This is a genomic window from Roseateles albus, from assembly GCF_028595345.1.
Lineage (GTDB): Bacteria > Pseudomonadota > Gammaproteobacteria > Burkholderiales > Burkholderiaceae_C > Paucibacter_A > Paucibacter_A albus.
Genome location: NZ_JAQQXT010000003.1, coordinates 171912 through 395473 on the forward strand (window position 1 = coordinate 171912; position 223562 = coordinate 395473).

204 protein-coding genes, 1 tRNA gene and 1 pseudogene (2 of these 206 cut by a window edge) are annotated in these 223562 nt (G+C 62.6%); 132 read left to right on the forward strand and 74 right to left on the reverse strand.

Going from position 1 to position 223562, the window contains the following annotated elements; translation table 11 throughout:
• The 7 genes in view from PRZ03_RS06075 to PRZ03_RS06105 are tightly spaced (at most 44 nt apart) and all read left to right on the forward strand, a layout consistent with a single transcriptional unit that may run on beyond the window.
• A protein-coding gene (locus tag PRZ03_RS06075; protein WP_273599473.1) for an MFS transporter crosses the window boundary here: on the forward strand, positions 1 to 770 show its 3' portion. 883 nt of this gene lie to the left of the window's left edge; 770 of the gene's 1653 nt are visible here — the last part of the coding sequence; its start codon lies beyond the left edge, outside the window; the stop codon is at positions 768 to 770.
• A gap of 44 nt (positions 771 to 814) precedes the next feature.
• A complete protein-coding gene (locus PRZ03_RS06080; RefSeq protein ID WP_273599474.1) occupies positions 815 to 4603 on the forward strand; it encodes a nitrate reductase subunit alpha in 3789 nt (1262 codons plus the stop codon).
• The gene (gene narH, locus PRZ03_RS06085) at positions 4600 to 6123 is read left to right on the forward strand and encodes a nitrate reductase subunit beta (protein WP_273599475.1); all 1524 of its coding nucleotides are present in this window, start codon (positions 4600 to 4602) and stop codon (positions 6121 to 6123) included. Before PRZ03_RS06080 ends, narH begins: the two co-directional genes overlap by 4 nt.
• A 10-nt stretch (positions 6124 to 6133) precedes the next feature.
• Positions 6134 to 6820, forward strand: coding sequence for a nitrate reductase molybdenum cofactor assembly chaperone (gene narJ, locus PRZ03_RS06090; RefSeq protein WP_273599476.1), 687 nt, complete (start codon positions 6134 to 6136; stop codon positions 6818 to 6820).
• The gene (gene narI / locus PRZ03_RS06095) at positions 6817 to 7539 is read left to right on the forward strand and encodes a respiratory nitrate reductase subunit gamma (protein ID WP_273599477.1); all 723 of its coding nucleotides are present in this window, start codon (positions 6817 to 6819) and stop codon (positions 7537 to 7539) included. The genes narJ and narI overlap by 4 nt, the downstream gene beginning before the upstream one ends.
• 18 nt (positions 7540 to 7557) lie before the next feature.
• Positions 7558 to 8406 carry a peptidylprolyl isomerase gene (locus tag PRZ03_RS06100; RefSeq protein ID WP_273599478.1) on the forward strand — a complete coding sequence of 283 codons (849 nt, stop codon included), beginning with the start codon at positions 7558 to 7560 and terminating at the stop codon, positions 8404 to 8406.
• Between the two features lie 16 nt (positions 8407 to 8422).
• Entirely contained in the window at positions 8423 to 9124 is a 702-nt protein-coding gene (locus PRZ03_RS06105; RefSeq protein ID WP_263533239.1) for a carbonic anhydrase, read from the forward strand.
• A 12-nt stretch (positions 9125 to 9136) separates the two neighbouring features.
• Here the strand turns inward: PRZ03_RS06105 and PRZ03_RS06110 are convergent, their stop codons facing one another.
• Positions 9137 to 10702: a sensor histidine kinase gene (locus tag PRZ03_RS06110; RefSeq protein WP_263533238.1), complete on the reverse strand. Its 1566-nt coding sequence runs from the start codon at positions 10700 to 10702 to the stop codon at positions 9137 to 9139.
• Positions 10703 to 10892: 190 nt separating this feature from the next.
• A complete protein-coding gene (locus PRZ03_RS06115) occupies positions 10893 to 11942 on the reverse strand; it encodes a GGDEF domain-containing protein (RefSeq protein WP_263533237.1) in 1050 nt (349 codons plus the stop codon).
• Positions 11943 to 12238: 296 nt separating this feature from the next.
• Between PRZ03_RS06115 and PRZ03_RS06120 the strand changes: the two genes are divergently transcribed.
• Positions 12239 to 13147 carry a DMT family transporter gene (locus tag PRZ03_RS06120; protein WP_273599479.1) on the forward strand — a complete coding sequence of 303 codons (909 nt, stop codon included), beginning with the start codon at positions 12239 to 12241 and terminating at the stop codon, positions 13145 to 13147.
• A gap of 119 nt (positions 13148 to 13266) precedes the next feature.
• Positions 13267 to 14055: an SDR family oxidoreductase gene (locus PRZ03_RS06125; protein ID WP_273599480.1), complete on the forward strand. Its 789-nt coding sequence runs from the start codon at positions 13267 to 13269 to the stop codon at positions 14053 to 14055.
• A gap of 22 nt (positions 14056 to 14077) precedes the next feature.
• Here the strand turns inward: PRZ03_RS06125 and PRZ03_RS06130 are convergent, their stop codons facing one another.
• From PRZ03_RS06130 to PRZ03_RS06150, 5 genes and pseudogenes are all read right to left on the reverse strand, one after another.
• Positions 14078 to 14836 (reverse strand): MgtC/SapB family protein, encoded by a 759-nt coding sequence (locus PRZ03_RS06130; RefSeq protein ID WP_263533234.1) that lies wholly within the window; start codon positions 14834 to 14836, stop codon positions 14078 to 14080.
• Between the two features lie 102 nt (positions 14837 to 14938).
• Positions 14939 to 15286: an FKBP-type peptidyl-prolyl cis-trans isomerase gene (locus tag PRZ03_RS06135; RefSeq protein WP_263533548.1), complete on the reverse strand. Its 348-nt coding sequence runs from the start codon at positions 15284 to 15286 to the stop codon at positions 14939 to 14941.
• Between the two features lie 30 nt (positions 15287 to 15316).
• Positions 15317 to 15661 (reverse strand): annotated as a pseudogene (locus PRZ03_RS06140) (FKBP-type peptidyl-prolyl cis-trans isomerase); the annotation flags it as partial.
• Complete coding sequence (gluQRS, locus tag PRZ03_RS06145) at positions 15658 to 16608, reverse strand: tRNA glutamyl-Q(34) synthetase GluQRS (RefSeq protein ID WP_273599481.1); 951 nt, start codon at positions 16606 to 16608, stop codon at positions 15658 to 15660. The pseudogene PRZ03_RS06140 and the gene gluQRS, both read right to left, overlap by 4 nt.
• Before the next feature lie 40 nt (positions 16609 to 16648).
• Positions 16649 to 17635, reverse strand: a complete 987-nt coding sequence (locus PRZ03_RS06150) for a LysR family transcriptional regulator (RefSeq protein WP_263533232.1) — start codon at positions 17633 to 17635, stop codon at positions 16649 to 16651.
• Positions 17636 to 17781: 146 nt separating this feature from the next.
• On the opposite strand from PRZ03_RS06150, the gene PRZ03_RS06155 reads away from it, so the two are divergent.
• Both PRZ03_RS06155 and PRZ03_RS06160 read left to right on the forward strand, forming a co-directional pair.
• Positions 17782 to 18501, forward strand: a complete 720-nt coding sequence (locus PRZ03_RS06155) for a pirin family protein (protein ID WP_273599482.1) — start codon at positions 17782 to 17784, stop codon at positions 18499 to 18501.
• Between the two features lie 33 nt (positions 18502 to 18534).
• The gene (locus PRZ03_RS06160; RefSeq protein WP_273599483.1) at positions 18535 to 19260 is read left to right on the forward strand and encodes a DUF599 domain-containing protein; all 726 of its coding nucleotides are present in this window, start codon (positions 18535 to 18537) and stop codon (positions 19258 to 19260) included.
• 41 nt (positions 19261 to 19301) lie between these two features.
• On the opposite strand, the gene PRZ03_RS06165 is transcribed toward PRZ03_RS06160, so the two are convergent.
• From PRZ03_RS06165 to PRZ03_RS06200, 8 genes are all read right to left on the reverse strand, one after another.
• Positions 19302 to 19547, reverse strand: a complete 246-nt coding sequence (locus PRZ03_RS06165) for a hypothetical protein (protein ID WP_273599484.1) — start codon at positions 19545 to 19547, stop codon at positions 19302 to 19304.
• 495 nt (positions 19548 to 20042) lie between these two features.
• Positions 20043 to 20813 (reverse strand): ABC transporter ATP-binding protein, encoded by a 771-nt coding sequence (locus tag PRZ03_RS06170; RefSeq protein ID WP_263533229.1) that lies wholly within the window; start codon positions 20811 to 20813, stop codon positions 20043 to 20045.
• A 1-nt stretch (position 20814) separates the two neighbouring features.
• The gene (locus PRZ03_RS06175; protein WP_273599485.1) at positions 20815 to 21930 is read right to left on the reverse strand and encodes a succinylglutamate desuccinylase/aspartoacylase family protein; all 1116 of its coding nucleotides are present in this window, start codon (positions 21928 to 21930) and stop codon (positions 20815 to 20817) included.
• A gap of 28 nt (positions 21931 to 21958) precedes the next feature.
• Complete coding sequence (locus tag PRZ03_RS06180) at positions 21959 to 22645, reverse strand: ABC transporter permease (RefSeq protein ID WP_263533227.1); 687 nt, start codon at positions 22643 to 22645, stop codon at positions 21959 to 21961.
• A complete protein-coding gene (locus tag PRZ03_RS06185; protein ID WP_273599486.1) occupies positions 22642 to 23346 on the reverse strand; it encodes an ABC transporter permease in 705 nt (234 codons plus the stop codon). Before PRZ03_RS06185 ends, PRZ03_RS06180 begins: the two co-directional genes overlap by 4 nt.
• Before the next feature lie 59 nt (positions 23347 to 23405).
• Positions 23406 to 24200 carry a lysine/arginine/ornithine ABC transporter substrate-binding protein gene (locus PRZ03_RS06190; RefSeq protein ID WP_263533225.1) on the reverse strand — a complete coding sequence of 265 codons (795 nt, stop codon included), beginning with the start codon at positions 24198 to 24200 and terminating at the stop codon, positions 23406 to 23408.
• A 75-nt stretch (positions 24201 to 24275) separates the two neighbouring features.
• Positions 24276 to 25232 (reverse strand): alpha/beta fold hydrolase, encoded by a 957-nt coding sequence (locus tag PRZ03_RS06195; protein WP_273599487.1) that lies wholly within the window; start codon positions 25230 to 25232, stop codon positions 24276 to 24278.
• Positions 25229 to 26026: a sulfurtransferase gene (locus PRZ03_RS06200; RefSeq protein WP_273599488.1), complete on the reverse strand. Its 798-nt coding sequence runs from the start codon at positions 26024 to 26026 to the stop codon at positions 25229 to 25231. The genes PRZ03_RS06195 and PRZ03_RS06200 overlap by 4 nt, the downstream gene beginning before the upstream one ends.
• A 61-nt stretch (positions 26027 to 26087) precedes the next feature.
• Here PRZ03_RS06200 and PRZ03_RS06205 point away from each other — a divergent pair, with 61 nt between their 5' ends.
• Positions 26088 to 26303, forward strand: coding sequence for a SlyX family protein (locus PRZ03_RS06205; RefSeq protein ID WP_263533222.1), 216 nt, complete (start codon positions 26088 to 26090; stop codon positions 26301 to 26303).
• Positions 26304 to 26322: 19 nt separating this feature from the next.
• Here PRZ03_RS06205 and PRZ03_RS06210 read toward each other — a convergent pair whose 3' ends face one another.
• From PRZ03_RS06210 to PRZ03_RS06220, 3 genes are read right to left on the reverse strand one after another with little or no spacing between them, the layout of a single operon-like run.
• On the reverse strand, positions 26323 to 26868 hold the full coding sequence (locus PRZ03_RS06210) for a LuxR C-terminal-related transcriptional regulator (RefSeq protein ID WP_273599489.1): 546 nt from the start codon (positions 26866 to 26868) through the stop codon (positions 26323 to 26325).
• Between the two features lie 11 nt (positions 26869 to 26879).
• On the reverse strand, positions 26880 to 28022 hold the full coding sequence (locus tag PRZ03_RS06215; RefSeq protein WP_273599490.1) for a substrate-binding periplasmic protein: 1143 nt from the start codon (positions 28020 to 28022) through the stop codon (positions 26880 to 26882).
• Between the two features lie 16 nt (positions 28023 to 28038).
• A complete protein-coding gene (locus PRZ03_RS06220; protein WP_273599491.1) occupies positions 28039 to 29295 on the reverse strand; it encodes a porin family protein in 1257 nt (418 codons plus the stop codon).
• Positions 29296 to 29407: 112 nt separating this feature from the next.
• Between PRZ03_RS06220 and PRZ03_RS06225 the strand changes: the two genes are divergently transcribed.
• The gene (locus PRZ03_RS06225) at positions 29408 to 30112 is read left to right on the forward strand and encodes a CoA transferase subunit A (protein ID WP_263533218.1); all 705 of its coding nucleotides are present in this window, start codon (positions 29408 to 29410) and stop codon (positions 30110 to 30112) included.
• Between the two features lie 2 nt (positions 30113 to 30114).
• Entirely contained in the window at positions 30115 to 30753 is a 639-nt protein-coding gene (locus PRZ03_RS06230; RefSeq protein WP_273599492.1) for a 3-oxoacid CoA-transferase subunit B, read from the forward strand.
• 105 nt (positions 30754 to 30858) lie between these two features.
• Here the strand turns inward: PRZ03_RS06230 and PRZ03_RS06235 are convergent, their stop codons facing one another.
• Complete coding sequence (locus PRZ03_RS06235; RefSeq protein WP_273599493.1) at positions 30859 to 32406, reverse strand: methyl-accepting chemotaxis protein; 1548 nt, start codon at positions 32404 to 32406, stop codon at positions 30859 to 30861.
• A 502-nt stretch (positions 32407 to 32908) separates the two neighbouring features.
• On the opposite strand from PRZ03_RS06235, the gene PRZ03_RS06240 reads away from it, so the two are divergent.
• From PRZ03_RS06240 to PRZ03_RS06265, 6 genes are read left to right on the forward strand one after another with little or no spacing between them, the layout of a single operon-like run.
• Positions 32909 to 35317 carry a catecholate siderophore receptor Fiu gene (locus tag PRZ03_RS06240; RefSeq protein WP_273599494.1) on the forward strand — a complete coding sequence of 803 codons (2409 nt, stop codon included), beginning with the start codon at positions 32909 to 32911 and terminating at the stop codon, positions 35315 to 35317.
• A gap of 33 nt (positions 35318 to 35350) precedes the next feature.
• Complete coding sequence (locus PRZ03_RS06245) at positions 35351 to 36034, forward strand: Fe2+-dependent dioxygenase (protein ID WP_273599495.1); 684 nt, start codon at positions 35351 to 35353, stop codon at positions 36032 to 36034.
• Entirely contained in the window at positions 36031 to 36699 is a 669-nt protein-coding gene (locus PRZ03_RS06250; protein WP_273599496.1) for a PepSY-associated TM helix domain-containing protein, read from the forward strand. Before PRZ03_RS06245 ends, PRZ03_RS06250 begins: the two co-directional genes overlap by 4 nt.
• Positions 36700 to 36707: 8 nt before the next feature.
• Positions 36708 to 37220 carry a DUF2271 domain-containing protein gene (locus PRZ03_RS06255; RefSeq protein ID WP_273599497.1) on the forward strand — a complete coding sequence of 171 codons (513 nt, stop codon included), beginning with the start codon at positions 36708 to 36710 and terminating at the stop codon, positions 37218 to 37220.
• A gap of 11 nt (positions 37221 to 37231) precedes the next feature.
• Positions 37232 to 38047 carry a DUF4198 domain-containing protein gene (locus tag PRZ03_RS06260; protein ID WP_273599498.1) on the forward strand — a complete coding sequence of 272 codons (816 nt, stop codon included), beginning with the start codon at positions 37232 to 37234 and terminating at the stop codon, positions 38045 to 38047.
• A gap of 7 nt (positions 38048 to 38054) precedes the next feature.
• Entirely contained in the window at positions 38055 to 39083 is a 1029-nt protein-coding gene (locus PRZ03_RS06265) for an FAD:protein FMN transferase (protein WP_273599499.1), read from the forward strand.
• Between the two features lie 1108 nt (positions 39084 to 40191).
• Here PRZ03_RS06265 and PRZ03_RS06270 read toward each other — a convergent pair.
• Complete coding sequence (locus PRZ03_RS06270) at positions 40192 to 40665, reverse strand: MAPEG family protein (RefSeq protein ID WP_273599500.1); 474 nt, start codon at positions 40663 to 40665, stop codon at positions 40192 to 40194.
• Between the two features lie 98 nt (positions 40666 to 40763).
• Between PRZ03_RS06270 and PRZ03_RS06275 the strand changes: the two genes are divergently transcribed.
• Both PRZ03_RS06275 and PRZ03_RS06280 read left to right on the forward strand, forming a co-directional pair.
• Positions 40764 to 41765, forward strand: a complete 1002-nt coding sequence (locus PRZ03_RS06275; RefSeq protein WP_273599501.1) for a GlxA family transcriptional regulator — start codon at positions 40764 to 40766, stop codon at positions 41763 to 41765.
• Positions 41766 to 41854: 89 nt separating this feature from the next.
• A complete protein-coding gene (locus tag PRZ03_RS06280; RefSeq protein WP_273599502.1) occupies positions 41855 to 43711 on the forward strand; it encodes a gamma-glutamyltransferase family protein in 1857 nt (618 codons plus the stop codon).
• Here the strand turns inward: PRZ03_RS06280 and ubiM are convergent, their stop codons facing one another.
• The 3 genes from ubiM to PRZ03_RS06295 all read right to left on the reverse strand — a co-directional run bounded on the left by ubiM (position 43712) and on the right by PRZ03_RS06295 (position 45998).
• On the reverse strand, positions 43712 to 44968 hold the full coding sequence (ubiM, locus tag PRZ03_RS06285; protein ID WP_273599503.1) for a 5-demethoxyubiquinol-8 5-hydroxylase UbiM: 1257 nt from the start codon (positions 44966 to 44968) through the stop codon (positions 43712 to 43714).
• 65 nt (positions 44969 to 45033) lie between these two features.
• The gene (locus PRZ03_RS06290) at positions 45034 to 45525 is read right to left on the reverse strand and encodes a disulfide bond formation protein B (RefSeq protein ID WP_273599504.1); all 492 of its coding nucleotides are present in this window, start codon (positions 45523 to 45525) and stop codon (positions 45034 to 45036) included.
• On the reverse strand, positions 45525 to 45998 hold the full coding sequence (locus PRZ03_RS06295; protein ID WP_273599505.1) for a RidA family protein: 474 nt from the start codon (positions 45996 to 45998) through the stop codon (positions 45525 to 45527). The genes PRZ03_RS06290 and PRZ03_RS06295 overlap by 1 nt, the downstream gene beginning before the upstream one ends.
• Positions 45999 to 46153: 155 nt before the next feature.
• On the opposite strand from PRZ03_RS06295, the gene PRZ03_RS06300 reads away from it, so the two are divergent.
• The gene (locus tag PRZ03_RS06300) at positions 46154 to 48739 is read left to right on the forward strand and encodes a DNA internalization-related competence protein ComEC/Rec2 (RefSeq protein WP_273599506.1); all 2586 of its coding nucleotides are present in this window, start codon (positions 46154 to 46156) and stop codon (positions 48737 to 48739) included.
• Here PRZ03_RS06300 and mltB read toward each other — a convergent pair.
• Genes mltB through PRZ03_RS06320 form a run of 4 tightly spaced genes read right to left on the reverse strand, consistent with a single transcriptional unit; the run spans position 48719 to position 53983 of the window.
• Positions 48719 to 49804, reverse strand: coding sequence for a lytic murein transglycosylase B (gene mltB, locus PRZ03_RS06305; protein WP_273599507.1), 1086 nt, complete (start codon positions 49802 to 49804; stop codon positions 48719 to 48721). The genes PRZ03_RS06300 and mltB overlap by 21 nt on opposite strands.
• 9 nt (positions 49805 to 49813) lie before the next feature.
• Positions 49814 to 52006: a transglutaminase family protein gene (locus PRZ03_RS06310; RefSeq protein WP_273599508.1), complete on the reverse strand. Its 2193-nt coding sequence runs from the start codon at positions 52004 to 52006 to the stop codon at positions 49814 to 49816.
• Positions 52003 to 53007: a DUF58 domain-containing protein gene (locus PRZ03_RS06315; protein WP_273599509.1), complete on the reverse strand. Its 1005-nt coding sequence runs from the start codon at positions 53005 to 53007 to the stop codon at positions 52003 to 52005. Before PRZ03_RS06315 ends, PRZ03_RS06310 begins: the two co-directional genes overlap by 4 nt.
• A gap of 25 nt (positions 53008 to 53032) precedes the next feature.
• Entirely contained in the window at positions 53033 to 53983 is a 951-nt protein-coding gene (locus PRZ03_RS06320) for an AAA family ATPase (protein ID WP_273599510.1), read from the reverse strand.
• A 95-nt stretch (positions 53984 to 54078) separates the two neighbouring features.
• Between PRZ03_RS06320 and PRZ03_RS06325 the strand changes: the two genes are divergently transcribed.
• From PRZ03_RS06325 to PRZ03_RS06355, 7 genes are all read left to right on the forward strand, one after another.
• Entirely contained in the window at positions 54079 to 55014 is a 936-nt protein-coding gene (locus PRZ03_RS06325; protein WP_273599511.1) for a histone deacetylase family protein, read from the forward strand.
• 55 nt (positions 55015 to 55069) lie between these two features.
• Entirely contained in the window at positions 55070 to 56359 is a 1290-nt protein-coding gene (locus PRZ03_RS06330) for a mechanosensitive ion channel family protein (protein ID WP_273599512.1), read from the forward strand.
• A 124-nt stretch (positions 56360 to 56483) separates the two neighbouring features.
• Complete coding sequence (locus PRZ03_RS06335; RefSeq protein WP_273599513.1) at positions 56484 to 57137, forward strand: CerR family C-terminal domain-containing protein; 654 nt, start codon at positions 56484 to 56486, stop codon at positions 57135 to 57137.
• 11 nt (positions 57138 to 57148) lie between these two features.
• A complete protein-coding gene (locus PRZ03_RS06340) occupies positions 57149 to 58609 on the forward strand; it encodes an efflux transporter outer membrane subunit (protein ID WP_273599514.1) in 1461 nt (486 codons plus the stop codon).
• 14 nt (positions 58610 to 58623) lie between these two features.
• The gene (locus PRZ03_RS06345) at positions 58624 to 59730 is read left to right on the forward strand and encodes an efflux RND transporter periplasmic adaptor subunit (RefSeq protein ID WP_273599515.1); all 1107 of its coding nucleotides are present in this window, start codon (positions 58624 to 58626) and stop codon (positions 59728 to 59730) included.
• Between the two features lie 12 nt (positions 59731 to 59742).
• On the forward strand, positions 59743 to 62832 hold the full coding sequence (locus tag PRZ03_RS06350) for an efflux RND transporter permease subunit (RefSeq protein WP_273599516.1): 3090 nt from the start codon (positions 59743 to 59745) through the stop codon (positions 62830 to 62832).
• Positions 62833 to 62854: 22 nt separating this feature from the next.
• Positions 62855 to 64051, forward strand: coding sequence for an alpha/beta hydrolase family protein (locus PRZ03_RS06355; protein WP_273599517.1), 1197 nt, complete (start codon positions 62855 to 62857; stop codon positions 64049 to 64051).
• On the opposite strand, the gene PRZ03_RS06360 is transcribed toward PRZ03_RS06355, so the two are convergent.
• Positions 63946 to 64578, reverse strand: coding sequence for a hypothetical protein (locus PRZ03_RS06360; protein ID WP_263533192.1), 633 nt, complete (start codon positions 64576 to 64578; stop codon positions 63946 to 63948). The genes PRZ03_RS06355 and PRZ03_RS06360 overlap by 106 nt on opposite strands.
• A gap of 205 nt (positions 64579 to 64783) precedes the next feature.
• Here PRZ03_RS06360 and PRZ03_RS06365 point away from each other — a divergent pair, with 205 nt between their 5' ends.
• Both PRZ03_RS06365 and PRZ03_RS06370 read left to right on the forward strand, forming a co-directional pair.
• Entirely contained in the window at positions 64784 to 65842 is a 1059-nt protein-coding gene (locus PRZ03_RS06365; protein WP_263533191.1) for an AI-2E family transporter, read from the forward strand.
• A gap of 28 nt (positions 65843 to 65870) precedes the next feature.
• Positions 65871 to 66764 (forward strand): YihY/virulence factor BrkB family protein, encoded by an 894-nt coding sequence (locus tag PRZ03_RS06370; protein WP_273599518.1) that lies wholly within the window; start codon positions 65871 to 65873, stop codon positions 66762 to 66764.
• Positions 66765 to 66790: 26 nt separating this feature from the next.
• Here PRZ03_RS06370 and PRZ03_RS06375 read toward each other — a convergent pair whose 3' ends face one another.
• On the reverse strand, positions 66791 to 68314 hold the full coding sequence (locus PRZ03_RS06375; protein ID WP_273599519.1) for a DNA-3-methyladenine glycosylase 2 family protein: 1524 nt from the start codon (positions 68312 to 68314) through the stop codon (positions 66791 to 66793).
• Between the two features lie 171 nt (positions 68315 to 68485).
• Between PRZ03_RS06375 and PRZ03_RS06380 the strand changes: the two genes are divergently transcribed.
• On the forward strand, positions 68486 to 69325 hold the full coding sequence (locus tag PRZ03_RS06380) for an isocitrate lyase/PEP mutase family protein (RefSeq protein WP_273599520.1): 840 nt from the start codon (positions 68486 to 68488) through the stop codon (positions 69323 to 69325).
• Positions 69326 to 69331: 6 nt separating this feature from the next.
• Here the strand turns inward: PRZ03_RS06380 and PRZ03_RS06385 are convergent, their stop codons facing one another.
• Complete coding sequence (locus PRZ03_RS06385) at positions 69332 to 69931, reverse strand: superoxide dismutase family protein (protein WP_273599521.1); 600 nt, start codon at positions 69929 to 69931, stop codon at positions 69332 to 69334.
• 136 nt (positions 69932 to 70067) lie between these two features.
• On the opposite strand from PRZ03_RS06385, the gene PRZ03_RS06390 reads away from it, so the two are divergent.
• Positions 70068 to 70664: a GNAT family N-acetyltransferase gene (locus PRZ03_RS06390; protein ID WP_273599522.1), complete on the forward strand. Its 597-nt coding sequence runs from the start codon at positions 70068 to 70070 to the stop codon at positions 70662 to 70664.
• On the opposite strand, the gene PRZ03_RS06395 is transcribed toward PRZ03_RS06390, so the two are convergent.
• From PRZ03_RS06395 to PRZ03_RS06420, 6 genes are all read right to left on the reverse strand, one after another.
• Complete coding sequence (locus PRZ03_RS06395) at positions 70597 to 71805, reverse strand: patatin-like phospholipase family protein (protein WP_273599523.1); 1209 nt, start codon at positions 71803 to 71805, stop codon at positions 70597 to 70599. The two genes, PRZ03_RS06390 and PRZ03_RS06395, sit on opposite strands and share 68 nt — an antisense overlap.
• Before the next feature lie 22 nt (positions 71806 to 71827).
• Positions 71828 to 73066: a DUF2252 domain-containing protein gene (locus PRZ03_RS06400; RefSeq protein ID WP_273599524.1), complete on the reverse strand. Its 1239-nt coding sequence runs from the start codon at positions 73064 to 73066 to the stop codon at positions 71828 to 71830.
• A gap of 102 nt (positions 73067 to 73168) precedes the next feature.
• On the reverse strand, positions 73169 to 73498 hold the full coding sequence (locus PRZ03_RS06405; RefSeq protein WP_273599525.1) for a hypothetical protein: 330 nt from the start codon (positions 73496 to 73498) through the stop codon (positions 73169 to 73171).
• Positions 73499 to 73539: 41 nt separating this feature from the next.
• The gene (locus tag PRZ03_RS06410; RefSeq protein WP_273599526.1) at positions 73540 to 74883 is read right to left on the reverse strand and encodes a phenylacetate--CoA ligase family protein; all 1344 of its coding nucleotides are present in this window, start codon (positions 74881 to 74883) and stop codon (positions 73540 to 73542) included.
• Entirely contained in the window at positions 74858 to 76630 is a 1773-nt protein-coding gene (locus PRZ03_RS06415) for a PHA/PHB synthase family protein (RefSeq protein ID WP_273599527.1), read from the reverse strand. Before PRZ03_RS06415 ends, PRZ03_RS06410 begins: the two co-directional genes overlap by 26 nt.
• Before the next feature lie 84 nt (positions 76631 to 76714).
• The gene (locus tag PRZ03_RS06420; protein ID WP_263533180.1) at positions 76715 to 77578 is read right to left on the reverse strand and encodes an HDOD domain-containing protein; all 864 of its coding nucleotides are present in this window, start codon (positions 77576 to 77578) and stop codon (positions 76715 to 76717) included.
• A 134-nt stretch (positions 77579 to 77712) separates the two neighbouring features.
• Between PRZ03_RS06420 and PRZ03_RS06425 the strand changes: the two genes are divergently transcribed.
• From PRZ03_RS06425 to PRZ03_RS06435, 3 genes are all read left to right on the forward strand, one after another.
• Positions 77713 to 78402, forward strand: coding sequence for a transglutaminase-like cysteine peptidase (locus PRZ03_RS06425; protein WP_273599529.1), 690 nt, complete (start codon positions 77713 to 77715; stop codon positions 78400 to 78402).
• Positions 78403 to 78433: 31 nt separating this feature from the next.
• Positions 78434 to 80353 carry a bifunctional diguanylate cyclase/phosphodiesterase gene (locus PRZ03_RS06430; RefSeq protein WP_273599530.1) on the forward strand — a complete coding sequence of 640 codons (1920 nt, stop codon included), beginning with the start codon at positions 78434 to 78436 and terminating at the stop codon, positions 80351 to 80353.
• A 70-nt stretch (positions 80354 to 80423) separates the two neighbouring features.
• Entirely contained in the window at positions 80424 to 80954 is a 531-nt protein-coding gene (locus tag PRZ03_RS06435) for a hypothetical protein (protein WP_273599531.1), read from the forward strand.
• 12 nt (positions 80955 to 80966) lie between these two features.
• On the opposite strand, the gene PRZ03_RS06440 is transcribed toward PRZ03_RS06435, so the two are convergent.
• Positions 80967 to 81515, reverse strand: coding sequence for an NUDIX hydrolase (locus PRZ03_RS06440; protein WP_263533176.1), 549 nt, complete (start codon positions 81513 to 81515; stop codon positions 80967 to 80969).
• 52 nt (positions 81516 to 81567) lie between these two features.
• Here PRZ03_RS06440 and maiA point away from each other — a divergent pair, with 52 nt between their 5' ends.
• Both maiA and pgeF read left to right on the forward strand, forming a co-directional pair.
• Positions 81568 to 82200: a maleylacetoacetate isomerase gene (maiA, locus tag PRZ03_RS06445; RefSeq protein WP_273599705.1), complete on the forward strand. Its 633-nt coding sequence runs from the start codon at positions 81568 to 81570 to the stop codon at positions 82198 to 82200.
• Entirely contained in the window at positions 82190 to 82996 is an 807-nt protein-coding gene (gene pgeF / locus PRZ03_RS06450) for a peptidoglycan editing factor PgeF (RefSeq protein ID WP_273599532.1), read from the forward strand. Before maiA ends, pgeF begins: the two co-directional genes overlap by 11 nt.
• Here the strand turns inward: pgeF and PRZ03_RS06455 are convergent.
• On the reverse strand, positions 82928 to 83227 hold the full coding sequence (locus tag PRZ03_RS06455) for a hypothetical protein (protein WP_263533173.1): 300 nt from the start codon (positions 83225 to 83227) through the stop codon (positions 82928 to 82930). The genes pgeF and PRZ03_RS06455 overlap by 69 nt on opposite strands.
• A 114-nt stretch (positions 83228 to 83341) precedes the next feature.
• Between PRZ03_RS06455 and phaC the strand changes: the two genes are divergently transcribed.
• From phaC to PRZ03_RS06560, 21 genes are all read left to right on the forward strand, one after another.
• Positions 83342 to 85084: a class I poly(R)-hydroxyalkanoic acid synthase gene (gene phaC, locus PRZ03_RS06460; protein WP_409993931.1), complete on the forward strand. Its 1743-nt coding sequence runs from the start codon at positions 83342 to 83344 to the stop codon at positions 85082 to 85084.
• Between the two features lie 111 nt (positions 85085 to 85195).
• A complete protein-coding gene (locus PRZ03_RS06465; RefSeq protein WP_273599533.1) occupies positions 85196 to 86374 on the forward strand; it encodes an acetyl-CoA C-acetyltransferase in 1179 nt (392 codons plus the stop codon).
• A gap of 118 nt (positions 86375 to 86492) precedes the next feature.
• Positions 86493 to 87230: an acetoacetyl-CoA reductase gene (phbB, locus tag PRZ03_RS06470; protein WP_263533171.1), complete on the forward strand. Its 738-nt coding sequence runs from the start codon at positions 86493 to 86495 to the stop codon at positions 87228 to 87230.
• A 132-nt stretch (positions 87231 to 87362) separates the two neighbouring features.
• Positions 87363 to 88178, forward strand: a complete 816-nt coding sequence (locus tag PRZ03_RS06475; protein WP_273599534.1) for a TIGR00266 family protein — start codon at positions 87363 to 87365, stop codon at positions 88176 to 88178.
• 83 nt (positions 88179 to 88261) lie between these two features.
• Positions 88262 to 89275, forward strand: a complete 1014-nt coding sequence (locus PRZ03_RS06480; protein WP_273599535.1) for a YncE family protein — start codon at positions 88262 to 88264, stop codon at positions 89273 to 89275.
• Positions 89272 to 90093 (forward strand): polysaccharide deacetylase family protein, encoded by an 822-nt coding sequence (locus PRZ03_RS06485; RefSeq protein ID WP_273599536.1) that lies wholly within the window; start codon positions 89272 to 89274, stop codon positions 90091 to 90093. The genes PRZ03_RS06480 and PRZ03_RS06485 overlap by 4 nt, the downstream gene beginning before the upstream one ends.
• Entirely contained in the window at positions 90086 to 91051 is a 966-nt protein-coding gene (locus PRZ03_RS06490; RefSeq protein WP_273599537.1) for a sterol desaturase family protein, read from the forward strand. Before PRZ03_RS06485 ends, PRZ03_RS06490 begins: the two co-directional genes overlap by 8 nt.
• A 41-nt stretch (positions 91052 to 91092) precedes the next feature.
• On the forward strand, positions 91093 to 92619 hold the full coding sequence (locus tag PRZ03_RS06495) for an acyl--CoA ligase (RefSeq protein ID WP_273599538.1): 1527 nt from the start codon (positions 91093 to 91095) through the stop codon (positions 92617 to 92619).
• Positions 92616 to 93608, forward strand: a complete 993-nt coding sequence (locus PRZ03_RS06500) for a 2-dehydropantoate 2-reductase (RefSeq protein ID WP_273599539.1) — start codon at positions 92616 to 92618, stop codon at positions 93606 to 93608. The genes PRZ03_RS06495 and PRZ03_RS06500 overlap by 4 nt, the downstream gene beginning before the upstream one ends.
• Before the next feature lie 39 nt (positions 93609 to 93647).
• A complete protein-coding gene (locus PRZ03_RS06505; RefSeq protein ID WP_273599540.1) occupies positions 93648 to 94541 on the forward strand; it encodes an EI24 domain-containing protein in 894 nt (297 codons plus the stop codon).
• An 11-nt stretch (positions 94542 to 94552) separates the two neighbouring features.
• Positions 94553 to 95347 carry a competence/damage-inducible protein A gene (locus PRZ03_RS06510; RefSeq protein WP_273599541.1) on the forward strand — a complete coding sequence of 265 codons (795 nt, stop codon included), beginning with the start codon at positions 94553 to 94555 and terminating at the stop codon, positions 95345 to 95347.
• A 224-nt stretch (positions 95348 to 95571) separates the two neighbouring features.
• A complete protein-coding gene (glnA, locus tag PRZ03_RS06515) occupies positions 95572 to 96987 on the forward strand; it encodes a type I glutamate--ammonia ligase (RefSeq protein ID WP_263533163.1) in 1416 nt (471 codons plus the stop codon).
• Positions 96988 to 97113: 126 nt separating this feature from the next.
• Positions 97114 to 97629 carry a hypothetical protein gene (locus tag PRZ03_RS06520; RefSeq protein ID WP_273599542.1) on the forward strand — a complete coding sequence of 172 codons (516 nt, stop codon included), beginning with the start codon at positions 97114 to 97116 and terminating at the stop codon, positions 97627 to 97629.
• 27 nt (positions 97630 to 97656) lie between these two features.
• Positions 97657 to 98775: a nitrogen regulation protein NR(II) gene (gene glnL, locus PRZ03_RS06525; RefSeq protein WP_273599543.1), complete on the forward strand. Its 1119-nt coding sequence runs from the start codon at positions 97657 to 97659 to the stop codon at positions 98773 to 98775.
• A 44-nt stretch (positions 98776 to 98819) separates the two neighbouring features.
• Positions 98820 to 100322, forward strand: coding sequence for a nitrogen regulation protein NR(I) (ntrC, locus tag PRZ03_RS06530; RefSeq protein WP_273599544.1), 1503 nt, complete (start codon positions 98820 to 98822; stop codon positions 100320 to 100322).
• Positions 100323 to 100532: 210 nt separating this feature from the next.
• Positions 100533 to 101270: a carbonic anhydrase family protein gene (locus PRZ03_RS06535; protein WP_273599545.1), complete on the forward strand. Its 738-nt coding sequence runs from the start codon at positions 100533 to 100535 to the stop codon at positions 101268 to 101270.
• Positions 101271 to 101620: 350 nt separating this feature from the next.
• The gene (locus tag PRZ03_RS06540) at positions 101621 to 103726 is read left to right on the forward strand and encodes a 3-hydroxyacyl-CoA dehydrogenase NAD-binding domain-containing protein (protein WP_273599546.1); all 2106 of its coding nucleotides are present in this window, start codon (positions 101621 to 101623) and stop codon (positions 103724 to 103726) included.
• Between the two features lie 19 nt (positions 103727 to 103745).
• Complete coding sequence (locus tag PRZ03_RS06545; RefSeq protein ID WP_273599547.1) at positions 103746 to 104921, forward strand: acetyl-CoA C-acyltransferase; 1176 nt, start codon at positions 103746 to 103748, stop codon at positions 104919 to 104921.
• 26 nt (positions 104922 to 104947) lie between these two features.
• Positions 104948 to 106741: an acyl-CoA dehydrogenase gene (locus tag PRZ03_RS06550; protein WP_273599548.1), complete on the forward strand. Its 1794-nt coding sequence runs from the start codon at positions 104948 to 104950 to the stop codon at positions 106739 to 106741.
• Between the two features lie 11 nt (positions 106742 to 106752).
• The gene (locus PRZ03_RS06555) at positions 106753 to 107013 is read left to right on the forward strand and encodes a hypothetical protein (protein ID WP_263533155.1); all 261 of its coding nucleotides are present in this window, start codon (positions 106753 to 106755) and stop codon (positions 107011 to 107013) included.
• Between the two features lie 65 nt (positions 107014 to 107078).
• Entirely contained in the window at positions 107079 to 107582 is a 504-nt protein-coding gene (locus PRZ03_RS06560) for a PaaI family thioesterase (RefSeq protein WP_273599549.1), read from the forward strand.
• A 48-nt stretch (positions 107583 to 107630) separates the two neighbouring features.
• Here the strand turns inward: PRZ03_RS06560 and PRZ03_RS06565 are convergent, their stop codons facing one another.
• On the reverse strand, positions 107631 to 109184 hold the full coding sequence (locus PRZ03_RS06565; RefSeq protein ID WP_273599550.1) for a methyl-accepting chemotaxis protein: 1554 nt from the start codon (positions 109182 to 109184) through the stop codon (positions 107631 to 107633).
• 297 nt (positions 109185 to 109481) lie between these two features.
• Between PRZ03_RS06565 and PRZ03_RS06570 the strand changes: the two genes are divergently transcribed.
• The 13 genes from PRZ03_RS06570 (at position 109482) to PRZ03_RS06630 (ending at position 128856) form a co-directional block, all read left to right on the forward strand.
• Positions 109482 to 110501 carry an NADP-dependent oxidoreductase gene (locus PRZ03_RS06570; RefSeq protein ID WP_273599551.1) on the forward strand — a complete coding sequence of 340 codons (1020 nt, stop codon included), beginning with the start codon at positions 109482 to 109484 and terminating at the stop codon, positions 110499 to 110501.
• On the forward strand, positions 110501 to 110974 hold the full coding sequence (locus tag PRZ03_RS06575; RefSeq protein ID WP_273599552.1) for a GNAT family N-acetyltransferase: 474 nt from the start codon (positions 110501 to 110503) through the stop codon (positions 110972 to 110974). The genes PRZ03_RS06570 and PRZ03_RS06575 overlap by 1 nt, the downstream gene beginning before the upstream one ends.
• Entirely contained in the window at positions 110971 to 111867 is an 897-nt protein-coding gene (locus PRZ03_RS06580) for an SDR family oxidoreductase (RefSeq protein WP_273599553.1), read from the forward strand. The genes PRZ03_RS06575 and PRZ03_RS06580 overlap by 4 nt, the downstream gene beginning before the upstream one ends.
• Positions 111868 to 112049: 182 nt before the next feature.
• A complete protein-coding gene (locus PRZ03_RS06585; protein ID WP_273599554.1) occupies positions 112050 to 113051 on the forward strand; it encodes a GGDEF domain-containing response regulator in 1002 nt (333 codons plus the stop codon).
• A 177-nt stretch (positions 113052 to 113228) separates the two neighbouring features.
• Positions 113229 to 113645, forward strand: coding sequence for a response regulator (locus PRZ03_RS06590; RefSeq protein WP_273599555.1), 417 nt, complete (start codon positions 113229 to 113231; stop codon positions 113643 to 113645).
• Positions 113646 to 113698: 53 nt separating this feature from the next.
• On the forward strand, positions 113699 to 114577 hold the full coding sequence (locus PRZ03_RS06595) for a transglycosylase SLT domain-containing protein (RefSeq protein WP_273599556.1): 879 nt from the start codon (positions 113699 to 113701) through the stop codon (positions 114575 to 114577).
• A 50-nt stretch (positions 114578 to 114627) separates the two neighbouring features.
• Complete coding sequence (locus PRZ03_RS06600; RefSeq protein ID WP_273599557.1) at positions 114628 to 115512, forward strand: substrate-binding periplasmic protein; 885 nt, start codon at positions 114628 to 114630, stop codon at positions 115510 to 115512.
• An 18-nt stretch (positions 115513 to 115530) separates the two neighbouring features.
• Positions 115531 to 117825, forward strand: a complete 2295-nt coding sequence (locus PRZ03_RS06605; RefSeq protein ID WP_273599707.1) for a sensor histidine kinase — start codon at positions 115531 to 115533, stop codon at positions 117823 to 117825.
• Positions 117822 to 120827, forward strand: a complete 3006-nt coding sequence (locus tag PRZ03_RS06610) for an ATP-binding protein (protein ID WP_273599558.1) — start codon at positions 117822 to 117824, stop codon at positions 120825 to 120827. Before PRZ03_RS06605 ends, PRZ03_RS06610 begins: the two co-directional genes overlap by 4 nt.
• Entirely contained in the window at positions 120824 to 124000 is a 3177-nt protein-coding gene (locus tag PRZ03_RS06615; RefSeq protein WP_273599559.1) for an ATP-binding protein, read from the forward strand. The genes PRZ03_RS06610 and PRZ03_RS06615 overlap by 4 nt, the downstream gene beginning before the upstream one ends.
• Before the next feature lie 5 nt (positions 124001 to 124005).
• The gene (locus tag PRZ03_RS06620; RefSeq protein WP_273599560.1) at positions 124006 to 124503 is read left to right on the forward strand and encodes a response regulator; all 498 of its coding nucleotides are present in this window, start codon (positions 124006 to 124008) and stop codon (positions 124501 to 124503) included.
• A gap of 5 nt (positions 124504 to 124508) precedes the next feature.
• The gene (locus PRZ03_RS06625) at positions 124509 to 127514 is read left to right on the forward strand and encodes an ATP-binding protein (RefSeq protein WP_273599561.1); all 3006 of its coding nucleotides are present in this window, start codon (positions 124509 to 124511) and stop codon (positions 127512 to 127514) included.
• 40 nt (positions 127515 to 127554) lie between these two features.
• Positions 127555 to 128856, forward strand: coding sequence for a TIGR03862 family flavoprotein (locus tag PRZ03_RS06630; RefSeq protein ID WP_273599562.1), 1302 nt, complete (start codon positions 127555 to 127557; stop codon positions 128854 to 128856).
• A 3-nt stretch (positions 128857 to 128859) separates the two neighbouring features.
• On the opposite strand, the gene PRZ03_RS06635 is transcribed toward PRZ03_RS06630, so the two are convergent.
• The gene (locus tag PRZ03_RS06635) at positions 128860 to 129666 is read right to left on the reverse strand and encodes a MipA/OmpV family protein (RefSeq protein WP_273599563.1); all 807 of its coding nucleotides are present in this window, start codon (positions 129664 to 129666) and stop codon (positions 128860 to 128862) included.
• A gap of 238 nt (positions 129667 to 129904) precedes the next feature.
• Between PRZ03_RS06635 and otnI the strand changes: the two genes are divergently transcribed.
• The 15 genes from otnI (at position 129905) to PRZ03_RS06710 (ending at position 146014) form a co-directional block, all read left to right on the forward strand.
• On the forward strand, positions 129905 to 130702 hold the full coding sequence (gene otnI, locus PRZ03_RS06640) for a 2-oxo-tetronate isomerase (protein WP_273599564.1): 798 nt from the start codon (positions 129905 to 129907) through the stop codon (positions 130700 to 130702).
• A 75-nt stretch (positions 130703 to 130777) separates the two neighbouring features.
• Positions 130778 to 133138 (forward strand): Tex family protein, encoded by a 2361-nt coding sequence (locus PRZ03_RS06645; protein WP_273599565.1) that lies wholly within the window; start codon positions 130778 to 130780, stop codon positions 133136 to 133138.
• A 98-nt stretch (positions 133139 to 133236) separates the two neighbouring features.
• The gene (locus PRZ03_RS06650) at positions 133237 to 135447 is read left to right on the forward strand and encodes a TonB-dependent receptor plug domain-containing protein (protein ID WP_273599566.1); all 2211 of its coding nucleotides are present in this window, start codon (positions 133237 to 133239) and stop codon (positions 135445 to 135447) included.
• A gap of 13 nt (positions 135448 to 135460) precedes the next feature.
• Positions 135461 to 136543: a patatin-like phospholipase family protein gene (locus PRZ03_RS06655; RefSeq protein WP_273599567.1), complete on the forward strand. Its 1083-nt coding sequence runs from the start codon at positions 135461 to 135463 to the stop codon at positions 136541 to 136543.
• A 245-nt stretch (positions 136544 to 136788) separates the two neighbouring features.
• The gene (gene thrS, locus PRZ03_RS06660; RefSeq protein ID WP_273599568.1) at positions 136789 to 138708 is read left to right on the forward strand and encodes a threonine--tRNA ligase; all 1920 of its coding nucleotides are present in this window, start codon (positions 136789 to 136791) and stop codon (positions 138706 to 138708) included.
• A 71-nt stretch (positions 138709 to 138779) separates the two neighbouring features.
• Entirely contained in the window at positions 138780 to 139325 is a 546-nt protein-coding gene (gene infC / locus PRZ03_RS06665) for a translation initiation factor IF-3 (protein WP_263533544.1), read from the forward strand.
• Between the two features lie 252 nt (positions 139326 to 139577).
• A complete protein-coding gene (gene rpmI / locus PRZ03_RS06670; protein WP_263533140.1) occupies positions 139578 to 139781 on the forward strand; it encodes a 50S ribosomal protein L35 in 204 nt (67 codons plus the stop codon).
• Positions 139782 to 139804: 23 nt separating this feature from the next.
• Positions 139805 to 140161, forward strand: a complete 357-nt coding sequence (gene rplT / locus PRZ03_RS06675; RefSeq protein WP_263533139.1) for a 50S ribosomal protein L20 — start codon at positions 139805 to 139807, stop codon at positions 140159 to 140161.
• 224 nt (positions 140162 to 140385) lie between these two features.
• Positions 140386 to 141423, forward strand: a complete 1038-nt coding sequence (locus PRZ03_RS06680; protein WP_273599569.1) for a phenylalanine--tRNA ligase subunit alpha — start codon at positions 140386 to 140388, stop codon at positions 141421 to 141423.
• 26 nt (positions 141424 to 141449) lie between these two features.
• A complete protein-coding gene (gene pheT / locus PRZ03_RS06685) occupies positions 141450 to 143894 on the forward strand; it encodes a phenylalanine--tRNA ligase subunit beta (RefSeq protein WP_273599570.1) in 2445 nt (814 codons plus the stop codon).
• Positions 143895 to 143955: 61 nt separating this feature from the next.
• Positions 143956 to 144288 (forward strand): integration host factor subunit alpha, encoded by a 333-nt coding sequence (locus PRZ03_RS06690; RefSeq protein WP_273599708.1) that lies wholly within the window; start codon positions 143956 to 143958, stop codon positions 144286 to 144288.
• A 34-nt stretch (positions 144289 to 144322) separates the two neighbouring features.
• A complete protein-coding gene (locus PRZ03_RS06695) occupies positions 144323 to 144805 on the forward strand; it encodes a MerR family transcriptional regulator (protein ID WP_273599571.1) in 483 nt (160 codons plus the stop codon).
• A 13-nt stretch (positions 144806 to 144818) separates the two neighbouring features.
• A tRNA-Pro gene (locus PRZ03_RS06700) sits at positions 144819 to 144895 on the forward strand.
• Between the two features lie 168 nt (positions 144896 to 145063).
• Positions 145064 to 145288: a hypothetical protein gene (locus PRZ03_RS06705; RefSeq protein ID WP_263533125.1), complete on the forward strand. Its 225-nt coding sequence runs from the start codon at positions 145064 to 145066 to the stop codon at positions 145286 to 145288.
• Between the two features lie 243 nt (positions 145289 to 145531).
• A complete protein-coding gene (locus PRZ03_RS06710) occupies positions 145532 to 146014 on the forward strand; it encodes a GreA/GreB family elongation factor (RefSeq protein ID WP_273599572.1) in 483 nt (160 codons plus the stop codon).
• A gap of 99 nt (positions 146015 to 146113) precedes the next feature.
• Here the strand turns inward: PRZ03_RS06710 and PRZ03_RS06715 are convergent, their stop codons facing one another.
• A complete protein-coding gene (locus PRZ03_RS06715; RefSeq protein WP_273599573.1) occupies positions 146114 to 146626 on the reverse strand; it encodes a hypothetical protein in 513 nt (170 codons plus the stop codon).
• Positions 146627 to 146855: 229 nt separating this feature from the next.
• On the opposite strand from PRZ03_RS06715, the gene PRZ03_RS06720 reads away from it, so the two are divergent.
• From PRZ03_RS06720 to PRZ03_RS06735, 4 genes are all read left to right on the forward strand, one after another.
• Complete coding sequence (locus PRZ03_RS06720; RefSeq protein WP_273599574.1) at positions 146856 to 147830, forward strand: helix-turn-helix transcriptional regulator; 975 nt, start codon at positions 146856 to 146858, stop codon at positions 147828 to 147830.
• A 147-nt stretch (positions 147831 to 147977) separates the two neighbouring features.
• Entirely contained in the window at positions 147978 to 148286 is a 309-nt protein-coding gene (locus tag PRZ03_RS06725) for a DUF2249 domain-containing protein (protein ID WP_273599575.1), read from the forward strand.
• A gap of 37 nt (positions 148287 to 148323) precedes the next feature.
• Entirely contained in the window at positions 148324 to 149535 is a 1212-nt protein-coding gene (locus PRZ03_RS06730; protein WP_273599576.1) for an NnrS family protein, read from the forward strand.
• Positions 149536 to 149581: 46 nt separating this feature from the next.
• Complete coding sequence (locus PRZ03_RS06735) at positions 149582 to 150100, forward strand: RrF2 family transcriptional regulator (protein ID WP_273599577.1); 519 nt, start codon at positions 149582 to 149584, stop codon at positions 150098 to 150100.
• Between the two features lie 48 nt (positions 150101 to 150148).
• On the opposite strand, the gene PRZ03_RS06740 is transcribed toward PRZ03_RS06735, so the two are convergent.
• Positions 150149 to 150946, reverse strand: a complete 798-nt coding sequence (locus PRZ03_RS06740) for a Crp/Fnr family transcriptional regulator (protein WP_273599578.1) — start codon at positions 150944 to 150946, stop codon at positions 150149 to 150151.
• A gap of 332 nt (positions 150947 to 151278) precedes the next feature.
• Between PRZ03_RS06740 and PRZ03_RS06745 the strand changes: the two genes are divergently transcribed.
• The 3 genes from PRZ03_RS06745 to PRZ03_RS06755 all read left to right on the forward strand — a co-directional run bounded on the left by PRZ03_RS06745 (position 151279) and on the right by PRZ03_RS06755 (position 154718).
• On the forward strand, positions 151279 to 151980 hold the full coding sequence (locus PRZ03_RS06745) for a Crp/Fnr family transcriptional regulator (RefSeq protein ID WP_273599579.1): 702 nt from the start codon (positions 151279 to 151281) through the stop codon (positions 151978 to 151980).
• Between the two features lie 49 nt (positions 151981 to 152029).
• Complete coding sequence (locus PRZ03_RS06750) at positions 152030 to 152461, forward strand: ribonucleotide reductase subunit alpha (RefSeq protein ID WP_273599580.1); 432 nt, start codon at positions 152030 to 152032, stop codon at positions 152459 to 152461.
• A 181-nt stretch (positions 152462 to 152642) separates the two neighbouring features.
• On the forward strand, positions 152643 to 154718 hold the full coding sequence (locus tag PRZ03_RS06755) for a M13 family metallopeptidase (protein WP_273599581.1): 2076 nt from the start codon (positions 152643 to 152645) through the stop codon (positions 154716 to 154718).
• Here PRZ03_RS06755 and cobA read toward each other — a convergent pair.
• The gene (gene cobA, locus PRZ03_RS06760) at positions 154705 to 155601 is read right to left on the reverse strand and encodes a uroporphyrinogen-III C-methyltransferase (protein ID WP_273599582.1); all 897 of its coding nucleotides are present in this window, start codon (positions 155599 to 155601) and stop codon (positions 154705 to 154707) included. The two genes, PRZ03_RS06755 and cobA, sit on opposite strands and share 14 nt — an antisense overlap.
• 265 nt (positions 155602 to 155866) lie before the next feature.
• Between cobA and PRZ03_RS06765 the strand changes: the two genes are divergently transcribed.
• Genes PRZ03_RS06765 through PRZ03_RS06805 form a run of 9 tightly spaced genes read left to right on the forward strand, consistent with a single transcriptional unit; the run spans position 155867 to position 164476 of the window.
• Positions 155867 to 157567, forward strand: coding sequence for a nitrite reductase (locus PRZ03_RS06765; RefSeq protein WP_273599709.1), 1701 nt, complete (start codon positions 155867 to 155869; stop codon positions 157565 to 157567).
• 59 nt (positions 157568 to 157626) lie between these two features.
• Complete coding sequence (locus tag PRZ03_RS06770) at positions 157627 to 157932, forward strand: c-type cytochrome (RefSeq protein WP_263533113.1); 306 nt, start codon at positions 157627 to 157629, stop codon at positions 157930 to 157932.
• 4 nt (positions 157933 to 157936) lie between these two features.
• Positions 157937 to 158275: a c-type cytochrome gene (locus PRZ03_RS06775; protein WP_409993932.1), complete on the forward strand. Its 339-nt coding sequence runs from the start codon at positions 157937 to 157939 to the stop codon at positions 158273 to 158275.
• The gene (locus tag PRZ03_RS06780; protein WP_273599584.1) at positions 158272 to 159492 is read left to right on the forward strand and encodes a cytochrome D1 domain-containing protein; all 1221 of its coding nucleotides are present in this window, start codon (positions 158272 to 158274) and stop codon (positions 159490 to 159492) included. The genes PRZ03_RS06775 and PRZ03_RS06780 overlap by 4 nt, the downstream gene beginning before the upstream one ends.
• A gap of 3 nt (positions 159493 to 159495) precedes the next feature.
• Positions 159496 to 160524 (forward strand): siroheme decarboxylase subunit beta, encoded by a 1029-nt coding sequence (gene ahbB, locus PRZ03_RS06785; protein WP_273599585.1) that lies wholly within the window; start codon positions 159496 to 159498, stop codon positions 160522 to 160524.
• Positions 160517 to 161044 carry an Lrp/AsnC family transcriptional regulator gene (locus PRZ03_RS06790; protein ID WP_273599586.1) on the forward strand — a complete coding sequence of 176 codons (528 nt, stop codon included), beginning with the start codon at positions 160517 to 160519 and terminating at the stop codon, positions 161042 to 161044. Before ahbB (PRZ03_RS06785) ends, PRZ03_RS06790 begins: the two co-directional genes overlap by 8 nt.
• Positions 161035 to 161514, forward strand: coding sequence for a siroheme decarboxylase subunit beta (gene ahbB / locus PRZ03_RS06795; RefSeq protein ID WP_273599587.1), 480 nt, complete (start codon positions 161035 to 161037; stop codon positions 161512 to 161514). Before PRZ03_RS06790 ends, ahbB (PRZ03_RS06795) begins: the two co-directional genes overlap by 10 nt.
• Before the next feature lie 11 nt (positions 161515 to 161525).
• Positions 161526 to 162824 carry a heme d1 biosynthesis radical SAM protein NirJ gene (gene nirJ / locus PRZ03_RS06800; RefSeq protein ID WP_273599588.1) on the forward strand — a complete coding sequence of 433 codons (1299 nt, stop codon included), beginning with the start codon at positions 161526 to 161528 and terminating at the stop codon, positions 162822 to 162824.
• Positions 162821 to 164476, forward strand: a complete 1656-nt coding sequence (locus tag PRZ03_RS06805; protein WP_273599589.1) for a nitrite reductase — start codon at positions 162821 to 162823, stop codon at positions 164474 to 164476. Before nirJ ends, PRZ03_RS06805 begins: the two co-directional genes overlap by 4 nt.
• Before the next feature lie 48 nt (positions 164477 to 164524).
• On the opposite strand, the gene PRZ03_RS06810 is transcribed toward PRZ03_RS06805, so the two are convergent.
• From PRZ03_RS06810 to nosZ, 13 genes are all read right to left on the reverse strand, one after another.
• A complete protein-coding gene (locus PRZ03_RS06810; protein WP_273599590.1) occupies positions 164525 to 165232 on the reverse strand; it encodes a Crp/Fnr family transcriptional regulator in 708 nt (235 codons plus the stop codon).
• A gap of 76 nt (positions 165233 to 165308) precedes the next feature.
• Positions 165309 to 167201 (reverse strand): nitric oxide reductase activation protein NorD, encoded by a 1893-nt coding sequence (locus PRZ03_RS06815; RefSeq protein ID WP_273599591.1) that lies wholly within the window; start codon positions 167199 to 167201, stop codon positions 165309 to 165311.
• A gap of 19 nt (positions 167202 to 167220) precedes the next feature.
• The gene (locus PRZ03_RS06820; protein ID WP_273599592.1) at positions 167221 to 168210 is read right to left on the reverse strand and encodes a 4Fe-4S binding protein; all 990 of its coding nucleotides are present in this window, start codon (positions 168208 to 168210) and stop codon (positions 167221 to 167223) included.
• Complete coding sequence (locus PRZ03_RS06825; RefSeq protein ID WP_273599593.1) at positions 168203 to 169012, reverse strand: CbbQ/NirQ/NorQ/GpvN family protein; 810 nt, start codon at positions 169010 to 169012, stop codon at positions 168203 to 168205. Before PRZ03_RS06825 ends, PRZ03_RS06820 begins: the two co-directional genes overlap by 8 nt.
• A 20-nt stretch (positions 169013 to 169032) precedes the next feature.
• Complete coding sequence (locus PRZ03_RS06830; protein WP_273599594.1) at positions 169033 to 170457, reverse strand: cbb3-type cytochrome c oxidase subunit I; 1425 nt, start codon at positions 170455 to 170457, stop codon at positions 169033 to 169035.
• Between the two features lie 9 nt (positions 170458 to 170466).
• Positions 170467 to 170892 carry a c-type cytochrome gene (locus PRZ03_RS06835; RefSeq protein ID WP_273599595.1) on the reverse strand — a complete coding sequence of 142 codons (426 nt, stop codon included), beginning with the start codon at positions 170890 to 170892 and terminating at the stop codon, positions 170467 to 170469.
• Between the two features lie 93 nt (positions 170893 to 170985).
• Positions 170986 to 171645, reverse strand: coding sequence for a nitrous oxide reductase accessory protein NosL (locus PRZ03_RS06840; protein ID WP_273599596.1), 660 nt, complete (start codon positions 171643 to 171645; stop codon positions 170986 to 170988).
• A 5-nt stretch (positions 171646 to 171650) separates the two neighbouring features.
• Positions 171651 to 172190 (reverse strand): nitrous oxide reductase accessory protein NosL, encoded by a 540-nt coding sequence (locus PRZ03_RS06845; RefSeq protein WP_273599597.1) that lies wholly within the window; start codon positions 172188 to 172190, stop codon positions 171651 to 171653.
• Positions 172187 to 173002: an ABC transporter permease gene (locus tag PRZ03_RS06850; protein WP_273599598.1), complete on the reverse strand. Its 816-nt coding sequence runs from the start codon at positions 173000 to 173002 to the stop codon at positions 172187 to 172189. The genes PRZ03_RS06845 and PRZ03_RS06850 overlap by 4 nt, the downstream gene beginning before the upstream one ends.
• Before the next feature lies 1 nt (position 173003).
• Entirely contained in the window at positions 173004 to 173957 is a 954-nt protein-coding gene (locus PRZ03_RS06855; protein WP_273599599.1) for an ABC transporter ATP-binding protein, read from the reverse strand.
• On the reverse strand, positions 173926 to 175179 hold the full coding sequence (locus tag PRZ03_RS06860; protein ID WP_273599600.1) for a nitrous oxide reductase family maturation protein NosD: 1254 nt from the start codon (positions 175177 to 175179) through the stop codon (positions 173926 to 173928). Before PRZ03_RS06860 ends, PRZ03_RS06855 begins: the two co-directional genes overlap by 32 nt.
• Complete coding sequence (locus tag PRZ03_RS06865) at positions 175176 to 177803, reverse strand: NosR/NirI family protein (protein ID WP_273599601.1); 2628 nt, start codon at positions 177801 to 177803, stop codon at positions 175176 to 175178. The genes PRZ03_RS06860 and PRZ03_RS06865 overlap by 4 nt, the downstream gene beginning before the upstream one ends.
• A gap of 70 nt (positions 177804 to 177873) precedes the next feature.
• The gene (nosZ, locus tag PRZ03_RS06870; RefSeq protein ID WP_273599602.1) at positions 177874 to 179805 is read right to left on the reverse strand and encodes a TAT-dependent nitrous-oxide reductase; all 1932 of its coding nucleotides are present in this window, start codon (positions 179803 to 179805) and stop codon (positions 177874 to 177876) included.
• 373 nt (positions 179806 to 180178) lie between these two features.
• On the opposite strand from nosZ, the gene PRZ03_RS06875 reads away from it, so the two are divergent.
• A complete protein-coding gene (locus PRZ03_RS06875; protein WP_263533094.1) occupies positions 180179 to 180580 on the forward strand; it encodes a c-type cytochrome in 402 nt (133 codons plus the stop codon).
• 8 nt (positions 180581 to 180588) lie between these two features.
• Positions 180589 to 181629 carry an FAD:protein FMN transferase gene (locus tag PRZ03_RS06880; protein WP_273599603.1) on the forward strand — a complete coding sequence of 347 codons (1041 nt, stop codon included), beginning with the start codon at positions 180589 to 180591 and terminating at the stop codon, positions 181627 to 181629.
• A 41-nt stretch (positions 181630 to 181670) separates the two neighbouring features.
• On the opposite strand, the gene PRZ03_RS06885 is transcribed toward PRZ03_RS06880, so the two are convergent.
• From PRZ03_RS06885 to PRZ03_RS06895, 3 genes are all read right to left on the reverse strand, one after another.
• On the reverse strand, positions 181671 to 182606 hold the full coding sequence (locus tag PRZ03_RS06885; protein ID WP_263533092.1) for a cation diffusion facilitator family transporter: 936 nt from the start codon (positions 182604 to 182606) through the stop codon (positions 181671 to 181673).
• Positions 182607 to 182770: 164 nt separating this feature from the next.
• Entirely contained in the window at positions 182771 to 183526 is a 756-nt protein-coding gene (locus tag PRZ03_RS06890) for a LuxR C-terminal-related transcriptional regulator (protein ID WP_273599604.1), read from the reverse strand.
• Positions 183527 to 183758: 232 nt separating this feature from the next.
• Positions 183759 to 186497: a TonB-dependent receptor gene (locus PRZ03_RS06895; RefSeq protein WP_263533090.1), complete on the reverse strand. Its 2739-nt coding sequence runs from the start codon at positions 186495 to 186497 to the stop codon at positions 183759 to 183761.
• A 318-nt stretch (positions 186498 to 186815) separates the two neighbouring features.
• Here PRZ03_RS06895 and PRZ03_RS06900 point away from each other — a divergent pair, with 318 nt between their 5' ends.
• The 6 genes from PRZ03_RS06900 to PRZ03_RS06925 all read left to right on the forward strand — a co-directional run bounded on the left by PRZ03_RS06900 (position 186816) and on the right by PRZ03_RS06925 (position 193584).
• On the forward strand, positions 186816 to 188105 hold the full coding sequence (locus PRZ03_RS06900; protein WP_273599605.1) for a cyanophycinase: 1290 nt from the start codon (positions 186816 to 186818) through the stop codon (positions 188103 to 188105).
• Between the two features lie 77 nt (positions 188106 to 188182).
• Positions 188183 to 189310 (forward strand): succinylglutamate desuccinylase/aspartoacylase family protein, encoded by a 1128-nt coding sequence (locus PRZ03_RS06905; protein ID WP_273599606.1) that lies wholly within the window; start codon positions 188183 to 188185, stop codon positions 189308 to 189310.
• Positions 189311 to 189331: 21 nt separating this feature from the next.
• Positions 189332 to 190723 (forward strand): YfcC family protein, encoded by a 1392-nt coding sequence (locus tag PRZ03_RS06910; RefSeq protein WP_273599607.1) that lies wholly within the window; start codon positions 189332 to 189334, stop codon positions 190721 to 190723.
• A 22-nt stretch (positions 190724 to 190745) separates the two neighbouring features.
• A complete protein-coding gene (locus PRZ03_RS23925; RefSeq protein WP_273599608.1) occupies positions 190746 to 191762 on the forward strand; it encodes a GlxA family transcriptional regulator in 1017 nt (338 codons plus the stop codon).
• Positions 191759 to 192817 carry an arginine N-succinyltransferase gene (locus PRZ03_RS06920; RefSeq protein ID WP_273599609.1) on the forward strand — a complete coding sequence of 353 codons (1059 nt, stop codon included), beginning with the start codon at positions 191759 to 191761 and terminating at the stop codon, positions 192815 to 192817. Before PRZ03_RS23925 ends, PRZ03_RS06920 begins: the two co-directional genes overlap by 4 nt.
• Positions 192814 to 193584 carry an arginine N-succinyltransferase gene (locus PRZ03_RS06925; RefSeq protein ID WP_273599610.1) on the forward strand — a complete coding sequence of 257 codons (771 nt, stop codon included), beginning with the start codon at positions 192814 to 192816 and terminating at the stop codon, positions 193582 to 193584. Before PRZ03_RS06920 ends, PRZ03_RS06925 begins: the two co-directional genes overlap by 4 nt.
• Positions 193585 to 193629: 45 nt before the next feature.
• Here PRZ03_RS06925 and PRZ03_RS06930 read toward each other — a convergent pair whose 3' ends face one another.
• From PRZ03_RS06930 to PRZ03_RS06940, 3 genes are all read right to left on the reverse strand, one after another.
• Positions 193630 to 194007 carry a LiaI-LiaF-like domain-containing protein gene (locus PRZ03_RS06930; protein ID WP_273599611.1) on the reverse strand — a complete coding sequence of 126 codons (378 nt, stop codon included), beginning with the start codon at positions 194005 to 194007 and terminating at the stop codon, positions 193630 to 193632.
• A gap of 13 nt (positions 194008 to 194020) precedes the next feature.
• Positions 194021 to 195184, reverse strand: a complete 1164-nt coding sequence (locus tag PRZ03_RS06935; protein WP_273599612.1) for a GGDEF domain-containing protein — start codon at positions 195182 to 195184, stop codon at positions 194021 to 194023.
• A 99-nt stretch (positions 195185 to 195283) separates the two neighbouring features.
• Entirely contained in the window at positions 195284 to 196159 is an 876-nt protein-coding gene (locus PRZ03_RS06940) for a ParB N-terminal domain-containing protein (RefSeq protein WP_273599613.1), read from the reverse strand.
• 254 nt (positions 196160 to 196413) lie between these two features.
• Here PRZ03_RS06940 and PRZ03_RS06945 point away from each other — a divergent pair, with 254 nt between their 5' ends.
• Entirely contained in the window at positions 196414 to 197058 is a 645-nt protein-coding gene (locus tag PRZ03_RS06945; protein ID WP_263533080.1) for a hypothetical protein, read from the forward strand.
• Between the two features lie 195 nt (positions 197059 to 197253).
• A complete protein-coding gene (locus PRZ03_RS06950) occupies positions 197254 to 197682 on the forward strand; it encodes a hypothetical protein (RefSeq protein WP_273599614.1) in 429 nt (142 codons plus the stop codon).
• 239 nt (positions 197683 to 197921) lie between these two features.
• Here PRZ03_RS06950 and argF read toward each other — a convergent pair whose 3' ends face one another.
• Positions 197922 to 198884 (reverse strand): ornithine carbamoyltransferase, encoded by a 963-nt coding sequence (argF, locus tag PRZ03_RS06955; RefSeq protein WP_273599615.1) that lies wholly within the window; start codon positions 198882 to 198884, stop codon positions 197922 to 197924.
• Entirely contained in the window at positions 198881 to 200104 is a 1224-nt protein-coding gene (locus tag PRZ03_RS06960) for an aspartate aminotransferase family protein (RefSeq protein ID WP_273599616.1), read from the reverse strand. Before PRZ03_RS06960 ends, argF begins: the two co-directional genes overlap by 4 nt.
• Before the next feature lie 251 nt (positions 200105 to 200355).
• On the opposite strand from PRZ03_RS06960, the gene PRZ03_RS06965 reads away from it, so the two are divergent.
• The 3 genes from PRZ03_RS06965 (at position 200356) to PRZ03_RS06975 (ending at position 202864) form a co-directional block, all read left to right on the forward strand.
• The gene (locus PRZ03_RS06965) at positions 200356 to 200709 is read left to right on the forward strand and encodes a DUF3579 domain-containing protein (protein ID WP_263533076.1); all 354 of its coding nucleotides are present in this window, start codon (positions 200356 to 200358) and stop codon (positions 200707 to 200709) included.
• Between the two features lie 287 nt (positions 200710 to 200996).
• The gene (locus tag PRZ03_RS06970; protein WP_273599617.1) at positions 200997 to 202070 is read left to right on the forward strand and encodes a M14 family zinc carboxypeptidase; all 1074 of its coding nucleotides are present in this window, start codon (positions 200997 to 200999) and stop codon (positions 202068 to 202070) included.
• Positions 202067 to 202864, forward strand: a complete 798-nt coding sequence (locus PRZ03_RS06975) for an alpha/beta fold hydrolase (protein ID WP_273599618.1) — start codon at positions 202067 to 202069, stop codon at positions 202862 to 202864. Before PRZ03_RS06970 ends, PRZ03_RS06975 begins: the two co-directional genes overlap by 4 nt.
• A gap of 181 nt (positions 202865 to 203045) precedes the next feature.
• Here the strand turns inward: PRZ03_RS06975 and rpsT are convergent, their stop codons facing one another.
• Positions 203046 to 203342 (reverse strand): 30S ribosomal protein S20, encoded by a 297-nt coding sequence (gene rpsT, locus PRZ03_RS06980; protein WP_263533073.1) that lies wholly within the window; start codon positions 203340 to 203342, stop codon positions 203046 to 203048.
• 174 nt (positions 203343 to 203516) lie between these two features.
• On the opposite strand from rpsT, the gene murJ reads away from it, so the two are divergent.
• From murJ to PRZ03_RS07020, 8 genes are all read left to right on the forward strand, one after another.
• Entirely contained in the window at positions 203517 to 205079 is a 1563-nt protein-coding gene (murJ, locus tag PRZ03_RS06985; protein WP_273599619.1) for a murein biosynthesis integral membrane protein MurJ, read from the forward strand.
• Between the two features lie 19 nt (positions 205080 to 205098).
• A complete protein-coding gene (locus tag PRZ03_RS06990) occupies positions 205099 to 205968 on the forward strand; it encodes a SirB1 family protein (RefSeq protein ID WP_273599620.1) in 870 nt (289 codons plus the stop codon).
• A 94-nt stretch (positions 205969 to 206062) separates the two neighbouring features.
• The gene (gene hda / locus PRZ03_RS06995; RefSeq protein WP_273599621.1) at positions 206063 to 206746 is read left to right on the forward strand and encodes a DnaA regulatory inactivator Hda; all 684 of its coding nucleotides are present in this window, start codon (positions 206063 to 206065) and stop codon (positions 206744 to 206746) included.
• Entirely contained in the window at positions 206743 to 207411 is a 669-nt protein-coding gene (locus tag PRZ03_RS07000; protein ID WP_273599622.1) for a histidinol-phosphatase, read from the forward strand. Before hda ends, PRZ03_RS07000 begins: the two co-directional genes overlap by 4 nt.
• The gene (pcnB, locus tag PRZ03_RS07005; RefSeq protein ID WP_273599623.1) at positions 207408 to 209012 is read left to right on the forward strand and encodes a polynucleotide adenylyltransferase PcnB; all 1605 of its coding nucleotides are present in this window, start codon (positions 207408 to 207410) and stop codon (positions 209010 to 209012) included. Before PRZ03_RS07000 ends, pcnB begins: the two co-directional genes overlap by 4 nt.
• Positions 209013 to 209023: 11 nt before the next feature.
• Complete coding sequence (gene folK / locus PRZ03_RS07010; protein ID WP_273599624.1) at positions 209024 to 209530, forward strand: 2-amino-4-hydroxy-6-hydroxymethyldihydropteridine diphosphokinase; 507 nt, start codon at positions 209024 to 209026, stop codon at positions 209528 to 209530.
• 207 nt (positions 209531 to 209737) lie between these two features.
• Positions 209738 to 210385 (forward strand): DUF47 domain-containing protein, encoded by a 648-nt coding sequence (locus PRZ03_RS07015; protein ID WP_273599625.1) that lies wholly within the window; start codon positions 209738 to 209740, stop codon positions 210383 to 210385.
• A 12-nt stretch (positions 210386 to 210397) separates the two neighbouring features.
• The gene (locus PRZ03_RS07020; protein WP_263533065.1) at positions 210398 to 211408 is read left to right on the forward strand and encodes an inorganic phosphate transporter; all 1011 of its coding nucleotides are present in this window, start codon (positions 210398 to 210400) and stop codon (positions 211406 to 211408) included.
• A 69-nt stretch (positions 211409 to 211477) separates the two neighbouring features.
• Here the strand turns inward: PRZ03_RS07020 and PRZ03_RS07025 are convergent, their stop codons facing one another.
• Both PRZ03_RS07025 and PRZ03_RS07030 read right to left on the reverse strand, forming a co-directional pair.
• Positions 211478 to 211951, reverse strand: coding sequence for a TM2 domain-containing protein (locus PRZ03_RS07025; protein WP_273599626.1), 474 nt, complete (start codon positions 211949 to 211951; stop codon positions 211478 to 211480).
• Entirely contained in the window at positions 211948 to 212523 is a 576-nt protein-coding gene (locus tag PRZ03_RS07030; RefSeq protein ID WP_273599627.1) for a GNAT family N-acetyltransferase, read from the reverse strand. The genes PRZ03_RS07025 and PRZ03_RS07030 overlap by 4 nt, the downstream gene beginning before the upstream one ends.
• A 226-nt stretch (positions 212524 to 212749) precedes the next feature.
• On the opposite strand from PRZ03_RS07030, the gene rpsP reads away from it, so the two are divergent.
• The 7 genes from rpsP (at position 212750) to PRZ03_RS07065 (ending at position 217632) form a co-directional block, all read left to right on the forward strand.
• A complete protein-coding gene (gene rpsP, locus PRZ03_RS07035) occupies positions 212750 to 213001 on the forward strand; it encodes a 30S ribosomal protein S16 (RefSeq protein ID WP_263533062.1) in 252 nt (83 codons plus the stop codon).
• Between the two features lie 12 nt (positions 213002 to 213013).
• Positions 213014 to 213640, forward strand: coding sequence for a ribosome maturation factor RimM (gene rimM / locus PRZ03_RS07040; protein WP_273599628.1), 627 nt, complete (start codon positions 213014 to 213016; stop codon positions 213638 to 213640).
• Between the two features lie 17 nt (positions 213641 to 213657).
• Positions 213658 to 214452, forward strand: a complete 795-nt coding sequence (trmD, locus tag PRZ03_RS07045; RefSeq protein ID WP_273599629.1) for a tRNA (guanosine(37)-N1)-methyltransferase TrmD — start codon at positions 213658 to 213660, stop codon at positions 214450 to 214452.
• Positions 214453 to 214653: 201 nt separating this feature from the next.
• A complete protein-coding gene (gene rplS, locus PRZ03_RS07050; RefSeq protein WP_263533059.1) occupies positions 214654 to 215007 on the forward strand; it encodes a 50S ribosomal protein L19 in 354 nt (117 codons plus the stop codon).
• 169 nt (positions 215008 to 215176) lie between these two features.
• On the forward strand, positions 215177 to 215872 hold the full coding sequence (locus PRZ03_RS07055) for a CoA pyrophosphatase (RefSeq protein WP_273599630.1): 696 nt from the start codon (positions 215177 to 215179) through the stop codon (positions 215870 to 215872).
• Positions 215873 to 215900: 28 nt separating this feature from the next.
• The gene (locus tag PRZ03_RS07060) at positions 215901 to 216890 is read left to right on the forward strand and encodes a CobD/CbiB family protein (RefSeq protein ID WP_263533057.1); all 990 of its coding nucleotides are present in this window, start codon (positions 215901 to 215903) and stop codon (positions 216888 to 216890) included.
• Between the two features lie 205 nt (positions 216891 to 217095).
• Positions 217096 to 217632 (forward strand): hypothetical protein, encoded by a 537-nt coding sequence (locus tag PRZ03_RS07065; RefSeq protein WP_273599631.1) that lies wholly within the window; start codon positions 217096 to 217098, stop codon positions 217630 to 217632.
• Between the two features lie 99 nt (positions 217633 to 217731).
• On the opposite strand, the gene PRZ03_RS07070 is transcribed toward PRZ03_RS07065, so the two are convergent.
• From PRZ03_RS07070 to PRZ03_RS07100, 7 genes are all read right to left on the reverse strand, one after another.
• Positions 217732 to 218670, reverse strand: a complete 939-nt coding sequence (locus PRZ03_RS07070; protein WP_273599632.1) for a Tim44 domain-containing protein — start codon at positions 218668 to 218670, stop codon at positions 217732 to 217734.
• Between the two features lie 67 nt (positions 218671 to 218737).
• Positions 218738 to 219514 (reverse strand): SDR family NAD(P)-dependent oxidoreductase, encoded by a 777-nt coding sequence (locus PRZ03_RS07075; RefSeq protein ID WP_273599633.1) that lies wholly within the window; start codon positions 219512 to 219514, stop codon positions 218738 to 218740.
• Complete coding sequence (locus PRZ03_RS07080) at positions 219511 to 220170, reverse strand: DUF938 domain-containing protein (protein WP_273599634.1); 660 nt, start codon at positions 220168 to 220170, stop codon at positions 219511 to 219513. The genes PRZ03_RS07075 and PRZ03_RS07080 overlap by 4 nt, the downstream gene beginning before the upstream one ends.
• A gap of 4 nt (positions 220171 to 220174) precedes the next feature.
• Complete coding sequence (locus PRZ03_RS07085; RefSeq protein ID WP_273599635.1) at positions 220175 to 220822, reverse strand: RluA family pseudouridine synthase; 648 nt, start codon at positions 220820 to 220822, stop codon at positions 220175 to 220177.
• A complete protein-coding gene (locus tag PRZ03_RS07090; protein WP_273599636.1) occupies positions 220819 to 221295 on the reverse strand; it encodes a protein-tyrosine phosphatase family protein in 477 nt (158 codons plus the stop codon). Before PRZ03_RS07090 ends, PRZ03_RS07085 begins: the two co-directional genes overlap by 4 nt.
• Before the next feature lie 14 nt (positions 221296 to 221309).
• Complete coding sequence (locus PRZ03_RS07095) at positions 221310 to 222026, reverse strand: TVP38/TMEM64 family protein (RefSeq protein WP_273599637.1); 717 nt, start codon at positions 222024 to 222026, stop codon at positions 221310 to 221312.
• Positions 222023 to 223562, reverse strand: partial view of a non-ribosomal peptide synthetase gene (locus PRZ03_RS07100; protein WP_273599638.1) — the final stretch only. Its footprint extends 2405 nt past the window's final position; 1540 of the gene's 3945 nt are visible here — the last part of the coding sequence; its start codon lies off the right edge, out of view — the gene reads right to left on this strand; its stop codon occupies positions 222023 to 222025. Before PRZ03_RS07100 ends, PRZ03_RS07095 begins: the two co-directional genes overlap by 4 nt.

Consider the following 223562-nt stretch of genomic DNA (forward strand, 5'->3'; position numbering starts at 1 on the left):
GCCTGCTGAATATGTGGGTGGCGATCCCGCTCGACATCATCGCCGCGCTCGTGGTGATGAAGCTGGCCGCCTTTGGCACGATGAAAGAGGGCGTTACCAAACAGTTTGCGATCTTCAAGAACAAGCACACCTGGGCGATGACGGCGCTTTACGTCGTGACCTTCGGCAGCTTCATCGGCTTCTCGATGGCCTTGCCACTGGCGATCACGGTGATCTTCGGCTTCATCCATGCGCCCGATGCGGCCGGCGTGCTGCAACACGCCTTGAAGAACCCTAATGCTCCGTCGGCACTGACCTATGCTTGGATCGGGCCCTTCGTCGGCGCGGCGGTGCGGCCGATCGGCGGCTGGATCGCCGACAAGGTGGGCGGCTCCATCGTCACGCAAGTGATCTCGGCCATCATGGTGTTCGCCTCCGCAGCGGTTGGCTACGTGATGATGCAGGCCTACCAATCAAGCACGCCGGAGCAGTACTTTTCGCTCTTCATGGGGCTGTTCATCCTGCTGTTCGCCGCCACCGGAGTGGGCAACGGCTCGACCTTCCGCAGCGTCGGTTTCATCTTTGACAAGGCCCAAGCGGGCCCGGTACTGGGCTGGACCTCGGCCGTCGCCGCTTACGGCGCCTTCATTGCACCCGTGCTGATCGGCCAGCAAATCAAGGCCGGCACGCCGCAATACGCGTTCTACGGCTTCGCGGTCTTCTACGCCGTCTGCCTGATTTTGAACTGGTGGTTCTATCTGCGCGCCAACGCGTACGTCAAGAACCCATGAACGAAGCGCAAACGAAGAACAAACGACAAAACAAGGAATAGACCATGAGCCACTTCCTCGACCGATTGAACTACTTCGCGTTGCCGAAGGAAACGTTCTCCAATGAACACGGCGTCACCACCGCCGAGGACCGCACCTGGGAAGAAGCCTACCGTGCCCGCTGGCAGCATGACAAGATCGTGCGCTCCACCCATGGCACCAACTGCACGGGATCTTGCTCCTGGAAGATCTACGTCAAGGGCGGCATCGTCACCTGGGAAACTCAGCAGACCGATTACCCGCGCACGCGGCCGGATCTGCCCAATCATGAGCCACGCGGTTGCGCTCGGGGTGCGAGTTACTCCTGGTATCTGTACAGCGCCAATCGGGTCAAGTACCCGATGGTGCGCGGCTCCTTGCTCAAGCATTGGCGCGCCGCACGCGGTGTGGCCAAGAGCCCGGTCGATGCCTGGACCAACTTGGTCGAAAACCAGGAACAGCGTACGGAATGGCAAAAAGACCGTGGCCTGGGCGGCTTTGTGCGCTCGACCTGGGATGAGGTCAACGAGATCATCGCATCGGCCAATATCTACACGGTCAAGAAGCACGGGCCCGATCGCGTGATCGGCTTCTCGCCGATCCCTGCCATGTCGATGATCAGTTATGCCGCCGGCAGCCGCTATCTGAGCCTGATGGGCGGCGTCTGCATGAGCTTTTACGACTGGTATTGCGACCTGCCACCGGCCAGCCCGCAGGTCTGGGGTGAGCAGACCGATGTGCCCGAGAGCGCCGACTGGTACAACTCCAACTACATCATCGCTTGGGGCTCCAACGTGCCGCAAACGCGCACGCCGGACGCTCACTTCTTCACCGAGGTGCGCTACAAGGGCGCCAAGACGGTGGCGGTGACGCCGGACTATTCCGAGGTCGCCAAGCTGGCCGACATCTGGATGCACCCCAAGCAGGGCACCGACGCCGCGATCGCGATGGCGATGGGCCATGTGATCTTGAAGGAGTTCTACTTCAAGGATGGCGGCAAAGGGCGCTCCACCTATTTCGACGATTACGCCCGCCGCTACACCGACCTGCCGCTGCTGGTGAAGATGAAGAAGACCACGACCGCCGATGGTCGTGAGCTGCTGGTGCCCGACCGCTATCTGCGCGCCAGCGACTTTGGCGGCAAGCTGGGCCAGGACAACAACCCCGACTGGAAGACGCTGGCCTTTGACACCGCCGGCAAGGTGGTGTTACCGAATGGCTCTATCGGTTTCCGCTGGGGCGCCGGCGACAGGCCCGACCTTGGCAAGTGGAACCTCGAGTCCAAAGAGGCCGTGCATGACAGCGACGTCAAGCTGAAGCTGTCGGTGCTCGAAGATGGTGAGCAGGCGCATGAAGTCGCCACCGTCGGCTTCCCCTATTTCGGCGGCATCGACACGCCGAATTTCCAGTCCAACAAGCAGCAAGACGTGCTGAGCCGGAACGTGCCGGTGGTGCGCCTGAAGCTGGGCAAGCATGAAGATGCGGCCGAATGCCTGGTCGCAACCGTGTTTGACTTGCAAGTGGCGCAGTACGGCATCAACCGTGGCCTGGGCGATGACTGCCCGAGCAGCTATGACGACAACCTGCCCTACACGCCAGCCTGGGCGGAGTCCATCACCGGGGTGAAGCGTGAGCAGATCATCACCGTTGGCCGTGAGTTCGGCGACAACGCCGACAAGACCCGTGGCAAATCGATGGTCATCATCGGTGCGGCGATGAACCACTGGTACCACTGCGATATGAACTACCGCGGCATCATCAATATGCTGATGATGTGCGGTTGCATCGGCCAGTCTGGCGGGGGCTGGGCCCATTACGTCGGCCAGGAAAAGCTGCGCCCGCAGACCGGCTGGACGGCGCTGGCCTTTGCGCTCGACTGGATCCGCCCACCACGGCAGATGAACTCGACCAGTTTCTTCTACGCCCACACCGACCAGTGGCGCTACGAGAAGCTGGATGTGTCCGAGATCTTGTCGCCGCTGGCCGACAAGGCCAAGTACGGCGGCAGCCTGATCGACTACAACGTGCGCGCCGAGCGCATGGGCTGGTTGCCGTCCGCGCCGCAGTTGCAGACCAACCCGATGCAGGTGGTCAAGGACGCGGCCGCTGCCGGCATGGACGCCAAGGACTATGCCGTCAAGAGCCTGAAGGACGGCTCGCTGCGTATGAGCTGCGAGGACCCGGACCACCCGTCCAACTGGCCGCGCAATATGTTCGTCTGGCGCTCCAACATCCTGGGCTCCTCGGGCAAGGGCCATGAGTATTTCTTGAAGCATCTCTTGGGCACGACCCACGGTGTGCAGGGCAAGGATCTGGGCAAGGATGATGTCAAGCCGGAAGAAGTGGAATGGCATGCCAAGGCGCCCGAGGGCAAGCTGGACTTGCTGGTGACGCTGGACTTCCGCATGAGCACGACCTGTCTGTACTCGGACATCGTCTTGCCGACTGCGACCTGGTATGAGAAAAACGACCTCAATACCTCGGACATGCATCCCTTCATCCACCCGCTGTCCACCGCCGTGGACCCGGCCTGGCAGGCACGCAGCGACTGGGAGATCTACAAGGGTTTTGCCAAGAGCTTCAGCGAGCTATGCGTCGGCCATTTGGGCGTCGAAAAAGAGCTGGTCTTGACGCCTTTGATGCATGACACGCCGGCCGAATTGGCCCAGCCTTTCGGGGTGCAGGAGTGGAAGAAGGGCGAGATCGAGCTGATCCCCGGCAAGACCGCGCCGCAAATCGCCGTGGTCGAGCGCGACTACCCGAATCTGTACAAGCGCTTCACCGCACTCGGTCCCTTGATGAACAAGGTCGGCAACGGCGGCAAGGGCATCAGCTGGAACACCGACACCGAGGTCGAACAACTCGGCGACTTGAACGGTCGTGTGCGCGATGAAGGTGTCACCAAAGGCATGCCGAGAATCGAGACCGACATCGATGCGGCCGAGGTCGTCTTGCAACTCGCCCCCGAGACCAACGGCCATGTGGCGGTAAAGGCCTGGGAGGCGTTGTCTAAGCAGACCGGCCGCGAGCATGCCCACTTGGCGCTGCACCGCGAGGACGAAAAGATCCGCTTCCGCGACATCCAGGCGCAGCCGCGCAAGATCATCTCCAGTCCGACCTGGTCGGGGCTTGAGAGCGAAAAAGTCAGCTACAACGCCGGTTACACCAATGTGCATGAGCTGATCCCATGGCGCACTCTGACGGGCCGCCAGCAGTTCTACCAGGACCACCCCTGGATGCAGGCCTTCGGCGAGGGCTTCAGCAGCTATCGGCCGCCTGTTGATTTGAAGACCCTGGTGGAAGTGCAGGGGCTCAAACCCAATGGGCATACCGAGATTGCGCTCAACTTCATCACCCCGCACCAGAAATGGGGCATTCACTCGACCTATAGCGACAACATCATGATGCTGACGCTGAACCGGGGCGGCTCGGTGATCTGGATCAGTGAGGACGACGCGACAAAGGCTGGCATCGTCGACAACGACTGGGTCGAGTTGTTCAACGCCAATGGTGCGATTGCGGCGCGCGCCGTGGTCAGCCAGCGGGTCAAGAACGGCATGGTGATGATGTACCACTCGCAAGAGAAGATCATCAACACACCGGGCTCGGAGATCACCGGCACGCGCGGCGGCATCCACAACTCGGTCACCCGCATCGTCACCAAACCGACCCACATGATTGGCGGTTATGCGCAGCTGAGCTACGGCTTCAACTACTACGGCACGATTGGTACCAACCGCGATGAGTTCGTGCTGGTGCGCAAGATGGCCAAGGTGGATTGGTTGGAAGAAGCAGTTGAGGGAGAACACGCATGAAGATACGAGCTCAAATCGGCATGGTGCTGAACCTGGACAAGTGCATTGGTTGCCACACTTGTTCGGTCACCTGCAAGAACGTCTGGACCAATCGCCCCGGCGTCGAATACGCCTGGTTCAACAATGTTGAGACCAAGCCCGGCATCGGCTACCCCAAGGAATGGGAGAACCAGGACCGCTGGAACGGCGGCTGGCACCGCAAGGCCAATGGCGCGATCGAGCCGCGCCAGGGCGGCAAGTGGAAGTTGCTGATGCGCATCTTCTCCAACCCCAATCTGCCCGAGATCGACGACTACTACGAGCCCTTCACCTTCGACTATGACCATCTGCAGTCGGCGCCTAAGTCGAAGGCGCCGCCGACGGCCCGCCCGCGCAGCCTGATCACCGGCAAGCGCATGGAGAAGATCGAATGGGGTCCGAACTGGGAAGAAATTCTCGGCGGCGAGTTCGCCAAGCGCAGCAAGGATCAGAACTTCGAGAATGTACAGAAGGAGATGTACGGTCAGTTCGAAAACACCTTCATGATGTATTTGCCGCGCCTGTGCGAGCATTGCCTGAACCCGGCCTGCGTGGCGTCTTGCCCCTCGGGCTCGATCTACAAGCGCGAGGAAGACGGCATTGTCTTGATCGACCAGGACAAATGCCGCGGCTGGCGTATGTGCGTGTCGGGCTGCCCCTACAAGAAGATTTACTACAACTGGCAGTCGGGCAAGGCTGAGAAGTGCATCTTCTGCTATCCCCGCATCGAGGCCGGCCAGCCGACCGTGTGTTCGGAAACCTGCGTCGGAAGAATCCGTTACCTGGGCGTGCTGCTGTATGACGCAGACCGTATTCAAGAGGCCGCCAGCGTCGTCAATGACAAGGATCTGTACCAGGCGCAGCTGGATATCTTCCTCGACCCGAACGATCCCAAGGTGATCGAACAGGCGCGCAAGGACGGCATCCCCGACGCCTGGATGGCCTCTGCCCGCAAGAGCCCGGTCTACAAGATGGCGGTCGAGTGGAAGGTGGCGTTGCCGCTGCACCCCGAGTACCGCACGCTGCCTATGGTCTGGTATGTGCCACCGCTCTCTCCAATCAGCGCTGCTGCCAATTCGGGTCAGCTTGGCATCAACGGGCAGATCCCGGACGTCAAGCAACTGCGCATTCCGGTGCAATACCTGGCCAATCTGCTGACCGCCGGCGATGTGCCGCCGGTCGAACGGGCGCTCGAGCGCATGCTGGCGATGCGTGCGTATCAGCGCAGCAAGCATGTGGACGGCGTCGAGAACAAGGCGGTGCTGGATCAGGTCGGCCTGCTCAAGCACGAGGTCGAGGACATGTACCAGACCATGGCGATTGCCAATTATGAAGATCGCTTCGTGATCCCGACCACGCACCGCGAATATGCGGAGAACACCTTTGATGTGCGCGGCGGTTGTGGCTTCAGCTTCGGCAATGGCTGCTCCGACGGGCAGACCGAGACCAGCCTCTTCGGTGGCCCCAAGAAGCGCACGATTCCGATCAAAGCGACCGTCTGAGGCAGAGCAAATGAAAACATCGATTTTTTCTATGTCCTGCCGCGTACTGGCCCGGGTGCTCGACTATCCGCACGCCGAAATGCGCGCAGCCTTGCCGGAGCTGTTTGCCGTGCTGACGGAGGAGGGCGCCTTGAGCCCCGCCCGTCTGGCGGAAATGAAGGCCTTGATGGGGACGCTGCAGCAAGGCGACGCCTACGAAGTCGAAGCCCGCTATGTCGAGAGTTTTGATCGGGGCCGCGCGACCAGCCTGCATATGTTCGAGCATGTACATGGCGACTCGCGCGACCGTGGGCCGGCTTTGATCGACCTGCAGCAGACCTACGCCGCCGGCGGCATGTTTTTTGAAGCCAGTGAGCTACCGGATTACTTGCCGGTGGTCTTGGAGTTCGCGTCCACCCAACCACCCGAGACAGCCAAGGCTTTTCTGGCCGAGATGGCGCATATTCTGAACGCCATCCACAGCGGCCTGATCAAACGTGACAACCCCTATGCCGCCGCGATTGGCGCGGTTTTGGAGTTGGCCGGTGAGAAGCCGCAAGCGGTGCAAATCACCGTTGACGAGGCGCTTGATGAGGCTTGGCAAGAGCCGGCTGCCTTTGATGGCTGCTCGTCCAAAGGTCAGAGCAAGCCCGGTGCGTCTCAGCCAATTCATATCGTTAGAAAAACAGCCCCCCATCAGGAAGGAGTGCGACCATGAATTCACTCGACTTTGCCCTCTTTGGCATCTATCCCTATATCTGCCTGGCCGTCTTTCTGGTCGGCAGCCTCTTGCGCTTTGATCGCGACCAGTACAGCTGGAAGAGCGATTCCTCGCAGCTGCTGCGTGCGGGCTCGCTGCGCTGGGGCAGCAATCTGTTCCATGTCGGCGTGCTGTTCCTGTTTTTCGGCCACACCTTCGGCATGTTGACGCCGCACTTCATGTACGAGCATTTCATCAGTGCCGGCAACAAGCAGCTGATGGCGATGATCAGCGGCGGCATCGCAGGCGTGCTGGGCTTTGCCGGCGTCTCCATCCTCTTGCATCGGCGCCTGAGCGATGAGCGCATCCGCATCAACTCCAAGACCAGCGACATCTTGTTGTTGGTCTTGCTGTGGATTCAGCTGGCCCTGGGCCTGGCGACCATCCCGCTGTCGGCGCAACATCTGGACGGCGGCATGATGATGAATCTGGCTGGTTGGGCCCAGCGTATCGTGACCTTCCAGTCCGGCGCCGTGGAGCTGCTTGCTCAAGCTTCCTGGGTCTTCAAGCTGCATATGTTCCTGGGTATGACGGTGTTCCTGGTCTTCCCCTTCACCCGCTTGGTGCATGTGTGGAGCGGCTTCGGCACGGTGGCATATTTGTTCAGGCCGTATCAGATGGTGCGCAGCCGGCGTTTGTCGCTGCCACCTGGCCATAACCAGCCGCAACAGCATTGATAGTTAGAGGAGGTTGCTATGAGCCAAGAACAAGGATGTGGCAGCGGGAGCTGCGGCTGCGCCAGCAAGGCGCCGGCTGTTGACGATGTCAAGGTGGCCGTGGCGATGGTCAACGGCGTGCCCTTGCATGGTGAAGGCGAGTCGCCCGACCCGGAGGCGCTGCGCCAACGGGCCTATAGCGAGTTGCTGCGCCAGGCTGCGCAGCGTAAGGGCTTGCTGGCGGTCGGTGATCTGCCTTCGCTGGACGGCGTGCTGAGCGAGGCGGCGTCCGATGCCACTTTGGCCCTGCTGGAGCGCGAGCTGCAATTGCCCGAGCCCGATGAGGCCAGCTGTAAACGCTATTTCGACGCCCATCCGGCCCGCTACCATGTCGGCGAAAAGGTTCAGGCCAAACATATTCTGTTTGCCGTAACGCCGGGTGTCGACGTGCCGGCGCTGCGTGGGCGAGCCGAGGCCTTGCTGGTGACGCTGCGCTGCGAAGCGCTGAACAGCCCCGCATTTGCCACGGCCGCAGCCGAAAACTCCAACTGCCCAAGCGGGGCGGAAGGTGGCGATCTGGGCTGGCTGGAGGCACAGGACTGCGCGCCCGAGTTCGCCTCAGCCTTGTTCGCGCAAGACGAAGCGAACGCCCATATCGGCGTGCTGCCGCGCCTGATCACCACGCGCTTTGGCTTTCACATCATCCAGGTGCTGGCCCGCGAGGCCGGGGTGGCCCAGCAGTTCGAGTCCGTCAAGGGCGCGATCGGGCAGGTCTTGCGCCAGCAGGCCTATATGACGGCGCTGCGCCAGTACCTGAGCTTGCTGGCGGGTGAGGCGGAGCTGCTGGGGCTAGAGCTGGATACGGCGGACTCACCGCTGTTGCAGTGATTTTCAGGGTCAGGCTATGAGCGACGAACTACTGACCCGTCTGCGCCGGTTCAACACCGACTACTTCCCGCAGTACCAGGCGCAGTTCAAGGATCTGGTCGATCAGGGCCAGCATCCGACCACGCTCTTCATCGGTTGCTCCGACTCGCGTCTGGTGCCCTATATGCTGACCGGCGCCGGGCCGGGCGAGCTCTTCATGGTCCGGAATGTCGGCGCTTTTGTGCCCCCGTACGATGGTTCCAGCGGCCTGCACGGCACCGCCGCCGCGATTGAATACGCGGTCTTGGCGCTGCATGTCCAGCACATCATCGTTTGCGGCCACAGCCATTGCGGCGGTATCCGCGCCTTGTACGGCGAGGTGCCCGCCGAGGCCACCAATCTGAAGTCCTGGCTGGAACTGGGCCGCGAGGCGACCTTGCCAGTGCAGCTCAGCGATGAAGCGCTGCGGCGCACCGAGGAGCGCTCGGTGGTGTTGCAGTTGGAGCGCCTGATGGACTACCCGATGGTGCGCTCCCGCGTCGAGGCGGGGCAGATCGCCTTGCACGGTTGGCACTGCGTGATCGAGGCCGGCGAGGTCAATGTGTTTGACGTCAATCTGGGGCGCTTTGTGCCGGCCTCTAGCGCCGAACACAGCGGCACCGGACCTTACCGTGCGCATGCCGAAGACCCTGGCGCCTTGTTCAATGAAATCGATGACGCCTGGGCGCCCAAGGCCTAAATCCTTAGCTCATCAGTGCAGCGAAGCTTCCGCCCCGCCACGCTCGGGCGCCACCGTCGGCAGGCGGATCATCATGCGCGCACCGTTGCCGGGTGAGCTGATGACTTCGATCTGACCGCCCAAGACATTGGTGACGATGTTGTGCACGATGTGCATGCCCAGGCCGGACCCACCGGTGCCAAGCTTGGTGGTGAAGAAGGGGTCAAAGATGCGCCTGCGTACCGACTCATCCATCCCTCGCCCGTCATCGCTGATGCTCAGTTCCACCTCATCGCTGCCCAGTTGAGCGCAGCGAATCATGACCAGCCCTTTGGTCTTGCCCTCGAAGCCATGCACCAGCGCGTTGATCAAGAGATTGGTCAGCACTTGGCCGAGCGAGCCGGGGTAGCTGTTCATCTTGAGTCCAGCGTCTAGCTCGGTCTTGATGACGAAGGGCGTGTGCTTGAAGCTGGGCTCCACCATGATCAACACGTCTTCGACCACGCGGGCTAACTCGAAGTCACGCCGCAGGTCGGTGGTCTGGTCAATCGCCACTTGTTTGAAGTCGCGCACCAGGTCGGCCGCTTTTTGCACATTGCGCTGCAAGATGTCCTGGCCACGCCGGGTATCGCGCACCAGGTCTTCCAGCAAGCTGCGCCGCATCGGCGTATTGCCTTGCAGCATTTCCTCCAAGGCCTTGTAGCGGTCTTCCAGCGAGGACACCACCGTCAGCGAGTTGCCCAGCGGTGTGTTCAATTCATGCGCAACGCCGGCCACCAAACGACCCAGCGAGGCCAGCTTCTCCGACTCCACCAGCTCGTGTTGCGCCGTCTTCAGATGGGAGAGCGCCTCGGTCAACTCGCTATTGCTGGCGGTCAACTCGGTGGTGCGCTGCTCGACCTGTTCTTCCAGCGTGCTGGCATGTTGGCGCAGCGCTTCAAAGGCGGTGAGCAAGGATTGCCGCATGCGCTCCATCGCCAGGCCCACGCGCGCAATTTCGTCGTGGCCGCCCAGGGCCAGCGGCTTTTCCAGCTTGCCGGCGGCGAGTTCTTCGGCGGCCTGCGTCAGCTGTGTCATCGGGGCCAGCACCCGGCGGCGCATCACCCAAAGAATCAAGATAGACGAGGAGGTCAGGGTCAGCACGCTGCGCCAGATGGTGCGCACCATATCGGCCTGTTTGGCTGCCACCAAGGGCCCCGCACTCATCTCTATGGTCAGCTCGGCAATCTGGCGGCCGTCGCGTTTGACTGGGAGGGTCTTGCTGAGGGTCAGGTCGGGGTCACTGGCTCGTTCGGGCCAGCGCTGCTCTTGAAAGGGCGCGGCCGTCGATTGCTCGCGCACCACCACCGAGATGAAGCGGGGATCGTCGCCTTGCGCCTTGATCATCGGCTCGGCCAAATCGGGCGAGACCTGCCAGACCGGTTCCGCCAGCGACAGCGCCATCACCTGCGTGATGCGCTCCAGGTCTTTGTGCAAAATCTCTTTGGCCGTGCTGCGGGTCGATTGCGCGTCCAGGAACAGTGCCACGGCGGTGGGCACCAGCAGACCAATCAACAGAGCGATGACTACCGCATAGCGAAGCGAAGCGCGCTCAAACATCAGGTTCGTTCCTCGGGCTGAGTTCGCAAGCGCTGAGGCTTGCTGTTCGACCATAAGGCGCTGGTTGTTGTGGCGCTGATTTGCATGGTGCTGAGGCGGATTCCGGTGCGCTGAGTGTAGGGGTAACTCGGGCCAGTTGGCGCAGACTGTTGTCAGGACTTTCCCCCCGTTGCAGTGCGCTCAGCTTTGCTTAAGCGGCGGCGAGCACGGTGACGCAGTTGCGGCCGGTATGTTTGGAGGCGTAGAGGGCGCGGTCGGCGCGCTTGAAGAAGGTTTCAGCGCATTCGCCGGCTCGCAGCTGGGTGACGCCCAGGGAAATCGTGACGCGCCTGATGTCTTGTTCGGTGTCGCCGCGCCGGATGCGGCTGGCCGCCACGCAGCTGCGCATGGTCTCGGCCATGGCCTGAGCTTGCTGCAAATTGCCGCTGGGCAGCAGCATCGCGAATTCTTCGCCGCCGACGCGGGCCGCAATTGTGGTTTCTTGCCCTTTATCAGCCTGCGCCGCCACTCCCTTCAAGGTTTGAGCCACCGCCCGCAAGACGCGGTCGCCGAAAGCATGACCATAGCTGTCGTTGACCTGCTTGAAGAAATCGATATCGCCCAGCACCAGGCAAGGGGCGAGGGCGCTGTCGCCGGGCGGATTGCTGGTGCATTGCTGCAGATGCTGATCAAAGGCGCGCCGATTGGCCAAGCCGGTCAAGGCATCGAGCAAGGCCTCGCCTCGGGCCCGCTGCACCTCTTCGCGCAGACTGTGGATCTCTCCCTGGCTGCTGTCCAGGCGCTGCTGCAACTCGCTCAAAGCGCCGCGTATTTCGCGTGTGCCACTGAGCAGTTCCTGCAGCACATCGGCCTGTGTCTGCGCCGGTGGGTTGCTCAAAAGCTGTTCGACCCAGGCCGATAACGAGTTGTCAAAGCGGGCGGATTCCTGGCCTGCTTGGGCTGCTGATGTGGCCATGGAATCGAGCACTTGGCTGAAGCCGTCGGCAATCTTGCCGCCCAGAGCCGGGTCCAGGTCGCAGACATGCTCGCGGTACAGGGCCCAGGTTTGCGCCTCGTCCAGCGTGTTGCCGCCTGCGGTGTGGATTTGCAGAGCCTGATTCAGCTTGGGGTTGCTGCCGCTGACGAACTCATACCAAACGGCATAGCTGGCCGGATGCAGGGCAGCCCGCTGCTTGGTCATCAAGGGCAACGCGGCACGCAGATGCTCGGCGCTGCGCGCCATGCTGTCGTGGTATTTCATTCCTACCCCCCGTTTGCCGGCCGCTGTTGCGACGGGCTATTTTCGAAGCCGAACCCGGTCCTCAATGCTTGTGGCCTTTAAGCGCGCAGGTTCGACTTTCGCTTGTGGCTGTACCCGCCCGCTGCAATGCAATCAGCGTGGCCGGCACCTGCTGCTATCGGCTTTGCTTTTGTGAGCCTGAGGCGCAAATGCGGGTCGGTGCAAAGTTGCCGCAGCAAGTGCGAAATATTGCCGCTGTGCGGGGCTGTTGGCGGGGCTGCTCGCTGAGTACAAGGCTGCAAACTAGAATCGCGGCAATGACTCCTCTCGCTCCCTCCCGGCCTGTTGCGCCCTTGTGGCCCGGCCTTGTCTTGGCGATGCTCGGGGCGGTGGCCTTCTCCGGCAAGGCCATCATTGTCAAGCTGGCCTATCGCCACGGCGTCGACGCCGTCACCCTGATCATGTTGCGCATGCTGTTTGCCCTGCCGCTGTTTGTGGCGCTGGCGCTCTGGGCCGGGCGGGGCAAGGCGGCACTCACCAGGCGCGACTGGATCGCCGTCATGGGTCTGGGCTTCAGCGGTTATTACCTGGCCAGCTTTTTGGATTTCGCCGGCTTGGCCTATATCAGCGCCAGCTTCGAGCGCCTGATTCTTTACCTGAACCCCACCATCGTCTTGCTGCTCGGCTGGCTCTTGTTCAAGCGCCGGGTGACGGCGCGCCAACTCGTGGCCCTGGCCATCAGCTATGCCGGCGTGCTGCTGGTGTTTGGCCAGGAGCTGCATCTGCAAGGGGCCGACGCGCTGCTGGGCGCGGCCCTGGTGTTCGGCAGCGCGATCAGCTATGCGGTCTACTTGCTCTACAGCGGCGAGGAGGTCAAACGCCTGGGGGCCCTGCGCCTGACCGGCCTGGCCACCACGGTCGCCTGCCTGCTGTGCATCGCGCAGTTCTTGGTCTTGCGGCCGCTGAGTTCGGCCTTCGCGGTGGCGCCGCAGGTCTTGTGGCTGTCGCTGCTGAACGCCACCTTGTGTACCTTCGCGCCGGTCTTGATGGTGATGATGGCGATCGAGCGTCTGGGTGCCACACTGGCGGCGCAGACCGGCATGATTGGGCCGATGTCGACGATTTTGATGGGCGCGGTGATTCTGGGCGAGCCGTTCACGCCCTGGGTGGCGGCCGGGACTTTGCTGGTGCTCAGCGGGGTCTGGTTGTTAACGAAGTGGCGTTAATAGGACTTACGCAAAACCGCCCCGGCGTCGTTCCGCCGCCTTGTCGTACAAGGCGTACTGCCTACGGCGTCATGCCTAGCCGGAACAATTTTGCGTAAATTCTGCTTGAGGAGAAAGCGATGGATCTAGGACTAACCGGCCGCTGGGCCTTGGTGTGTGCGGCGAGCAAGGGCTTGGGGGCGGGCTGCGCCGAGGCGCTGGTGCGCGAGGGCTGCAATGTCGTCATCACCGCGCGTGGCCTGGAGGCTCTGACCGCGACGGCCGCGCGCCTGCGCCTGCTCAATCCTGCCGTGCAAGTGATCAGCGTGGCCGGCGACATTGCCACGCCCGAGGCGAGGGCGGCGGCGCTGGCGGCCTGCCCCCAGGTCGACATCTTGATCAATAACGCAGGTGGTCCGCCGCCGGGTGACTTTCGCGACTGGGACCGCGCGACCTGGCTGGCCGCTATCGACGCCAATATGCTGACGCCAATCGAGTTGATCAAGGCGACGGTGGATGCGATGGCCGCACGTGGCTTTGGTCGCGTCATCAACATCACCTCGGGCGCGGTCAAGGCGCCCATCGATGTCTTGGGTCTGAGCAATGGCGCGCGGTCCGGCCTAACGGGCTTTGTCGCCGGGCTGGCGCGTCAAGCGGCCTTGGCCGGGCGCAATGTGACCATCAATAATTTGCTGCCCGGTGCTTTTGATACCGAGCGACTTCACAAGACCCTGGTTGCTGGTGGCGCCAAGGCCGGTCTTTCCAGCGAGGACTTTGCCGCCAAGCGCCGCGCCGCCATTCCCGCCCAGCGCTTTGGCACTGCGGCCGAATTCGGTGCTATCTGCGCGATGCTGTGCAGCGCGCAGGCCGCTTATCTGACCGGGCAAAACATCTTGCTGGACGGCGGCGCCTACGCGGGCGTCTTCTAAGCGGCAGGTACTTGAAGCAAGCTCAGTTGCGCGCATGCGTGACCCGGTACTCGGCAACGCCGGGCACCTCGGTGACGCGGCTGGCAAAGCGCGTCAGCGTCTGAGCGCCAAAATTATGCTTGGCGGTGCAGACAAAGCGCCATTCTTCCTGGCCGCCCGTCAGCGTGACGCTGAGTGAGCCGGGCGCAAAGCGAAACCCGAGGGCATCGCAGAACTCGGCCAGTTCTTGTTGTACGAATTTGCGTTGGGGCTCGCCGCGCAGCATCACCGCGATGGCCGGGTGCGAGGGCAGATGCGACTCCAGCTTGGCGCCCCACATCATCAGGCTGGCGCACAGCAGTGTCAGCATGATGGCGGCGAAGTAAAAGCCCATGCCCAGCATGATGCCGATCGACGAAGCGGCCCAGAGCGAAGCGGCGGTGGTCAGGCCGCTGATGTTCATGCCTTCGCGCATGATCACGCCGGCACACAGGAAGCCGATGCCGGTCACGATGCCTTGAATCACCCGCGTCGGGTCGGACAGATGCGGCGCCACGCTGCCCCCTTGCAAGCCGCCGTACCACTGCTGCGGGTAGGCCAAGAGGATGATGACGCCGGTCGAGGCCATGCAGACCAGCGCATAGGTGCGCATGCCGGCGGCACGGCCGTGAAAGGCCCGCTCATAGCCCAAGACCAAGCCCAGCACCATCGCGCCCAGCAGGTGGAACAGCATCAGCACATTGGCCTGCCATTGCTCGGCGGTCCAGTAGCGCAAGAGGTGATCGAGGTCGAGTAGGTTCAAGGCTGATCTCCTGCAGTCGCTTCCATGCTAAACGCTTGCTGCGCCGGCTTAGCCATAGAAAAAGGCCCCGATCGGGGCCTTGACTTGGGGCGCTGGGGCGAATTAAACCGCCAGCAATTCCACTTCAAACAGCAGCGTCGCATTGGGCGGAATCACGCCGCCGGCGCCGCGTGCGCCGTAGCCCATATCGGCCGGAATCACCAGCATGCGGGTGCCGCCGACCTTCATGCCTTGCACGCCTTCGTCCCAGCCGCGAATCACTTCACCGCCGCCCAGCGCAAAGCGGAAGGGGTCGCCGCGGTCCTTGCTGGAATCGAACTTCTTGCCCTTGTTGCCATTCTTGAACAACCAGCCGGTGTAGTGCACGGTGACGCGCTGGCCGGCCTTGGCCTCCAGGCCCGTGCCGACTTCGGTGTCTTCATACTGCAGTCCGCTCGGATTGCTCGTCAGGTTCAGCTCGACGGCTTGCTCACCGCCGCTCAGGCCCAGCAGCTCCACTTCAAAAATCAGCGTGGCGTTGGGAGGAATCGCACCGCCCGCGCCGCGCGCGCCATAGCCCAGCTCGGGCGGGATGATCAGGGTGCGGCTGCCGCCGATCTTCATGCCTTGCACGCCTTCGTCCCAGCCACGGATGACCATGCCGCCGTCGAGTTCGAACTTGAAGGGCTGGCCACGGTCTTTGCTGGAGTCGAACTTCTGGCCCTTGACGCCGTCTTTGAACAGCCAGCCGGTGTAATGCACGGACACATCGTGGCCGGACTTGGCGACCGCGCCTGTGCCCTCTACGGTGTCGTCGATCTGCAGGCCGCTTGGGGTGGTAATCATGGAATTTCCTTCAAATGTTTAGACAGGCTTGAGCTTTTTGCCGCCGCTGTGGCCGGCATCATGCCACCAAAACTGGCCTGCCAGCGCTCAAGAGCTTGAGCCAGCACCTCGGCCACCGTGCCGCCTGTGACTTGCAAGCCCAACACGCTTGCCGCCAAACGCAGGGCCAGCGCCGCATCCCCCAGCTCAAGCGCGGCCGCGCCGTTTTGCTTGGACAGCTTGCTGCCGTCCGCACCCAGCACCAGCGGCGTGTGCAGATAGCGCGGTGTTGGCAGGCCAAGCAATTGCTGCAGCCGGATCTGGCGCGGCGTGTTGTCGGCCAGATCTGCGCCGCGCACGATGTCGGTGACGCCCTGGGCCGCGTCGTCGACGACCACTGCCAACTGATAGGGCCACAGGCCGTCGGCGCGCTTGAGCACAAAGTCGCCGACCTCCTTACTTAGATTCTGCGTTTGGGAGCCCAGGCGCCGGTCTAGCCAGTTCAGGGTCAGGTCCTCCGTGCCTGCCAAGTCAGCCGTACTGCGCAGGCGCCAGGCCCGCGCGGCTTGGCCATGCAAGCCAGTGCGGCAGGTGCCGGGATAGACCAGCTCACCATGGCGCTCGGTTTGCAGCCCTTGAGCCAGCAAGGCTTCGGCAATCTGCTTGCGCGAGCAGGCGCATCCATAAGCCCAGCCACCGAGCTGCAGCGTGCGCAAGGCCTGCTCGTACAGCGCGCTGCGCGCTGATTGCCATAGCGGCGGCTCGTCCGGGTGCAGGCCGCATTGCGCGAGTTGATCGAGGATCAGGCGGTCTATGCCGGGCGGGCAGCGCGGCCCGTCTACGTCCTCGATGCGGATCAGCCAGCGTCCACCGTGCGCGCGTGCGTCGAGCCAGCTGGCCAAGGCAGCGACCAAGGAGCCGGCATGCAGCGGGCCGGTGGGCGAAGGGGCAAAGCGGCCGATGTACATCTTCAGGGCAGCGTGCTATTCACAGCTCACAGTTCACAGCTCATAGGATCAGACCCGCATGCTGCTCCAGCAGCGCCAGTCGCGTGGTCGGGCTTTGCAGCTGGCTCAGCCACCAGGCCAAGGCCCGGCCGGGCGGCTGGCCGCCGGCAGCTGAGGTGTTGCGCCAGGCGTAATGCAGCGGAAAGATGCGCCGGCCCTGTGCGGTCTCTTTGATGATCAGCCGGCCGGCCTCGACATGGCGGCGCACCATTTCCAGCGGCATGCTGCCGCAGCCCATGCCGCGCAACAAGGCCTCCAGCTTGGCCGCCATCGAGGGCAGGGTCAGCACTTCCTGGCCCGGCATCACGCCTATGGTCATGGGTGTCAGGCTGCGTGCGGTGTCGGCCACCGCGACGATGCGGTGGCTGGCCATGGTGGTGGCGGCCAGCGGCTCGGCGGCGCCCGCCAGCGGGTGATGAGGCGCCACACAGAAAACCATCTCCATTTCACCCATAGGCTCGCAATGCACGGCTGCACCGGGCGGCTGCGCCGAGGTGCCTATGGCCAAGTCGGCCTGGCCCGAGATCAAGGCCTCCCAGGTGCCCGACAACACCTCCACGCGCAGCTTCAGGCGCGTGGGTGGCCCCGCCGAGCTGCCGTCCAGGCCGGACGGCACTTGGTAAAACGCTTCCATCAAGTCAAACAGCGCACGGCGAGCGACGGCGTCGTCGACGGCAATGGTCAATTCGCTCTCCCAGCCGGTTGCAATGCGCCGCACCCGGTTGGCGACGGCGTCAATTTCCACCAGCAGGCGCCGGCCTTCCAGCAACAGTTCTTGGCCTGCGGCGGTCAGCTCGGCCTGGCGCGAGCGGCGGTCGAACAGCAGCACATCCAGCGCTTCTTCCAACTGGCGCACGCTATAGGTCAAGGCCGAGGGCACCTTGCCCATTTCGCGCGCGGCCGCCGCAAAGCTGCCGCTGCGGGCGATGGTGTCCATCATGATCAAGGCTTCGGGCGTCAGGGCGCGGCGTTTTTCGGGGCTATGCATGCAGTGCTTCGGGCCAATTTGAGGCAAGTAGCTTCATCTTATTTGAATGGTGACATCAAGCCCGTAAGACGATGGCTTGTCGGCCTGCTTTTACAGTGGATGCCTGCTCACCACTTGGTGAATTCAGCCTCTGGAGACGAATCAAAATGCTTGAACTGATCAAATCATCGCAACGCGGCTATGCGGACCATGGCTGGTTGAAGTCTTTTCATAGCTTCTCCTTCGCAGACTACGTGAACGAGAAACGCATGGGCTTCGGCGCGCTGCGCGTCATCAATGAAGACCGTATTGCGGCAGGCACCGGCTTTGGCACCCACGGCCACCGGGACATGGAAATCATCAGTTATGTGTTGGAAGGCGAGTTGGCCCACAAGGACAGCATTGGCACCGGCACCGGCGATCAAGGCCCCGGCGTCATCCGGCCCGGCGATGTGCAGCGCATGAGCGCGGGCAGCGGCGTGCGCCACAGCGAGTTCAACCATGCCCAGGGCAAGGAAACACATTTCCTACAGATCTGGATTCAACCCGATCGCCTGGGTGTGGCCCCAAGCTACGAGCAAGCGCATTTCACTGCGGGTGACAAGCGCGGGCGCTTGGCCTTGATCGCCTCCGGCGACGGCGCCGCTGGCTCGGTGACCCTCAACGCCGATGCCCGTTTGTATGCCGGTTTGTTCGAGGGCACTGAGCGTGCGGAATTGGCCTTGGCGCCAGGGCGGATCAGCTATGTGCATCTGGTCCGCGGCAGCTTGGTGGTCAACGGCCAGGTCTTGCAAGCCGGTGACGCTTTGCAAATCAGTGCGGAGAACAAGCTGGTTTTGGAGGGTGGGCAGGGCGCCGAGGTCCTGGTGTTTGATCTGGCGGCTTAATATACGGTCCTTCTGAGACGCTAGATCTGCCCCATGAACGAGATGCTGAAGGCGCTGGCCTTCCTACCCCTGGCCGATTGGCTGGCCCTGATCGGTTTCTTCATTGCGTGGATGGGTTACGTCAGCTTCGCCAGCCGGCGCTCGCAATTTGACGGCTCCTTGCTGGCCGCCACCAACCGCGAGCGCTGGCGCTGGATGTACCAGGCGACGTTCCGGGAAGTGCGGGTGATAGACGGGGTGGTGGTGCAGAATTTGTCCACCAGCCCGTCCTTTTTTGCGTCGACGACGATTCTGATCATCGGCGGTTTGCTCGCGATGCTGGGCGCGGGCGAGAAAGCATCTGCGATGGTGGCGGACCTGCCCTTTGCGGCCCGTACCTCGGAGCTGGTGTTCGAGTTCAAGCTGGTGCTGTTGACGGCGATTTTTGTCTACGCTTTTTTCCGCTTCACCTGGAGCATGCGGCAATACACCTTCGGTGCGCTGTTGGTCGGTGCGGCGCCAGATTGCCTGATTTTCGAGCGGGGCGAAGCCTCGCGCGAAGACTTCGCCGACCGTGCCGGCCGGGTGATGGGCCTGGCCGCCGAGACCTTCAATGACGGCCTGCGCTCCTACTATCTGTCATTTGCCGTCGTGGCCTGGTTCTTCTCGCCCTGGGCCTTTATGTGTTCGACGGCCGGCGTGATCTTCATCCTCTACCAGCGCGAATTCCGCTCCGAGATCTTGGAGGTCTTGCGTTCCGGCGCAGGCGGCTCTGCGTGAAGCAACCTGAGCTTTTGGGCCGATCGATCTGCGATTGCTGCCTAGCGGTCAGCCCCTGAGCCAGGGTTGCGCGACATGTCTTGGACGCGAATCGAATCGCGTACATCGTTTTTGTCCATTTTCCCGACATAGAGCGGGCCACGGTAGGGAATGCGCGTGCCGGTCACGTACGTTTTGTCCTCTTCCTGATCGGAATCATTCTTGGCGCCGGTACTGCTGCAGCCCGACGCCAAAAAACTCATCAACAAGGCGATCATGAGCACGCTTGTGCGCTGTTCTTGGTTCATGTCTAACTCCCGATTCAATGGTGGTGAATCTATCTTTAGCGGCCCGGATCGGGCCCCATCAACAGCGCCAGCCTGCCGGTCTTGTTGATGTGCTTGGATTCTGCGGCAGTTTCTCCTGTCGCACCAGTGCGGGGAAACCTGGGGCGCGATACCTGCACGGCAGGCGCTTTCAATCGGAGCTTGTATGGGAACTCGCCGCTGCCTTGACCCCAATCCGACCCCAATCGAATTGACCCGCCCATGAGCTTGCTGATCAAGAGCCGGCTGCCCGGGGATTCCCGCCTCCAGCGCTCTGTTCCTGTGTCGAAGCTATTGACATGCTCAGGGCATCACCGCACAAGCTAAACACCATGGCCGATCTCGGCTTGTCACTGATGATCCGATCTCAGTATGTAGCTCGGCGCGCCCTGGTGCTAGCTAAGTGGTTGGCGCTCGGCCCCTTCATTCACCTTGCGGCGAGCTTGGTGCCGATGGCTCTGCCTTGGCCAGCTACTGCTACTTGAGCCCGCCGCTCAAGAACTGCTGCAGGCGCGGGCTCTGAGGCCTGACCAAAACCTCGCGCGGGTCGCCTTCTTCTTCAACCCGGCCTTGGTGCAAGAACATCGTGTAATTCGACACCTCGCGGGCGAAACCCATTTCATGCGTGACGACGATCATGGTGCGACCCTCGGCCGCCAGGTCACGCATCACCTTGAGCACCTCGCCGACCAATTCCGGGTCCAGTGCCGAGGTCGGCTCATCAAACAGCATCACCTCGGGCTCGACCGCCAAGGCCCGCGCAATCGCCACGCGCTGCTGCTCGCCGCCCGAGAGTTGCGCCGGGTAAGCGTCTTTGCGGTGCGACACGCCGACCCGCGCCAGCAAGGCCTCGGCCTTGGCGATCGCTTCCGCCTTGGGCACGCCCAAGACATAGACCGGTGCCTCGATGACGTTTTCCAGCACCGTGCGGTGGCCCCAGAGGTTGAAGTTCTGGAACACCATCGCCAAGCGTGAGCGCCAGCGCTGCAGCTGCTTGGCGTCGCCCGCCTTGAGGCTGCCGTCGCGGTCGCGCACCAGTTGCAGTTCCTCGCCGGCGAGTGAAAGCTTGCCTTCAAAGGGCTGTTCCAGCAGGTTCAGGCAGCGCAGAAATGTGCTTTTGCCCGAGCCGCTGGAGCCAATCAGGGTGATCACATCGCCGGTCTTGGCGGCCAGCGATACACCCTTGAGCACCACCCGGTCGCCATAGCGTTTGTGCAGGTTTTCGACAATCAGACTGGCTTCGGACATCTCATGCACCCAATAGTTTGCCGCTTCGCAAAGCCTCGCGGCCTGCGACCTTGGCGACCTTCATGCCGGCGCTGGCGAAGCGCACAAAGTCCCGCGCGAAAAACAGCCCGTCGACTGGGCTTTTCAGCTCGGCCACAGCGCCGCTCAAGGGGCAAATCACATGCGCCAGCACATCGCCCGCCTTGACGGTCTCGCCGGCCTGGCGCAAAAACGTCAGCACACCGGCCGTTTCGGCCTTGATCGGCATGCAGCCGGCCAGCGGCCGCGCGTCGCCCACGGCGGCGGGCATGGGCGCTGCTGCACCGCTGATCAGCCCACGGTGGCAGAGGAAATCAATGATGTTTTGCGCGTCGGCCTCGGCCAGACCATGCTCGACATCGGCCGCACCGCGCAGCTCGACCGTGACGGCCAGGCAAGCCTGCGGAACAGGGAAGCGACCCTCAAAGCGCTTGGCCCATTTCCACCAGACCTGCGAGCAGGCTTCGTCAAAAGGGCTGTCGCCCGAGTCCTGCGCCAGTAGTGTCACGCGTGCGCCGAGGTAACGCGCCAGCGCCTCGCATTCGGGCCAGCAAGGTGTTTCGGTATAGAGATGCATGACGGCCTGCGCGTCGCAGTGCAGGTCCAGCACGATATCGGCGTCGCAAGACAGCGCCATCAGCGTGCGGCGCAGCGACTTCAGCTCGGTGTCGGCCTCGGCCGCAGTGACGGCCTTCTTCAATTCGCGCCGCAAAACCTGCACGTTACGCGCCGCATCGCTGCCCAGCTCGGGCTCGGCGGCCAGGGCGGCGGTGTCGATTTGGTCGGGGTAATGGCGGTTGAAGTTCTCGCCGGTAGTGGCCTCAAAGCGGCCCATATGCATGTGCAAGGCGTACTGGGACAGGCCGATGGGGTTGGCCATGGGCACCAGGATGATCTCGCCGCTGATCCGCCCGGCGGCCTGCAAGGCGTTCAACTTCAGGCGCAGATGATGGGCCACCAGCATGCCGGGCAATTCATCGGCATGCAGCGAAGCTTGGATGTAGGCCTTGGGCCCGCCGGTTTGGCCGTAATGCAGCGAGAGCAACTCGCGTTGGGTGCCGGGCGCGGGCGAAAGCAGCAGGTGTTTTTGGATTTGCATCGAATTCAGAAAATGATTGTGGCGGGCTTCAGCGCGGCATCAAGGGCTTGAGCCAGCGGGCCTCGGCCTTGTGGAAGAGGCCGACCAGCGTCAGCGTCATCAAGAAATAGAAAACTGCCGCCGTGATGAAGGCTGCGAAGGGGATGTAGTGGGTCGAGTTGACGACTCTGGCCGCACCGGTCAGGTCAAGAATGGTGACGATGCTGGCCAGTGAAGTGCCGTGCAGCATGAAGATCGCCTCATTGCTGTAAGCGGGCAGCGAGCGGCGCAGCGCCGAGGGCAAGATGATGCGGCGAAACATCACCCAGCGGCTCATGCCTATGGATTTGGCCGCCTCGATTTCGCCGGCCGGCAGCGCCTTGATCGAGCCGGCAATGATTTCGGTCGTGTAAGCGCAGGTGTTGAGCACAAAGGCCAGGCAGGCGCAAAACCAGGCCGAGCTCAAGAGCGGCCACAGGGCGCTTTGCTGCACCGCTTCGAACTGGGCCAGGCCGTAATAGATCAGGAACAGCTGCACCAGCATCGGCGTGCCTCGAAACACATAGGTGTAGACCCAGATCGCACGCGAGATCAGGCTGCCGCGAAAGCTGCGCAAGACACCCAGGGGAATGGCGAACAGCAGGCCCAGCAGCAGCGAGATCAGCAGCAGCTGGAAGGTCGTCCAGGCACCGCTCAAATAGATCGGCAGGTTTTCGAAGATAACGTCCAGGCTCATAGCGCGTTCTTTCGCACGCCGATCGAGAAGCGCCGCTCAAGCCAGCTGAACAAAAACTCGGACGCCGTCGTGAAGAGCAAATAGATCAAGGCCACCGCCAGATAGAACATAAAGGGCTCGCGTGTCGAGCCGGCCGCTTGTTGGCCGCGTGTCATCAAGTCAGACAGGCCGATCACCGACACGATGGCCGTGCTCTTGATCAGCACCAGCCAGTTGTTGGACAAGCCCGGCAGCGCGTGGCGAAACATCTGCGGCAGCGTGATCCGGTAGGCAATCTGCCAGTTGCTCAGGCCAAAGGCTAGACCGGCCTCGCGCTGGCCCGGCGGCACGGCCAGAAAAGCGCCGCGAAAGGCCTCGGTCAGGTAGGCGCCGAAGATGAAACCAATCGTCAGCACACCGGCCACATAGGGGTTGATGTCGACATATTCCTCGTGGCCCAGCGCCATCAAGGTATCGTTCAAGGCGATCTGGCCGCCGTAGAAAATCAAGAGCATCAAGACCAGATCGGGCACGCCGCGAATCAAGGTGGTGTAGAGATAGGCCAAGCCGCGTGCAAAGCGCCATTTGGACAATTTGGCCAAAGCGCCCAGCAGCCCCAGGGTCATCGCCATCGTCATTGAGGTCAGGGCCACGCTGAGCGTGACCACTGCCCCTTCGAGCAGGCTGGGCAGGAAGTCAATCAACAAGCCATGCAAAGCCATGGGCGCTTTCTCTATCTCAAACCATCAAACCAGCGGCCCGATGCTCGGGCCCGCAACGATTACTTCTTCGGCGCCAGGTCGTAAGGGAAGTATTTGTCGTTGAGTTTCTTGAAGGTGCCGTTGGCGGCAATCGCTGCAATCGCGTCATTGAACTTCTTGCCCAAGACCTTTTCGTCGGCCTTGCGCATGCCCACGCCCGAGCCGGTGCCGAAGTACTTGACATCGTCGTAGTTAGGGCCGATCAGGGCGAAACCCTTGCCGTCGGGCTTGGCCAGAAAGCCTTGGTCAATCGCCACCAAGTCGGCCAAGGTCAGGTCGATACGGCCCGACTTCAGATCCAAAAAGGCTTGGTCCTGAGTTGCGTAGCGCACGATCTCGCTTTGCTTGAAGACCGTAGCTGCGTAGGTTTCATGGATGGTGCCGCGCTGCACGCCGATTTTCTTGCCCTTCAGGCCGGCGGGCGTGAAGTCGAGCTTGGCATCGGCCTTGCCGGCGAAGCGGGCTGGCGTGTTGTAGTAGGCGTTGGAGAAGGCAATCGCCTTTTGGCGATCGGGTGTGATGGACAGCGAGGCGATGATGGCGTCGATCTTGCGAGCCTGCAGGGCCGGGATCAAACCGTCGAAGTCCACCTGCACCATTTCGCAGGCGACCTTCATCTCGGCGCAATAGGCATTGGCCAGGTCAATCTCGAAGCCCATCACCTTGCCGTCTTTGCCGACTTCGGAGAAGGGCGGGTAAGCGCCCTCGACACCAATGCGGATTTTCTTCATGTCGGCGGTTTGCGCTTGGGCGCTGAAGCCCGTGATGGCGCTGCAGGCGATGGCCGCGATGGCGATCAGATGACGTCTTTGCATGGCTGCTCCGGAAAAGGGTGAAAAAGGAGTAAAGGTCGAAGCCGCTATCTTGCTATGGATATGGCTCATGCCGACCTAGGGTTTGAGCGTAGTTAAAAACGCTTGCACGGGCGCCAGTGTAGTGAGCGGATCTTCTTCGTGCGGCACATGCCCCAAATCGGGGAACACCGTCAGCTGGCTGCCGGCGATGTCACGCGCGAATGCCTGGCCGTTGTCGGGCGGAATCAAGCGGTCTTTGGCGCCCCACAAGATCAAGGTCGGCTGGCGCAGCGTTTTGATGCGTTCGGCTTGGTCGCCCAAGACCATCTGCGCCATGCGTTGGCGCAGTGCTGTGCGGTTGCCGGCGCGCAGCGTCAGCTCGTAATAGCGCTCCACCAAGGCCGGGCTGACCTTCGCCGGGTCGCCGTAGACGCTTTGAACGCTGCGCTCAACCAGGCTGCGCGGCAGCAGGTATTCGCTCAAAACCCCGACGCCTGGCAGCCGGGCCAGCAGAAATCCCACGGGCACCGACTCGGGCGTGAAGGCGTAGCCGCCGGCATCGACCAAGATCAGTCCGGCCACCCGCTGTGGCTCGGCGGCCGCCACCATCCAGGCAATTTCACCGCCCAGCGAGTTGCCGCCCAGCACGATGCGCTCAAGCTGCAGATGGTCGAGCAGCGCGCGTACCGTTTTGACGTAGTTGTCGGCGCTGTAGTCTGCCGCCACGGCTGGGCCGCTGAGGCCGAAGCCGGGCAGGTCAAAGCTGATCACGCGGCGGGTTTTTGAGAGCTCTTTGACCCAGCCCTCCCAGGTGTGCAGGCTGGCCGATGTGCCGTGGATCAGCACGATGGGCAGCTTGTCCCCGCTAGGCCCCTGGTCGCGCAGGTGGAGCAGCTGGCCGTTCAGGTCAATGAATTCCGAAGGCGGCGGGGCCCAGCGCTGGATCAGGCTCTCCAGCGGGCGGTCGGGCGCCTTGGTGGCCGCAAATCCCAAAGCGCCCAGCAGCAAGAGCAGGCCTAAAGCGCGTAACAGGGCTTCGGTCAGGCGACTCATTCTGCTGCTTGGGCGCGATGCGCCTCGCTGGCCGGGCGGCAGATCTCGGTCGATGGGTGCAGGCCTGCGTCGAGTGCTTCGCGCTGGTCAAACACAAAGCAGTCACCCTTGTAATGCGCCCCGCCGGCTTCTTCGAAATACTTCAAGATGCCTCCTTCCAACTGGTAGACGGGGCCGTCCAGGCCTTGTTGCTCCAGGTAGATGGCGGCTTTTTCGCAGCGTATGCCGCCGGTGCAAAAGCTGACGATGGTCTTGCCCATCAGCTCGGCGCGGTGGTCTTGGACCGCTTGCGGGAATTCGCTGAATTTACTGATGCGCCAATCGATGGCGCCCTCGAAGGTGCCGTAGTCCACCTCGAAGGCATTGCGGGTGTCCAGCGTGACGACGGGCCGGCCGTCGTCGTCATGGCCTTGGGCCAGCCAGCGTGCCAGTGTGGTGGGGGCCAGCGCCGGTGCACGCGGCAAGGCGTCGGGGCGGATGGCAGGGTGGTTCATGCGGATGATCTCGGCCTTGACCTTGACCAGCAGCTTCCTGAACGGCGGCGCCTCGCTCCAGCTTTCCTTGGGCGACAGATCGGCGAACCGGGCATCTTGTTTCAGCGCGTCGACCCAGGCGCGCACGCTTGCGGCGCTGCCGGCCAAAAACAAATTGATGCCTTCCTCGGCCAGCAAGACCGTGCCTTTGAGCTCAAGCGCCACGGCGCGCTCAAAAAGGAGATCGCGCAGCGCATGGCAGTCAGGCAGGCCGACGAATTTGTAGGACGAGATATTGAGAACGGGGAGTGCGTTTTGCATGGTTGCCCGGATTGTAGGCAAGCCACTGCTGCGCCCCACGCAGAATGAAGTCCAATAGGGGATGGACTCCATAAACACCGAACACCGCCTGACCGAGCTGGAAATCAAGGCCAGCTTCAGCGAAGACATGCTGGATCAGCTGAACCTGATCATTACGCGCCAACAAGCGCAAATCGATTTGTTGCTACGCGAAGTCGCCGAGCTGCGCCAGCAGGCGCCCGAGTCAGGCGCGCCTGTGTTTCGCAGCTTGATGGACGATTTGCCGCCGCACTACTGAGCCTGCGCGGGATGAATGCTCAGGCGCTGAGCATTTTGTGAATCAGCTCCGGCGTGGAGCCGGCGGCATATTTTTTCATCAAGCGTGCCCGGTACACGTCCACCGTGCGCGGGCTGATGCCCAGCCGGCGGCCAATCATCTTGCTGCTCAGGCCATCGATCAAGAGCGCGGCGATTTCGCGCTCGCGGGCGGTCAGGTCAACCTTCAAGCGGCGGTGGGCCGACAAGTCCTCGAAGCTCCAGATGCCTTGCGCATGCGGGTCGGCCGGGTCCAGCGCGCGGCCGGAGACATGGCACCAAAACAGCTCGCCGCTGCCGACGCGCTTCATCACCCGGTCGTCGGCATAAAAGCCACCTTGATCGAGGCTGGCGATGATGCGTGCGCCGGTGCGCTCGAACTCGATCAGGCTGGGGTAGAGCACCTCGAAGCTGCGCCCGACGAGCTGGCCATGATCGGCGCCGAACATGCTGAGCAGCTGACGGTTGCAATCAACGATCAAGCGATTGGCCGACAGTACCAGGCCAATCGGGGCCAATTCAAAGGCGGTGCGGTAATCAACAGGCATTGGTTTTAGCTTCAGGGCAAATAGATGATGCGCAAAGAGCTGTCCACCAGGCTCAAGGGCAGGAAGCCGACGGCCTGGGCATGCGCTTGCAAATGAGTCTTCATGGCCTCGGCATTGCCCAGCTCCAGCGGCGCACGACGCCTACCCCCAAACTGTTGGCCCGCCCAGGCCGAGCGAAACTGGGCCGCTTCGCGCTGCAGCACCGCGCCGAGAAAATGCTGGCGCTCTGCCCCCATGCTCATCACCGGTTCGGCGCGGAGCTGTGCGCCGAGCAAGCTGCTCTGGCCCATAAAGAGATCGACCAGGGCCGAGCGGCTGACGTCGCGCACCCCGCTTTGTACCGAAACCACCACGGCCACCGCCGGGCTCGAACGCGCAGTGTTGATCTGCGCGATTCGGCCGTTAGTCTGCAATTGCTCCAGCGCAGCATAGAGTTGGCGGGCGTCGTAACGCCCGCGTGGCGAGAAAGTGCAACGGTATGGACGACTCGCCAAAGGCAGACGCCAAGACGCCAGCTTGTTTTCTCCCCCCTGGGCCGCGAACCAGCTCAGCACCTGCCGGTTGCTGATGCCGTAGGGGTGCCGGTCTTTGGTCAGCTTGAGCAGCAAGCGCTCGTCGTCCAATGCGTCGTCGCGTTTGAGCCGGCCTTGCGCAAAGAAGGGCTCCAGCGCCGGGTAAGCCTGCGCCTGCAAGGTTCCCAGCACCGAGCCCGGATTGATTTGTTCCGGCTTGTCCACGGCCGGTGCGCCGGGGTTGCCGGCCAGCATTTCCTGCAGTTCGAACAAGTCGGCGCTTTGTGCCAGAACTTCCCCTTTGGGCAGGTGCAGGGGGCTCAGATTGCAGGCCATATCCGCTTCGCCGCTGCTTAAGGCCGATTCGACCCGCAGGCGGGGCAGGGCGATGAACTCGACCTGCGTTTTCAACTGTGCCGCGACGGCTTGGGCGATTTCGACATCGATGCCGCCCACCGCCTGGTTGTCGCGCCAGATCACGAAGGGCGGCGCCAAGGAGCGCGAAACCGCCACTTGCAGCACCGGCAGCTCTTGACTTGCCCGGTCCTGCGCCAACAAGGGCAGGGGCAGGCCGAGCAGCAGCAAACAAAGATATGCGTTGCGGCTTGGGCGTTGCCCGAGGGTATGGAGCAAGGTTCTCATGGCCATGGACTCCAGTTCAGAACACAAAGTCCAGGCTGACCGTCAGCATCTGTACCCTGCCATCCCATGCCGGGCTGCCGCTCGGCAAGTGGATCTCGCCGTCGCGCGGCGTGCTGCTGTCCCGGGTGGCCGTCCAACGCTCATATTGCAGCTTCAAGGCGGCTTTCTCATGCACATCCCAGCGCAGGCCGGCCAGTTCGATGCGGCGGTCCCAAGGGCTTTGCAGCCGGCGGTCAAGGCCGGCGATGCCCTGCACCGTGGCCAGGCTGCTGCCTGCCGTCGCTTGCAGGCCCAGCGCAGCTTCCTTGAATTTCGATGCGCCGATGGAGGCATAGGGCGTCAAGGCGCCAAAGCGCCGTGAAACCAGGGCATACCAGGCTTCGACCTCTGCGCTGAACACCGAATTGCCGCCGCGCCGCGTTGCTTCCGCCGTCAGCGTCCAATCGCCACTGTCCCAATTCATGCCGAGATTGATCAGGCGGCCTTCGACGTCGCGGGTGCGGGCTCGGTCAGGCAAGGCGCTGGCGCAGTTGGCGCAGGGGCTGCCGGGCCGCATGAGGGCGTTGAATTGCGCGTCCAGCGCGTCGTCATGCAGATCAAAACGGTAAGCGGCTACACCTAAGCGCAGCGACAGGCCACCCTGCTGCCAACGCACCGCGCTGGCCAGCAATGCCTGGGTGTCGACCCGGCCGCGCGGCAAGCTGACGGAGTTGCTGCCGGCCCCCAGATCCAGACTGAGGTTGCCCTCGAAGGCGGGCTGGCTCCAGCTGATGTTGATGCCGTCCACCGGTTCGCTGCCGTTCAGCCCGTAAACCGCAGCCATCGGCCGCACCGCAGTGTGGGCGAAGCCGACTCGCAGCGTCTCGGAGTTGATGTATATCGGCAGAGGCTGACGGCCCAGTCGCACTGACCAGTCTGCGCTGGGCCGCCAGCCGATATAGGCCCATTCGGTGCGGGGTGACAAGCCGCCTACCAAATCGTCGCGCAGCTGGACTTGCCAGACCAGCTCCAGCGGCTCCGAGAGCTGCCATCCGGCCTGCAGGCCCAGCACGGAGTCGCCGTCCCAGCGCCACTGGCCGTCTTGTGAAAAGTTCTTGACCCGATCGCCCGGCCGCACGCCGACCACGGCGTCGTCGCCCCGGTAGGCCGACAAGCTGCCAAAGCCACTGAGCTGCAGGCTTTCGGCCTGAGCGCTAACGCAGGCGCATAGGCTGACGCTAACGCCGACCATCATGGGTGCGAGTGGGGCGATCAGCGCATGCCAACTTCTCATTCTGGTCTCCTGGGCCCCGCAGCAATTTGTTGTAGGCGATTCTACGTAAGCATTTTTGCCTTGCGCTCGTAGTACGCTTCGCCGCGTCCGACGATTTAACGGAGATTCATTGATGAACAAAATTTTCCCCAGTGCCGCCGAGGCGCTCAAGGGTATTGTCAAAGACGGCCAGCTGATGGCGGTCGGCGGCTTCGGCCTGTGCGGCATCCCTGAGGCCTTGATCGCTGCGCTGCGCGACAGCGGGGTCAAGGATCTGACGGTGATTTCAAACAACGCCGGCGTTGACGGCTTTGGCCTAGGTCAGTTGCTGGAGACGCGCCAGATCAAGAAGATGATCTCCAGCTATGTGGGCGAGAACAAGGAATTCGAGCGTCAATACCTGGCCGGCGAGTTGCAGCTCGAGTTCACGCCGCAGGGCACGCTGGCCGAGAAGCTGCGTGCCGGCGGCGCCGGTATTCCGGCCTTCTTCACCCGCACCGGCGTGGGCACCATCGTTGCCGACGGCAAGGAGCTGCGCGAATTTGACGGCCATACCTATGTGATGGAACATGCTTTGTGCCCCGAAGTGTCCTTGGTCAAGGCCTGGAAGGCCGACAAGAGCGGCAATCTGGTGTTCCGCCGCACGGCGCGCAATTTCAACCCGGCGGCCGCAATGGCCGGCAAGATCACCGTGGTCGAGGTCGAGCAATTGGTCGAGGTCGGCGAGATCGACCCGGACGCCGTGCACCTGCCGGGCATCTATGTGCACCGCATCGTGGTGAACGCCAATCCCGAAAAGCGCATCGAGAAGCGCACTCTGACAGTGAAGGGAGATTGATCATGGCCTGGACTCAAGACCAAATGGCGGCCCGTGCCGCGCAGGAGCTGGAAGACGGTTTCTATGTGAACCTCGGCATCGGCATCCCGACCCTGGTGGCCAATTTTGTGCCGGCAGACAAGGAAGTTTGGCTGCAGAGCGAAAACGGCATGCTGGGCATTGGCCCGTTCCCGACCGAAGATGAGGTCGACGCTGATCTGATCAACGCCGGCAAGCAAACGGTAACCACCATCGCGGGCTCGTCGATCTTCGGCAGCCATGACAGCTTCGCGATGATTCGCGGCGGCAAGATCAATCTGTCGATTCTGGGCGCTATGCAAGTGAGTGCCAGCGGTGATCTGGCCAACTGGATGATCCCGGGCAAGATGGTCAAGGGCATGGGCGGCGCGATGGATCTGGTCGCCGGCGTCAAGCGCGTGATCGTGCTGATGGAACATGTGGCGCGCAAGAAAGACGGCACGGAAGACATGAAGATCCTGCCTCATTGCACCTTGCCGCTGACCGGTGTGGGCGTGGTCAATCGCATCATCACCGATCTGGCCGTGATGGACGTGACACCGGCGGGCTTGCAGTTGGTCGAGTTGGCCGAGGGTGTCACGCGCGAGCAGGTGCAGGCCAAGACGGGCGTGCCCCTGCTTTAAGCTGCTATTGATTGCCGCTGATTGATGGCCGCTGTTCAGGTCAGTCAAAAAAGAGAGCAAAAATAGAGAAGGCCGGCGCAAGCCGGCCTTTTTGCTGGGTCAAACCTAGACAGGCAGGCCCGCCAGCTTGAAGACCGCCACGCTTTGCACCAAAGCCTGCGCCTGCACGCGCAGGCTTTCAGCGGCGGCGGTGCTTTGCTCAACCAGGGCCGAGTTTTGCTGTGTCGCCTGATCCATCAGATTGAAGGCCTGGCCGACCTGCAAGACGCCGGCACTTTGGGCGCGGCTGGCCTCGCTGATCTCGCCCATGATGTCGCTGACATGCTTGATCGCGTCGACGATCTCGTTCATTGTCGAGCCGGCCTGGTTGACCAAATGGCTGCCTTGCTCGACACGCTCCACGCTGGCGCCAATCAAGGTCTTGATCTGCTTGGCCGCTTCGGCGCTGCGCTGCGCCAGGCTGCGAACCTCGGCGGCCACCACCGCGAAGCCGCGCCCTTGCTCGCCCGCGCGGGCGGCTTCCACCGCCGCATTGAGCGCAAGGATATTGGTCTGGAAGGCGATGCCGTCAATCACGCCGATGATGTCGGCAATCTGCTTGGAGGAATCGTTGATGCCTTTCATGGTGTCGACCACCTGACCCACCACATCGCCGCCCCTGACGGCCACTTCTGACGCGCCTTGGGCGAGTCGGTTCGCTTCGCGGGCATGGTCGGCGTTCTTTTCCACCGCCGATCCCAGCACCTTGATGGACAAGGCCGTGCCCTCCAGCGCGCTCGCCTGCTGCTCGGTGCGCTGACTCAGGTCCATATTGCCCTGCGCGATCTGCGCGGAGGCACTGGCGACCGATTCGGAGTTCTGCCGCACGCTGTGCACCACGCTGGACAGGCTGCCCATCATGCCGACCAGCTGCGCCATCAGGCTGGCGCTGTCGCCCGAGTTCAGCTTGATGCGCTGCGCAAAATCACCGGCCGCCACGCTTTGCGCCAGGTTGGCCGCCTCCAGCGGATCGCCGCCCAGCTGCTTGGCGATATGCCGGCTAAGCCAAAGCCCCGCCGCGATGCCGCAAGCACTGGCAAGCCCCATCATCAGCAGGCTCAAGCCTATGGCCCGCTCGCTCTGGTCCGCGACCAGCTGGGCCGCGCGCTCGCCCTGTGCAGCGAACTGCGCATCCAGCTCATCCAGCAATTGCGTCGGTGCGCGGTCCATGCCTTTGACGGCCTTGTCGCCCGCGCTCGGATCGAACTCGGCCGCCGTGAAGGCGCCGTAGCCCAGTCGGTAATTGTCTCCCATCGCCTGGTGGGCGAGCGCGAATTTGGCCAACAGGTCTTTGCTGGCGCCGGCGGGCAGCTCGCGCAGCAGCTTGGCAGTTCTCTCGCTGACCAGGCGCTCCTGCTTTTGAAACGCGGACCAATGTTTGTCCAGTTGCTGTGGGTCTTTGCCGCGCAAGAGCGTGTTCTTCCACTCCTGAACCTGCACCTTGAAGCCGACGGTCAGCTCGCTCAGCGTGCGCTGCCGGCCATGACTGCTTTGAACCGTCTGAGTGAAACTGTCGAGCGAATGGTTGACGCTGAAGATGCCGTACAAGGCTGCCATTAGCATCAAGGCCAGCACGGCCACAAAGGCAAGAGGTAGTTTCAGACTGAGCTTCATATTTCTTGTTTGAAATCCGGCAAGTTGGCTTCTTAGGGTTCGAAAAATACGCGGGCACCGCAGCTTGTCTGCCAGGCCACTTTGGCCGAGCGCGGGGCGACGGATGTGCGCTCTTCGGCCGGGCTTGGACCCGACTTGAGGGGCAAGTCAGGGTTGCTGTTGGTTCTCGCTTGAAAGCAGAGCCCAAGGGTGGAATTTTTCACGCCGTGGCGACCCGTCGATCCACGCGGCCCAAATTGTGTTTGGGCGCTGTGCGCGCGGGCGGATTTACTGCTGGGCTGTTTCTTCGCGCGCGGGGGACATACAGCCATGCGAAAAGCCCCGAACTTGGCAGAGACCTGTGGCCCGAAAAATTGCACATGCAAATAAGAACTGTTATCATTTGCGCCTGTCGCAGAGTAGACCCAGGTTATCCCCAGGTAAGGCGCGCACGCAAAAAGAAAAAAAGCGGCGCCGCGCCCACGCTCGAAGAAATCCAATTCGATCCCTGGAGTGTTCCTCAATGTCTTTCATCAAGAGCCGCAAGCACGCGGCCATGCCGGCCTGCGTTTCATCCGCTTCTTCTTCTTTTTGTTCTTCCTCGGTCGCCAGCGCGGCCTTGCTGGCGCTAACGCTGCCGCTCGGCGCATGGGCGCAGGCGCCAACTGCAGACTCGGCTGAGACCGCGCTGCCGGTGGTGCGCGCCAAGGCCAAGGCCGTGGTCGAGAACGAGTTCAAGGCCGAGGCTGCTTCCTCGCCCAAGTTCGTCAAGCCCTTGCTGGACACGCCGCAGACCGTCACCGTGATCAACCGTGAGTTGATTCAGCAGCAGGGCACATCTTCCTTGAGCGAGGCGCTGCGCAACACGCCGGGCATCACCTTCACCTTGGGCGAGAACGGCAACACCAATACCGGCGACACCGTCTTCATGCGCGGCTTCGACGCCAGCGCCAATATCTTTGTGGACGGCGTGCGCGACCTCGGCGGCATCACCCGCGACACCTTCAATGTCGAGTCGGTCGAAGTGGTCAAGGGCCCGAGCGGCGCCGACAACGGCCGGGGCTCGCCCAATGGCTTCATCAATATGGTCAGCAAAAAGCCGCAGTTACGGGACTTTGCCGAAGGCTCGGCGCAAGTGTCCAGCGGCAGCCGTGTGCGTGTCAGCGCTGATCTGAACAAGAAGTTGGACATCGGCTTGCCCGGCGCGGCGCTACGCCTGAATGTGTTCAGCGACCGTGGCAATGTAGAGGGCCGCGATGTGCTCGAGCGCAATCGCTGGGGCGTGGCACCGTCCTTGACCTTGGGGCTGGGCACGTCTACTCGCGCCACGCTGAGTTATCTGCATGTGGATCAGGATGCGATTCCCGATGGCGGCATCCCCGGTGTGGGCCTGGTGGGCTGGACCAATCAGCTGATTTTCAAGGATCTGGCTGGTGCGAATGCCAAACCGCCGGTGGGCGGCGTGTTGGCCACCAGCATCAAGCCGGTTGAGCGCAGCAATTTCTACGGCAGCAAAGACGATTTCGACAACACGCAAGCCGATATGTTGACCCTGCTGCTGGAGCATGACTTTGCGCCGGGCACCAGCCTGCGCAATATCTCGCGCTTTGGCCGCACCCAGCAGGACCTGAACCTGACGAACATCATCATCAGCAGCACGCCCGGCAATTGGTCCATCATCGGCGACGCCACCAAACCGGCAGCCTGGACGGTAGGCCGCGCCCGCCTGGGACGCGACCAGCGCAACCAGATTCTGGCCAACCAGACCAGCCTGAACAGCGCGTTCACGCTGGCCGGCGTCAAGAACAACATCAGCACCGGCGTCGAGCTGACGCATGAACAGCAAAACACGGCGGGCTTTGCCTATGTCAACACCGCCGGTGATCGCGCCAATCTGTATGCGCCGAACTTGAGTGATAAGTTCGCCCCGCTGACGCGCAACGGCGCCAGCACGGCCGGCGAAACCACGACTGCCGCTGCCTTCTTGTTCGACACTTTGGATCTCACCGAGCGCTGGCAGCTCAGCGCCGGCCTGCGCGCCGAGCGCTTCCGCAGCGAGTACACCAACATCCCCGCCACCTCGACCCCAGCGGTCGCGGCCAGTGCTTTGGTGAACAGCGACACGCTGGTCAGCGGCAAGCTGGGCCTGCTGTTCAAGCCGAGTGAGAACGGTAGTGTCTATTTGTCTTACGCTACCTCGCAAAAGCCGCCCGGCAGCGACAACTTCGCGCTCAGCAGCGCGACCCCCAGTGCCGACACCGGCGCGGTCAGCATCAATGCGCCTAACTTGAAACCACAGCAGGCCAATAATCTGGAACTGGGCACGAAATGGGACATGCTCGACAAGCAATTGCTGTTGACGGCCGCTTTGTTCCGCTCGCAAAACGAGAACGAGCTGGCCCGTGCCGGCAGCGCCACCGGCGAAGTGACGCAATACGGCAAGAAGACGGTCAAGGGCCTGGAGCTGGGTGCGGCGGGCGCGGTGTCGAATAACTTGCAACTGCAAGCCGGCCTGGTGTGGATGGACAGCAAGGTCAATGAGGCCGTCACGGTCGTGCCCGGCGCGGTCGACCTGCAGACCGGCGCTCAGCTGGTCTACACGCCGAAACTGAGCTTCACGTCCTGGGTCAACTACCGCGTGGCCGAAGGCCTGATGCAAGGCCTGAGCCTGGGTGGCGGCGCGCGCTACACCGCCAGCCAGACCACGCAGGTCAACAACGGCGCGGCGCCGGTGGTCGGCATTGATGGCATCCCGAGCTACTGGGTGTTTGACGCGATGGCGGCCTACGAGATCAACAAGAACCTGGCCCTGCAGTTCAATGTGGCCAACCTGGCGGACAAGTTCTATCTGGCCTCGGTCAATAGCGGGCGCAATCGCTTCACGCTTGGCGCGCCGCGCAGCATGAGCTTGGCACTGAACGTCAAGTACTGATCTGGGATAGACGGAAGAGGAGGGCGGGCGACCATGTTGCTGCATATCCAGGGCGTGCTGAGTGCCGCCGAAGTGAGCGAGTTTCGTCAGCGTTTGCTGGCCGAGGGCGAGTGGGGGGATGGCCGGGCGACCGTCGGCGCTTTGGGTGCGCAGGTCAAGCGCAATCAGCAACTCAAGCCCGGCTCGGCGCTGGCGGTCGAATTGGGTCAGCTGATCCAGCAGCGCTTGAGCGCCCACCCGCAATTCTTTTCGGCCGCCTTGCCCTTGCGCATGCTCAGCCCTTTGTTCAACCGCTATGCCGGCGGCGAGCATTACGGCCTGCATGTGGACGGTGCGGTGATGAGCCAGCTGGGCAGCACGCAGCCGCTGCGCAGCGACGTCTCAAGCACGCTGTTCCTGTGCGAGCCCGGCGAGTACGAGGGCGGCGAGCTGGTGGTGCAAGACAGCTATGGCAGCCACGAGGTCAAGCTGCCGGCTGGCGACTTGGTCTTGTACCCGTCGACCAGTTTGCATCAGGTGCTGCCGGTCACTTCCGGCGAGCGCATCGCGGCCTTCTTCTGGACCCAGAGCATGGTGCGCGATGACGGCCGCCGCACCATGCTCTACCAGCTCGATCAAAGCATTCAAAGCCTGCGCGCTCGCTTCGGCGAGATCGACGAGGCGGTGAGCTTGAGCGGCCACTATCACAACCTCTTGCGGCAATGGGCCGAGACATGAGCAATGCTTCCGCCTATATCGCGACCGAGGCCGCAGCCAGCAAAACGCAGCTCAAGAGCCGGGCCGCCTATCTGAAGCAACTGCATCTGTGGCATTGGGTCAGCAGCGCGATCAGCCTGGTGGCGCTGCTGATGTTCAGCGTCACGGGGCTCACGCTGAACAACGCCGGTTTGTTTGAATCCAAGGCTAGGATTTCGAGCGGGCAGGCGCAATTGCCGGACGCGGTGTTACGGGCCACGCTGGTGGCGGCACATTCGGGCGCGCAGAAGGCAGAGTTGCCGCCTCCCTTGCAGCATTGGTTGAGGGAGCAATGGGGTTTCAAGACGGCAGGCTTGTTGGCCGAATGGGCGCCGGACGAGCTCTATCTGTCCCTGCCGCGCCCCGGCGGCGACGCCTGGCTGCGCATCGCCTTGCCCAGTGGCGAGGCCGAATTCGAGCGCAGCGAGCGCGGCGCCGTCGCTTATCTGAATGATCTGCACAAAGGGCGCCATACCGGCCCGGTGTGGAGCTGGTTCATCGACCTGTTTGCCGTCGCCAGCCTGCTGTTCGCGATCACCGGCTTGCTGATTTTGAAAATGCACGCTGCCAAACGGCCCAGCGTCTGGCCCTTGGTGGCCGCTGGTTTGCTGCTGCCGGTCGCTTTATTGCTCGTATTTGTTCATTGAATTTTTCTATGCAAAACAAACTTTTTTCCTACACGGTCTTGCTCGCCAGTGCTAGTGCCGTGCTGCCCGCCTGGGCCGCCGAAGCCCAGCTCAGCCTGGAGTTGCCGCGTCTGAATGTGGCCGAATACCACCGGCCCTATGTGGCCGTCTGGGCCGAGCGTGCCGGGGAGCCGGCCATCAGCTTGGCGGTCTGGTATGACCAGAAAAAAGCCAATAACGCCGGTGCCAAATGGCTGCCCGATCTGCGCCAGTGGTGGCGCAAAAGCGGGCGCGATTTGAGCATGCCCATGGACGGCGTCAGTGGCGCGACGCGCCCGGTGGGCGAGCACAAGCTCAATCTGAGCAAGAGTCTGGCTGCGCTTCCCGCCGGCAAGTATGAAGTCGTGGTGGAAGTGGCCCGCGAAGGTGGCGGCCGCGAGGTCCAGCGCTTGCCGCTGCAGTTACCGATTAGCTCGGCGGTGCAGTTCGGCGCGCAAGGTGAGCATGAGTTGGGCGCCTTGTCTTTGTCGGTCAAACCTTGAGGGGAATACATATGAAACTATCCATCACAGCCCTTGGTTTGGCCTGTTTGCTGCTGAGCGCGGCCGGCGCGGCCGATGCTCACCGCACTTGGTTATTGCCCCAATCCGCGCATATTGATGCGGCCGCCGGCGGCAAGGCGACGCTGGTCAATATCGATGCGGTCGCTTCGGAGGATTTGTTCGAGTATGAAATTGGCCTGCAACTGGGCCAGGTCTTGGTGCTAGGCCCAGACGGCAAGCCGCTAAAGCCCGAAGCCCCCGTCACGGCCCGCAACCGCACCAGCTTTGAGATCAAGCTTGAGCAGCCCGGCACCTACCGGGTCAGCAATAGCGCCGAGTCGGTGTTCGCCAGTTACAAACTGGGTGAGGAAACCAAGCGCTGGCGGGGCAAGCCGGCTGATCTGTCTGCGCAGATCCCGGCCGAGGCCAAGGACTTGCAAGTGACGCGCACCTGGATGGTCAGCGAAACCTTTGTCAGTAAAGAGCGGGCCGGCCTGCCGCCATTCCAGCCCACCAAACAGGGCTTGGAATTGCAGGCCTTGACGCCCGTCACCGACCTTTCCAATGGCGACAGCTCGCGACTGCGCCTGCTGCTGGACGGGCAGCCTCTGCCGGATGCCACCGTGACGGTCTTGCGAGGCGGCAGCCGCTATCGCTACAAGCTCGGCGAGCTGACGCTGAAGACCGACGCACAGGGCGAGCTGGCCATCACCTGGCCCGAGCCAGGCCGCTATTGGCTGGGCCTGGGGCATGAGGTGGCCGCCAAGGGGGATCAGCAGGCCAGGCGCTATCGTTACAGCGCCACCTTTGAGGTGCTGCCCAAGTAGTTCCGCGATGCAGACCATGTTCGAGCGGCGGGTGCTTGTGCCGCCGCAAATCGATCCGGCTACGCCGGCCTTGGGTGAGCAGCTCTATGCGCTTGACGGCTTGAGCATGGGCACCAGTTGGCAAGTCAAGTTCTACGCGCCGCGTGGGCTGGACTGCAGCGCACTGCGGCGCGGCTTGGAAGCCAGGCTGGACGAGGTGGTGGCGCGTATGAGCCCTTGGGAGGCCGACTCGGATCTGAGCCGCTTTGGCCGCGCTGAGGCCGGCAGCTGGGTCCCGCTGAGCGGCGTCTGCGCCCGGGTCTTGAGCGAGGCGCTGGCCGTGGCGCGGGCCAGCGGCGGCGCTTTTGATCCCACGGCTGCGGCCTTGGTGCGAGCCTGGGGTTTTGGGGCCGGGCGCCGCCATGAGGAGCCCGGCTTTGTGGCGCCGACCGACGCAAGTGGGCGGCGAGGTCAAAATCGCTGGCAAGACCTGAGCCTGCGTGAAGCAGGCGCCGGTGAATGGGAGGTCTTGCAGCCGGGCGGCTTGGAGCTGGATTTGTGCGGCATCGCCAAGGGCTTTGCCGTTGACCGATTGGCGGAGTTTTTGCGGGACTGTGGCCTCGAACACCACTTGGTCGAGATCGGCGGCGAGCTGCGCGGCGCCGGCCTCAAACCGAATGGCCAACCCTGGTGGGTGCAGTTGGAGTCCGTGCCCGGAGCCTCTGGTTTGAGGGACACGCTGCTGGCCCTGCACGGCTTGGCGGTGGCCACCAGCGGCGACTATCGCAATAGTTACATCGACGCGCAGGGGCGGCGCCGCTCGCACACGCTTGACCCGCTTAGCGGCGAGCCCATCAAGCATGGTTTGGCCAGCGTCTGCGTGCTGCATGCCAGTTGCTGCTTGGCCGACGCTTGGGCGACGGCCTTGCTGGTTTTGGGTCCGCTCGCCGGGCCGGCCTTGGCGGCCGAGCTGGGGCTGGCCGCCTTGTTCGTCTTGCGCGAGCCTGATTGGCGCGAAATACTCAGCCCGGCCTGGCAAGACTTGTCATCAGAGTAAGGCGGCCGGCAGACACGGAAGCCAGCCGAAGGGAGGCGCGCTGGGCCAAGCTAGCCTCCTTTGGGTCAGACTTGGCCAATTGCAGCGGGCTTTGGTGCCGTCTCGCCCTGCTGCCGCGATCGGGCAGTCCCAGTCATTCGGACTCGGAGAGTGAGCGGCAATAATGTGCCCGGAACGGACCTGCTATACCCAAAGCTTGCACGGGCGGCAAGCGGCCGATCAATCGGGTGACATCCTTTGTGCTTTTGCGCCCCTTCCCCTGAATTTTTCGCGAATCAATCCATGACGCGCAATCCAGCGACAAGCTCTGTTTATTCCTTGTGTCTATGGTCAGGCGGGCTCGCCGCCCTGGCATTGCTGTATGGCTGCCAGTCCACAGGCCCTATCCAAGTGCTCCTGCCGGACGATGTTCAACAACAGGCTCAGCCTTGCGAAATTCGACAGAGCGTCGCCCAAGGGCGCACACAGTACAGCGCATGCCAGCACCTTCTTGTGCTGCAGGGCGGCTACAGCACAAGCACGGTCACGGACTCATGGAATGTTGGCCTGGGTCCTTTGGGCGGGGGCGCGCGCAAGGAGTACCGTGTCGTCCGTTACGGATTTGGCTTCACGCCAGCGGCTGGGGAGGCGCAAGCCTGGCGTTGTGAACGGCGAGAAGAAATGGCCAGTGAGCATGCGCTCAACGTCACGGTTCAGGACGCTGCTACTTCTCCCGTGCTGACTTGCTCGCACGAGGGACCTGGCGGCACCGAACGCTTGACGATAAGCAGCCGACATAGTGGCAACGTCACCTGGCATCGAGGTGGGGAGAGTCAAACCTGGGCAGTGATCCCCTACATGCGCTGGCAGTCCGAGCGAGGGCAAGGGAAATCTCGGACACCATTGGCTTGGTGTGTGCAGGCTCAGGGCGGACAGCATGTGTCCTGCCACACCAAGAATAGAATCCCTGGCATGTTCTGGTTGATGCCCCAGTTGGATGCAGATACGGCCAGGCGGGCAGCGATGCTGGCTTTGGCGCCGCTTGATACGTGAATCCCAATGCCGGGCCTTCGTTGCTACGCTTGCACATGAGAGCCCGAGCCGCCACTTCGCGAACCCCGATAGATATTCAGCCCATCAAGCCAGCCAACAGCAGCGACTTCCACGCAATCACCCAGCACACCGCCATACCGCTCAGGTACAGCAAGGCGCGCCAAGGCTGCAGGCCCAGCAAGAAAACAGCGCTGTGGGCGTAGCGCAGCAGCACATAGCTGCCGAACAGCAAGCGGGCGGCCTCGGCGGAGGCTCCTAAAAGCACATAGACAACCGCCAAAGCAAAAAAGAGAGGCAGGTTCTCGGTGTCATTGCGCCAGACATTGGCGCAGCGGCGCACAAAGGGCGCCTCGGCGTCGGCCTGTTTCTTGCGCAGCAGGCGGGCGTCCTCGGGAATTGGAAACACACCGGCGCGCAGGCGGGCCAGCACCTGCAAAACGCTGGTCAGCGTGGTCTTGGCAAACAAGGCCACCAAGGCCGCAACGAGGGCGGGCAGGGCGGGCAGGGTCGCCAGTGAGGGGCTGAGTGAAGTCAGGTCGGTCGGGTTCATGCCATATGCTTTCAGAGTTAGCAAGCCGCAGTGTCGGCCTGGCTGGCAAAGTGCGACAGTGGCTAAAATGACATTTCTATGGCATTTTTGGACAAAACATGGCCGCTGCCCGGGTGATTCGCGTTGGCATCCTGGTTTATCCGGGCTGCTTGCCCAGTGCAGCGGTGGGGGCGGCCGATGTGTTTCGCATCGCCAATACCCTGGCCGAGCTGCAGCCGGCCCGCCAGCGGCTGCGCTTTGAGCTGGACTGGCTGACGGCGCGCAGCGAGCCGCTGCTCAGCGTCGGTGGGCTCAGTTTTGCTTGCCAGCCTGTATTGCAAGGCAGCCTCCCCGATGTCTTGCTGCTGCCCGGCATCTATCACGCAACGGTCGCCGAGCTGGAGACGGTGTTGGCGGACTGCGGCGCGGAGTTGCAGGCGCTGCGCGAGGTGGGTCCGGAGCTGCCTTGGATTGCCGCTGCTTGCTCCGGCACCTTTTTAGCCGCCGCTGCCGGCCTGCTGGACGGCCACCGTGCCACCACCAGCTGGTGGTTGAGTCCGTACTTCCGCAGCCGCTTCCCAGGGGTCGACTTGCTGGCCGATCAGCTCATGGTGCAGGACGGCGGCCTGCTCACGTCCGGCGGCATAACCTCTTACTTCGACCTCAGCTTGCATCTGATTGGCCACTTTGGCGGCATTGATTTGCGCCAGCAAACGGCCCGTGTGCTGGTGATGGACGCGCAGCGCGCGTCGCAAGCGCCGTACGTCGCCCGCGCGATGATGGCTGGCGAGGGTCATGTCTTGATCGAGCGCGCACGCAGCTGGCTTAGCAAGCGCCTGGCCGAGAGCTGGACGCTGCCCGAGCTGGCCGCTCACTGCAACACCAGCCCACGTACGCTTTTGCGCCGCTTCCACACGGTACAGGGCTGCACGCCGATTCAGTATGTGCAGCAGTTGCGGGTAGAGCGTGCGCGCGGCTTGCTGGAGGCCACAGCACTGTCCCTGCAAGACATCACGCTGCGCTGCGGCTACGAGGATGTGTCGACCTTCAGCAAGGTCTTCAAACGCTGGGCCCAGCTGACGCCGCGTGAATACCGCAGTCGCTTTGGGCTCCGGGTTTGAGGCCGACTATCTACGGACAAGTTCTTAGTTCTCGGGCACGGTGAGCGGACTACCATGCGCAGGCGCATTAGCAGCGTTTCAAATTACTGATGAAAACCTTTTTTTCACTCGACTTAGGGCCAAGGCTCTTGCCCGCTTCGCTTGCCTTGCTGCTGGCCGCTTGCGCTTCAGCGCCGCAGCCTGTTGCTAACCCGGCAAAAGATGTCAGTCACGCAGCCGCCATCCCCCAGCAGCCCGAAGGCCCCAGCGGCTGGACGCACAAGCCGGCTTGGGGCATGCAGCGCTTTGCGGTGGCGGCTGCCAATCCGCTCGCCGCAGATGCGGGCTACGAGATGCTTCGGGCCGGCGGCAGCGCGCTGGATGCCGCGATCGCCGTGCAACTGGTGCTCACCCTGGTCGAGCCGCAGTCCAGCGGCATTGCCGGCGGCGCGTTTTTGATGCATTGGGACGGCCAGCAAGTGACGGCGATTGACGGGCGCGAGACCGCGCCGGCTGCCGCCGGTGAGGGCCTGTTCCTCAAGCCCGATGGCAAGCCGATGAGCTACACCCAGGCGGTGGTCGGCGGCCGCTCGGTGGGCACGCCGGGCCTCATGCGCATGCTGGAGCAGGCGCATCGCAAGTACGGTGCGCTGCCCTGGGCTCGGCTGTTTAAGCCGGCGATTCGGCTGAGCGAAAACGGCTTTGAGCTGAGCGCGCGCATGCATCAGATGCTGGTGATGGACCCGCAGATCAAGACCGACCCGCAGGCCTTGGCCTACTTTTTCGACGCGAAGGGCGCGCCGCTGCCGGTGGGCACGCTGCTGCGCAATCCCGCGTTGGCCGAGGTCTTGCGGATGGTGGCCAAGGGTGGCTCCGAAGCTTTTATGCGCGGCCCGGTCGCTGCCGACATCGTGCGCCGGGTGCGCGGCCATGCCAGCAATCCGGGGCTGTTGAGCGAGGCCGATATGGCCGGCTACAGCCCTAAGCTGCGCGAACCGATCTGCACCGATTGGCGTGAATACTGGCGCGTTTGCGGCTTCCCGCCGCCTTCCTCCGGGCATATCGCGGTGATGCAGATGCTTGGGATGACGGCGCAGCAAAACGCGGCCCAGGCGCTGGACGCGAGCGGCCTGCCCAATGCCGCTTGGCTCAACCTTTACGCGCAAGCTGCCAATTTGGCTTTTGCCGACCGCGCGCAGTATGTGGCCGACCCCGATTTTGTCGCCGCGCCCGCAGGCGACTGGGCCAGCTTGTTGGCGCCCGACTATCTGCGTCAGCGCGCGCTGCTGATCGGCCCGCGCAGCAGCGGTGTGGCCAAGGCCGGTCTGCCCGGCCAGCTCAAGACGGCCTATGCCCCGCAAGGCGCGCAGCCCGAGCATGGCACCAGCCACATCAGCGTGATCGATGCCGAGGGGCGCGCGGTGTCGATGACGACCACGATTGAGACGGTTTTTGGCGCCCGCATCATGAGCGACGGCGGCACCGGGCTGCGGGGTGGATTCTTGCTCAACAACCAGCTGACCGATTTCGCCCTCAACCCGCGCGACGCTAGCGGGCAGCCGGTGGCCAACCGCCTGGAGCCGGGCAAGCGGCCGCGCTCCAGCATGGCGCCGACCCTGGTTTTTGACCGTCGGGATGGCCGCTTGGCCATGACCTTGGGCTCGCCCGGAGGTGCCGCCATCATTCACTATGTCGCCAAGACCTTGGTCGCCACCCATGACTGGGGCCTGGATGTGCAACAGGCGATTGCGTTGCCCAATTTCGGCGCCTTCAATGGCCCCACGCTGCTGGAGAGCGACTTGTTCCCGGCGAGCACGGCGGCAGGCCTGCGCGCCCTCGGCCACGAGGTGCTGGAGCGAGACCTGACGAGTGGCTTGCAAGCCATCATGCGCCGGCCAGCAGCGCCCGGCGGCGGCTGGCTGGGCGGTGCCGACCCACGCCGTGAGGGCGTGGTGCGCGGCGAATGATCAGCCCCGCATCAAGCTTTGAAACTGGCCCAAAAGCCCCGGCCGGCGGCCGGTCAGTTGCGCGCTGATCGCTGCCTTCAGCGGCGGCAGATGTTGGGCCATTTGCAGCACACCGCGGCGCAGCAGGCGAGCGGCCTGACGCTCGTCGGTGAAGAGCTTGACGACCGCATTGGTGCCTTGATAGATCGCCCAAGTGTTGCGCCTGTGTGCGCTGGCGTAACGCTCTAAAGTGGCGGATTCGCCCAGATCTTGCCCGGCTTTCTTGGCCGCGCCCAGCAGGCCGGCCAGCAACTCCACCCCATACAAGCCGAAGTTATAGCCGTGGGCCGTGACCGGGTGCATGCCGACGGCCGCGTCGCCGATCAAGGCCAGGCGCTGGGCGGCAAAGCGGTGCGCGTAGGTGGCGACCAAAGGGTAAAGGTGACGCGCACCGAGCGAGGCAATTTCACCCAGGCGGCCGCGCAGTTCGGTTTCCACCCATTGGGTGAACTGCGCGTCGTCCCAGGCCATCATGGCCGTGGCGCGGTCGGCCGGCAGCGTCAGCACCAGCGAGCTGCAGTCACCATTGAGCGGCAGGATGGCCAGGGTGTGGCCGTAGTGAAAACATTCCAGCGCAATGCCTTGGTTGGGTTGGCTGTGTTGGATGCGGCAAACGATCACGCTGCGGCCGAAGTCGCGCATCTCCACGCCGATGCCGGCTTGGCGGCGGATGTTGGAGAAGCGGCTGTCAGCGGCAATCAACAGCTGGGCCGTCAAGCGCTCACCGCTGGCCAGGCTGACGCTGGCTGCTTGCGCACCCAGCTCAATGCCGGCGACCCGGCTGTCGGCGCGAATGCTGATCAGCGCTGCACGCTTCAAAGCGCCCTGATAGGCCACACGCCTCAGCCAATGGTTGGACACCAACTGACCCAAGACCTCGCGGCCTGAACCTTGGGCGTCAAAGGCGAGTGGGTCGCCCAGACCGTCGCCATCAAAAACATGGGCGCGGCGCAGCGGCGCGATCTCGGCGGCCGGCAAGTCTTGCCATTGGCCCAGGCCTTGCAACACTTTGATGCCTTTGTGCGTCAGGGCGATTTCGCGGCCATCCTCGGCCGGGTCCTGCAGAGCGGCCAGACTGCTGGCTTCAAGCACGCAGCTGGAGATGCCTGCATCGGCCAGGGCGCAAGCCATGCTCAGGCCGGCCGGGCCGGCGCCGACGATCAAGACCTGGGCGGATGTGGGTGCGTGATCGTCTTGGGGTGTGCGGGTCGCTTGCATGCGGGTAGCCTCATTCGGGAAGCCGCGAGCGTAGCCGGCCACCGGGCGGCAGGCTTTGACCTGGGTCAGCGCTTCTTCAGCGAGATCAGGCAGACCACGCTAATGGCCGCAAACAGCAGGCCGCTCCAGATCTCGTAGGGCAGGCCTAACAAGCGGTAGGCAGCCGCTTCGCTGCACGAGGCCGTCACCATGAATACCGAGGGCAGCAGGTTTTCCAGATCAAGCGCGCTGAGCAACCTATCGGCAAAAGTCATATCGCAAGATGCCAGCTTGGAGGCGACTTCATGCTGAAACGCCGCCGCCGCCACGCCCGCCGCACCCAGCACAGCGGTCAAGAGCAGGCCGGCGCTGCGCACCGGGCGCATGCCTTTGAGCAGCCAGGTCAGGCCTGCCACCAAGGCGATCAACAAGAACACGCCGCGCTGCATCACGCACCAGGGGCAAGGCTTGACTCCGAACGCGTGCTGCGCCACCAAGGCGGCGGCAACGGCGGCGAGACTGGCGAAGAAAATGGCGGCAAGCGCCTGGGCCGGGAACTTGGAGCGCTGGAGGAACATCAGTCGGCCGCCACTTCAGCGATCAGATCGATTTCGACGCATGCACCCATGGGGTTTTGCGCCACGCCGAAGGCACTGCGGGCATGGGCACCGACGGCGGGCCCAAAGACTTCGGCCAGCAACTCGGAGCAGCCATTGGTGACCAGATGCTGCTCGGTGAAGTCACCGGTGCTATTGACCAAGCTCATCAGCTTGACGATGCGCGTGACCTTGTTCAGGTCGCCCAAAGCGGCGTGCAAGGTACCCATCAGGTCGATGGCGATGGCGCGCGCGGCAGCCTTGCCGGTGGCCGTGTCCACATCACGGCCGAGTTGGCCGACCCAGACCTTGCCGTCTTTCTTGGCCAGATGGCCGGACAGGAAAATCAGATTGCCGCTGCGCACAAACGGCACATAGGCGGCAACCGGCACCGCCAGCGGCGGCAGCGTGATACCCAGGGTCGCAAGCTTGCTATAGATGGGGCTGGTAGTCATGGCGGGCTCGCTGTATTTGGTTGATGTTGCTTGGTGAGTCTTGCTGGGCTGGCGCACTGGTATTGCAGCCAGCCTATCGCTAGGATCAGGTGGCGCGCATCCTACACCGAGCCAAGCGCCTCGCGCGCGCTGGCCCGTGAGCAAGGCGATCCGACATGCCCCATCCGGCACCCCAGTCTGAGTCCTTCCATCTGGCCCTCCCGGCCATGGGCTGGCTGTTGGGCCTTTGCTTGTTGCAGCAATCGGCCCGCTTGCCCAGCGCGGCCGAATACGCAGCCTTGTTGCTGGCTATCGTGTTTGCAGTGGGCTTGGCTTTGCGCAGCTTGCGCGGGTTCAGCGGCGAATCCATGGCTGGGCTGAGTACCGTGACCTGGGCCTCACTGTGCGTCACCCTGGCCGCCGCCTTGCTGGCCTTTGCCCAAGCCGCATGGCGGGCCGAGCTGCGTTTGGGCGAGCGTTTGCCCGAGGCCTGGGAAGGGCGCGACGTCCTGGTGCGGGGCCGCGTCAGCAATTTGCCCAGCGCCACGCAGGGCATGTTCGGTGCACCCGGTTGGCGCTTTGCCTTTGAGCCGGAGCAGGCTTTTGCCGGGGCCAGCGTGAAAGACCCGCCGTTGACGCTGCCGCCGCGCTTGGCGCTGGCCTGGTATGCGGCCAGCGAGGATGCGGCGCCGCCAGCGCTGCGGGCCGGCGAGCGCTGGCAATTGCTGCTGCGCTTGAAGCGCCCGCATGGGCTGATGAACCCGCATGCATTCGACTTTGAATTCTGGATGTTCGAGCAAGACTTGCGGGCCAGCGGCGTGGTGCGGCCCGGCGGCGGCCTGCGGCTGGCTGCAGCACCTTGGTGGTCGCTGGACGCGCTGCGCTCGGACCTGCGCGAGGCCTTGCAGCGGCGCGTGCATGAGCCCGCCCATGCGGGCATTCTGGCGGCGCTGAGCTTGGGCGATCAGGCGGCCATCTCCAAGCGCGACTGGGCGCTGTTCCGGCTCACCGGTGTCAGTCACTTGCTCAGTGTCAGCGGCCTGCATGTGACCATGTTTGCCTGGGGCATGCAGGGCCTGCTGGGCTGGCTGTGGCGGCGCAGTGCCGGGCTGTGCCTGCGTTGGCCGGCGCCGAATGTCGCCCGCTGGGGCGGCGTGGCGGCGGCGCTGGCCTATGCGCTGTTCTCGGGCTGGGGTGTGCCGGCGCAGCGCACGGTCTGGATGCTGGTCACGCTGGCGCTGCTGCGCAGCCTGAGCCTGCGCTGGCCTTGGCCGCTGTGTCTGTTGATCTCGGCCTGGGTGGTCACGCTGATCGACCCCTGGGCCGTCGGCCAGGCGGGCTTTTGGCTGTCTTTTGTGGCCGTGGGCCTGCTGATGGCCGGTGGGGCGGAGCAAGCACCCGTGCAGGGCTGGCGCGCGCATCTGCGCGCCGGCCTGCGTAATCAATGGGTAGCCACCTGCGGTTTGGCCCCCCTGAGCTTGCTGTTTTTTCAACAAATCTCCTTGGTCGGTCTGCTCGCCAATGTGCTGGCCATTCCCTTGGTGAGTTTCGTCATCACGCCCCTGGCCCTGCTGGGCGCCTTGCTGCCCGTGGCTTGGCGCTTGGCCGAATGGGCGGTCCAGTTGTTAATGGCTTACTTGCACGGCTTGGCAAGCTGGCCCTTCGCCGTCTGGATGCTGCCGGTGGCGCCGTCCTGGGCGCAGGCACTGGGGCTGCTGGGCGGCGTGCTGCTGGTCTTGCCGCTGCCGCTGCGCCTGCGGGCCTTGGGGCTGGCTATGCTGGCGCCGATGTTGTGGCCGGCGCCCGCGCGCCCGCCGGTGGGTGAGTTTGAGCTCTTGGCGGCCGATGTCGGCCAGGGCACGGCCGTGCTCTTGCTGACCGCCGAGCATCAGCTGCTCTATGACAGTGGCCCGACCTATGGGCCCGACGCGGATGCCGGCCAGCGCGTGCTTTTGCCGCTGCTGCTGGCCTCGGGCGTGAGCAGCCTGGACCTCTTGATGCTCAGCCACCGCGACAGCGACCATACCGGCGGCGCCGGCTCGTTGCTGGCCGGCATGCCGGTGGCAGCGCTGAGCAGCTCGCTCGAAGCCGCACATCCCTTGCTGGCGGGCAGCGTGGCGGCCCGGCGCTGTGCGGCCGGCCAAAGCTGGGTGTGGGACGGCGTGCGCTTCGAGGTCTTGCACCCGGTGGACGCGGACTATCAGCAGACGCTTCAAAGCAATGCCATGTCTTGCGTTTTGAGGGTGACGTCGGCCTCGGGCCACAGCGCGCTGCTGACGGGTGATTTGGAAGCGCCGCAGGAGCTGGCTTTGATGCTGCGCACACCGGCCGGCGGCCTGCGCAGCGAGGTCTTGCTGGTGCCCCACCATGGCAGCAAAACCTCCTCCACCGAGGCGTTCTTGGACGCGGTGGCACCGCGCTGGGCCTTGGTGCAGGCCGGCTATCGCAACCGTTTTGGCCACCCGGCACCGGCCGTGCTGGCGCGCTACCAGGCCCGCGATATCGGGGTTTTGAGCTCGGCCGCATGCGGCGCCTGGCGCTGGCGCAGCGGCCCGGATGGAGTGAAGGGCGGGCAATGCCAGCGCGAGCAATTCAGGCGTTACTGGCACTGGCAGCCCGAGGCACAGGCGCAGCTGCAAGGGCCGTGGCCGCGGCTGCTTGAGCCGCCTGTGGATTCGCCCCTTGACTCGCTGTTGGAGTCGCCGTTGGGGCCCATGGGCGCGCCGACCGAATTGCCAGATTCAGCGGGCCTGCCGCAGTAAGCGCAGCGCTTGCCCCATCTCGATCACGGCCATCGCGTAATAGCTCGACCAGTTGTAGCGCGTCAGCGCATAGAAGTTTTCGCTGCCCAGCCAATACACCGGCGCGGCCGCGCCCATTTGCAGCTCGACCACGGCCAGTGGCCCGCTGTGCGCGAGCGCAGCCTCGGAGGGCTGGGCGCCGAGCGCCTGCAATTGCGTGCTGCTGAAGCTGGGCAAGATGTCGGGCGCCAAGAGCTTGGCGCGCGCAGTGGTCTCTACCGGCAGGGCGACGCTGTAATGGGTGGGCATGCCACGTTGCCAGCCGAAATTGGCCAGGTAATGCGCCACGCTGCCGATCGCATCAGCCGGGCTTTGCATCAGATCGATGTGACCATCGCCGTCGAAATCGACCGCATGCTTGTTCCAACTGCTGGGCATGAACTGCGGCCAGCCCATGGCGCCGGCAAAACTGCCTTTGACGCTCAGCGGGTCCAGCCCTTCGCGGCGAGTGAGCTTGAGGAACTCGACCAACTCGCTGCGAAAAAATGCGCTGCGGTCGCTGCGCCCGCTGGGGAAGTCAAAGCTCAGCGTGCTCAAAGCGTCGATGACCCGAAAGCCGCCGGTGATCTGGCCGTAAAAGGTCTCCACGCCGATCAGGCCGACGATCAGCTCGGCCGGCACGCCGTATTGCTCTTGCGCGCGCGCCAGAGCGGCGGCGTTTTGCTCCCAGAACGCCAGGCCCGCCTGCAAGCGACGCGGCTCGACAAAGCGCGCCCGGTAAGCACCCCAATCTTTCGCGCTGCCGGGTGGGCCGGGCATGATCAGCCGCTGCACGGCGGGCACGCTCTTGGCCTGCGCCAACAGCGCTTGCAGGGCCGGCGCGTCCCAGCCTTGCTCGGCCGCTAACTCGGCGCCAAAGCGCATCACATCGGCGCGTTCACCGAAGGGCTGGGCCGCCTTGTCCAGCACCTTGCTGGACTTGGTCGGCTTGGGTTTTTTCTTATGCGCTTCTTTGGCCCAGGCAGCGGGCGCGTTCGAGAGCAGGGCGGCACAGAGAACAAAAAGGACTGCGTTGAACTTGGACATCGGTGTGGATTAGCGAATCTTGCCGCGCAGCATACGGCCTGCGGCGCGAAAGTCGCGCAGCCAACGCCGCCTTGCCCATGCTTTGGCCATTTTGTCGGCCAGCTTGGCGGACCGCCTGCCCTCGGCTTGACGCCCATCGGCTTGACGCCCATCGGCTTGGCGGCCCTCGGCCCGCCGGCCATAACGCGCGGCTTCCAGGGCTAGCAACATCGTTGCCGCCGGATCTGCGGCCGCGCCGTGACGTTCGCTCAGCAGCTCGGCCCAGCGTCGTGGCCCCTGGTGCAGGCCGGCTTCGTCCAGACCCCATCGCCGTAGTTCGCGCAGGATGCGGCCGCTCTGGCGGTGCCATTCGTCATGCGGCCGGGCGCGCCAATGCGACCAAACCGTGTCCAGCAGCGTCGCCAGCGCGATCAAGCCGGCGCTGACCTGACCCAGCAAGGTCCAATCGGGAGCTGCAAAGCCGGCGCCTTTGAGCAGGTCGAACTGGCTCTGGCGCGAATAGTTCAGCACGCTTTGCTGCCAGCGGTTTTCCAGCACCTCCCAGCCGCGCCGCAGCGACAGCCAGAGTTGCGGGCTGATCTGACCGAGCGCGCCCTGGAAGGCGCCGGCAAACACACCCGGCGGCGGGCGCAGCGCCAAGCCGATCTGAATCCGCTCGGGTGCTACCGCCGCCGTTGGATCGGCGCGCACCCAGCCCTGGCCCGGCGCCCAGTACTCGGCCCAGGCGTGGGCATTGCTGTTGCGCACGATCCAAAAGCCGTCCTGCGGCTGTGCGTCCATGCCTTGAAAACCGGTCACGATGCGGGCGGGCACGCCCATGGCCCGCATCACCACCACAAAGGCGGCCGAGAAATGCTCGCAAAAGCCCAGCCGACGGTCGAACCAGAACTCATCGATCAGATGCGGCGTGACCTCGCCGTAACGTCCCGGCGCCAGGGTGTAGATGAAGTCGGCGCTGGCGATGTGCTGCAACACGGCCGCTGCCAGCGCCGGGGCCAGCGCCGCTTCATCCAGGCGGGCGAAGCGCGCCTCGCGCCTGAGCTGGGCGGCCCATTGCAGCGTGCGTGGGTTGAAGCCGGGCGGCAGATCGGAATAGTTTTGCAGCGCCAGGCTGGCCTGCAGCGGGCCATGGCTGAAGTGCGGGTAGACCTGCGCGTTCAGGCGCAGCCGCTCGGTGATGGGCCGGGGCGCCAGCCACTGCAGCTCGGGCGCGCGCTTCAGTGTCAGATCTTCCAGCGGGCGTTCGCTGCCGGCGGGCTCGCCGCTCATTTCCAGCAGCGGCACCACGCTGCTGCGCAAGGGCTCCAGCGTCAGCTCATAGTCCAGCGCCGTGCCACTGACGCGCAGCGCGTCGGTCTGGCCCGGCCAAGCCATGGTGGTTTGGCGCCAGCTGCGGCCATCAAACTGCCCCAGTACCGGGCCACGAAAATAGCGTGCCGAGGGCGGCGGAGGCGGGCCGGCAAAGCGCAGGCGCATCGCCACGCTGTCGTCATTGGCAATCTCGGACATCGCACCAAAGTCCAGCTGGTTCGACAAGCCGGTGCGCCCGACCGAGTCGGCCGGAATACCCCAAAGCGGCCCGATGCGGGGAAACAGCACAAACAAGAAAATCATCACCGGCAGACCGAGCAGGGTGCTGCGCGCGGCTTGGGCGGCGGCCAGCCGCAAGCTGGGCGTGCCGACCGGCATCTGCGCCAGCACCAGCGCGCTCAGCAAGGCCCAGACGCTCAGAATCATCCAGGCTGCCGTCAGCATGGTCTGCGAGTAGAAAAACTGCGTCAGCACCAGGAAGAAGCCCAAAAAGAACACGACAAAGGCGTCGCGCCTTGCGCGCAACTCCAGCGTCTTCAGCGCCATCAACATCACCAGCATGGTGATGCCGGCCTCGCGGCCCAAGAGCGTGCGGTGGGTCAACCAGGTCAGGCCGGCGCTGAGCAGCAAGACCGCGACCAAGACCCAGCGCCCCGGCAGCGCCGCGCCGCGCCAGGCCAGCAAGCCCCGCCAAGCCAAGACCAGCGAGGTTATGGCGGCGGCCCAGGCCGGCAAATGCCCGCTGTGCGGCAAGACCACGGCGGCGATGGTGGCCAGCAGAAAAAGCGTGTCGCGGCTGTCGCGGCTCAGATGGCCCAAATGCTCAAAACGCCCAAAACTCCTAAAAGCATCAAGGCGCCCTTGCTTGCCACTGGAGCCCTCGGCGTTCATCGCGGTGCTCCGCTTGGGCTGACTTGCAGCGTCAAGGCTTGCAAGCAAGCCCGCAGATGTTCGGGCCCCAGATCGGGCGCCAGTTCAAGCGGCAACTCGCCCCCGGGCAGGCGCAGCCCGCAAGGGGCTTGGGCGCGCTCAGCAGCCAGCAGCCAGGCACACAGGCGCGAGGCTCGCGCTTCGGCGCTCAGGCCGGCGCAATCACGCCAATCCAGCCACAGTGTTTGCGCGACCGGCGCATGGGTTTCGCGCACCCAGAGCTGCGAGCTTCCTGAGTCGGCTTGGGCCAGACTCAGCGCGGCTTTTTTCCACAGCACCTGGCGCATCGAGTCGCCGCGCCGGTATTGGCGCACGCCTTCGAAATCTTGGCCGCGCTGCAAGACGCTGCTTGACTGCGCTTGGCCTGAGCCGCCTTCCGTCTGAGCGGGGAAGGGCGGCGCGGGCTGCTCCGGCTGCGGATAGATCCAGACCATCGAGGCCGGCCGCCACACACTCCAGGAACGAAACAAGCCCAGCGGGAAGCGGGTGACGATTTGCAGCGTCGGCAGCGGCTGTCGGCCGCAAGTCTTGGCGGCGAAGCGCAAGCCCAAGACGGCATGCCCCTGGGCAGGCACATCGGTCCAGGCGATCTCGCTGCGCGGGCCGCCCTGCACATGCACACCGATGCCGTAGCGGGCGCCGCCGTTGTTGTGCAGGCGCAAGTTCAGGCGCACATCATCGCCGGCAAAGACGGGCTCGGGCGCTGCGAGGTCCAGGCTCAGGCCGCGCAGATTGGCATGCGTGCTGTGCATCGAGGCCAGGCCGGCGCCGGTCAATAAAAAGGTCAGCAAATAGCCCAGGCTGAGCTGATCGTTGATCGAGGCCAGCAGCAGCAGGCCCAGGGTGGCGCAAAAAGCCAGACCGGGGCGGCTGGGCAGGATGTAGATATTGCGCTGCCCCATCAGGTGGGTGTCACTGAGCGGATGCCGCGCCGCCCACCAGCCTTGCCAAAGCTGTCTCAAACGGGACCCATCAGCTGGCTTCATCTCAGGGCAGCTGTATCGCTTCGATCATGGCCCGCACCTGTTCGCGTGCGCCGCGCCCGCTGCCGGCCTTGGGGCTCAGGCGGTGCGCAATCGTCTGCGGCAGGATGGCCTGCACATCGTCGGGGGAGACAAAGTCGCGCCCCTCGAGCAAGGCGCGGGCGCGGGCGGCGCGCAAGACGCCCAGGCCCGCGCGCGGGCTCAGACCCTGTGCGAACCATTGCCCGGAGCGCGTCGCTTCGATCAGGGCCTGCAAGTAATCCAGCAGCGCAGCGGAGGCGTGGACCGCGCTGACCAGCTCCTGCGCGACCAGCAAGTCGGCGGCCGTCATCAGCGGGCGCAGGGCGCGCAGTGCGACCCGGCTGTCTTGTCCGCTGAGCAGCTCGCGCTCGGCGGCGCGATCGGGGTAGCCCAGCGAGATGCACATCAAAAAGCGGTCCAGCTGCGACTCGGGCAGCGGGTAGGTGCCAAGCTGCTCGCTCGGGTTCTGGGTAGCGATGACGAAAAAGGGCTGGGGCAGTGCATGGCTGACGCCGTCTACGCTGACTTGTTTTTCTTCCATCGCCTCCAGCAACGCGCTTTGCGATTTGGGCCCGGCGCGGTTGATCTCGTCGGCCAGCAAGACCTGGGCAAACACCGGGCCGGGATGAAACACAAAATCGGCCCGGCCGCCAGCCTGATCGCGCTCATAGATGCTGACGCCGAGCAGGTCGGACGGCATCAAGTCGGAAGTGAACTGCAGGCGCGAAAACTTCAGTCCCATCGAGATCGCCAAAGCATGGGCCAGCGTGGTTTTGCCAACGCCGGGCAAATCCTCGATCAAGAGATGGCCGCCGGCGATCAAGCAGGCGACGCAGTCGGCGATCTGAGTCCGTTTGCCCTTGATGATCGTGCTAACCTGCTGCTGTAGAGCTGTTAGTTGAGCCGAAATTTGGGGTAGTGAATGTGAACTCATTGGCCCATCTTATGGCTTAGATCCAGAACTTGAGACAAGAGGGGAATGGCCGCGCGGCATGTCTGCGCGGGCGGCCCTGCGAAAACGATAGAACTATGTCCACTGCTTTCTTCAGCCACTCCGACTGCCGCCGGCACGATATGGGCGCCGGCCATCCCGAATGCCCGCAGCGCCTGACGGCGATCGATGACTGGTTGCTGGCTACCGGCATCGACCTGGCGCTGACCCGCGTTGAGGCCGAAAAGGTCAATCTCGCCGATGTGGAGCGCGCTCACACCCACGGTTATGTGGCCGAGATCGGCGATCTGCTGAGAGGCTGCGAGAGCAGCGGCGAGTCGCGCGCGGTGGACCCCGACACCGTCGCATGCCCCTACACCTGGGCGGCCACGCTGCGGGCTGCTGGCGCGGCTGTGCAGGCCACCGAGATGGTGCTCAATGGCGGCGTCGAGAACGCTTTTTGCGCCGTGCGCCCGCCAGGCCATCACGCCACGCGCGACCAAAGCATGGGTTTTTGCTTCTTCAACAATGTTGCCGTAGCGGCGCGTTATGCGCTGGATGTGCGTGGGCTGCAGCGCGTGGCCATTGTTGACTTTGATGTGCACCACGGCAATGGCACCGAGGACATCATCGCCGGCGACGACCGGGTCCTGATGGTGAGCATCTTCCAGCATCCGCTCTACCCTTATAACGGCGCGGTGCCCAAGGGTGAGAATATGGTCAATGTGCCGGTGCCCGCCTACACCAAGGGGGCGGAGATCCGCGCGCTGATCGAATCGATGTGGATGCCGGCGCTGGAGGCATTCAAGCCCGAGATGATTTTCATCTCGGCCGGCTTCGACGCGCACCGCGAGGACGACCTGGGGCAGCTCGGTCTGGTCGACTCCGACTACGAGTGGATGACGCAGCGCATCAAGGATGTGGCGGCCAAACATGCGCAAGGTCGCATCGTGTCTTGCCTGGAGGGGGGCTACAACCTAGACGCGCTGGCCCGCAGCGTGGGTGTGCATCTGCGTGTGCTGGCGGGTATCTGAGCATTGAGCCCGGCTGCTGAACCCGGGCAAGTTTGATAGAAAAATACGGTTTTGAATGACAAGTAAAGCAATCGATTTCGCCGAGTTGCGCGATTTGGGCGAAGCCCTGCTGAGTACAAATTCCCTGGTCGGTCTGGCCATTTTGATAGCCTGTCTGGGCTTGTCCTGGGTGGTGGTGAGTTTGCTGCAGCGGCGCATCGCGCACCTGAGGCCCTCGGTGTTTTTCGGCCAGCGCATCGTGGACGGTGTGCTGTTTCCCATTCTTGCGCTGCTGCTGGCTTTGGCGGCCAAGACCTGGCTGCCCTTGATGGGTATATCGCACGCGGTGTTCAAACTGGCCGTGCCGGTGCTGGTGTCTTTGTTGATCATTCGCCTGACCGTTCAGGTGCTCAGGACTGCGCTGCCCAACTCCGCCTTGGTCGAGCTGATTGAGCAGACCGTTTCTTGGGCGGCCTGGGTCGGCTCGATTTTGTGGGTGATAGGCGTGCTGCCCTGGCTGCGCGACGAGTTGAACGACATCACTTTCAAATTGGGCGCCACCACGATTTCGGTGACGAATCTGCTGGAGGCCTCGATGACGGCCTTGATCGCGGTCGTGTTGGCGCTGTGGTTGTCATCGGTGATCGAGTCGCGCCTGCTGAGCCGCCCGGTCGGTGATTTATCGCTGCGCAAGATCGCCGCCAACGTCAGCCGTGTCGTGCTTTTGCTGAGCGCGATTCTGTTCTCATTGTCTGCGGCCGGCATGGACTTGACGGCATTGAGCGTGATGGGCGGCGCGGTTGGTGTCGGCATTGGCCTGGGCATGCAAAAGCTGGCCTCCAACTATGTGTCGGGCTTTGTGATCCTGGCCGAGCGCTCGCTGCGCATCGGCGATATGGTCAAGGTCGACAACTTCGAAGGTCGTATCACCGACATCAAGACCCGCTTCACGGTGATCCGGGCTTTGAACGGGCGCGAGTCCATCGTGCCGAATGAGTTGCTGATCACGCAGCGGGTCGAAAACTCCTCGTTGGCTGACCCCACCGTCTTGATCAGCACCGTGGTGCAAGTGGCTTATGGCACCGATCTGGACCTGCTGCTGCCGCAGCTGACCGATGCGGTGCGCCATATTCCGCGCGTGCTGAAAAGCCCCGAACCCTCGGTGCTCTTGACCCAGTTTGCCGCCGACGGCCTGGAGCTGACGGTGAGCTTTTGGATCTCCGATCCCGAAAACGGCCAGGGCGGCGTGCGCTCCGAGGTCAATCTCAGCCTGCTTAGAAAGCTGAATGAATTGGGTATTGAGATCCCGTTCCCGCAGCGCGTGATGCATCATCAAGTACCGCCCGCCGGCTTGCCTTCTGCGTAGGGCTTGCGGCCAATAGGCGCGCCTTTGGTGTTTTCATGGTCATGCCGGAAGTCACGCTAAAGGTCGCGCTGCCGTGATTGAATTAATTAATCAATCGATTGATTAATTGCGCTTACGATGGGGCATGCCCAAATCAGCCCCCGTGCCAGAAGAACTCAGCGGCCGGCGTGCGCGCTTGTTGAAAGAAGCCCGGCGCATCTTTGCCGCCAAGGGTTTTGACAAGGCCAGCACACGCGAGATTGCCGCCGCCGCCGAAGCCAATATTGCCCTGATCGCCTACTACTTCGGCGACAAGCAAGGCCTCTACCGCGAGGTCCTGGTGCAGCCCATCGCCGATGTGATGCGCGGCATGCCCGAAGCGGACGCGAGCTTGCCTTTGCGTGAGTGGTTGCAGAGTTTTTATGCCGCTTTTTTGCGCCCGCTGTACGACGCCGAATCCGGCTTGAGCGACAGCACGCGCATCTTCTGCCGCGAAATGATTGCGCCCAGCCCGGCTTGGCCAGACATTTGCGGCGAGTACATCGCACCCCAGCATCACGCCTTGGTGGCGATGCTGGGGCAACGCTGCGGTGCAGCCAGCATCGATGCGGAGCTGCACCAACTCGCCTTCGCGCTGATTGCGCTGGCCCATGACTACTGGCTTTCCGCCCAAGATATGGAAGGCTTGCTGCCGGGCGTGGTTTATGGCCCCGGCGCGTATGAGCGCACGCTGAATCGCTTGGTCACTTTTGGCCAAGCGCTGATTGAAGCTGAACAGGCTCTGCGTCAGAGCCGCTGAGGATGAGAGTCATGCCCGTATTGAAACCGAAGCTGCGCCTGCCATTGCTGGTGACGGCCCTCGCCGCGGGGCTGGTCTTGGGGCTGGTCGGCTGTGCGACCCCGCCGCCGCCTAAAGACGCGCTCAAGCAAGCCGAGCAAACGCCGCCGGCCTGGGTGGCACCACTGCCGCATGGCGGGCAGGCAACCGCGCTGCAGGATTGGTGGTCGCAGTTCGACGACCCCTTGTTGGGGCAGTTGATCGAGCAAACGCAAGCCGCCAATCCCACGCTGCAGCAAGCGGTGGCACGCATCAAGCAAGCCCGCGCTCAAGCCACTCAGGCCGGCAGCGCCCAGTGGCCGAATGTCAATTTGAACGCGGCCGCGCAGCGCCAGCGCCTGCCCTTGGTCAGCGGTGTGCCCACGCAGACGCTGAGCACGGCCAGTCTGGACGCCGCTTGGGAAATTGACCTGTTTGCACGCGTACGCCAGCAGCGCGATGCGGCCGAGGCGCGCGCCCAAGCCAGTGAGCTGGATTGGCATGCCGCGAGAGTCAGCCTGGCGGCCGAGGTGGCGCAGAGTTATGTCAGCCTGCGCGCTTGCGAGCGTTTGACGCAAATCAGCGCCGCCGATGTCGAGGCGATGACTCGGCTGAGCCAATGGTCCAGCGACAAGCTCAAGGTTGGCTTTGAGTCCACGGCCAATGATGCTCTGCTGCAGGCCGCTGCGGCCGATAGCCAGAACCGTTGGTTGAACCAGCGCGCGGAGTGTGATTTGGTGGTCAAGGCCTTGGTCAGCCTGAGCGGGCGGCCCGAGCTCGAGCTGCGCGCTCAGCTGGCCCCGGCCTTTGCAAAACTGCCCAGCAGCCCCGGCCTGCAGGTCGCGCAATTGCCGGCCGCCACCTTGGCTCAGCGGCCTGACTTGGCAGCACAGCAGCGTCAGGTGCTGGCCGCTTGGTCAGAGCGCGGCGCCGCTGAAGCCGCGCGTTACCCGCAGTTGCAACTGGGCGGTTCGATTTCGCTGTCGGCGCTGCAAGTCAGCGGTGGACCAAAGATTGACGGCAATGGCTGGAGTTTTGGCCCCTCGCTGAGCTTGCCGATTTTCGATGCCGGTTCGCGCCTTGCCAATGCCGATGCGGCGCAAGCGCGCTTTGACGAAAGTCTGGCCGGCTACCGCGCTGCCGTGCTGCTGGCGGTACGCGAGGTTGAGGAAGCCCTGGTGCGGCTTGATGCTGCCCAGCAACGCGAACGTTATGCGCAAAGCAGCGCCGATGGCTATCAGCGATCGGCCGTGGCGACCGCCGGCAGTTGGCGCGCGGGCTTGGCCAGTGCGGCCGAGCTGGAGCAGGCGCGCCGGCTGACCTTGAATGCGCAGTCGGCCTTGGTGCAGGTTCAGGCAGCCCGCTTGGCAGCCTGGTTCTCTCTCTACAAAGCTTCAGGCGGCGGATGGCAGCCCGAAGCGTCTCAGTCAATCCCTGGCGGAACAGCCCTTTGATGATGGCCAATCACATGAATAAATTCCAAATTTGCGGGCTGTCTTTGTTGGCCGCTGCGGCGCTGCAAGGCCCCGTGCTGGCTGCCGACCCGGCGCCCGCAGCCAAGGCCCGCCCAGCGCTGACGGTCAATTTGATCAGCGCCGAGAAAAGCGATTGGGCTCAGACCCTGAGCGCCAATGGCAGCGTCGCCGCCTGGCAAGAGGTGCTGATCGGCAGCGAGCTCGGCGGCTTGCGTTTGGCCGAGGTCGCGGTCAATGTCGGTGATGTGGTCAAGCGCGGCCAGCTCTTGGCGCAGCTGTCGGTCGACACCGTGCAGGCCGAGTTGGCGCAATCAAGGGCCGCCGCCAGCGAAGCGCGCGCCCAGCTGAGTGCGGCCAAGCTTGACGCCGACCGGGCGCGCGAGCTCAAGAGCAGCGGCAGCGATGCCTTGAGTGGCCAGCAATTGCAGCAATACCTGACCCTCGAGTTGACCGCCGCCGCTCGCCATGAAGCCGCCGTGGCCCGCCTCAAGAGCGACGAGCTGCGGCTGGCGCAAACCCGCATCACGGCAGCCGATGATGGCGTGATCTCGGCGCGCGCTGCGGCCCTTGGCGCTGTCGTGCAGCCGGGTCAGGAACTGTTCCGCATGATTCGCAAGAACCGGCTGGAGTGGCGCGCCGAAGTGCCCGCCACCGAGCTGCTGCAGCTCAAGCCCGGCATGTCGGTGTCCGTGACGGGCTTGGACAATCAAGCGATCACGGGCCGCTTGCGCATCACCTCGCCCACGGTGGATGCACAAACCCGCATGGGCCTGGCCTATGTTGATTTGCCGGCCGGCGCGGCTGTCAGGGCAGGTAGCTTTGCGCGGGGCGAGTTCAAGCTGGGTCACAGCAATGCACTGAGCTTGCCGCAAACCGCACTGCAGCTGCGCGACGGCTTCGCCTATGTGTTTCAGGTGGCGGCCGATGGGCGCGTGCAGCAACGCAAGGTCACAGTCGGCCGCCGCGTCGGCGATCGCATCGAGTTGACCGGCGGCCTGGATGCCGGTGCGCGTGTTGTCGCCAGCGGGGTTGGCTTCTTGAGCGATGGCGACCTGGTGCGCGTGGTCGATGCGGCCAAAGCCGCCAAACCCGTCAATTAAGCGGAGCCCGCGATGCTGAACGTTTCCTCCGCTTCGATCCGCAACCCGATTCCGGCGATTCTGTTGTTCATCATGCTCACGCTCGGCGGTTTGCTGGGTTTCAGGGCGATGAAGATCCAGAACTTCCCGGACATCGACCTGCCCACGGTGACCGTGACTGCAGCCTTGCCCGGCGCCTCGCCGGCACAGCTGGAGTCGCAGGTCGCGCGCAAGCTGGAGAACCAATTCGCCACGCTGCAAGACGTCAAACATATTTACACCACGGTGCAGGACGGCGTGGCCATCGTGACGGTGGAGTTCCGGCTGGAAAAGGGCACGCAGCAGGCGGTCGATGATGTGCGCGACGCGGTCTCGCGCGTGCGCTCCGACCTGCCGGCCGATATGCGCGACCCGGTGATTTCCAAGATGGAGCTGTCGGGCATGCCCATCCTGACCTATACGGTGGCTTCTGCGAGGATGGACGAGGAAGCCTTGTCTTGGTTTGTAGATAACCAAGTAGCCAAAAGCATCATCGCGGTGCGCGGTGTCGGCGCGGTGTCTCGGGTGGGCGGCGCCAGCCGCGAGGTGCGGGTCGAGTTGGATCCGGCCAAATTGCTGGCGCTCAATGCGAGCGCCGCTGATGTGTCGCGCCAACTGCGCCAGGTTCAGCAAGAGGCCTCGGGCGGCCGTGCCGATATTGGCGGGGCCGAGCAATCGGTGCGCACGTTGGCGACGGTGCAGACGGCGCAGGAATTGGCTGCGATGGACATCGCTTTGTCGGATGGCCGCCGCATCCGCCTGGACCAGGTGGCGCTGGTCAGCGACACGGTGGCCGAGAAGCGCTCGAGCGCACAGTTGAATGGCAAGGCGGTGGTCGGCTTCGAGATCACCCGCACGCGCGGAGCCGGTGAGGTGGAGGTGGCCGCTGGCGTCAAGCTCGCGATTGCGGCGCTGCGCGCGGCCCACCCCGAAATCGAGTTTGCCGAGGCCTATAACTTTGTCGACCCGGTGCAGGAGAACTACGACGGCTCGATGGTGCTGCTTTACGAGGGCGCGCTCTTGGCCATCATCGTGGTGTGGTTCTTTCTGCGCGATTGGCGCGCCACGCTGGTTGCGGCGACTGCCTTGCCTCTGTCGGTGATCCCGGCTTTTGGCCTGATGTATCTGCTCGGTTTCACGGTTAACACGGTGACGCTGCTGTCTTTGTCGCTGGTGGTCGGCATCCTGGTCGACGACGCCATCGTCGAGATCGAAAACATCATGCGCCATCTGGCCATGGGCAAGACGCCGTATCAAGCGGCGATGGAGGCGGCCGACGAGATCGGCATGGCCGTCATCGCCACCACCTTCACCCTGATCGCGGTGTTCTTGCCGACTGCCTTCATGGGCGGCGTTCCGGGCAAGTTCTTTGTGCAGTTCGGCTGGACGGCGGCGATCGCGGTGTTTGTCTCGCTGGTGGTGGCGCGCATGTTGACGCCGATGATGGCGGCCTACATTCTCAAGCCCCCGAAAAAGGATCACACCGAGCCGCGCTGGTTGACCGTCTACACCGGCTGGGCCAAATGGTGTTTGCAGCACAGGCTGCTGACCTTGGCTGGGGCCTTGGTGTTCACCGTCGGCTCGCTCGCCTTGGTGCCCTTGCTGCCGACCGGTTTCATCCCGCCGGATGATTTGAATCAGACCCAAGTGACCTTGACGCTGCCGCCGGGCAGTACCTTCAAGCAGACCGAGGCCTTGGCCGAACAGGCCCGTCTGATTGTGGCGGCTAACCCTCATGTCAAGCTGATCTATACGGCCATAGGCGGCGGCAACGCGGGCGGCGACCCCTTTGCAGTCAGTGGTGCGGCGGAGGTGCGCAAGGCAACGCTGACGCTGAATATGACGCCGCGAGGTGAGCGCAAGGGCTTGAGCAAGCAAGACCTGGAGAAGCAATTGCGTGAGGCCTTGGATGTTTTGCCCGGCGCACGCGTCAAGGTCGGCTTTGGTGGCAGCAGTGAGAAATACGTTCTCGTGCTGGCGGGGGAAGATGGTCATGCGCTGGGCGAACATGCGCAATTGGTTGAACGCGAGTTGCGCAGCATCCCTGGCATCGGTGCGGTCACTTCGACCTCCAGCCTAGTGCGGCCCGAATTGATCGTGCGGCCGGACTTTGCGCGCGCCGCCGATCTGGGCGTCAGCGCTGCGGCGATCGCCGATACCTTGCGCATTGCCACCGCTGGTGACTATGACCAAGGCCTGGCCAAGCTCAATCTGGCCCAGCGCCAGGTGCCCATCGTCGTCAAGCTGCGCGCCGATGCGCGCGCCGATCTGGCGCTATTGGGCAGTTTGCCGGTACCGGGTAGCCGTGGACCTACGGCGCTGTCAAACGTCGCCACGCTCGAGATTGCCAGCGGGCCTGCGCAAATTGACCGTTATGACCGGCTGCGCAATATCAACTTCGAGATTGAGTTGAATGGCCAGCCGCTGGGTCTGGTCGAGAAGACCGCCTTGGGCCTGCCTAGCTTGAAGAATCTGCCGCCCGGCATCATCCAGACCACGGTCGGTGACGCCGAGGCCATGGGCGAGTTGTTCGCCAGCTTTGGCCTGGCCATGCTGACCGGCGTGCTGTGCATCTACATCGTGCTGGTGCTCTTGTTCAAGGACTTCATCCAGCCGGTGACGATTCTGGCCGCGCTGGTCTTGTCGATTCCGGGGGCTTTTTTGGCGCTCTTTATCACCGGCACCGCGCTGTCCATGCCCTCGATGATTGGCCTGATCATGCTGATGGGCATTGCCACCAAGAACTCGATTTTGCTGGTCGACTATGTGGTGATCGCGCGCCGCGATCACGGCTTGCCGCGCTTCGAGGCCATTCTCGATGCCTGCCACAAGCGGGCTCGGCCTATCGTGATGACGACGATCGCGATGGGCGCGGGCATGTTGCCGATCGCCTTGGGCTGGGGTGTGGATCCGAGCTTTCGTGCGCCGATGGCGATCGTTGTGATTGGCGGCTTGATCACCTCGACCTTTTTGAGCTTGCTGGTGATCCCTGTCGTGTTCAGCTATGTGGATGACGGCATACAGCGTGTGGCGCGCTTGTTCAGACGGCCGGCGTCGACGCCGGTCGAAGTCCTCGAGTCTTGAAATTCGGCCTTTTGCAACCATCATGAACAAGATGAAAAAGACCTTGCTGTCGAACTGCTTGCGTGGCGCCCAGGCCCTGGGGCTCAGCTTGGGTCTGGCATTGAGCCTGAGTGCTTGCCGCACGCCCGAGGCCGGGGCCTTGAGTGGCGATCCCTTGCCGCTGCTGGATGCGCCGCCCGCTGCCGATGTGGCGCCTGGCTACAGCACCGAGGACCTGGACTGGCAAGACGGCGCCCGCCAGCGTGCGGTGCCGGCGCGCTTGTATTGGCCGGCGCAGACTGCACAGTCCAAGCAAACGGCCCGACATACGGCCCGACATACAGCCGGAGTGCCACTGATCGTCTTCTCGCATGGCATAGGCGGCTCGCGTCGCGGTTACAGCTATCTGGGAGCCTATTGGGCGGCCCAAGGTTACGCGACGCTGCATGTGCAGCATGTGGGTAGCGACCGGGCGTTATGGTTGGGCAACCCCTTTGGGCTGGTCGGGCGTTTGCAGGATGCTGCCAAAGAGACGGAGGCGCTGAGCCGGGTTGCCGATATGCGCTTTGCGCTGGACCAGTTGCTGCAAGGGCCCCATGGCGCGCAGATTGATGCCGACCGGGTGATTGCGGCCGGCCATTCCTACGGCGCCAACACAGTGATGTTGTTGTCGGGCGCGCAGGTGCAGCGGCAGGGCGTGGTGATGGATCAGCTGCGCGATCCGCGCTTCAAGGCCGCCATCATCATCTCGGCGCCGCCGTTTTATGGCGAGACCGAACGGACGGCCGAAATTCTCAAACCCATCACCATCCCGACGCTACACATCACGTCCACCGAAGACGTGATCGTGATTCCCGGCTATCACTCGGATGCGCGGGACCGCATTGCCGTGTTCAACGCGACCGGCAGTGCGGCCAAGTCCTTGGTGGTGTTCGAGGGCGGCTCACACAGCATGTTCACCGACCGTGCCGGCACCGGCGGGGTGGCGCTCAATCCGCTCGTCAAGACGGCGACCAAGGAAGTTGCCTTGGCCTTCTTGAGCCAGGTCTTCGACGGGCAAAGCGAGCCGCTGCAGCAGTGGAATGAGCGCCACAAGGCGATCGTCAATCAGACCCAAATGGCGGCTGCTGCATTTCAGCCGTTCAGCGTCGTGCGACCTTCGGGTTCGCAACTGGCCACGGGCTTGGGGATGCTGCCTTCCAGATCGGAGATCCAGCAGGCGTCCAGCACCGAGCAGTAGCAGGCTTCGACGGTGATCTTGCCGCGGCCTTGGCGGTCGAATTGACGCCATAGCTGCAGGGCTTCTGCGTCTTTGGCAGCCGGCTGGGACCATGAAAAAAGCTTGATGGTGCTGCCGGGTGAAATCAAGCGTGGCGCAATCGTCGAGGTCATGATTTCGACCGATAACTTGGCAGTTTCAGGGCTGGATTCGCGAACCTGTGCGCGCAGGCTCTTAACCAACTTGCCTTCGGACTTCATCTCGAACCAGACGATGCGAGCCGGGCCATTGCCGTCATTGGTGACCGAGAAGCTCAGCGCAGGCTGGCCGCCGTCGAAATTGCTGCTCATGAATTGCAGCAGCGGGGTCGAGCTGGCCAGCACGAGGCGCGAGTTCTCTTTCACCAAGGCCTGCATCGCGGCGCTGGTGCGCATCGAGCTGTAGACCGCGCTGGCCGTGCTCAAGACCATGCTGGCCGCAACGGCAATATGAAACCACTTTGGTGCCGGGTCGGCTTGGGGCTTGATCAGTTTGGTCGCTTCAATCATGGGCTGAGTTTTGTGTTGGCGCAGGCTTTTGCTGCGCGCGGCCGACTATAGCGCCCGAGGGGCCCATTTGCGCCACGCCAGTTCCGCACCTGGGTGCATCGTAAACTCCGCCAGAATCCTTCAGGCCAGCAAGCCGCTGAACTGTGCATGACGTGCAGGTGGCGGCTTATTTGGGCGCAGTCCCTTTCTCAACTAGGCAGTAAACATGGTCAACGAGCCTCTCAACCGACTTCGCAATGTCGTCTACAGCAGCATCCTCTTGCTGATAGGCGGCTGGTTGCTGGTGATTGGCAAGAAGACCTTGATTCCGGTGGTGGCCGGGGCGGCTGTTGTCTATGTGTTTGTCGGCCTGACGCATTCCTTGCGGCGCCTGTCCTGGCGCGGCCATCTCTTGCCGCTGCGGCTCAGCTATGTGCTGGCTTTGGCCTGTATTGGCCTGGCGCTGTCCTTCATTTTTTATTTGGTGGCGGCCAATTTCGAGCAAATTTTGCTGCGGGCGCCGGCCTATCAGCAGGCACTTTTGGTCGGTATTCAAAAGCTGGCCGTGTTGATGGGCATTGAAAACGAGCCGACCTGGACCACGCTGCGGCAAGATTTTTTTGCGCAGATCAATTTTCAGAGCTTGCTGGGCTCGATGGTGGTCTCGGTCTCGTCCCTGCTGTGGGCCATCGTGGTGGTGATGCTTTACGCGACGTTTTTATTGGTGGAGATGCGCTCCTTCCCGGCCAAGGTGGATGCCATCATGAACAGTCAGGGCGGGGCCGAGCGTGCGCGCCAGATTGGCCAGCGCATCAATGGGCGCATTGGTGCTTACCTGTCACTCAAGGCGATTTTGAGCGTGCTGCTGGCCGGCTTGAGCTGGGCCATCATGGCGCAATACGGCTTGGAGTTCGCGCCCTTTTGGGCTTTGTTGATCGGCCTGCTCAACTTCATCCCCTATATCGGCTCCTTCCTCGGGGTCTTGCTGCCGCTGGCCATGGGCATTGCGCAGTTTCAGGACCCCAGCATCATCGTGCCGATGATGCTGGGCTTGAGCCTGGTGCAGTTTGTAATTGGCAATTTTCTGGACCCCTACATGATGGGTAACTCGCTCAATCTGAGCCCGCTGGCGATACTGATCAGCCTGGCCGTTTGGTCTGAGCTGTGGGGTGTTGCGGGCGCGTTTTTGGCCGTGCCCATCACCGCCGTGATCGCCATCATCTGCTCCGAGTTCAGTAGCACCCGCCCGGTGGCGGTCTTGCTGTCTCAGAACGGCCGGCTCTAAGTGTTAAGAACTGGGCGAGAGTCAGCGCATGCGGCATAAATTGAGGCAAATTGGCGGCTTGCTGCGCGCGGCGGCGCTGAATTGGGTGCGTGACTATGCGCAGAGCATGGGCGCGGCCTTGGCGTTCTACACCATCTTCTCGATCGCTCCGCTGCTGCTGATCGTGATTTCGCTGGCCGGCCTGGTGTTTGGTGAAGAAGCCGCACGCGGTGAAATCTACGACCAACTGCAAGCCTTGCTCGGTTCCCCCGGCGCGATCGCCGTGCAGGATTTGATCGAAAGCGCGGGTCGCCCGAGTGAGAGTTTGATGACGGCCGGCTTTGGCTTGTTGTTCTTGTTCATAGGTGCCACTTCGGTGTTCACCGAGCTGCAAGATGCCCTCAACCGTATCTGGCGGGCGCCGCAGAAAGAAAAGGTATCGGGCCTGTGGGCCCTGCTGCGCGCGCGGCTGCTGTCCTTCGGCATGATTTTGGGCATAGGTTTTTTGCTGATTGTGTCGCTCGCCTTCAGCGCCGGCCTGGCCGCTTTGAGCCGCTGGTGGGACCCGAGTTCGGTCGGTTGGTTGACCTTGGCGCGGGTCAGCGAGTTGACCCTGGGCCTGGGCGCTTCGACGCTGATTTTTGCGCTGATTTACAAATCCATGCCGCGCGCCCAGGTGCAGTGGGCCGATGTCTGGGTCGGTGCTTTGGTGACCTCACTGCTGTTTGCCGCGGGCAAAAGCCTGATTGGAAGCTATATCGGCCACAGCGGCGTATCCACAGCGTTTGGTGCGGCCGCTTCGCTGATCGTCGTACTCCTGTATGTCTATTATTCGGCGCAGATTTTTCTGTTCGGCGCCGAATTTACCTGGGTCTATGCACACCGGTTTGGCTCGCGCCGAGGCCATGTGTTGACGCCTGATGGCAGTGTGGAGTCGCCTTGATACCTGCCCTTGATCGGGGCTGTTGATCAAGCGGCGTCCATCCCCAGTGGGGTCTCGACCGCTGCTTCGCTCGTCAATGACTGCCACAGATGCTGCGCCGCATAGGCGCGCCAAGGCCGCCAGGCCAATGCCCGCTCGCTCAGTTGTTTAGCGCTGGGCCGGCTGCCCTCCAGGCGCGCTATCGCTTGCATCAGGCCGACATCACCCGCCGGGAATGCATCCGGCTCGCGCTGCTGACGGATCGCAATGTATTGCGCCGTCCAGTCGCCGATGCCGGCTAGCGCCAGCAGCTTGGCCAAGCTCTCGTCAAGGCTGGCGCCGGCATCAAGCAGTTGGGGCGTGGTGAGCAGGGCGCTGGCCACGCCGGACAGGGTCGCCGCTCTGGTTCTGGGCATGCCCAGCGTGCTCAAGTCGGCTGCTGCGATCCGCTCCGGGCTTGGGAAGACGTAGCTCAGGCCGAGTTGATTGGCTGTGATGTCCAGCAAGGGCTCGCCGTATTGCCGCACCATATTGCCGGCCAGTTTGATCGCCGCGCCGACGGTGATTTGCTGGCCTAGCACCGCACGCATGGCCAGCTCGAAACCGTCCCAGTTTCCCGGCACACGCAGACCCGGTCTTGCAGCGGTCAGTGCCGCCATCAAGGGGCAGGCGGCCGACAGCTGCGCCTGTATCACGGCCGGATCGGCCGCCAGATCGAACATGCGGCGCAGGCGCGCAATGATGGCGGGCAGGGCGGCCAGATTGGGGAAGCGCACGACTACGCGCAATGCCTTGCTTTGCGCGGCATGGCTGATGGCGACGCTGCCCTGCACGCCATTGAGGCTGATGCTGCGCGTATAGGTATCGGCTTGCACTGTCTCCATGCCGGGGATGGCGCGGGCGGCCAAGAAGCCCAGCATTGCCGGCCAGTCATAGGGCGGACGGTAGCGCAGTAAGAGACTCACCTCGCCTTGCGGGCCGGCCGAGCAATCAGGCGCCGAGCCATGCCGCAGCGCGCTCGGCGGGCGTGCGAACATCTGCTGAAATACCTCGTTAAAACGGCGAATGCTGCCAAAACCGGCGGCAAACGCGACCTCGGTCAGCGGCAGGCGGGTTTCGTGAATCAGCTGCTTGGCCAGCAGCACCCGCCTGGTCTGCGCGACCGCATTGGGCGCCGCGCCGACATGCTCGGCAAACAAGCGGCGCAACTGACGCTCGCCCACGCCGAGCTTGCTGCACAGGCTGGCCAGATCGGCGCTGTCCAACTCGCCCGCCTCGATCAAGGCGAGCGCGCGCGTCACGGTATGCGAGACGCCGCTGTTGGAGACGCCGCGCCAAGCGCCCGAGTCCGGTGCTGCTTCGGGGCGGCAGCGCAAGCAGGGCCGAAAGCCCGACTCTTGCGCGGCTGCGGCGCTGGGCATGAAAACCACGTTTTCGGACTTCGGTGTGCGCGCCGGGCAGATCGGTCGGCAGTAGATGCCAGTGGTTTTGACAGCGATGAAAAAGCGCCCGTCAAAGCGGGCGTCGCGGCTGGCCAAGGCGCGGTAGCAGTTGTCGTGATCCAAATTCATGGCCGCGATCGTCCGAGTTTCGCCCCGGGCTGTCTAGCGGTTTTCGGACCTGGCCATTCGGGCTGAGGCACCCTTTGGCAAAAATGCCGACAGCCGAAAAGCGCCAGCCTGGGTGATGAGGTCTGGGCAAGATGCAGGACTTCTCTTTTTGCCGCTCATCTCCTTTTTATCATGACCACTCAATTTCAACTCGCCGAGCAGTTCCGCCAACTCAATCAGCAAGGCCAGTTCTTGCTGCCCAATGCCTGGGACTGCGCCAGCGCCAGGATTTTTGCCGCCGAAGGCTTCCCGGCCATCGGCACGACCAGCGCCGGCATCGCTTACGCACGCGGTTTTCAGGATGCCGAGTTGATCGGACGCGACGCGATGCTGCGAGAGGTCGGGACAATAGCGGCCTGTGTCAAGGTCCCGGTCAATGCCGATATCGAAGCCGGCTATGGTGCCGCGCCGAGCGATGTCGCGCAGACCGTGTTGGCCAGCATTGCCGCCGGCGCGGTGGGCGTCAATCTGGAAGACCGCCAGCATGGCCAGGAGAGCGCCGGCTTGTTTGCCATTGACGATCAGGTGGCTCGCTTGAGCGCGGCGCGAGCAGCCGCGAGCCAAGCCGGTTTGCCGCTTTGGATCAATGCGCGCACCGACACTTTCCTGCTTGGCCAGGGCGTCGACGCGGAAGACCGTTTCGCCCAGACGGTGGCGCGTGCCAACAGCTATTTGGCGGCTGGCGCAGACATGGTGTTTGTGCCCGGTCTGGCGGACTTGGACACGATCCGGCGACTCTGCGCGGCGGTGCGCGGCCCCGTCAACCTGATGGCGATGCCGGGCGCGCCGTCGGCGCCGGAATTGTTCGCGGCCGGCGCGCGCAGGGTCAGTCTAGGCCTGTGCCCGATGTTGGCCGTGATGGGTATGGTGCGAGACATCGCGCAGGAAGCCAAGGCTAGCGGCACTTGGCAACACATGACGCGCAGCTTCTACGGCTTTGCCGAGGCCGAGGCGCTGTTCTCGGCCGAGTAAATCAGGTCAGTGGGCGGCAATCACGCCGCAGGCAATCCGCGCGCCCGAATTGCCGGTTGGCTGGGTGGCGTAGTCATCCGGGGCGATGTGCACGATCACGCTGCGGCCGTTGATGCTGGCCGGGCCGGCGGCCACGGTGGGCCCGTGCAACATGAACTTCTGATCGACGAAGCCGTTGGCGTCGGCCTTTAAGGCGGGCATATCACCGGCATGGTGATCAGCAGTTTGGGGACCATGCGGTTTGCCGTCGGGATTGAAGTGGCCGCCGGCGCTGGTGCCATCGGCGCTGGCGCAATCGCCTTTTTCATGCAGATGGAAGCCATGCTCGGCATTGGCTTTGAGTCCGCTGAGCTTGGCGTGCACCATCACATGGCCGTCTTTTTCATGGAACATCACCATGCCGCGCACATTATTGCCCTGGGTAGGCGTCAGCGAGGCCATTGCCATGCCGGCCATGCTGCCCGTCCCCATCCCCATGCCCATACCTTTTCCTGCAGCGCCGCCGGACGGGTGATCCGCGTGGCCGGTGACGGGTGCTGCGCAAGCGCTCAAGGCCAGCGCAGCGGACAAGACGAGCAATCGAAACGGCGTGTTGAAAGTGTTCATTCGATGATCCCTTTGGGTTGATACATGGGTGCCTGCTTGAGCGGATGCTTGGGCGGAAAGCTCGAAACCAAGATGAAACATAGTCTCAGCAAACTTTTGGCTGCTGTCTCAAGCCTCTTTAGACTACCCGAAAAACATGACGAAGACCAAGGTGACACAGGAGACCATGCGCATGACTGTTTTGACGACCGCCCGTTTGCGGCTGGAGCCCATCTGTGACGAGCATTTGGCCGGCTTGTTCGAGCTCAACTCGGACCCTGAGGTGATGCGTTACATCACCGGCAAGGCCGATACCCTCGAAGACACGCAGGCCATGATCACTCGCTGCAAAGCGCGCTGGGCCGAATGGGGCTACTCCTGGTGGGCTTGTATTGAGTCGGCCAGCGGCGCTCTGATCGGTGCCGGTGCGATTCAGCATCTGGGGCATGACGCGGTCAATCCGCTCGAGATTGGCTGGCGTTTTCGCAAGGACAAATGGCGTCAAGGCTTTGCTTCCGAGGCTGCGCGCTGCATGGCCGGCTTTGCCTTCGACACGCTCAAGCCTCCTTGTTTGCTGGCCGTATGCCACCCGGATAATCTCGGCTCGGCGCGCGTGATGCAGGGCTTGGGCATGCGCTACCGGGGCCAAGAGCCCTGGTACAAGATGGACTGCGCGGTCTACGAGATCAGCGCCGAGCAGTGGCGGGCACAGGCTGCGGCTCAGACTTCTTCTCCCCCGCAGCCTCAGCCGTGAGGTCATAGACATGCACGCCATGCTCGCTGCGCTCGCGCGCCAACCAGCGCGGCGAGTGCAAGGTGCTGTTCATATCGGCAAGCCCGGCCTCCCAATGCTCCTTCATGGACAGGCGTGAGAACTCGAAGTCTTTGGACTGGGTTTCGTAATGCTTGCTGCGGTAGATCAGGTGCACCACATCGACCGAGCCATCACAGCGTAAATCGGCCAGGGCGCGCACATCGGGGTCGGCTTGCAGATGGGCGGGAAGTTTGGCGATCAAGCGCCGTGCGGTCTGAGCAATGAGCTGTCGATCCAACTCCATGCTGGTGTTCAAGCGGGTGCGGCTGGAGAAGCGGATGTCTTTTTCGCGTTCGGTCACCTCGCCCAAATTGGCCGGGTAGGCGCCGCGCGCCGAGAATAAATCGACCTGGAACACGGTGCGCGGGCCGCTGGCGGCTTGATCCAGCACATATTGCAGCGGCGTGTTGGACACCAGGCCGCCGTCCCAGTAATGCTCGCCGTCGATTTCCACGGGTGCAAAGCCTGGCGGCAGGGCGCCGCTGGCCATGATGTGGCGCGCGTCCAGGCGCTGCTGGTGCGAGTCGAAATAGGCAAAGTTGCCGCTGCGCACATTGACGGCGCCGACCGACAAACGCATCGGCCCGTCATTGATGCGATCAAAGTCGACCAAGCGCTCCAGGGTTGCGCGCAAGGGCGTGGTGTCGTAATAGCTGATGGCAGCAAGGCTGCCGGGCGCCTGCCAGGGCGCGGGCGGAAAGCGTGGTCTGAAAAACCCCGGCACGCCGAACATCATCACCTGGGTTGCGCTGGCCTCGTTGAGGTTCTCGCGCGCCTTGGCAATGGCCTGGCCCACAAAGCCCGGCACCGGCACCGGCAGGGCCGAGCTCAATAAGTCCCAAAACTCGCGCAGGCGCGGCACCCGCAACTCGGCCGGGTTGCCGGCAATCAGCGCCGCATTGATCGCGCCGATCGAGATGCCAGCGACCCAGGACAGTTCGGCTTCACATTGCTGCAGCGCCTCGTAGACGCCGGCCTGATAGGCGCCCAGCGCCCCGCCGCCTTGCAAGACCAAAATGCTTTCACCGACTTCACCAACTTCGCCGGGCTGCTGGCGGGGTGTTCTGCTTGTGTTTGTCATAGAGAGTCCGTGGAGTGCCGATTCAGGCCGCAAAAGCGCCGCCGTCATAGGCTTTGTTGAAGGCTGCGGCATCCGCCCTGAGCTGCTCGGTGCAGGCCTGGGTGGCGCGCATGAGCTGGGGCTGCCATTGGCTTTGGGCGTGGCCAAATTCGATCAAGGCATCGGCCGGGCAGGCGCCGCGCCGGCCCGAGCTGCGCAGCTGCGCCCAGGCCAGCAACTCAGCCATTGAGGCCATCAGCTGGGCCAGCTTCTTCGCCAGCTCGCCGGGCTTGAAGGACTCGGCCGCGATGGCGATGCGGTCCTCGCTGGGCTGCAGATCGCGCAGCACAAAGTGCTGACCCTGCATCTGCACGGTTTGCAAAAACGCCGGGCTTAGCGCCTGCATGCTGCGCTGGGTGGCGACGATGCGCTCGGCTTCGCTGGGCCAGGCGGGCTGCGGCCCGCGCCCCTGCAAATGGGGCATGAGGCTCGATGGCACGGCCAGCTTGAGGTCGAGCAGATAGTTTTCGTCCGGCCCACCCTTGCCGGCCACCAGCAGCACATAACGCGGCAGACCCAGGCTGCCGGTGCCGGCGATGCGCCGCCCGACATCCAAGACCTCAAAGAAGTCGGGCTTGGCCTGGGTTTTTGCAAACGCCTGCATCAAAGCCGCCACCTCGGCGCGTTCGGCCTCGCTGGCGGCCAGGGCTTTCTTGCCGTCGAGTTTGAGGCGGCGTTGCTTGTCGTCGAGGCGCGTGCGGCTATTCAAAAACGCCGCGCGCTTGCGCCCCTGCAAGTCGCTCAGCAAGGTGTGCACCGGTCCGCTGGCGGTTTCGCGCTCTATCCACAGGGCGCGGCCCTCACGCAATGCGCCGGCATAGCGATCCACAAAGACCTGGCTCAGCGCGGCCAGCTCGTTCTCGCTGAGCTGCAACCCTTGCGCACCCACCTGAAGACTGGTCAGCAAGCGCAGCGCATCCCAGCTGCAGGGCGCCAAGGCGGCCTCGTCGAAGTCATTGATGTCGAAGTAGACCAGGCGGTTTTCGCCCTTGAAGCTGCCGAAGTTCTCGATATGCAGATCGCCGCAGGCCCAAGCTTGGGGGATGTCGGCCTTGCCGCCCAAGAGCAGCGCTTCGCCGGGCAGCTGGGCAAAAAAAAGATGGCAGCTGCCACGCAAAAAGGCGAAGTCCGAAGCGCGCATGCGCCGGTACTTCATTTGCAGTCGCTCCGCGTCGCGCCCCGCGTTGTAAAGGCTGATCTCTGCTATGACGTCCAAAGCCATCTGGGCCACTCCTGTGCTGCTGCAATTCTTGGCTGGCAAGCATAGTGGATGGCCTTGTGCTGTTGCCCTCGGCTGTCTTTGTTTGAAAGGCCGATGGCAGGTCTATTTGGCGCCCTCGCTGAGCCAGCGCACCAGCAGCTCGGCCGCCTCGGGGCTGAGCCGCTCGTGCGCCGCGATCGGGTGCAGCGCCGAGCCTGCGCGCAGCTTTTGCGCCCGTTTTTTCAGCGCTTCATCGTCGCCGCGCGCCTTGGCGGCATGTTCGGCCAGGCTGGCCATGGACGGTGCGGTCTGGAGCTTTGGGCTGCCGTGACAGTTGTAGCAGCCCATATCGGCCGCCATTTGTTGACTCGCGGATGCTGGCTGTGCCAACAGGCACAGCGCGGCCGCCAGACCTGACAAGCACGTGGAGGTGACGAGCAGACTTTTATTCATGAGGGTGAAGCCGGTGGGTGGGGGGGCTGAGCGCTCAGTGCTCAGGGCATGGCCAAAATGCGTTTTTGCTTGCCGCTGCGCCCGCGCTTGAAGGCCTGGCCGCTGCAGATGCTCAAGGATATGTCGGAACAGCCCTGCGCCAGCAAAAACCGATGCAGCACGCGGCGGCAGTGTTCGCGTGCCGACCGGCTGTGGTCGGCCGTGGCACCCAGTTGCAGGCGCAGCGCCGCGGGGCCGAGCTGCTGCAGCTGGAAGTCGAACAGCCCGGCTTCGTCCTCCAGCACCGTCGTCAAAGCCAGCGGCAGCAGTGCCAAGCGGCCGCCGCTGCGATCAGACAGATAGAGCATGTCGTCGCGCCGACCCTGCACTTGCAGCACCGGCAGGGCCGAGCCACAGGCGCAGCGCTCGGCGGCCAGCGTGACGCTGTCGCCAATGTCATAGCGGATCAGCGGCTGCACATGATTGGCCAGATTCGTCAGCAAGCTGGTGTGCGAGCATTGGCCCAAGGGTGTGGGGCGGTATTGCGCATCGACCGGCTCCAGAATCACCCAGTCGGCGTTGAGATGCAGATGGCCTTGCTCACATTCCCAGGCCAGCGGCAAGAACTCTGATGCACCGTAGCTGTTGCGCAGCGCGCAGCCGAAGGCGCACTCGATGCGCTTGCGCATGGCGGCGCTGAGAGTTTCGCCACCGGTCCAGATTTCTTGTGGACTGCAGTGCAGGGCGCCACGCTCGAATTCCTCTGCCAGCAGCAACGCTGCGGTCGGATAGGTCGCGATGATGCTTGGCGCGAAGGCGTCCAGCTGGGCGATCAAGGCGGACGTGGGCTGCAGGATGGAGAAGCTGCGCCACTGGCGCGTCATCCAGGGTTGGGCGCGGCGCAGTCGCTCCACCGAGACATGGCTGGCGAAATGACCGCCTGAGTTGCCAGTCAAAGCCCCCACGAACGCAAAGCGCTCGCTCAGGTAAAGCGGGTCCCACAAGCGCGCCCAGGGTCTTGGTGAAGACCGTCGCGTGCCCTCCAGGTTCTCGTACACGGCCATCGCCGCCTCGTCCTGCACATAGACGCCGGGCTGGCCGCTGCTGCCCGAGCTTTCCCAGACGGTGTAGCGGCCGAGGTAGCGCTCGGCAACGCGCCCCGGGTCGCGGCACAGCGCTTGCAGCTCTGTGAGCTTGAGCAGCGGGTCGCTGACATGCTGCTCGAATGCTTGCATCAGCCCGGCTTTGCTGATGACAGGCAGCTCTTGCAGCTTCAGCTGCGTCAGATCGCGGCCCTGCAGCAGCGGGCGGTAAAAAGGCGTTGCCTGTGCTGCCCGCAGCAAGGCCTGCAGGCGCTGGCTTTGCTGCTGGGCAATGCGCTCAGTCTGAATAGCACTGGCGTACATAGTCGCCCGGCGCTGCGCCCAGCAGCATGGTCTTCGGCGGGGCCTTGGGGCTGGCCGGGGCTGAAGATCGGGCGGCCAGCCATGCATGCCAAGCCAGCCACCATGAGCCGCTGGTGGATTCCAAGCCCTGGCCCCATTCTTGTTGCGGCACCCAGGCGCCATGACGCGGGCGGGTATCCATCTTGTAGCGGCGTCCGGCATGGGCAGGCTCGGAGATGATGCCGGCGTTGTGGCCGCCGCTGGTCAAGACAAAGGTGATTTCGGCCTCGCACAAATGGTGCAGCTTGTAAACCGACGCCCAAGGCGAGACATGGTCCCGCTCGGTGCCGACCAGAAAGATCGGAGCTTCGATGTCACCCAGCGACACGCTGCGACCGTCCACCCGGTAGCTGCTGGTGGCCAGCGCGTTGTGCAGGTAGAGCGCGCTGAGGTACTCATGGTGCATGCGGGCCGGCATGCGGGTGGTGTCGGCATTCCAGTCCATCAAATCGCTGTGGGGCTCGCGTTCACCCATCAGGTACTCGCGCATGCGGCGGGTCCAGACCAGATCTTGGGAGTGCAAAAACTGGAAGGAGCCGGCCATTTGCTCGCCGGTCAAATAGCCCTTGCCGCGGGTGATTTCATCGACATAGCCGATCTGGCTCTCATCGATGAACAGACCCAACTCGCCCGGCTCGGAGAAGTCGGTCTGCGCCGCCAGCAGCGTCAGCGAGCACAGCGGGGGCAAGAGATCGGCCCCGGCAACTTGGGCGTCGCCTCGCCGCGCCAGGGCGGCCGCCGCGATGGCGAGCAAGGTGCCGCCCAAGCAGTAACCCATGGCATGGACGGATCTGGCCTTGCCGTGAATCTGCGCTATGGCCCGCAGCGCCTCAAAGACGCCCAGGCGCAGATAGTCACTCATGCTCAGATCATGGTCGCTGGCGTCCGGGTTGCGCCAGGACAGCATATAGACCTGATGGCCCTGCTCGACCAGAAAGCGCACCATCGAGTTGTGCGGCGACAGGTCGAGGATGTAGTACTTCATGATCCACGACGGCACGATCAGCAGCGGCTCCGGGTGGACCTGTTTGGTCTGCGGGCTGTAGCGGATCAGCTCAACCAGGTGGTTACGCATCACCACCTCGCCGGGCGTGATGGCGACGTCCCGTCCTGGCAGATGGCGCGGCGCGGCCGCCGACCCCGCGCCGCTGATGTCCTCCATATAGTGCCGAGCACCCTGGAGCAGATGGGCACCCTGGCTGGCCACCGCATCTTGCAGCACGACCGGATTGCTCACCAGCCAGTTGGCCGGCGCCAGCATATTCAAGGCTTGGCGGGCAAAAAACTGGGTCATCTCGGCATGGTGGGCACTCATGCCTGGCATGTGCCCGGCCTCCTGCCAAAAGGTCTCACTTTGCCTAAAACCGCTGCGCAAAGCGTTGAACGGCCATTGCGCCCAGGCTTGATGGCGAAAACGCGGGTCTTCGTCCGCCTCGCCAATCCCTGCGACCGGCGCATCGGCAGGCACGCTGTCTTTCAGGGTCTGGGTGGCGAGCTGTGCGCCCAAGCCAGCCAGCTCCAGCTGCCGGCCCGGCGACACGGCCAAATGCCAGGCCCAGTCTGCGACGGCCAGCGCCAGTGCCACCGGAGACAGACCTTTTGTCAACGGTGCTGCGCTGGCATGCAGCAGTCGGTCCAAGCGCTGAGTCGCAGACTCGACGTTGCGGGCGGGAGCTGGCTGATCGAGGGGGGTGTTGAGTCGCTGCATGGCCTGAATTCTGTGGCGGCATGCAGCGCTGAACTTTGATCTAGGGCAATCGCAGCTTAGCTTGGGCGTTAGCCAAGCGGCGACCTAGGCTTCATCCAAAATAGGCCGCAGCAAATCGTCCCAGTGCTCAACGTCGGCCAGGCTGGCGTTCAACCAGTCGAGCGCTTGCGGGGCATGGGCGATCCAGTCGGCGTCTTCAGGCAGGCCTTCGTGCAAACGCATCAAATGCTCGGCAATTAAGCCGGCGGCAATCAAGGTGTGGACTTCCGGCTCGACCCGGCTGTCGCCGAGCGAGAACAAGTCGTGATGCAGGCGGATGGCGGCCATCAGCTCGGGCGCCATATTCCAGGCGCGCGCCAGCAGGGCGCCGGCCACCGCGTGGTCGGTGCGGTGGTTGGCGTTCTCGGTGGCGATGTAGGAGCGGTCGACACGGGCGGCAGCTTCCACCATGGTCGAGCCATAGCCGCGCACGCATTGCAGCAAGACCGGCATGCCGACATGGCAAAACAGCCCGTAGGTATGGGCCAAATCGACCGAGATGCCAGGCAATTGGCGCGCCACAAAAGACATCGCCAACGCACGCTTGGCCGAACGCTCCCAAAAGCGCGCCAAATGCGGGCTGTTGACCGGAATGGCGTTTTTCAGCAAAAAGCCGGTCATGATGGCGGTGGTTTCTTTGAGGCCGATGCGGGTCATGGCCTGGCCCACCGTCGTGCAAGGCATGCCGTCGGCGATGTGCACGGGGCTGTTGGCCATGCGCAGCAATATGGCCGACATCGCCACATCGCTGGCCGCAATGCGGGCCACTTCATTCAGATCGGGCTGCTCCTGCGCCATCGCCTGCTGCAAGCGCGCCAGCAATTCGGGGCAGGGCGGAATCAAGATGGTCTTGAGCACGCCACTCTTGCGCGAACTGTCAATTTCTTGGCGTATGGATGGGATGCTCATTGATTGGCGGTGATTTAGGCGCGACTTCAGGGATGGGCCGGATGCACAGGCTGTAAAGTGCTTCGCATTATCCGCACAGTCCGCCTGGCTCCGATTGATTATTGCTCTCCACGCGAGGGCGCATCCGCTACAGCATGGCCCCGTTCACCCGCAGAGTCTTCCCGAACAAGCCGCGCTGGCTGTGTGGTGGACGGCTGCTCGGGCTATTTGCCTTGGCCGGCTCTCTATGGCTGCTGCCTTGCGCGGCCTTGGACAATGCGCGCTTTTTGGAAGCGGCCGCCAAATTCAACCCTCGCACCGTCGGCGAAGCACAAGCGCTGCTGCAAGCGATCGAGCGCGCCACCGCTCTGGAGGAGCCGCAGCGGCTGACGGCGCTCAACAGCTATTTGAACCGCCGCATCGAGTTTCATGACGATATCGAGGTCTGGGGCAAGGTTGACTTCTGGGCCAGCCCCTTGGAGGCACTGGACAAGGGGCGGGGCGACTGCGAGGACTATGCCATCGCCAAATACCTGAGCCTGATAGCGGCCGGCACGCCGGTGGCCAAGCTGCGCATGGTCTATGTGCGCGCCATGGTGGGCGGGCGATCGCTCGCACACATGGTGCTGGCCTACTATGCCGAGCCGGGGGCGGAGCCCCTGATTCTGGATAATCTGATCGGTGATGTCAGGCCGGCCTCACAGAGACCCGATCTGCAGCCGGTATTCAGTTTTAACGGCGAGGGTTTGTGGCAGGGCGTCGGGGCCACATCGGCCGGTGACCCCATGGTCAGGCTCTCACAGTGGCGCGACTTGCTCGCCAAGGCGCGCGCGGAAGGTTTTTGAACAAGATGAATACTTTTGATTGGGATTTGCCATGTCCTTGATGCGTCAAGTCTGGTTGCTGTTGCTGGGTGTGGTCTTGCTGGCGCTGGCCGGCAGTGTGGCCGTGTCCACTTATTCGACCCGGCAACTGCTGCAAACCCAGCTGCAGATCAAAAACAGCGATAACGCGGCCGCGCTGGCCCTGGCTTTGTCGCAGCAGCATGGTGATGGGGAACTGATGGAGCTGCTGATTTCGGCGCAATTCGATACCGGCTACTACCAAAGCGTGGTCTGGCGCAAGGCCGACGGCAAGCTCGCATTCGAGCGCCAGGCTGCTGCTCAGCCCAGCAAGGCGCCGGCCTGGTTTGTAGCACTGCTGCCTATCGCCGTGCAGCCCGGCGTGGCCCAGGTCTCGAATGGTTGGAACGCGATTGGCTCGGTCGAAGTGCTGTCGCATTCGGCCTACGCCCACGACGAGTTGTGGCGCAGCTTGAGCCGCATCAGCCTCTTGCTCGGCGCCTTGGGCCTATTGGCCAGCATAGGGGCCTACCTGGCCCTGCACCGCATCCGCCGCCCGCTGGACAACGCCGTTGCGCAGGCGCGCGCCGTCGTCGATGGCAGCTTTCAAATCATCGAAGAGCCCCAGGTGCCCGAGCTGAAGGGCTTGACGCAGGCGATGAACGCGATGGTTTTGCGGGTCAAGAGCATGTTCGAGGCGCAAGCCGATCAGTTGCAGGTGCTGCGCGTGCAAGCGCATTGCGATCCGCTCACCGGGATGAGCTCGCGCAAGCATTTCCTGGCCGAGCTGGAGTCGGCCCTGACCCGCGATGAAGGGCCGTTGCACGCAGGCTTGGTGCTGGTTCGCTTGCGTGATCTGGCCGGCCTGAATCAGCGCCTGGGCCGCCCGGCGGTGGACCAGGCCTTGCAAACCATGGCCAAGGCGGTGATGGCCTATCCCGAGCGCGTGCGTGGTTGCTTGGCGGGCCGGCTCAACGGTGCCGACTTTGCCCTGTGGCTGCCGGCCCCCGATGTAGCGGCCGAGACGGCACAGGCCTTGTCCGACGCGCTGCAGGCCAGCTTGCCGGCCTTTGGTGGCGGCATTCAACTGGCCTTGGGTGCCGTCAATCTGCCGCGCGAGTCGACCGTCGGTCGCTGGTTCGGCGAGGCCGATGCGGCGCTGGCGCGGGCCGAGAACCAGTCCGGCTTTGTGGTGGAGTCCATCAACGCCGGCAGCGCGCAGCAGCGCGCGCAGGGCGAACGCGCCTGGCGCTCACAGATCAGTGAGGCCTTGGCGGGCCGGCGCGGCAAGCTGCTGCAATACCCGGTCTTGGACCGCGAAGGTCGGGTCCTCCATCTGGAATGCCCCTTGCAACTGCAACTGGAGGAAGCGGGCGAGTTCGAGCCGGCCACACGCTGGCTGCCTTTGGCGGTGCGCAGCCGCTTGACGGCCGAGGTCGACCTGTTGGCGGTCGCGCTGGCGCTGGAGGCGATCGCCAAAGACGGTTTGCAACGCTGCGTCAATATCGCGCCGGCTTCGCTGCTGGACGGCAACTTTGTGGCGCGTTTGCGGGATCAGGTCTTCCATGCTCCGCAGGCCGCACGCAAGCTCGGTCTGGAGTTGGCCGAGAGCGCGGCGGTCAATCATTTTGATCTGCTCTTCGAGATGGGCAGGCAGCTGCGCCCACTCGGCGTCAAGCTGGGGCTTGAGCATGCCGGCGCCGGTTTGGCCCATGTCGACCGGCTCTACCAGGCTGGCCTGGACTATGTGAAGCTGGATGTGTCGGTGGTGACCGGCGTGTCGGGCGACGCGGCCCGCGCGGCCTTTGTACGCGGCATGTTGGTGATGCTGCGCAGTTTGGCGCTGAAGGTCTATGCCGAGGGCCTGCGCGACGCGATGGATGTGCAAGCACTCTGGGACTGCGAGCTTGACGGTGTGACCGGGCCTTGGGCGACGGCACGCCTGGGGCAATAACGGTGAGCGGCAAGTACCCGCCCAAGGCCGGTCCGGGCGAGGATGGCTTTGGCCATGGGCAGCAAGAAAAATGAACCTGACCCCATTTTTCAGGATGGTGCTGCTGCTGGGTTTGCTTGTTGCTGGCAGCGCGCAGGCGGCGTCGCCGCAGCCGCCGCTGCTGCCGATCACGCAGTTCAATATCGTCTTGCTGCAGCCCAGCGCGGTGCTGGAAGAGCGGGTGGCCGATGTCGACGCGATGGCCGCCTACGTCAAGGCGCTGGGTGCCGCCGCAGGCGAAGCGGTGCTGGCCAGCGGTGCGCAGCAGTCGGTGGGCGGCTTTATCGTGGTGGCGGTGCGGCCCGGTGGCCAGGCCCGGGTCTGGCTGGACTTTGATGCCATGTTAGATCTGGAGCTGAAGCGGCAGATCACCAGTCGGCTCAAGGCGGTTCAGCCCTTCGAGGCGCACAAAGGCCCGGTTGTCTTTGCGCTGAAAGTGGCGACCTGGAGCGGCAAGGAATCTAAGCGCTTGGCGCCGGCGCCACTGGAGTGGAAGGCTGCACGGCAAGCTGGCGCGCCGCTGGAGGTTGGGTCCTTGGTCGAGAGCCTGTGGGCGGACTGAGCCGCTGAAGCTTCAGCTGAGATCGCCGCAGTGCAACTCGAAAGGGCGGCCCAAGCGCCTGTCCTCAAAGAAATGCTTCAAGGTTTCGCGCACTGTGCGAAACGCCAGCTCGTCCCAGGGGATTTCATGTTCAGAAAAAAGCCGGGCTTCGAGCGTCTCCGGCCCGGGATTGAATTGGTCCGACAGCAGCCGGGCGCGGTAATACAGATGGATTTGCCCGACCTTGACCACATTCATCAGGCAGTAGAGCGGCTGCAACTCGATTTGCGCGCCGGCTTCTTCGTCGGTCTCTCGCAGGGCGCCTTCGGCCGCCGTTTCGCCCAACTCCAAAAATCCCGCCGGCAAGGTCCAAAAACCGTGGCGCGGCTCGATCGCACGGCGGCACAGCAGCACCTGCTCACCGTAGACGGGCAGGGTACCCACCACATTGATCGGGTTCTCGTAGTGAATGCTGGCGCAGACCGTGCAAGTGGCACGTTCGCGGTTGTCGTCGGCCGGCACCAAGTACTCGACCGGGGCGCCGCAGCTGGGGCAATGTTTGAAGCGTCTAGGGTTCCACATGGGCCTCAGTTTAGCGGCCACAGGTGAAACACTCATGGCATCATCACGACCCATGGAACTCTTCAATTACTTTCGCTCCTCGGCTTCTTACCGCGTGCGCATTGCGCTGGCGCTCAAAGGGCTGGATTACGACTACCGCGCCGTTCATTTGGCCAAGAACGAACAGTTCGACCCGGCCTATGTCAGCGCCTCGCTGTCCAAGCTGGTGCCGCTGCTGCGCGACGGCGACGCGCTGATCAGCCAGTCCATGGCCATCATCGAATACCTCGATGAAACCCACCCGCAGCCGCCTCTCTTGCCCGCTGACGCCCTGGGCCGTGCCCAGGTGCGCGCCTTGGCGCAGGACATCGCCTGCGAGATCCACCCGCTCAACAATCTTCGCGTGCTGCGCTACCTGAGTAAGGATCTGGGTCTGGATGAGGACAACAAGAATCGCTGGTACCGCCACTGGGTCGAAACCGGGCTGGAGGTGGTCGAGCTGCGTCTCAAGGCCAGTGCCGGCCAGTTCTGCCATGGCGATACGCCCGGCTTGGCCGACTGTGTGCTGGTGCCGCAGATCTTCAATGCGCAGCGCTTTGACTGCCGGCTGAGCCATGTGCCCGAAGTGATGCGCGTGTTCGCCAATTGCATGGCGCTGGACGCTTTTGCGAAAACCCAGCCCTCGGCCTGTCCTGATGCCGAGTGAGGCGCCTTCCCTGACGGCCCACCCTGATTGGCTGCAGCCGCAGTGGTCGCAGCCCGCCACCGGCGTGCGAGCCTTCATGAGCACGCGGGCCGGCGGTGCGAGCGTCGGGCCCTTCGAGAGCATGAATGTCGGCTTAGCGGTGCAAGACGATCCCGCGGCAGTGACAGCTAACCGCCTGCGGGTCGATCAGACCATGGGCGCCAAGGCGGTCTTTTTGCAGCAAGTGCATGGCAGCGAGGTTGTGGTTTTGAATGCGGCCCATGCGCTGCCCGATGTGTTGGATATTGCGCCCGTGCTGCGTGCCGATGCCAGCGTCAGCACCACGCCAGGGCTGGCTGTGGCGATCCAGGTGGCCGACTGCTTACCGGTCTTGTTTGCGGCACCCGGCGGTGTGGCCGGCGCTCACGCCGGCTGGCGCGGCTTGGCTGGCGGCGTGCTGGAGCACACCTTGGCGACCCTGTGCCGCGAGGCCGGCTGCCGGCCCGGCGATGTGCAGGCCTGGTTGGGGGCTTGCATTGGGCCTGAGGCCTTCGAGGTCGGGGTCGAGGTGCTGCAGGCCTTCGCGGTGCCTGCGGTGGCAGCGTCCAGCGAATTTTTCAGCTATCGGCCCAAGGCCGCCGGCGAAGCGCGCTGGCGCGCCGATTTGGCCGGGCTGGCGCGGCAACGCCTGCAGCGCGCGGGACTGAGCGCCATCAGTGGCGGCACTTGGTGCACCTATAGCGAGCCCTCAAGATTCTTTTCTTACCGGCGTGATCGGGTCAGCGGCCGCATGGTCGCCGCCATCTGTTTGGTCTGAATTGGCTGCCGCCAAGGCCGCCTCGTGTTCTTGCAGCTCCGCTTGCTCTTTACGCTTGCGCGCTTTCTTGCGGTGCGGTGTGCCCATCAAGTACAAGACGATGGAAATCGGCAAGACGCCGTAGAGTATCAGCGTCACGATGGCGCCCAACACGGTGCCTTGGCTGCTGGTGGCTTCGGCCAGCGCCATCATCAAGGCCACATAGCCCCAAGCCATTGCGATCAGATACATGGTTCGTCATAAGCGGGTAAGACAAGGAGGTTACAACAAGGTCTGCGATGATGGGCTGGAATGGCTGTCGCGCGATGGACATGACGCCAAACGCCTTATTGTTTGAGGAAACTTATGACCGCTAGACCCAAGTCCGGAGCGCCAGCCGGCGCCGCGACACAGCCTGAAACCCTGCCCGTGGCCGCGGCCGCCGCAGCAGCCAGCGAGGCCGCCGCCGGCTTCGGGGAAATGTGGAAGACCATAGCGGGTCTGCAGATCCCGGCCGCCTCATTGGCCGAATTGCAAAGCAACTACCTGAACCAAGCCACCGCGCTGTGGAATGCCTCGCTGCAAAGCAGCTTAGGCGCACCCGCTGCCGCGCCAAAGCCGCTGGGCGACCGCCGCTTTGCCAGCCCGGCCTGGAGCGCCAACCCGGCCAGCGCCTTCATGGCGCAGCTGTATTTGCTCAATGCCAACACCTTGCAGCAAATGGCCGACAAGGTCGAGGGCGAAGACAAGGCGCGCGCGCGTGTGCGCTTCGCCGTGCAGCAGTTTGTTGACGCTGCCGCACCGAGTAACTTCTTGGCGCTGAATCCTGAGGCGCAGGCGCTGGCACTTGAGAGCAAGGGCGAGTCGCTGAGCAAGGGCATGCAACTGCTTTGGGATGATTTGCAGCGCGGCCATGTCTCGCAAACCGACGAGAGCGCCTTCGAGGTGGGTCGCAATGTCGCCACCACCGCCGGCGACGTCGTGTTCGAGAACGACTTCTTTCAGCTGATCGAGTACAAGCCGCTGACCGACAAGGTCTTCGAGCGACCGCTGCTCTTCGTGCCGCCTTGCATCAACAAGTACTACATCCTCGATCTGCAACCGGACAATTCGCTGATCCGCTATGCGGTGGAGCAGGGCCACCGCTTGTTTGTGATCAGCTGGCGCAACCCGGACGCGTCCTGCGTGGCCTGGACCTGGGACGACTACATCGAGCACGCCGCCATCAAGGCGATCAGCGTGGTGCAAGAAATCAGCGGCGCCAAGACCATAGATACCCTGGGCTTTTGCGTCGGTGGCACGATTTTGTCGACCGCCTTGGGCGTGTTGGCGGCGCGCGGCGAGCAGCCGGCCGCCAGCGTCACCTTGCTGACGACCTTGATCGACTTCACCAGCAACGGCATCTTGGATATTTTTGTCGACGAGCCCTCGGTGAAAAAGCGTGAGGCCACCATAGGCCTGCAGTCGCCCAAGGGCCCTGGCCTCTTGAAAGGGCAGGAACTGGGCAGCACCTTCAGCATGTTGCGGCCGAACGATCTGGTCTGGAACTATGTGGTGGGCAACTACCTGAAGGGCGAGGCGCCGCCGGCCTTCGATCTGCTGTACTGGAACGGCGATTCGACCAATATGAGCGGGCCGATGTACTGCTGGTACTTGCGCCATACCTATTTGCAAAACGAGCTGAAGATCCCCGGCCGCTTGACGGTCTGCGGCGAGGCGCTGGATCTGGGCAAGATCAAAGCGCCGGTCTATATCTACGGCTCGCGAGAGGATCACATCGTGCCTTGGGACGCCGCCTACCGCAGCACGCAAGTGTTCAAGGGCGAGCGGCGTTATGTGCTGGGTGCCTCCGGCCATATCGCCGGCGTGATCAACCCACCGGCCAAAAAGAAACGCAGCCACTGGATCGGCAAATCGTCCTCCTTGCCGGCGGCTGCCGATGATTGGCTGGCGACGGCTACCGAGCAGCCCGGCAGCTGGTGGACCGATTGGTCCGCCTGGTTGGCGGCCCATGCCGGCGCCCTCAAGCCCGCGCCCAAGGCGCCGGGCAGCCGCAAATACAAGCCGATCGAGCCCGCGCCGGGCCGCTATGTGCAGCAAAAAGCCTGATCTTTTTGTTCGTAACCGTTTGGAACCCGTCGTACGTGAATTTTCACCGACCCGATTGAACTAAACTCATCGGGATAACTTGTTAGTTACAGTGCAAAGAGAGTAAATCAAATGACCGACATCGTGATCGTCTCCGCGGCCCGTACCGCGATTGGCAAATTCGGCGGCACGCTCGCCAAGACCACCGCTGTGGAACTGGGCGCCACCGTCGTGCGCGATCTGCTGCGTCGCAGCGGCCTCGACGGCGCGCAGATCAGTGAAGTGATCATGGGCCAGGTCTTGACGGCCGGTGCCGGTCAGAACCCCGCCCGCCAGACAGTCATCAAGGCCGGCCTGCCCAACACGGTGCCGGCGATGACGATCAACAAGGTTTGCGGCTCGGGCCTGAAGGCCGTGATACTGGCTGCGCAATCGATTCGTGACGGCGATTCGGAAATCGTCATCGCCGGCGGCCAGGAAAGCATGAGCCTGAGCGCCCATGTCTTGCCAGGATCGCGGGACGGCCAGCGCATGGGTGACTGGAAGTTGGTTGACACCATGATTGTTGACGGCCTGTGGGATGTCTACAACCAGTACCACATGGGCATCACGGCCGAGAACGTGGCCAAGCAATACGGCATCAGCCGCGAGGCGCAAGACGCGCTGGCTTTTGGCTCGCAGCAAAAGGCCGCTGCCGCGCAAGACGCAGGTCGCTTCAAGGATGAAATCGCTGCGGTGACGATTCCGCAGAAGAAGGGCGACGCGATTGTTTTCGACGCCGATGAGTTCATCAACCGCCGCAGCACCGCCGAGGTGCTGGCCGGTTTGCGCCCCGCCTTCGACAAGACCGGCAGTGTCACCGCCGGCAATGCCTCGGGTCTGAATGATGGCGCCGCCGGTTTGCTGATCATGTCGGCCGCCAAGGCCGCCAGCCTGGGCCTGACCCCGCTGGCCCGTATTGCTTCTTACGCTTCGGCCGGCCTGGATCCTTCCATCATGGGCATGGGCCCGGTGCCCGCCGCGAAGAAGGCGCTGGAGCGCGCCGGCTGGAAGGCGCAGGACCTCGACTTGTTGGAAATCAACGAAGCCTTCGCCGCGCAGGCCTGCGCCGTGCATCAGGAAATGGGCTGGGATCTGAGCAAGGTCAACGTCAACGGCGGCGCGATCGCGTTGGGTCATCCGATCGGCGCCTCGGGTGCGCGCATCCTGGTGACGCTGTTGCATGAAATGCAGCGTCGCGACGCCAAGAAGGGCATTGCCTCCTTGTGCATCGGTGGCGGCATGGGCGTGGCGCTGACGGTCGAGCGTTGATTCTTTTCAGCTGACGATTGGCCCAACTTGACACCACATTAGGGCCAACCCGCTTGACCCAGACCCGCACATGCGAGAGTCTGAGCGAGCCATCCGTTTTTTTATCTTGGAGACAAACATGACTCAAAAAGTAGCTTACGTAACCGGTGGCATGGGCGGCATCGGGACCTCGATGTGCCAGCGCCTGCACAAAGAAGGTTTCAAGGTCATCGCCGGCTGCGGCCCTAGCCGCGACTTCGACAAGTGGCTGAGCGAGCAGGCCGCTTTGGGCTACACCTTCTATGCTTCGGTCGGCAATGTGGCCGATTGGGACTCCACCGTCGAGGCCTTTGCCAAGGTCAAGGCCGAGCATGGTCCGATCTCGGTGCTGGTCAATAACGCCGGCATCACGCGGGACGGCATGTTCCGCAAGATGACACGCGACGATTGGGATGCAGTGATGAACACCAATCTGAACAGCATGTTCAACGTCACCAAACAGGTGATCGAAGACATGCTGGACAAGGGCTGGGGCCGCATCATCAATATCTCCTCGGTCAACGGTGAAAAGGGCCAGTTCGGCCAGACCAATTACTCGGCCGCCAAGGCCGGCATGCACGGCTTCACGATGGCGCTGGCGCAAGAAGTGGCCAGCAAGGGTGTGACGGTCAACACCGTCAGCCCCGGCTATATCGGCACCGATATGGTCAAGGCGATTCGACCCGACGTGCTGGAGAAGATCGTCGCCACCATCCCGATCAAGCGTTTGGGCAAGCCCGAAGAAATCGCCGCCATCGTCGCTTGGTTGGCTGGTGAGGATTCCGGCTTCACCACCGGCGCAGACTTCAGCTGCAATGGTGGCTTGCACATGGGGTGATTGAGTTCAAGCCCGCATGGGCTTGACGTACAGACGCGGGAGCTGCGGCCTAAGGTTGCAGCTCCCGTTATTTTTTGGGCTTTCTTCACGCAATAATGCCCAGACCGAACTGAATCGTCTGAGGGAACTGTGATGGCAATGGATGTGGTCGACTACGAGATCAAGGGCGCAGAGATGCAGTTCGTCGAGGTCGAACTCGACCCCGGCGAGGCGGCCGTTGGCGAGGCCGGCAGCATGATGTTCATGGATGCCGGCATCCATATGGACACCGTCTTTGGTGACGGCGCGCCGCAGCAGGGTGGCTTCTTCGGCAAGTTGATGGGCGCGGGCAAGCGCTTGGTGACGGGCGAGTCCTTGTTCACGACCGTCTATACCAACCAGACGACGGTGAAGCAGCGGGTCGCCTTTGCCGCGCCCTTTGCCGGCAAGATCCTGCCCATGGACTTGCGTCAACTCGGCGGCACCTTGATTTGCCAGAAGGATGCCTTTCTGTGCGCGGCGCGCGGCGTCTCGCTCGGCATTGCCCTGCAGCAGAAGATCTCGACCGGCTTTTTTGGCGGCGAAGGCTTCATCATGCAAAAGCTTGAAGGCGATGGCCTCGCCTTCGTCCACGCCGGCGGCACCGTCGTGCGGCGCACGCTGCAGGCCGGCCAGACCTTGTTGGTCGACACCGGCTGCGTGGTCGCCTACACACCCAATGTGTCCTTCGAGATTCAGTATGTGGGCAAGATCAAGACCGCCTTGTTTGGCGGCGAGGGTCTGTTCCTGGCCAAGCTGAGTGGCCCTGGCGAGCTGTGGTTGCAAAGCCTGCCACTGTCGCGCCTGGCCTCACGCATCTTTGCGGCGGCGCCGCAACGCGGTGGCAGTCGTGAAGAGGGTTCGGTGCTTGGCGGCCTCGCCGGCGTTGGCCTACTCGGCGGTTTATTGAGCGGCAATGACGACGAGTAAGGCGACGAGTAGGTGGGTGCAATTACACTCAAAGGGTGGCACTGGCCACCTTTTTTTCGCATGTTTCGATTCAAGGATTCCTGATGTTCTTTCTGTCATGGCCCCGCAGCCTTGTCGTGGCCCTGGGTTTTTCTGCAGCAGCATTCGGCGCTGTGGCGGCAGGTCCGGCCAAACCGATCTTCGTTTTGAACTCATTGGACGCCGACATCAGCGTGGTGGACCCGGTCACCTTCAAGCAGATCAAGCGCATCCCGACCGGCAAGGAGCCGCATCACCTGTATTTGTCTCCGGACGAAAAGTCTCTGCTGGTGGCCAACGCGCTGGGGGATTCCTTGACCTTTTTGGATCCCCAAACCGCCGAGGTTCAGCGCGTGGTGCACGGCATCAGCGACCCCTATCACCTGCGCTTTTCGCCCGATATGAAATGGTTCATCACGGCCGCCAACCGGCTGGATCATGTCGATTTCTACAGTTGGACGCCGACCAATAAAACCGAGCCGCTGAAGCTGGTCAAGCGCATCAGCGCCCCCAAGACGCCCAGCCATCTGGCCATCGACAGCAAGAGCAGCACACTCTATGTGAGCTTGCAAGACAGCAATGAGTTGCTGGCGGTAGATATTGCTACGCAGACGCCGCGTTGGAAGATCAAGGTCGGCGAAATGCCGGCCGACATTTTCCTGACCGCTGATGACAAGCACATCCTGGTCGGGCTGACCGGCGACTCGGTGGTCGAGGTCTACGACGTCAGCGCCCCGGGCAACACCGGCGCCAAGCTCGTCAAGCGTCTGCCCACAGGCAAGGGCGCGCATTCCTTCCGCGCTTGGGGGGATAAGCGCCATGTGCTGGTCAGCAACCGCGTGGCCAACACCATCAGCAAGATCGATACACAGAACTTCACCGTCGTTGACAAATTCCCAGGCCCTAGCGGCCCGGACGATATGGAGGTGATGGGCGACGGCAAGACATTGTTGGTGACCTCACGCTGGGCCGGCAAGCTGACGATGATTGATACCGAGACCAAGAAGGTGGTTCGTCAGGTCAAAGTCGGCAAGTCGCCGCACGGCGTCTACACGCTGGACCACCAGCCTCGCCAATGAAGTTTGGCCTGCGGCTAGTCCTTGGCCTGCTCGGAGCGTTCTCAGGGCTGGTGCAAGCCCAAACTTGCGCCAAGCCGGTGTTTCTGAGCTTTGACACCGGCCATATGGGCGTGGCGCCCTTGATCGCCGAGACCCTGAAGCGTTTCGATGCCCGCGCGACCTTTTTCCTCGCCAATGAGCCGACCAAAACCGGTGGCTGGACCTTGGATGAGGAATGGGCGCCTTGGTGGCGCGAGCGTGCCGCCGAGGGCCATGATTTCGGTGCCCACACCTGGAACCACGACACCTGGCTGGCCGATCTGCCCGCGCCGGGTCAGCTCGAGGCGACTCGCTTCAAGGTCAGTACAGCCGCCGGCATCCAGACGCCGGTCCGCCAAGAAATGACGGCCGAGCAGTATTGCGCCAGCCTCAAGCAGGTGAGCGCGCGTTTCAGCGAGATGACCGGCCAGACGATGGGGCCGATTTTTCGCGCGCCGGGCGGTAAGACTTCGCCGGCGCTGTTGGCTGCCGCGCAGAAATGCGGTTATGTCCATGTGGGCTGGAGTGCTGCGGGTTTTCTCGGCGATGAGTTGAACAGCGATAGCTTTCCGAATGCGCAGCTGCTCGAGCGTGCTTTGAAGAACATCAAACCGGGCGATATCTTGATGGCGCATCTGGGCATCTGGTCGCGCCAAGAACCATGGGCGCCGGCGGTGCTGGAGCCGCTGCTGCAAGGTTTGCAAGATAGAGGCATGTGTTTTGCGCCGCTGCGTGAGCATCCGCGCTATCGCGGCCTGTTCAAGATGGCGACTGTGCTGAAAGAGGCGCAGCATGATTGAGTTCTTCAGCGATGCTTTCAGCTCGCTGCAGCAGCAATTGTTCGAGTGGCTGGTGCAGCCCTTGGTGTTTGCCTTGGGTGGCGGCAATTTGCTGGAGGACGCTTTCAATGCGACCGGTTGGTTGCTGGTGGGCTTGCTGCAGATCGCGGTGATGCTGCTGCTGATCCGCTCGCTTGAGCGCTGGCGGCCGGTCGAGGCGCTTGTTGACAAGGCGGCCGTGCGGGTCGATGTGATTTACACCTTGATTCACCGCCTGGGCCTGTTCAAGCTGCTGATGTTTTTCAGCCTGGACCCCATTTGGGACGGCTTGGCCGGCGCGGCCCGCGTAGCTGGCCTGCCGAGCTTTCAGCTGGATGCCTTGTGGCCGGGTGTCAGCGATCTTCCTTGGGTGTCCTTCATCCTGTATTTGCTGGTGTTTGACTTCGTCAATTACTGGCTGCACCGGGCCCAGCATGCCTGGAGCTGGTGGTGGGCGCTGCATGCCTTGCATCACAGCCAGCGCCAGATGACGATGTGGAGCGACAACCGCAACCACCTGTTGGATGACATCTTGCGCGACGCGGTGTTCGTCGTGCTGGCGCGCCTGATCGGTGTCGAGCCTGGGCAGTTTGTCGCCTTGGTGGCGATCTCGCAGCTGATGGAGAACCTGCAGCATGCGAATGTGCGGCTCTGGTTCGGCCCCGTGCTGGAGCGTGTCTTCGTCAGCCCGCGTTTTCATCGGCTGCACCACTCGATTGGCATCGGCCATGAGTCGGCCGGGCGCGGCACGCTGGGCGGCCACAACTTTGCGGTCTTGTTTCCGCTCTGGGACATGCTTTTTCGCACCGCTAACTTTGAGCTGCGCTGGGATGCGACCGGCGTGCGTGATCAGTTGCCCGACGAGGGCGGGCGCGACTACGGGCGTGGGTTCTGGTCGCAGCAGTGGCTGGGTCTGGGGCGGTTGTTCGGTCGGCGCTGACGATAATGGGCCGCACGCTAACGCTATCCAACGAGCCCCAAATGAGTCCAGACCAAATTTTGTTTGACCTGCTGTCCACGGGCCAGCCCGAGGCGCCTGCGCTGTCGGCGCCGGGCCGCCCGCCCTTGAGTTTCGCGGCCTTGCGGGACTTGGTGGTAAACACGGTCAGCCAACTCAATGCCTTGGGCCTGGGCGCAAACGACCGTGTCGCCATCGTGCTCAATAACGGCCCCGAGATGGCCGCCTGCTTTGTCGCCTGCGCTTGCGGCGTGGCGAGTGCTCCGCTCAATCCGGGCTATCGCAGCGATGAGTTCGAGTTTTATTTGAACGATTTGCAGGCGCGCGCCTTGATCGTCGAAGCCGGCAGCAGCTCGCCCGCGATTGCCGTGGCCGAAAAGCTTGGCGTGCCTATCCTGCGTTTGGTGCTCGAGGCCGGCGCGCCGGCCGGCGCCTTCGGCTTGAGCAGCGGTTTTGAAGCCAAGCCCTTGGCCGCACCGATTTGGTCGGCGCAGGCCGATGTCGCAATGGTCTTGCACACCTCCGGCACCACCTCGCGGCCCAAGATCGTGCCCCTGTCGCAAGCCAATCTGATTGCCTCGGCTCGCCATATCGGGCAGAGCCTGCAGTTCCAGCCGGATGACTGCGGGCTGAATGTGATGCCCTTGTTCCATATCCACGGCCTGATCGCCGGCGTGTTGGCGCCGCTGGCGGCCGGCTCGCAGGTGTTTTGCACGCCCGGCTTCAATGCCTTGAAGTTCTTTGCCTGGATGGAGGAGGCCAAGCCGACCTGGTACACCGCCGTGCCGACCATGCACCAGGCCATCGTCGCGCGGGCGCGTGGCCATGCCGAGCTGATTGCGCGCCAGCCCTTGCGCTTTATGCGCTCGTCGTCGTCATCAATGCCGCCGCAGGTGATTGCCGAGCTGGAGGCGGCGTTTGGCGCGCCCTTGATCGAGGCTTACGGCATGACCGAGGCGGCGCATCAGATGGCCTCTAACCCCTTGCCGCCACGGATTCGCAAGCCGGGTACCGTAGGTCTGGCGGCAGGGCCCGAGATCGCCATCATGGGAGCGGCGGGTCAGTTGCTGGCAGCCGGTGAAATTGGCGAGATTGTCATTCGCGGCCCCAATGTGACGCAGGGTTATGAGAACAACCCGGCTGCCAATGCGGAAGGCTTTCGCAATGGCTGGTTTCGCACCGGCGACCAGGGGCAGCTGGACCTGGATGGTTATCTGAGCATCACCGGGCGGCTGAAGGAAATCATCAACCGCGGCGGCGAAAAGATCAGCCCGCGCGAGGTCGATGAGGTCATCATGGACCACCCGGCTGTGCAGCAGGTCGTCTGCTTCGGCATGCCGCATGCAAAGTTGGGCGAGGACGTTGCTGCGGCGGTGGTCTTGCGTGAGGGTGCTAGCTTGGACGAGGCCGGCTTGCGCGCCTTCGTCGCCACCCGACTGGCCGACTTCAAGGTACCGCGGCGGATTCTGTTTTTGAGCGAAATTCCCAAGGGTGCTACCGGCAAGTTGCAGCGCATAGGTCTGGCCGAAAAATTGGGCTTGGGGGCATGAAATTCGCCATCGTCGGCGCCGGAGCGATCGGCGGTTTGTTGGGTACGCGGCTGGCGCTGGCGGGCGAAGAGGTGGTGTTCATCGCCCGCAATCAGAATCTGGCCGCCATTCAACAACGCGGCTTTCGGCTGCTGCTGGAAGACGGCAGCGAGGCTCATGCAAGCCAGGTTCGGGCGGTACAAGACATGGCTGAGGCCGGGCCGCAAGATGTTGTGCTCTTGACGCTCAAGGCGCATCAGGTGCGCGAGGTTTTGCCGGAGCTGCGCGCGCTGTTTGGCCCGCATACCTTGTTGGTGAGCATGATCAACGGCTTGCCCTGGTGGTATTTTCAAAAGCTGGGTGGGGCCTTCGAGGCTAAGCACCTGGACAGCGTAGACCCCGGCGGCCTGATCGCCGGCCAAATCGAGGCCGAGCGCATCATTGGCAGCGTGGTTTACCCGGCGGCCGAGCTGGTCGAGCCCGGCTTGGTGCGCCTGATCGAGGGCAATCGGTTTTCGCTCGGCGAACTCGATGGCAGCCGCAGTCCACGCATCGAGGCGCTGTCCCAAGCGCTGATGCGCGCCGGCTTCAAGGCGCCTGTTTCCAAAGACATACGCAGCGAGCTCTGGGTCAAGCTCTGGGGCAATTTATGCTTCAACCCGATCTCGGCGCTGACGGGGGCAACGCTGGAGGACATTTGCCGCTTTGCGCCGACTGCTGAGTTGGCGGCGGCGATGATGGCCGAGGCGCAAACCCTGGCCGAGAAGCTGGGCGTGAACTTCAAGGTGTCGATAGCGCAACGCATCGCCGGCGCCGAGGCGGTCGGCGCGCACAAGACCTCGATGCTGCAGGATCTGGAGCGCGGCCGCGCGCTGGAGCTGGAGGCGCTGGTCGGCGCGGTCCTGGAACTGGGTCGCATCACCGCCACGCCGACCCCGCATATCGCGGCGATCTACGCCGTCACCGCACTGCTGGCCCAGACCCGGGCCACGCCCAACAAGCCTCGCTAAGATTGCAGCCTGTGTAGCCAGGGTCGAGGGAAACAAGAGATGGTCAACTCCATGAGTCGGGTCGGCGACGCGTTTTGGCGCGCCGTGGCCTACTGCCTGCATCCGCGGGTGATTTTTTTGTCGCTCTTGCCCCTGGTCTTGATGGCCGGCCTGGCTTTTGCGCTGGGCTATTTTTTCTGGGAACAGGCGGTGGACGGGGTGCGTGCCACCCTGGGCAACTGGCGTTTGGTCGAGTCCTTGTTGGGCTGGCTGGACCATATGGGTGCCGGAGGCCTGCGTTCGGTGCTGGCGCCCTTGATGGTCTTGGCCTTGGCTCTGCCGGTCATCGTGGTCTTGAGCTTGCTGCTGGTGGCTTTGCTGATGACACCCAGCCTGGTGCGTCTGGTCGCGCAGCGGCGCTTCGCCCAGCTCGAACGCAAGCAGGGCGGTTCTTGGTGGCGGTCTTTGGGCTGGTCGCTCTGGCATGTGAGTCTGGCCTTGTTGGCGCTCTTGGTCAGCATGCCGTTTTGGTTGATTCCGCCCTTGGTGCTGATCGTTCCGCCCCTGATTTGGGGTTGGCTGGGCTACAAGGTGTTCAGCTTTGATGCGCTGGCCGAACATGCCTCGGTGGCCGAGCGGCGCCAACTGATGCGCCAACACCGTCTGCCCTTGATGACGCTGGGTCTGGTGACCGGCTATCTGGGCGCCGCGCCGGCTGCGATCTGGGCCTTTGGCGTGATGGCGCTGGCCTTGGCGCCGTTTTTGATCATTGCTTCGATTTGGCTCTACACCTTGGTGTTCGCTTTTTCGACCTTGTGGTTTACTCATTACGCTCTGGCCGCCTTGCAGGAGATGCGTGAGCTGCGCGCCGGCAAGCGCGCTGCCGAGCCCGAGCTGCCGACGGTCGATGAGCTGCTGCAGCCAGCACCCGCGCCCCTGATTCCTCCCCTGTGAGCAAAAGAGAAATGAAAATCGGCCTGATCATCATTGGTGATGAAATCCTCTCCGGCAAACGCCAAGACAAGCACCTGTCCAAGTTCATCGAGCTGCTGGCCGCGCGCGGCATGAGCCTGGACTGGGCGCAATACCTGGGCGATGACCGCGAGCATCTGGTGGCGCAGCTGAAGCTTGCCTTTGCCAGCGGCGACCTAGTCTTCAGCTGCGGCGGTATCGGCGCGACACCGGACGACCATACCCGCCAAGCTGCCGCAGCCGCACTGGGGCGAGACCTGACCCTGCACCCGCAAGCCCGTGAGCTGATCTGGGAGCGCATCAGCGAAATGGCGGCGGAGCAGGGCGTGACTGCCGACCCGGATCATCCTGACACTTGGCGACGACTTGAGATGGGCCTGTTCCCGACCGGCGCCGAGATCGTCCCCAACCCCTTCAACAAGATCCCCGGCTTCTCGGTCGGTACGGTCTACTTTGCGCCCGGCTTCCCGGTGATGGCGCATCCGATGATGGAATGGGTGCTGGACCAGCGCCATGCCGACCTGCACCGAAAGGTGGGGCGCTTGGAGTTGTCGATGATTGTGCAAAGCACGATGGAGTCGATGCTGACGCCGCTGATGGTGGCGATCGAGGCCGAGTTCGCCGGCATCAAGGTGTTCAGCCTGCCCAGCGTGGACCACCCGCAATGGGGTCGCCATATCGAGCTGGGTGTGAAGGGAGATGCCGCTCAACTCGACGCAGCCTACGCGGCCCTGAAACTGGGCGTGCTTCAAACTGGTGCAACCGTAGGCACTGAATTGGTGCGCTAATCTGGGGCACTTTGCACCGCATTGGTGAATAGATGGTTGATGCAAGGCCGGTTCACGCCATAATTCCCATGGCTTCTGGGCTGCACCTTGTTGGCACATAAAGTGCTTAATACAGGATGCGGCGCTTGAAACATGGGCGCGAGCCGATATCTGTTTAACATCGGCGTGAGCCAATGTCTTTTAGAGTCCCTAAACAATTTTCCCCGCTAGCTAGGAGTTTTTTGATGGCCAAGACCGTTGCCGACGTGATGAAGATGGTGCAAGAGAACGAGGTCAAGTTTGTTGACTTCCGTTTCACCGATACCCGTGGCAAGGAGCACCATGTGTCCGTGCCGGTGTCCCATTTTGATGAAGACAAGTTCATTTCCGGCCACGCGTTTGACGGCTCGTCGATCGGCGGCTGGAAGGGCATTGAAGCCTCGGACATGCTCTTGATGCCCGATCCGAACACGGCCAATATCGACCCCTTCTTCGAAGAGCCGACGCTGATCCTGAGCTGCGACGTGGTCGAGCCGGGTGATGGCAAGGCTTATGAGCGCGATCCACGTTCCTTGGCCAAGCGCGCCGAAGCCTATCTGAAGTCTTCCGGCCTGGGCGACGCCGCCTACTTCGGCCCCGAGCCAGAGTTCTTCATCTTCGACAGCATCCGCTGGAACATCGACATGTCCGGCTGCTTCGTCAAGATTGACTCCGAAGAAGCATCGTGGAACACCGGCAAGGACTACGAGCACGGCAACAAGGGCTATCGCCCGGCCGTCAAGGGTGGCTACTTTCCAGTGCCGCCGGTTGATTCGGGCCAGGACATGCGCTCGGAAATGTGCTTGATTCTTGAGCAGCTGGGCATCCCGGTTGAAGTGCATCACCACGAAGTGGCGAACGCAGGCCAGATGGAAATCGGTACCCGTTTCTCGACCCTGGTCGAGCGCGCTGACTGGTTGCAGCTGCAAAAGTACGTGATCGCCAATGTGGCCCATGCCTACGGCAAGACCGCGACCTTCATGCCAAAACCTATCGTGGGCGACAACGGTTCCGGCATGCACGTGCACCAGTCGATCTGGAAAGACGGCAAGAACCTGTTCGCAGGCGACGGCTACGGCGGCCTGAGCGACTTCGCGCTCTACTATATCGGCGGCATCATCAAGCACGCCCGTGCCCTGAACGCGATCACCAACCCTGGCACCAACAGCTACAAGCGCCTGGTGCCTGGCTATGAGGCTCCAGTCAAGCTGGCTTACAGCGCGCGTAACCGCTCGGCTTCGATCCGTATTCCTTATGTGGCTAACCCCAAGGGTCGCCGTATCGAGGCACGTTTCCCCGATCCATTGGCCAACCCATACCTGTGCTTCGCCGCGCTGATGATGGCCGGTCTGGACGGCGTCGAGAACAAGATCCATCCGGGCGAAGCCGCCACCAAGGATCTGTACCACTTGCCGCCTGAAGAAGACGCATTGGTGCCAACCGTCTGCCACAGCCTGGACCAAGCGCTCGAGTGCCTGGACAAGGACCGTGCCTTCCTGACCAAGGGCGGCGTGTTCACCGATGCCTATATCGATGCCTATATCGAGCTGAAGATGCAAGAAGTGCAGCGCATGCGCATGACCACGCATCCGGTCGAGTTCGATATGTACTACACGCTGTAATGGCCACTTGCGGCGTGCGTGAAACACACGTTACGTCGCACGCTGCCTGTGCATGGCGAAAGGGACGGCTTCGGTCGTCCCTTTTCTTTTGCGATCGCGCCAGCTGCTATGCGCCACAATCCCGCCATGCTTATTCGACCCTTTTCATTGCTTGTTGGCCTGATCAGTGCGCTTTTGCTTGCAGGCGCCGCGCAAGCGCAGTCCATCGTTTACCGCTGTCCCGGCCCGCCGGTGCTTTACACCGACGCATTGACGGCCAAAGAAGCGCAGGCCAAGGACTGCCGCTCGATCGAAGGCACGCCGATCACGGTCTTGCCGGCGACGCGTGCAAAGCCCAACCCGGCTGCAGCGCCCAATTCGGCCGGCAGCGAAGTGCGGGGCAGCAGTGAGGGCCGTATCGACCCCAACCAACAACGCACGCGCGATGGCGAGCGCCGTCGAGTCCTGGAGACCGAGTTGCGCGAGGCGCAGGAGCGGCTTGACGCTTTGCAGCGCGACTACGCCGGCGGCAATGCCGAGCGCCGCGGAGATGAGAAAAATTATCAAAAATACCTGGACCGCATGGCCGAACTCAAGGCCAGCATCGCCCGCCAAGAAGTCGATGTGCAGGCACTCAAGCGCGAGATCAGCAAGCTGCCATAGCTTGTTCATTCAATGGGAGGGCCGGCCATGAACCCCTTGCGCCGAGACCCTTCCGGCTTTGAAGCCTTCGATATGTTGGCCACCATGGTGGCCGTTGTGCGCCCCGACGGGGAATGCCTGTTTGCCAATGCCGCGTTCGAGAACGTGATGCGCTTGTCGCGCCGGGCGGTGGAGCGCAGCAATCTGTACGACTGGTTTGCCGATGCGGGCCGACTCAGCGACACCGTCACCGGTGTGGCCCGCAACGCCTATTCCAGCAGCCGCTTTGACGCGCTGCTGCGGCGTAGCAACTTGCCGCAAGAACTGCCGCTGCCGGTGCATGTGATCGTCTCGCAAATGGATAACAGCGAAGATCAGGTGCTGATCGAGCTGATCGAGAACGCCCAGCAGACCCGCCAGGACCGTGAGGAGCGTACGCTCGATCAGGTCCAAGCAACCAAGGAGCTGACGCGCAACCTGGCGCATGAGATCAAGAATCCGCTCGGCGGCATCCGTGGCGCAGCGCAGTTATTGGCGCTGGAATTGCAACCCAACACGATCGGCCCCGAGTTGTCCGTTGAGTTGGCCGAGTACACCGAGGTCATCATCCACGAGGTCGATCGCCTGCAGTCGCTGGTCGACCGCCTCTTGGCCCCGCACCGCCATGCGCAGGTGGTGGGCGATGTGAATATCCATGAAATCTGCGAGCGGGTGCGCCAGCTGACCTTGGTCGAGTATCCGCGCGGTCTCTTGATCAAGCGCGATTACGACATCTCGCTGCCGGATTTTCGCGGTGACCGCGAACAGCTGATTCAAGCGGTATTGAACATCGTACAAAACGCCGCGCAAGCGCTGCAGCAACGCATTGCGGATGCCGACGCGCAAGACCCGGCCTGCATCGCGCTGCGCACGCGGGTCGCGCGCCAGGTGACGATTGGCAAGCAGCGCTGGCGCCTGGCATTGGAATTGCATGTGGAAGATAACGGCCCCGGCGTGCCGGCCGAGATTCGAGATCGCATTTTTTACCCCTTGGTGTCGGGGCGAGATGGCGGCTCGGGTCTTGGCCTGACGCTGGCGCAAACCATCGCTCAGCAGCATCAAGGCATGCTTGACTGTGAAAGCGAGCCGGGCCGGACCGATTTTCGTATGACCCTGCCGCTTCCTTGATGGGCGGGGTTTGAACGGCGCTGATTCGCTACAGGACCTTCTGCATGAAATCTATCTGGGTTGTTGATGACGACCATTCCATTCGTTTCGTGTTGGAAAAAGCGCTGACGCGCGAGGGCTTGCCGGTGCGCTGCTTCAGCAACGCGCGTGATTTGCTGGCGGCCTTGGATGAAGACAGCCCGCAGGTGCTGGTGTCCGATATCCGTATGCCGGGTGGCTCAGGTCTTGATCTGCTGGCCAAGGTGAAGGCGCGCTTGCCGCATCTGCCCGTCATCATCATGACCGCCTATTCGGACTTGGACAGCGCCGTGTCGGCCTTCCAGGGCGGCGCGTTCGAGTACCTGCCCAAGCCCTTTGATCTGGCCGCTGCGGTCGAATTGATACGGCGTGCGCAGACCGAGAGCATGCGCGAGGCGGTTGGCGAAGCCGCCGCCGCCGAGGTGCCCGAGATGCTGGGTCAGGCGCCGGCGATGCAAGATGTGTTCCGCGCGATCGGGCGGCTCAGCCAAAGCCATGTGACGGTCTTGATCACCGGTGAATCCGGTTCGGGCAAGGAGTTGGTGGCGCGTGCGCTGCACAAGCACAGCCCGCGCTCTGAAGGGCCGTTTGTCGCCATCAACACGGCGGCCATCCCCAAGGATTTGCTCGAGTCCGAGCTGTTCGGCCATGAGCGCGGCGCCTTCACCGGTGCGCAGGCAACAAGGCGTGGCCGTTTCGAGCAGGCAGACGGCGGCACCCTGTTTCTCGATGAAATCGGCGATATGCCGCTGGAATTGCAGACGCGTCTCTTGCGGGTCTTGTCCGACGGGCAGTTCTACCGTGTCGGCGGCCACAGCCCCTTGCGCAGCAATGTGCGCGTGATTGCCGCTACCCACCAGAACCTGGAAGCACGCGTGCGCCAAGGCGCGTTCCGCGAGGATTTGTTTCACCGCCTGAACGTGATCCGCCTGCGCCTGCCGCCGCTGCGCGAGCGGCGCGAAGACATTGCGGTGCTGGCCAAGTTCTTTTTGCAGCGCAGCGCGGCCGAGTTGGGCGTTGAGCCCAAGCGCCTGACCGACGCGGCGCTGGCCTTGCTGCTGGACTTTGAGTTCCCGGGCAATGTGCGGCAGCTGGAAAACATTTGCCATTGGCTCAGCGTAATGGCGCCCAGCCAGGTGGTGGAGCCCAAGGACCTGCCGCAAGAGTTGCTGCAACCGGGCTTGGGCTTGAGCATCGAATCGCCGGATGCCGCTGCCACTGAGGCTGCGCCCTTACCCTTGCCATTGCCGGCGAAAGCCGCCCAAGCCTTGCCCGCTGCCGCGCCGGCCATGCCCAGCTTTGGCGCCGGCCCCGACGCCTGGGTGGCCGAAGTGTCGCGCGAAGCGCGTCGCTTGCTGGCGGCAGGCGAAACCGAAGTGTGGGACAGCCTGACGCGTCGCTTCGAGGCCAGCTTGATCTTGGCTGCCTTGGACCTCACGCGCGGGCGGCGCATCGAGGCGGCTCAAAAGCTGGGCATAGGGCGCAACACCATCACCCGCAAGATTCAGGAGTTAGGGCTGGACATCTGAGTTTTTTCGCTCTTGATGAATGCGATGCGAAGGGCATTTTTCGCCCCATGCAGTGCGACGATGCTGGACTAATTTGGAGGATAAAGCGGCAGACTAACGAGGGCGGTGACCGCCTTTTCTCAGCCTTTTCTCAGCCGAATTAATGGTGCCTGCGATGACCCGAGGCCGCTAGACTATGTCCTCCTCGTCATCATCGAAAGTGAGTACAGCATGAACGAACGTCGTGGATTCTTGGCGGCAGCCGGAGCGATTGCCGCGTCCAGCCTTGCGGCCTGCGCAGGTCAAGGGGGCGCCTCGAGCGAGAGCCGCAACGCCGGGGGCGTGTGTTCCGCCTTTGATAAATCACGTCAAGAAGGCACCTCGCCGGATCAGGCGCTTCAAATGCTGCAGGACGGCAATGCCCGCTTCCTCAGCGGCAAGAGCGTCAACTGCGATCTACTCGCTCAAGTCAGGGCCACCGCCAGCGGTCAAGCGCCATTTGCAGCAGTGGTGGGCTGCATCGACAGCCGGGTGCCGCCGGAGTTGGTGTTCGATCAACAAATCGGTGACATCTTTGCCGCCCGTATTGCCGGCAACTTCGTCAACACCGACATCATTGGCAGCCTTGAGTTTGCGACCAAGCTGGCCGGCGCCAAGCTGATTGTGGTGCTTGGCCATACAGAATGCGGCGCGATCAAAGGTGCGGTAGATGATGCCAAGCTGGGCAACCTTACAGCCACTCTGGCCAATATCCGGCCTTCGGTGATCAAGATCAAGCCAGTTGATGGCCCGCAGACCTCCAAGAACAAGCAGCTGGTGCAAGCGGTCGCAGATCAAAATGCCAAAGACGCGGCGGCCATGCTGAGCGCTCGCAGCGAGGTCTTGAGAGAGCTGGTCAGCGCAGGCCAGTTGAAAATCGTCGCTGCGATGCACGATGTAGCTACGGGCAGGATTACCTGGCTGAGCTAGTCAAGCCCCGCGACCATAGCCCTCGAGGCAAGGCGGTCGCGGGCAAGGTCTTTGGAGTGCGGATCGGGAGCTGCAGCATTGCTGATCTGCAACTGATCTGCCGCTGACCGAGGCCCGCCGAGGCAGTGAGTTACTGTCCCGGCGCCTTGGCGCCTTTTTTTGGGCGCCTTTTTTTGGCGCCTCCTGGCTGCTGCCTCCTTATAAATCCGTAGCAAGCCTGGGCGTTTTTGTCACGCCAGCGACATCATTTCGGCCGCTTTGCTGCCTAGAATCGAACGATCGTTCTATTTTAGGCGGAGCCCGATTTTTCACGGGCTCTGCCCCGTTTGGTTCTCCAACAAGGGGTCAGCATGACAGCCACTTACGAAGTCCGCGGCCAGGTCGCCGTGATCACATTGAACAACCCGCCGGTCAATGGCATGGGGCTTGTGACCCGCCAGGCGGTGGCGGCCGGCATCAATCGGGCCGAGGATGACGCGGCCATCAAGGCCGTGGTCATCACCGGCGCCGGCGCGGCTTTTTCGGGTGGTGCCGATATCAAGGAGTTCGGCAGCCCCAAGGCGCTGGCCGAGCCAAACTTGCTCAGCCTGATCAGCCTGGTCGAGGCCTGTTCCAAGCCGGTGGTGGCCGCGATCCACAGCGTTTGCATGGGCGGCGGCTTGGAGCTGTCGCTGGGTTGCCACTACCGTATTGCAGCCGCCGGCACCAAGGTTGCGCTGCCCGAAGTCAAGCTGGGGCTCTTGCCCGGCGCCGGTGGCACGCAGCGTTTGCCGCGCGCTTTGGGTGTCGAGCCGGCGCTGAATATGATCGTCAGCGGGGAGCCGGTGAATAGCGAGTTACTCGCCCAGGTGCCGGGGCAAAAGTTGTTTGACCGCATGGCCACAGGCGACCTGATGGACGAAGCGTTGGCGCTGGCGGCCGAAGTGGCCGATGTGCGCCCCTTACCGCGCGTGCGTGATCTGAAGGCGCGTTTCATTGAGAAAAACGCAAACCCGGATGCTTTCTTCCAGTTCGCCCGCAATATGGTCGGCGGCATGAGCAAGAATTTCCCCGCGCCGCTGCGTTGTCTGGAAGCGGTCGCGGCTTCGGTGACGATGAAGTTTGACGATGGCATCAAGGCCGAGCGGGCCGGTTTTGCCGCGCTGATGGTCACGCCGGAATCGGGCGCCTTGCGCCATGCCTTCTTTGCCGAACGCGCCACCACCAAGATTGCCGATGTGCCCAGCGACACGCCGACCCGCACGATCGCCAAGATTGCCGTCATTGGCGCGGGCACCATGGGCGGTGGCATCAGCATGAACTTTTTGAATGCCGGTCTGCCAGTCGTCATGCTGGAGACCAAGCAAGAAGCCTTGGACCGCGGCGTCGCAACGATACGCAAGAACTACGAGGCGCAGCTGAAAAAAGGCAAGCTCAAGCAAGACAAGCTCGATGCCCGCATGGCGCTGCTCAGCACGACGCTGAGTTATGCCGACATCGGCGACGCTGATCTGGTGATCGAGGCGGTGTTTGAAGAAATCGGCGTCAAGCAGGCGGTCTTCAAACAGCTCGATGAGGTGATGAGGCCTGGCGCGATTTTGGCCAGCAACACCTCGACCTTGGATCTGAACGCGATTGCCAATTTCACGAAGCGTCCGCAAGACGTGGTCGGCATGCATTTCTTCAGCCCGGCCAATGTGATGAAGCTGCTGGAAGTCGTGCGCGGCGCGGCGACGGCCAAGGATGTGTTGGCGACCGTGATGGTGCTGGCCAAGAAAATCCGCAAGACGGCGGTCGTTTCTGGCGTCTGTGACGGCTTCATCGGCAACCGCATGATCGAGCAGTACAGCCGCCAGGCCGGTTTCTTGCTCGACGAGGGCTGCTCGCCGGCGCAGGTTGACCGCGCGGCCGAGAAGTTCGGCTTCGCGATGGGGCCGTTCCGTATGGGTGACTTGGCCGGCAATGACATCGGCTGGGCGATCCGCAAGCGCCGCTACCAGGAGAAGCCGAATCTGCGTTACTCCAAGTCCGCTGACCTGCTGTGTGAGCTGGGCCGCTTTGGTCAAAAGACGCAGGCCGGCTGGTATGACTATCAAGCGGGCAAGCGCGACGCTATCCCCTCGCCGGTGGTGGCCGAGATGCTGGACAAGCACCGCGCTGCACTAAGCATCACGCCGCGCCAAATCGGCGATGACGAGATCGTGCATCGCTTGGTCTATTCGCTGGTCAATGAGGCGGCCCATTTGCTGGAGGAAGGCATCGCCCAGCGCGCTTCGGATGTGGACATGGTCTATCTGACTGGTTATGGCTTCCCGCTCTGGCGCGGCGGGCCTATGTGCTATGCCGACCAGGTGGGGCTGTTCAACGTGGTGCAGGCGATGAAGCGCTTCGCCAAGAATCCGCTTGATGACGCCGAGTTCTGGCAGCCGGCGCCGCTACTGGCTCGCTTGGTCGCCGAAGGCAAGACCTTTTCCTAATTGAGAGTGAAAGCACATCATGACTAAAGCCGTCATCGTTTCCACCGCCCGCACCCCTTTGGCCAAGAGCTGGAAGGGCGCCTTCAATATGAGCCATGGCGCCACTTTGGGCGGTCATGCGGTCAAGGCCGCCGTTGAGCGCGCCGGCATTGACGCCGCAGACATTGAAGACGTGGTGATGGGCTGCGCCTTCCCTGAAGGTGCGACCGGCAACAATATTGCCCGCCAAGTCGCGCTGCGCGCCGGCCTTCCCATCACGGTCGGTGGCTTCACCATCAACCGCTTTTGCTCCAGCGGCCTGCAGTCGATTGCGCTTGCCGCGCAGCGCATCATCGCCGGCGAGGCCGAGGTGTTTGTGGCAGGCGGCGTGGAGAGCATCTCCTGCGTGCAAAACGAAGCCAATCGCCACATGATCAGCGACCCTTGGTTGGCCAAGAACAAGCCTGAAATCTATTGGACGATGTTGCAAACGGCCGAGAACGTAGCGACCCGCTACAAGATTGCCCGCGAACGCATGGACCAATACGGCGCACAGAGCCAGCAACGCGCTTGCGCAGCGCAAGCCGCCGGCATCTTCACGCAGGAGATCGCCCCCATGACCGTGACCATGGGCGTGGTCGACAAGGTGTTAGGCCTGAGCACGCGTGAAGTTACCGTTAGCGTCGATGAAGGCCTGCGCGAGGGCACCACGTACGAGGGCATCAAGGATCTTCGCTCAGCCGTGCCCGGCGGCCTGGTGACTGCGGGCAACGCCAGCCAGTTCTCCGACGGCGCCGGTGCTTGTGTGCTGACCAGCGAGCGCTATGCCGAGGCTCATGGTCTCAAGCCGCTGGGCCGCTTCTTGGGCTTTGCGGTGGCGGGCTGCGAGCCGGACGAGATGGGCATTGGCCCGGTCTACGCCATCCCCAAGGTTCTGAAGCGCCTGGGGCTGACGGTCGCCGACATTGATTTGTGGGAGTTGAACGAAGCCTTTGCCGTTCAGGTGCTCTATTGCGCCGACACTTTGGGTATCCCGATGGACAGGCTCAATGTCAACGGCGGCGCGATCGCGGTGGGCCACCCTTATGGCGTGTCGGGCCAGCGCTTGACCGGCCATGCGCTGATCGAGGGTCGCAGGCGCGGCGCCAAGCGCGTCTGCGTGACCATGTGTATCGGTGGCGGCATGGGTGCGGCGGGAATATTTGAAGTGCTCTGAGCAGTTTCCTCAATTAGGGACAAGGCATGCGACAAACCCTGGACTTTCTGCTCAACGATTGGCTGGGGGTGCAAGACCTGACCCTGCGCGCGCGCTTTGCCGAGCATAGCGGCGAGACATTTGCCGCCGTGCTCGACACCTGCGAAAAAATCGCCCGCGAAAAGTTCGCACCGATTGCCCGGCTGACCGATACCGAAGAGCCGCGCTTCGATGGCGAGCGCGTGCACTTGCCAGCCGCCACCAAAGCCGCGACCGATGCCTATGTGGCCTCGGGCATGTTGGCGGCCGCGCAAGACTACGCGATCGGCGGCATGCAGCTGCCTTGCGTGATCGAGATGGCGGCGAACGCTTTCTTTAGCAAGGCCAATGTGGCCATAGGCGCCTACGCGATGCTGACCGCCGGCAATGCCAATCTATTGATGGCGCATGGCACGGCCAAACAGCGCGAGGTTTTTGCAGCGGCCGAGTTCGAAGGGCGCTGGTTCGGCACCATGTGTTTGAGCGAGCCGCAGGCGGGCTCGTCCCTGTCGGACATCACGACCCGGGCCGAGCTGGAGTTTGCCTACGATCCGCTGGGCTCACGCTTTAGGTTGTGGGGCAACAAGATGTGGATCTCGGCCGGCGAGCACGAGCTGAGCGAGAACATCATTCACCTGGTGCTGGCCAAAATTCCCGGCCCGGACGGCAAGCTCGTCGCCGGCGCGCGCGGTATTTCCTTGTTCATCGTGCCCAAGAGGATGGTGGGTGCCGACGGCCAGTTGACTGGCGAGCGCAACGATGTGCGGCTGGCTGGCTTGAACCACAAGCTTGGCTTTCGTGGCACCAGCAACTGCTTGCTGAACTTTGGCGAGGCCGGCGAAGGAGCAGTTGGCTATCTGGTCGGCCAGCCCGGCGAGGGCCTCAAGTGCATGTTCCACATGATGAACGAAGCGCGTATCGGCGTGGGCCTGGGCGCTGCGATGTTGGGTTACGCGGGTTATGAAGCCAGCTTGGCCTATGCGCGTCAACGCTCGCAGGGCAGGGCGATCGGCCCTGCCGGCAAGGACGCCGCCCAGCCGCAGCGTCCCATCATCGAACATGCCGACGTCAAGCGCATGTTGCTGGCACAAAAGAGCTATGTCGAGGGCGGCCTGGCGCTGGCGCTGCTCTGCGCGCGCTTGGTCGACGAGCAGCACAGCGGCGCGGCCGACGCGGCCAAGGAGGCCAAGCTGGTGCTGGAGGTCTTGATCCCTATCGTCAAGAGTTGGCCCAGCGAATGGTGCCTGGAGGCCAACTCGCTGGCGATACAGGTCTTGGGTGGTTACGGCTACACGCGCGATTTCCCCGTCGAGCAATATTGGCGCGACAACCGGCTGAATATGATTCACGAGGGCACCCATGGCATTCATGGGCTTGACCTCTTAGGCCGCAAGGTCGTGATGAATGGCGGCGAGGCTTTGCTGGCGCTGGCCGCACGCATCAACTTCACGGTTGAGGCCGCACTTCAACAGCCCGAATTGGCGGAGCTTGGCAATGCCTTGGCGGCGGCGCTGGCCAATGTTGGCCGCGCCACCAAGAATGCCTGGAGCAGCGGCGAGCCGGAAGAAGCGCTGGCCAACGCCACACCCTATCTGCAGGCATTTGGTCACTTGGTGCTGGCCTGGATTTGGCTGGATGTGGCCTTGAAAGCGGGGCAGGGAGCGCCAAGCGACTTCGCCCAGGGTAAGCAAGCGGCTTGCCGCTATTTCTTTGCCTATGAATTACCCAAGATCGAAGCTTGGCTGGGCGTGGTCAGCCGCCGCGAGCCCTTGTGCAAAGATATGCCGGATGCTTGGTTTTAAGGGACAAACTGATGGCTGAAGAAGCGGGTGGCAGACGAGTCAGTGCCAAGGCCCTGCTCTGGATAGAGCGCCTGGTATGGATTTTTATCTACGGCGGGCTCTTGGTCTTTGTCGTGGGCCTGGCACTGTGGCAGTTCGGCCCGCATAGCGTGGGCGGCAAGGGAGACGGCATGACGGACGCTGAAGTATTGGCTTACCTGCTGCTGGGCAAGGGCGCCTTGGCTGTGCTGGCCGGCGTGCTGATGATCTGGCTGCGCTCGCGCTGGAAGTAAGCTTGTGTCAACCACGAGCGGCTATCCTTGGCGCATTGCAAGCAGCTTTGGAGCTCTTTTCGCCCATGCCAAATTCAAAAACACAGTCAAAAACACAGTCAAAAGCACAAGCCACTTTGAAGTTCCCGGTTCACATCCCCTTTGTTGAGCAGTTAGGGCTGGACCTGCACAGCATGGGCCACGGTCAGGCGGAACTGCGGGTCGACCTGAAGGAAGGCCACCTGAACTCCTGGGAGGTCGCGCACGGCGGCGTCTTGATGACCATGCTGGATGTGGCGATGGCGCATGCCGCGCGCAGCATTCATATGAGTGCGGCCGGCATGGGGCCGGGCGTGGTCACCATCGAGATGAAGACTACTTTTATGCGTCCGGGCGAGGGTGAGTTGCGTGCTGTGGGCAAGTTGCTGCATGGCACGGCGACGATGGCTTTTTGCGAGGGCAGCATTTACGGCGAAGACGGCAAGCTCTGTGCGCATGCCACGGCCACCTTCAAATACCTGAAGGCGCTGCCGGCGCGCGGGCGCAGTGTCAAGAGCTTGCAGCGCGCAGGAGCTGACGAGCCCGTCTGACAATCTCAGCCGATAGCCTCAGCCGAAAGTCTCAGCCGAACAGGGCTTTCAGCGCAGCTTGAACACCGCCACCACCTGCACCAACTGATCGGCTTGCTGGCGCAAGCTCTCGGCGGCGGCGGCGCTTTCTTCCACCAAGGCGGCGTTTTGCTGGGTCACCTTGTCCATCTGCGTGATCGCCTCACCGACCTGCGCGATGCCCGAGCTCTGCTCCGAACTGGCCGCGCTGATTTCGCCGACGATGTCGGCCACCCGACGGATTGAGCCGACGATCTCGGTCATGGTCACGCCCGCCTTGTCGACCAAAGCCGTGCCAAGCTCTACCCGCTCCACGCTTGCGTTGATCAGGGTCTTGATTTCCTTGGCGGCCTCGGCGCTGCGCTGAGCCAGCGAGCGCACCTCGCTGGCCACCACCGCAAAGCCGCGCCCTTGCTCGCCGGCGCGGGCCGCTTCCACCGCCGCATTCAGCGCCAGGATATTGGTCTGAAAGGCGATGCCGTCGATCACGCTGATGATGTCGGAGATTTTCTTCGAGCTGTCGTTGATGCCCTTCATCGTCTCGACCACTTCGCCCACCACCGCGCCGCCTTGCTGGGCCACGGTGGAGGCGCTCAAGGCGAGCTGATTGGCTTGTTTGGCGTTGTCGGCGTTATTGCGCACGGTGGAGCTGAGTTCATCCATGGTGGCGGCGGTTTCTTCAAGTGCGCTGGCCTGCTCTTCGGTGCGCTGACTCAGGTCGGCATTGCCTTGGGCTATCTGGCCACTGCCGGTGGCCACGCTTTCGGAGTTTTCCCGCACGCTGGAGACAATGCCTTGCAGGCGGCGGCGCATTTCGTCCAGGGCCTGCAGCAGTTGCGAGGTTTCGTCCTTGCCGCTAACGCTCAGGTCTTGCGTCATATCGCCTTCGCTCATCGCCCGCGCTCCGGCGGCGGCATGTGCCAGCGGCGCCGTCACATGGCGGCTGATGGCCAGACCTAGACCCACGCCGGCTGCCACGCCAAGCAAAATCAAGGTCACGGTGATGTTGCGGCTGTTTTCATACAGTGCGTCATTGCCGTCTGACACCGCCTTCGCCTCGACTTCTTTGAGCTGGGACAGCGCCGTCAAAGCCCGGTCGACTTGTATGCCATGCGGCGTGACATCGGATTTGATGAACTTGATGCTTTCGTTGGAGCCGCTCAAGTCGGTGGCTTGGATGCGTTTGACCAAGTCCTGGGCGATCTGCTGATCCTTCTCGGACAAGGCGCGCAAGTCTGCCAGAGCGGCGCGGCCCTTGTCGCTGGTGCTGAGCTTGGCTGCTTGTTCGAGCAAGTCGGCATATTTTTTGCGCGCCTCGCTCATCAAGGCCAGGGCCTGATCGCGCTCTTGGGCATCTGTTGCCAGCAAGGTGTCCCGCACCGCCACCAGGGCCTGCAAGCGCTGCGCATTGGCCTCCTTGATCAAGGACAGCCCAACCAGCTCCCTCTCATAGAGCCGGGTGTCCGCATCGTTGATGCGTTTCATATTGAACAGGGCAAATGCCCCAAGAGCTGCGCCAATCAGGGCGACAGCACAAAAAGCCGCCACCAACTTGGTGGATATCTTGTAGTCGGACATTTGCATGAAAAATCTCCCGGTTGGAGGCTGAATGAATTTTGGCGCTGAGCTCTCAATTTGATGGAACCATTGCGGGGTTTTCTGAAAACCTGCAGAGCAAGCTACGGCGAGATGGCGCAAAGCATCCATCCAGGCCCCGGCTGTGCATGGCGGGCTATCGGCCGGGGCGGGTGGAACTTGAGCCGCGCCCGTCAAATCCTGCCTTTCTGTCTGCTTTGTTATGTCGCCCAAGGGACGGACCTGCTCTTGGCCGCATGATTCAATCCTCGTTTTGCAAGCTCTAGCCCTCTGAAGGAATACCCCATGAACCCTATCAATGCGCAAATCCAGCTCGTGTCACGCCCACAAGGCGAGCCTACGCTGGACAACTTCAAACTGGTGGAGGCCGCTGTGCCGGAGTTGGCCGAGGGTCAGGTCTTGATCCGCAACCACTTCCTGAGCCTGGATCCCTATATGCGCGGCCGCATGAATGACGGCAAGAGCTATGCCCAGCCCCAGCCCTTGAATGAAGTGATGATGGGTGGCACCGTCGGCGAGGTGGTGGCGAGCAAGAACGCAGCCTTTTCGGTCGGCGACAAGGTCGTCGGCATGGGCGGCTGGCAGCAGTACTTTGTCGTCGACGCCAATCAACGCGGGGTGATTCAAAAAGTGGACACCACGCATATCCCGCTGTCGGCCTACCTCGGCGCGGTCGGTATGCCGGGTGTTACCGCCTGGTACGGGCTGGTCAAGATCATCAACCCCAAGGCCGGCGAGACGGTGGTGGTCAGTGCCGCCAGCGGCGCGGTCGGCTCTGTCGTGGGGCAGTTGGCCAAGGCACGCGGCGCGCGCGCCGTGGGCCTGGCCGGTGGCGCAGATAAATGCCGCTATGTGGTCGAGGAGCTGGGCTTTGATGCCTGCATCGACTACAAAGAGCATCGCGACCTGAAATCCCTCTCAGCAGCCTTGAAGGCCGCTTGCCCGGACGGTGTGGACGGCTATTTCGAAAACGTCGGCGGCATGATTCTGGACGCAGTGATGCTGCGCGCCAATGCCTTCAGCCGCGTTGCCATGTGCGGCATGATTTCTGGCTACAACGGCGAGCCGATTCCGATGAGCGCACCGCAGCTGATTCTGGTCAACCGGATGAAGTTCCAGGGCTTTATCGTCAGCGAGCATATGGAGGTCTGGCCCGAAGCCTTGAAGGAGCTGGGCGGCATGGTCGCCACCGGCAAGCTGAAGTTCCGCGAGTCGGTGGCGCAAGGCATTGCGTCCGCGCCCGAGGCTTTCTTGGGGCTGCTCAAGGGCCGGAACTTCGGCAAACAACTGGTCAAGCTGGTCTGATGGGCCTGCGCTGGACCTGTGCGCCCCTGGCGGAGTTGAGCCCGCTGGCGCTCTATCAATCATTGGCGCTGCGCGCGCAGGTCTTTGTGGTGGAGCAGGCCTGTGTTTACCTGGACCCGGATGGCGTCGATCTGCTGGCTTGGCATCTGCTGGGCTTTGATGAAGCCAGCGGCGAGCTACTTGCCAGCGCACGCCTGTTGCCGCCCCTGGCCAAGGGGCCGGGCCATGTGCTGCCTGAAATCGGCCGGGTCGTTTCGGCGCCGGCCGCGCGCGGCAGCGGAGCGGGGCGGGCCTTGATGCAGCAAGCCTTGCTGGCCTGCGAAAGGCTCTGGCCGGGGCAGGCCGTCGCCATCAGCGCGCAGGCCTATTTGCTGGCCTTTTATGCCGGCCTGGGTTTTGTGCAGACTTCAGAGCCCTATGACGAGGACGGCATTGTGCATATCGACATGATTCACGGGAAAGCTGCGCTATGAAGAATTACGCAGGCAAGACCGCCGTCATCACCGGCGCAGCTTCGGGTTTTGGCCTGGAGGTGGCGCGCATCGCCGCCGCACGCGGCATGAATCTGGTCTTGTGCGATGTACAGGCCGACGCCTTGGAGCGGGCTGCGGCCGAGTTTGACGGGCATGCGGTGCTGGCGCAACGCGTGGACGTCGCCAAGGCGGCCGAGATGGAGGCCTTGGCCTCCGCCGTGCAACTGCGCTTCGGCGCGCCCCATTTCGTCTTCAACAACGCCGGCGTGGGCTCGGGCGGGTTGATCTGGGAAAACACCTTGGCCGATTGGGATTGGGTGCTGGGCGTCAATGTGATGGGCGTTGTCCACGGCATGCGCCTGTTCACGCCGATGATGTTGGCTGCCGCCGCCGCTGACCCCGAATTTGAAGGGCATATCGTCAACACCGCCTCGATGGCCGGCGTCGTCAATGCGCCCAATATGGGCGTCTACAGCGTCTCCAAGCATGCGGTGGTGAGCTTGAGCGAGACCCTCTATCAAGACCTGGCCCTGGTCACTGAGCAAATTCACTGCTCGCTGCTGTGTCCCTTCTTTGTGCCCACCGGCATTGCTCAAAGCCACCGCAACCGTCCGGCCGAACTCAAGGGCAGCCGGCCCACGCAGAGTCAGCTGATCGGGCAGGCGATGAGCGACAAGGCGGTCAATTCGGGCAAGGTCACGGCGGCCGAAGTGGCGGCCATGGTGTTTGCGGCGATGGATGAGCGGCAGTTCTATGTGTTCAGCCACCCGCAGGCGCTGAGCAGCGTGCAAACGCGCATGGATGATGTGCTGCAGCGGCGTAACCCGACCGACCCGTTCCAGGACAGGCCCGAGCTGGGCCTCAAGCTCAAAGCGGCACTAAAGGGCGGTTAACGCACCGAGCCGCACTCACTGTGCAGCGTCTGCTTGCTGGCTCAGTTTCGTCTAACTTCAGTTTTGCACTGTGCATGCCGATAGTCCGGGCAGCCTGTGTTACCGTTTAACTGCTCGGTATTTGCTTGAGTGTTCTGCAGGCGCAGCGCTTGGCCAAGTGCAGCAGCAGGGAGACTACAAAGATGAGTAGGCAGGTGATTCTTTGCGTGGACGATGACAGCAGCGTGCTGATGTCGCTGAGGTCCGTGCTGGCCAAGTCCTTGGTCGACGGCCAGGTGCTGGAGATTGCGCAGAGCGGCGAAGAGGCGCTCGAGATCCTGGATGAGCTGGCGCAAGGCGAGGATCAGCTGGCCCTGATCATTGCCGACTACATCATGCCGGGCATGCGCGGCGATGAACTACTGGTGCAAGTGCATCAGCGGGTGCCGGACGCACTCACCATCATGCTGACCGGCCAAAGTGATCTGGACGGTGTCAAGCGGGCGATCAATGAGGCCAAGTTGTTTCGCTTCCTGCAGAAACCCTGGCATAACGAGGACATCCGCTTGACCGTGCAGGCCGCCTTGCGCGCTTTCCAAATGGATGTTGACCTGCGCCGTCATGTGCATGAGTTGCAGCGGCTGAACGAACAATTGGAGCTGACCGTTGCTCAGCGCACTGCCGAGCTGGTCGAAAAAAATCGTGAGCTTGAAACACTGTCCGTCACCGACCGGCTGACCCGGCTTTACAACCGCTTGTTTCTGGACCGGGTGTTGGAGCGCGAATTTGCTACGGTCGAGCGCAGTGGTCGCGGCTTCGCCTTGATCCTGCTCGACATCGACAAGTTCAAGCTCGTCAACGACAGCTTCGGTCATCACGCCGGCGACGCGGTCTTGGTGGCCTTGGCGGAGATTTTGCGCGAGCGGGTGCGTGGCAGTGATGTGGCCGGACGCTGGGGCGGCGAGGAGTTCTTGGTGATCTGCCCCGACACCGATTTGAACGGTGCCGCACAAGCGGCAGAGACGCTGCGCCGTCGCATCGAAGGCTTCGTTTTCCCCCACGTCGGCCAATGCACCGCCAGCTTCGGGGTTGCCGCCTATGTGCCCGGTGACACCAGCGCATCTGTCGGCGAGCGTGCGGATCGAGCCTTGTACGCGGCAAAAGCCGGTGGGCGCAACCGGGTGATGTTGGGTAATGCTGGGTGATCATGCAGGGGCTGCCCAATAGCTGCGCACGCCTTACTTGGCGCGCCAGCCAACTGGTGGGTTCGCAGCGGCCATTTCTCGAAGTTGTTAGCCGGTTTCCGCCCTGATACTGAGGCACGGAGGCTCTAAGGCAAAGCTTGGGCTTGCTTGTGTTGGGCATCTCTAAGAGGAGCAGCGATGGGTGACTGCAAAGGCAATGGCAAGGGCGTTATCTTGAGCGTGGACGATGAAATGATCGTCCTGCAGGCCTTGCGTGAGCAGTTGCGCAGCGCCTATGGCGAACGCTACCTGATCGAGATCGCAGAGAGTGCCGATGAAGGCCTGGAGATTCTGGATGAGCTGAGTGACCAAGGCTTGTCGCCCTTGGTGCTCATCTCGGACTTTCAGATGCCGGGCATGAAGGGCGATGAATTCTTGATTCAGGCGCGCCGGCGCTTCCCCACCGTGGTGACGGTGATGCTGTCGGGCCAGGTCAGTGACGAAGCGCTTGAACGATTGCAGCAAGAAGGCGGTCTGCATCAACTGTTTGCCAAGCCCTGGGATGCACTGGCCTTGCGCCAAAGCATCGATGCCGGGCTGGCGAAATGCCCTTGAGGCATTGCCCGCACGATCCCCGGCCATTGCCCGCTACGTCAAGGACCCCATCGATGCGTCAATTTTTCCAGTTCATAACCCTCTCTCTGCTGCTCTTGGGCGCCGCGCAGGCGCGGTCTTTGCAGGAGATCAAGCAGAGTCGCGAACTGCGCGTCTGCCTGGCACCCATTCACCCCAGCTATTCCTCGGTGGAACCGAGTGACTGCAAGGACGGCTGCAGCTTTTCCGGGCCTGTTCATGAGCAGTCACTGGCCTTCGCTCAGAGCTTGGGCCAGGGCGTGCAAGCCAAATTCATGCGGGTGGGTTGGGATGAACAGTTCTTCGACCAGAGCGGCAAGACAGTGAAAGAGGGCAGCTACACACCGCGCCTATTGGCCAGCGGACGCTGCGACTTTTTCCCCAACAACCTGACCAAAATCGATTGGCGTTTGAAGAAACTGGACTTCGTCATCTTGCGGCCCAACCGAAACATGGTGATCGTCCACGCGGCGCAGAAATCTTCGATCAAGAAACAGGCCGATCTGGCGGGCAAGAGCTCCGCTGTAGAAATGAACTCGTCTTGGCATGGCTGGCTCTTGGCCAGCAATCAGGCCGACTTCGCTCACAAGCCAATCAAACTGGCTTTGCTGCCCACGCAGCAGAGTTTCCATGCGGTGGATGCCGGCACGGTCGACTTCATCGTGACCGATGCCGACATGGCGTTCTGGGCCGTACGCAATCAGTTGAAGCATGCGCAGGTGGCCTTCCCGGTCGGTCCTTTGGAGGAGATTGGCTGGGCCTTCGCCAAGCAAGACAAAGATTTGCAAGCGGCCGTGCAGTCTTTTTTTGACGCGCAGAGAAATGATCCCAACTCAGCCATCAATCAGAGTTGGCAAAAACACTTTGGCACGCGCTTGACCGACTTCACGACCTTGATGCTGTCTATCAAGTGATCAATAGTTTTGTCGCGAAATTTATGTGCTAACGCGGAGCATTAAATGTCATGAATATTTTTGCAAAATTGGGTCTATTTATTCCCTTGATACTTGGTATTTATGGCTTGCCAGCAGCGGCACGTTCATTGGCGGAAATAAATAAGACAAAAGAACTGAGAATATGCATAGCGCCGACCTCGTCGGGTATCGCCAGTGCCAGCCCCGAGGGCTGTCGAGATAACTGCAAATTCTCCGGGAGGGTCTACGAGGAGGCGCTGGAATTTGCGCACAGCCTGGGCAGAGATATCAAGCCGAAGTTTCTGCGTGTGACTTGGGATGAACAATTCCACAATAGCAAAGGGCAGACCGTGCGGGACGATTCGTACACGCCGGAATTGTTGGCGGCCGGGCAATGCGACTTTTATCCCAGCAGCCTGTCAATCAATGAATGGCGTTTGAAGAAGATGGATTTCGCTCTTTTGCACATCAACCGCATGATGGTGATTGCAAGAAAGGATAAAAAAAATCAGTTCAAGACGGTGGCCGATTTGGCTGGAAAGTCCGCCGCAGTTACCTTGAATAGTTCGTACCATGGCTGGCTCCAAAAAATGAATGCTGGGGAGTTTCAGAAGAATCCGGTAAAAATCATCTTCAAAGAAGAGGCCGATGAAATTTTTCGCTTGATTGAGGCTGGTGATATTGATTTCACCGTGCAGGATGCTTATCTTGCAATTTACGCGACCAAAAACAGTTTTAAAAAATCGGCGGTGATGATGCCGGTCGGCCCTCTGGATGAAATAGGCTGGGCTTTTAGAAAGCAGGATGCCGATTTGCGGGCCGCGGCCGAGCTGTTTTTTTCCAAGCAATTGGGCAAGCCGGATGGGGCCCTTAACTTGATTTGGGAAAAGAACTTTGGCCTCAGTATCGATAAATTCATTGTCTTGATGAGATAGGCCCAGTAAGTGAGTTGGATGAATTTGCGCGCCAGTAGCGCCATCGCACAATCGATCAGGCTCAAGCTGATTGTCGGCTTGGGCCTCATTATTGCTGTGGTGGCGCTCAGCCTGACTTTGGCTATTTCCTTGATGACGGCGAGGGTGTTGGAGCAGCAGGTGCGGCTGCAATTGATTCAAGATACCGAGCACAGTACGAAGATACTTGAGGAATATTTGAAGTCGATGGAAGACCGAGTCAGCCTCTGGATGGGCGCCCCGGTTTTGGATGCGGTGTTGAATGACGCCGCATTGGCCTCGGTATTCATTCCCAGTTTGCGTCAATATTTTGAAAAAATAATTGAACAGGAAGCATTATTCTTGAATGTTTTGATTATTCAAGATGGCCGCGTTATTTACGATCATGCGGGTGAGTATGGCGTGGGTGACGAGAATCAGGGCTTGATGCCGGATTTTCAGGCCTTGCAGCAGTTGCCGCTGGCCGGCGTGCAGGTTTTGGATTTAAGCTCAAACCACACCGGGTCTGCCAGCACCACAGGCACATTGCTGATGAAACGCGCTTTGAAGAAAGATGGCGTCGTGCGAGAGGGGACTTATGTGGTGCTGGCACTTGACCTGGATAAGATTCAAAAGAAACTGTTTTCGGGTGCCAAGATAGGCGCGCATGGTTTTATCTCCATCGCCATGTTGTCGGCCAAACAAGGTGTCAGCGTGGCAACACCGGGCAGTTCCGCAGGGACGGAATGGTTTGATTTTCTCGATTGCTCGGCAAACTGGAAGAATTTTGAAAATATACCCGAGCAATGTGGCTCGGTCGTGTTGCGCCAAACCCAGCTCAAAGGCCAGCCCTTGGCCATTGTTGGGGTGGCGTCAAATCAAGATATTCAAGCCACCACAAGATTGCCGCTGATGCTGGGCGCCGGTATCGGTTTGCTGGCCTTGATTTCAGGTGTGGTCGCGGCTGTGTATTTTTCTTATCGGCTCACCGGGCCTATCAATCAGTTGACGGCCGAGGCCGAGGCTTTGGCGCGGCAGTACGCTGCGGCGCCGGTAGCGCCAGTAGCGGTAGTCGCGTCGGCGCGGGGCTCAGAACAGGGCTCGGTGGACGAGCCGGGGCCAGACCCGGCGATGCCCGCGCGCGACGAGATTGGGCGCCTGAGTGCCAGTTTTCAGCGCATGCAGGTGACGATAGCGGGCAAGATTGGGCTGATCGAGCAGCAAAACGAGCAGTTGACAATTGCCGAGCATCGGCAGGAAGAGTTGAATCAGTCGCTGGAGCGCAAGGTGTTGGAGCGCACGGCCGCGCTTGAGAGCTCACTGGCCGACTTGCGTTCGGCGCAGTCGCAGTTGATCCAGTCCGAAAAGATGGCCTCGCTGGGGCAATTGGTTGCCAATGTGGCGCATGAGATCAACACCCCGATCGCGGCGGTGAAGTCGAGTGGCGAAAGCATCGCCGAGGCAATCCAGGAGTTTCAAGACGGTGCGCCGCGTTTTGCCGTCCTTGATGAGGCGACGCGTCAGATGTTTTCCACCTTGACCTCGCACCTGAGCGGCAAGGCCGAGGTCTTGAGCAGCCGCGAGGAGCGCGTGCTGGTGCGCGAGCTGACCAAGCAGTTGGAGCTGGCGCAGCTTGATGATGCGCGGGCCAAGGCCGACCTGATCGTGCAGCTGAACGCGCATGAGGCGTGGCGCGACTATCTGCCTCTGCTGCAACATCCGCAGTCAGCCATGATTCTTGGCCGCGCGCAATGCTTGGCCAAGCTGATCAGCGGTGTCGCCAATATCAATTTGGCGGTCAGCCGCGTGGCCAAAATCGTCTTCGCCTTGAAGGCCTATTCGCGCCAAGATGCCAGCGGCGAGATGGTGGCTACGAACTTGCAAGACGGCCTCGAGACGGTGCTGGTGCTGTATCAAAACCAGATCAAACAGGGCATCGAAGTGGTGCTCAATTTCGAGCCCATGCCGGCGGTGCAATGCCTGCCCGATGAGCTCAACCAGGTCTGGACCAATCTGGTCCATAACGCTTTGCAGGCGATGCAACATCAAGGTGTGTTGACGCTGGGCTTGCGCCGGCTGGGCGACGCGGCAGTGGTCTCGATTGGTGACAGTGGATGCGGCATTCCGGAGACGATTCGGGCGCGCATATTCGACGCGTTTTTCACCACCAAGCCGGTCGGTGAGGGCAGCGGGCTGGGCTTGGACATCGTCAAGAAGATCATCGACAAGCATGGCGGCCGCATCGAGGTGCAAAGCGAAGTGGGCGTGGGCACGACCTTCTCGGTCTACTTGCCTCTCGCGGGAGCCGCGACATGACGACACAGCAGCTCGAGTTCTTTGCCACCGACGATGCTCTTGCTCAGTTGGAGGCGGCGCTGCAAGCGGCCCAGCATCCGGCGCAACGCCTGCCGGCCTTGGTGGCTTTGGCCTGGCAATTGCGCCAGCGTGATACCAACCGGGCCTTGGCGCTAGCGGATGAGGCCGATGCATTGCTTGCCAGCGGTGGTTTGCACGATTTCGAGCAAACTCGAATAAAGGCACGTCTGCAACTGATTCGTGGCGAGGCCAACTGGCTGTTTGGCGATTTTTCCGGCGGCCGGGTCCTGGCCGAGTCGGCCTTGCACGGCTTCGCCGTGTTGAGTGACAAGGTGGGCAGCGCCGACGCACAATGGTTGCTGTCTTGTATAGCGCTCAGTCAAAGCGATAAGGCCGGCAGAAAGTCGGCCCTGCAAGCGGCGGTTACTGCTGCTGCCGGGTCCGACGAGGTACGCCACATCGCGGCGCAATTGGCGCTTGAACAGTTGGAGCTTGCCGACGCCGCCGATGCCGCCAAACAATGCTGGCGGATACATGAACAGGGGCGGACTCACGTTGTGCATCCCCTTGTGGCGTATCGAATTGAAATCGTGCTTGCTGCAATCGCCTCTGTTGCTGCAGACTTCGGCACGGAAGCTAAGCACCGTATTGCAGCTTACCAATTCGCGATTGCCACAGGACAGGTTCGTAACGCTGTCATCGACGCGACAAACGTTGCGGGCGCGTTTGGCAATCTCAATGACTTCGGGACGGGCCTTGAATGGAGTCAGCAGGCCTTGAATCTGGCCCGAGGTACCGGCTGGACCCCAAGCATTGGCGTAGCACTGTATTCGGTTGCGGCAGCGCTGAAAGATTTGCACCGTTTCTCAGCTGCACGCGATATGTTGCATGAAGCGCTCGCCATTCTGGCGCCAACTTCCACGTCCAGAAGTTATGCCATAGCACTGCTCTATTTGGGTGAAGCTGAGATCGGGTGTAAGGACTACGCCGACGCGCTTCACACCTTTGGTTTGTTGGAGCCCCGTGCAATTGCACTCGACGATCCAAACTTGAAGGCCGGTGCCTGGATTGGGCGGGCCCAAGCCCATATGGGTCTAGGCAGACCTGAGCAGGCGCTTTCCATCATTGCCCAAGTCACAGCCTCCGCCCAGGCACAAGCTGCCTATCAAATTGTGGCCTTGCAAACCATTGCTGGCATTCATGGATCGTTTTCTGTTGAGGCGCCTCCACACATAGCCGCCAGCCCGGCATTGCACTATTTGCATTTGGCGATCGACACAGCCGCGACCATGGAGGGCTACACCGTGTCCGGCGAATTGTTTGACGCAGTAGCTCAGGAATACGCAAATATTGGGGACTTCCGCAGGGCGTTTGAGTTCGGAAAAAAGGCTGCGGCGGCGCGGGATGTGACCCATAACAAGGAGGGGGTCAACCGTGCCATAGCCATGCAGGTCAAGCATGAAACCGACAAGGCTTTGGCCGACCTCGAACACCAGCGGCAACTTGTTATTGCCCAGGCCGAGCGGGCAGACACTCTGGAACTGGCCAACGCCACGCTGGAGCAACTCGGTGCTGTTGGCCGCGACATCACCGGCAACCTGGAGGCGGCGGCCATCATTGCCGCCTTGGATCGCCATGTTCATGCCTTGCTGGATGCCTTTACCTTTCAGATCTATCGACTTGAAATCGATGGTCAGACCCTCAGCACTGTCTTTGGCGTGGAGGACGGCGTCACGTTGCCGAAATGCGCCACCCGCCTGGATGCGAGCGAGGGCCGCGCACCGCTGTGTGCCCGCGAGCGGCGCGAAGTCGTCGTTGATGTACGGCCCGAAGACTCCTATGCCATACCGGGTACGGTCAAGAACCGGAGTCTGATGTTCGCGCCCTTGCTGGTGGGCGAGCGCCTGATGGGCGTGATGACGATTCAGTCGCCGCGCCCGCAGGCCTATGGCGAGCGCGAGGTGGCGATCTTCCGAACGCTGTGCGCCTACGGTGCGATTGCGCTGGCCAATGCCGAGGCGCAGGCACAGCTGATCCAGTCCGAGAAGATGGCCTCTTTGGGTCAGTTGGTGGCCAATGTCGCGCATGAAATCAACACGCCGATCGGCGCCATCAAGTCCAGTGGCGCGACCATCGTCGAGTCCTTGTCGGACACCCTGGCCGGCCTGCCGCCCTTGCTGCAAAGCTTGGATGCAGGCAGCCAAGGGCTGTTTGCAGACTTGATCGAACAAGCCAGCCGCGCTTGCCCCTTGCTGAGTTCGCGCGAGGAGCGGGTGGTGGTGAAAGGATTGACGGCCGCCTTGGCGCAGGCCGGGCTGGAGGATGGACGAACGCTGGCCACGCTGCTGGCGCAAATGGGCTTGAACAGCCTCCCCGAGGCGATCTTGCCGCTGCTGCGCCATCCGGGGCGCGAGCGAATTCTGCAGGCGGTGCAGGGTGTGTCGACGGTGGTGCGCAGTGCTGCCAATATCAACCAGGCGGTTGAGCGAGTCGCCAAGATTGTTTTCGCGCTGAAGAGTTTTTCGCGCGTTGACAAAAGCGGCGAGTTGCGGCCGACCGACCTGGTCGAGAGCATAGAGACCGTGCTGACGATTTATCAGAACCAGCTCCAGCAAGGATGCGAGCTGATTCGCCGCTACGAGCCGAATCTGCCGCTCTTGCCCTGCCTGCCCGACGAGTTGAATCAGGTCTGGACCAATTTGATCCACAACGCGCTGCAGGCGATGCAGCATCAGGGCGTGTTGACGATCTCGATCGAGCGGGAGGCCGAGGCCTTGGTAGTGTCGGTCGGCGATACCGGCTGCGGCATTCCTGAGGCCATTCGCAGCCGTGTTTTCGAGCCCTTCTTTACCACCAAGCCGGCCGGCGAGGGCAGTGGCTTGGGCTTGGACATCGTCAAGAAGATTGTTGATAAACACCGGGGTCGCATCGAGGTGCAAAGCGAAGTCGGCGTGGGCACGACCTTTTCGGTCTATTTGCCCCTCGCGGGAGCCGCGACATGACGACACAGCAGCTCGAGTTCTTTGCCACCGACGACGCCCTTGCTCAGTTGGAGTCAGCGCTTCAAGCGGCCCAGCATCCGGCGCAACGCCTGCCTGCCTTGGTGGCTTTGGCATGGCAATTGCGCCAGCGGGACGGCGACCGGGCCCTCGCTCTGGCCGAGCAGGCGCAGGACTTGCTTTTGGCGCAGCCCGACGGATGGTCGGCCGGCCAGACGGGCGGCCTGGCCGAGGCCAGTCGCAGCAGCTACCTTGGGCGGCTTGATTTGCTGCGGGCCGAAATCCAGCACCTGATCGGTGACATGGCCGCGGCCGAGGTTTTGTTGGCGCGTGCAGTCAGCGTTTTTGAAAATTCGACCGATACCTTGGGGCTGGGTGATGCGCAATGGCTGGAGCAAATGCTGTGGCTAGGGCTCGGTGAGCCGGCGCGCGCGCATGTTTGCAATCAAGCGGCGCAGGCGCATTACCGCGCGGCCGGCGACGGCGTCCGACTGGAGGCTGCACTGGCCTGCTCCTTGTTTCATGCCGCCTTTAGTGATGGCGAGCAGGTGAGACTCGGGCTGGAGCGCGACTTCCCGGAGCAAGCCGCAGCGCGCCATGCGGCTGTCGACAGTTGGTTGCTGGCGGCGCGTGCTCTCGTCAACGGCATGGCCGGCGATTCCGGTGCGGCGGCGCGCTTGTTCCTGCAAGCCTATGCCAAGGCCGAGGCCAGTGGGCAACTGAGCCTGGCCTGCGTGTTGGCCTTCAATGCCAGCAACGGTTTTACCGATCTGAATGACCTCAACCTCGGGCTTGAATGGGCCGAACGGGGCTTGAACCTGGCGCGCGTGAGGCGATGGGCGGCTCGTGTTGGGCGAGGTCTGGAAGTGAGTGGCAACCTGCTGCGCTTGCTCGGGCGCTATCCGGAGGCGCAAGCGATGTTGGAGGAGGCCTTGGCCATCGCCAAGACGACGTCGAAAGCCAGCTCTTTCCTGGCGCTGGTCCAGGGCTCTCTGGCGGCTCTTGCGGTGGACATCTGTGATGGCGACGCCGCACTGAGTTGGGCGCAGGAATGTGAGAGCACGGCCCGGACTCTCGGTCTGCGAGAGCAACTGGTGCAGGCCTTGGGTGTGCAAACCCAGGCGCTGGCTCAATTGAATCGGCCCGAGCAGGCCATGCAGACGATAGACCGTGCCTTGGCGCTGGCGCAGGAAGCAGGCAATCCGCTCTGGCGTCTGGAAGTCTTGCGCATCTTGGCCGGGCTGCATCGGCAACATGTCTTGCCTCCACCTCCGGGTGTTGCCGCCGACAGCGTCGTGCTGCATTACCTGCAAGAGGCGCTGACCTTGGCGCGTGGCCTGCAAGACTTCGTGCTGCCGGTCGCCTTGCTGGAAGAGGCGGCGGCCGCGTACGCCCAGGCCGGTGACGGGCAGCAGGCCTACCGCTTGGCCTTGGAAGCGGGGGGCGCGCGCGAGCGCATCCACAGCCAGCAGGCCAGCAACCGCGCCGTCGCGCTGCAGGTTCGCCATGAAACCGAAAGCCTGCGTCACGAAGCCGAACAATTGCGCCGCTTGAGCCGAGTCGAGACGGAGCGGGCCGAGGGCCTGCAACAGGCCGCTGCCACGCTCGAAGCGCTGGGCCTGATCGGCCGCGAGATCACCGCCAGCCTGAATGCCGATGCCATTTTTGCGACCTTGCTGCGCCATGCCAACAGCCTGCTCGATCTGTACAGCCTGTCGGCCTATGCGCTCGAAGCCGATGGCCAACATCTGGCCTCGATCTTTGCCGTCGAGGACGGCCGGCGTCTGCCCGGCATGCGTTACTCGATCGATGACCCGCGTTCGTTTTCGGCGCGTTGCGCGCGCGAGCGTGAGGAGTTCTTGATCGACATCGAGGACAGCACGCCACTGCCCGCTTTGATTGCCGGCACGCGCGAGACCCGCAGCCTGCTGTTCGCGCCGCTGCTGGTCGGCGGGCGACTGCTGGGCGTGATGTCGATTCAGTCGGAACGTGTGAAAGCCTATGCTGAACGTGAACGCTCGATCTTTCGTTCGCTCTGCGCCTACAGTGCCATCGCGCTCGATAACGCTTACGCCTATGCCGAAGCGCAGGCGGCGCGTGCCGAAGCCAATCGAGCTTTGCACGATTTGCGCCAGACCCAGGCGCAGCTGATTCAGTCGGAGAAGATGGTCTCCCTGGGCCAGTTGGTGGCCAATGTGGCGCATGAGATCAACACGCCAATCGGTGCCATCAAGTCCAGCGGTGCGACCATCGTCGAGTCGCTGTCGGACACCTTGGCCGGCCTGCCGCCCTTGCTGCAAACGCTGGACGCGACAAGCCAGGCCTTGGTCGGCGCATTGATTGAGCAAGCGAGTCGGGTCAGCCCGCTGTTGAGTTCGCGTGAGGAGCGCGTGATCGTGAAGGGTTTGGCAGCGGAGCTAGCCCAGAGTGGCTTGGAGGATGGGTGGGCGCTGGCAACCTTGCTTGCTCAAATGGGCTTGACGACGATTCCAGCGGACACGGTGGTCTTGCTGCGCCACCCACAACGCGAGCGCATCCTGCGGGCGGTGCAGAGTGTCTCCACGGTGGTGCGCAGCGCCGCCAATATCAACACGGCGGTCGAGCGGGTGGCCAAAATCGTGTTTGCCCTGAAGAGCTTTTCGCGCGTCGACAAGAGCGGTGAAATGCGGCCGACCGACCTGGCCGAGAGCATCGAAACGGTGCTGACGATTTATCAGAATCAGATCAAGCAGGGATGCGATGTCATTCGGCGTTATGAAGAGGATCTTCCGCTCTTGCCCTGTCTGCCCGATGAGCTGAACCAGATATGGACCAATCTGATCCACAACGCGCTGCAGGCGATGCAGCATCAGGGTGTCTTGACCATCACGATCCGGCGCGACGGCAGTGCGGAGCTGCTGGTGTCGGTCGGCGACAGCGGCTGCGGCATCCCGGAGGCAATCCGCGGCCGCATTTTTGATCCCTTCTTCACCACCAAGCCGGTCGGCGAGGGCAGTGGTCTGGGCCTGGATATCGTCAAGAAGATTGTCGACAAACACCAGGGTCGGATCGAGGTAGCCAGCGAGGTCGGGGTGGGAACGACTTTTTCTGTCTATCTGCCGCTGGACATCAAGCCCGCTGGACTGGGTCTGGTGGCCGGCGGCGAGTTGAATAATTCTTCGAATATACAGGGGTAATTGTGATGGGAAATACCACCATTCTTTGTGTCGACGATGACAGCACGGTGCTGAGCGCTCTGCGCTCCTTGCTGAGCAAACATGCGGGTGCCGGCGCCACCATCGAGATTGCCGAAAGCGGCGAAGAGGCGCTGGAGATTGCCGATGATCTGCATAAAGATGGGCAGGCCCTGGCCGTCGTGATCGCCGACTACATCATGCCGGGCATGAAGGGCGACGAGTTGCTGGTGCGGCTGCATGAGCGCTCGCCGGACACGGTCAAGATCATGCTGACCGGGCAGAGTGATTTGAACGGCGTCAGGCGCGCGATCAATGAGGCCAGACTGTATCGCTTCCTGGAAAAGCCTTTTAATAACGCCGATCTTGTGATGACCGTCAACAGCGCCGCCGGCGCCTATGCGCAGGCCAGGCAGACGGCCGAGGAGATCGCGCAGCTGCGCGCCGAGACGCAGGCCCTGAGCGAGCGGCTGGTGCGTTGCGATTGCCCCGAGCACAAGGACTGAGTGAGATGGCCAGCGCTGTGCCCATGCTGGAGTTCTTTGCCGCCGATGGGGCCGTCGCGCAGATGGAGGCGACGCTGCAGGCGGCCAGTGGGGCCGAGCGTTTGCCGGCGTTGATCGAGCTGGCTTGGCATTTGCGCGAGCGCGACTCGTCCCGCGCATTGGGGCTGTGCGGCGACGCGGAGCAAGTGCTGGACGGCGGCGTTTGGCCCGATGCTGTGTTGCGCAGTGGGCACGCTCGCCTGCGCTTGATTCGCGGCTGCATCAGCGTTCAGCAAACCGAGATGGATGACGCTGTTCGCTCGGCGCAGCAGGCCCTGGCCGAGTTCGAGGCCCTCGACGATGAGATCGGCCGCGCCGACGCGCACTTTTTGCGCGCGCTGATTGCTCGAGGGCAGGGTGACGGGCCACGAAGCGATGCCGAGCATCAGGCGATGGCCGCAGCGGCGGCCGGGCTTGACCCGCTGCGTCTTGAGCTTGCCGAGCTAGGCTTGATCTATGAATTGATTTTTCAAGACGTGGTGGCGGCCAAGAAGTCTTGGGCGCACCGCAGGCTAGTCGGCGCGCCCGATTACCCTCCGCTCGCCATCACCGCCACCAAAAATATCGAGGGCTTGTTGGCCGGAATGTCGGGTGATGCCGGGCAGGCGATTCTGAAATTCATTGAGGCCCATGAGCACGCCTTGGTCAGCGGGCAAATGGTTCGAGCCGCCGGTATTGCAGGCAACATCAGCGTCGGTTTCAAGGAGCTCAATGATTTCGAGGCCGCGCTGGAATGGAGCCAACGTGGACTGAGTCTGACCCGCCGATGCGGTTTGCGGGTGGCGATTGGGCCGGCCTTGATAAACACCGGCGAAATTTTTCAGCGCTTGAAACGTTACGATGTGGCCCGCGAATTGCTGCAAGAGGGCATGCAAATGCTGGCTTCGCAGGCCGAGTCAAGAAACTATGCGATGGCTTTGCGGAACTTGGGCGAGCTTGAGTTGGCTTGCGGGCAATTCGATCTTGCGCTGGAGGCGCTGCGAAGGGCGGAGCAAAAGGCTATTGCATTGGACGCGCCCGACCTGCTTTGTCAGGCGCGAGTCGGGCAGGCGCGCGCGCTGCTGGCTGCTGGGGACCCGGCGCAGGCCATCAGCGCAGCGATGTTGGCCTTAGATGGGCGGCGCGTCGGTACGACCTTGCGTATTGCCGCTATGCAGGCGGTGGCCGAGATCTTGAGCACACACCCGCAACTGCTGAAGCAAGCTGTGACCGCGCTCAGCCCGGCCTTGCACTATCTGCACCTGGCCCTGGATGTCGCCGCGCAAGTAGAAGGTTACACGGTGCCTGCCGACTTGCTGTCGAGCCTGGCGAGCGAATACGCCAAGGCCGGCGATCATGCTCGGGCCTACGACTTCAGCCTGCAAGCCGCCGAGGCGCGCGAAAAAACCCACAGCCAGGACGCCAGCAAGCGCGCCATCGCACTGCAGGTACAGCACCAGACCGAGCGGGCGCAGGCCGAGGGCGAAAAGCAGCGCTTGCTCGCTCTTGCCCATGCCGATAGGGCAGCGACGCTTGAGCAGGCCAACTTCACACTGGAGCAACTCGGCGCAATCGGCCGCGACATCACCGGCAACCTGGAAGCGACCGCAATCATTGCCGCACTCGATAGCCATGTGCACGCCTTGCTGGATGCTTTCGCCTTTGTGGTTTTTCGGCTTGAAATCGATGGCCAGACGCTACGGACGGTGTTCGGTGTGGAAGACGGCGTCACGTTGCCACAACGCGTCACCCGTTTGGACTCTAGTGAGGGCCGCGTGCCGCTCTGCGCACGCGAGCGGCGGGAAATTGTCGTCAATGTCGACCCCTCCGGCGCCGATGGGATGTTCGTCGCGGGCACGGCAGCGACCCAGAGCTTGATGTACGCACCTTTGATGGTGGGTGAGCGCTTGTTGGGCGTGATGACGATACAGTCGCAACGCCCGCAGGCCTATGGCGAGCGCGAGGTCGCGATCTTCCGGACGCTGTGCGCCTACGGCGCTATCGCGCTGGCCAATGCCGAGGCGCAGGCGCAGTTGATCCAGTCCGAAAAAATGGCCTCGCTGGGCCAGTTGGTGGCCAATGTCGCGCATGAGATCAACACGCCGATCGGCGCCATCAAGTCCAGCGGCGCGACCATCGTCGAGTCCTTGTCCGACACCCTCGCCGGTCTGCCGCCGCTCTTGCAAATGCTGGACGCTCCCAGCCAAGCCTTGTTCGGCGATTTGATCGAACAAGCCAGCCGCGCGAGCCCATTGCTGAGTTCGCGCGAGGAGCGGGCCGTGGTGAAGGGCTTGACGGCCGCCTTGGAACAGGCCGGCTTGGCGGATGCGCGTGCGCTGGCCGCCATGCTGGGGCAAATGGGCTTGACGACGGTTCCTGCGGCGCTGCTGCCGCTGCTGCGCCACCCGCTGCGTGAACGAATTCTGCAGGCGGTGCAGGGCGTCTCCACGGTGGTGCGCAGTGCGAGCAATATCAACACAGCGGTCGAGCGGGTCGCCAAGATTGTTTTCGCGCTGAAGAGTTTTTCGCGCGTTGACAACAGCGGCGAGTTGCGGCCGACCGACCTGGTCGAGAGCATTGAGACGGTGCTGACGATTTATCAACATCAGCTCCAGCAAGGATGCGGACTGATTCGCCGGTACGAGCCGGACCTGCCGCTCTTGCCCTGCCTGCCCGACGAGCTGAATCAGGTCTGGACCAATTTGATCCACAACGCGCTGCAGGCGATGCAGCATCGGGGTGTGCTCACGATTTCGATCGGGCGGGAAGCCGAGGCCTTGGTGGTGTCGGTCGGCGATACAGGCTGCGGCATTCCTGAGGCCATCCGCAGTCGGATTTTCGAGCCCTTCTTCACCACCAAGCCGGCCGGCGAAGGCAGTGGCTTGGGCTTGGACATCGTCAAGAAGATTGTTGAAAAACACCGGGGCCGCATCGAGGTGCAGAGCGAGGTCGGGGTGGGTACGCGGTTCTCGGTGATTCTGCCGCTGGCCTGATCTGGCACACTGCCGCCTCAGTTTCCGTAGAAAGCGCCTCATGTCCCAGCCCAGCCCTTCGTCAAAATCAGCCATCGTCATCGGTGGCGGCCCGGCAGGCTTGATGGCGGCCGAGCGGCTGCGCGCAGCGGGCGTGGAGGTGGATGTCTATGACGCGATGGCCTCGGTCGGCCGCAAGTTTTTGCTGGCGGGCAAAGGCGGGCTCAATCTGACCCACTCAGAAGACCGGCCTTTGTTTGATTCGCGCTTTGCCGAGCGCAGCAACTCGGTGGCGGCTTGGTTGAACGAATTGGATGGGCCGGGCTTGCGTGCTTGGGCCGCAGAGTTGGGCGTCGAGACTTTTGTAGGCAGTTCGGGGCGCGTCTTCCCGACGTCGATGAAAGCCGCGCCCTTGCTGCGCGCTTGGTTGCACCGGCTGCGCGAGGCTGGCGTGCGGTTTCATATGCGCAAGCGCTGGCTGGGCTGGGCGGAAGACGGTGGCCTGCGCTTCGCTGGCGAAGGCGGCGAGACGCTGGTGACCAAACCCGATGTCGTGGTGCTGGCGCTGGGCGGCGCCTCTTGGCCACAGCTGGGCTCCAATGGCGCGTGGGCGCCCTTGCTGGCGCAACGCGGCGTTGAGATTGCTCCGCTGCGCGCGGCCAATTGCGGCTTTGAGCTTGGGGCCAGGCAAGACCCGAGCCTTGATCAAGCCGTGGCGCCTATAGGCTGGAGTGAGCTTTTTACCGCGCGTTTTGCCGGCCTGCCGGTCAAGCCGGTAGCCTTGCATTTTGAGGGCCAGACCGGCCGGCAGTTTGCGCGCCAAGGTGAGTTCGTCATCACCGAGGACGGCATCGAGGGCTCCTTGGTCTATGCCGCCAGCGCCTTGCTGCGCGAAGAAATTGCCGAGTTCGGCCAGGCCTTGATTCATCTGGACTTGTTGCCCGATCGCAGCGTGGACTTCGTGGCCGCCGAGGTGGCGCGCCCACGCGGGCCGCGCTCGCTGTCCACGCATCTGAAAAGCCGGCTCGGCATCGAGGGCTTGAAGGCCGGCCTCTTGCGCGAGGTTCTGAGCAAAGAACAGTACGGCGATCCGGCCACCCTGGCTGCGACTTTGAAACGCTTGCCGCTGCGCTTGGTAGCGGCGCGGCCGGTGGCCGAGGCCATCAGCACCGCCGGCGGCGTGCGCCTGGAAGCGCTGACGGCGGGGCTGATGTTGAAGCAGCTGCCGGGCGTGTTTTGTGCCGGCGAGATGCTGGACTGGGAGGCCCCGACCGGCGGCTATCTGCTCAGCGCCAGCATGGCCAGCGGGCGGGTGGCCGGTGAGGGTGCTGCGGCCTGGTTGGCGGGTCGCAGCGCTGCTTGAGCGTCAGAACAAATAGGTACCGACTACGCCGCCGCCCAGGCTGTTCGCTTTCCGGGTAATGGGGCTGTCTTTGGCGTCGCCTTGCAGCGCGCGGGCGGACAGCGCTGTGGTGATGGCCGTGCGCTGGTTGATTGCATAGGTCAGCGAGAGGTTGGCGCGCACATCACGCAGTCCGGCGCCCGGTGAGTACACCGCGTGGCCACTGCGAGCCGACTGTGCGGCGCTCACGCCGAAATTCGTCTGCGTATAGTCCGCATTGACCAGGGTGACGGCGGCGCCAACGCCGATACGCCACTGCGGGGCCAACATGGTCGAGTAAACCGCACCGAGGTCCAGCTGCATGTCTTTCCTGTCGTTGCCGGCGCCATAGCGTAGCGAGGAGGTCAGCACAAAGCTGCGGTCAAGGTTGTAGTTGAGGAAGCCGCCGAACTCGGGCCGGGCCTTAATGTCACCCATGCCGTTCAGATTCGCATCCAGGTCCTCGTCGCGTCCGAAGTCGGCGGTGATGCGCAGGCCGTAGCTGATATTGGGCTGTTTGGAGAAATTCAGCCCCAAACCGTTGCCGGTGCCGGCGAAGAAGCCGTTGCTCCATTGGTAGTCGATGACGGGAACCGGCATCGTGCGAGTTTCGCGGGAGCCGAGGTATTTTTGACCGGTGAAGACGCCCAGGCCTACGGCCCCGCCATCGCGTTCTGGAATTGCGCCGTAGATGCGCGCAGCGTCAAAGGCTTGGGCGAAGGCGGCTTGGCCGGCCAGGGCCAGGGCAGTCGCCAGGGCGACCTTGAGCAAGGGGCGGACGTGAAGCTTCATGGGTTCTAGATCTCTGTTTGCTTGGGTAAATTCTGTGTGCGTGGGCGCAGCGGGCTGCGAGCCAGCGCTGAACTATGCCAGCAGCCCGTAACCTTGGCTAAAGGTCAGGGCATTCAGGCCCGAAACCTGTGTCAATTACAGTCTTGCCACTGCGCTACTGCGCCATGGTGCAGGACAGCCTCGCCAAGGCCATGACCGTGCGGGAAGAAGCCTAGGCGCCCATTGCTCACTCACAAACATGCCCAAATTCGCCGCCAATCTGTCCATGCTTTACAACGACGTGGACTTTCTTGACCGCTTTGCCGCCGCTGCCGTCGATGGCTTCAAGGCCGTCGAGTACCTGTTCCCCTATGCCTACGCCGCCGACGACTTGGCCGCGCGCCTGCAGACCAATGGCCTTCAACAAGTGCTCTTCAACGCGCCGCCGGGAGACTGGGACGCGGGTGAGCGCGGCATCGCCTGCCTGCCCGGCCGTGAGGCCGAGTTCCGTGATGGCATAGGCCAGGCGCTGGCTTACGCCAAGGCACTGAGTTGCTCGCGTATCCATGTGATGGCCGGCCTGTTACCGGCCGGAACAAGCCGCGTCGATGTGCATGCAACCTATGTGGAGAATCTGCGTTATGCGGCCACCGAGGCCGCGAAGGGGAATGTCAACATCCTGATCGAGCCGATCAACGAGCGCGATATGCCGGGCTACTTTCTGAATCGCCAGGACCAGGCCCATGCCTTGATCGCCGAGATAGGTACCCCTCATGTGAAGGTGCAGATGGACCTGTACCACGCCCAGATCGTTGAGGGCGATCTGGCCATGAAGATTCGCCGCTACTTGCCGACCGGTCATGTCGGCCACATCCAGATTGCCGGCGTGCCTGAGCGGCATGAGCCCGATGTGGGCGAGATCAACTTCGCCTATCTGTTCAAGCTGCTGGACGCGCAAGGGTATGAGGGCTGGATCGGCTGCGAGTACCGGCCGGCACGCGGCGTGGCCTTGCATGCCACCTCCGATGGGCTGGGCTGGCTGAAGCCTTGGCTGTAAGGCTGGCTTTATCAGCTGCGCCCGGCTCCTGTGGCAAACTGCGCGGCTTCGTGTTTTTGAGTGGTTGCTGCCGTTTTGGACAAGATCCTGCTTCAAATTGCCGCTGAACTGAAAGTTCGGCCGGCCCAAGTCAATGCAGCCGTGGAGCTGCTCGATGGCGGCGCCACCGTGCCCTTTATCGCCCGCTACCGCAAGGAAGTGACCGACGGCCTGGATGACAGCCAACTGCGCGATCTGGAGGCTAGGTTGGCCTATCTGCGTGAGTTGGAGGATCGCCGCGCCGCCGTGCTCAAGAGCATTGAGGAGCAGGGCAAGCTGACACCGGAGCTGCGCGCCAAGATCGAGGCCGCGCCGACCAAGCAAGAGCTCGAAGACCTCTATCTGCCTTACAAGCAAAAGCGCCGCACCAAGGGCATGATCGCCCGCGAAGCAGGCTTGGAGCCCTTGGCCGACAAGCTGTTTGCCGACCCGAATCTGGACCCGCAAGCCGAGGCGGGCGCCTTCATCAATGCGGATGCGGGTTTTGCCGACGCCTTCGCGGTGCTGGACGGCGTGCGCGATCTGCTCAGCGAGCGCTGGGCCGAAGATGCTTTATTGATCGGCAAGCTGCGCGAATGGCTGTGGGCCGAGGGTCTGTTCCGTTCCAAGCTGATGGAGGGCAAAGACGAGAACAACCCGGATATCTCCAAATTCCGCGATTACTTTGATTACGACGAGCCGATTCGCACCGTGCCCTCGCACCGGGCGCTGGCGGTCTTTCGGGGCCGCGCGCTGGAGTTTTTGGACGCGAAGCTGGCGCTGGATGAAGAAGTCGTGGCCGGCAAGCCAGGCTTGGCCGAAGGTCGCATCGCCCGCCATTTGGGCTGGACCATGGGCACGCGCCCTGGCGACGCGCTCATTCGCAAAACCGTGGCTTGGACCTGGAAGGTTAAGCTGTCGATGAGCCTGGAGCGCGACCTGTTTGCGCGCCTGCGCGAGTCGGCCGAGAACGTGGCGATCAAGGTCTTTGCCGAGAATCTGCGCGACCTGCTCTTGGCCGCGCCGGCCGGCAAACGCGTGGTGATGGGCCTGGACCCCGGCATCCGCACCGGCGTCAAGGTGGCGGTGGTCAGCGACACCGGCCGCGTGCTCGACACGGCGGTGATTTATCCGCATGAGCCGCGCAAGGATTGGGACGGCTCCATACATGCGCTGGGGCGCTTGTGCGCGACGCACGGCGTCAATCTGATCGCGATCGGCAACGGCACCGCCAGCCGCGAAACCGACAAGCTGGCCGGCGACTTGATCAAGCGCTTGCAGCAAATGGCGCCGGATGTGGCGATCGAGAAAATGGTCGTCAGCGAAGCCGGCGCGTCGATCTATTCGGCCTCCGAGTTCGCGTCCAAAGAGCTGCCGGACATGGACGTGACGCTGCGCGGCGCGGTCTCGATCGCTCGCCGCTTGCAGGATCCGCTGGCCGAGTTGGTCAAGATCGACCCCAAGAGCATTGGCGTCGGCCAGTACCAGCATGACGTCAACCAAAGCGAGTTGGCCAAGATGCTGGACACGGTGGTGGAAGACTGCGTGAACTCGGTCGGCGTGGACCTGAACACCGCCTCGGCGCCGCTGCTGTCGCGCGTGTCGGGTCTGTCGGCCAACGTCGCTTCGTCTATCGTGCGCTGGCGCGATGCCAATGGCGCGTTCAAGAACCGCAAGCAATTGCTCGATGTGGCGGGCCTCGGGCCCAAGACCTTCGAGCAATCGGCCGGTTTCTTGCGCATCCGCGCGGGCGAGAATCCGCTCGATTTCTCCGGCGTGCACCCGGAAACCTATGGTCTGGTGGAGCGCATTCTGAAGACCGTCGGCCGGCCTGCCGCTGAAGTGATGGGTAAGAGCGACGTCATCCGCACCTTGAAGCCGGAGGCCTTTGCCGACGAAAAATTCGGCGCGATCACGGTCAAGGACATTCTGACCGAGCTGGAAAAGCCCGGCCGTGACCCACGGCCCGATTTCAAGGTGGCGCGCTTCAATGAAGGCGTCGATGACATCAAGGATCTGGTTGAAGGCATGATTTTGGAAGGCACGGTCTCCAACGTCGCCCAGTTCGGTGCCTTCATCGACCTCGGCGTGCATCAGGACGGGCTGGTGCATGTCAGCCAGCTGTCGAACAAATTCGTCACCGACGCCCGCGAGGTGGTCAAGACCGGCGACATCGTCAAGGTGCGCGTGCAAGAGGTGGATATCGCCCGCAAGCGCATCTCGCTGACGATGAAGCTGGATGCGCCGGCGCAGCGTGGCGGGTCAAAGCTCGACAACAGCTACCGGCCGGCCGGGCGCAATGAGCGCAGCGGTGGTGGAGGAGGGGGCCGGGCGCCTGCACCAGCTGCGGCTCCGTCGGGCGGCGCAATGGCGGCAGCCTTTGCCAACTTGGCGAAACTCAAGGGTGGCGCTTCGTAAATCGCCCCACGGATTCGGTGCTTGATCGCTTGCCTGCTGCAATCGTCGTCAAGGCAAGCTATGGTGCCGCACCTGTTGTGCTTTCTCCGGAGTTCCGTTTGACATCTTTCTCATTGCGTGCCGTGCCCGCTGCTTGCGCTGCGCTGGTATTGTTGGCCTGCCCGGCGCTGGTTTTGGCGCAAGACATTCCGGCCGGCATTGGCGACACCCCAGCGCGTCCGCAGCAAGGCAGCCGATTGGAGCGGGTGGAGCTCAGCTCGCGCCAGCAGTCCGACACCGACCTGCGCCGCAAATCGCAAGTGGCCAAGCAAATCTACGGCCGCGAGGAGATGGACAAGTACGGCGACACCAATGTGTCCGATGTGCTCAAGCGCCTGCCCGGCGTGTCGGTGCAAGACGGCTCGCCGCGCATGCGCGGCCTGGGGGCCGGCTACACGCTGATTTTGATCAACGGTGACCCGGCGCCGCCGGGCTTTGCCTTGGATCAGCTCAGCCCCTCGCAGGTCGAGCGCATCGAGGTCACCAAGGGCCCAACCGCCGACCAGAGCGCACAAGCGGTGGCCGGCGCGATCAACATCATCTTGAAAGACGCGCCGCGCGTGTCGCAACGCGATCTGCGGCTGGGGGTGGGCTATAGCATCGAGCGGCCGACGCCAAATGCCAATTTCACCTTGGGCGAAACGCTAGGCCCCTTGGCGCTTTCGCTGCCGATTTCGGCCTTTGAGTGGCGCAACCAAAGCAGCTTCACGACCGAGCGCCATGCGCAAGGCATAGACCTGCAGCCCTCGCACTCGATTCAGCGTGGAGAAACGCCGAACTGGGGTCATGGCTTCAATATCGCGCCGCGCGTCAATTGGAAGATCAGCGACGACGAGAGCGCGTCCTTTCAGACTTTTGCCCAAAAAGGTTTCTGGAACAACAAGACCGACTACGTCAACACGGTGCTTGCGGGGCAGCCCAGTCTGGATGACAACAGCGCCAGTCACGGCACCTGGCAAAACCTGCGCGGCAATGTTCAGTGGGTCAATCGTTTCAATGACGCCCAGCGCTTGGAGCTCAAGGCCGGCGTGCAGGACTCCAAAGGCACCTTCAATAGCGAGACCTTCCGTAACGGAGCAGTGCAACGGCAGACGGTCGGCGACAACCATGACCGCAGCTTGACCCAGGCCGGCAAGTTCGGCCAGTTGCTGGGCGATGATCACAGCATTACGGCGGGCTGGGATCTGGAATGGCGCAAGCGCGATGAGTTGCGCACGGTCACCGAGAACGGCGTGACGCAGCTGCCGCAGTATGACGGTCAGCCTTTTTCGGCCGATATCCAACGCCAGGCGCTGTTTGTGCAGGATGAGTGGGAACTCTCCAAGCAATGGTCAACCTATATCGGTCTGCGCGCCGAGCGCATTGCGACCGAAAGCCGGGGTAACGCGGAGACGGTGCGCAATACCAGTCAGGTGGTGACACCGCTGTGGCATCTGAATTACAAGTTAGATCCCAAGGGCCGCGATCTGATTCGCGCCAGCTTGACACGCAGCTACAAGGCGCCGGATCTGAATGCGCTGCTGGCCCGGCCGTCTTTGAGTGGCCAGTTCCCGGATACCAGCAAGCCCAATACCGAGTTGTCGCCCGACCGCGTCGGCAACCCCGAGTTGAAACCTGAATTGGCCACTGGCCTGGACATCGCGTTCGAGAAGTACTTCACCGGCGGCGGCATGTTCAGCGTTGGCGTGTTTCATCGCAGTATCAATGATTTGATCCGCAGCACGACGACCTTGCAGTCCGTCGATTGGGCGCCGGTGCCGCGCTGGGTGGCCCAGCCGACCAATTATTCCAAGGCACAAACGAGTGGACTGGAGTTGGAGGTCAAGGGCCGCGCGGGTGAGTTGCTGCCCTCGGTGTTCGATCCCAAGCTAGCGTTGAATCTACGCGGCTCGCTGAGTTTTTATCATTCGAATGTCGATGTTGTGCCGGGCCCGAACAATCGCCTGGATGGCCAGCAGCCTTGGTCCGGCAATCTCGGCTTTGACTACCGCTTGAGCAGCCTGCCGCTGACGACCGGCGCCAGTTTTTCCGTGACGCCGGGCTACACCACACAGCAGACGATCTCGCAATCTCTTGAGCAGACGCGCACGCGAGCGCTGGATGTGTTTGCGCAATGGGCGTTCAGCAAAACGCTGTCGCTGCGCTTGTCGGCCAATAACCTGGCCCCGCTGGATACGCAGCAGACGATCAGCTTGGGTTCCGGTTACGGCAGCACCACCGATCGGGTGGCTCGCACCAATTTTGGCGCGGCGCTGGAGATCAAGCTCTGAATCATTGATGGCAATGCAGGCCTTACAAATTTTTGCCGGCCCGCGGGCCCGTGCTCGCTTGGCCGAGCGCGGCCTGCGCCCGGACGATGTGCGTGCGGTGCCGGCGGCGGCCGGTGGCCCCAAGGGTCTGATTCTGGGGCCGCTGGATCAGTTCATCTTCGGAGACTGGTTGGCACGCAGCAGCCAAGAAGTGCATCTGCTCGGGGCCTCGATCGGCGCTTGGCGCATGGTGACCGCTTGTTTGGGACGTAACGCGCAGCAGAATGCGGCCGAGTTCGAGCGCCTCACGCATGAGTACGTGCATCAACATTACGACAGCCCGGCCGGCAAGATGCCGACGGCCGCCGAGGTGACGCGCGGCTTTGCGGCCAAGTTGGATGAGGTCTTCGGTGGACGCGAGGCGCTGGCGCTGAGCCACCCGCGCTACCGGCCGCATGTTTTCACTTCGCGCGGCCGCTACCTATTGGCACGCGAAGGTAGGCTGCGCACACCCTTGGGCTATACGGGCGCCTTCATGGCGAACCTGCTCGGTCGCCGCTTGATGGGCGGCAGCCTGGAGCGGGTGGTGTTTTCGCCCCTCGGAGCCGAGCTACCGATGCCGCTGCACGATTACCTCAGCCGCCAAGTCGCTCTAACGCCGCAGAACTTTCAGGCCGCGCTGCTGGCCAGTTGCTCAATCCCGTTCTGGCTGCAGGCGGTGCATGACATTCCCGGCGCACCGCGCGGTGCTTATTGGGACGGCGGCATTACCGATTACCACTTGCATCTGAACTACTCTGAAATGTTGGAGGGAGGTTTAGTTCTGTATCCGCATTTCCAGCGGCAGGTGATTCCGGGCTGGTTGGACAAGTCACTCAAGCGCCGTCATCGGTCCAGCGCTTTCCTGGATAACGTGGTCCTGCTGGCGCCGCATCCGGATTGGGTCAAGACCTTGCCACGCAGCAAGCTGCCGGATCGGGCCGACTTCCAGCATCATGGTGACAATGTGCAGGCGCGTGCGGCCGAATGGTTGCGTGCCGTCGCCGAGAGCCAGCGTTTGCGAGATGAATTTGCTGCGGCTTGTGAGCAGCCTAGCGTCGCGGCGCTGCCGCTGTAAGGGCAATGACTTGATCCATGGCTACAATTGGGCCATCTGCAACGAACAAGGGCGAGAAAGGCATCATGGTTATGACACCGCGAACTACGACCACACCCCGACCTGGGTTTAGTCGGCCGCGCCTCGTCACGACTTAACTTTCTCTTCCAAGTGCTGCTCAGGCAGCCATCGATCAAAGCGCGGCACAGCCCGCGTTTTTTTTCGACCTCAAACATAGCCCCGCCGCCTTCTTCAGGAGTTTCTTCATGATCGCTATTCAATTGCCCGACGGCTCCAAGCGCGAATTCCCGCAAGCCGTCACCGTGGCCGACGTGGCTGCCTCGATCGGCGCTGGTCTGGCCAAGGCTGCGCTGGCCGGCCGTGTCGGCGCAGGTGCGGATGCCAAGCTGGTCGACACCAGCTTTTTGTTAGAGGTCGACACACAGTTGGCCATCATCACCGACAAGGATGCCGATGGCCTCGAGGTCATTCGTCACTCGACCGCCCACTTGCTCGCCTATGCGGTCAAGGAGTTGTTCCCCGAGGCACAGGTCACCATCGGCCCGGTGATCGAGAACGGCTTCTTCTACGACTTTGCCTACAAGCGCCCGTTCACGCCGGAGGACCTGGCTGCGATCGAGTCGAAGATGAGCGAGTTGGCCAAGAAGGATGAGCGCATCACGCGTACCGTCTTGCCGCGCGACGAGGCAGTCAGCTATTTCAAGAACCTGGGCGAAGCCTACAAGGCCGAGATCATCGAAAGCATCCCAGCCGATCAGGATGTGTCCCTGTATGCCGAGGGCAAGTTCACCGACCTGTGCCGCGGCCCGCACGTGCCGTCCACTGGCAAGCTCAAGCATTTCAAGCTGATGAAAGTGGCCGGCGCCTATTGGCGGGGTGACCACCGTAACGAGCAATTGCAGCGCATCTACGGCACGGCCTGGGCCAGCAAGGATGATCTGCAAAAGTACTTGATCCGCCTGGAAGAGGCCGAGAAGCGCGACCACCGCAAGTTGGGGCGTGAGCTGGATCTGTTCCATATCGATGAGCATTCGCCCGGCACCGTGTTCTGGCACCCCAAGGGCTGGGCGGTCTGGCAAGAGGTCGAGCAATACATGCGCCGGGTCTACCGTGAGAACGGCTATCTGGAGGTCAAGGGCCCGCAAATCATCGACCGCAGCTTGTGGGAGAAGTCGGGCCACTGGGATAAGTACCGCGACAATATGTTCACGACCGAGTCGGAAAAGCGTGACTACGCGCTCAAACCGATGAACTGCCCGGGCCATATCCTGATCTTCAACCAGGGCATCAAGAGCTACCGCGATCTGCCGCTGCGCTTCGGTGAGTTTGGCCAATGTCACCGCAATGAGCCTACAGGCGGCCTGCACGGCATCATGCGGGTGCGCGGCTTCACGCAAGACGACGGCCATATCTTCTGCACCGAAGACCAGATCCTGGCCGAGTGCGAGGCTTTCACGACATTGCTGAAGAAGGTTTATGCCGACTTTGGTTTCACCGACATCGTCTACAAGGTGGCGACGCGCCCCGAGGCCCGCATCGGTACCGACGAATATTGGGACAGGACCGAGCAGGTCTTGATGGAAAGCCTGCGCCGCTCGGGTTGCGAGTTCGAGATCGCAGTGGGCGAGGGTGCTTTCTACGCGCCCAAGATTGAATATGCCTTGAAAGATGCACTGGGTCGCCAGTGGCAATGCGGCACTATTCAGATCGACTCCAACATGCCGGAGCGGCTGGGCGCCGAGTTTGTCGGCGAGGACAGCCAAAGAAAAACGCCGGTGATGCTGCACCGCGCCATCGTCGGCAGCCTGGAGCGATTCATCGGAATTTTGATCGAGCAGCATGCCGGCGCCTTACCGGTTTGGCTGGCACCGACGCAGGTGGTGATCGCCAATATCACCGACGCACAGGCCGATTACGTCGTTGAAATCGTGAAATCTCTGCAGAAACAAGGGCTTAGGGTTCAGGCAGATTTGCGAAACGAGAAAATCACGTATAAAATCCGCGAGCATTCTTTGCAAAAGGTTCCATATATCCTGGTCGTAGGCGACAAGGAGAAGGCAAATGGAGCCGTTGCGGTGCGCGCCCGTGGCAACCAAGATCTGGGTGTGATGGCCTTGGAAGACTTCATTGCGAAGATTTCCGCCGACATCACCCAAAAGGCTTGAGATCGCTGCACAGGGCGCGCTTTTGTTTTGTTTGGGCTCCTCGCCTTGGGGCTCGCTGAAAGGTATGCACCATCGCTACATTTGCTGACCGTCGAGCCATTCCTGAGCGCAAGCATCGGCTGAATCGCGAAATCTTGGCTCCCGAAGTCCGTTTGAACGGCCAAGAAAACGAGCCGCTCGGAATTGTGAGCATCCACGAAGCGCTCCGCATGGCGGGCGAGTTGGATGTGGACGTTGTCGAAATCTCCGCCACGGCCGTCCCTCCGGTCTGCCGTTTGATGGATTACGGCAAGTTCAAGTACATCGAGCAAAAGCGCGCTGCCGAGGCGAAGTCCAAGCAGAAGGTCATTGAAATCAAGGAAGTCAAGTTCCGTCCGGGTACGGACGAAGGCGATTACCTGATCAAGATGCGCAATCTGCGTCGCTTCATTGCCGAGGATGGTGACAAAGGCAAGGTGACCTTGCGTTACCGTGGTCGCGAGATCACCCACCAAGACATCGGTATGCGTTTGCTGGAGCGTATCCGCGACGAGTTGTCCGATGTGGCCGTGGTTGAGAACATGCCCAAGCTGGAAGGCCGGCAGATGATCATGGTCCTGGCGCCAAAGAAGCGCTAAGACCGCGAATTTGACGCTACTGAAAACGTAGCGAGGAAGGCCAGCTGCTAGGCGCACGGCGCACAGCGACCGAAACATACTTTGGGTATGTTGAGGAAGCGAGCACCGCGCAACAACGCAGATGGCCTCCGCAGTAGTTTTCAATTCAGCCCGCTGATTTGGTCGTTAGCGGGCTTATTAGCCTCCAGAGGCCCCCAAGTTCTGCATGAGTAATGCAGACGCCCCTGGAAGCGTTCACAAGAAGGAGCAATCATGCCCAAAATGAAGACCAAGAGCAGCGCGAAGAAACGTTTTCGCGTTCGTCCGGGTGGCACCGTTAAGCGCGGCCAGGCGTTCAAGCGCCACATCCTCACGAAGAAGTCCACGAAGAACAAGCGCCACTTGCGTGGCACGACCGGCGTGCACGAGACCAACATGGGCCATATGGCTCAAATGTTGCCCGGCGCTGGCCTCTGATCGACTTCTGAAGGAGAAATACTATGCCTCGCGTTAAACGTGGTGTTACCGCACGTGCCCGTCACAAGAAGGTCCTGGCACTAGCCAAGGGCTACCGTGGTCGTCGTAAGAATGTCTTCCGCATTGCCAAACAGGCAGTGATGAAGGCAGGCCAATACGCCTACCGTGACCGTCGTGCCAAGAAGCGTGTGTTCCGCGCACTCTGGATTGCCCGTATCAATGCGGCTTCCCGTGAGTTGGGCCTGACATACAGCAAGTTTGTGGCTGGCCTGAAGAAGGCTCAGATCGACATCGACCGCAAGGTCCTGGCCGATCTGGCTGTGCGTGATCCTGCTGGTTTTGCCAGCATCTTCGCCAAGGTCAAGGCCGCTCTCGCTTAATGCCCATCTGCCGCCGCAAGGCGGTAGTTGGCAGCCCTGAACTGGCTTGCTGGTTTGGGGTCAGCACCCAAAGGCCGACACCCTGGTGATCGGCCTTTTTTTATTGCCTAGGATTTACGCAAGGCTTTCCGGTGAGATGTTTGCTTCGCTTGGATCAATTTTGCGTAAGTCCTATTCCCCTCTAATTCTTGCCTCAAGACTTGCTTGATGAAAACGGCTCCGCGATGAACGACCTCGATCAATTGCTGCAAACGGCGCAAGGCGAATTCGCCGCTGCGACCACGCCCGCCGACTTGGAAAATGCCAAGGCACGCTTCCTCGGTAAAACCGGTCGCGTGACCGAGCTGCTCAAGGGCATGGCCGCCTTGTCGGTCGAAGAGAAGAAGACCCGCGGCGCCGAAATCAATGTCTTGAAGTCCGGCATCGAAGCCGCTTTGACGGCACGCCGCCAAGCCTTGGCCGATGCCGAGTTGGCCTTGCAACTGAAGGCCGAGGCCTTGGATGTGACATTGCCCGGCCGTCAACGCGGCAGCGGCGGCTTGCACCCGATCACGCGTGCGATGGAGCGCATCGAAGGCATCTTCGGTTCGATGGGCTTCGACGTGGCCGATGGCCCCGAGATCGAGAACGACTGGTTCAACTTCACCGCGTTGAACACGCCTGAAGATCACCCGGCGCGCTCGATGCACGACACCTTCTACGTCGAAGGGGGTCATGTCTTGCGCACCCACACCAGCCCGATGCAAATCCGCTACGCGGTCCAGCATGTCAAGCGCCACCGGGCCTTGATTGATGCCGGCCAGCCTATGCCGGAGATCCGCGTGATCGCGCCGGGCCGCACCTACCGGGTCGACAGTGATGCCACGCACTCACCGATGTTTCATCAGGTTGAAGGCCTGTGGGTGGGCGAGAACATCAGCTTCAAGGATTTGAAGTCGGTCTATGTGAACTTCCTGCAGCAGTTCTTCGAGACCACGGAAATGGATATCCGCTTCCGCCCCAGCTATTTCCCTTTCACCGAGCCGAGCGCAGAGATCGACATGATGTTCGCCTCCGGCCCGCTGAAAGGTCGCTGGTTGGAGGTGTCCGGCTCTGGCCAGGTGCACCCGCAGGTGATTCGCAATATGGGGCTGGATCCTGAGCGTTATATCGGCTTTGCGTTTGGCTCCGGCATCGACCGGTTGGCCATGCTGCGTTATGGCGTCGGTGATCTGCGCCAGTTCTTTGATGGCGATCTGCGCTTCCTGTCCCAGTTCAAGTGAACCACCCGTAGCTCGAGAGATATCCCATGCAATTCCCTGAATCCTGGCTGCGGGCCTTTTGTGACCCTGCGCTGAATACCCAAGAACTGGCCGAGCTGCTGACCATGTCGGGCCTGGAAGTTGAAGAACTTCGCCCGGTAGCACCCCCTTTCCATGGCATCGTTGTGGCCGAGATTCTGACCGCCGAGCAGCACCCTAACGCCGACAAACTGCGTATCTGCAGCGTCAATGCCGGTGGGGCCTTCAACAATGGGGCGCCGCTGCAAATCGTCTGCGGCGCACCGAACGCACGCGTCGGCATCAAGGTGCCTTTGGCAACCGTCGGGGCTGAGCTGCCTCCTGGCGAAGATGGCAAGCCCTTCAAGATCAATGTCGGCAAGCTGCGCGGCGTCGAGAGTTTCGGCATGCTTTGCTCGGCGCGCGAGCTCAAGCTCAGCGAAGAGCATGGTGGCCTGCTGGAGTTGGCGGCCGACGCGCAAATCGGCCAAGATATCCGCGCTCACCTGAATCTGGACGACACGCTGTTCACCCTCAAGCTGACGCCTAACCTGGCCCATGCCCTGAGCGTCTATGGCATTGCGCGTGAAGTCTCTGCCTTGACCGGTGCACCGCTGCAGTTGCCCCTTATTGCGCCGGTTACGCCGCAGATCGATGACAAGCTGCCGGTCCGCATCGAAGCGGCCGATTTGTGCGGTCGCTTCTCCGGCCGCATCATTCGCGGCGTCAACACCAAAGTGCAGACGCCCGCCTGGATGGTGGACCGTCTGGCCCGTTGCGGCCAGCGTTCGGTCTCTCCCTTGGTCGACATCTCCAACTATGTGATGTTCGAGTTTGGCAGGCCTTCACATATCTTCGATCTGGACAAGATCCATGACGAGTTGGTGGTGCGCTGGGCCAAGGCGGGCGAGAGCCTCAAGCTCTTGAATGGCAACACCGTCGCGCTGGACGAGACGGTCGGCGTGGTGGCGGATTCGCAAGGCGTTGAGTCGCTCGCCGGCATCATGGGCGGCGACGCCACCGCAGTGTCGGACGACACGGCCAACATCTATGTCGAGGCGGCGTTCTGGTGGCCCAAGGCAGTGATGGGGCGCTCGCGCAAGTTCAACTTCTCTACCGATGCTGGCCATCGTTTCGAGCGCGGTGTCGACCCGGCCTTGACGGCCCAGCATGTTGAGCGCATCACGCAGTTGATTCTTGATGTTTGCGGCGGTGCGGACACGCACTGCGGCCCGCTGGACGATCAAACCACGCAACTGCCTGCGCGTACGCCGGTCAGCCTGCGGGTGGCACGAGCGTCCAAGATCATCGGCATGCCGGTGACGCAGGAAGACTGCGCCCGCGTGTTCACGCGCCTGGGCCTGCCTTTCGAGCAAACACCTGGCGTGCTGACCGTGACGCCGCCGAGCTGGCGTTTCGATATGCAGATCGAAGAAGATCTGATCGAAGAAGTCATTCGCGTCATTGGTTATCCGAACCTGCCCTCGACGCCGCCGCTGGCGCCGGTGGTGGGCAAGGTGGCCTCGGAGGCACGCCGCTCGGTGCATGCCTTGCGCCACGCGGTGGCCGCACGCGACTATTTCGAGACCATCAATTTCAGCTTCGTCGAAGCCCGCTGGGAGCGCGAGTTAGCCGGCAATGAGCAGCCGATTCAGGTCTTGAACCCGATCGCCGCTCCGCTGGCTGTGATGCGTACCAGCTTGCTGGGCAGCCTCATCAACACCTTGCGCTACAACCTGGCTCGCCGGGCTACGCGTGTGCGCTTGTTCGAAATTGGCCGCGTGTTTTTGCGTGACGCTTCGGTGCTCGAGAGCGACTCCAGCATCGCCGGTGTGGCCCAGCCCATGCGCCTGTCAGGTCTGGCCTACGGCCCGGCCGAACAGCAACAATGGAGTCAGCGCGACCGCAATGTCGACTTCTTCGACGTCAAGGGTGATCTGGAGGCGCTGTTTGCGCCGCGCCAGTTGCGCTTTGTGCCGGCCGAACATGCGGCATTGCATCCGGGCCGCAGTGCGCGCATCGAACTGGACGGTCAGGACATTGGCGTGATTGGCGAGTTGCACCCCAAATGGCGCCAGTCTTATGACTTGCCGCAGGGTGGTGGCGCGCCGATTCTGTTCGAGCTTGATCTGGCGGCTACTTTGCAGCGTGAGTTGCCGGCCGCTCAAGCGATCCCGCGTCAACAAGCTGTGCTGCGCGATTTGGCCGTTATTGTGGATGACAAAGTCAGCCACGACGGCCTGATGGCGGCCATTGCCGGCGCCCATGACGGATTGATTCGTTCCGCCAGATTGTTCGACGTCTTCAAGCCGACGCAAGCCAACGCCGACATGAAGGACGGCGAACGCAGTCTGGCCGTGCGGCTGGAATTGCTGGACGACGAGACCACATTGACCGAGGAGCGCATCGAACAAACGGTGGCGGCGGTCATTGAGGCTTTGAGTCAGCGCCTGGGTGCGCGTTTGCGCGGCTGAGGGTAGGGTGATGAGCGAAGAAGATGCAGGCGGGCAGGGCGGTGGTGGACCAGCGCCCTTGATGCTGTTGGCCAACCTGGACACGCCAACTCTTACCAAGGCAGAGTTGGCCGATCTATTGTTCGATAAATTGGGCTTGAATAAACGCGAGTCCAAGGACATGGTCGAGGCTTTCTTCGACATCATCCACGGCAGCTTGGTTGCCGGCGACGAGGTCAAGCTGAGTGGCTTTGGTAACTTCACGATTCGACGCAAGGCGCCCCGGCCGGGGCGCAATCCGCGCACCGGCGAAGCTATCCCAATCAATGCCCGCGATGTGGTGACTTTTCACGCCAGCAACAAACTCAAGGCATTGGTGCAAGGCGAGGTGTGCGCCGAAGACGACTTCGAGTAGAGTCTGACCTCCCGACCTGAAGCCCTTGATGTCAATGGAAAACTCGCTCCCAGCGATACCGGCAAAGCGCTACTTCACCATCGGTGAGGTCAGTGACCTATGCGGCGTCAAGCCCTATGTGCTGCGCTATTGGGAGCAGGAGTTTAGTCAGCTCAAACCGATGAAGCGCCGTGGCAATCGGCGCTATTACCAGCACCACGAAGTGCTGCTGATTCGGCGCATCAGGGGCTTGCTCTATGACCAAGGTTTCACCATCAGCGGGGCCCGCAATCAATTGATTGAAGGCAACTCGCCGTTGACCGAGGACGAAGTGCGCCTGAGCGCAGTCGCCGGATCGTTGTCGTTTCCCACTGTACTCGAGGCCGCGGGGGCGGGTGAGGACGAGATCGGTGATGAGCGGGCATTGCTGGGTCAGCCAGCCTGCTCGCCTGTGAAGTTATCTCTCGATCAAGTTCGAGGCGAGTTAATTTCAATTCGAGAGCTTCTTCTTTCTTCGGACGTAAAATTTGCCCTATAATGGAAGGCTTAGTCGGGGCGTAGCGCAGCCTGGTAGCGCACTTGTCTGGGGGACAAGGGGTCGCAGGTTCGAATCCTGCCGTTCCGACCATGTGAATAAGTTTGGAATCAAAGGGTTAGCTCAGCAATGGGCTAGCCCTTTCGGCTTTCTGGGGTCTGAACGCTGCGTTTGTGACTATGTAAAAGCTGGCTTGGTGGGCGGGCAAAAGTGCGATGGTTTAGCTTGGCCATCGGGGAAGGGTTTACCATCGCAGCGCAAATGCCACCCATAAAGCCTTCACCTCTGCGCCGCCTGCTCACCCAGCGCCCCGTCCGCCCTGAGCATGAGCGCGCCCGGGCCTTGATTGCTGCCATCGATGCTGGGGGCATCCCGCTGTATCCGGCCAAGGTGAACCAGATCGCACGCGACTTGGGCCTGGAAGTTTCGCGCGATGCGCCGGTGGAGGTCACGATTGCGCGTTTGCGTTCCCTGCTCCGGGCTTAGCCTGCACATAGGCCGGCGTTGCGCAGAAGCTTGCGTCTAGATGAAAAGAAGTGGATAGGAACGTTCAGGTCTCTTCAATCCATTTCTACATGTTCGCGTCGGAAGTTTGGATGGCCGGCACTGAAGCCAGCTCAGTGCCCCTAACTGAAGTTAACCTACAGGCAAAGGCAGTGTCGAAAGCTGGTGGAGCCCTTCATAATCAAGACTCGACCTCCCGCTTGCTCGAGACGCCTATCTTTCATCATGGACAAATTCTTGCTGCAGCAGCGGGTGCTGGAAAAACTCGCCGAAGACCTGCTGCAAGTCGAACAGGCTGCGCGGGCGGCTCATGAAACGGCGACTCACGAAGAAAACATCGCCGAAAACAAGTACGACACATTGGGTCTTGAAGCCGCCTATCTGGCCACCGGCCAAGCTCGCCGCGCCGAAGCCATCCGCCAGGCGATGATCAATTGGCGCCAGTTTCGCCCGCGCCCCTACGACGCCAGCAAAGGTATTCAGCTTGGCGCGTTGGTTTGCCTGGTCGACGCCGACGATAGCCAGCAACAGCTTTTTCTCGGCCCGGATGGGGGCAGCATGAAGTTGCTCAGCGGCACTCAGTTCGTGCAGGTCATCAGCAGCGAAGCCCCGCTGGGCAGGGTTCTGTTGGGTAAATGCGAGGGTGATGAGGTCTCGATTCAGGTCGCTGCAGTTCGGCAGCAGTTCGATGTGCTGCGGGTTCAGTAAGCCGCAAGCGGGCTCACTCCGATTAGATCGGAGATAGATCACGATGCCCCCGTAGGACGCTCTGCGCAGCCCTCAAGGACATTGCTGCCCCATGTCGCGTCAGCGGGAACGAATCGATCGCAGCAGGCGCTGCAGCCGCGCCGCCGTCCAGCCGTCGTTGCCATAGGCGCCCAGCAGGCGTTCGAAGAGCCGGCCGGCGTCGTCGATCAGCGCCGGGTCCAGGCATTGCAGGTGGGGCTGCAAGACGTCCGAGACCGTTTGTTCATCGAGCTTGTTCTGGGGCGGCGGACTGCGCCGATTTATCCAGTCGGCCAGCAGCAACCACATCACGCCGGGGCTTTTGACCAATTGGCGCAGGCGCCAAAAGGCCTGGCTGACTTCGGGGTGCACGCTCAGCGCCTGGCAATGCGAAGCCAGCCCATAGACCTGACCACCATATTCCAGGTGCTCGGCAACGGCCTGGCAAAGCTGCGTCAAGCTGGCCGGCGGTGCTGCTGGCTTGAAGTCAAACGGGCTGACTCCGTGAGGGCAGTCGCTGTCGTCATCGCCGCTTCTTTTGTCTTTGAGGCTTTGCACCAAAGCGGTCGCAAGATTTGACGTCGTCATCATCATGTGTGTGTTCTCCCGGGTGATGCAAAAAAAGAAGCAAAAAGATAGGAGGCGGATCGCGGCCTTCTTGGGAGCAATGATGCGGACCCAGAAGCTCAAATAACGAGCTAGCCCATCGTTTGCTCGATTGATCAGCGTCGCTCGGTCACGTTTGCCGGCTACAGTCCGACGGGCTCAAGTCGTGAGCGTCTGCTCCCTCCAAAATCTCTGCAAAAACTCTGCCTAAGCCGCCATGTCAAAAACCGCTCGCGTCTACAAGATCGAAATGCTGATCCGCAATCGCGGTCATGTGAGTTTTCAGGAGATGAGGGACGAGTTGGAGGTGTCGGCCGCCACGCTCAAGCGCGACCTGGAGTACTTGCGTGACCAACTCGGCGCGCCGATCGAGTACAGCCGCATGGACGGCGGTTACGGCTTTGGCGCGGGCTACCGCGGGCAAGAAAAGCATGAGCTGCCGGGCTTGTGGTTCAGCGAGCGCGAGTTGTATTCGCTGTTGATGGCGCATCAGATGCTGAGTGAGCTGGGCTCCGAGGGCGTCATCAGCCGGCACCTGGCGCCTTTGCTGGATCGCATTCACGGCCTGCTGGCGCCGGGCGAGGCCGACGCCAAGGGGCTACTCAAGCGCATCAAGATCATCAGTCCGGCCAAACGCCCGGTGCCGACGCAGTTTTTCGAGATGGTCGGCGAGGCGTTGTTGAAGCGTCAGCGCTTGCATCTGCGTTATCTGACGCGCGGCCGCGCCACGGTCAGCGAGCGGGATGTCTCACCTCAGCGCCTGGTCCACTACCGCAACACCTGGTATTTGGACGCCTGGTGCCACTCGCGCAACCAGGTCTTGCGCTTTGCTCTGGATGCGATCGAGACGGCCACGACCTTGGATATCAAGGCCAAGGAGATTTCGCTCAAGCAGATACAGGCCGAGATGGACGGCGGTTTTGGCATCTTCGCAGGCGAGAAGCGGCAATGGGCCACGTTGGTGTTCCAGGAGAAGGCCGCGCAATGGGTCAGCCGCGAGGAGTGGCATGCAGAGCAGCAGGGGGCCTGGTTGAACGACGGCAGCTACGAGCTCAAGATCCCCTTTGTTCACGAGACCGAGATCGTGATGGACATCCTTCGCCATGGCAATCAGGTCAAGGTGCTGGCGCCGGCAAGCCTGATCGCCGAGGTGGCCAAGCAGTTGGCCGAGGCGGCGGCCTTGTACCAATGAGGCCAGGGCAGCGGCGCAGGCGAGAGCGCTGCAGCCTGCGCCTTTGAAGCTCGGCAGTGATTTAAATCTATATTTCAGATATTGCTTTAAACTCGAGGAGTCTGCATAATAAGTTGCATGCAAAATAGAACTTAAAGGATTGCCCGCATGAACACCTCCGCCGCCAGCGCCCTGAGCAACTCATTTGCATCCCCCGCCGTCATCGATGTGCGTCTGATTCCAACGCAGCAGCGCCATGGTTTGATCTTTCAGCAGTTCGACAGCCTGGCGCCGGGTGCCAGCTTCGAGCTGCACAGCGACCATGAACCTCTGCCATTGAAGCAGCAGTTTCAGGCCCAATGGCCGGGTCAGTTCGATTGGGAGACCCTGGAAGCCGGCCCGCAGCTGTGGCGCGTGCGCATAGCGCGTCGCCCGGCGGCCAAGAGCTGCTGCGGCTGCTGCAGCGGCGCGAACTGATCGAACGTCAAAGCGACCGTCAAGGCTGGAGACCGCCATGGGCCATGTTTTCGTACAACTGCAAGAGCCGCTGCGGCGGCGCCGGCCGGGCGAGGGCTTGGCGCTCTGGGACCTGGGCTTTCGACCCTTCTATTTGCTGGCGGCGAGCCTTGCTTTGCTGTCGGTGCCCTTGTGGGCCTTGCAGTTCAGCGGCCTGCTGAGCAAGGGCGGCTTGCGCGGCGCCGCCTGGCATGCCCATGAGATGGTGTTCGGTTACGCGCTGGCCATCGTGATCGGTTTTCTGTTCACGGCCGGGCGTAACTGGTCGGGCCAGGCGACGCCCACGGGCCGGCCCTTGATGGCTTTGGCGGCGCTTTGGGTACTCGCGCGCGTGCTGGTGTTGACGCCTTGGCTGGAGGCTTCGCTGCTGGTCAACCTGGCCGTGCCTTGGGCAGCAGCCTGGGGCTTGTGGCGAGCCTTGTCTGCGGGAGGCAATCGGCGCAATTACTTTTTTGTCGGGCTGCTGCTGGCGATGGGGGCGGCCTCGGCTGTTCTGCACCTGACGCATTTGGGCTGGCTGGGTTGGCCGGTTTCGCTGGCTCAAGGTTTGGGGCTGATGCTTGGCCTGGATGTGCTGTTGTTCATGATTGCGGTGATGGCCGGGCGCGTGCTGCCCATGTTCTCCAATAACGGCGTGCCCGGCATGAATGCGCGCCGTGACCCCCGCGTGGAGCGCACCGCCCTGGGAAGCGTCTTGCTGCTGCTGGCTTTTGACGCGCTGGGCCTGAGCGGCCCGCTGCTGCTGTTGGCCCTGCTGCCGGCGCTGCTCGCGCATGGCTGGCGCTTTGCGCTGTGGCAGCCTTGGAAGACGCTGGGCAACCCCTTGGTTTGGGTTCTGCACGCGGCCTATGCCTGGCTGCTGCTGCATCTGGGCTTGCGTTCGGCGGCCGCGCTGGACTGGCTGCCCGCTAGCGCGGCCACCCATGCGCTAACCATTGGTCTGATCGGCTTGATGACGCTTGGCATGATCACGCGCACCGCGCTGGGTCACACGGGGCGGCCCTTGAAGGCCGGGCCGGTCGAGACGCTGGCCTATCTGGCCATGCTGGGCGCAGCGCTTGTGCGCGTGTTTGTGCCGCTGCTGATGCCGGCCGCCTTGATGCAGGCGGTCTGGCTGTCGGCGGCGCTGTGGGCCTTGGCTTTTGTTCTGTATTTGTGGCGTTATGGGCCTATGCTGCTGCGCCCACGTGTCGACGGCCTGCCGGGCTAAGACGCCATTCCCGCCCCCATTTTCAAATACAGCCGAAGGAGGCCTCATGCGCCTGACCACCATGACCGACTATGCGCTGCGCATGTTGATTTATCTCGGCCAGCATCCCGAGCGGCTCTGCACAACGGCCGAGATCGCCCAGGCCTATGACATCTCCGAAGCCCATCTGACCAAGATCACTCACCAGCTCGGGCTGGGCGGCTGGATCACCACGGTGCGCGGCAAGGGCGGCGGCATGCGCCTGGCCCTGGCGCCGGCAGAGATCATGCTGGGCGAATTGGTGCGGGCGATCGAGCCCGATTTCTATTTGGTGGAATGCCTGGGCCAAGGCAATGCCTGTGGCCTGACCGGGCGCTGTCGCCTCACCGGCATCTTCAACGACGCCTTGGCGGCCTTTTTGGAACAGTTGGACCGCTACACCCTGGCCGATCTCCTCAGCGCCCCCAATGCCGGCGCGGCCGGCCCAGCGCGAGCCGTGATGCTGGGCCTTCCTCAAACCATGATCAAAGCTCCGATCCCGCCCCTCGTCAGCCGGCGCATCAGAAAGCCCCGTGATCCGGCCTGAACCTATTCGAGTGGGCGCGACCTTTGCGCAGCGGCCCACGCGCTGCTGCTAGCGCAGCGCAGCCAGCCCGGCGGGCGCAAGAATACGCAGCTCGCGATGTTTCATGACGATCAGGCCCTGTTGCTGGAACAAGCGCAGGGTCCGCGACAGCGTCTCGGGGGTGACGCCCAGCTGAGCCGCCAGATCGCGCTTGAGCAGGCCCAGGTTCAGGCAGTCACCCTGGCCATTGAGCCTGAGCTCATTGAGTAGCCATTCGGCCAAACGGGTGGGAAAGTCCTGCGTGCTCATGGCCTGACGGGATGCCATCGCCTCGCAGGCGCTGCTGCCCAGGCTTGCCAGCAGCACCTTGAGCAGCAAGGGATGGGCCGCGCACAGGGCCAGCACGGCCTGCGCCGGGAACTCATGCGCCAGCACCGGCGTCAGCGCCAGCGCGGTTTCGGGGAAAGGGGCTTGCGGCCACGCGCTCGCCAGATCTATCCACTGGCCTGGCTGCAGCGCGCGCCCTTGGCGCCAGACCGCTTTGGGGTCATGAAGTCCCATGCTCAACTTGCCGCGCACCAGCAACCACAAGCTGCCCGCCGCATTGCTGACGCCGTCCTTCAGCAGCAGCCCGCCCGGGCGCACCCGGTGGCTGCGGCCCAGCAAGGCCAGAGCGTGCAGGGCGTCCTCGTCATCTTCCAGGCTCGGCCAAGCCTGCTTCAGCGCCTGAAGCACAGGCACTGCGGCGGCAGGTCGGCGCGGCGCTGCAAGGCGGGCGCAAGCCGGATGCAGATTCAGCTGCCGGGGTGGCGACAGCAGGGCGTGAGCCGAGGCTTGAGCGTGCTGCGGATGGATGCTGGGGGTCATGCTGAGTTGTCTCCTTGGGACCGAGCAAGGCGAGGCCGCTGCGGCATTGCGGGGCAAATTGCCCCGCTGTTTTGCGAGCGCCTAGTCGACCACCGAAGGCCCTGCCTCGGCCTTGAACTGGGACAAGATTCAAACCGGGTTTTGTAAAAAGCGCAGCCCCGTCCTTTTGGCCCTCGTCCTCAAGAACTAGTGCGTAAGCGCGGGGCCGGGCCGGCCATCGTTCTGAAGAACTAGGCGCCGGTCAGACTTGATCTAACGCAAATTCCAAGCGCCACCGCTGCGCAGAATCGCGCTCCGACAGGCCCGCTCCGGGCCTCTCTTGGAGCCTATTCATGTCATCCGCTACCTTCGACCTACCGCGCTATCTATCCGTGCTGCCTTTGTTTGCCGACATGCAGTCAGATGAATTGCGCCGCTTGGCCGGGAGCGGCTGTCGCATGCAGCGCGTGGGCCGGGGTGAGGCGATTTTTCGCGTCGGTGATTGCTGCGACGAGTTCCATGTGGTGGTGACCGGTCAGGTCAAGCTGTTTGCGCTGGCCAGCAGCGGCGCCGAGAAGGTGATCGAGTTGGTCGGCCCGGGCAATAGTTTCGGCGAAGCAGCGATGTTCTCGGGCAAGGCCCATACCGTCAACGCTCAAGCCTTGAGCGAAACATTTCTGCTGTCCATTGCCAAGGAGGCGGTGATGGGCGAGATCCAACGCGATCCGCGTTTTTCGCTGCGCATGCTGGCCGGCGTGTCCAAGCGCCTGCACGGCATGATCAGCGACGTGGAGTCCTACTGCTTGCACAGCGGCATACAGCGGGTGATTGGGTATTTGCTGCGCGATCACTTGGTGGAAGACCAACTGGCCAACCAATCCATCACCATCTCCTTGCCGGTCAGCAAGGCCACCATTGCCTCGCGCCTGTCACTGACGCCCGAGTATTTCTCGCGCGTGCTGCATGAGCTGGAAGACGAAGGCTTGATCGAGATTGACCGCCGCGATATTCACATCCTCAGCACCCGGGGCTTGGCCAGCTACCCCTTACAGTAGCCGCTCGCACCTTCGTTCCTCTTCCCCGACTTCTTCTCCTGACCTCGCCATGCAAATCAGCAATTTTCAAGACCTGCTCAAGGCTGCCGCCATGCAAAGTGCCGCCCAGCGCCTGCTGCTGGTGTTTGCCGGCGCTACGCTGCCTGCAGAGGCCTCGGCCCAGCAGCGGGCCGAGTTCGAGGCCGGCCAAGGCGGCGAACTCGCGCCGCTGATGTGCGTGGACAAGCTGCCGCAAGAGTTGAGCAGCTTCGCCGCGCTGGCGGATGAAGCCGATCAGTTGCTCGGTGCAAATGGTCAGCAGCTGCAGCGCTGGCAGATCGTTTTTGTCGCCAGCTTGTCGGGCAGCCCCGCTCAGGCGCCCAGCGCCGAGCAAGCCGACAAGGCCTTGGCCGCCATGGTGGAGGCGATCAAGCAAGGGCGCCTCGACGGCTTTATTCCCTTTGATCGCCAGGGCACGCCGGTCAATCTGCAGGCGCGCTGACCGACGGAGGGAAGGGCGACGCGCAAGACACACGGGAAAGCCCTGGGTGCTGACTTTCGTTATTCTGCGGGACAGCCATTAGGCTTGCATATGCAGCGCCGGCTAGAAGCCACAGACCTTGACCGGTCTCGTAGTCCCGCCGGTAGAGACTTTTTTCAGCCCCCTTTCTCGTATGAATGCCTTGTTCAAACTCCGCCGCCTGACCCTGTTGCTGTTGCCTTTGGCCAGTCTGAGCCATGCGGCCGACCCCAGTGGCGCGGGAAGCCCCAGCAGCATTGTTGCGAGCAGCAGCCATGCCGGCGGCAGCCTGAGCAGCGGCCTCGATCTCGCCGGCTTTGACCCCAAGGTGCGTGTGCAAGACGATTTGTTCCGCGCGGTCAACGGCGGCTGGCTCAAGGCGACGGTGATCCCGCCGGCCAAGGGCTCGCATGGCAGTTTCGAGATTCTGCGCGAGCAGTCGGACGAACAGGTGCGCGCCATCGTTGAGGCCTTGGCCGCGAGCCCCCAGGCCGCTGGCAGCGACGAGGCCAAGATCGGCGCTTTTTACGCCAGCTTCATGGACACCGCCGCCATCGACCGTGCCGGCCTGAAGGTGTTGAAACCCCTGCTGGCCGAGATTGACGCGATCAGCGATCGCCAGCAATTGGCGCAGTGGCTAGGCCGCGCCCAAGGCATGGTCAACACGCCTGTACAGCTCAGCGTCGGCCCCGACGCCAAGGAGCCGCTGCTCAACCGGGTGCGCGCGAGCCAAGGGGGTTTGGGCCTGCCCGAGCGCGACTACCTGTTGAACCAGAGCGACAAGCGCATGGCCCGTGCCCGCGCGGACTATCAAACCTATCTGCAAAGCCTGGCGCGCCTGATCGGCTTGGACCAGCCCGCCGAAGCCGCCCGCCGCGTGCTGGCGCTGGAAAAGAAAATCGCCGAGCTGCACTGGGATGCTGTGGCCAACCGGGATGTGCAAAGAACCTTCAACCCGATGACACCGGCCGAGCTGGCGGCCAAGGCGCCGGGCCTGGATTGGCCGGCATTTTTTGCCGCCGCGCAGCTGAACAATATCGACCGGCTCTCGGTCACCCAGCCCAGCGCCATCATCGGCATTGCTCAGTTGCTCGGCGAGGCGCCGCTGGCCGACTGGCAGCTGTACGCCAAATTGCACAGCGTGGACGCCTATGCGGTGGTCTTGCCCAAGGCCTTTCGGGCCGCTTCGTTTGCCTTCCATGGCCGTGCGATGACGGGCAGCAAAACGCCGCTGCCGCGCTGGATGGAAGGCTCGGCCGAGGTCAATGAGGCGCTCGGCGAGGCGGTCGGCAAGCTCTATGTCGCCCGGCATTTCACACCCGCCCATGCGGCGCGCATGAAGAGCCTGGTCGACAATTTGATGGCGGAGTTCGGTGAGTCCATCAAGGGCTTGAGCTGGATGAGCCCGCAGACGCAAGCGGCGGCGCAAGACAAGCTGTCCAAGTACACGATCAAAATCGGCCACCCCAGCCAGTGGCGCGACTACAGCGCCTTGCAAGTGACGGCCGGTGAGGCCTTGCTGAACCGCCAGAACGCAGCGAAGTTCGCCTGGGCGCGCGAGGCGGCCAAAGCCGGTCGGCCGGTGGACCGCAGTGAATGGGGCATGACGCCGCAGACCGTCAACGCCTATTACGACGAGACCGTCAACGAGATCGTTTTCCCGGCCGCCATCCTGCAGCCGCCGTTCTTCGATCCGAATGCCGATGATGCCGTCAACTACGGCGGTATCGGGGCCGTCATCGGCCATGAAATCAGCCACGGCTTTGACGATCAGGGCGCGCAGTACGACGGCGATGGCATGTTGCGCAATTGGTGGACCGAGGCCGATGCCAAAGCCTTCGATGCATTGGGCACACGCCTGGCCGCGCAATTCGATGCCTACCAGGCCTTGCCCGGCAAGAAGGTCAACGGCCGCCTGACCCTGGGTGAGAACATCGCCGACCTGTCCGGTCTGCAAATCGCCTACAAGGCCTATCTGCGCTCGCTGGGCGGCAAGCCCGCGCCGGTGTTGGCGGGCTACACCGGCGAGCAGCGCTTCTTCCTGGGTTTCTCGCAGATCTGGCGCGAAAAGGTGCGCGAGCAGCAAATGCTGCAGCAGCTCAGCGCCGACCCCCATTCACCCGGCGAGTTCCGCGCCAATGCGGGCGTCGTCAACCACGATGCCTTCCACCAGGCCTTCGGCACCAAGCCGGGCGACAAGCTGCACAAGCCGGCCGGCGAGCGGATCAAGATCTGGTGACGGCTGCCTGCTGGTGCGCGTGGGCATAGGCAAGCCCGGATGCTAACTCCGACCGCAGACTGACCACGGTGCCAATCATGATCAAGGCCGGCGCCTTGACCGCGTGCAGCAGTGCCAGGCTGGGCAAGCTCTGCAAACTGCCGCTGACGCAGCGCTGCTCGGGCAGGCTGGCGTTTTCGATCAGCGCTGCCGGCATATCGGCCGCCATGCCATGGGCGATCAGCTGCTCGCAGATGATGGGCAGGGCGCCCAAGCCCATATAGATCACCACTGTCTGGCGCGGCCGTGCCAGCATCTCCCAGTCGAGGTCTACCGTGGGCGGGGCGACGCTGGGCTGCGTGGCTTGCGCCGCACAGAGATGCCCGGTCGCGAAGACCAGCGAACGGGCGTGGTCGCGGTGCGTCAAGGGGATGCCGGCGCAAGCGCCCGCGCCTTGCGCCGCGCTGATGCCGGGAATGGTTTGGCAGGGCACGCCGGCGGCTGCCAGGGCCTGCGCTTCCTCGCCGCCGCGCCCGAAGATATAGGGGTCGCCGCCCTTGAGGCGCAGCACCGGGCGGCCACTTTGGGCCAGGCTCAGCATCAGTTCGATGATGCCTTCCTGCGGCAAGGCATGTTGCCCGCTTTGCTTGCCGACATAGATCAACTCGGCACTGGGAGGCAAGAGCCGCAAGACCTCCTTGGAGACCAGATGGTCATACAGCACCAGTTGCGCTTGGGCAATCGCGCGCGCTGCTTTGACCGTCAGCAAGTCGGGGTCGCCGGGACCGGCGCCGACCAAGGTCACAAGAGCCGGCGCCGTATTCACTGGCAGCTGATGCGCCGGAGCCCTGGGCACAGCCCGGCTCAAGGGCCCGAAATACAGGGGTTCGTCCAAGATGCTCATGCGCACCGCTCCTTCAAGCGTCGACTTTCGATGAGCGCTATTTGAAAAGCTGTGGCCCGCCGCGTCCTTGAACCAGTTCAAGGACTTTTGATCCTCCGAGCGAGAGGATGCTCCTGCTCGCCACAGGAACCGCAGCCCCTCGCGAGCCCATGCACTTGAGTGCCCATGGATGCAGTGCTGCTCGGACGTTGCCCTTCGCAGCGTCCTACCGACGGAGTGAGCAATGGAAAAAAAGACACCGCAACTGTCTCGGCTTGCCGTGATCATGTTGGCTGCCCTGGCCTGGGGCAATGTGGCCCAGGCCGAGGACAAGAAAAATGTGACACCAGCCGAAATGAACTACCAGGCCGGCACCTCGCCGCTGGGTGATGTGCCCATGTACCAGAGCGCCAACCCGAAGGCGCCGGCCATGACACAGGCGGAATTCGAGCTGGGCCGCAAGACTTACTTCGAGCGCTGCGCCGGCTGCCACGGTGTGCTGCGCAAGGGCGCGACCGGCAAGCCGCTGACGCCCGACATCACGCTCGGCAAAGGCACCGATTACCTGAAGATCTTCATCGCCTACGGCTCGGCCGCCGGCATGCCGAACTGGCTGACCTCGGGCGAGATGGATGAGAAGACCGTTGACGTGATGGCCCGCTACATCCAGCAGGATGCGCCCGTGCCGCCCGAATTCGGCATGGCGCAGATCAAGCAGACCTGGAAGGTCATCGTGCCGCCGGCCCAGCGGCCGACCAAGAAGATGAATGACTTCAATATCGAGAACATCTTCTCGACCACGCTGCGTGACACCGGCGAGGTGGCGCTGATCGACGGCGACACCAAGAAGATCATCAACATCGTCAAGACCGGCTATGCGGTGCACATCTCGCGCACCTCGGCCTCAGGGCGCTATCTGTTTGTGATCGGCCGTGACGGCAAGATCAATATGATCGATCTGTGGATGCCCATCCCCGATAACGTCGCGGAAGTACGGATTGGCCTGGAAGCACGCTCGGTGGACACCAGCAAGTACAAGGGCAAGGAAGGCGACTACAGCGACAAGCTGGTGATCGCCGGCGCCTACTGGCCACCGCAGTACGTGATCATGCGCGGCGACACGCTGGAGCCACTGAAGATCGTCAGCACCCGCGGCATGGTGGTCGGCACGCAGGAATACCACCCCGAGCCGCGCGTGGCCTCCATCGTCGCCTCGCACTTCAAGCCCGAGTTCGTCGTCAATGTGAAGGAAACCGGCAAGACGCTGATGGTGGACTACTCCAACCTCGACGCGCTCAAGGTCACCGAAATTGGCTCGGCGCCCTTCCTGCATGACGGCGGCTGGGACTCCAGCAAGCGCTACTTCATGGTGGCCGCCAACCAGAGCAACAAGATCTCGGTCATCGACGCCAAGGAAGGCAAGCTGACCGCGCTGATCGACGTGGGCAAGATCCCGCACCCTGGGCGCGGTGCCAACTTCATCCACCCCAAGTACGGCCCGGTCTGGTCGACCGGCCATCTGGGTGATGACTCGATCTCGCTGATCGGCACCGACCCCAAAGGCCATAAAGACTCCGCCTTCAAGAAGGTGGCCGAGTTGAAGGGCCAAGGCGGCGGGGCCTTGTTCATCAAGAGCCACCCGAAGAGCAATCACATCTATTCGGATTCGCCACTGAACCCGGATCCGAAGATTTCGCAATCGGTCGCCGTCTACGACATCAAGAACCTCGACAAGGGCTACACCGTGTTGCCGATTGCCGAATGGGCGGGCATCGGCGACGACGGCGCCAAACGCGTCGTTCAACCGGAGTTCAACAAGGCCGGTGATGAGGTCTGGTTCTCGGTCTGGTCGGCCAAGAACAAGCAAAGCGCGATGGTCATCGTCGATGACAAGACGCTCAAGCTGAAGGCCGTGATCAAGGACCCGCGCCTGATCACACCGACCGGGCACTTCAATGTGCATAACACCCAGCACGACGTTTATTGAGCCAGCCCAAGGCCGCCCGGCTTGCAGCCGGTGCGGCCCCTTCCATAAAGGAGTTAGTGATGAAACAGTTGTTGATAGCCCTGGCCGCGCTGCTGAGCTTCGGCGCTCAGGCCGCCGAACTCGATGATGCGATGAACAAGGCCGGCTGCATGGCCTGCCACGCCAAGGACAAAAAAATCGTCGGCCCGTCCTTCAAGGACATCGCCGCCAAGTACAAGGGCCAGGACGTGGTGGCCAAGCTGAGCGAGAAGGTCCGCAAGGGTGGCGCCGGCACCTTTGGACCGGTGCCGATGGCGCCAGTTGGGCCGGACAAGATCAGCGACGCCGACTTGAAGTCGGCCGTGGAGTCCATCCTCAAGAGCTGATGTGATGCGGTGGCTTGTTTGCGGTCTGATGTTGGCGACGCTTGGCGCTCAAGCGGCCGAGAGTCCAACGCTCGGTCGCCAGTCCGCACTGGTGCGTATGGTCAGGCAGGACTGCGGCAGCTGCCACGGCATGAAGCTGACCGGCGGCCTGGGGCCCGCGCTGACGCGCGAGGCCTTGGCCGACATCCCCTTGCTGACGCTCAAAGCCACCATCTATCACGGCCGGCCGGGCACGCCCATGCCGCCCTGGCGCAGCATGATCTCTGAAAGTGAAGCCGAGTGGATCGCCTCAAAACTGCTGCAGGGTTTCCCCAGCGAAACACCAAGCAAGGACAAACCATGAAGCAAGCACTGGGCTGCACGCTGCTGGCGCTGGCCGCACTGGTGGGCTGCGCCTCATCTCCACAGCCAGCGCCGCCCGCTGCGATGATCGACACGCCAGCTTGCGCCGCACCGATAGGTAGCGGCGACCTCGGCGTGGTGGTCGAGCGGGCAAAAGGCTCGCTGCAGGTCATCAACACCACGAGCCGGCAAATCCTCGGCAGCATTGATGGCCTCGGCGATCTGTCACACGCCTCCGTCGTCTACGGCCGCGATGGTGCGACGGCCTATGTCTTCGGCCGCGACGGCGCGCTGAGCAAGGTCAACTTGCTGACGCACAAAACCGACGCACGCGTGCAGCAAAGCGGCAACTCGATTGGCGGCGCGATCTCGCAAGACGGCAGCCTGGTGGCGGCACAGAACTACCAGCCCGGCGGCATCAAGGTCTTCGATGCCAAGACCTTGGCCCTGGTGGCCGACATCCCGGCCGAATATGCGCCGGGCAAGCTCTCGCGTGTGGTCGGCCTGGCCGATCTGCCGGGCAAGCGCTTTATCTATTCGCTGTTTGATGCGGGCGAGATCTGGATCGCCGACTTGAGCAGTCCAGGCTCCCCCAAGATCACCAAATTCAAGGACGTTGGCCGTCAGCCCTATGACGCCTTGCTCACGCCCAACGGCCGCCACTACATTGCCGGCCTGTTCGGCGAAGACGGTTTGGGCGTGATTGACCTCTGGGCGGCCGAGCCCAAAGTAACGCGGATCTTGGGCGGCTACGGGCGCGGCCAAGCCCCGCTGCCGGTCTTCAAGATGCCGCATCTGCGCGGCTGGGCGGTCGCCGGCCGGCTCGCCTACCTGCCCGCCATTGGCCGCCATGAGGTCTTGGTCGTCGATACCGAAAGTTGGACTGAGGTGGGCCGCATCAAGGTCGCGGGCCAACCGGTGTTTGTGATCGCCCGGCCCGATGGCCGCCAGGTCTGGGTCAACTTCGCCGTGCCCGACTACAACCGCGTGCAAGTCATCGACACGCAAAGCCGGCAAATCGTCAAAACGCTGGAGCCGGGCAAGGCGGTGCTGCATATGGAGTTCACACCGCGCGGCGAAGCGGTCTGGATTTCCTCGCGCGACGACAACCGCGTCTCGGTGATCGCCACCGACAGTTTCGAGACGCAGGCTGTTCTGAGCATCGACGCCCCCAGCGGCATCTTCTTCAGCAGCCGCGCCAATCGGATGGGATTCTAGAAAATGACAGTCGCCGACCATTTGATCAATGACTGGCAGCAGCGCTTTCCGCTCTGCAGCGAGCCTTTCGCTGAGCTGGGCCAGCGTTGTGGCGTGGGGCAAGAGCGAGTGCTGGCCGAGTTCAAGCGCATGCAAGAGTCCGGCAGCTTGGGCCGCATCGGCGGCATCTGGGGCAGTGGCGCCGGCGGCGCGGCCTTGCTGTGCGCTTTTGCGGTGCCGCCGCAGCGCATGGAGGCTGTCGCGGCCTTGGTCAGCGCGCATGCGGGTGTCAACCATAACTACGAACGTGAGCATGCCTACAACCTCTGGTTTGTCATCACCGGCGCCGATCGGGAGCAGGTGGCGGCCGGCGTGAGCAACTTGGAGCGGGCTTGCGGCTTGCAGGCCCTGCGCCTGCCGATGCAACGCGCCTATCGCATCAATCTGGGTTTCGATTTGCAGCGCCCCCATGCGGACGGCTGCGCGGCCCGTGCCGGTGGGCAAGAGAAGCTGCACGACCACAGCCGCGCGGTGCAAACTGAAGACCGCGCCTTGGCGGCTTTGGTGGAAGACGGGCTACCGCTGATCGCGCGCCCTTACGCCGCTTGGGCGCAGGCGCTGGGCTGCAGCGAGGCCCATATCTTCGCCAAGCTGGATCATTGGTTAAGCCAGGGAACATTGCGCCGCTTTGGCGTGGTGGTGCGTCACCATGAGCTCGGGTTTGCCGCCAACGCGATGTGCGTGTTTGATGTGGCGGACGCCGACGTCGATGCGCACGCCGCCATTCTGAGCCAGCAGCCCGGCGTGACGCTGTGTTACCGCCGCGCTCGCGCGCCGGGCTGGCCCTACAACCTCTACTGCATGTTGCACGGACGGCAGCGCGGCGAGGTCTTGAGCTGGTTGGAGGCGGCGCGCAAGGCGGCCGATTTGGAGCAAGTTCCGCAGACGGTCTTGTTCAGCCGGCGTCGTTTCAAACAATGCGGCGCACGCTATTTTCGCAACTTCGCCGAGTTGGCTCCTCAAGCCTTGGCACAGGAGACCGTCGATGCATGAATCCAATGGCGCGAGCCAGCGGCTGGCAAAAATTGATGCGCTGGACGCCGCTTTGATCAACCGCTTGCAGGACGAGCTGCCGCTGCTGCCGCGCCCCTTTGCCGCTATCGCCGCCGAGCTGGGCTACAGCGAAGAGGTCGTCATTGAGCGCCTGCAACGCCTGCTCGCCCAGGGCACCTTGACCCGCTTTGGGCCGCTGTTCCAGATTGAGCGGGCCGGGGGCCTGTTTGTGCTGGCCGCCATGCAGGTGCCGGAGCAGCGCTTCGACGCGGTGGCCATGCTGGTCAACGCGCTGCCCGAGGTCGCGCACAACTACCGGCGCGAACATGCACTGAATATGTGGTTCGTGATCGCCGTCGAAACGCCGGAGCAGGCAGACAGCGTTTGCCGGCGCATCGAGGCGCTGACCGATTGCGTCGTGCTGGCCTTCCCCAAGGAGCGCGAATTCTTTGTCGGCCTGAAATTGCCGGCATTTGCCGACCCAGGCCAACCTGCCCTGCGGAGCCGCCCATGGCCTTGAGTCCTCTTGAGCGGCAATTGATCGCCGCCACCCAAGCCGGCTTGCCTTTGTTGAAAAAGCCCTTCGAAGCGCTGGGTGCCGTGCTGGGCATCAGCGAGGCCGAGGTGCTGGCGCAACTGGCGCAGATGCAGGCCAAGGGGCTGATCCGCCGCATCGGCGCCGTGCCCAACCATTACCGACTCGGCTACTTGGCCAACGGCATGACGGTTTGGGATGTCGACGATGCGCAGGTCGATGCGCTGGGCGAACGCATTGGCGCGCTCGGCTGCGTCAGCCATTGCTACCGTCGGCCGCGCCGGCTGCCCGCCTGGCGCTACAACTTGTTTGCGATGGTGCATGGCCACGCGCGCGACGAGGTGGAGCAGCATGCCGCCGAAATTCGCGCCCTGCTTGGCCCGGCCTGCCGCGCCGACGAGATTTTGTACAGCAGCGCGATTCTCAAAAAGACCGGTCTGCGTCTGAAGGATTGAGAGAGAACACCATGTTGAGAATCAGCCAATACTTGCGTGAAGTGGCCGCCGCAGAACGTAGCGGCGAATACCCAAAAGCCAAACGCCGAGTTCAAGCGCAGGGTGCAGCCGGAGCCAGCGCGAGCGGCCCGGTCGTGATCTGGAACCTGACACGCCGCTGCAACCTGACCTGCAAGCATTGCTATGCCTTGTCGGCCGACCATGACTATCCGGGTGAGCTGAGCTTTGCCGAGGTATGCAGCGCCATGGACGACCTCAAGACCTACGGGGTGCCGGTCTTGATTCTGTCCGGCGGTGAGCCGCTGTTGCGGCCTGACCTGTTCGAGATCGCCGCGCGCGCCCAGGCGCAAGGCTTCTACACCGCGCTGTCCACCAACGGCACCCTGATCGACGAGCCCATGGCTGCGCGCATTGCCGCACAGAAGTTTGACTATGTGGGTATCAGCATCGACGGCACCCGCGAAACGCATGACAAGTTCAGGCGACTGGCCGGAGCCTACGACGCGTCCTTGAACGCCATCCGCTTGCTGCACGCCCAGGGCGTCAAGACCGGCCTGCGCTACACCTTTACCGATCTGAATGATCAGGACTTCCCGGCGCTGCTGCAGTTGATGAAAGACGAGCAGGTCGACAAGTTCTATTTTTCCCATCTCAATTACGCCGGCCGCGGCAATATCCACCGCGGCCGCGACGCTCGTTTCGACGCCACCAGGGCGGCCTTGGATCTGCTGTTCGAGACCGCGTGGCAGGACGCCCTCGCTGGCAGCGAGCGCGACTATGTGACCGGCAATAACGACGCAGATGCGGCCTATCTGCTGCGCTGGGTAGAGCAGCGTTGGCCGCGATGGGCGCCCGCCTTGCGCGAACGCCTGGTCGCCTGGGGCGGTAATGCCTCGGGCGTCGGCGTGGCCAATATCGACAACTTGGGCGAGGTCCATCCGGACACGATGTGGTGGCATTACCCGCTTGGCAATTTGCGCCAGCGCCCCTTCTCGGCGATCTGGAGCGACCGCAGTGACCCCTTGATGGACGGGCTCAAAACCAAACCGCGCCCGGTCAAGGGGCGCTGCGCCGAATGCGCGCATTTCGCGCTGTGCGGCGGCAACACCCGGGTACGCGCCCAGCAGGTCACCGGCGATCTGTGGGCCGAAGACCCGGGCTGCTACTTGGACGACGCCGAAATCGGCCTCTCTGCAGATGCCTCGGCCCGCCTGAGCCGGGTCGAAAACAGCGCTTTCAGCTACACAGCCAAAAACGAGGCGAAGAAGGCCGCTGTCGTCGGTTCCATCATTCCGATTCACGCCCTATGAAGCTCAAAGACCTGCAAGATATCGTCCCGCCGCTGCTGTTGGCTGCCGGTCTGTTTTGGATGGGCCTGGGTCAAGCCCGGGCAGATGCTGCGGCGCCCGCTGCTCCGCCCCTTGCACAGCTTGCTACCCCGGCCACCGTCAAAGCGGATGCGCAGGCGTTGTTTGGCCAGCACTGCGCGAGCTGCCACGGCGCGCAGCGCCTCGGCGCCATGGGGCCCGCACTGCTGCCGGAAAGCTTGGCCCGGCTGCGCAAGCAAGAGGCTTTGAAGGTGATTCAAAACGGCCGCCCGGCGACCCAGATGCCGGCCTTTGGCGCGCAGCTCTTGCCGGCTGAGATCGAAGCCCTCGCCGCGCTGATCTACCAGCCGCTCAAGCCCACACCGCAATGGGGCGCCGCCGATATCCTGGCCTCGCGCAGCTTTGACGCCGCCAGCAAGACCTGGCCCTCGGTACCGCAATGGAAGGCGGACCCGATGAATCTCTTCGTCGTCGTCGAGGGCGGTGACCACCATATCAGCCTGCTTGATGGTGACAGCTTTGAAGTCATCCACCGCTTCCCCTCGCGCTTCGCTCTACACGGCGGCCCCAAGTTCACACCCGATGGGCGTTTTGTCTTCTTTGGCTCGCGTGACGGCTGGATCACCAAATACGACCTCTGGAATTTGAAGATCGTGGCCGAGGTGCGCGCCGGCCTGAATATGCGCAATATCGCCGTCAGCGGCGACGGCAAGCTGGTGATGGCCGCCAACTACCTGCCGCACACGCTGGCGCTGTTTGATGCCGACTTGAATCCGCTGAAGCAGTTCGCCGCCACCACGCTGGACGGCGTCCAAAGCTCACGCGTCTCGGCCGTCTATGACGCCGGCCCGCGCCGCAGCTTTGTGGTTGCGCTCAAAGACATCGCCGAAATCTGGGAGATCTCCTATGACCCCAAGGCCGCGGCGATTTACGACGGCCTGGTGCATGACTACCGCTCCAGCGAAGCCATTGCCAAGGACGGCTTTCTGAATATCCGGCGCACGCTATTGGCGCAGCCTCTGGATGACTTCTTCTTCGACCAGAGCTATGCGCATGTGCTGGGCGCCGGTCGGCCGTCCGAGGATGGCCAAGGCAAGACTGAACTCGGCCAGGTGGTCAACCTGGATGTGCGCCGCAGCATCGCCACGCTGCCGATTCCCGGCATGCCGCATCTCGGTTCGGGCATCACCTTTGATTGGCAGGGCCGGCGCGTCTTGGCCAGCCCGAACTTGAAGGATGGGCTGGTCACGGTGATCGACCTGCAGAGCTGGAAGAAGCTCAAAGACATCGCCACACCCGGCCCAGGCTTCTTCATGCGCAGCCATGCCAATAGCCGCTACGCCTGGGTGGACTCGATGATGAGCAGCACCGGCGCGAAAGATACCTTGACCATCATCGACAAGCAAACCCTGGAGACCGTGGCCCAAGTCAAGGAGCCGGGCAAGACCTTGGCCCATATCGAATTCACCAAGGACGGTCGTTACGCTTTGGCAAGCGTCTGGGACATGGACGGCGCGATCATCGTGCTTGACGGCAGCAGCTTCAAAGAGATCAAGCGTCTGCCTATGAGCAAGCCGGTCGGCAAATACAACGTCTGGAACAAGATCAACCGCGATGAAGGTACCTCCCACTGAGCAGCTGCCGAGCGGCGCTGTTTCCTTTTGGGGCGTGCCCGCCGCGCTTCAGCTTTGTTGCGCGCCGGTGTAGGCGGCCAGCAGCGCCGTGTCGAGGATGTGGATGTCACGCTTGTCCACCTCAATCAGGCCCGCCACCTCTAACTCATGCAACACGCGTGAAAAGTATTCGGGCGTCAGGCTCAGGCGCGAAGCGATGGTGGCCTTGCTGACCTGCAGTGACACCGTGACAACCTCGCCGTCGACCTGATCTTCGGCCAGCCGGTCGCGCAACAGGTAGCCGATCACGCGCTGCACCCCGCTGTGCAGCGCGTAGGCCTGTACATCGTGGACCAAACCGTGCAGGCGGCGTGAGATGCCGGCCAACATGCGCAGGGCAAAGCGGCTGTCATGTTCGATCTCGGTCAGCACCGCCCGCTTGGCGACCGACAAGAGCAAGGTGTCGGTCAGCGCCTGGGCATTGATGATGTAGGGCTGCCCGGTGAACATCAGCGCCTCGGCAAAGCTCTGACCCGGGCCGACCAGCTCGATCACTTTCTCCTGGCCGCTGGGAGAAATGGCGAAGAGTTTGACCTGACCGGTGACGGTGACATGGAACTCTTCGCAGGGCTGGCCGACGCGAAATACCGGGTCGCCGCGCGTCAATCGCCGCAAGCTGCAACCTTGCGCCAGCCTTGTCAGCTCGGGCGCGCTGAGGTCGGTGAACAGGGGAAGAACGCTGAGGTAACGAGGTAGGTCAAAGGCGCGCATATCCATAGCGTTGCTCCGTTATGTGTTGGTTTTTTGGGGGATTCAGGGGCTGCCGGGCGTCGCATCGCCGCCCGGCAGGGGCTTAAAGGCATCGTGTCAAGCGGCTGTAGATCCCGGCCAGGCGCAGCGGCAGTTCGGTCGGGCGGGCCACGCGGGCCCAGCCTTGGTGGCCGAATAGATGGGGCAGATAGTCCTGGGCCTGCTCGTCGATGCTCAGGCAAAAGGGCTGCAGTCCGGCCCGGCGGGCCTCGCGCACCGCCTCGCGGGTGTCCTCGATGCCCCAGCGGCCCTCGTAGACATCCAGGTCATTGGGCTTGCCGTCGGTCAAGAGCAGCAGCAGGCGCTGGCGTTCGGGGCGTTGTTGCAGCCGGCGGGTGGCGAGGCGAATTGCCGCACCCATGCGGGTGTAGTAGCCGGGTTTGATCGCGCCGACGCGGCTTTGCACCGCGCGCCCCCAGGCCTCGTCGAAACCCTTGATCTGATGGATGCGCACTTGGCTGCGCCGCACCGAGCTGAAGCCCAGCATGGCGAAGGGGTCGCCACAGCCCTGCAAGGCCTCGCCGAAGACATAGAGCGCGTCACGGATCACGTCGATCACCCGCTGCTCGTTGTTGGCATAGGCGTCGGTGGACAGGGACAGATCGGCCAGCAACAAGGTCGCCAGGCTGCGTTCGCCACGCTGGTGGCGGGCCCAGACCTGCGGGTCAGGGCTGCTGCCCGCGCGCAAGCCGGCCAGATGGCGCACCCAGGCGTCCAGATCCAGCGATTCGCCCTCGCTGCAGCCGCGTTGCCACTGTGGGGCGGCGCGCAGGGTTTCGAGCCGGCGGCGCAGGCGGCGCGCGGTCTGACGCAGGGCAGCGGGTGGCAGGAAGGGCGCGCCGCCCGGCCGTGCCACCAAGGTCTGCACCCGGCAATGATCGGGCAGTAGACATTGGCGCTTCCAGTCCCACTCGGGCAGCGACTCGCCCGCGCCCAGTGGCAGATCGTCGGCACTGGCGCTGGGCAGGTCGAGGTCGAATTTGATGCGTGCGGCGCTGGCCGAGCCTTGGCGCGCCAGCGTCAGCTCCTCCATATCGTCGGCGGCGGCGCGTGCTTCATCCGGGTCCGTTTCATCCTCGCTGGCGCGGTCCAGCGGCACATGCTCGCTCCAGCTGCGCAGCGATTCGGCCTTGGAAGCCAGCAAGAGCGGTGCCCTCTGTGAGGCCGGCTTGGCGGCGCGGGTTCGGCGGCGCTTTTTTTCTTGTTCTTGCTGCTCGGGCTGAATGCTGTTCGCGGCGTTCGCGCCGCTGCCCGCCTTGGCCTCGCGGGCTTGGCCGGCCGCCAAAGCCGAGCCTGCGGGCAGGGCTTGCAGCCAGAGCCAGACCGGGGACAGCAGGGCGGCGTCTGCGTCAAAGTTGTCAAAGTAGTCAAGGGCGAAAGCCTGTTCCGGCTCTGCCATCAACAAGGCTTGCAGGCGCACTTCGGCCGCCTGCGCCTCGGGCGAGCGCAGCGCTCTTGCCTCGACGCGCCGCTGCGCCAGATGCGCGTCCCGCAGGCGCAGCCAGCGCGGCCGCAGGCCCGGGCAGCGTTGCAGGGCCAGGCGGCAGGCGGCGAGGTTGTCGCTCGCCCAGGCTGCCGGTGCCTCGCTGGGCTCGAAGCAGGCAGCCAAGGCCGCCAGCCAGAGGTAGAGGTCACGGTTCAATTCGACTTGGGCGAACAGGGCGATGCGTGGCGGCAAGGCCAGGGTCTCGGCGTCTAGGCGTGGCAGGGCGGCACGTGTGCCGCTGCCGGCCAGGCGTTGCAGCCAGCTGCGCGGGCCACCGATGCGCATGTCAGCGGCTGGCACGATGCGCACGCCATGGCCGCCGCCGGCGGCGCGGTAGAGCAGGCCCACGGCCTGCTGCATGGCCGGCAATTCGACGGCCGCCGCCGCGCAGCTGCGATCGGCCGCCCCGTTGATGAAACGGTGCCAGCGTTCGCCTATCCACTCTTCCATAACGCTTGACCCTGACGGTTTATTGTGATGATTTGTTGTGTTGTTGCGCTTGTTTTTGCTGTTTGAGCGTCTCGCGCAAGGCTTCCAGCCCAACCGTCCACTCCAGTTGCGGCTCTGGCAGCTGGGCCTGGCCCTGCTGGGATTCGGCGCATTGGTCGACGCAGCGGCCGCATTGCACGCAAGAAAACATCAAGCGCTTGATCTGGCGTGGCCGCAGCCGCATCGGGCAGACGCTGTCGCAAGCGCTGCCTGCGGGCGCATGCTCGGTGCTGCAGGTCCGGCAGTCGCTGGCGCGCTCGCGCTTGAAGGCCACAACCAAGGCGCGCGGATTGGCCATCCAGGCCAAGCTCTGGAACAGGCCCACAGCGCAGCCGAAGCGGCAAAACAGATGGCGGGCAAACAGCAGTTCCAGCGTGAAGGCGCTGCCTGCAATCAGGATGAAGCGGCTTTGATTGACGGTGAGCGTGCCCTGGAGCAGGCCGCCCCAGATCGTCTGTGGCGGTAGCAGATAGGTCAGCAAGGTGATGGCCCAGAGGAAACCAAAGCTGGCGCAACTGAATGCGTAGATCGGCCACCAGCGCCGCTGTGTCTCCTCGCCCGGCCGCAGGCTGGGCTGGGCGTCCCACAGGCTGAACTTGCCGCAGGCCTTGTGCAGCAGCGCATTCAAGCCCTCGACCAGCGAGAAATGCGGGCATAGCCAGCCGCAGTAGAGCCGGCCCCAGCGCCAGGCGACGCCCAGGAACAGCGCCACCAGGGCCAGACCCGGCAGGATGCCGCGCAGAATCAGGCTGATGGCCGCTTCATTGGCACTGACTTGGCCGCGCTGCAAGGCATCTATGCCAAGACTCCAAGGCTGGCCCAGCACCCAGAGCTGGGTTTCGTTCAGATCGAAGCGCAGCAGGTTCAAGGCCGGAGCCAGCAGGAAGAGAGCGAAGAAGCAGCCCTGCGTCACGCGCCGCCGCCGCTGCAGTTGCCGGCTGTGGCGGTGCGCTGCCGGGGTGTCAGCCATCTCCTATCACCGCGCGCAGCACCTCATGCAGAGCGGCGCTGGTGTCGGCCTCATCGGTCAGCGCGTCGATGATGGCGGCTCGGCAGGCCGGCAGCAGGGCCAGCCCGGCCCTGTGCAGGCGCGCAGCCATCACCAGCAAACGGGTGCTGACGGTTTCCTCCAGGTCTTGGGCAGTCAAGCGGCGCAGGGCCTGGGCCAGGCTCACCAATTGAGCCGCGACCGCGTCCGTGCAGCCGCTCTCGGCGGCGACGATGGCGCGCTCGACGGCGGGCGCCGGGTAGTCCAGCCCCAGGGCGACAAAGCGCTGGCGGGTGCTGGGCTTGAGCCCCTTGAGCAGGTTTTGATAGCCGGGGTTGTAGCTGATCACCAGCATGAAGCCGGGCGCGGCCTGCAGCAACTCGCCGGTGCGCTCGACGGCCAACATGCGGCGGTCATCGGCCAAGGGGTGCAGGACCACGGTCGTGTCCTTGCGCGCCTCGACCACTTCGTCCAGATAGCAGATTGCCCCCTCTCTAACGGCCCGGGTCAGCGGGCCATCGAACCAGCGCGTGTCGCCACCCTGTATCAAGTGGCGGCCGACCAGGTCGGCGGCGCTGAGGTCATCGTGGCAGCTGACCGTGATCAGCGGCCGCCCCAGGCGCGCTGCCATATGCTCGACCAAGCGCGTCTTGCCGCAGCCGGTCGGGCCCTTGATCAGCAGCGGCAGCCGGCTGGTATGGGCATGCTCGAACAGCCGGCATTCCTCGCCCTGAGCTTCGTAATAAGGCAGTTCCTGCAACTGCCTGGCGCTGTGCATCTCCATGACAAGCACGCTGACTTGGCTCAAGCCGCGCGCGGCAAGGCGCCGGCCGGCACTTCATCTTCGGCCCGGCCGGGGCCGACGAAGAAGCTGCTCAAGTAGGTCAACAGGCCCAGCAAGAACATCACGCCGCCGACCATGCGCAGCCAGTAGAAGAAGCGCAGCTGATCCTGCGTGGCCATGAAGCCCATCGCACCTTCGGTCGGCATGCGCTGCAGCCAGACCTGCAAGATGCCGGCGCCGGTCAGCGCCAACACCATCACGCCCATGCCTATGGTCATGATCCAGAAGCTCCACATCTCCACGCTCTGGGCGCGGCGCGGGTTGGCTTCGCGGCCGCGCAGAATCGGCATTGCATAACTGATCATCGCAATGACCACCAGCACATAGGCGCCGTAGAAGGCCAGGTGGCCGTGGGCGGCGGTGATCTGGCTGCCATGGGTGTAGTAGTTGACCGGGCTCAGCGTGTGCAAAAAGCCCCAGACGCCGGCGCCCAGGAAGCCCATCACCGCGCAGCCGACGGCCCAGAGCAAGGCGGCCTGGTTGGGATGCTCGCGCTTGCGCCGCTGCACCATATTGAAGGCAAACAAGGTCATCATGAAAAACGGAATCGGCTCAAAGGCGCTGAACACGCTACCCACCCACAGCCAGTAGCCTGGCATGCCGATGAAGAAGAAATGGTGGCCGGTGCCCAGGATGCCGGTGACCAAGGCCATGGTGACGATCAGGTACAGCCATTTGTCGATCACCTCGCGGTCCACGCCGGTGGTCTTGATCAGCACAAAGGCCAGCAGCGCGCCCAGGATCAGCTCCCAAGTGCCTTCCACCCACAGGTGAACAACGAACCACCAGTACATCTTGTCGCGCACCAGATTGCTGGGGTTGACGAAGCTGAACAAGAACATGACGGCCAAGCCCCACAGACCCATCAAAAGCACCAGGGTTATGGCGGTCTTGCGGCCTTTCAACACCGTCATGCTGATGTTGAAGAGGAAGGCCAGGGCGACAACAACGATGCCCAGCTTGGTCGGCAGCGGCTGCTCCAGGAACTCGCGCCCCATGGTGGCGAGCAAATTGTTGCCGGTCATCTCGGCCAGCGTGGCGTAGGGCACCAGCAGATAGCCGAGTATGGTCAGCGCGCCGGCAGCCAGAAAGACCCAGAACAGGATCTTGGCCAGCAGCGGGCTGTAGAGCTCGGTCTCGGCCTCCTCGGGCACGAGGAAATAGGCGCTGCCCATAAAGCCCATCAGCAACCACACAATTAAAAGATTGGTGTGCACCATGCGGGCGATATTGAAGGGAATGGCGGGGAACATCAGGTCCCCGATCAGGTATTGCAGGCCCAGAGTGATGCCGAACACGATCTGGCCAACAAACAGCGCCAGGGCGCCGATGAAGTAGAGCTTGGAGACGGCCTGGGACTGGTATTTGAGGGTGGTGGGTTTCATGTTTTCTCCTCAGCCCTCAATGTTTGGAGGCCACTTTTCGTTGTCGATGCCATTGGTCCAGCGCAGAAACTCGACCAGATCGTCGAGTTGCTGATCGTTCAGCTGGAAGTTGGGCATTTGGCGGCGACCCGGCGCACCGGTCGGCTGGGACTTGATCCAAGCCTTGATGAAATCTGGCCCACGGCGCTTGTAGACATTGCCCAACTCGGGTGCGAAATAGGCGCCTTCGCCGAGCAGGGTGTGGCAGCCGATGCAGTTGCGGGTCTCCCAGATATGCTTGCCGCGCACCACGGCCGGCGTCAGTTCGCCGGCATTGGAGCGTTTGGGGATTCTTTGCTCGGAGTCAAAGATCAGCGCGGCAAACAAGAGCACGAAGAAGAGGGTTCCTCCGTAAAAAATGTTCCGCGCCATCTGGCTGGTGAAGCCTCGGCTCATGATGGTCCTCAAGGTCTGTTGCAGATGCCGCAAGACTAGGGATTTGTCACGGGCACTTCCTTGAACCGGAATAAGGAAAACCGCTTGCGCTGCTCAAGCGCCTGCTTTTTCTCGATGTTTTTGGTGCGAGCGGGTGTCCAGCTCGCGCAGCAGTGCTGGGCTGATCTCCTTGAAGCGCAGCAGCCGGCCGCCGCGCTCGCCCGCAAAACGCTGCGCCGAGGCTGCATCGGCAAAGGCCGGCAAATTGCCGGCGCGCATGGGTCCGAGCGCGCTGGAGCCCTGCACGTAGACGGCGGCCTCGGCCGCGATCCAGGCGCCGCTAGCCGCATCACTGACGTAGAGCGCGCCGATCTCGGCGGCCTTGCGGCCACGGCTGAAGCGACCCACATCCTGCAAATAGATGAATAGCGAGAGCGGCGAGTCGAAGAACTGCGCGTCGCCGTTGTCGGCAAAAATCACTTGCGCCGCCCAAGCCGGCGAGCGCGCCGGATGCATGCCGCAGACCGGGCAGCGCGCGTCGGCGGGCACCGGGCGCGGCGCCAGCAGGCTCAGGCCAGATTTGGCGTCAAACGGTGTCGGCGGCGCAATCAGGCAAACATCGGCCGGCGGCTCGGCCATGCTTGACGCGCTGCGGGGCAGCAACTGCAAGGCGGCGGCGAGGGTCAGGGCCAAGGCGAGGACACCCGTCCCGCTCAAGCGGGCCAGCCGGCCCAAGGCCGGTGTCGCCGGTGTTGGCGGTGTGCGGCCAAGCATGGCGGCTACATCCGGCTGTCGTGCAGCGCGCCGCCACTGAGGTCCACCATCTCGGGCTTTATCTCGGCGTAGCGAAGCACACGGCCGCCCCATTGCTTGACGAAGGCCTGCGCATCGGCCTCTTGGGCGAAGCTGGCGATGGTCGGCCCCATCGAACCATGGCGTTTGCTGTCCAAGACATAGATGCCGGCCTTGGCGTCTATCCATTGGCCGCGCGGTTGTTCCCAATCGGCCTTGCCCATGTTCTGCACAAAAACGGCGGCGATGGCTCGCACCTGCTCGGGCCGCAAGAGGGTGTTGAACAACTCGACCGTGTCGCAGAAGAACATTGGTGTAGCCAAGCCGACAAAGTGAATCTGCGCCTTCGGGCCGGGGTAGTCGGCCAAGAGCATGCCGTCGAGATCGCAGGTGGTGCGCGGGTCGATCTCGAGCGCCACCAGCGGCTTGGCCTCGTCTTGGCGGCCGCAGCCGGGGAGTGAAACTGTTGCGAAGGCTGCGCCCGCTGCGAGCAGCAAGAGTGAACGGCGATTGAATCTTGTCTTCATGTTTTGAATCTCCAGCGAGCCAGGGCGAGCGGCACAACAATCCAGGCTCCCATCACCAGCGCCATCAGCCATGGCTTGGCCAAGGCGGGCGGCACGATGCTGGCGAGGCCATAGAGCCGGTGCATATCGTCGAGCGAAAAAATATTCAGGATGCGGAACACATCGGCCGGGTTGAGCAGCAGCAGATAGGCGAGCGAGTCGCCGCCAAAATCACCGCTGCTGGCGACCAAGGCGCCGAGCAATAACAGGTCAAACACCAGCACAAAGAAGAACCACAAAGCGATCGCCATGCCGGAGGCACGCGTGCGCTCGCGGCTCAAGACCGACAGCAAGACCGCCAGGCTCAAAAAGGCCAGACCCAAGAGCGTGCTGCTGAACATAAAGCCCAGGTAGTGGTACAGGCCGGCCCAGCCGAATTGGCTGTACAGGAGCCCGGCGACCAGCGCAAAGCCGCCCAGCGTCGACAGCGTCAACGCAGCTGCCAGGCCCAGGTATTTGCCCAAGAGCAGCTCCAGCTTGGTGATCGGCAGGGCCAAGAGCAGGTCCAGCGAGCCGCGCTCGCGCTCACCAACAATGGCATCAAAGCCGAGCAGCAGCGCGATCAGCGGGATCAGATAAATCACCAGACTGACCAGGCTGGCGATGATGAATTCGATCGAGCGTGGGCCGACTTGGCCACTGCTGGCGCCGCCGAAATAGGTGATGACCAAGGAGAAGGCAGTGAATACCAGCGCCACCGCCAAGACCCAGCGGTTGCGCATGCGGTCGCGGAATTCTTTGGCCGCCAGGGTCAGGATTTGACTGAGTTCCATACTATTCCCGGGCCTTGCCGAGTTCAAAGAAGAGATCCTCGAGCGAAGGCTCGGCGATCGTCAGGTCCAGCAGCCTGGCGCCCAGGCCGGTGGCCACGCCCAGCACCGCCAGCTTGGCCTCGCGGGGGCAGCTAACGCTCAGGCCAAGCGTTGAACTGCTGCATGAGACGCCATTGAGTTCGCTCAGCGCTTGGCGGGCGAATACCGCGTCCACCTCGCTCAGGCGCAGCTCAATCTGCAAGGGGGCTTGCTGCTGCTCGCGCAGACCTTGCACGGTGCCCAGCGCCTGGATGCGGCCGGCCACCATGATGGCCAGGCGGTCAACACGCTCCTGCAACTCGGCCAGGATGTGCGAGGTGATCAGGATCGTCACGCCGCTGTCGCGCAGGTCGCGCAAAACAAAATAGAAGTCGCGGATCGCCTGCGGGTCCAGGCCATTGGTCGGCTCGTCCAGAAACAAGACCTGCGGTTTGCCCAGCAAAGCTTGCGCGAAGCCGAGCCGCTGCCGCATGCCTTTGGAATACTCGCGCAAGGGCCGGTTGCCGGCATGGGCCAGGCCGACGCGTTCCAGCGTCGGCGCGCATTGCTTGAGGTCCGCACCCTTGAGTCTGGCGAAGAACTTCAGCGTCTCCAAGCCGCTGAGGTTGTCGTACAGCACCACGTTCTCGGGCAGATAGCCCAAGGCCCGGCGCGTCGCGCGAAAGCCTTTGCCGGCGACCGAGCCTCCGTTGATCAGAATTTCACCGCTGCTGGCCGGCGTTAGCCCCAACATCATCTTGAACAAGGTGCTTTTGCCGGCGCCGTTATGGCCGATCAAGCCGAAGATCTCGCCGCGCTCGACGCGCAGGTCGACGCGGTCCACGGCCTGGATGGCGCCGTAGCTTTTGCTGACGGACCGCAGCTCTATCGCAGCCCCGTGTCTTTCATCGTTGGAAATGTTTGTCACGCCATTCATACCATTGCTTGTTGCTGGGCTGCATGCGCGGGGCCGGATCGACCACCGTGGGCACACGCAAGACCGGAAATTGTTGGCCAACCAGGCGCAGCGCCTGAATGGCCGGGCTGGCCAGCAGCAGCTTGACGCTCGGATGGCGCCAACTCAGCCGATCAACCATGTCGTTAGCTTCATAAGGCACATCGCCGACGCCGTCGCCATTGCGGTCCCAGCCGAGGTAGTTGCTCCAGTGATTACCCGTATCTTTACCCCAGACCTCATCGCGCGCCCCGACATAGCGGATCTGCTCGCGGTTGCCTATGAAGTCATTGCCTTCGACGATATTGCGGGTCGAGCCGGCCGACAGATGCACGCCGACATGGTTGTCCACCACCAGATTGCCTTTGAGCGTCGCGTACTCGACGTCGTAGATGAAGAAGCCGCGGTTATTGCCGGCGATCACATTGTTTTCGACCACCGAATCCTGCAGCGTGCGCAGCATGATGCCGTGGTCGCTGTTTGCCCAGGTGCGGTTGCCGCGCACGATCTGGTTGCGCACTTCCATCAGCGCCAGGCCGCCACGGTTGTAATAGCTGTCGTTGTCCTCCCACAGATTGAAGTAGGAGTTCATATAGTGGCTGCCGTAGCGGCTGTGGTGCAGCTTATTGCCCTTGAAGACCGCGTGATGGCTAACGTCCACATAGAGCGCATCGCGGACGAAGCCGATATTGTTGCCTGTGATGCGGGCGCCGTCGGTGTTGTAGAGCTGAATGCCGTTGCCGCGCTGCGAGCTGTTGAGCTCACGCTTGCCGGTGATGATGTTGTGCTCGATGCGCACATCATTGGCTTTTTCTATCCACAGGCCGAACAGGTTGTAGGTGAGGTCGTTATGGCGCACCACCGCACGGTGCGCGCCGGGGCGCAGATAGATGCCGGCGTTCTGATCCTTCAAGCTGGCGCCCGAGTCGCGCACGATCAGGCCCTCAATCGTCACGTCCGCCGCGGTGACACGGATCGTGTCGCCCTTTTGATCGCCGCTCAGCGTCGGGCGATTGATGCCGCGTAGCGTCAGCGCCTTGTCGACGGTGAAGTTGCCGACGTAGTGGCCGCGTTCGATTTCGACGGTATCTCCTGGCTGCGCCCTGTCTATCGCTTGTTGCAGCGCTTCACCCGGCGCGACGCGAACGGTCGCGGCCTGCGCGCCGAGCGCCGCACCGAGCAAGAGAAGGGCTAGGAATCTCATAGCAGCAAGCCCAGGGCCTTCAGCCCCAGGAACAGCACGGCGCCAATCAAGAGGTTCTTGAAGCCGACATAACTGAGAATGTCCATCACATTGGCATAACGGTAGTTCGCCTGCCACCAAGGGCCGTCCTTGACATAGCGCTTGGCCGACAGCCGGATCAAGACCTCATAGACGCTCCAGCCAAACCACCAGCTCAAAATGGCGCTTTGCGATAGCCGGCCGGTGCCTGCCAGCACCCAGGCCAGCGTGGCAGCGATAGCCAGCGAGAAGCCGGCGAATTGCAGCGCCTTCTGGGTTTTCCAGTTGTCGCGACTCCAAGGCCAGAGGTGGTCGACCAACTCTTGCCAGAGCCAGCTCAGGCCCTTGGCGTCGGCCTTGTGTGCCGGCATGACCGGATCGGTCGGCATGCGGGGATCTGGGCCGTTAGCGACCTTGGGATTCATCGCCACCGGCTCGATCGGAATGAAATAGCCATCACGCCCTATCCGTGTGATCAAGAGCCCATCGCGCTCGCGCCGCTTGCGCTCCTTGGCCAAAGGCGGGCAGCCCTTGGTGTCGGTGTAGAGAATCATGCAGTCCAGGCAATGCAGGCATTCGCGGTGGTCGATGCGGCCGGCCGCATCGATCGCCAGCGAGCCGCAGCCAACCGCGCAGGCCTTGCAACTATTGCAGTCCTGCTTGCGCTTCAGACCGAACCAGCGGAAGGTGCTGGGCATGGCCAGCGCCGCGCCGAGCGGGCAGATGTATTTGCAATAGGGCCGCTCGATGAACAGCGAGGCGCCGAGGATCAGGCAGACGAACAGGCCGTAAGGCCAGGCCCGGTGCGTGATGCCGACCAGGAAGGTGGTCTTGAACGGCTCGACCTCGGCCAGTATTTCGGCCAGCCCCATCGAGAACATCGACACCGTCAAGAGACCGAAGAAGATCGCGTACTTGACCCACTTGAGGCGGTGATGCCAGGCGGTAGGCAGATGGCCTTGGAAGCGTTTCAGGCCGATCTTCTCGCCGATCTTGTAGATCGCTTCCGAGAGCGACCCAAACGGGCACATCCAGCCGCAGAACAGGCCGCGGCCGAACAGGAAGACGGTCAGGATGATGAAGATCCAGAACACGAAGATGAAGGGGTCGGTCAGGAATAAGGACCAGGTCCACTGGAACAGCAGCGAGTGGAACCAGGTCAGCACCTGCGTGATCGAGGGCTGCGCCATTGCGCCAAAACCGACAAAGCCGATGCTCAGCGCCCAGGCGCTGTACTTGAACGCATTGACCGGCCACTTGTTCTTGTGGTTCGAGAGCCGCGTCAGCTTTTCGCGCAAGGCGTAGACGATGGTGACCATCAACAGCAAGGCGACGAACAGGGCGATCTCGACCGCGCGCGTCTTCCACACCTGCACCCAGGGCGCAGCAGCTTCCTGCAGCGCCGGGCGGCCGCCTTGCAAGAGGCTGTCGTCTAGCCAGATCTTGGCGTCGAAACTGGTGAAACTGCGCGTGCCGGTGGCACGGTCGACACGGTTGCCGAGGAAGGCCAGCTTCCAGGGATAGGCGGCCGAGAATGATTTGCTGCGGATGATGAAGATCGCCGACTCATTGAAGCTCGGCGCACCGGCGGCTTCGAGGCCGTAGAGGTTCAGATAGTCCAAATCGCGGAAGGTGAAGCTGTCCGCACCTTGCTTGACCTGCACGCGGTCATAGAGGCCGCCGCGCACAAAGCCCGAGCCCTTGAAGGACTCGATGCCGGCGCTGCGCACGACGAAGAAGGCATGCTCGCCCGGCTTCAATTGCGCATGCAGCTTTTGCCAACTGTGCGCGCCGAGCAGGCTGCTGCCAACATCGGGGTGATTCAGGTCACCGAACCAGAGTTCGATGAAGGGCTCCGCGCTGCGCTCCAGCCCGACCTGCTCCGGCTTGACGCGCAGCGTTTGCACGGCGCCGAGTTTGATCAATTCGGCCCAGGTGTAGACCTGACCCTGGACGGCATAGTTGGCGGGCTCCCGCAAGGTTGGCGCCAAGATTCCGACCTGGCGTGCCACCGCCTGGCCCGAGGCCAGCATGACCTGATTCTGAGCGATCACGGTGACGGTGGCGCCCGAGATCGCGTCCAGGCCCAGCACGCCTTCATCGGGGCGAGACTGGCCGACTTCGATCTTGTCGGCGACCGACTTGCCGAGGTATTGCGCGTTGAATTTCAGCAGCGCCGATTCGGGGATGCCGAGCAGCAGGATCGGCTCGGAATGCTTGAGCACCTGGGTGCCGACGAAATGACCCGTTCGGTCCATGCCAATCAGCGTGACCACCGGCTTGCCCGAGTAGGCGGGCGTGTCGGTGATGTCGGTGGACAGCATCACATAGCCGAGCAGTTGCTTCTTGCCGTCGGGCTGCGGCTCGCCGTAAGCCTCGACGTAGGGCGGCGAGCCGAGCCGCTCGGAGAAGCTCTTCGCGCCGGGGAAGACGGCAGCGCAAGGCAAGATCGCGCACATGTCCTTGGCCGTGTGCAGATCCGCCGGCAACTGGGCCTCGTAAGCGCCCGCCTGTGCGCTGCTCGCGCAAAGACTGGCCAGCAAAAAAAGAAATGCGGCCAGGTAGAAATCTACCTTGGCCGCCAAGTTCCGACATTGCAATTTCATCTACTCTTTCTGACGTGCAGGGGAGGCAGCGGCGGGGCTCGAGTCCGCGCGCTGCCTGGGTCTCAGCGGCTTAGGCCTCGACGATCATCCGCGTACGCATTTCCAAATGCAAAGCGTGGCAGAAGTGAGTGCAATAGCACCAGTACACACCGGGCTTGTCGGCCACAAAGGTGACCGAGGCGGTCTCTTGCGGATTGACGATGAAGTTGATGTTGTGCTTGGGGATCGCGAAACCATGGGTCAGGTCTTCGATCTTGTCCAAGTTGGTCAGCGTCAGCGTCACGATGTCGCCCTTTTTGAGCTTGAACTCGCGCAGGCTGAAGGCCGGGGCCTGGCTGGTCATGCGGACCTCGACCTTGTTGCCCTTGCGGAACACGCCCGAATCCTTTGGATCCTTGACCGCGTTGGGGAAGTCGTCGAGGTTGTAGACCTGTTTCGGGCTCAGCAGTTCGCGCTTGAAGATGATGAAGTCATGCGGCTCGCCACGCACCGGGTGGTCGGCCAGCAAGACCATCTTGTCGCCGGAGATGTCGATCAACTGCTCGTTCTCCGGGTGCAGCGGGCCGACCGGGAGGAAGCGATCCTTGGAGAACTTGCAACCGACGGCCAGATATTTGCCGTCCGCAGCGCGTGTTTCCGACTGCGAAGCATTCAAGTGGCCCGGCTGGTACTGCACGTCGATGCGGTCGACCACGTACTTGGCGCTCTTGTCGCCGGCGTGGAATTTGATCGCGGCGTCGAGGTTCCACTTGACCACCTGGCTGTCCAGGAACAGCGTGGTGTAGGCATTGCCACGGCCGTCAAAGGCGGTGTGCAAGGGGCCCAGACCCAGCTCGACTTCGGCCACGATGGCCTTGTCGGCCGATTCCAGCTTACCGTCGAAGTAATCAAGCACCTTGGCGAGTTCGATCACGGTGCCGGTGGGCGAGAGCTTGCCGGCGCAGATGAAGTACTTGGCGTCCGGGCTGGCGTTGACGCCGTGCGGGTTCTTAGGCACCGAGACATAGGCGGTCAGCGCGGTCTTCGCGTCCTTGTTGGCGTCGCGGGTACCGTCAACCACGGGCACCTTGGAGTCGCCATAGGTCTTGAACTTGCCGGCCTTGACGGCTTCTTCGATGCGGGCGATGTTGAAGAACAGGCAGGCGTCGCGCTCGGCGGACATCATGTCTTCGTAATGCACACCCATCTCGGTGTTGTACTGGTTGGTCGCTGCCAGTTTGCCGTCATAAGAGGTGGCGGTCAGGTCGCAGTTGCCGTCGATCAGCACTTGCCAGCGCACATCCATGCTCTCGGCATCGACGCAGGTGAACAAGGAGTGATAGGTCTTGCCGTCGTCGCTGCCGACGGTATTGGGCAGCGGGATCGAGAACTCGGCGCCGCAGAACACGCGGGTCGTGTAGTTGATCTTCGGATCGACCGGGTCGGCTTTGTCCGGGAAGATGCCGTGGAAGCCCTGCACATTGGGCAGCTCGGTGATCTTGTCGCAGACGAAGTAGTCGAGCCGGATGCGCGCGATGCGGCTGTTGATCTTGTCGTTGATCCAGGCGTAGCGGCCGTCGTAGTTGCCGTCCTTGTAGGAGGCGTGCACATGGTGGGTGTCGGCGACGCTGAACTTCAGGTTGCCGTCGGCGCGGGTGCCCATGACTTTTTTGGACTCATTGGTGTGGCCCCAGCCGACCAGCGCATCCGGTACGAAGCAAGGAATGCGGGTGATTTCGCGGCCGGACGGCAGGCCCAGCACGCGCATATCGCCGGTGTGGCCACCGCTCCAGAGGCCGTAATAGGTGTCGAGTTCGCCCGGCTTCAGATGCGAGGCGTTGCTGGCGCCGCCGGTGTGGGCGGCGGGAGCAGGGGCAGCGCCAGAGGCGGCCGGTGCGACTGCGGTGCCCGACTTGTCGGTGCAAGCCAGCGCGCCCAAGCTCATGCCGGCCAGCGCAGCACTGTTGATGAAACGGCGACGGCCCAGGCCGGTGCCATTTTCAGGGTTCTTCTTGTCGTTCATGGTTTTCCTCATCGGGTTTGGTTGAAAGTTTTGGGAGGCTCCGACAGCAGGTCTTTGCGGCCATCAGGCGTCGCTGCGAAGGTGGCATTGGCAGCTCCGTCAGCGGCGCTGCCAGCACGAGCCCGCAGCTCATAGGTAGTCATGACAGCACGCAACTACGCAGGCAGCGGCGGAAATGGGAGTGGGGCATGGCGGGGGTGGCGGCAGAAATGATTCAGGTGCCGAATGGTTGACCGGTGTGAATTTGCTGTCCTTGAACTGCTTCAAGAAAAGCAAATAAGCGGTTCAGGGCCTTACAAATACCTGTGAAGCCCTGGTGTTTTGGCGTTAGCTTTTTAGAATCAACGCCAATCACTATTTTCAGGAGTTCTCTATGCGTTATCTACTTGGCACCGCTTTGGCCGCTGCGGCTCTGAGCTTGCTCGCAGCCTGCGGCAAGCAAGAGCAGGCCCCCGCGCCTGCGAGCTCAGCCCCAGCTACTGTGGCAACTGCTGCGCCTACGCCGGCTGCTGCGCCGGAGAACGCCTTGGGCAAGAGTGTTTTTGGCAAGACCTGCGCGCTGTGTCATGCCGCCGGCGTGGCCGGCGCGCCCAAGCCCGGCGATAAGGCTGACTGGGGCCCCCGCATTGCACAGGGCAATGAACTGCTCTACAAGCACGCCATCGAAGGCTTCACCGGTGCCAAAGGCATGATGCCGGCGCGCGGCGGTGGTGCGGCCCTCACCGATGACGAGGTCAAGGCCGCCGTGGACCATATGGTGGCGCTGTCCAAGTAAAGGCAGCGATGAAAGACAGGAAGCCGACTTGTGAGTTGCCTTCGCGCCGCAGGGCTGTCAAGGCCTTGCCGGCGCTGCTGGTCTTGGGTGCGGCCCTGCAGCCCGCCCAGGCCGGTTTGCAGCAGCGGCGCGAATCGCGTTTGATGCTGGGCACCCGGGTCGACCTGGTGGCGCAGGGGCGCAGCCAGCTGTGGCTGGCCGAGGCCATGGACAGTGCATTCGCCGAGATGGCTCGTTTGAGCGCCAGCATGAGCCGCTATGAGCCGGGCAGTGCTGTCAGTGCTATCAACAAGTTAGCGGGCAAGGGTGAGGCTATGCCCATCTCTGCCGAGCTGATGGCTGTGCTGCAAACCGGCGCCGACCTTCACGCGCGCACCGACGGCATGTTTGACATGACGGTAGGGTCGCTCAAGAGTTGGCACTTTGAAGTCGGCAGTGTGGCGAGTGTGCCCTCTGCAGCGGTCTTGGCGCGTGAGCAGTGTTTTGTCGGCAGCGCAGGTCTGATTCTCGACACGCACGCCCGCAGCGCGCGGCTGGCGCGAGCGGGGATGGCGCTGGATTTGGGCGGTGTCGCCAAACTGCCCATCCTCGCGGCCGGCATGCAAGTGCTGCGCGACCAGGGCGTGAAAAACGCGCTGATCAACGGCGGGGGTGATGTGCTCTATCTGGGTGCCAATCAAGGCCGGCCATGGCGTGTCGGTGTGCGTGACCCAAGGCGGCCGCAGCGGGTCCTGGGTGTCTTGCCCTTGGCGGGCCAAGGTGTGCTGGCGGCCAGCGGTGACTATGAGCGTTACTTTTTTGAAAATGGGCAAAGACATCATCATGTGCTTGACCCCAAAACCGGGCGCCCCAGCCTGGGCGCTGCGGGCGTCAGTCTTTGGGCGCGCGATGTCGAGTCGCTCAACGGGCTGGGCGCTGCGTTCATGATCGGCGGGCGAGAGTTTGCACGTGACTGGGTGTCTCGCTCGCCGGGGCTTCAGGTCTTGCTCGTAGGGCAGGACCAGGCGATCTGGTCAACTCCGGGCATCAAGGACGCCTTGCAGTCCTGATCGAATCCGCCTGATCGCTGAAAACGGCGGACTGAGCCAACTCAGGCGTGGTCCAGGTCCGGCCGTCGCCAGGGGTCCACATGGGTCATCAGATTGAGTACCCGATGGCGCAGCAGCACGCGTTGGCGGGCCAGCACCGCGATCTCATGGCCGGCCTCGACAGAGATCGTGGCGTCCACCTCGATATGGGCATCGACCACGATCATGTCGCCCATTTTGCGGGTGCGCACGTCATGCACGTTTTGCACGCCAGGCGTCTGCAGCAGGGTCTGGCGTATCGCCTCGACCTCTTGCTCGTCTGCCGACCGGTCCATCAAATCATGCAGGGCATCCCAGGCAAAGCCCCAGCCCATTTTGCCGACCATGAAGCCCACGATCAGCGCAGCGATCGGGTCAAGAATGGGGTAACCCGCCAAATTGCCGACGATGCCCAGGCCCACCACCAGGGACGATGCTGCATCGGAGCGCGCATGCCAGGCGTTGGCCACCAACATGCTGGATTTGACCCGTTTGGCCACGGCCAACATATAGCGAAACAGCGTCTCCTTGGCCACCAGGGCAGCACCGGCGACCCAAAGCGCAATGCCGTGCACCGTGGGGACGGTTTCGGGTGATTGCAGCTTGAGTACGGCGGACCACAGCATGCCTATGCCCACCGCCAGCAGCAGCCCGCCCAGCACCAGGGATGCGGCGGTCTCAAAGCGCTGATGGCCATAGGGGTGATCCTCGTCGGCATCTTTTTTGGCGTGATGGCTGGCCAAAAGCACGACAAAGTCCGCCACCAAGTCGGACAGGGAATGGATGCCGTCTGCGACCAGGCCCTGCGATTTGGACAGCACCCCGACCACGACCTGGACGATGGTCAATACCGTGTTGACGCCGACGCTGACCCAGGTGCTGGTGGACGCTGCGCGCGCGCGCTCTTCCGGGCTGTGTGAGGGATCCTCGGCTTCGTCGACAAAGTCGTTTTGATTCATGGCTTCTAAAGGAGAGGGATGCGCACGGAGCGGGAGGGCTGAAAGGGCGGTGCGCCCGCGCTGGAAATGTAGCGCGCGGCAGCCTTCAATGGGCTGCTAGTGGCGCGGTCTTCAATCAAGAGTGCGGTAGTTGCAACCGGGCCAGCTTCAACGGAACAAACAGCTCAAACCAGACCTTGCTTGCTCGCAAGCACTGCGGCTTCGGCGCGGCTGGAGACATTGAGCTTTTTGTAGATGGACTTGATGTGGTCGTTGACGGTGAACCACTTGATACCCATCAGGTTGGCGATTTCCTTGATGGTGAAGCCCTTGCTGAGGTAGGTTAGCACTTCGCTCTCGCGAGGCGTGAGGCGCTCCCACTCGGGCGGCGGGTCCAGCACCACGCTGCGCCCGGCACTGAATGTCGCGCTGGAAGACAAACCCGAGGACAGCGAGCCAAAGCCCGAGTTCAAGGTCATCGGCCCGGAGTCGCCTGTAGAGTTGGGCCGGAAATGCGATAGCAAGCGTCGCGCGATCGCAGGTGAAAGCGGCGGTTGGCCGCGCACAATGCGCTGCAACTCCTCCACCAGCACCTCGAACCTATCTTCTTTGAGCAAATAGCCATCGGCCCCGCATTGCAGGGCCGGGAAGAGGTGATCGTCGTCCGAGTACAGCGTGGTGACGATTTTCAATGCGGGCGAGCCGGCCATCTCGGCCAAAAATTCCATGCCGTTGCCGTCGGGCAGTTCCAGGTCGACCAGAATCAGCTTGAAGCCGGCTTCGGGCGAGAGTTCGGCCAACTTGGCCGTATGGCGGCGCGCACCTTCGAGATCGCCGGCTTCGGTGATCTCCATGGCATCACTGAAGCTCTCACGCACCACTCTGCATAAAAAGCTTCGAGCAACCGGGTTGTCTTCAATGATCAGTACTTTGACGGCCATAACTTGGAATATCCAGATATGGATCATCCTATCTCACATCTGCTCTTTTCTCCTCCTTGACGGGCCCAAACATGGCCTGTGTTTGTATCTTCTTGCGCACCGACCGACTGCTGAGTTAGGGATTGCCCTTGAGGTTTTTCCCAATTGACCGCCATGATGGATGGCGGTCAAGCCTGGGCATGCTGCGGCATACCCAGGCTTGGTTTCAGATCAAACTTCCCTTGCTATGCGATCAGCGGAAGGAATAGCTCAGGCTGGCGTAGAAATTGCGGCCACGCGGGTCGGTGTAGGTCGGGTCATAGGTAGCCAGGAAGTAGTAGCCTTGGTTGGAGAAGGGCGGCTGCTTGTCGAGCAGATTCTGCACACCAACACGCAGCTTCGCGGCCTTGTTGATGGCCCAGGAGCCCGACATGTCCCACAGCGAGTAGGCTTGCACATCGCGCGCCGGCAGCAACTGGCTGGTGTTGGGGTTGAAGGCGGTGTTGTGGTCGGTATAGCCTGAGTAATAGGTGTTGCCCAGGGTCAGACCGAAGGCGCCGATGTCCCAATCCACCGACACGCGGTGACGCCATTTCTGGATCACTTGGTCGCTCAAGAAGCGTCCGGCATTGCTCTCGAAGGGCTCGCCGGCGCCGAACTGGCGCTCGTACTTCAGCACATAAGTGCCGTTGGCATTGGCACGGAAGCGGCCCGCCTCACCGGCGTTGAAACGGTAGCTGACGTCCAAATCAATGCCCGAGGTACGCAGCTCGCCCTGGTTTTCCTTCTTCAACAAAATGGTGTCGATGAACTCGCCGAACTCGTCGCGCTTGACATAGCCTTTTTCGTACTTTGGCAAATTGCCCAAAATCACTTGCTCGGACAGATCGCTGATCACATCGGTCTTGTTGATCATCCAGTAGTCGATGCTGGCACTCAAATCACGCACCGGCTCCAGCACCAGGCCCAGCGAGAACTGTTTGGACTTCTCCGGCTTGAGCTTGTCATTGCTGCGGCGCTCAACCCGCCATTGGTCGGTGCAATCAGCCACCGAGAAGCCTTGCGAGACGCAGCCTGGGTCGGTCAGGAAGGCGGAGCTGGAGCCAAACGAGGTCGGGCGGGTCAGCTCATTGATGCTGGGTGCACGAAAACCGGTGCCGGCCGAGCCTCGAAGCATCAGCTGCTTGGATGGCTGCCAGCGTGCGCCGAGCTTGGGGTTGAAGGTGTTGCCCACGCCGCTGTAGTCATCAAAGCGAGCCGCGAGTTGCACCTCCAGCTCCTTGGTGAAGGGGGCGTTCAATTCGCCATAGACGGCGGCCACATTGCGGCTGTTCTTGCTGGCCGGCGGGGAGTCGCCGCGTGAGCTGCGGTCACCCTGGATATTGTTCGTGAGCAACAGGGCCGAAGGATTGAACTCGGTCTCCTCGCGGCGGAACTCTGCGCCGAAAGCCGCGCCCAAGGCGCCGCCGCCCAGCTGCATCAGCTCGCCGCTGAATTTGGCGTCCACCGTGGTCGTGGTGCCCTTGGAGCTGCGCGCGGTGTCTTGCACCTTGATGCCGGCGAGCAGGTCTTGGCCGGCTTGGGGTGACTTGCCGAAGGGGTTGATCTGGCCGGCGCGCACGCCCGCGACGAATTTGTCATACAGGAAGTAGCCATCCTTGAGTGCGTCGTCGGTTTTGTTGACGGCGCGATTCAGGGCGACGTCGTAATCCCAAGTTCCCAGTGAACCGCTGACCCCGGCGACGATGCGCTCGGCATCGCTGGTGACCTCATTGCTGCGGTTGCCGCCCTCGCTGACGCGCTGGCGCACGTCGACATTGCCGCCGAAGGGCAGCGGCTTGGGCAAGAAGGGGTTGATTGCGGCGGTGGGCACGCCCGTGATCTCGATCGGATTCGGGCTGGCCACGTACAGCGTCTTGGTCTTGCTTTTGAGGACCTCGGCAAACAGCTGTGTTTCGTTATTGAGCTGGAACACGCCGCGGCCCAAGAAGGCGGCCTTGTCCGACTCCGGGTAGAGCTCGGTGTCCTGCATATAGTCAAAGCTGCAGGCCTCGGACAGATTGTCTTTGGCATAGACGGTGGCTGGTGGGTTGCAGGCCGGCGCGTACAAATTGATGGTGCGCTGTGTGAAGGGCTTGCCGTTGAAGGTGAAGCCGGCGGCGTTGAGCGCATCGAGCTGCACCTTGCGCGGGGCGGACTTGCTGGCCAGGCGGATATTGCCGGGGAAGGTGCGGCTGGACATATAGAACGGCAGCGTCGTCGCCAGCGGCCGGTCCTGCAGGAATTCCCGCTCGGTTGAGCGCAAGCTGCCGAGCTTTTGCACATCGATCACGCCGAACACATTGAACTTGTCCTTGGCCAGATCGCCAAAGCCGCCGCCCACCGATGCGGCCGTCTTCTCTGCGCCGCCTTCTTGCGTGCGCGAGGCGTAGACATTGATGTCGGCGCCGCGGTAGTCCTTGCGGGTGATGAAGTTGATGACGCCGCCGATCGCGTCCGTGCCGTAAATGGCGGAGGCGCCGTCTTTCAGGATTTCGACCCGCTCGATTGCGCCGGCCGGGATGTTGTTCAGGTCCACGCCGGAGTTGTCGCCTGGCGAGGCGAAGTTGGCCATGCGCCGGCCGTTCAACAGGATCAAGGTGCTGGATACGCCGATGCCGCGCAGATTGGCGCCGTTGAAGCCGCGCTGGCCGCCGGTGCTGTCGGTGATGCTGGCGCCGTCGGTCAGACCGGCGGTGTTGCCGCTGATCGAGCGCATGATTTCGGCCGCTGTGGTGGCGCCGGTCTTGTCGATGTCGGCGCGCTTCAAGGTCTGCACCGGCAAGGCGGTTTCGCCCTCGATGCGCTTGATGCTGGTGCCGGTGACGTCAACACGTTCGAGCTTGGCTTCCTGTGCTTGGGCCTGCAGGCTGACGCCGCTGGCGATCAGCAGCGTGGCCGCTTGGGCCAAGCGCTTGAGCTTGAAGGGATGCGGCATGCGGGAGTGGGTCATGATGAATGTGGCCTCGTTTGACTGAAGGGAAAGAAACAGGGGACGCAAGAGAATCTGAGACCGCAGCGCTGTGGGGGAAAAGGGACTGCGCTTGTGGCCTTGGATGCACTCTAGGAGCGCGCCACATGACTTGCCTATGGGGTTTTGGTGGCTCGGTCGCTTGTGCGCAAGTCCATGTCGCTTGGCCGCAAGCCCCCGATGAACAGGCGCAACAGCGCTTGCAGCGATGCGACATGCTCTTGCGCTTTGCGGCCAAACAAGGTGTTTCTGGGGCCATACCCGCTGGCGATTGCGGCCCTGCGCTGACAGACTGGCGCCATGCAATTCAAACAACTCTTTATCCAAGCGGGTGCAGCTTGTCTGCTGGCGGCGATGCAGTTTTCATCGGCGCAAGCAAACCCGGTCGCAAGCCCAGTCAATCTGCCCGGTACGGCCATCATCATTGGAGGCGCGCTGAAATACGACAACGACGCGGTCTGGAAGCGCATCGTTGATGCCGCTGGTGGCCCCGGTGCGCGCTTTGCGGTGTTCGCCACCGCTGCAGCCAATCCTGAGCGCAGCGCCGCGCAGATCATCAATGCCTTGAATGCCCAGGGCGCTCGGGCCGAGGCCATCCCCGTAGCACCGCGCCTGCAGGGCGTTGAGCTGCAAGCCAATTTGAATGATCCGGCCCTGTTGGCCAAGGTGGCGGCTGCGCAAGGCGTGTTCTTTTCCGGCGGCGCGCAGGAGCTGATCGTCGATACCTTGCAGCCGGGCGGCGAGCCCACCGAGATGCTCAAGGCCATCTGGTCGGTATTCAAACGCGGCGGCGTGGTGGCGGGTACCAGCGCGGGTGCTGCCATCATGAGCACGACGATGTTTCGTGACGCACAAGACGCGCTGCAGGTGATGAAGGGCGACTTGCGGCGTGGCAAGGAGATCGACCGGGGCTTGGGCTTCGTGGGGCCTAACTTGTTTATCGATCAGCATTTTCTTAAGCGCGGCCGTATCGGCCGCATGCTGCCGCTGATGCAGGCCGAGGGCTACACGCTAGGCCTGGGCGTGGAAGAAAACAGCGCCGCCCTGCTGCGCGGCGATGAGCTGGAGGTGCTGGGTGCCAAAGGCGTGCTCCTGGTCGACCTCAGCCAGGCCAGCAGCACGCCGAAGCTGGCCGGCTTCAATATCCGCAATGCCCAGCTGAGCTTTCTGGACCGCGGCGATAGGCATAACTTCACCAGCGGGCTGACAACGCCCTCGGCCGCGAAGCTCGCTGGCCACGCCATTGATCCTGCTGCCGCCGGCTTCAAGCCCTTCTTCGGCAATCAGCCCTTCTTTTTGGACATCTTGGGTGACACCACCATCCTCAATGCGATGAGCCACTTGCTCGACAGCCCGCATGCGGAACTGCTCGGCGTGGCCTTCAACGGCAGCAGCAAGAGCACGGACGCTCAAGCCGACCTGGGCTTCGAGTTCCGCCTGCACAAGGGCGAGGGCAGCCGAGGCTGGTTCAGCGGCGCGATGGGCGGCGAGGACTACACGGTGCTGCGCCTGCGCCTGGATGTGCAGCCAGTGCTGATCAAACGGCCCTTCTATACGCCTATCGGCCAGGCGCAGAGCAGCGCGCGCTGATTTTCTACACCCGAGCAAATCCACACCCCAGCTCGGCCTTGGCGTCGGGCTGTGCTCAAGCTTTGACTGGACATTTGATGCGAACCCATCTGCACCCCCTGACGCTTGCCAGTGCCGGCACCGCTCGGCACTTACGCAGCCTGCATTTCGGCCGTTGCGAAACCGGCCGCAAGGTCTACATCCAGGCCTCCTTGCATGCCGATGAAGTGCCGCCCATGCTGGTGGCCCAGGCCTTGCGCGAGCATCTGCTGGCGCTCGAATCGGCCGGCTTGATTGGCGGCGAAATTGTGCTGGTCCCGATGGCCAATCCGATTGGGTTATCGCAAGAGATGCAAGGCGTTTTGTGCGGCCGTTTTGATATGGCGACCGGCATCAATTTCAATCGGCAATACCGCCATCTCACGGCCGAGTTGATCCCGCTCTTGGCGCCCATGCTGGGCCCCGATCCGCTTGAAAATCAGCGCTTGATCCGCTCTGCAGCCTTGGCGTTGCTGGGCGGGCAGGCGGCGCAAACGCAGACCGAGCGACTCAAGCAGCTGCTTCAAACGTTGGCCATGGATGCCGACATCGTGCTTGACTTGCACTGCGACACCCAGGCCGTCATGCATGTCTACACCGGCACGCCGCTGGCCGCAGCCGCAGCGCCTCTGGCGCGCCTGTTGGGCGCACAGGCCTTGCTGCTCTCGCGCGACTCGGGCGATGACCCGTTTGATGAAACCGTGGCACGAATTTGGTGGGAACTGGCCGAGCATTTCGGCCCTGCTCGGCCGGTGCCACTGGCCTGCTTTGCGGCCACGGTGGAGTTGCGCGGCGAGTTGCAAGTCGAGCCTCAATTGGCCGAACAAGATGCGCGTGCTTTGCTGGAGTTCTTGCGCCAGGCCGGCCATATCGAGGGTGCCGGCGACGCCGATGCACAGGCTCAGCCCGCGCTGTGCGAGGCCACCCCGCTCGAAGGGGTGGAGCCCATCACCGCGCCGCACAACGGCATCTTGGTGTTTTGCAAGCAGCCCGGTGACATGGTCAGCGCCGGCGAGGCGGTGGCCGAAGTCATCGACCCCTTGACCGATCAACGCAGCTTGCTTTGTGCCAGCGCGGCGGGGCGGCTCTTTGCCAGGGTCTCAAGGTCTTACGCCACGGCCGGCATGCGGGTCTGCAAGGTCGCCGGCACACAGGCCTTTCGCAGCGGCAAGCTGCTGTCGCTCTGAATTTTCCGTGCATTGAAACTCATGTCTAAACTCAAATTTCCCAATACCTTTGTCCTGCTGTTCAGCCTCTTGGCCTTGATCGCGCTGGCGACTTGGGTGGTGCCCGGCGGCAAGTACGACACGCAAGTGATTGACGGCAAAACCGTCATCTTGGCCGACTCTTTCCACACCGTGGCCAGCAATCCGCAAGGCCCTGTTGCGCTGATGATGGCGCCCATCAAAGGCTTTGTCGAAGCGGCGTTGATCATCGGCTTTGTGCTGATCGTCGGCGGCGCGTTCTCGGTGCTGCAGCGCACCGAGGCCATCGACTCGATGATCAAGTCGGTCGCCAAGGCGCACACCCATTCCGCCTGGGTGCGGGTGGCGATCATTCCGGTCTTCGTGACGATGTTTTCGCTCGGCGGCGCCACTTTTGGCATGGCCGAAGAGGCGATTCCGTTTGTCTTGATCTTCATCCCATTGGCGCTGGCGCTCAAGTACGACAGCATCGTCGGTGTGGCGATTCCTTTTGTCGGCTCGCAGATCGGTTTTGCTACCGCCTTTTTGAACCCCTTCAATGTCGGCGTGGCGCAAAGCATTGCCGGTGTGCCGATGTTCTCAGGTATCGGCTACCGGCTGATTTGCTGGGCGATCGCCACCACGCTGACGATTGCATTCCTGATGTGGTACGCGGCGCGCATCAAGCGCACACCGGAGCTGAGTCCTTGTTTCGAGATGGATCAGGAAAAGCGCAAGCATCTGAAAACCGCTGATTTCGAGAACTTCGCCGGCATGACGGCGCGCCACAAGCTGGTGCTGAGCCTGTTTGTAGCCACTTTGACCGTGATGATTTTTGGCGTGGTCAAGTTCGGCTGGTACATCGAAGAAATCGCAGCCTTGTTTCTGGTCATGGCCATCATGGTGGGCTTGGTCGGCCGCTTGAGTGCCGATGAGTTTGTGGCCAGCTTCATGGCCGGTGCCAAGGACTTGGTCAGCACCGCCTTGGTGATCGCGCTGGCCAAGGCAACCGTGGTGCTGATGCGCGAAGGCCACATCATCGACACCATGCTGCACGCCTTGGTGCCTTTTGTTGAATCGAGCAGCCCGATTTTTTCTGCGCAAAAGATGTTCTTGATTCAGTCGGTGATCAATTTCTTCATCCATTCCGGCACCGGCCAGGCCGCGCTGACCATGCCCATCATGGCGCCGCTGGCCGATCTGGTCGGCGTGAGCCGGCAGACCGCCATCCTGGCTTTCCAGTTTGGTGAGCTGACCACGCCGGTGATCCCGACCTCGGGCATCACGGTCGGTGTGCTGGCCTTGGCCGGCATCCCATGGACGAAGTGGGCGCGCTGGATGATCCCGCTGCAGCTGATGTATCTGCTGATGGCCTTGGTCTTGCTGGCGATACCGTCAATGATCAATTGGCAATGAGCGTCTGAATTACAGTGCAGCGGTGAACAGCCCCACGCCGATGACTACAGACCCGCTGCCCGGCGCGCCCGAGCCGCGTCGCTGCCTGCTGCTGCTCATGCCGGGCGGCTCGCTATTGGCTTTGGCCGGCGTGTTGGAGGCGCTGCAGGCGGTCAATCACTTGCAGGGCGATGCGCGTTATGTGGCCGAACTGGGATCTCCGGGCGGCGGCGTCGTCAGCTGCGGTGATTTGCCTTTGCAAACGCAGGGCTTGGCGCAGGCAGCCCACCCCTACGCCATCTTTGTGCTTAGCGGCGAAGGGGCAGAGGCCAGCCCCGCCTTGCTGCAATGGCTGCGTGAGCAAGCGGCTGCTGGTGTGGCGCTGGCCGGCGTGGACGGCGGCAGCGCGGTCTTGGCCGAGGCCGGCCTGCTGGGTGCCGAGCGCGCCACCGTCAACACCCATCTGGCCGAGGCGCTGCAAGACGAGTTCCCGGATGTGGTGTGGAGCGGCAACGTCTGGGAGATCAATGCCGACGCCTCGCGCCTGAGTTGCGCTGGCGGCAGCGCCAGCCTTGATTTGATGATCGCCTGGCTGGGCCGCAGCCATGGCGAACGCTTGGCGCAAGACCTGACCCTCAAGCTGGGCCTGGAGCGCGCGCGCGGCCGTGACGAGCGTCAGCGCCGGCCGGTGGCCGAGCAGCGTGGCGGCAGCCCCAAGCTGGCCGAGGCGCTCAGCCTGATGGAGGCCAACCTGGCCGAGCCGCTGCCGACCGAGGACGTGGCGCGCCTGGTCGGTGTGTCGCGCCGCCAGCTGGAACGATTGTTCAAACAGCATCTGGACGCCTTGCCGTCGCGTTACTACCTGGAACTGCGGCTGAACCGGGCGCGCCGTTTGCTGCAACAAAGCGGCCAGTCGATTTTGCAGATTGGTCTGTCCTGCGGCTTCTCGTCCGGCCCGCATTTTTCCAATGCCTACAAGGCACATTTCGACAAGACACCGCGCGATGAGCGCAGCCAGCGCGCCATCGCCTGGCGCCGGCCCGCTGGAGACCCCTCATGAACCCCCGTGATTTGCTGCTGCGCCCGGTGGCGCTGGCTGACCTGCCCGCGCTTGAACGCATTGCCGCCGCCAGCGAGCATGGCATCAGCTCGCTGCCTAACGATCAAACCAAGCTGCGTGCCCGTATTGAGCGCTCAGCCGAGGCCTTTGCCAGCCTTGACGACGCCAGCGGCGAGGAGACCTACCTCTTCGTGCTGGAAGATCGCTCGCGCGGCGAGGTGGTTGGCAGCAGCGGCATTGCGGCCAGCGCCGGCTTCCATGATCGCTTTTACAGCTATCGCAATGAGTTCGTGGTGCACGCCAGCCCCGCTTTGGGCGTCAGCAACCGCCTGCACACCTTGCACCTCTGTCATGACTTGAGTGGCTACACGCTGCTGACTTCCTTCTATATCGACCCGGCCTATGCTCATGGGCCGGCGCCCCAACTGTTGTCCCGCGCCCGGCTGCTGTTCATCTTGCAGTTTGCCGAGCGCTTCAATGAACGCATCGCCGCCGAGAACCCCGGCCTGGCCGACCAAGCCGGCCAAAGCCCGTTTTGGGACGCCGTGGGGCGGCGCTTTTTTGACATGGACTATCCGCAGGCCGAAGCCGTCACGGGCGGTCGCAACAAGGCCTTCATCGCTGATTTGATGCCGCATTCGCCGATCTATGTGCCTTTGCTGCCCGAGGCCGCGCAATGGGCGATTGGTCAGTTGCATCCGGTCGGTGAGCTGCCCTTTTCCATCCTGCAAGAAGAGGGCTTTGATGCCGACACCTATATCGACATCTTTGACGGCGGGCCGACGGTGGAGGCCAATCTGGCCCTGCTGCGCAGCGTGCGTCATGCCCGCGCGCTGGAAGTGCAGGCCGAAGCGGCCGGTTTTGGCCTGCCCGCCTGGCATCTGGCGGTGAATGCAGAGCGGGCTGGTTTTCGCGCGGTTTTGGCCGAGCTGCCCACGACGGCGCAGGCCCTGGCACCGGATCATGAGGCGGTGCTCCGCCTGGGCGTGCTGCCCGGTGAGCGCCTGTGGGTGTCGGCGCTGTGGCCTGATGCGAGCGAAAGGAGTCGGCCATGAGTCAAGTCGGGGCAGCACAAGGCTGGCAAGTGCGTGGCTGGCAAGTGGAAGATGCCCAACTGCTGGGTGCATGGCGCAATCAGACCGGGGTGGCGCTGAATCTGACCGACGCCGAGGGGAAATGGCTGATTCTGGCGGACGCCGCCTCGTCGGTGCCGCTGGCCTGCCTTCGCCTGGTCGGGAATCTGGGTCTTGCACTGCCGCGCTTCAGTTATCACGTCGGCCGCGTGGTGCATGCGGCTGCCGAGTTAGGGCTGTTCCGCACGCAGACCACCTTGCTGCTGGGCAATGACCACAGCGGCGAGAGTGAGCTGGCAGATCTGGCTTGCTCGCCCGATTTGCCGCCCCAGATGCAGGTCGCGGCCTTGACGCAGCTGATTGAAGCCGCCCTGCAGCGCATTCGAGCGCAGCCGGCTGGGTTTTCTGAGCGCCTGATGGTCGAGCTGGCCGGACCGCTGGACGAGGCGGGCAGGGCACCGTTCTGGCAGGGCCTTGGTGCGCATTTTTACGCCGCCGACCCGCAGGCAGCTCAGGCCAAGTTTGGGGACGCCTGGCGCAGCCATCTGGCGGCCTTGCTGCCTCGCCAGACCTTGTACCTCTCATTCTTGAGCCCGGACGCGCAGGCGGCGATGGGACAGGTCGGCGCGCCGGCCCAGGCTGCGGCCGAGGCCTTGAAGGCCTGTGGGTTTGGATACGCCCAACACGTGCGCATTGATGATGGCGGCCCGGTGTGGGAGCGGCGGCTTGGCGAGATCAATCGGCTCTAGGGGCCGGGGCGCTGCGTATCGACCTCAGCGGGGCGCGGCGGCGCGTCAACGATCTTTGTCTGCGCCGGCCTGGCTGGGATGGAACACGCCGGTGATGACCTTGCTCAGCCCCACAGCAATCAGTAACAGGGGCCAGCTGTTATAGAAATTCAGCCCCCAAACATGTTCAAGCGAGGCATACAACCAAGCCGAGACAAAGACCAGCAAACCGCCTCGGCAGAGTTGCTCGGTGTTGCGCGCGCCCAGCATTTGCCCGAGGCCAAGCAGCCCGATGATGGCGGGCCAAAAGGTCTGCAGCTTGCGCAGATCCAACCAACCCCGGTTGTCAGCGAAAAACAGGCCGCCCAGCACGATCAGAATCAGGCCAGCCCAAACCGATTGAACTTGGCCCTTGCCGGGCTTCGGGCGGGGTTCGTTTTGCACCTGGTTTGCTCCTTCAGTGGGCATTTTTTTGCGGGCCGAGTGTTTCGCCAAGTTTGTCGCTCGCGGCGCTGCACGTCACTCGGTTGCGTCCGGTGGCCTTGGCGCGGTAAAGCGCCCGGTCGGCATCATTGACCAAACCTTGCGCCAAAGACGGCGAGTCGCCGCTGAGGTGGCTGAGACCCAGCATGGCTAAGCCAATCGAGACGCTGATGGGCACGACTTCACCGCCGGGCAGGGTCAGTGGCTCTGCCGAAATACTCAAGCGTATGCGTTCGGCGATGTCGCGCGCATGTTGGGCGGGCGCTTGCGGCAGCAAGACCACAAACTCTTCGCCGCCAAAGCGGGCCACGGTGTCGCCGGCGCGCAGCTGCGCTTGGATGATGTGGGCGATCTTTTGCAGTACCGCGTCGCCGGCCGCATGGCCAAAGCTGTCGTTGACGGTTTTGAAATGATCAAGGTCTAGAAACAAACAGGCGAGGTCATGCTGGTAGCGGCGCGCCTGGCTGACCTCGATCTGGCTGCGGTGCTCGAAATAGCGGCGGTTGTGCACGCCGGTCAACATATCGCTGAGCCCGGCCCGTTTCAGGCGCTCATGGTTGAGAGCGTTGTCCAGACAGACCGATACGATCGCGGCCAAGCGCTGCAGCAGCTGCGTGCCGGCCGCGCGTTCGTAGCGGCTGGGGTCGGTGCTGCCGAAATGCAGGCTGCCGATCAGCTCGCCATGCCGGCTCAAGGGCAGCAGCGCCACCGAGGCCAGGGCGGGTGAGGGCGTGCCGAACAAGGGCCGGTGCAGACCTTCATTGAAGGGCCCAAGGCTTGGGTGGGTCAGGTCCTGGAACAAGGATTCGATCGGCTTCAGGCTGTGCAGCAGGGTCAGGCCGTCGAGCTGCGCCCGCTCGGCCTGGTCATCGCGCGGGCGCTCGGCGTCCAGCAAGCCACTGGTTTCTTGATCCCGGTCGAGCAGGGCCAAGGTCACGCAGTCGATGCCAAAGCTCTGGCGGTACTCGTTCAAGAGCAGGCGCAGCAGGTCGGCCATCGAGCGCGCACCGATCAGCCGGTGCTCTAACTGTTCAAACCGCCGCATCTTGTCTTCATTGCTGCGCGCCTCGCGCAACAAGGATTCCAACTGCTGGCGCAGGGCTTGATTTTCGGCTTGGAGTTCGCTGCTGCTGTCCATTGCGGGTTGGGGTCCTGTCTAGGTGACGCCTATTCTGAGCGCATTTCACGCCTGCGCAGGACCTGACTGTAGCGGGTCGGCATAACTTTAACTTTGACGTTAGCTTTGCTGCGCTTGTGCCAGCTGATCTTGCAGGCTGCGCACCTGATCTTTGAGCGCCTTGTTTTCGGCCGTCAATTCCAGCACCGTGCTTTGCAGCAGTTGCAGCTGTGCCTCGCGGTTGCGCTGATCAGCGTCGCCTTCTTGGTCAGCACTTTCTGCGCCGCCCTCGGCAGGCGCCTGCGCTTTGGAAGCGCGACTCCCGGTTTTGCTCTCGCGCACGCGCTTGGCGGCCTGCTGCAACTCCTTTTTGCCTCCGGCCACGGCCGCGACCTGCTCGTCATGCCCCAGGCTCGAGACGGCTGCGGCGGCGTTGATCGAGATCGTGCCGGCCTTGACCGCCTGCACCAACTCGGGCGCGGCGCTCTTTTGAATCTTTTCGATTTGCACCACGGTATTGCTGCTGATGCGGGCGGCCTTGGCTACACCTTCGCGGCTGGTCAGCGGCTGATCGGCGCTGGCTGCGGCTTGTGCGTCGGCGCTGATTTCGGCCGCAAACTCGCTGCCAATGCCCGCACCAGCCTCGGCCAGCGCGGTGACGGCAGCCTGTGCACGCTCCGCTGTGATCTCTTTCTTGCGCAGTGCCAACACGCCGCGCTGAAAGTCAGACAGGCTGCGCCGGCCCAGATGCTGGTCGATCATCCACAGGTGCACGTCTTCCATGGACTTGAAGCGGGTGTTCTGCACGGTATTGAAGGGCAGGCCATGCTGCTGACAAATGCCGTAACGGTTGTGGCCGTCCACCAAGATGTCGCCCCACAGCACCAGGGCGTCTCGGCAACCTTCGCTCAAGATGCTGCGCTCCAGCGCCTGGTGTTCTTCGGGCGTCAAAGGGTCGATATAGATGCGCAGTTCTTCGAGGACGGTGATGTTCATGGGGCGGTTTGAATCGTGATCAGGGCGGGCGCGCATTCTAGAGGCTGGGGCGGATTCGGGTGGTCTTACCCTGTGCGGCGCCCTCGAGCAATTTGGGAGCTGGCTCTAGGAATATCGTGCGTTTTGGCCAGATTTGGGTATCGCTCTCTAGGGCTTTGCCGGGAAACTGCGTTCATCGCCAGGGCAAGCTGAAACAGAAGATTCAAGCAAAGCTAGATGGCGAGCCCATTGAACCCTTTGAGAAAGCGCACAGCATGAACAACAAGCAAACCCTGAGCACCACCGCCCTGGCCGCCATCGACAACTACGCTCGCGCCGCCAGCCTGACCGTCAAGGCCTACCGTGCAGGCAGCAGCCGCTTGCTCGACGGTGTCAATCATGGCTTGCAGACTCAGGTCTACAGCCGCAGCGTCAAGCTGGCACCCAATTTGACCGGTGCGCTGAAGCAGTTGCGCAACAGCCTGAGCGAGATCATCGAAGGCAGCGTTGGCAAGTTGAGCAGCGGTGGCGAGCGCGCGATCAAGGCCGGCAGCGCCAAAGCCCGTGTCGGCGTGTCGCGCATGGCCGGCTTCAGCGCCAAGGTCAAGAACCCTTTGTTGGCACGCAGCCTCAACACCGCGGCCAGCCTGAGCATGCCGGGCGCGCGCGCGGCACTGGCGGTGTCGGCCGGCTTGGTCGAGGGCGCAGGTCGCTTGTCGCGCTTGGCCGGCGGCTCGGTCACAGTCAAGAAGACCACTCGTAAAACAGCGGTTCGCGTCAAGCGCAGTTTGGCCAGCCAGGTCGAGGTTCAAGTTGCTGCAGCGCCGAAAAAGGTTGCGGCGGTCAAACAAGAGGCCGACAAAGCCGTGACGGTGGCCAAGCGCCGCGTGCGCAAGGTTGCGGCCGCTGTGACAGCGTAAATTTGCCAGCAAAGCAGCCGGAGCAAGCACCCGGCTGCACAAAAAGCTGAAGGTGCAAACACAGCAGACCTTGATTGTTCAATGCAATCAAGGTCTTTTTTGTGCCTGCCTGCTTTGTATCCAAAGGTAAGGCCTGTGCACGCCAGGCCCTGTGCGGACGTTGTCGATTCAGCGTTTTGCTACTTGGAGTGCGATATGAAGCGACTAGCCTGGATGTTTTTGAGCGGTTTGGGCTTGTTGACCCTAGCTCCGGCGCAAGCCGGCGACCTCGGCGTATCCGTCAGCATCGGTCAGCCAGGCTTTTATGGCCATATCGACATTGGCAATGCGCAGCAGCCGCGATTGATCTATCGCCAGCCGGTCGTCATCGAGCGCGTTTACCAGCGCTCGGAGCCGGTCTATATGCGCGTGCCGCCGGGGCATGAGAGAAATTGGCGCAAGCATTGCCGCCAATACGGCGCTTGCGGCCAGAACGTCTATTTTGTTCGCGACGACTGGTATCGCCAGAACTATGAACGGCAAGACCAGTGGCGCGAGCATGGGCATGAGCATGGCAGGGGTCGCGATGACGACAGGGACCGTGGACATGACCGGGGAGAGGGCCGCGGTTACGGCAGGCACTGAGCTGGGCTCACTTTGCTTGACAGCAAAGTCAATGCGCCCCAAATCGCATGCGGCCCTGGCGGGCCTGGGTCACCTCGGCTGTTCAGCCTATGCGCCCCAGCAGAAGGTACTCCATGAGTGCCTTCTGCACATGCATGCGATTCTGGTCTTGGCCGCGCCTCACGGCGCCTAACTTTGCGCTGCAAAGTTAGCCCAGCCCGAACAGAATACGCCCCATGGTCGGGGCGCGGCTTGGCTTGTCAGCCAATCCGCCCGAGCAGAAGGTACTCCATGAGTGCCTTCTGCACGTGCATTCTGTTCTCTGCCTCATCCCAGACGACGGATTGGGGGCCGTCGATCACGTCGGCGGTCACTTCTTCGCCCCGGTGCGCCGGCAGACAATGCATGAACAAGGCGTCCGGCTTGGCGACGCCCATCATCTCGGCGTCGACACACCAGTCGGCAAAGGCCTCGCGGCGCTTTTCGTTCTCGGCTTCATAACCCATGCTGGTCCACACATCGGTGGTGACCAAGTCGGCGTCGCGGCAAGCGTCCAAGGGGTTCTTGAACACCTTGTAGCAGTCGCTGTTCTGGATGCCGGCAACCGCCGCGTCGACCTCATAACCACTCGGCGTGCTGACATGCACGGTGAAGCCCAGGATCTCGGCCGCCTGCAACCAGGTGTTGGCCATATTGTTGCCGTCACCGACCCAGGCCACCACACGACCTTTGAGGCAATCGACATCGACGATGCCGCGCTGATTCATGCCGCGCGCTTCGATGAAGGTGAACAGGTCGGCCAGGATCTGGCAGGGGTGGTATTCGTTGGTCAAGCCGTTGATGACCGGCACGCGCGAGTGCGCCGCAAAGCGCTCGATCTTGGTGTGCTCGAAGGTGCGAATCATCACCAAGTCGACCATGCGGCTGATCACGCGCGCGCTGTCTTCGATCGGCTCGGCCCGGCCCAACTGGCTGTCGCCGGTGGTCAGATGCACGACCGAGCCGCCCATCTGGTACATGCCGGCTTCGAAGCTGACCCGCGTGCGCGTGCTGGCTTTCTCGAAGATCATCGCAAGCGAGCGGTCGGCCAGCGGTTGGTAGCGCTCGTAGTTCTTGAAGCGCCGCTTGATGATGGCTGCGCGCTCGAACAGGTGCGCATATTCCTCGGCGCGGAAGTCCTTGAACTGCAGGTAATGGCGAATCAAAGCGGTGCCTGGTTTCATGGCTGCGTGGCTTTCGTCGCCACAAAGGCTTTGATCAAGGGGCACAGGATGGCGGCAATTTGCGCGGCTTCTTCGCTGCTCAGAATCAAGGCCGGCACCAAACGCACGACCCGGTCTGCCGTGACGCTGATCATCAAACCGGCCTCGGCCGCCTGCAAGAGCAGGGCGCCGCAAGGGCGGTCCAGCTCGATGCCCAGCATCAAGCCCTGTCCCCGTACCTCGACGACGCCGTCCACATCGGCCAGACCGGCTTGCAGCGCGGCCTTCAGCTCGGCGCCGACCCGTGCCGCGTTGGCCAGCAGATCGTCTTCTTGCATGATGGTGAGCGTCTCAACGCCAGCCCGCATGGCTAAGGGGTTACCTCCAAAGGTGGTGCCATGGTTGCCGGGCTGCATCACCTTGGCGGCGCGCGGGCCGCAGACCACCGCGCCGACCGGCACACCCGAGCCCAGGCCCTTGGCCAAGGGCATCACATCGGGTTGAATGCCGGCCCATTGGTGGGCAAACCATTTGCCGGTGCGGCCGATGCCGCATTGCACTTCGTCCAGCATCAAGAGAATGTCATGCTCATCGCAAACGCGGCGCAGTTCTTGCAAGAAATTGATGGTGGCCGGGTGGACACCACCTTCGCCTTGGATGGTTTCCAGGAAGACGGCAGTGATGTTCGGATGCTCGGCCAAAGCCTTGCGTACAGCGGCGATGTCATTCAATGGCACGCGCACAAAGCCGCCCACCAAGGGGCCGAATCCGGCGTGAATCTTTGGGTTGGCGGTCGCCGACAGCGTGGCGATCGAGCGGCCGTGGAACGCACCCTCAAACACCATCACCTCGGGCATGTGGTTGCCACGGTCATGGCCAAATTTCCGGGCGATCTTCAGCGCCGCCTCATTGGCCTCCAGGCCGCTATTGCAGAAGAAGACGCTGCTCAGGCCGGACAGTTCGCAGAGCATGCCCGCTAGCTTTTCTTGCAGCGGCACATGGTAGTAATTGCTGGTGTGGATCAGCCGCGCAATCTGTTCTTGCAGGGCCGGCACCAAGCGGGGGTGGGCGTGGCCAAGGGTGTTGACGGCGATGCCGCCGAGGCCGTCGAGATAGCGCTTGCCCTTGGTGTCCCAGACCCAGCAGCCCTGACCATGCGACAAGGCAATCGGCAGTCGGCCATAGGTTTGCATCACGTGTGGCTCTGATGGTGCATCGGGGCGGACTTGGGGCGCGTTCATCGGCTCTCCATGGAAATAAAAAGGGGGTGGTGGGGTCGGGTCTTGCCTGTTGGCAGGGCCCGGCTGCGTCTTGATTCTAAGGGGCGACCCGCACTGACCCTCTCGATGGAGGGACTGCTGTGCGATTGTCCTGACTTTGAAGCCTTGCTCGCCAGCGCCGGCGGCCATCCAAGGCACAATAGCGTCTGTCGTAAACCCTTGACCCCGCCTTTTTGGGCGATAAACGGGCCTGGAATTCAAACCGCCAATTCATGAGTCAAGCCCCCAAACCGCGCGAAGTTTTTATTCAAGGTGTCACCTTGGCGGGGCATACCTTCAGGCCTAGCGATTGGGCTGAACGATTGGCGGGGGCCATGTCTTGCTTTCGGCCTGGCGGCGCGCGCGGCGGCATAGGGGCCTATATCGGCTATTCACCGCTGTGCGTGCCTCGCGTCATCAACGGCATCAAGTGCGTGATCGTCAATGAAGAGCTGAAAAAGCTCGAGCCCATGGCCTGGGACTTTGTGATGAACTTTGCCCGCGACAACGAGTTGCAGGTCGCCGAAGCCTGTTTGCTGCCCGAGCCCAGTGTCAAAGCCAAACCCGACCCCAAGCCGGCCGGCTGAGTCGTTCGGGCGCTTCAGCGCGTACGCGCGCGCAACAGGGCCACAAATTCCACTAGACCCAAAAGCAAGCTGCGGCCGAGCGCAGCCTTGGCTCGCATATGCGTGCGCAGAGCTTTGATTGGTTGGCGCTTTTGCATCGGCTTGCCTTCGTTTGAGTGACGAAGCGCAAGGCTAGACGGGTTTGATGACAAGACTGTGTCTGCACTCTTGTGGCTGTGGTTTTGCAAATCGACAGAACGGCTATGCTCGCGCCGGATGCACTTTCATGCGACGCTTGTCTACGCCCCATGCCCGCGCAAAAAACAATCGCTTTGCCAGAACTGCTGGCCTTGGAAGCCCTGATCGACGCCGGGCGGCCTTATCTTGAGCGTCATCAACTGGGGACAGTGAAGGCGGGCGAGGGCAGCGGCGAGGGTGGGGCCTTGCCTCTATTGGCGGTCACGCTGGGCAACCCCGACCCCGCAGTACCGGCGGTGGGTTTTTTTGGCGGGGTTCATGGGCTAGAGCGCATTGGGGCCGAGGTCGTGATGGCTTTTTTGGCCAGCCTGGTGTCAAGGCTGCGCTGGGACAGCAGTTTGCACCGCAGCCTGGAGTCGGTTCGCATTGTGTTCATGCCCTTGGTCAACCCGGGCGGCTTGCAGCGGGCCACGCGAGCGAACCCCAATGGCGTTGATTTGATGCGTAACGCGCCTGTGCAGGCGGCCGGACCCGTGCCGTGGCTGGTAGGTGGTCAGCGCATCAGTGCCAAGCTGCCATGGTTCAGGGGTGAATTGGGCGCAGCTATGGAAATTGAAAGCCAGTCGCTGTGTGATTTTGTGGAGCGAGAAATGCTCACGCATAGCCAGTCAATCGCGGTGGATTGCCATTCAGGCTTTGGCTTGGCGGACCGTATCTGGTTTCCTTTTGCGCACACCGCCAAGCCGATTCCCCATCTCGCTGAAATGCATGCCTTGTGTGAAATTCTGGATCAAACACATGTGCAGCACCGCTATGTGTTTGAACCGCAGAGCCGGCAATATCTGACTCATGGCGATATTTGGGACCATCTTTATATGCAAGCTTGTGGGCGGCCAAACTGCATGCTGCTGCCCTTGACGCTGGAGATGGGCTCTTGGTTGTGGGTGAAGAAAAATCCACGCCAGTTGTTTACGCGCAGCGGTATGTTCAATCCATTGGTCGAACATCGCCAGCAGCGAGTCCTGCGTCGGCATCTGGCTTGGCTGGATTTTGTGTTGCGCGCAGCCGCCGGCATGCAGCGTTGGCTGCCGCTGCCGGAACGGCGCGCGTGGCATGAGGAGATGGCTTTGAATCGTTGGTACCGGGGTCAGGCTGCACAGGGTCTTCATGGAGCCCCTGCGTGAGTGAGGTCGGGTCGATGGATGGGCCGGTCTGGGTTTTGTTGCGAGGGTTGGCGCGCGAGGTGGGGCATTGGGGTGGATTTCCGGCCGCTTTTGATCAAGAACTCCAGCTTCAACAGCCTGGTGCGCGTCTGCTGATGCTGGATCTGCCGGGAAACGGCGTTTTGCACCGTGAAGCCAGTCCGACGAAGGTGGCTGCCATGGTTGAAAGCTGCCGAAAGCAACTGCGGCAGCAGGGCGTCACCGGGCCGGTGCATGTGCTGGCCATGTCTTTGGGCGCGATGGTGGCCTGTGATTGGGCAGCGCGCTATCCACAAGAGCTTAAGGCGAGCGTTTTGATCAACACGAGCTTGCAGCCCTTCAGTCCTTTTTACCATCGGCTGCGACCCCGCAACTATTTGGCATTCTTGCTTTTGAGCCTACCCGGCATCGGCCCTCGTCGGCGCGAGGCCAAGGTCTTGGCCATGACGTCCAATTTACAAAGCAAGCCCGATCAAGTTTTGGCTCAATGGCTTGATTTGCAGCGCCGGCATCCGGTAGGTCTGCGCAATAGCCTGCGCCAGCTCTGGGCTGCGAGCCGCTACCGGGCCAGCACTACGAGGCCGGCCGTGCCCATGCTCTTGCTTTGCAGCACTGCGGATGGCTTGGTCGATTGGCGTTGCTCGCAGGCCATCAGTCAGGCCTGGGGTGCACCGCTGCGTATGCACGCTCATGCCGGCCATGATTTGCCCCTGGATGACCCGCAATGGGTGGCGCAAGCGGTCGGTGATTGGTTGGGCGCGAGGCAATCGCCTTGATCGGCCTGAGGTGGGTTCACCACGAAAAATGCCCGCCAAGACTTTCGTCCGAGCGAGCATTTGAGTTCGTTCCAACCTATCTGCAAACAAGCAAATAGGGCAGCGCGTCACAAAATAGAGAAGCAAAATAGAAAAGGCCCGCTTTTCAGCGGGCCTTCAATCTTTGCACCAGAACCGGTTTTTAGGCGGCCAAGGCCTTGATTTTTGCCGACAGACGGCTCTTGTGACGAGCTGCCTTGTTCTTGTGAAAGATGCCCTTGTCAGCGACGGAGTCGATGACAGTTTCAGCGATCTTGAACAGCTCTGCTGACTTGACCTTGTCGCCGGTCAGGACAGCTTTTTGTACGTTCTTGATGACCGTACGGAATTTGGAACGCAGCGCCGTGTTGGCGGCGTTGAGCTTAGTGTCCTGGCGAACGCGCTTGAGGCCCGACGCCAAACGGACTGTTTTCTTCTTAGCTTTGGAAGAGGTTGCCATGCTGTGATTCTACCCAGTTGGTGCAAAGACCGCGAGTGTAGCACTGAAATGACAGTTTGACAAAGCTTTGATGGCAATTGCTGCTGAAAACAGCGCGTTCTGCGGATGATAATGCGCCGCTTACACCGCTTGTGGCCGATCCGGCCCTGGGCTCAAACGGTTTCCACCTTATCAATGAATCTGCTGCGCGCTGCTTCCTTTATTTCAATTCTGACCCTGGTATCGCGGATCACCGGTCTTGTGCGTGAGCAAATGGTGGCGGCGCTGTTTGGCGCCAGCAGCTTGACCGACGCGTTTCAAGTCGCTTTCCGTATCCCCAATCTCTTGCGTCGCTTGTTTGCCGAAGGGGCGTTTTCGCAAGCCTTTGTGCCGGTGTTGGCGGGCACCCGGGCACGCGAAGGAGATGAGGCCACCCATGCGCTGATCAATGCGGTAGCCACCGTTTTGTTGTGGGCCTTGTTGCTGACTTGCGTGCTTGGTGTGATTGGTGCGCCGATCTTGGTCTGGGCCTTGGGTTCGGGTCTGCCCGCGTCAGCCCATGATGTGGCCGTGGTGATGACGCGCTGGATGTTCCCCTATATCGGTTGCATGTCCCTGGTGGCGCTGTCGGCCGGCATCCTGAACACCTGGAAGCGGTTCTTGGTGCCGGCAGCGACGCCGGTCTTGCTGAATTTGTCAGTCATTGCGGCTGGTTTTTTGCTGGTGCCTCGGCTGCAGGCCTGGGGTTGGCAACCGATCTATGCCTTGGCCATTGGCGTGATGTTGGGCGGCATCCTGCAGCTCTTGATTCAGGTGCCGGCCTTGCTGCGCATCGGCGCCTTGCCGCGCATGGGCTTGGGTCTTGGGGCCTTGCGCCAGTCCTGGCGACACGCCGGCGTGCAGCGTGTCTTGGGGCAGATGGCGCCCGCGCTGGTGGGCGTGGGTGTGGCGCAGCTGTCGCTGGTGATCAATTTGCAAATCGCCTTGCTGGTAGGTGCGGGCGCAGCGTCTTGGCTGACCTATGCCGACCGCCTGATGGAATTTCCAACCGCTTTGCTCGGTGTGGCCTTGAGTGCAATTTTGACCCCGCAACTGTCGGCCGCGCTGGGCAAGGGCGAGCCGCAGGCTTATTCCGCGCTGTTGGATTGGGGCTTGCGCCTGGTGTTCTTGTTGGCGCTGCCTTGCTCGGTGGCGCTGCTGGTATTTGCCCAGCCTATGGTGGCGGTGCTCTATCACCGCGGGGCTTTCCAAGCCAGTGATGTGTTGCACACCACCAGCGCCGTGATGGGCTACGGCGTCGGCCTGATTGGCTTGGTTGCGATCAAGGTGCTGGCGCCGGGTTTTTATGCCCAGCAAGATACCCGCACGCCGGTGCGCATCGCCGTGACGGTTTTGATACTGACGCAACTCTTGAATCTTGTGTTTGTGCCTTGGCTGGGCGTTGCCGGCTTGGCCATGTCGATCGGCCTGGGTGCCTTGATCAATGCCACCTGGCTGCTGGTGGGTTTGCGCCGTAAGGGGAGTTATCGGCCTGCGCCGGGTTGGCTGGGTTTTGCCCTGCGGGTGGGTCTGGCCAGTGCGGCGATGGGCGGCTTGCAGTTCTACTTGGCGCGCAGCCTGGACTGGATAGCGCTGGGGGCGACGGAATTCACCCGCGCCCTGTGGATGGCGGGTAGCTTGGCCGCTTCGGCGCTGCTGTTCTTTGCTGTGCTGCTGATGCTCGGCGTCAATCTGCGGCAGTTTGTGCGCCGCGTCTGATGATCATTAAACTCGGGCCATGAGCGAATTTTTGCGTTTGAAAGTGCCCACACCGCTGGAGTATTTTGCAAGCTTGGTGGCCGAGGATGGCGGCTTGAACTTGCTGGAGGCGGCCGCGTCGATTGCTCAGGATGAGTTCCCGGCGCTGGATGTAGAGGCGGTGGTGTCCGAGGTCGAGGCGCTGGCGCAGCGCTTGCGTCAGCGCATGCCTGGCGACGCGAGTGCCCGGCACAAATTGCAGGCGTTGACCCGATATTTCCATCAAGAACTGGGTTTCGCCGGCAACGTCAACAACTATTACGAAAGCGGCAACAGCTTCGTCCACCATGTGATGGCGACCAGGCGCGGCATCCCCATCACGCTGGCGGTGATCTTTCTGGAACTGGCGGCGCATGTGGGCCTGCGTGCGCAAGGCTTGGCGTTCCCCGGGCATTTTCTGATCAAGGTCAGCATGGGTAACGGCGAGGTCGTGCTGGACCCGTTTACCGGGCAGTCCTTGTCGCGCGAGCGTCTGGACGAGTATTTGCAGATATTCCGTAAAGGGGCGAGCTTGCATGGGGCGGTGGAGCTGCCGGTGGAGTTGTTCATGCAGGCCGCGCCGCCGCGCGATATCTTGGCTCGCATGCTGCGCAACTTGAAGGAAATCTACCGTGCTTCGCAGGACTGGCCCAGGCTGCTGGCGGTGCAGGAACGGCTGGTGATCCTGTTGCCGCGCGACGCGGCCGAGCGACGAGATCGTGGTCTGGTCCTGGAAGCCATGGGTCAGTGGCGGGCGGCCACCGAAGACCTGGCCTTCTATGTCGAGCGCTCGCCCCAGGCCGCCGATGAGCCGGACTTGCGCCAACGCATCGCGCAAATGCGCAAACACGGCACCCCGCCCTTGCATTGAAGCGCGCCTTGCCTCGGCAACTAGAATGCCGGCGGCCCTTGAAGGCCCGGGGTTTTCCTTTGGCGGACTTGTGAATGTCTTGGACTGTTGGATTTTGAAGCAAATACCGCTCGCGATTGGCCCAGCGCCTACCTTCACCTTTGAGAACTTCCTGCCCGGCGCCAACAGCGCCGCTTTGGCACATTTGCAGGCCTTGCGGTCCGCAGGCCCGGGCGCGCCGCCGGTCTTTTTATGGGGCGGCGGCGGGAGCGGTAAAACCCATGTCTTGCGTGCTTTGGCCGAGGACTGGCAGGCCGCCGGCGCCCAAGTCGCTTGGTACGACGCCGACACGCACCTGCCTTGGGACTTGCCCAGTCAGCCGAGCTTGCTGCTGCTGGATGATTGCGACCGCTTTGACGCCGGTCAGCAGCATGCCGCCTTCGCGCTGTTTGTCGAGGCAGCCACTCACGGCTTGGCGGTCGTGGCCAGCGGGCACGCGCCGCCGGTTGACCTCGAACTGCGAGAAGATTTGCGCACACGGCTTGGTTGGGGCCCAACCTTTGCCCTGCAGCCTTTGTCCGAGGCCGAAACAAGGGCGGCTTTGCGCATCGAGGCCGACAGGCGGGGCATTTTGTTAGGCGACGAGGTGATTGACTATTTGCTCAATCGCTTCGCCCGCGACTTGAAAAATTTGATGCGCTTATTGGACCGCTTGGATCAATTTGCGCTCGCAGCAAAACGTGCGGTGACAGTGCCGCTATTGCGCCAGATGCTGGCAGACGAAGGACTTGTGGGATGAATTTGACGCTTTTCGACCTTGACGGCACGCTGATCCCAAGCGATTCGGACCATGCCTTTGGCGCTTTTATGGTGGACATCGGCTGGGCGAACGGTGAGCAATGGCGAGAGCGCAATGACGAGTTCTACGCCCAGTACCAATGCGGGCGCCTGGATCTGGCCGAGTACATCGAATTCGCCACTTCGGTCTGGCGCAGCCGGCCGCTGCAAGAAGCGCAGGCGGCCCGTGAGCGCTTTATGGTCGAGGTGATGGCGCCGATGTTGCAACCCCAGGCGCGGGCCTTGGTGCGCCGGCATGCCGATGCTGGTGATTTGATCGCAATCGTGACGGCCACAAATGAGTTTGTGACCGCCCCGATTGCCGCGGCTTTCGGCGTCGAGCATCTGATCGCGGTGCAGTTGCAGCGTGGTGCAGATGGCACCTACACCGGGGGCATCGAAGGCGTTCCGTCCTTTCAGGCTGGCAAGATCGAGCGTGTGCAGTCTTGGTTGCTGAGCTTGGGGCGACAATGGCAGGATTTCGAGCGAATCACCTTCTACAGTGACTCGGTCAATGATTTGCCTCTTTTGGATTTGGTCAGCCACCCGGTGGCCACCAATCCGACCCCGGCGCTGGCGGATATTGCAACTGCCCGCGCTTGGCCCATTCTGAATCTGTTCGCATGATCAAAAAATTCATAGACAAGCTTTTAGGCAAGCCCTCGCTGGCCAAAGTGGCCAAGGCCGCCAAGGCCGTGGCGCCGGCCAAAGCGGCCAAGCATGGCCAAAGTCCTTTGGGCAAGCGGGTCGAGGTGTCGGTGGCCGAGCATGGCATCGACCCCAGCTTGCTGGACGAGCGCGCGGTGCGGGTCGTGCAGACCTTGACCGAGGCGGGCTTTGAGGCCTATATCGTTGGCGGCGCGGTGCGTGACCTGCTTTTGGGCATGCGGCCCAAAGATTTTGATGTGGCCACCGACGCCACGCCCGAAGAGGTCAAGGGCCTGTTTCGGCGTGCTTTCATCATCGGCCGGCGCTTTCGCATCGTCCATGTGGTTTACGGTCGCGGCCGTGAGCATGAGGTGATCGAGGTTTCTACCTTCCGGGCGCTGCTGGTCAATGAAGGTGCCGAGCAAGTTGCCGGTAACGAGAAGACGTCCAAAGCAGAGCTGGCCGGCAAGTCCCATGTGGTGGATGCAGCCGGACGGGTTCTGCGCGACAACGTCTGGGGCCCGCAAATCGAAGACGCTGCGCGGCGCGATTTCACCGTCAACGCGCTCTATTACGATCCGCAGCGCCAGTTGGTGGTGGACTACCACGGCGGCCTGGCCGACGCGAAAAAACGTGTGCTGCGCATGATTGGCGACCCCGAGACGCGTTACCGTGAAGATCCGGTGCGTATCGTGCGCGCCGTGCGCTTTGCGGCCAAGCTAGGCTTCGAGCTGGAAGCCAAGACGCGCGCGCCGGTCAGGGCGATGGCGGAGTTGTTGGCCAATGTGCCGGCCTCGCGGTTGTTTGACGAGATGATCAAGCTCTTGCAGACCGGCCATTCGCTGGCCAGCCTGGAGGAGTTGCGCAAGCAGGGCTTGGCGCGCGGCGTCTTCCCGGTGCTGGACGCGATGCTGGACGAGAACGGTGAAATGGCGGACGCCGATGGCGTGCGCGGCAAGTTCTTGCGCATGGCTTTTGAGGATACCGATTTACGCGTCGCCGAAGGGCGCGGCGTGTCGGCTAACTTCATGCTTGCATGCATGTTGTGGTTTGAGGTGCGAGGCCGCTGGGCGGCCAACCGTGAGGCCGGCGAGCCGGTGATTCCAGCGCTGCAGCAGGCCATCGATACGGTTTTCGATGCCCGCATCGGTGATATTTCCGGCCGCGGCAAGTTGGCGACCGAGATGCGTGAAATCTGGATGATGCAGCCGCGCTTTGAGCGGCGCACCGGCAGCGGCGTCTACACCTTGATCGACCAGCCGCGCTACCGCGCTGGTTTTGACTTCCTGCGCCTGCGCGCCGATGCCGGCGAGATCGACGCGGCGCTGGCCGACTGGTGGGAAGACTTTGCCCTGGGCACCGACGACGAACGCGAAGCCTTGTTGGAGGAAGCCCGTGAGGCCGACAAACAGCAGCGTCGCGGGCCCAGCAAGGTGCATCAATTGCCGCGCAAGGCGGGCAGTGGCGAGTCCGTCGCCCCAGCGGCGCCGGCTTCAGAGGCAGAAGGGGATGCTGCCCCGGCCAAGAAGCGCCGCCGCCGCCGCAAGCCCGGCAGCAAGCCTGCGGACAGCGCAGCCTAGGCTCGCATTTGATGTCGCTGCAGCCTAGGCTGGCCTATATCGGCCTAGGGGCCAACCTGGGCGATCTGGCTCGCACCTTGAGCCTGGCGCTGTCGGCCTTGGGCGATGCGGCGCAAGTCCGATTGCTGGCGGTTTCAAGCGCCTACCGCAGCGCGCCGATTGACGCCGGTGGCCCCGACTATTTGAATGCGGTGGCCTGCGTTGAAACGACCTTGTCCCCCGAGGCATTGCTCGACTGCTTGCTGGCGATCGAGCAGACGCATGGCCGGCTGCGCCCCTTCGTCAACGCGCCGCGCACCTTGGATCTTGATCTGCTGCTTTATGGCGATACGCAGATGGCCAGCCAGCGCTTGACGCTACCGCACCCGCGTTTGCATCAGCGCGCCTTTGTCCTGTTGCCCTTGCTTGAACTGAATGCTGATGTGCAGGCGCCGGGCCTGGGGCGCTTGGCGGCCTTTGTGCCCGCAGTCGCCGATCAGGTGCTGGAGCGCTTGGCGGCACCGCTACTCCAGCCCTAATCGCCCTTGCGGTTCGTGACTACGGCGCTTTTTGCGACAAATTGATATGCATGGCCTTCGGGATGAAGGCTGCGCCCTTACACTCTCGGCCTTGCGCAAAATGACATCTTGATGTCAGTTTTGTGACTTGCTCGCCTTTTTGCGGGGCTGCGCGAGATTTGGCGCAATTTAATGCAATCAGGTGGCCCCAGCGCCTCAGGAGATTTCATGTTTTTTGGCAAGTTGCTGCCCCGCGAGGGAAATTTTTTCGAGCTTTTCAACGAGCATGGTCATCAGATCGCGGAAGGGGCGCGCTCCTTCATGTTGATGCTGCAGAACTATGACGATGTGGACTTGCGCGAGAAGTACGCCGCCGAAGTGGACAAGGCCGAGCACCAGGCCGACCGCATCACCGCCGAGGTCAACCGAGCCCTGCATCTGACCTTCATCACGCCGATCGACCGCGAGCAGATTCACGGCCTGATCAATGCCATGGACGATGTGTTGGACCTGCTGCAGGACTCCACCGAGACCTTGTCTTTGTATGACGTGCGCCGCATTCCCGAGGATGTTTTGCGCCTGGGCGACCTGAGCCTGCGCTGCTGCGAGCGGGTTCAGCATGCGGTGTCCCTGCTGCCCAAGCTGAGTGAGCCCAAGACGGCGGAAGCCGCGATCAAGGCTTGCGAGGAAATCGACAGGCTGGAGTCGGATGCTGATCGGGTGATGCGCTCGGCGATGTCGGCGCTGTTCCGCGAGGAAGAGGATGTGCGCGAGTTGATCAAGCTGAAGGCGATCTACGAGCAGTTGGAGTCGATATCCGACCGCTGCGAGGATGTGGCGAATTTGATCGAGGGCATCGTCCTCGAGAACTCCTGAGCCGGGCGCGCAATGCAGTCGGTAGAGCTCGCGTTTTGGGTCGTCGCCATGCTGGTGATTCTGGCCCTGCTGTTCGACTTCATGAACGGTTTTCATGATGCAGCCAATTCGATCGCCACGGTCGTATCGACCGGGGTCCTGAAGCCGCAGCAGGCGGTTTTGTTTGCGGCTTTTTTCAATGTCTTGGCGATTGCGATTTTTCAGCTCAAGGTGGCCAGCACCATTGGCCGGGGCATCGTGGACCCCGGCGTCGTTGACCATCATGTGATATTCGGCGCCCTGATTGGCGCCATTGCCTGGAACGTCATTACTTGGTGGTACGGCATTCCCTCGAGTTCATCGCATGCCTTGATCGGCGGCATTGTCGGCGCGGTCATCGCTAAAGCCGGGCCGGGGGCATTGATCGCCGCAGGATTGATGAAGACTATTTTGTTCATCTTCGTATCGCCGCTGCTGGGGTTTTTGCTGGGTTCGATCATGATGGTGATCGTGGCTTGGCTATTCAGGCGTAGCTCCCCGCTGCGCGCGGACGGTTGGTTTCGGCGCTTGCAGCTGGTGTCTGCGGGCCTGTACAGCCTGGGGCATGGCGGCAACGACGCGCAGAAGACGATCGGCTTGATTTGGCTGCTTTTGGTGGCTTCTGGCTATATGTCGGCGCAGGACGAGCGTCCGCCGACCTGGGTGATTTCGAGCTGCTACATCGCCATCGGCCTGGGCACGATGTTTGGAGGCTGGCGCATTGTGCGCACCATGGGCCAAAAAATCACCAAGCTCAAGCCGGTCGGGGGCTTTTGTGCCGAAACGGGTGGCGCCATCACCTTGTTCTTGGCGACCACGCTGGGCATTCCGGTCTCCACCACGCATACCATCACCGGTGCCATCGTCGGTGTCGGGTCGGTGCAGCGTGCGTCAGGCGTGCGTTGGGGCGTGGCCGGCTCCATCATCTGGGCCTGGATATTCACAATTCCCGCTTCAGCCTTGGTAGCCGGGCTTTTTTACTGGCTCAGTTTTACCTTGTTCTGAGCTGAGTACTCGGCAATGAGAAAGGCCTGCGCTTTCCCAAGCGCAGGCCTTTTGACTTTTACTTTTTGACTATGGGCCGCTCGGCTTTTGTGTCTCGGCCTCGACCTGGCTCTCAAAGTAGCGCTGGGCGCTGAAGGCAATGGTGGCCATCAAGCAGGTGCCGCCTATCAGCAAGCTGGCGACCACCGCCAGCACTGCGCCCCAGCCGTTTGGGCGCGGCGCCAGGCCCGGGTTGTGTTGCGCGTCCCATTTTTCATCCGGCTTGAGGCCGTAGACGATGGCGCACAGCGTTGCATTCACCAGCATCAAGCCCAGCAGCGGTATCAGCAGCCAGCTGAGCCGGTCATCCTGACCTAGCAGTTCCATGCGTTGAACGCCGTAGAGGCCCGCCAGCGTGGGTATGGGGTGCAGCCATGCCAAGCGATCCCGCCAACCGTAGAGATACAGCCTGTGGAGACCAAAACAACCCAGCAGCAGGGCGGTCCAGGCGGCAATGGTCTTTGATTTGTAGCGCGACGGAGTGGCGCCGTTTATGTTGCTCATGCCGGACTTCCTTGCGGGTCGGCTTCTGGGCTGTTTTGGTCGCCTTGACCCAGTTCACGCTGCATCATCACCACATCGAGCCAGCGACCAAACTTCCAGCCGGCACTTTTCAGCACGCCGGTGTGCTGAAACCCCAGCGAGCGATGGATACCAATCGAGCCCTGGTTGTCGGCGTCGCCAATCACGGCCAGCATCTGCCGTGCACCTTGCTGTTCGCAGCGAGCGATCAGCTCGGCCAGCAGCAGCTTGCCCAGGCCCATGCCGCGCACATCGGGGTGCAAATAAATCGAGTCCTCCACGCAAAAGCGATAGGCCAGGCGAGGGCGGAAGTAATTGGCGTAGGCATAGCCCAAGACCCGGCCACCTGCCTCGGCCACCAGCCAGGGTAGCTTGCGGCCCAGCACTTCGGCGCGTCTGCGACCCATCTCTTCGAGCGAAGGGGTTTCGGTTTCAAAGGTGCCGGTGCCTTGTTGAACGGCAAGCGCATAGATCGCTTGAATGGCGCCGATGTCGGCGTCCGCGCTGGGTCTGATCGTCAAGGAATCGATGATTTTGAGCTTTTCTGAGTTCATATGTGTCCGGGTTGATTGCGTGAGTTTATAATGCTGGGTTTTGGCGCTGGTTGAATCTTCAAAGGCCTTGGGTCTTAGAAGGTTTGGCGTATCTACAGGGCCAACCACGGCGGCGGTGCAGGACGGGATTTGCTTTTTGCGATTCAGGCTTGACCCACGTCACTCCGATCTACTCGCCCTGAGTGTCTCCTGGTGCGATGGATGCAATAGATTCATAGGAAACATCATGGTTGTAATTCGATTGGCTCGCGGCGGCTCCAAGAAGCGCCCCTTCTATAACATCGTTGTGGCGAACAGCCAGCAGCGCCGCGACGGCCGCTTCATCGAGCGCGTTGGTTTCTATAACCCCGTGGCTTCCGGTGCAGCCGAGCCTTTGCGCGTCGCTTTGGACCGCGTTAACTACTGGATCGGCGTTGGCGCCCAGTTGTCGCCTACCGTTGAGCGTCTGGTCACCCAGTCCAAGAAGGCTGCAGTCTAAGCTGCCCGCCCAATGACAAGAGCACCTGCCGAACTCCAGACTTCTGCCCTTGGCTCCACGGAGCAAGCTTGGCCAGAAGATGCGATTGAGGTCGGGTGCATTCTTGATGCCTGGGGCGTCAAGGGCTGGATCAGGGTGCAAGCCTATTCCAGTGATGCCCAGGCGCTGTTCTCCTCGCGGCGTTGGTTTTTACGAGCTAACGAAGCAATTGAGGGGAAGGGCCCAACCGTGGTGCGCAGCAAGCCGCTGCCACGGCTGTTAAAAATTCTTTCGATTCGCGAGCATGGCGAGGGCATCGTGGCCAGCGTCCAGGACATCGCGGATCGCAATGCGGCTGAAGCGCTGCGCGGCGCGCGCATCTTCATTTCGCGCTCGGCCTTTCCGAGCACCAATCCGGACGAATATTACTGGGTCGACTTAATCGGCCTGAATGTGACCAACCGGCAGGGCGAGGCGCTGGGTGAGGTTATTGGCTTGATCGACGCCGGCCCGCACAGTGTGCTGCGCATCATGCCGCCGGGTTTGACGGCGCCCATCAAGCCCGACCAAGAGCGTCTAGTTCCATTCGTTGCGGCTTTCGTTGACGATGTTGATCTTGAGCAGCGCCAGATCACCGTCGACTGGGGCTTGGACTTCTGAGTCCGGGCCAGCGCAGCATGCGCTTTGACGTCATCACCTTATTCCCCGAACTGTTTGGGCCGCATCTGAGTCACGGGGTAACCCGGCGTGCTTTTGAGAGCGCTCAGGTTGATGTGCGCCTGTGGCAGTTGCGCGACTTTGCCGAAGACAACTACCGCCGTGTCGATGACCGGCCTTTCGGCGGCGGCCCCGGCATGGTGATGCTGGCCGAACCGCTGGAGCGCGCGCTGAACGCGGTCAAGCTGGAGCGTCAATTGGCCGCGCTAGATGTTGGTGGCCCGGCCATCATTCATTTCAGTCCGACCGGTCAAGCCATCACTCAGAGCTTGGTGCGCGACTTGGCCAAAGGGTCGGGTGGGGTGCTGCTTTGTGGCCGCTACGAGGGTATGGACCAGCGCTTTCTGGACCGTCATGTGACGCTAGAACTGAGCTTGGGTGACTTTGTATTGTCTGGCGGCGAGCTGCCCGCCTTGGCGTTGCTCGACGCAATTGCACGTTTGCAAGATGGCGTTTTGAACGATGCCCAATCGCATCAGCAGGACAGCTTTTCGGATGGTTTGCTGGATTGCCCGCATTACAGTCGCCCGGAGGTCCTGACTGGCTTGGGGGCTAGCGATACGGGCCTGCCGGTGCCGGCGGTGCTGATGTCGGGCCACCATGCCAATATCGCCAAATGGCGCCGGGAGAAGTCTCTTGAAATCACCCAAAAGCGCAGGCCGGAGTTGATCGCCTTGGCCCGCGAGGCTGGTGCGCTGAGCAAGAGCGATGAGCGATTCTTGCGTGAGCTGGCGAAAACTGACTCGAAGAGCTGAAACTTTCGCAGGGCTCCGGCTTTTCGGCTATAATAGTTGGCTGTTCGATCCTCTGGTGGGTCGATTTTGGCTTGAGTGCTTGTGGTCGGACCGTGCTGCCTTTGCGCAGTACACCCCGTAAGAGCAGGCTGAAATCAGGAAATTGGCGGCCATGTTGGCCGTTTAGCTTGTTGATGCCACCATGATCATTAGGAGAACTCTGTGGACTTGATCCAAACCCTTGAGCACGAAGAAGTTGCTCGCCTGAACAAGGTATTCCCTGACTATTGCCCCGGCGATACAGTGATTGTCAGCGTGAACGTCGTTGAAGGTACACGCAAGCGTGTGCAGGCTTTCGAAGGCGTTGTGATTGCCAAGCGCAATCGCGGCCTGAACTCCAGCTTCATCGTTCGCAAAATCTCGAACGGCGAAGGCGTCGAGCGTACGTTCCAGCTGTACAGCCCATTGATCGCTTCGATCGTGGTCAAGCGTCGCGGTGCCGTGCGTCGCGCCAAGCTGTACTATTTGCGCGATCGTTCGGGCAAGTCGGCTCGAATCAAGGAAAAATTGGGCTGATCGAATTTCGACTCCGGTCGAAATTCGGGAACACGGTTGTAGTGAGTTTTGCTGCAGCCGCCCAACGACAAAGCCGCCTCAGGGCGGCTTTGTCGTTGCTGGGTTGCGGATTTGGTTTTTCTGTGCACTGTGCCAAAGGTTTTTTGCACTTTCCCCTATGCTCTGAGCCATGGTCCGACCCCCTATCTTGAATCCCCAAGCCGTGCCCTGCAGCTCGGTTGATGAACATTTGCCGGCCGTCGCATTGGCTCAGATGATGCCCGAGGCTTTGCGCGAGCGCTTTGCCAATCCGCCCATGTGGCAAGCCGAATTGCTCGGGGATGGTGGGCTGTTCCCGGGGCGCAAGCCGGCCGATGCCGCTGTGCTGCTGCCCTTGGTGGCTTATGACGATGGCTTGCGTTTGTTGCTGACAAGACGCACCGACCATCTGCGCGACCATGCCGGCCAAGTCAGCCTTCCCGGCGGGCGGGTCGAGTCGCAAGACGCCTCACTGGAAGCGACCGCTCTGCGCGAGACTGAGGAAGAGATTGGCCTGTCCCGAACATTCGTGGAGGTGCTGGGGCGCTTGCCCATCTACACCACCGTCACGGCTTATCGAGTCACGCCGGTGGTCGCGTTGGTCAAGCCAGGGTTTGAGCTGAAGCTGCAGGAAGGTGAGGTCGCCGAGGCCTTCGAGGTGCCTCTGCAGTTTTTGATGACGCCGGCTCATCATCGGCACCATGTGTTTGAGTTCGCAGGCGACCGACAGCAGTTCTTGTCGATGCCTTGGCGCAACAAAGAGGCAGCTGCTGACGCTCAGGAATACTTTATTTGGGGTGCAACTGCGGCGATGCTGCGCAACTTCTACCGTTTCCTCAGCGCGTGAGCCCGCTCGCCCGCTATCATTCCCGCCCATGAACTTCTTTGCGGTCCTGCTTGCTTTGCTGTGTGAACAGCTGAAACCTTTGCGCCATGGCAATGGCATTCATCAAGGCGTGATTGGATGGGTGCGTTGGACCGGGCGAAATTTTGACGCAGGGCGTGAGCACCATGCCACCGTGGTCTGGTGCATCACCGTGCTCGGGCCGGCGCTGTTGACGGTGCTGATCTATTTGACCGTTAGCCACTTCAGCTTGTTGTTGGCCCTGGGCCTGGACATGTTGGTGTTGTATCTGACCCTGGGTTTCAGGCAGTTCAGTCATTACTTCACCGATATCCGCGATGCACTTGAGCGCGGTGATGACTTGGAAGCGCGCCGTTTGCTGTCGGAGTGGCGTCATCTGGATGCCAGTGAGCTACCGCGGACCGAACTGGTGCGGCATGCGATTGAGCATTCCTTGTTGGCCGCGCATCGCCACGTGTTTGGCGTGTTTTTCTGGTTCGTCGTGCTATCAACCTTAGGCCTCGGTCCGGCGGGTGCGGTGCTCTACCGGATGGCCGAATTTGTCAGCCGCTACTGGGCCTTCAAGAGCCGCACCTTGGACGCGCCCACCAATCTGCGCTTGATGCAGCTGTCAAGGCGGCTGTTTGGCTTGATCGACTACCTGCCGGCCCGCTTCACGGCGGTGGGGTTCACCATCGTGGGCAATTTCGAAGAAGCAGTGAACGGCTGGCGTCGCGACGCCGGCCTGTGGCTGCATCCCAATGAAGGCATTATTTTGGCCTCCGCTGCCGGGGCCCTGGGCCTGCAATTGGGCGGCGTGGCCGCACCGGGTGTCACGCCGGATCGCAGCAAGACCTTTGATGCTGGTGTGGACTCGGATTCGACCCTGGCCGATGGCTCAACACCGGGGCAACTGCCACAACTGGGCCATTTGCAAAGCGTGGTCGGTTTGATTTGGCGTTCGGTCGTGCTGTGGATGCTGTTGCTGGCCTTGCTGACCTTGGCCAATTTGGTCGGTTGAATGGTTTGACCATCGCTCTGTACACGGGTTTTGCCGCGCTGCCATCGAGCCAGCGTGTAGTTTTTTATAGCAAAAAGTGGCGGCCCGTGCGCTGCGCGATTAAAGTCCGTGGTGTGGAAGTCGAAATAATGCACATGATCTGCTTCGAGCCGACTTGCTTGCTTGCTCTCAAGCGAAGTGCCGACGCAGCCCAGCAAAGTCTCTCTTGCGGAGGTTTGCCATGATTAATGCTGTAGCTGGTGCCGTTGAAAAAATTCCGGCTCCAAGTCGCCCAAGCGGTGAAGAGTCACTGAAGCGCCGTGAAACGCCTCAACCCATGACGGCGGCAACGGTCGAGCAGGATTCGGCCGTGGTGGAAATTTCGAGTGAAGGCGCTCGATGGGCACAAGCCAAGACGCAAATGCCGGCCGAGCGCTCCGAACCTGCGCTGGCACCTCAAGCTGCCGCAAATAATGAGGCAGCCGAGAAAGCCACTGCCAGCGCATCAGCGCAGCCGGCAGCAAGCGCCACGCAAAAATCCGCTAGCCCGGCCAAGCAAGGGGCGACGAGCGAAACAGACCAGTTCGATGAAGCAGATGCGAATCAGGACGGCACGGTGAACGTGCTTGAACGCCGAGCTTATGATTTCATGCACCCGACCCTGGCTCGTTACCCGGGTTCGGCGGATGAGCAAACGCCACGCACGGTGGCGGCAGAACTGAAGGCTTATGAGGCAGTGGCGCGCAGTGGGCGCAATCTCTGACCCGCAAACAGATGCAAAGCTGGCACAACGCCGGCACAAAAAAAGGCCCGTTGACACGGGCCTTTTGATTTCTTGCTCAGGGTTTGACCAAGGCCCGTGTCAGGCCGAGGCCGTAGCTTGGATACCCGCAATCGCCCATTCCTGGCTTTCGTCAACCGGGCGGACCAAGTGCCAGACCTCATCGAAGTTTTCGGCCGCTGCTTCGCTTTGCTCGCGAATCAAGCCCCAGAACCGCACGCTGACGATTTGTTGGCCATGCTCTTGCACACGCTCAATCACACGGGCATCAAGCTGCAACACATCGGTGCGCTGAATGGCGCCTTTGCGGTCTAACAGCTCTTGTTGCACCACGCCATACATTTCCGGCGTGGTGAAGCGGCGCAAGTCGGCTTGGTCGCCGGCATCATTGGCTGCTTGCAAGCGTATGAACACGCGCTTGGCGAGTTGCTCGAAGCCGGCATTATCAAATCCGTCGCCTGCGAGCGCAGTTGTGGGTGCTGTCGCAGCGGCGGTCGCAACCGGCGCTGCGGTGAACGCGGCAGGCGGGCTCACCGGTGCAGCAACTGGCTGCTGTGGCTGAGTCTGAAATGGCGCACCGGCACCTGCGTACTGCATGCCTTGGGCTGCGGGCTCCTTAGCGGCTCGCATACGGCGCATCACAAAGCCGATCACAAACATCAAGGCCACGCCGATCAGCAACATGGTCATCACATTGGCCAAGGCGCCGCCCATGCCGAAATGGCTGGCCAAAGCGGCAATGCCAAGGCCTGCGGCCAAACCTGCGATCGGACCCATCCAGTTGCGCTTGGGTGCGGCAGCAGCGGCTGCACCTGGGGCAGCGGCGGCTGCCGGCGTAGCGGCTTGCTGGGGCGCGGGGCTGGCCTGCTGTACCGGTGGTCCCTTGGCCGCATCGGCAGGGGGGGCAGTGCGCTTCATGCCGGAGGAGCCGCCTCCACCCAGGCGCTTGGCTTCGGCGTCAAACGTTGTCAAGCCCAAGGCCAAAACAGCCACCATTGCAGAAATCAAAAATCGTTTCACAAAATTCCTCCAAGCCTCAATTGGCCGTCGCGTTAAGGTGGGGTTGCTGCGGCGGCTTTCAAGGGCCTCAGCGCAGATCAAGTTCACGCACATCGGCAAGTACCGTGGCACCAAAGTCCCCGCGCGCAAGATAACTTAAAACCTTTTCCGCTGCGGCTGTAGGGCTTAGCAATTGCCCGCTGGTTTTGAAGTTAGCAAACACGGCTTGATCCGGGAACTTGCTTGGATCGCCGCTGCGCAACTGGGCTTGCATTTCCGTGTCGATGATGCCGGGCGCCAAGGAGACGATTGCCGCGCCGTCCGGTTTGGCTGCTTCATCGAGGGCCATGGCGCGCGAGAGATTGTCCATGCCTGCCTTGGCGGCGCAGTAGGCCGCACTGCCCGCCATGGCGCGGCGTCCCAGGCCGGACGAAATGTTCAAAATCCGCCGTTGCCGGCCCAGGGCAGTCGTGCCGCGCAAGAAGGCGCTGCTCAGGAGCAGGCAGGCTTCCAGCCCAACGCGAATTGCCGTCGACAGGTCTTGCAGCGACGCACATTCGACCGGGCCGGGTGTGGGCACGAGGCCGGCGTTATTGATCAAAGTGGCGCGGCTGAAGCGCCCGCTGGCTTGCGCCTCCAGCCAGCTTTGCAGTGCCTGCGCGGCGGCCAGCGGCTGGCTCAGGTCATATTGCCACTGCATCAGGTTTGGCATCAGTTGAGCGCTCTGCGCCGCCTCGTTCAGCGCGGCACTTTGGCCGCGCGAGATCCCGATCACGACATGGTCGGGATGCAGCAATTGGCGGGCGATCGCCTCGCCCATGCCGCGTGAAGCGCCGCTGACGATGTAAAGCTCTTGCTGTTTCATAGAGTTTCTTTCGGAGGAGTCGAGGCGCTGGCCGGCGCGATTCGGCCAAAGACCAGCAGCAGATTATTGGCAGGCATTTTGATCGCATTGCGCAGGCTGAGCTGGCAGGCCTTGGCCTGAGCCGCGACTTCGTCCAGATGGCGCAGGCCCCAGGCCGGGTTGCGCTCGCGCAGGTCGGCGTCGAAAGCCAGATTGCTGGGGGCGGTGTCCACGTCGCGCTGCAAGAACGGGCCGTAGACGAGCAATAGCCCCGTCGCCGCGAGGTGGCGCGCCGCACCTTGCATCAAGGCCGCACAGGTCTGCCAGGGCGAGATATGCAGCATATTGGCGCAGTACAGGGCATCCAGCGTCTGATGGCTGGGCGGCAGGGCCCAATCGGCGTGCAAGACATCGACTCGCACGGGTGCAGCGCCATGCGGGCGCCAAGCTGCAATGGAGGCCAGACCTTCGGGCGTCGGGTCTGAGCCCAGCCAGTTCCAGCCTGGCATTTGGGCGGAAAAATGTGCAATATGTTGGCCGCTGCCGCTGGCTACTTCCAGCGCTATGCCTTGGGCGGGAAGCAAGGGCAGTAGCGCGTCGAGGATGGCGTGTTTGTTGCGCTCGGCGGCAGGCGAGTGCAGGGCGGCAGGGTGCAAGTTGGCAGTGGGCAAGGTCATGTTGTCAAAACTCCGGTGGGGACTCGAAACTCAGGTCCCAGTCTGGCAGCTTGAGTGTGCGGGCGTGCAAATACATGCGCGGGGCGGCTTGGCCGCCGTACAGCGTGTCGCCGATGATGGGGTGGCCCAATGCCAGCATGTGCACGCGCAGCTGATGCGTGCGGCCGGTCACCGGCTCCAGCTCCACGCGCGTCTGTTGCGCGCAGCGCGACAGCACGCGGTAGCGCGTCAGCGAGGCTTTGCCGATTTGGTGGTCAATTTTTTGACGCGGCCGGTTCGGCCAATCGGTGATCAATGGCAGGTCTACTTCACCCGCGTCGGGGAGGGGCAAGTTGCCCGCCAGCAGCGCCTCATAGCGTTTGTGCACGCGCCGGCCTTCGAATGCCATGCTCAAGGCGCGCTGCATGGCCGGGCCGCGTGCGAGCAGCAGCAGGCCCGACGTGGCCATGTCCAGGCGGTGGACGATCAAGGCCTCGGGGTACAGGCGCTGCACACGGTGTATCGCGCAATCCTGCTTGTCTTCGCCGCGGCCCGGCACCGACAGCAGACCGCTCGGCTTGTTGATGAGCAACAGCGCGTCGTTGACAAACAAGAAATCGACGCGAAGCCCTTCGTCATCGAGGCCGACCCCAAGAACTTGTGTGCCGCTCAAAATTGGTCTATCCAGCCCGATTGCAAGGCGGACTGAGGGTTGGATCCGGCCGCCCGTACGTGGCTGAGCGCGGCTTCGCGGTCCAAGCCTGCTTGCTTCAAGACGCAAGCGGCGACCGTGCCGGTGCGACCCAGGCCGGCGGCGCAGTGCAAGAAAACCTGCTCGCCCAGTTGCAAGCTGTGGGTCACTTGTTCAACACCTAGCCGAAATGCGGCAGGGTCGGCGCCCAGCCCGAAGTCGCGCATCGGCAGATGCTGCCAGCGAAACGGCAGCCGCCCCTCGGCAATGGCCTTGTGATAGGCGGGCGACAGGCCTGCAATTTCTTCCAGCGGGTTCAGGCAGACCACCAGATTGAGGTTGCGCAGGCGGGCTTCGTCGAGAAACGAGCCCCAGGACTCCAGGCGGCCAGGCATAGAGCTCAGCCAGAGGCGGCCGCTCAGATTCGGGGGCAAGGTGAGGGATCTAAATGGCATGGCGCTATTTTCGATCAGCTTTGATGACGCCGCTGCCATCGCCGCAAACCCATCGCCAACGCGAAGGCAAGCAGCAAGATCAGCAGCGCGATCAAACCCAGCCAAAGCCAGTCCTCGCGGCCCGCTTGCTGCAGGGCGCGCAAGAGGCGCTCCATGAAGAAGGCCATCACCAAGGTGCTGGGCGTCATGCCTATGGCCGTGCCCAGCAGCATGTCACGCAGCCGGATATGGGTGGCGCCGGCCACCATATTGACGACCGCAAACGGCGCCAGGGGCAGCAAGCGCAGCGTGATCACGGCCCAAACGCCGCGGCCGCCCAACTGCTCGCTGACTTGGCGTACCTTGGGGCCGGCCAGCCCTTGCAATGCTTGATGGCCCAGGCTGCGCCCGATGGCATGGCTGGCAGCCGAGGACAAGAGTGCGGCACCCACACTGCAGACAAAGCCCTGCCAAGGCCCCAAGGCGGCGATCAACAACAGGCTCAGCACCGACAGCGGCACCGCCAGCGTGAGGCCCAGGGCGGCGCCCAGCATGGCCAAGCCAGGGCCGAGTTCGGCTCCGCTGCTTCGCAACTCGGTCAGCCCAGCGGCGAGATCCAGCTTGCCGCCGCTCCAGAACAAGGCCAGGGCGAGCAGGCTCGCCAGTAGCAGCGCCAACAGCACAAGGCGTAGCTTGAGATGCTTGATCGCGGGTCCTGGCTTGACTGCGCTTAGGTCTTTTGTCTGCTTCATGCAGCCTCATTCTCGCCCTGTGCTTGAAGCAAGAACTGCCGCATCGTCTCGGCCAGCTCGTTCACATGCTGAGCCTCAAACATCGAGCCATGCAAGCCGCTGACCAGCCGCGTTTGTATGCCTTGGGGCATCAGACGGTGCCAGCCCTGAAACAAGAAGCGGTTCCAACTGGCCAGGCCGGTTGATTTGACCAGCAGTACCGGGCCGTCAAAGGCATGGCAGCGATGACCCCGTAAAGCGAGCACCTGGCTGATCAGGCCGGGGTCACTGAACATCGCGCTGAGTCGTCGCCCATTCATGCTCAGATCCTGCATATGCAGCTTGCGCACCAGCCAGCCGAGTGCGCGCCAAGAAGTGGCGCCGCCAAACACCGCGTCCGGATGAATGGTGTCGAGCAGCATCAAGCCCAGCGGTTTGCGGCCACGTTTTTGCAGCTCAAGCGCAGTGGCCAGCGCGGTCACGCCGCCGACCGAAAACCCGGCCAGCCAAACGGCCTGATCGCCAGTCTGTGCCTGCGCTTCGATGCAATCCGCATACAGCGTCGCGAATTCCTCCATCGTGGCGGGTGCTGGGGACAGCGGCGCCTGCAACATGAAGAGCTGTGCTTCGCCTTGCAGGGATTGAGCCAAGTTTTGCAGCCGCAGCACATCGCCATGGCCCGAAGCCGCCAGAAATAGGGCCGGTGCTGGGGCCGATGTGTCAGCCGAGGAATCGCTGAGCGCACGCAGGACACCGGGCCTGGCGATGGGCAGGTTCAAGGCCCGCGCCAGGCTTGCAATGCTTGGATGCTCGCTGATCAACTGCAGCGGCAGGGGCCGGCCCAGTTGGTCTTCCATGGCGCCCAAGATGCTCAGCGCGGCCAAAGAGTCTCCCCCCAGCTCAAAGAAATCATCATCCATGCCGATGCTGCGTATGCTGGCCATGCTGCCATCCCGCGGGCTCAGCGCCTGTTGCCACAGGGCCAGCAGTCTGTGCTCCATCGCTGTTGCGGGCGCGCGCAGGCTTTTGCTGCGGCATTGCTCGCTTAGCGGCAGTGGCAAGGCGGCGCAGTCGAGCTTGCCTGTGCCGGTCAAGGGCATTGCTTCCAGCCAGGTGAAACCGCTTGGCCGCATATAGTCGGGCAGCTTCATCCGCAAGCCGGCTTGCAGTTCGAGCGTATCGCAGGGCCGACCGACCAGCCATGCATGCAGCTGCGCTTGACCACCCAGCTCGATTTTTTGCACGACGGCCTGCTCTATGCCGGGCAGCGCACAGCAAGCGGCCTCGACATCGCCGGGTTCGATCCGGTAGCCCCTCAGCTTGATCTGGCGGTCGATGCGGCCGCTGAAGTGAAGGCGACCGAGGACATCCAGCCAGCCGCGATCGCCGCTGCGGTAGATGCGCTGTCCGGCAGCAAAAGGGTCGGCCATGAAGGCCTGTTGATCTAGATCGGGCCGGCCCAGGTAGCCGCGTGCGAGCGCGCCGCCGCCGATATAGATCTCGCCGATGGCGCCGAAGGGCAGCAGCTCTTGTCGTGGCCCCAGCACATAGATGCGG

What these genes read in the sequence shown, in the direction of transcription:
- PRZ03_RS06080 (WP_273599474.1), top strand. Translation starts at nt 815, where the DNA reads ATGAGCCACTTCCTCGACCGATTGAACTACTTCGCGTTGCCGAAGGAA.
- narH (WP_273599475.1), top strand. Translation starts at nt 4,600, where the DNA reads ATGAAGATACGAGCTCAAATCGGCATGGTGCTGAACCTGGACAAGTGC.
- narJ (WP_273599476.1), top strand. Translation starts at nt 6,134, where the DNA reads ATGAAAACATCGATTTTTTCTATGTCCTGCCGCGTACTGGCCCGGGTG.
- narI (WP_273599477.1), top strand. Translation starts at nt 6,817, where the DNA reads ATGAATTCACTCGACTTTGCCCTCTTTGGCATCTATCCCTATATCTGC.
- PRZ03_RS06100 (WP_273599478.1), top strand. Translation starts at nt 7,558, where the DNA reads ATGAGCCAAGAACAAGGATGTGGCAGCGGGAGCTGCGGCTGCGCCAGC.
- PRZ03_RS06105 (WP_263533239.1), top strand. Translation starts at nt 8,423, where the DNA reads ATGAGCGACGAACTACTGACCCGTCTGCGCCGGTTCAACACCGACTAC.
- PRZ03_RS06110 (WP_263533238.1), bottom strand. Translation starts at nt 10,702, where the DNA reads ATGTTTGAGCGCGCTTCGCTTCGCTATGCGGTAGTCATCGCTCTGTTG.
- PRZ03_RS06115 (WP_263533237.1), bottom strand. Translation starts at nt 11,942, where the DNA reads ATGAAATACCACGACAGCATGGCGCGCAGCGCCGAGCATCTGCGTGCC.
- PRZ03_RS06120 (WP_273599479.1), top strand. Translation starts at nt 12,239, where the DNA reads ATGACTCCTCTCGCTCCCTCCCGGCCTGTTGCGCCCTTGTGGCCCGGC.
- PRZ03_RS06125 (WP_273599480.1), top strand. Translation starts at nt 13,267, where the DNA reads ATGGATCTAGGACTAACCGGCCGCTGGGCCTTGGTGTGTGCGGCGAGC.
- gluQRS (WP_273599481.1), bottom strand. Translation starts at nt 16,608, where the DNA reads ATGTACATCGGCCGCTTTGCCCCTTCGCCCACCGGCCCGCTGCATGCC.
- PRZ03_RS06150 (WP_263533232.1), bottom strand. Translation starts at nt 17,635, where the DNA reads ATGCATAGCCCCGAAAAACGCCGCGCCCTGACGCCCGAAGCCTTGATC.
- PRZ03_RS06155 (WP_273599482.1), top strand. Translation starts at nt 17,782, where the DNA reads ATGCTTGAACTGATCAAATCATCGCAACGCGGCTATGCGGACCATGGC.
- PRZ03_RS06160 (WP_273599483.1), top strand. Translation starts at nt 18,535, where the DNA reads ATGAACGAGATGCTGAAGGCGCTGGCCTTCCTACCCCTGGCCGATTGG.
- PRZ03_RS06165 (WP_273599484.1), bottom strand. Translation starts at nt 19,547, where the DNA reads ATGAACCAAGAACAGCGCACAAGCGTGCTCATGATCGCCTTGTTGATG.
- PRZ03_RS06170 (WP_263533229.1), bottom strand. Translation starts at nt 20,813, where the DNA reads ATGTCCGAAGCCAGTCTGATTGTCGAAAACCTGCACAAACGCTATGGC.
- PRZ03_RS06175 (WP_273599485.1), bottom strand. Translation starts at nt 21,930, where the DNA reads ATGCAAATCCAAAAACACCTGCTGCTTTCGCCCGCGCCCGGCACCCAA.
- PRZ03_RS06180 (WP_263533227.1), bottom strand. Translation starts at nt 22,645, where the DNA reads ATGAGCCTGGACGTTATCTTCGAAAACCTGCCGATCTATTTGAGCGGT.
- PRZ03_RS06185 (WP_273599486.1), bottom strand. Translation starts at nt 23,346, where the DNA reads ATGGCTTTGCATGGCTTGTTGATTGACTTCCTGCCCAGCCTGCTCGAA.
- PRZ03_RS06190 (WP_263533225.1), bottom strand. Translation starts at nt 24,200, where the DNA reads ATGCAAAGACGTCATCTGATCGCCATCGCGGCCATCGCCTGCAGCGCC.
- PRZ03_RS06195 (WP_273599487.1), bottom strand. Translation starts at nt 25,232, where the DNA reads ATGAGTCGCCTGACCGAAGCCCTGTTACGCGCTTTAGGCCTGCTCTTG.
- PRZ03_RS06200 (WP_273599488.1), bottom strand. Translation starts at nt 26,026, where the DNA reads ATGCAAAACGCACTCCCCGTTCTCAATATCTCGTCCTACAAATTCGTC.
- PRZ03_RS06205 (WP_263533222.1), top strand. Translation starts at nt 26,088, where the DNA reads ATGGACTCCATAAACACCGAACACCGCCTGACCGAGCTGGAAATCAAG.
- PRZ03_RS06210 (WP_273599489.1), bottom strand. Translation starts at nt 26,868, where the DNA reads ATGCCTGTTGATTACCGCACCGCCTTTGAATTGGCCCCGATTGGCCTG.
- PRZ03_RS06215 (WP_273599490.1), bottom strand. Translation starts at nt 28,022, where the DNA reads ATGAGAACCTTGCTCCATACCCTCGGGCAACGCCCAAGCCGCAACGCA.
- PRZ03_RS06220 (WP_273599491.1), bottom strand. Translation starts at nt 29,295, where the DNA reads ATGAGAAGTTGGCATGCGCTGATCGCCCCACTCGCACCCATGATGGTC.
- PRZ03_RS06225 (WP_263533218.1), top strand. Translation starts at nt 29,408, where the DNA reads ATGAACAAAATTTTCCCCAGTGCCGCCGAGGCGCTCAAGGGTATTGTC.
- PRZ03_RS06230 (WP_273599492.1), top strand. Translation starts at nt 30,115, where the DNA reads ATGGCCTGGACTCAAGACCAAATGGCGGCCCGTGCCGCGCAGGAGCTG.
- PRZ03_RS06235 (WP_273599493.1), bottom strand. Translation starts at nt 32,406, where the DNA reads ATGAAGCTCAGTCTGAAACTACCTCTTGCCTTTGTGGCCGTGCTGGCC.
- PRZ03_RS06240 (WP_273599494.1), top strand. Translation starts at nt 32,909, where the DNA reads ATGTCTTTCATCAAGAGCCGCAAGCACGCGGCCATGCCGGCCTGCGTT.
- PRZ03_RS06245 (WP_273599495.1), top strand. Translation starts at nt 35,351, where the DNA reads ATGTTGCTGCATATCCAGGGCGTGCTGAGTGCCGCCGAAGTGAGCGAG.
- PRZ03_RS06250 (WP_273599496.1), top strand. Translation starts at nt 36,031, where the DNA reads ATGAGCAATGCTTCCGCCTATATCGCGACCGAGGCCGCAGCCAGCAAA.
- PRZ03_RS06255 (WP_273599497.1), top strand. Translation starts at nt 36,708, where the DNA reads ATGCAAAACAAACTTTTTTCCTACACGGTCTTGCTCGCCAGTGCTAGT.
- PRZ03_RS06260 (WP_273599498.1), top strand. Translation starts at nt 37,232, where the DNA reads ATGAAACTATCCATCACAGCCCTTGGTTTGGCCTGTTTGCTGCTGAGC.
- PRZ03_RS06265 (WP_273599499.1), top strand. Translation starts at nt 38,055, where the DNA reads ATGCAGACCATGTTCGAGCGGCGGGTGCTTGTGCCGCCGCAAATCGAT.
- PRZ03_RS06270 (WP_273599500.1), bottom strand. Translation starts at nt 40,665, where the DNA reads ATGAACCCGACCGACCTGACTTCACTCAGCCCCTCACTGGCGACCCTG.
- PRZ03_RS06275 (WP_273599501.1), top strand. Translation starts at nt 40,764, where the DNA reads ATGGCCGCTGCCCGGGTGATTCGCGTTGGCATCCTGGTTTATCCGGGC.
- PRZ03_RS06280 (WP_273599502.1), top strand. Translation starts at nt 41,855, where the DNA reads ATGAAAACCTTTTTTTCACTCGACTTAGGGCCAAGGCTCTTGCCCGCT.
- ubiM (WP_273599503.1), bottom strand. Translation starts at nt 44,968, where the DNA reads ATGCAAGCGACCCGCACACCCCAAGACGATCACGCACCCACATCCGCC.
- PRZ03_RS06290 (WP_273599504.1), bottom strand. Translation starts at nt 45,525, where the DNA reads ATGTTCCTCCAGCGCTCCAAGTTCCCGGCCCAGGCGCTTGCCGCCATT.
- PRZ03_RS06295 (WP_273599505.1), bottom strand. Translation starts at nt 45,998, where the DNA reads ATGACTACCAGCCCCATCTATAGCAAGCTTGCGACCCTGGGTATCACG.
- PRZ03_RS06300 (WP_273599506.1), top strand. Translation starts at nt 46,154, where the DNA reads ATGCCCCATCCGGCACCCCAGTCTGAGTCCTTCCATCTGGCCCTCCCG.
- mltB (WP_273599507.1), bottom strand. Translation starts at nt 49,804, where the DNA reads ATGTCCAAGTTCAACGCAGTCCTTTTTGTTCTCTGTGCCGCCCTGCTC.
- PRZ03_RS06310 (WP_273599508.1), bottom strand. Translation starts at nt 52,006, where the DNA reads ATGAACGCCGAGGGCTCCAGTGGCAAGCAAGGGCGCCTTGATGCTTTT.
- PRZ03_RS06320 (WP_273599510.1), bottom strand. Translation starts at nt 53,983, where the DNA reads ATGAGTTCACATTCACTACCCCAAATTTCGGCTCAACTAACAGCTCTA.
- PRZ03_RS06325 (WP_273599511.1), top strand. Translation starts at nt 54,079, where the DNA reads ATGTCCACTGCTTTCTTCAGCCACTCCGACTGCCGCCGGCACGATATG.
- PRZ03_RS06330 (WP_273599512.1), top strand. Translation starts at nt 55,070, where the DNA reads ATGACAAGTAAAGCAATCGATTTCGCCGAGTTGCGCGATTTGGGCGAA.
- PRZ03_RS06335 (WP_273599513.1), top strand. Translation starts at nt 56,484, where the DNA reads ATGCCCAAATCAGCCCCCGTGCCAGAAGAACTCAGCGGCCGGCGTGCG.
- PRZ03_RS06340 (WP_273599514.1), top strand. Translation starts at nt 57,149, where the DNA reads ATGCCCGTATTGAAACCGAAGCTGCGCCTGCCATTGCTGGTGACGGCC.
- PRZ03_RS06345 (WP_273599515.1), top strand. Translation starts at nt 58,624, where the DNA reads ATGAATAAATTCCAAATTTGCGGGCTGTCTTTGTTGGCCGCTGCGGCG.
- PRZ03_RS06350 (WP_273599516.1), top strand. Translation starts at nt 59,743, where the DNA reads ATGCTGAACGTTTCCTCCGCTTCGATCCGCAACCCGATTCCGGCGATT.
- PRZ03_RS06355 (WP_273599517.1), top strand. Translation starts at nt 62,855, where the DNA reads ATGAACAAGATGAAAAAGACCTTGCTGTCGAACTGCTTGCGTGGCGCC.
- PRZ03_RS06360 (WP_263533192.1), bottom strand. Translation starts at nt 64,578, where the DNA reads ATGATTGAAGCGACCAAACTGATCAAGCCCCAAGCCGACCCGGCACCA.
- PRZ03_RS06365 (WP_263533191.1), top strand. Translation starts at nt 64,784, where the DNA reads ATGGTCAACGAGCCTCTCAACCGACTTCGCAATGTCGTCTACAGCAGC.
- PRZ03_RS06370 (WP_273599518.1), top strand. Translation starts at nt 65,871, where the DNA reads ATGCGGCATAAATTGAGGCAAATTGGCGGCTTGCTGCGCGCGGCGGCG.
- PRZ03_RS06375 (WP_273599519.1), bottom strand. Translation starts at nt 68,314, where the DNA reads ATGAATTTGGATCACGACAACTGCTACCGCGCCTTGGCCAGCCGCGAC.
- PRZ03_RS06380 (WP_273599520.1), top strand. Translation starts at nt 68,486, where the DNA reads ATGACCACTCAATTTCAACTCGCCGAGCAGTTCCGCCAACTCAATCAG.
- PRZ03_RS06385 (WP_273599521.1), bottom strand. Translation starts at nt 69,931, where the DNA reads ATGAACACTTTCAACACGCCGTTTCGATTGCTCGTCTTGTCCGCTGCG.
- PRZ03_RS06390 (WP_273599522.1), top strand. Translation starts at nt 70,068, where the DNA reads ATGACGAAGACCAAGGTGACACAGGAGACCATGCGCATGACTGTTTTG.
- PRZ03_RS06395 (WP_273599523.1), bottom strand. Translation starts at nt 71,805, where the DNA reads ATGACAAACACAAGCAGAACACCCCGCCAGCAGCCCGGCGAAGTTGGT.
- PRZ03_RS06400 (WP_273599524.1), bottom strand. Translation starts at nt 73,066, where the DNA reads ATGGCTTTGGACGTCATAGCAGAGATCAGCCTTTACAACGCGGGGCGC.
- PRZ03_RS06405 (WP_273599525.1), bottom strand. Translation starts at nt 73,498, where the DNA reads ATGAATAAAAGTCTGCTCGTCACCTCCACGTGCTTGTCAGGTCTGGCG.
- PRZ03_RS06410 (WP_273599526.1), bottom strand. Translation starts at nt 74,883, where the DNA reads ATGTACGCCAGTGCTATTCAGACTGAGCGCATTGCCCAGCAGCAAAGC.
- PRZ03_RS06415 (WP_273599527.1), bottom strand. Translation starts at nt 76,630, where the DNA reads ATGCAGCGACTCAACACCCCCCTCGATCAGCCAGCTCCCGCCCGCAAC.
- PRZ03_RS06420 (WP_263533180.1), bottom strand. Translation starts at nt 77,578, where the DNA reads ATGAGCATCCCATCCATACGCCAAGAAATTGACAGTTCGCGCAAGAGT.
- PRZ03_RS06425 (WP_273599529.1), top strand. Translation starts at nt 77,713, where the DNA reads ATGGCCCCGTTCACCCGCAGAGTCTTCCCGAACAAGCCGCGCTGGCTG.
- PRZ03_RS06430 (WP_273599530.1), top strand. Translation starts at nt 78,434, where the DNA reads ATGTCCTTGATGCGTCAAGTCTGGTTGCTGTTGCTGGGTGTGGTCTTG.
- PRZ03_RS06435 (WP_273599531.1), top strand. Translation starts at nt 80,424, where the DNA reads ATGAACCTGACCCCATTTTTCAGGATGGTGCTGCTGCTGGGTTTGCTT.
- PRZ03_RS06440 (WP_263533176.1), bottom strand. Translation starts at nt 81,515, where the DNA reads ATGTGGAACCCTAGACGCTTCAAACATTGCCCCAGCTGCGGCGCCCCG.
- maiA (WP_273599705.1), top strand. Translation starts at nt 81,568, where the DNA reads ATGGAACTCTTCAATTACTTTCGCTCCTCGGCTTCTTACCGCGTGCGC.
- pgeF (WP_273599532.1), top strand. Translation starts at nt 82,190, where the DNA reads ATGCCGAGTGAGGCGCCTTCCCTGACGGCCCACCCTGATTGGCTGCAG.
- PRZ03_RS06455 (WP_263533173.1), bottom strand. Translation starts at nt 83,227, where the DNA reads ATGTATCTGATCGCAATGGCTTGGGGCTATGTGGCCTTGATGATGGCG.
- phaC (WP_409993931.1), top strand. Translation starts at nt 83,342, where the DNA reads ATGACCGCTAGACCCAAGTCCGGAGCGCCAGCCGGCGCCGCGACACAG.
- PRZ03_RS06465 (WP_273599533.1), top strand. Translation starts at nt 85,196, where the DNA reads ATGACCGACATCGTGATCGTCTCCGCGGCCCGTACCGCGATTGGCAAA.
- phbB (WP_263533171.1), top strand. Translation starts at nt 86,493, where the DNA reads ATGACTCAAAAAGTAGCTTACGTAACCGGTGGCATGGGCGGCATCGGG.
- PRZ03_RS06475 (WP_273599534.1), top strand. Translation starts at nt 87,363, where the DNA reads ATGGCAATGGATGTGGTCGACTACGAGATCAAGGGCGCAGAGATGCAG.
- PRZ03_RS06480 (WP_273599535.1), top strand. Translation starts at nt 88,262, where the DNA reads ATGTTCTTTCTGTCATGGCCCCGCAGCCTTGTCGTGGCCCTGGGTTTT.
- PRZ03_RS06485 (WP_273599536.1), top strand. Translation starts at nt 89,272, where the DNA reads ATGAAGTTTGGCCTGCGGCTAGTCCTTGGCCTGCTCGGAGCGTTCTCA.
- PRZ03_RS06490 (WP_273599537.1), top strand. Translation starts at nt 90,086, where the DNA reads ATGATTGAGTTCTTCAGCGATGCTTTCAGCTCGCTGCAGCAGCAATTG.
- PRZ03_RS06495 (WP_273599538.1), top strand. Translation starts at nt 91,093, where the DNA reads ATGAGTCCAGACCAAATTTTGTTTGACCTGCTGTCCACGGGCCAGCCC.
- PRZ03_RS06500 (WP_273599539.1), top strand. Translation starts at nt 92,616, where the DNA reads ATGAAATTCGCCATCGTCGGCGCCGGAGCGATCGGCGGTTTGTTGGGT.
- PRZ03_RS06505 (WP_273599540.1), top strand. Translation starts at nt 93,648, where the DNA reads ATGGTCAACTCCATGAGTCGGGTCGGCGACGCGTTTTGGCGCGCCGTG.
- PRZ03_RS06510 (WP_273599541.1), top strand. Translation starts at nt 94,553, where the DNA reads ATGAAAATCGGCCTGATCATCATTGGTGATGAAATCCTCTCCGGCAAA.
- glnA (WP_263533163.1), top strand. Translation starts at nt 95,572, where the DNA reads ATGGCCAAGACCGTTGCCGACGTGATGAAGATGGTGCAAGAGAACGAG.
- PRZ03_RS06520 (WP_273599542.1), top strand. Translation starts at nt 97,114, where the DNA reads ATGCTTATTCGACCCTTTTCATTGCTTGTTGGCCTGATCAGTGCGCTT.
- glnL (WP_273599543.1), top strand. Translation starts at nt 97,657, where the DNA reads ATGAACCCCTTGCGCCGAGACCCTTCCGGCTTTGAAGCCTTCGATATG.
- ntrC (WP_273599544.1), top strand. Translation starts at nt 98,820, where the DNA reads ATGAAATCTATCTGGGTTGTTGATGACGACCATTCCATTCGTTTCGTG.
- PRZ03_RS06535 (WP_273599545.1), top strand. Translation starts at nt 100,533, where the DNA reads ATGAACGAACGTCGTGGATTCTTGGCGGCAGCCGGAGCGATTGCCGCG.
- PRZ03_RS06540 (WP_273599546.1), top strand. Translation starts at nt 101,621, where the DNA reads ATGACAGCCACTTACGAAGTCCGCGGCCAGGTCGCCGTGATCACATTG.
- PRZ03_RS06545 (WP_273599547.1), top strand. Translation starts at nt 103,746, where the DNA reads ATGACTAAAGCCGTCATCGTTTCCACCGCCCGCACCCCTTTGGCCAAG.
- PRZ03_RS06550 (WP_273599548.1), top strand. Translation starts at nt 104,948, where the DNA reads ATGCGACAAACCCTGGACTTTCTGCTCAACGATTGGCTGGGGGTGCAA.
- PRZ03_RS06555 (WP_263533155.1), top strand. Translation starts at nt 106,753, where the DNA reads ATGGCTGAAGAAGCGGGTGGCAGACGAGTCAGTGCCAAGGCCCTGCTC.
- PRZ03_RS06560 (WP_273599549.1), top strand. Translation starts at nt 107,079, where the DNA reads ATGCCAAATTCAAAAACACAGTCAAAAACACAGTCAAAAGCACAAGCC.
- PRZ03_RS06565 (WP_273599550.1), bottom strand. Translation starts at nt 109,184, where the DNA reads ATGCAAATGTCCGACTACAAGATATCCACCAAGTTGGTGGCGGCTTTT.
- PRZ03_RS06570 (WP_273599551.1), top strand. Translation starts at nt 109,482, where the DNA reads ATGAACCCTATCAATGCGCAAATCCAGCTCGTGTCACGCCCACAAGGC.
- PRZ03_RS06575 (WP_273599552.1), top strand. Translation starts at nt 110,501, where the DNA reads ATGGGCCTGCGCTGGACCTGTGCGCCCCTGGCGGAGTTGAGCCCGCTG.
- PRZ03_RS06580 (WP_273599553.1), top strand. Translation starts at nt 110,971, where the DNA reads ATGAAGAATTACGCAGGCAAGACCGCCGTCATCACCGGCGCAGCTTCG.
- PRZ03_RS06585 (WP_273599554.1), top strand. Translation starts at nt 112,050, where the DNA reads ATGAGTAGGCAGGTGATTCTTTGCGTGGACGATGACAGCAGCGTGCTG.
- PRZ03_RS06590 (WP_273599555.1), top strand. Translation starts at nt 113,229, where the DNA reads ATGGGTGACTGCAAAGGCAATGGCAAGGGCGTTATCTTGAGCGTGGAC.
- PRZ03_RS06595 (WP_273599556.1), top strand. Translation starts at nt 113,699, where the DNA reads ATGCGTCAATTTTTCCAGTTCATAACCCTCTCTCTGCTGCTCTTGGGC.
- PRZ03_RS06600 (WP_273599557.1), top strand. Translation starts at nt 114,628, where the DNA reads ATGAATATTTTTGCAAAATTGGGTCTATTTATTCCCTTGATACTTGGT.
- PRZ03_RS06605 (WP_273599707.1), top strand. Translation starts at nt 115,531, where the DNA reads ATGAATTTGCGCGCCAGTAGCGCCATCGCACAATCGATCAGGCTCAAG.
- PRZ03_RS06610 (WP_273599558.1), top strand. Translation starts at nt 117,822, where the DNA reads ATGACGACACAGCAGCTCGAGTTCTTTGCCACCGACGATGCTCTTGCT.
- PRZ03_RS06615 (WP_273599559.1), top strand. Translation starts at nt 120,824, where the DNA reads ATGACGACACAGCAGCTCGAGTTCTTTGCCACCGACGACGCCCTTGCT.
- PRZ03_RS06620 (WP_273599560.1), top strand. Translation starts at nt 124,006, where the DNA reads ATGGGAAATACCACCATTCTTTGTGTCGACGATGACAGCACGGTGCTG.
- PRZ03_RS06625 (WP_273599561.1), top strand. Translation starts at nt 124,509, where the DNA reads ATGGCCAGCGCTGTGCCCATGCTGGAGTTCTTTGCCGCCGATGGGGCC.
- PRZ03_RS06630 (WP_273599562.1), top strand. Translation starts at nt 127,555, where the DNA reads ATGTCCCAGCCCAGCCCTTCGTCAAAATCAGCCATCGTCATCGGTGGC.
- PRZ03_RS06635 (WP_273599563.1), bottom strand. Translation starts at nt 129,666, where the DNA reads ATGAAGCTTCACGTCCGCCCCTTGCTCAAGGTCGCCCTGGCGACTGCC.
- otnI (WP_273599564.1), top strand. Translation starts at nt 129,905, where the DNA reads ATGCCCAAATTCGCCGCCAATCTGTCCATGCTTTACAACGACGTGGAC.
- PRZ03_RS06655 (WP_273599567.1), top strand. Translation starts at nt 135,461, where the DNA reads ATGCAGGCCTTACAAATTTTTGCCGGCCCGCGGGCCCGTGCTCGCTTG.
- thrS (WP_273599568.1), top strand. Translation starts at nt 136,789, where the DNA reads ATGATCGCTATTCAATTGCCCGACGGCTCCAAGCGCGAATTCCCGCAA.
- rpmI (WP_263533140.1), top strand. Translation starts at nt 139,578, where the DNA reads ATGCCCAAAATGAAGACCAAGAGCAGCGCGAAGAAACGTTTTCGCGTT.
- rplT (WP_263533139.1), top strand. Translation starts at nt 139,805, where the DNA reads ATGCCTCGCGTTAAACGTGGTGTTACCGCACGTGCCCGTCACAAGAAG.
- PRZ03_RS06680 (WP_273599569.1), top strand. Translation starts at nt 140,386, where the DNA reads ATGAACGACCTCGATCAATTGCTGCAAACGGCGCAAGGCGAATTCGCC.
- pheT (WP_273599570.1), top strand. Translation starts at nt 141,450, where the DNA reads ATGCAATTCCCTGAATCCTGGCTGCGGGCCTTTTGTGACCCTGCGCTG.
- PRZ03_RS06690 (WP_273599708.1), top strand. Translation starts at nt 143,956, where the DNA reads ATGCTGTTGGCCAACCTGGACACGCCAACTCTTACCAAGGCAGAGTTG.
- PRZ03_RS06695 (WP_273599571.1), top strand. Translation starts at nt 144,323, where the DNA reads ATGGAAAACTCGCTCCCAGCGATACCGGCAAAGCGCTACTTCACCATC.
- PRZ03_RS06705 (WP_263533125.1), top strand. Translation starts at nt 145,064, where the DNA reads ATGCCACCCATAAAGCCTTCACCTCTGCGCCGCCTGCTCACCCAGCGC.
- PRZ03_RS06710 (WP_273599572.1), top strand. Translation starts at nt 145,532, where the DNA reads ATGGACAAATTCTTGCTGCAGCAGCGGGTGCTGGAAAAACTCGCCGAA.
- PRZ03_RS06715 (WP_273599573.1), bottom strand. Translation starts at nt 146,626, where the DNA reads ATGATGATGACGACGTCAAATCTTGCGACCGCTTTGGTGCAAAGCCTC.
- PRZ03_RS06720 (WP_273599574.1), top strand. Translation starts at nt 146,856, where the DNA reads ATGTCAAAAACCGCTCGCGTCTACAAGATCGAAATGCTGATCCGCAAT.
- PRZ03_RS06725 (WP_273599575.1), top strand. Translation starts at nt 147,978, where the DNA reads ATGAACACCTCCGCCGCCAGCGCCCTGAGCAACTCATTTGCATCCCCC.
- PRZ03_RS06730 (WP_273599576.1), top strand. Translation starts at nt 148,324, where the DNA reads ATGGGCCATGTTTTCGTACAACTGCAAGAGCCGCTGCGGCGGCGCCGG.
- PRZ03_RS06735 (WP_273599577.1), top strand. Translation starts at nt 149,582, where the DNA reads ATGCGCCTGACCACCATGACCGACTATGCGCTGCGCATGTTGATTTAT.
- PRZ03_RS06740 (WP_273599578.1), bottom strand. Translation starts at nt 150,946, where the DNA reads ATGACCCCCAGCATCCATCCGCAGCACGCTCAAGCCTCGGCTCACGCC.
- PRZ03_RS06745 (WP_273599579.1), top strand. Translation starts at nt 151,279, where the DNA reads ATGTCATCCGCTACCTTCGACCTACCGCGCTATCTATCCGTGCTGCCT.
- PRZ03_RS06750 (WP_273599580.1), top strand. Translation starts at nt 152,030, where the DNA reads ATGCAAATCAGCAATTTTCAAGACCTGCTCAAGGCTGCCGCCATGCAA.
- cobA (WP_273599582.1), bottom strand. Translation starts at nt 155,601, where the DNA reads ATGAGCATCTTGGACGAACCCCTGTATTTCGGGCCCTTGAGCCGGGCT.
- PRZ03_RS06765 (WP_273599709.1), top strand. Translation starts at nt 155,867, where the DNA reads ATGTTGGCTGCCCTGGCCTGGGGCAATGTGGCCCAGGCCGAGGACAAG.
- PRZ03_RS06770 (WP_263533113.1), top strand. Translation starts at nt 157,627, where the DNA reads ATGAAACAGTTGTTGATAGCCCTGGCCGCGCTGCTGAGCTTCGGCGCT.
- PRZ03_RS06775 (WP_409993932.1), top strand. Translation starts at nt 157,937, where the DNA reads ATGCGGTGGCTTGTTTGCGGTCTGATGTTGGCGACGCTTGGCGCTCAA.
- PRZ03_RS06780 (WP_273599584.1), top strand. Translation starts at nt 158,272, where the DNA reads ATGAAGCAAGCACTGGGCTGCACGCTGCTGGCGCTGGCCGCACTGGTG.
- ahbB (WP_273599585.1), top strand. Translation starts at nt 159,496, where the DNA reads ATGACAGTCGCCGACCATTTGATCAATGACTGGCAGCAGCGCTTTCCG.
- PRZ03_RS06790 (WP_273599586.1), top strand. Translation starts at nt 160,517, where the DNA reads ATGCATGAATCCAATGGCGCGAGCCAGCGGCTGGCAAAAATTGATGCG.
- ahbB (WP_273599587.1), top strand. Translation starts at nt 161,035, where the DNA reads ATGGCCTTGAGTCCTCTTGAGCGGCAATTGATCGCCGCCACCCAAGCC.
- nirJ (WP_273599588.1), top strand. Translation starts at nt 161,526, where the DNA reads ATGTTGAGAATCAGCCAATACTTGCGTGAAGTGGCCGCCGCAGAACGT.
- PRZ03_RS06805 (WP_273599589.1), top strand. Translation starts at nt 162,821, where the DNA reads ATGAAGCTCAAAGACCTGCAAGATATCGTCCCGCCGCTGCTGTTGGCT.
- PRZ03_RS06810 (WP_273599590.1), bottom strand. Translation starts at nt 165,232, where the DNA reads ATGGATATGCGCGCCTTTGACCTACCTCGTTACCTCAGCGTTCTTCCC.
- PRZ03_RS06815 (WP_273599591.1), bottom strand. Translation starts at nt 167,201, where the DNA reads ATGGAAGAGTGGATAGGCGAACGCTGGCACCGTTTCATCAACGGGGCG.
- PRZ03_RS06820 (WP_273599592.1), bottom strand. Translation starts at nt 168,210, where the DNA reads ATGGCTGACACCCCGGCAGCGCACCGCCACAGCCGGCAACTGCAGCGG.
- PRZ03_RS06825 (WP_273599593.1), bottom strand. Translation starts at nt 169,012, where the DNA reads ATGGAGATGCACAGCGCCAGGCAGTTGCAGGAACTGCCTTATTACGAA.
- PRZ03_RS06830 (WP_273599594.1), bottom strand. Translation starts at nt 170,457, where the DNA reads ATGAAACCCACCACCCTCAAATACCAGTCCCAGGCCGTCTCCAAGCTC.
- PRZ03_RS06835 (WP_273599595.1), bottom strand. Translation starts at nt 170,892, where the DNA reads ATGAGCCGAGGCTTCACCAGCCAGATGGCGCGGAACATTTTTTACGGA.
- PRZ03_RS06840 (WP_273599596.1), bottom strand. Translation starts at nt 171,645, where the DNA reads ATGCTTGGCCGCACACCGCCAACACCGGCGACACCGGCCTTGGGCCGG.
- PRZ03_RS06845 (WP_273599597.1), bottom strand. Translation starts at nt 172,190, where the DNA reads ATGAAGACAAGATTCAATCGCCGTTCACTCTTGCTGCTCGCAGCGGGC.
- PRZ03_RS06850 (WP_273599598.1), bottom strand. Translation starts at nt 173,002, where the DNA reads ATGGAACTCAGTCAAATCCTGACCCTGGCGGCCAAAGAATTCCGCGAC.
- PRZ03_RS06855 (WP_273599599.1), bottom strand. Translation starts at nt 173,957, where the DNA reads ATGAATGGCGTGACAAACATTTCCAACGATGAAAGACACGGGGCTGCG.
- PRZ03_RS06860 (WP_273599600.1), bottom strand. Translation starts at nt 175,179, where the DNA reads ATGAGATTCCTAGCCCTTCTCTTGCTCGGTGCGGCGCTCGGCGCGCAG.
- PRZ03_RS06865 (WP_273599601.1), bottom strand. Translation starts at nt 177,803, where the DNA reads ATGAAATTGCAATGTCGGAACTTGGCGGCCAAGGTAGATTTCTACCTG.
- nosZ (WP_273599602.1), bottom strand. Translation starts at nt 179,805, where the DNA reads ATGAACGACAAGAAGAACCCTGAAAATGGCACCGGCCTGGGCCGTCGC.
- PRZ03_RS06875 (WP_263533094.1), top strand. Translation starts at nt 180,179, where the DNA reads ATGCGTTATCTACTTGGCACCGCTTTGGCCGCTGCGGCTCTGAGCTTG.
- PRZ03_RS06880 (WP_273599603.1), top strand. Translation starts at nt 180,589, where the DNA reads ATGAAAGACAGGAAGCCGACTTGTGAGTTGCCTTCGCGCCGCAGGGCT.
- PRZ03_RS06885 (WP_263533092.1), bottom strand. Translation starts at nt 182,606, where the DNA reads ATGAATCAAAACGACTTTGTCGACGAAGCCGAGGATCCCTCACACAGC.
- PRZ03_RS06890 (WP_273599604.1), bottom strand. Translation starts at nt 183,526, where the DNA reads ATGGCCGTCAAAGTACTGATCATTGAAGACAACCCGGTTGCTCGAAGC.
- PRZ03_RS06895 (WP_263533090.1), bottom strand. Translation starts at nt 186,497, where the DNA reads ATGACCCACTCCCGCATGCCGCATCCCTTCAAGCTCAAGCGCTTGGCC.
- PRZ03_RS06900 (WP_273599605.1), top strand. Translation starts at nt 186,816, where the DNA reads ATGCAATTCAAACAACTCTTTATCCAAGCGGGTGCAGCTTGTCTGCTG.
- PRZ03_RS06905 (WP_273599606.1), top strand. Translation starts at nt 188,183, where the DNA reads ATGCGAACCCATCTGCACCCCCTGACGCTTGCCAGTGCCGGCACCGCT.
- PRZ03_RS06910 (WP_273599607.1), top strand. Translation starts at nt 189,332, where the DNA reads ATGTCTAAACTCAAATTTCCCAATACCTTTGTCCTGCTGTTCAGCCTC.
- PRZ03_RS06920 (WP_273599609.1), top strand. Translation starts at nt 191,759, where the DNA reads ATGAACCCCCGTGATTTGCTGCTGCGCCCGGTGGCGCTGGCTGACCTG.
- PRZ03_RS06925 (WP_273599610.1), top strand. Translation starts at nt 192,814, where the DNA reads ATGAGTCAAGTCGGGGCAGCACAAGGCTGGCAAGTGCGTGGCTGGCAA.
- PRZ03_RS06935 (WP_273599612.1), bottom strand. Translation starts at nt 195,184, where the DNA reads ATGGACAGCAGCAGCGAACTCCAAGCCGAAAATCAAGCCCTGCGCCAG.
- PRZ03_RS06940 (WP_273599613.1), bottom strand. Translation starts at nt 196,159, where the DNA reads ATGAACATCACCGTCCTCGAAGAACTGCGCATCTATATCGACCCTTTG.
- PRZ03_RS06945 (WP_263533080.1), top strand. Translation starts at nt 196,414, where the DNA reads ATGAACAACAAGCAAACCCTGAGCACCACCGCCCTGGCCGCCATCGAC.
- PRZ03_RS06950 (WP_273599614.1), top strand. Translation starts at nt 197,254, where the DNA reads ATGAAGCGACTAGCCTGGATGTTTTTGAGCGGTTTGGGCTTGTTGACC.
- argF (WP_273599615.1), bottom strand. Translation starts at nt 198,884, where the DNA reads ATGAAACCAGGCACCGCTTTGATTCGCCATTACCTGCAGTTCAAGGAC.
- PRZ03_RS06960 (WP_273599616.1), bottom strand. Translation starts at nt 200,104, where the DNA reads ATGAACGCGCCCCAAGTCCGCCCCGATGCACCATCAGAGCCACACGTG.
- PRZ03_RS06965 (WP_263533076.1), top strand. Translation starts at nt 200,356, where the DNA reads ATGAGTCAAGCCCCCAAACCGCGCGAAGTTTTTATTCAAGGTGTCACC.
- PRZ03_RS06970 (WP_273599617.1), top strand. Translation starts at nt 200,997, where the DNA reads ATGCCCGCGCAAAAAACAATCGCTTTGCCAGAACTGCTGGCCTTGGAA.
- rpsT (WP_263533073.1), bottom strand. Translation starts at nt 203,342, where the DNA reads ATGGCAACCTCTTCCAAAGCTAAGAAGAAAACAGTCCGTTTGGCGTCG.
- murJ (WP_273599619.1), top strand. Translation starts at nt 203,517, where the DNA reads ATGAATCTGCTGCGCGCTGCTTCCTTTATTTCAATTCTGACCCTGGTA.
- PRZ03_RS06990 (WP_273599620.1), top strand. Translation starts at nt 205,099, where the DNA reads ATGAGCGAATTTTTGCGTTTGAAAGTGCCCACACCGCTGGAGTATTTT.
- PRZ03_RS07000 (WP_273599622.1), top strand. Translation starts at nt 206,743, where the DNA reads ATGAATTTGACGCTTTTCGACCTTGACGGCACGCTGATCCCAAGCGAT.
- pcnB (WP_273599623.1), top strand. Translation starts at nt 207,408, where the DNA reads ATGATCAAAAAATTCATAGACAAGCTTTTAGGCAAGCCCTCGCTGGCC.
- folK (WP_273599624.1), top strand. Translation starts at nt 209,024, where the DNA reads ATGTCGCTGCAGCCTAGGCTGGCCTATATCGGCCTAGGGGCCAACCTG.
- PRZ03_RS07015 (WP_273599625.1), top strand. Translation starts at nt 209,738, where the DNA reads ATGTTTTTTGGCAAGTTGCTGCCCCGCGAGGGAAATTTTTTCGAGCTT.
- PRZ03_RS07020 (WP_263533065.1), top strand. Translation starts at nt 210,398, where the DNA reads ATGCAGTCGGTAGAGCTCGCGTTTTGGGTCGTCGCCATGCTGGTGATT.
- PRZ03_RS07025 (WP_273599626.1), bottom strand. Translation starts at nt 211,951, where the DNA reads ATGAGCAACATAAACGGCGCCACTCCGTCGCGCTACAAATCAAAGACC.
- PRZ03_RS07030 (WP_273599627.1), bottom strand. Translation starts at nt 212,523, where the DNA reads ATGAACTCAGAAAAGCTCAAAATCATCGATTCCTTGACGATCAGACCC.
- rpsP (WP_263533062.1), top strand. Translation starts at nt 212,750, where the DNA reads ATGGTTGTAATTCGATTGGCTCGCGGCGGCTCCAAGAAGCGCCCCTTC.
- rimM (WP_273599628.1), top strand. Translation starts at nt 213,014, where the DNA reads ATGACAAGAGCACCTGCCGAACTCCAGACTTCTGCCCTTGGCTCCACG.
- trmD (WP_273599629.1), top strand. Translation starts at nt 213,658, where the DNA reads ATGCGCTTTGACGTCATCACCTTATTCCCCGAACTGTTTGGGCCGCAT.
- PRZ03_RS07055 (WP_273599630.1), top strand. Translation starts at nt 215,177, where the DNA reads ATGGTCCGACCCCCTATCTTGAATCCCCAAGCCGTGCCCTGCAGCTCG.
- PRZ03_RS07060 (WP_263533057.1), top strand. Translation starts at nt 215,901, where the DNA reads ATGAACTTCTTTGCGGTCCTGCTTGCTTTGCTGTGTGAACAGCTGAAA.
- PRZ03_RS07075 (WP_273599633.1), bottom strand. Translation starts at nt 219,514, where the DNA reads ATGAAACAGCAAGAGCTTTACATCGTCAGCGGCGCTTCACGCGGCATG.
- PRZ03_RS07080 (WP_273599634.1), bottom strand. Translation starts at nt 220,170, where the DNA reads ATGACCTTGCCCACTGCCAACTTGCACCCTGCCGCCCTGCACTCGCCT.
- PRZ03_RS07090 (WP_273599636.1), bottom strand. Translation starts at nt 221,295, where the DNA reads ATGCCATTTAGATCCCTCACCTTGCCCCCGAATCTGAGCGGCCGCCTC.
- PRZ03_RS07095 (WP_273599637.1), bottom strand. Translation starts at nt 222,026, where the DNA reads ATGAAGCAGACAAAAGACCTAAGCGCAGTCAAGCCAGGACCCGCGATC.